Origin of the sequence: Pseudoalteromonas sp. NCIMB 1079, assembly GCF_040567695.1 — a bacterium.
Taxonomy (GTDB): domain Bacteria; phylum Pseudomonadota; class Gammaproteobacteria; order Enterobacterales; family Alteromonadaceae; genus Pseudoalteromonas; species Pseudoalteromonas distincta.
In genome coordinates, this window is the sequence record NZ_JBEWZA010000002.1 from 173,014 (window position 1) to 403,699 (window position 230,686).

The 230,686-nt window shown below is 38.7% G+C and carries 183 protein-coding genes and 4 pseudogenes (2 of these 187 running past the window's edge); 78 read left to right on the top strand and 109 right to left on the bottom strand.

Features of this window, described 5'->3' with window-relative positions:
* Nucleotides 1-1,099, top strand: the 3' portion of a protein-coding gene (locus tag ABX891_RS17560) for a sensor domain-containing diguanylate cyclase (RefSeq protein ID WP_354630241.1). 425 nt of this gene lie to the left of the window's left edge; the window shows 1,099 of its 1,524 coding nt (coding positions 426-1,524); its start codon lies off the left edge, out of view; the stop codon is at nucleotides 1,097-1,099.
* A 51-nt stretch (nucleotides 1,100-1,150) separates the two neighbouring features.
* On the opposite strand, the gene ABX891_RS17565 is transcribed toward ABX891_RS17560, so the two are convergent.
* Nucleotides 1,151-2,026, bottom strand: coding sequence for a LysR substrate-binding domain-containing protein (locus ABX891_RS17565; RefSeq protein WP_354630242.1), 876 nt, complete (start codon nucleotides 2,024-2,026; stop codon nucleotides 1,151-1,153).
* 108 nt (nucleotides 2,027-2,134) lie between these two features.
* Between ABX891_RS17565 and ABX891_RS17570 the strand changes: the two genes are divergently transcribed.
* Nucleotides 2,135-2,806, top strand: coding sequence for a hypothetical protein (locus ABX891_RS17570; protein ID WP_354630243.1), 672 nt, complete (start codon nucleotides 2,135-2,137; stop codon nucleotides 2,804-2,806).
* Nucleotides 2,807-2,984: 178 nt separating this feature from the next.
* Here ABX891_RS17570 and ABX891_RS17575 read toward each other — a convergent pair whose 3' ends face one another.
* Complete coding sequence (locus ABX891_RS17575; RefSeq protein ID WP_354630244.1) at nucleotides 2,985-5,066, bottom strand: TonB-dependent hemoglobin/transferrin/lactoferrin family receptor; 2,082 nt, start codon at nucleotides 5,064-5,066, stop codon at nucleotides 2,985-2,987.
* Nucleotides 5,067-5,205: 139 nt separating this feature from the next.
* Here ABX891_RS17575 and ABX891_RS17580 point away from each other — a divergent pair, with 139 nt between their 5' ends.
* Genes ABX891_RS17580 through azu form a run of 5 tightly spaced genes read left to right on the top strand, consistent with a single transcriptional unit; the run spans nucleotide 5,206 to nucleotide 9,026 of the window.
* Nucleotides 5,206-6,015, top strand: a complete 810-nt coding sequence (locus ABX891_RS17580) for a heme/hemin ABC transporter substrate-binding protein (RefSeq protein WP_309169092.1) — start codon at nucleotides 5,206-5,208, stop codon at nucleotides 6,013-6,015.
* Nucleotides 6,012-7,064: a FecCD family ABC transporter permease gene (locus ABX891_RS17585; protein ID WP_354630245.1), complete on the top strand. Its 1,053-nt coding sequence runs from the start codon at nucleotides 6,012-6,014 to the stop codon at nucleotides 7,062-7,064. The genes ABX891_RS17580 and ABX891_RS17585 overlap by 4 nt, the downstream gene beginning before the upstream one ends.
* Entirely contained in the window at nucleotides 7,061-7,849 is a 789-nt protein-coding gene (locus ABX891_RS17590; RefSeq protein WP_354630246.1) for a heme ABC transporter ATP-binding protein, read from the top strand. The genes ABX891_RS17585 and ABX891_RS17590 overlap by 4 nt, the downstream gene beginning before the upstream one ends.
* On the top strand, nucleotides 7,846-8,589 hold the full coding sequence (locus tag ABX891_RS17595; RefSeq protein ID WP_309169096.1) for a HugZ family pyridoxamine 5'-phosphate oxidase: 744 nt from the start codon (nucleotides 7,846-7,848) through the stop codon (nucleotides 8,587-8,589). The genes ABX891_RS17590 and ABX891_RS17595 overlap by 4 nt, the downstream gene beginning before the upstream one ends.
* Nucleotides 8,586-9,026 carry an azurin gene (gene azu, locus ABX891_RS17600; protein ID WP_165743970.1) on the top strand — a complete coding sequence of 147 codons (441 nt, stop codon included), beginning with the start codon at nucleotides 8,586-8,588 and terminating at the stop codon, nucleotides 9,024-9,026. Before ABX891_RS17595 ends, azu begins: the two co-directional genes overlap by 4 nt.
* Nucleotides 9,027-9,065: 39 nt before the next feature.
* Here the strand turns inward: azu and ABX891_RS17605 are convergent, their stop codons facing one another.
* Entirely contained in the window at nucleotides 9,066-9,998 is a 933-nt protein-coding gene (locus tag ABX891_RS17605) for a ChaN family lipoprotein (RefSeq protein ID WP_165743969.1), read from the bottom strand.
* A gap of 364 nt (nucleotides 9,999-10,362) precedes the next feature.
* Between ABX891_RS17605 and ABX891_RS17610 the strand changes: the two genes are divergently transcribed.
* Nucleotides 10,363-10,737 (top strand): molecular chaperone DnaJ, encoded by a 375-nt coding sequence (locus tag ABX891_RS17610; protein WP_354630247.1) that lies wholly within the window; start codon nucleotides 10,363-10,365, stop codon nucleotides 10,735-10,737.
* Between the two features lie 235 nt (nucleotides 10,738-10,972).
* On the opposite strand, the gene ABX891_RS17615 is transcribed toward ABX891_RS17610, so the two are convergent.
* On the bottom strand, nucleotides 10,973-11,749 hold the full coding sequence (locus ABX891_RS17615) for a DODA-type extradiol aromatic ring-opening family dioxygenase (RefSeq protein WP_354630248.1): 777 nt from the start codon (nucleotides 11,747-11,749) through the stop codon (nucleotides 10,973-10,975).
* Between the two features lie 106 nt (nucleotides 11,750-11,855).
* Here ABX891_RS17615 and ABX891_RS17620 point away from each other — a divergent pair, with 106 nt between their 5' ends.
* Entirely contained in the window at nucleotides 11,856-12,758 is a 903-nt protein-coding gene (locus ABX891_RS17620) for a LysR family transcriptional regulator (protein WP_354630249.1), read from the top strand.
* 36 nt (nucleotides 12,759-12,794) lie between these two features.
* Here the strand turns inward: ABX891_RS17620 and ABX891_RS17625 are convergent.
* Nucleotides 12,795-13,674 (bottom strand): annotated as a pseudogene (locus ABX891_RS17625) (LysR family transcriptional regulator).
* Between the two features lie 90 nt (nucleotides 13,675-13,764).
* On the opposite strand from ABX891_RS17625, the gene ABX891_RS17630 reads away from it, so the two are divergent.
* Nucleotides 13,765-14,193 (top strand): PACE efflux transporter, encoded by a 429-nt coding sequence (locus ABX891_RS17630; RefSeq protein WP_354630250.1) that lies wholly within the window; start codon nucleotides 13,765-13,767, stop codon nucleotides 14,191-14,193.
* Nucleotides 14,194-14,666: 473 nt separating this feature from the next.
* Here the strand turns inward: ABX891_RS17630 and ABX891_RS17635 are convergent, their stop codons facing one another.
* The 6 genes from ABX891_RS17635 to ABX891_RS17660 form a co-directional block, all read right to left on the bottom strand.
* On the bottom strand, nucleotides 14,667-15,833 hold the full coding sequence (locus ABX891_RS17635) for an aldo/keto reductase (RefSeq protein WP_354630251.1): 1,167 nt from the start codon (nucleotides 15,831-15,833) through the stop codon (nucleotides 14,667-14,669).
* 617 nt (nucleotides 15,834-16,450) lie between these two features.
* Entirely contained in the window at nucleotides 16,451-16,642 is a 192-nt protein-coding gene (locus tag ABX891_RS17640; protein ID WP_024596528.1) for a DUF3185 family protein, read from the bottom strand.
* A 50-nt stretch (nucleotides 16,643-16,692) separates the two neighbouring features.
* Nucleotides 16,693-18,159 (bottom strand): DNA recombination protein RmuC, encoded by a 1,467-nt coding sequence (locus tag ABX891_RS17645; RefSeq protein ID WP_024596527.1) that lies wholly within the window; start codon nucleotides 18,157-18,159, stop codon nucleotides 16,693-16,695.
* An 876-nt stretch (nucleotides 18,160-19,035) separates the two neighbouring features.
* Nucleotides 19,036-22,182: a DEAD/DEAH box helicase gene (locus ABX891_RS17650; RefSeq protein ID WP_354630252.1), complete on the bottom strand. Its 3,147-nt coding sequence runs from the start codon at nucleotides 22,180-22,182 to the stop codon at nucleotides 19,036-19,038.
* A gap of 406 nt (nucleotides 22,183-22,588) precedes the next feature.
* Nucleotides 22,589-23,551 (bottom strand): transcriptional regulator, encoded by a 963-nt coding sequence (locus ABX891_RS17655; RefSeq protein WP_165743962.1) that lies wholly within the window; start codon nucleotides 23,549-23,551, stop codon nucleotides 22,589-22,591.
* A gap of 15 nt (nucleotides 23,552-23,566) precedes the next feature.
* A complete protein-coding gene (locus ABX891_RS17660) occupies nucleotides 23,567-24,805 on the bottom strand; it encodes an AAA family ATPase (protein ID WP_354630253.1) in 1,239 nt (412 codons plus the stop codon).
* A 773-nt stretch (nucleotides 24,806-25,578) separates the two neighbouring features.
* On the opposite strand from ABX891_RS17660, the gene ABX891_RS17665 reads away from it, so the two are divergent.
* Nucleotides 25,579-26,793 (top strand): hypothetical protein, encoded by a 1,215-nt coding sequence (locus tag ABX891_RS17665; protein WP_024596523.1) that lies wholly within the window; start codon nucleotides 25,579-25,581, stop codon nucleotides 26,791-26,793.
* Nucleotides 26,794-26,862: 69 nt separating this feature from the next.
* On the opposite strand, the gene ABX891_RS17670 is transcribed toward ABX891_RS17665, so the two are convergent.
* A complete protein-coding gene (locus tag ABX891_RS17670) occupies nucleotides 26,863-27,738 on the bottom strand; it encodes a DNA replication terminus site-binding protein (RefSeq protein WP_165723776.1) in 876 nt (291 codons plus the stop codon).
* Between the two features lie 947 nt (nucleotides 27,739-28,685).
* On the opposite strand from ABX891_RS17670, the gene ABX891_RS17675 reads away from it, so the two are divergent.
* Entirely contained in the window at nucleotides 28,686-30,035 is a 1,350-nt protein-coding gene (locus ABX891_RS17675; RefSeq protein WP_024596521.1) for a class II 3-deoxy-7-phosphoheptulonate synthase, read from the top strand.
* Between the two features lie 63 nt (nucleotides 30,036-30,098).
* Here the strand turns inward: ABX891_RS17675 and ppsR are convergent, their stop codons facing one another.
* A complete protein-coding gene (ppsR, locus tag ABX891_RS17680) occupies nucleotides 30,099-30,908 on the bottom strand; it encodes a posphoenolpyruvate synthetase regulatory kinase/phosphorylase PpsR (RefSeq protein WP_007583184.1) in 810 nt (269 codons plus the stop codon).
* A 159-nt stretch (nucleotides 30,909-31,067) separates the two neighbouring features.
* Here ppsR and ppsA point away from each other — a divergent pair, with 159 nt between their 5' ends.
* A complete protein-coding gene (gene ppsA / locus ABX891_RS17685) occupies nucleotides 31,068-33,443 on the top strand; it encodes a phosphoenolpyruvate synthase (protein WP_354630254.1) in 2,376 nt (791 codons plus the stop codon).
* 692 nt (nucleotides 33,444-34,135) lie between these two features.
* Nucleotides 34,136-37,183: a D-2-hydroxyglutarate dehydrogenase YdiJ gene (gene ydiJ / locus ABX891_RS17690; RefSeq protein WP_354630255.1), complete on the top strand. Its 3,048-nt coding sequence runs from the start codon at nucleotides 34,136-34,138 to the stop codon at nucleotides 37,181-37,183.
* Nucleotides 37,184-37,322: 139 nt separating this feature from the next.
* Here the strand turns inward: ydiJ and ABX891_RS17695 are convergent, their stop codons facing one another.
* Nucleotides 37,323-38,522, bottom strand: a complete 1,200-nt coding sequence (locus tag ABX891_RS17695; RefSeq protein WP_354630256.1) for a cation:proton antiporter — start codon at nucleotides 38,520-38,522, stop codon at nucleotides 37,323-37,325.
* Nucleotides 38,522-39,733, bottom strand: coding sequence for a tyrosine-type recombinase/integrase (locus ABX891_RS17700; protein WP_354630257.1), 1,212 nt, complete (start codon nucleotides 39,731-39,733; stop codon nucleotides 38,522-38,524). The genes ABX891_RS17695 and ABX891_RS17700 overlap by 1 nt, the downstream gene beginning before the upstream one ends.
* A 149-nt stretch (nucleotides 39,734-39,882) precedes the next feature.
* Between ABX891_RS17700 and ABX891_RS17705 the strand changes: the two genes are divergently transcribed.
* On the top strand, nucleotides 39,883-40,446 hold the full coding sequence (locus ABX891_RS17705; protein WP_024605345.1) for a lipid-binding SYLF domain-containing protein: 564 nt from the start codon (nucleotides 39,883-39,885) through the stop codon (nucleotides 40,444-40,446).
* 157 nt (nucleotides 40,447-40,603) lie between these two features.
* Here the strand turns inward: ABX891_RS17705 and ABX891_RS17710 are convergent, their stop codons facing one another.
* The 4 genes and pseudogenes from ABX891_RS17710 to glpK form a co-directional block, all read right to left on the bottom strand.
* Nucleotides 40,604-41,302: a hypothetical protein gene (locus ABX891_RS17710; protein WP_197188212.1), complete on the bottom strand. Its 699-nt coding sequence runs from the start codon at nucleotides 41,300-41,302 to the stop codon at nucleotides 40,604-40,606.
* A gap of 210 nt (nucleotides 41,303-41,512) precedes the next feature.
* Nucleotides 41,513-41,857, bottom strand: a pseudogene (locus ABX891_RS17715) (patatin-like phospholipase family protein); the annotation flags it as partial.
* Between the two features lie 185 nt (nucleotides 41,858-42,042).
* Nucleotides 42,043-42,774 (bottom strand): MIP/aquaporin family protein, encoded by a 732-nt coding sequence (locus ABX891_RS17720; RefSeq protein ID WP_024591022.1) that lies wholly within the window; start codon nucleotides 42,772-42,774, stop codon nucleotides 42,043-42,045.
* A 229-nt stretch (nucleotides 42,775-43,003) separates the two neighbouring features.
* On the bottom strand, nucleotides 43,004-44,485 hold the full coding sequence (glpK, locus tag ABX891_RS17725; RefSeq protein ID WP_024591023.1) for a glycerol kinase GlpK: 1,482 nt from the start codon (nucleotides 44,483-44,485) through the stop codon (nucleotides 43,004-43,006).
* Nucleotides 44,486-44,653: 168 nt separating this feature from the next.
* Here glpK and ABX891_RS17730 point away from each other — a divergent pair, with 168 nt between their 5' ends.
* Complete coding sequence (locus ABX891_RS17730) at nucleotides 44,654-45,415, top strand: DeoR/GlpR family transcriptional regulator (protein WP_165743954.1); 762 nt, start codon at nucleotides 44,654-44,656, stop codon at nucleotides 45,413-45,415.
* Nucleotides 45,416-46,731: 1,316 nt separating this feature from the next.
* On the top strand, nucleotides 46,732-48,348 hold the full coding sequence (locus tag ABX891_RS17735) for a glycerol-3-phosphate dehydrogenase/oxidase (protein ID WP_024605636.1): 1,617 nt from the start codon (nucleotides 46,732-46,734) through the stop codon (nucleotides 48,346-48,348).
* 134 nt (nucleotides 48,349-48,482) lie between these two features.
* Here ABX891_RS17735 and ABX891_RS17740 read toward each other — a convergent pair whose 3' ends face one another.
* From ABX891_RS17740 to ocd, 4 genes are all read right to left on the bottom strand, one after another.
* Entirely contained in the window at nucleotides 48,483-49,505 is a 1,023-nt protein-coding gene (locus tag ABX891_RS17740; RefSeq protein ID WP_354630258.1) for a patatin-like phospholipase family protein, read from the bottom strand.
* Between the two features lie 138 nt (nucleotides 49,506-49,643).
* Nucleotides 49,644-51,050: an alanine/glycine:cation symporter family protein gene (locus ABX891_RS17745; RefSeq protein ID WP_354630259.1), complete on the bottom strand. Its 1,407-nt coding sequence runs from the start codon at nucleotides 51,048-51,050 to the stop codon at nucleotides 49,644-49,646.
* A gap of 121 nt (nucleotides 51,051-51,171) precedes the next feature.
* On the bottom strand, nucleotides 51,172-52,083 hold the full coding sequence (gene ctlX / locus ABX891_RS17750) for a citrulline utilization hydrolase CtlX (RefSeq protein WP_165742682.1): 912 nt from the start codon (nucleotides 52,081-52,083) through the stop codon (nucleotides 51,172-51,174).
* Nucleotides 52,080-53,150, bottom strand: coding sequence for an ornithine cyclodeaminase (gene ocd / locus ABX891_RS17755; RefSeq protein ID WP_165742681.1), 1,071 nt, complete (start codon nucleotides 53,148-53,150; stop codon nucleotides 52,080-52,082). Before ocd ends, ctlX begins: the two co-directional genes overlap by 4 nt.
* A gap of 171 nt (nucleotides 53,151-53,321) precedes the next feature.
* On the opposite strand from ocd, the gene ABX891_RS17760 reads away from it, so the two are divergent.
* From ABX891_RS17760 to ABX891_RS17770, 3 genes are all read left to right on the top strand, one after another.
* On the top strand, nucleotides 53,322-53,753 hold the full coding sequence (locus ABX891_RS17760) for an Lrp/AsnC family transcriptional regulator (protein ID WP_007377579.1): 432 nt from the start codon (nucleotides 53,322-53,324) through the stop codon (nucleotides 53,751-53,753).
* 123 nt (nucleotides 53,754-53,876) lie between these two features.
* Nucleotides 53,877-54,281 (top strand): helix-turn-helix domain-containing protein, encoded by a 405-nt coding sequence (locus ABX891_RS17765; RefSeq protein WP_354630260.1) that lies wholly within the window; start codon nucleotides 53,877-53,879, stop codon nucleotides 54,279-54,281.
* A complete protein-coding gene (locus tag ABX891_RS17770) occupies nucleotides 54,272-54,868 on the top strand; it encodes an IS30 family transposase (RefSeq protein ID WP_354630261.1) in 597 nt (198 codons plus the stop codon). The genes ABX891_RS17765 and ABX891_RS17770 overlap by 10 nt, the downstream gene beginning before the upstream one ends.
* 113 nt (nucleotides 54,869-54,981) lie before the next feature.
* On the opposite strand, the gene ABX891_RS17775 is transcribed toward ABX891_RS17770, so the two are convergent.
* The 3 genes from ABX891_RS17775 to ABX891_RS17785 form a co-directional block, all read right to left on the bottom strand.
* Nucleotides 54,982-55,995 (bottom strand): patatin-like phospholipase family protein, encoded by a 1,014-nt coding sequence (locus tag ABX891_RS17775; RefSeq protein WP_354630262.1) that lies wholly within the window; start codon nucleotides 55,993-55,995, stop codon nucleotides 54,982-54,984.
* 283 nt (nucleotides 55,996-56,278) lie between these two features.
* Nucleotides 56,279-57,274 carry an LLM class flavin-dependent oxidoreductase gene (locus ABX891_RS17780; RefSeq protein ID WP_165742678.1) on the bottom strand — a complete coding sequence of 332 codons (996 nt, stop codon included), beginning with the start codon at nucleotides 57,272-57,274 and terminating at the stop codon, nucleotides 56,279-56,281.
* Nucleotides 57,275-57,550: 276 nt separating this feature from the next.
* Nucleotides 57,551-58,309, bottom strand: a complete 759-nt coding sequence (locus ABX891_RS17785; RefSeq protein WP_354630263.1) for a rhamnogalacturonan acetylesterase — start codon at nucleotides 58,307-58,309, stop codon at nucleotides 57,551-57,553.
* Nucleotides 58,310-58,730: 421 nt separating this feature from the next.
* Between ABX891_RS17785 and ABX891_RS17790 the strand changes: the two genes are divergently transcribed.
* The 10 genes from ABX891_RS17790 (at nucleotide 58,731) to ABX891_RS17835 (ending at nucleotide 73,125) form a co-directional block, all read left to right on the top strand.
* On the top strand, nucleotides 58,731-61,445 hold the full coding sequence (locus tag ABX891_RS17790; RefSeq protein ID WP_309169148.1) for a TonB-dependent receptor: 2,715 nt from the start codon (nucleotides 58,731-58,733) through the stop codon (nucleotides 61,443-61,445).
* 435 nt (nucleotides 61,446-61,880) lie between these two features.
* Entirely contained in the window at nucleotides 61,881-62,534 is a 654-nt protein-coding gene (locus ABX891_RS17795) for a TonB-dependent receptor plug domain-containing protein (protein WP_231619925.1), read from the top strand.
* 8 nt (nucleotides 62,535-62,542) lie between these two features.
* Nucleotides 62,543-62,677, top strand: coding sequence for a hypothetical protein (locus ABX891_RS17800; RefSeq protein WP_269435818.1), 135 nt, complete (start codon nucleotides 62,543-62,545; stop codon nucleotides 62,675-62,677).
* A gap of 242 nt (nucleotides 62,678-62,919) precedes the next feature.
* Complete coding sequence (locus ABX891_RS17805; protein WP_165742675.1) at nucleotides 62,920-64,392, top strand: glycoside hydrolase family 28 protein; 1,473 nt, start codon at nucleotides 62,920-62,922, stop codon at nucleotides 64,390-64,392.
* A gap of 13 nt (nucleotides 64,393-64,405) precedes the next feature.
* The gene (gene eda, locus ABX891_RS17810) at nucleotides 64,406-65,029 is read left to right on the top strand and encodes a bifunctional 4-hydroxy-2-oxoglutarate aldolase/2-dehydro-3-deoxy-phosphogluconate aldolase (RefSeq protein ID WP_064664870.1); all 624 of its coding nucleotides are present in this window, start codon (nucleotides 64,406-64,408) and stop codon (nucleotides 65,027-65,029) included.
* A 91-nt stretch (nucleotides 65,030-65,120) separates the two neighbouring features.
* On the top strand, nucleotides 65,121-66,569 hold the full coding sequence (uxaC, locus tag ABX891_RS17815) for a glucuronate isomerase (protein WP_354630264.1): 1,449 nt from the start codon (nucleotides 65,121-65,123) through the stop codon (nucleotides 66,567-66,569).
* Between the two features lie 49 nt (nucleotides 66,570-66,618).
* Nucleotides 66,619-69,168: a DUF4861 family protein gene (locus tag ABX891_RS17820; RefSeq protein WP_354630265.1), complete on the top strand. Its 2,550-nt coding sequence runs from the start codon at nucleotides 66,619-66,621 to the stop codon at nucleotides 69,166-69,168.
* A gap of 192 nt (nucleotides 69,169-69,360) precedes the next feature.
* Nucleotides 69,361-70,491 (top strand): glycoside hydrolase family 88/105 protein, encoded by a 1,131-nt coding sequence (locus ABX891_RS17825; protein WP_354630266.1) that lies wholly within the window; start codon nucleotides 69,361-69,363, stop codon nucleotides 70,489-70,491.
* A 3-nt stretch (nucleotides 70,492-70,494) separates the two neighbouring features.
* Complete coding sequence (locus ABX891_RS17830) at nucleotides 70,495-72,162, top strand: glycoside hydrolase family 43 protein (protein WP_354630267.1); 1,668 nt, start codon at nucleotides 70,495-70,497, stop codon at nucleotides 72,160-72,162.
* Nucleotides 72,163-72,168: 6 nt separating this feature from the next.
* A complete protein-coding gene (locus ABX891_RS17835) occupies nucleotides 72,169-73,125 on the top strand; it encodes an alpha/beta fold hydrolase (protein ID WP_354630268.1) in 957 nt (318 codons plus the stop codon).
* Between the two features lie 85 nt (nucleotides 73,126-73,210).
* Here ABX891_RS17835 and ABX891_RS17840 read toward each other — a convergent pair whose 3' ends face one another.
* A complete protein-coding gene (locus ABX891_RS17840; RefSeq protein WP_309169160.1) occupies nucleotides 73,211-74,638 on the bottom strand; it encodes a pectate lyase family protein in 1,428 nt (475 codons plus the stop codon).
* 190 nt (nucleotides 74,639-74,828) lie between these two features.
* Here ABX891_RS17840 and ABX891_RS17845 point away from each other — a divergent pair, with 190 nt between their 5' ends.
* Together ABX891_RS17845 and ABX891_RS17850 are read left to right on the top strand one after the other, a co-directional pair.
* Complete coding sequence (locus tag ABX891_RS17845) at nucleotides 74,829-77,792, top strand: TonB-dependent receptor (RefSeq protein WP_354630269.1); 2,964 nt, start codon at nucleotides 74,829-74,831, stop codon at nucleotides 77,790-77,792.
* Nucleotides 77,793-77,870: 78 nt separating this feature from the next.
* Entirely contained in the window at nucleotides 77,871-84,041 is a 6,171-nt protein-coding gene (locus tag ABX891_RS17850) for a pectinesterase family protein (RefSeq protein WP_354630270.1), read from the top strand.
* Nucleotides 84,042-84,649: 608 nt separating this feature from the next.
* Here the strand turns inward: ABX891_RS17850 and ABX891_RS17855 are convergent.
* The 6 genes from ABX891_RS17855 to ABX891_RS17880 all read right to left on the bottom strand — a co-directional run bounded on the left by ABX891_RS17855 (nucleotide 84,650) and on the right by ABX891_RS17880 (nucleotide 90,308).
* On the bottom strand, nucleotides 84,650-85,669 hold the full coding sequence (locus ABX891_RS17855) for a LacI family DNA-binding transcriptional regulator (RefSeq protein WP_145239108.1): 1,020 nt from the start codon (nucleotides 85,667-85,669) through the stop codon (nucleotides 84,650-84,652).
* A 190-nt stretch (nucleotides 85,670-85,859) separates the two neighbouring features.
* On the bottom strand, nucleotides 85,860-87,161 hold the full coding sequence (locus ABX891_RS17860; RefSeq protein WP_165742666.1) for a TRAP transporter large permease: 1,302 nt from the start codon (nucleotides 87,159-87,161) through the stop codon (nucleotides 85,860-85,862).
* The gene (locus ABX891_RS17865) at nucleotides 87,161-87,649 is read right to left on the bottom strand and encodes a TRAP transporter small permease (RefSeq protein WP_354630271.1); all 489 of its coding nucleotides are present in this window, start codon (nucleotides 87,647-87,649) and stop codon (nucleotides 87,161-87,163) included. The genes ABX891_RS17860 and ABX891_RS17865 overlap by 1 nt, the downstream gene beginning before the upstream one ends.
* Nucleotides 87,650-87,658: 9 nt before the next feature.
* Complete coding sequence (locus ABX891_RS17870) at nucleotides 87,659-88,636, bottom strand: TRAP transporter substrate-binding protein (RefSeq protein WP_231619922.1); 978 nt, start codon at nucleotides 88,634-88,636, stop codon at nucleotides 87,659-87,661.
* Between the two features lie 41 nt (nucleotides 88,637-88,677).
* Nucleotides 88,678-89,520 (bottom strand): 5-dehydro-4-deoxy-D-glucuronate isomerase, encoded by an 843-nt coding sequence (kduI, locus tag ABX891_RS17875; RefSeq protein ID WP_165742664.1) that lies wholly within the window; start codon nucleotides 89,518-89,520, stop codon nucleotides 88,678-88,680.
* Nucleotides 89,521-89,543: 23 nt separating this feature from the next.
* Complete coding sequence (locus tag ABX891_RS17880) at nucleotides 89,544-90,308, bottom strand: SDR family oxidoreductase (RefSeq protein WP_354630272.1); 765 nt, start codon at nucleotides 90,306-90,308, stop codon at nucleotides 89,544-89,546.
* Between the two features lie 186 nt (nucleotides 90,309-90,494).
* Here ABX891_RS17880 and ABX891_RS17885 point away from each other — a divergent pair, with 186 nt between their 5' ends.
* The 3 genes from ABX891_RS17885 to ABX891_RS17895 are packed head-to-tail and all read left to right on the top strand — an operon-like array spanning nucleotide 90,495 to nucleotide 94,389.
* The gene (locus tag ABX891_RS17885; protein WP_165742662.1) at nucleotides 90,495-91,952 is read left to right on the top strand and encodes a tagaturonate reductase; all 1,458 of its coding nucleotides are present in this window, start codon (nucleotides 90,495-90,497) and stop codon (nucleotides 91,950-91,952) included.
* Nucleotide 91,953: 1 nt separating this feature from the next.
* A complete protein-coding gene (locus tag ABX891_RS17890; RefSeq protein ID WP_145239125.1) occupies nucleotides 91,954-93,441 on the top strand; it encodes a UxaA family hydrolase in 1,488 nt (495 codons plus the stop codon).
* On the top strand, nucleotides 93,442-94,389 hold the full coding sequence (locus ABX891_RS17895) for a sugar kinase (protein WP_354630273.1): 948 nt from the start codon (nucleotides 93,442-93,444) through the stop codon (nucleotides 94,387-94,389).
* Nucleotides 94,390-94,595: 206 nt separating this feature from the next.
* Here ABX891_RS17895 and ABX891_RS17900 read toward each other — a convergent pair whose 3' ends face one another.
* Nucleotides 94,596-95,348 (bottom strand): siderophore-interacting protein, encoded by a 753-nt coding sequence (locus ABX891_RS17900; RefSeq protein WP_004334813.1) that lies wholly within the window; start codon nucleotides 95,346-95,348, stop codon nucleotides 94,596-94,598.
* 109 nt (nucleotides 95,349-95,457) lie between these two features.
* Here ABX891_RS17900 and ABX891_RS17905 point away from each other — a divergent pair, with 109 nt between their 5' ends.
* From ABX891_RS17905 to ABX891_RS17915, 3 genes are all read left to right on the top strand, one after another.
* Nucleotides 95,458-95,877 carry a MarR family winged helix-turn-helix transcriptional regulator gene (locus ABX891_RS17905; RefSeq protein WP_004334811.1) on the top strand — a complete coding sequence of 140 codons (420 nt, stop codon included), beginning with the start codon at nucleotides 95,458-95,460 and terminating at the stop codon, nucleotides 95,875-95,877.
* An 81-nt stretch (nucleotides 95,878-95,958) separates the two neighbouring features.
* Nucleotides 95,959-96,372 (top strand): S24 family peptidase, encoded by a 414-nt coding sequence (locus ABX891_RS17910; RefSeq protein ID WP_004334808.1) that lies wholly within the window; start codon nucleotides 95,959-95,961, stop codon nucleotides 96,370-96,372.
* The gene (locus tag ABX891_RS17915; RefSeq protein WP_354630274.1) at nucleotides 96,360-97,619 is read left to right on the top strand and encodes a Y-family DNA polymerase; all 1,260 of its coding nucleotides are present in this window, start codon (nucleotides 96,360-96,362) and stop codon (nucleotides 97,617-97,619) included. The genes ABX891_RS17910 and ABX891_RS17915 overlap by 13 nt, the downstream gene beginning before the upstream one ends.
* A 27-nt stretch (nucleotides 97,620-97,646) precedes the next feature.
* On the opposite strand, the gene ABX891_RS17920 is transcribed toward ABX891_RS17915, so the two are convergent.
* From ABX891_RS17920 to ABX891_RS17940, 5 genes are all read right to left on the bottom strand, one after another.
* A complete protein-coding gene (locus tag ABX891_RS17920) occupies nucleotides 97,647-98,108 on the bottom strand; it encodes a hypothetical protein (RefSeq protein ID WP_004334802.1) in 462 nt (153 codons plus the stop codon).
* Between the two features lie 438 nt (nucleotides 98,109-98,546).
* On the bottom strand, nucleotides 98,547-99,065 hold the full coding sequence (locus tag ABX891_RS17925; protein WP_004334799.1) for a DUF4240 domain-containing protein: 519 nt from the start codon (nucleotides 99,063-99,065) through the stop codon (nucleotides 98,547-98,549).
* Complete coding sequence (locus ABX891_RS17930) at nucleotides 99,065-99,256, bottom strand: YwbE family protein (protein ID WP_004334795.1); 192 nt, start codon at nucleotides 99,254-99,256, stop codon at nucleotides 99,065-99,067. The genes ABX891_RS17925 and ABX891_RS17930 overlap by 1 nt, the downstream gene beginning before the upstream one ends.
* Before the next feature lie 68 nt (nucleotides 99,257-99,324).
* Nucleotides 99,325-99,606 (bottom strand): hypothetical protein, encoded by a 282-nt coding sequence (locus ABX891_RS17935; protein WP_004334792.1) that lies wholly within the window; start codon nucleotides 99,604-99,606, stop codon nucleotides 99,325-99,327.
* A 15-nt stretch (nucleotides 99,607-99,621) separates the two neighbouring features.
* Nucleotides 99,622-99,834 carry a hypothetical protein gene (locus ABX891_RS17940; RefSeq protein WP_004334789.1) on the bottom strand — a complete coding sequence of 71 codons (213 nt, stop codon included), beginning with the start codon at nucleotides 99,832-99,834 and terminating at the stop codon, nucleotides 99,622-99,624.
* 99 nt (nucleotides 99,835-99,933) lie between these two features.
* Here ABX891_RS17940 and ABX891_RS17945 point away from each other — a divergent pair, with 99 nt between their 5' ends.
* Nucleotides 99,934-100,743, top strand: coding sequence for an ion transporter (locus ABX891_RS17945; RefSeq protein ID WP_354630275.1), 810 nt, complete (start codon nucleotides 99,934-99,936; stop codon nucleotides 100,741-100,743).
* An 88-nt stretch (nucleotides 100,744-100,831) separates the two neighbouring features.
* Here ABX891_RS17945 and ABX891_RS17950 read toward each other — a convergent pair whose 3' ends face one another.
* From ABX891_RS17950 to ABX891_RS18040, 19 genes and pseudogenes are all read right to left on the bottom strand, one after another.
* On the bottom strand, nucleotides 100,832-101,956 hold the full coding sequence (locus ABX891_RS17950; RefSeq protein WP_165742659.1) for a DUF748 domain-containing protein: 1,125 nt from the start codon (nucleotides 101,954-101,956) through the stop codon (nucleotides 100,832-100,834).
* 229 nt (nucleotides 101,957-102,185) lie between these two features.
* A complete protein-coding gene (locus tag ABX891_RS17955; protein WP_354630276.1) occupies nucleotides 102,186-104,075 on the bottom strand; it encodes a putative bifunctional diguanylate cyclase/phosphodiesterase in 1,890 nt (629 codons plus the stop codon).
* Between the two features lie 335 nt (nucleotides 104,076-104,410).
* On the bottom strand, nucleotides 104,411-105,550 hold the full coding sequence (asd, locus tag ABX891_RS17960) for an aspartate-semialdehyde dehydrogenase (RefSeq protein WP_354630277.1): 1,140 nt from the start codon (nucleotides 105,548-105,550) through the stop codon (nucleotides 104,411-104,413).
* 203 nt (nucleotides 105,551-105,753) lie between these two features.
* The gene (locus ABX891_RS17965) at nucleotides 105,754-108,450 is read right to left on the bottom strand and encodes a TonB-dependent receptor domain-containing protein (RefSeq protein WP_354630278.1); all 2,697 of its coding nucleotides are present in this window, start codon (nucleotides 108,448-108,450) and stop codon (nucleotides 105,754-105,756) included.
* Between the two features lie 64 nt (nucleotides 108,451-108,514).
* On the bottom strand, nucleotides 108,515-112,603 hold the full coding sequence (locus ABX891_RS17970; protein WP_354630279.1) for a beta-helix domain-containing protein: 4,089 nt from the start codon (nucleotides 112,601-112,603) through the stop codon (nucleotides 108,515-108,517).
* 296 nt (nucleotides 112,604-112,899) lie between these two features.
* Nucleotides 112,900-114,228, bottom strand: a complete 1,329-nt coding sequence (locus tag ABX891_RS17975) for a tetratricopeptide repeat protein (protein ID WP_354630280.1) — start codon at nucleotides 114,226-114,228, stop codon at nucleotides 112,900-112,902.
* Between the two features lie 44 nt (nucleotides 114,229-114,272).
* Nucleotides 114,273-114,878: an energy transducer TonB gene (locus tag ABX891_RS17980; RefSeq protein WP_024597386.1), complete on the bottom strand. Its 606-nt coding sequence runs from the start codon at nucleotides 114,876-114,878 to the stop codon at nucleotides 114,273-114,275.
* A gap of 12 nt (nucleotides 114,879-114,890) precedes the next feature.
* The gene (locus tag ABX891_RS17985) at nucleotides 114,891-115,304 is read right to left on the bottom strand and encodes an ExbD/TolR family protein (protein ID WP_004334764.1); all 414 of its coding nucleotides are present in this window, start codon (nucleotides 115,302-115,304) and stop codon (nucleotides 114,891-114,893) included.
* A gap of 53 nt (nucleotides 115,305-115,357) precedes the next feature.
* A complete protein-coding gene (locus ABX891_RS17990; RefSeq protein WP_182672359.1) occupies nucleotides 115,358-115,885 on the bottom strand; it encodes a MotA/TolQ/ExbB proton channel family protein in 528 nt (175 codons plus the stop codon).
* Nucleotides 115,886-115,888: 3 nt separating this feature from the next.
* Complete coding sequence (locus tag ABX891_RS17995) at nucleotides 115,889-117,262, bottom strand: MotA/TolQ/ExbB proton channel family protein (protein ID WP_354630281.1); 1,374 nt, start codon at nucleotides 117,260-117,262, stop codon at nucleotides 115,889-115,891.
* Nucleotides 117,263-117,272: 10 nt separating this feature from the next.
* The gene (locus ABX891_RS18000; protein ID WP_182779780.1) at nucleotides 117,273-118,025 is read right to left on the bottom strand and encodes a DUF3450 domain-containing protein; all 753 of its coding nucleotides are present in this window, start codon (nucleotides 118,023-118,025) and stop codon (nucleotides 117,273-117,275) included.
* Nucleotides 118,026-118,267: 242 nt separating this feature from the next.
* Nucleotides 118,268-118,882, bottom strand: coding sequence for a DsbA family protein (locus ABX891_RS18005; protein WP_354630282.1), 615 nt, complete (start codon nucleotides 118,880-118,882; stop codon nucleotides 118,268-118,270).
* Between the two features lie 13 nt (nucleotides 118,883-118,895).
* Complete coding sequence (locus ABX891_RS18010) at nucleotides 118,896-119,906, bottom strand: GGDEF domain-containing protein (RefSeq protein ID WP_354630283.1); 1,011 nt, start codon at nucleotides 119,904-119,906, stop codon at nucleotides 118,896-118,898.
* A gap of 75 nt (nucleotides 119,907-119,981) precedes the next feature.
* Nucleotides 119,982-121,871, bottom strand: a complete 1,890-nt coding sequence (locus ABX891_RS18015; protein ID WP_354630284.1) for a methyl-accepting chemotaxis protein — start codon at nucleotides 121,869-121,871, stop codon at nucleotides 119,982-119,984.
* 256 nt (nucleotides 121,872-122,127) lie between these two features.
* Nucleotides 122,128-123,384, bottom strand: coding sequence for a sugar MFS transporter (locus ABX891_RS18020; RefSeq protein WP_354630285.1), 1,257 nt, complete (start codon nucleotides 123,382-123,384; stop codon nucleotides 122,128-122,130).
* Between the two features lie 88 nt (nucleotides 123,385-123,472).
* A pseudogene (locus ABX891_RS18025) lies at nucleotides 123,473-124,364 on the bottom strand (substrate-binding periplasmic protein).
* A gap of 78 nt (nucleotides 124,365-124,442) precedes the next feature.
* Complete coding sequence (locus ABX891_RS18030) at nucleotides 124,443-124,955, bottom strand: RNA methyltransferase (protein WP_024595017.1); 513 nt, start codon at nucleotides 124,953-124,955, stop codon at nucleotides 124,443-124,445.
* A complete protein-coding gene (locus ABX891_RS18035) occupies nucleotides 124,955-125,467 on the bottom strand; it encodes a YcgN family cysteine cluster protein (RefSeq protein ID WP_004334734.1) in 513 nt (170 codons plus the stop codon). Before ABX891_RS18035 ends, ABX891_RS18030 begins: the two co-directional genes overlap by 1 nt.
* A gap of 97 nt (nucleotides 125,468-125,564) precedes the next feature.
* On the bottom strand, nucleotides 125,565-127,406 hold the full coding sequence (locus ABX891_RS18040) for a DUF885 domain-containing protein (protein ID WP_354630286.1): 1,842 nt from the start codon (nucleotides 127,404-127,406) through the stop codon (nucleotides 125,565-125,567).
* 154 nt (nucleotides 127,407-127,560) lie between these two features.
* Here ABX891_RS18040 and ABX891_RS18045 point away from each other — a divergent pair, with 154 nt between their 5' ends.
* Together ABX891_RS18045 and ABX891_RS18050 are read left to right on the top strand one after the other, a co-directional pair.
* Nucleotides 127,561-128,838 carry a Xaa-Pro dipeptidase gene (locus ABX891_RS18045; protein ID WP_354630287.1) on the top strand — a complete coding sequence of 426 codons (1,278 nt, stop codon included), beginning with the start codon at nucleotides 127,561-127,563 and terminating at the stop codon, nucleotides 128,836-128,838.
* Nucleotides 128,839-129,056: 218 nt separating this feature from the next.
* Complete coding sequence (locus ABX891_RS18050; RefSeq protein ID WP_354630288.1) at nucleotides 129,057-131,477, top strand: TonB-dependent receptor; 2,421 nt, start codon at nucleotides 129,057-129,059, stop codon at nucleotides 131,475-131,477.
* A 138-nt stretch (nucleotides 131,478-131,615) separates the two neighbouring features.
* On the opposite strand, the gene adhP is transcribed toward ABX891_RS18050, so the two are convergent.
* Entirely contained in the window at nucleotides 131,616-132,626 is a 1,011-nt protein-coding gene (adhP, locus tag ABX891_RS18055; RefSeq protein ID WP_024604846.1) for an alcohol dehydrogenase AdhP, read from the bottom strand.
* Nucleotides 132,627-132,830: 204 nt separating this feature from the next.
* Between adhP and ABX891_RS18060 the strand changes: the two genes are divergently transcribed.
* Nucleotides 132,831-133,376: a GbsR/MarR family transcriptional regulator gene (locus ABX891_RS18060; protein ID WP_024604845.1), complete on the top strand. Its 546-nt coding sequence runs from the start codon at nucleotides 132,831-132,833 to the stop codon at nucleotides 133,374-133,376.
* A 40-nt stretch (nucleotides 133,377-133,416) separates the two neighbouring features.
* Here ABX891_RS18060 and ABX891_RS18065 read toward each other — a convergent pair whose 3' ends face one another.
* Together ABX891_RS18065 and ABX891_RS18070 are read right to left on the bottom strand one after the other, a co-directional pair.
* Nucleotides 133,417-134,433, bottom strand: coding sequence for a lytic murein transglycosylase (locus ABX891_RS18065; protein WP_004334714.1), 1,017 nt, complete (start codon nucleotides 134,431-134,433; stop codon nucleotides 133,417-133,419).
* Nucleotides 134,426-134,713: a YcgL domain-containing protein gene (locus tag ABX891_RS18070; protein ID WP_008134235.1), complete on the bottom strand. Its 288-nt coding sequence runs from the start codon at nucleotides 134,711-134,713 to the stop codon at nucleotides 134,426-134,428. Before ABX891_RS18070 ends, ABX891_RS18065 begins: the two co-directional genes overlap by 8 nt.
* A gap of 155 nt (nucleotides 134,714-134,868) precedes the next feature.
* On the opposite strand from ABX891_RS18070, the gene minC reads away from it, so the two are divergent.
* From minC to minE, 3 genes are read left to right on the top strand one after another with little or no spacing between them, the layout of a single operon-like run.
* Nucleotides 134,869-135,573 carry a septum site-determining protein MinC gene (minC, locus tag ABX891_RS18075; protein ID WP_354630289.1) on the top strand — a complete coding sequence of 235 codons (705 nt, stop codon included), beginning with the start codon at nucleotides 134,869-134,871 and terminating at the stop codon, nucleotides 135,571-135,573.
* Nucleotides 135,574-135,578: 5 nt separating this feature from the next.
* Complete coding sequence (minD, locus tag ABX891_RS18080) at nucleotides 135,579-136,388, top strand: septum site-determining protein MinD (protein ID WP_011330130.1); 810 nt, start codon at nucleotides 135,579-135,581, stop codon at nucleotides 136,386-136,388.
* 1 nt (nucleotide 136,389) lies between these two features.
* Nucleotides 136,390-136,656 carry a cell division topological specificity factor MinE gene (minE, locus tag ABX891_RS18085; RefSeq protein WP_024604840.1) on the top strand — a complete coding sequence of 89 codons (267 nt, stop codon included), beginning with the start codon at nucleotides 136,390-136,392 and terminating at the stop codon, nucleotides 136,654-136,656.
* Between the two features lie 213 nt (nucleotides 136,657-136,869).
* Here minE and kch read toward each other — a convergent pair whose 3' ends face one another.
* The 4 genes from kch to ABX891_RS18105 all read right to left on the bottom strand — a co-directional run bounded on the left by kch (nucleotide 136,870) and on the right by ABX891_RS18105 (nucleotide 142,035).
* The gene (gene kch, locus ABX891_RS18090; protein ID WP_011330128.1) at nucleotides 136,870-138,045 is read right to left on the bottom strand and encodes a voltage-gated potassium channel protein; all 1,176 of its coding nucleotides are present in this window, start codon (nucleotides 138,043-138,045) and stop codon (nucleotides 136,870-136,872) included.
* 188 nt (nucleotides 138,046-138,233) lie between these two features.
* Nucleotides 138,234-139,364 (bottom strand): ribonuclease D, encoded by a 1,131-nt coding sequence (gene rnd / locus ABX891_RS18095; protein ID WP_011330127.1) that lies wholly within the window; start codon nucleotides 139,362-139,364, stop codon nucleotides 138,234-138,236.
* A gap of 51 nt (nucleotides 139,365-139,415) precedes the next feature.
* Nucleotides 139,416-141,068 carry a long-chain-fatty-acid--CoA ligase FadD gene (gene fadD, locus ABX891_RS18100; protein ID WP_354630290.1) on the bottom strand — a complete coding sequence of 551 codons (1,653 nt, stop codon included), beginning with the start codon at nucleotides 141,066-141,068 and terminating at the stop codon, nucleotides 139,416-139,418.
* 115 nt (nucleotides 141,069-141,183) lie between these two features.
* Complete coding sequence (locus ABX891_RS18105; protein ID WP_354630291.1) at nucleotides 141,184-142,035, bottom strand: alpha/beta hydrolase; 852 nt, start codon at nucleotides 142,033-142,035, stop codon at nucleotides 141,184-141,186.
* Nucleotides 142,036-142,446: 411 nt separating this feature from the next.
* On the opposite strand from ABX891_RS18105, the gene ABX891_RS18110 reads away from it, so the two are divergent.
* A complete protein-coding gene (locus tag ABX891_RS18110) occupies nucleotides 142,447-143,736 on the top strand; it encodes an alkaline phosphatase (protein WP_354630292.1) in 1,290 nt (429 codons plus the stop codon).
* A 95-nt stretch (nucleotides 143,737-143,831) separates the two neighbouring features.
* On the opposite strand, the gene ABX891_RS18115 is transcribed toward ABX891_RS18110, so the two are convergent.
* From ABX891_RS18115 to yoaA, 3 genes are all read right to left on the bottom strand, one after another.
* Nucleotides 143,832-144,161 carry a hypothetical protein gene (locus ABX891_RS18115; protein WP_193226942.1) on the bottom strand — a complete coding sequence of 110 codons (330 nt, stop codon included), beginning with the start codon at nucleotides 144,159-144,161 and terminating at the stop codon, nucleotides 143,832-143,834.
* A gap of 68 nt (nucleotides 144,162-144,229) precedes the next feature.
* Nucleotides 144,230-144,931, bottom strand: coding sequence for a tRNA (adenosine(37)-N6)-threonylcarbamoyltransferase complex dimerization subunit type 1 TsaB (gene tsaB / locus ABX891_RS18120; protein ID WP_182672377.1), 702 nt, complete (start codon nucleotides 144,929-144,931; stop codon nucleotides 144,230-144,232).
* Between the two features lie 9 nt (nucleotides 144,932-144,940).
* The gene (yoaA, locus tag ABX891_RS18125; RefSeq protein ID WP_002960248.1) at nucleotides 144,941-146,857 is read right to left on the bottom strand and encodes a DNA repair helicase YoaA; all 1,917 of its coding nucleotides are present in this window, start codon (nucleotides 146,855-146,857) and stop codon (nucleotides 144,941-144,943) included.
* Nucleotides 146,858-147,188: 331 nt separating this feature from the next.
* On the opposite strand from yoaA, the gene ABX891_RS18130 reads away from it, so the two are divergent.
* Nucleotides 147,189-148,472, top strand: a complete 1,284-nt coding sequence (locus ABX891_RS18130; protein ID WP_354630293.1) for a cation:proton antiporter — start codon at nucleotides 147,189-147,191, stop codon at nucleotides 148,470-148,472.
* 283 nt (nucleotides 148,473-148,755) lie between these two features.
* Nucleotides 148,756-150,609 carry a cytochrome c/FTR1 family iron permease gene (locus ABX891_RS18135; protein ID WP_354630506.1) on the top strand — a complete coding sequence of 618 codons (1,854 nt, stop codon included), beginning with the start codon at nucleotides 148,756-148,758 and terminating at the stop codon, nucleotides 150,607-150,609.
* A gap of 114 nt (nucleotides 150,610-150,723) precedes the next feature.
* On the opposite strand, the gene ABX891_RS18140 is transcribed toward ABX891_RS18135, so the two are convergent.
* Entirely contained in the window at nucleotides 150,724-150,960 is a 237-nt protein-coding gene (locus ABX891_RS18140; RefSeq protein WP_096794606.1) for a hypothetical protein, read from the bottom strand.
* A 421-nt stretch (nucleotides 150,961-151,381) separates the two neighbouring features.
* Between ABX891_RS18140 and hisG the strand changes: the two genes are divergently transcribed.
* The 10 genes from hisG to ABX891_RS18190 all read left to right on the top strand — a co-directional run bounded on the left by hisG (nucleotide 151,382) and on the right by ABX891_RS18190 (nucleotide 159,304).
* Nucleotides 151,382-152,281 (top strand): ATP phosphoribosyltransferase, encoded by a 900-nt coding sequence (hisG, locus tag ABX891_RS18145; RefSeq protein WP_002960257.1) that lies wholly within the window; start codon nucleotides 151,382-151,384, stop codon nucleotides 152,279-152,281.
* A 5-nt stretch (nucleotides 152,282-152,286) separates the two neighbouring features.
* A complete protein-coding gene (gene hisD / locus ABX891_RS18150; RefSeq protein ID WP_354630294.1) occupies nucleotides 152,287-153,588 on the top strand; it encodes a histidinol dehydrogenase in 1,302 nt (433 codons plus the stop codon).
* A complete protein-coding gene (gene hisC, locus ABX891_RS18155) occupies nucleotides 153,578-154,687 on the top strand; it encodes a histidinol-phosphate transaminase (protein ID WP_354630295.1) in 1,110 nt (369 codons plus the stop codon). Before hisD ends, hisC begins: the two co-directional genes overlap by 11 nt.
* On the top strand, nucleotides 154,684-155,745 hold the full coding sequence (gene hisB / locus ABX891_RS18160; protein ID WP_182724733.1) for a bifunctional histidinol-phosphatase/imidazoleglycerol-phosphate dehydratase HisB: 1,062 nt from the start codon (nucleotides 154,684-154,686) through the stop codon (nucleotides 155,743-155,745). Before hisC ends, hisB begins: the two co-directional genes overlap by 4 nt.
* Nucleotides 155,742-156,332, top strand: coding sequence for an imidazole glycerol phosphate synthase subunit HisH (hisH, locus tag ABX891_RS18165; RefSeq protein WP_002960265.1), 591 nt, complete (start codon nucleotides 155,742-155,744; stop codon nucleotides 156,330-156,332). Before hisB ends, hisH begins: the two co-directional genes overlap by 4 nt.
* A 33-nt stretch (nucleotides 156,333-156,365) precedes the next feature.
* Entirely contained in the window at nucleotides 156,366-157,100 is a 735-nt protein-coding gene (locus ABX891_RS18170) for a 1-(5-phosphoribosyl)-5-[(5-phosphoribosylamino)methylideneamino] imidazole-4-carboxamide isomerase (RefSeq protein WP_010552951.1), read from the top strand.
* Entirely contained in the window at nucleotides 157,082-157,861 is a 780-nt protein-coding gene (gene hisF / locus ABX891_RS18175) for an imidazole glycerol phosphate synthase subunit HisF (protein WP_309169188.1), read from the top strand. Before ABX891_RS18170 ends, hisF begins: the two co-directional genes overlap by 19 nt.
* Nucleotides 157,852-158,466 (top strand): bifunctional phosphoribosyl-AMP cyclohydrolase/phosphoribosyl-ATP diphosphatase HisIE, encoded by a 615-nt coding sequence (gene hisIE, locus ABX891_RS18180; RefSeq protein WP_007376299.1) that lies wholly within the window; start codon nucleotides 157,852-157,854, stop codon nucleotides 158,464-158,466. Before hisF ends, hisIE begins: the two co-directional genes overlap by 10 nt.
* A gap of 108 nt (nucleotides 158,467-158,574) precedes the next feature.
* On the top strand, nucleotides 158,575-159,114 hold the full coding sequence (locus tag ABX891_RS18185) for a hypothetical protein (protein ID WP_354630296.1): 540 nt from the start codon (nucleotides 158,575-158,577) through the stop codon (nucleotides 159,112-159,114).
* A 1-nt stretch (nucleotide 159,115) separates the two neighbouring features.
* Entirely contained in the window at nucleotides 159,116-159,304 is a 189-nt protein-coding gene (locus ABX891_RS18190) for a DUF1289 domain-containing protein (RefSeq protein WP_165723885.1), read from the top strand.
* A gap of 72 nt (nucleotides 159,305-159,376) precedes the next feature.
* On the opposite strand, the gene ABX891_RS18195 is transcribed toward ABX891_RS18190, so the two are convergent.
* On the bottom strand, nucleotides 159,377-159,892 hold the full coding sequence (locus ABX891_RS18195; protein WP_354630297.1) for a gluconokinase: 516 nt from the start codon (nucleotides 159,890-159,892) through the stop codon (nucleotides 159,377-159,379).
* A 150-nt stretch (nucleotides 159,893-160,042) separates the two neighbouring features.
* Here ABX891_RS18195 and gntU point away from each other — a divergent pair, with 150 nt between their 5' ends.
* Nucleotides 160,043-161,386 carry a gluconate transporter gene (gene gntU / locus ABX891_RS18200; RefSeq protein ID WP_354630298.1) on the top strand — a complete coding sequence of 448 codons (1,344 nt, stop codon included), beginning with the start codon at nucleotides 160,043-160,045 and terminating at the stop codon, nucleotides 161,384-161,386.
* 123 nt (nucleotides 161,387-161,509) lie between these two features.
* On the opposite strand, the gene gntR is transcribed toward gntU, so the two are convergent.
* A complete protein-coding gene (gene gntR, locus ABX891_RS18205; protein ID WP_354630299.1) occupies nucleotides 161,510-162,520 on the bottom strand; it encodes a gluconate operon transcriptional repressor GntR in 1,011 nt (336 codons plus the stop codon).
* A gap of 225 nt (nucleotides 162,521-162,745) precedes the next feature.
* On the bottom strand, nucleotides 162,746-164,017 hold the full coding sequence (locus ABX891_RS18210; RefSeq protein WP_309169193.1) for an O-acetylhomoserine aminocarboxypropyltransferase/cysteine synthase family protein: 1,272 nt from the start codon (nucleotides 164,015-164,017) through the stop codon (nucleotides 162,746-162,748).
* A 296-nt stretch (nucleotides 164,018-164,313) separates the two neighbouring features.
* Between ABX891_RS18210 and ABX891_RS18215 the strand changes: the two genes are divergently transcribed.
* Nucleotides 164,314-165,270, top strand: a complete 957-nt coding sequence (locus ABX891_RS18215; protein WP_354630300.1) for a hypothetical protein — start codon at nucleotides 164,314-164,316, stop codon at nucleotides 165,268-165,270.
* A gap of 135 nt (nucleotides 165,271-165,405) precedes the next feature.
* On the opposite strand, the gene ABX891_RS18220 is transcribed toward ABX891_RS18215, so the two are convergent.
* The 3 genes from ABX891_RS18220 to ABX891_RS18230 form a co-directional block, all read right to left on the bottom strand.
* Complete coding sequence (locus tag ABX891_RS18220; protein WP_354630301.1) at nucleotides 165,406-167,577, bottom strand: S46 family peptidase; 2,172 nt, start codon at nucleotides 167,575-167,577, stop codon at nucleotides 165,406-165,408.
* Nucleotides 167,578-167,675: 98 nt separating this feature from the next.
* Nucleotides 167,676-169,721: an EAL domain-containing protein gene (locus ABX891_RS18225; RefSeq protein WP_354630507.1), complete on the bottom strand. Its 2,046-nt coding sequence runs from the start codon at nucleotides 169,719-169,721 to the stop codon at nucleotides 167,676-167,678.
* A gap of 217 nt (nucleotides 169,722-169,938) precedes the next feature.
* On the bottom strand, nucleotides 169,939-171,726 hold the full coding sequence (locus tag ABX891_RS18230; protein WP_354630302.1) for a M61 family metallopeptidase: 1,788 nt from the start codon (nucleotides 171,724-171,726) through the stop codon (nucleotides 169,939-169,941).
* A 204-nt stretch (nucleotides 171,727-171,930) separates the two neighbouring features.
* Between ABX891_RS18230 and ABX891_RS18235 the strand changes: the two genes are divergently transcribed.
* The 6 genes from ABX891_RS18235 (at nucleotide 171,931) to ABX891_RS18260 (ending at nucleotide 179,023) form a co-directional block, all read left to right on the top strand.
* Entirely contained in the window at nucleotides 171,931-173,466 is a 1,536-nt protein-coding gene (locus ABX891_RS18235; RefSeq protein ID WP_354630303.1) for a GGDEF domain-containing protein, read from the top strand.
* Between the two features lie 62 nt (nucleotides 173,467-173,528).
* On the top strand, nucleotides 173,529-174,872 hold the full coding sequence (gene ppnN, locus ABX891_RS18240) for a nucleotide 5'-monophosphate nucleosidase PpnN (RefSeq protein WP_309169201.1): 1,344 nt from the start codon (nucleotides 173,529-173,531) through the stop codon (nucleotides 174,870-174,872).
* A 10-nt stretch (nucleotides 174,873-174,882) separates the two neighbouring features.
* Complete coding sequence (gene xni / locus ABX891_RS18245; RefSeq protein WP_354630304.1) at nucleotides 174,883-175,656, top strand: flap endonuclease Xni; 774 nt, start codon at nucleotides 174,883-174,885, stop codon at nucleotides 175,654-175,656.
* Between the two features lie 69 nt (nucleotides 175,657-175,725).
* Nucleotides 175,726-176,109, top strand: a complete 384-nt coding sequence (locus ABX891_RS18250) for a DUF3192 domain-containing protein (protein ID WP_024596929.1) — start codon at nucleotides 175,726-175,728, stop codon at nucleotides 176,107-176,109.
* Nucleotides 176,110-176,120: 11 nt separating this feature from the next.
* Entirely contained in the window at nucleotides 176,121-177,809 is a 1,689-nt protein-coding gene (locus ABX891_RS18255) for a hypothetical protein (RefSeq protein WP_354630305.1), read from the top strand.
* Nucleotides 177,810-178,015: 206 nt separating this feature from the next.
* Nucleotides 178,016-179,023, top strand: coding sequence for an isocitrate dehydrogenase (locus tag ABX891_RS18260; protein WP_039487666.1), 1,008 nt, complete (start codon nucleotides 178,016-178,018; stop codon nucleotides 179,021-179,023).
* Nucleotides 179,024-179,093: 70 nt separating this feature from the next.
* Here ABX891_RS18260 and ABX891_RS18265 read toward each other — a convergent pair whose 3' ends face one another.
* Complete coding sequence (locus ABX891_RS18265; RefSeq protein WP_354630306.1) at nucleotides 179,094-182,108, bottom strand: immune inhibitor A domain-containing protein; 3,015 nt, start codon at nucleotides 182,106-182,108, stop codon at nucleotides 179,094-179,096.
* A gap of 489 nt (nucleotides 182,109-182,597) precedes the next feature.
* Here ABX891_RS18265 and ABX891_RS18270 point away from each other — a divergent pair, with 489 nt between their 5' ends.
* Complete coding sequence (locus tag ABX891_RS18270; RefSeq protein WP_024596926.1) at nucleotides 182,598-184,322, top strand: acetolactate synthase 3 large subunit; 1,725 nt, start codon at nucleotides 182,598-182,600, stop codon at nucleotides 184,320-184,322.
* A complete protein-coding gene (ilvN, locus tag ABX891_RS18275) occupies nucleotides 184,322-184,819 on the top strand; it encodes an acetolactate synthase small subunit (protein ID WP_002960314.1) in 498 nt (165 codons plus the stop codon). Before ABX891_RS18270 ends, ilvN begins: the two co-directional genes overlap by 1 nt.
* Before the next feature lie 91 nt (nucleotides 184,820-184,910).
* On the opposite strand, the gene ABX891_RS18280 is transcribed toward ilvN, so the two are convergent.
* The 15 genes from ABX891_RS18280 to ABX891_RS18350 form a co-directional block, all read right to left on the bottom strand.
* A complete protein-coding gene (locus ABX891_RS18280) occupies nucleotides 184,911-185,186 on the bottom strand; it encodes an HU family DNA-binding protein (RefSeq protein ID WP_002962474.1) in 276 nt (91 codons plus the stop codon).
* A 210-nt stretch (nucleotides 185,187-185,396) separates the two neighbouring features.
* Nucleotides 185,397-185,936: a DUF3833 domain-containing protein gene (locus ABX891_RS18285; protein WP_354630307.1), complete on the bottom strand. Its 540-nt coding sequence runs from the start codon at nucleotides 185,934-185,936 to the stop codon at nucleotides 185,397-185,399.
* A gap of 1 nt (nucleotide 185,937) precedes the next feature.
* Nucleotides 185,938-186,426, bottom strand: a complete 489-nt coding sequence (locus tag ABX891_RS18290) for a chalcone isomerase family protein (protein WP_354630308.1) — start codon at nucleotides 186,424-186,426, stop codon at nucleotides 185,938-185,940.
* Between the two features lie 53 nt (nucleotides 186,427-186,479).
* Nucleotides 186,480-186,980 (bottom strand): DUF2878 domain-containing protein, encoded by a 501-nt coding sequence (locus tag ABX891_RS18295; protein WP_354630309.1) that lies wholly within the window; start codon nucleotides 186,978-186,980, stop codon nucleotides 186,480-186,482.
* Nucleotides 186,958-188,220, bottom strand: coding sequence for a class I SAM-dependent methyltransferase (locus ABX891_RS18300; protein WP_354630310.1), 1,263 nt, complete (start codon nucleotides 188,218-188,220; stop codon nucleotides 186,958-186,960). The genes ABX891_RS18295 and ABX891_RS18300 overlap by 23 nt, the downstream gene beginning before the upstream one ends.
* Nucleotides 188,221-188,257: 37 nt before the next feature.
* Nucleotides 188,258-188,995, bottom strand: coding sequence for a DUF1365 domain-containing protein (locus tag ABX891_RS18305; protein WP_188161348.1), 738 nt, complete (start codon nucleotides 188,993-188,995; stop codon nucleotides 188,258-188,260).
* Nucleotides 188,988-190,244, bottom strand: coding sequence for an NAD(P)/FAD-dependent oxidoreductase (locus ABX891_RS18310; RefSeq protein WP_354630311.1), 1,257 nt, complete (start codon nucleotides 190,242-190,244; stop codon nucleotides 188,988-188,990). Before ABX891_RS18310 ends, ABX891_RS18305 begins: the two co-directional genes overlap by 8 nt.
* Complete coding sequence (locus tag ABX891_RS18315; protein ID WP_354630312.1) at nucleotides 190,241-190,951, bottom strand: SDR family NAD(P)-dependent oxidoreductase; 711 nt, start codon at nucleotides 190,949-190,951, stop codon at nucleotides 190,241-190,243. Before ABX891_RS18315 ends, ABX891_RS18310 begins: the two co-directional genes overlap by 4 nt.
* A 2-nt stretch (nucleotides 190,952-190,953) precedes the next feature.
* Entirely contained in the window at nucleotides 190,954-191,382 is a 429-nt protein-coding gene (locus ABX891_RS18320; protein ID WP_002962464.1) for a nuclear transport factor 2 family protein, read from the bottom strand.
* A gap of 1 nt (nucleotide 191,383) precedes the next feature.
* Entirely contained in the window at nucleotides 191,384-192,778 is a 1,395-nt protein-coding gene (gene phrB / locus ABX891_RS18325; protein ID WP_354630313.1) for a deoxyribodipyrimidine photo-lyase, read from the bottom strand.
* Entirely contained in the window at nucleotides 192,778-193,731 is a 954-nt protein-coding gene (locus tag ABX891_RS18330; RefSeq protein ID WP_354630314.1) for a YbgA family protein, read from the bottom strand. Before ABX891_RS18330 ends, phrB begins: the two co-directional genes overlap by 1 nt.
* An 8-nt stretch (nucleotides 193,732-193,739) precedes the next feature.
* Nucleotides 193,740-194,420: a ChrR family anti-sigma-E factor gene (locus tag ABX891_RS18335; RefSeq protein ID WP_002962459.1), complete on the bottom strand. Its 681-nt coding sequence runs from the start codon at nucleotides 194,418-194,420 to the stop codon at nucleotides 193,740-193,742.
* The gene (locus tag ABX891_RS18340) at nucleotides 194,413-195,036 is read right to left on the bottom strand and encodes a sigma-70 family RNA polymerase sigma factor (RefSeq protein WP_002962457.1); all 624 of its coding nucleotides are present in this window, start codon (nucleotides 195,034-195,036) and stop codon (nucleotides 194,413-194,415) included. Before ABX891_RS18340 ends, ABX891_RS18335 begins: the two co-directional genes overlap by 8 nt.
* 68 nt (nucleotides 195,037-195,104) lie before the next feature.
* Entirely contained in the window at nucleotides 195,105-195,683 is a 579-nt protein-coding gene (locus ABX891_RS18345; protein ID WP_290193137.1) for an LON peptidase substrate-binding domain-containing protein, read from the bottom strand.
* Nucleotides 195,684-195,917: 234 nt separating this feature from the next.
* On the bottom strand, nucleotides 195,918-196,190 hold the full coding sequence (locus tag ABX891_RS18350) for a hypothetical protein (protein WP_354630315.1): 273 nt from the start codon (nucleotides 196,188-196,190) through the stop codon (nucleotides 195,918-195,920).
* A gap of 298 nt (nucleotides 196,191-196,488) precedes the next feature.
* Between ABX891_RS18350 and ABX891_RS18355 the strand changes: the two genes are divergently transcribed.
* A complete protein-coding gene (locus tag ABX891_RS18355; protein WP_354630316.1) occupies nucleotides 196,489-198,180 on the top strand; it encodes an alkaline phosphatase D family protein in 1,692 nt (563 codons plus the stop codon).
* Nucleotides 198,181-198,240: 60 nt separating this feature from the next.
* Here ABX891_RS18355 and ABX891_RS18360 read toward each other — a convergent pair.
* Together ABX891_RS18360 and ABX891_RS18365 are read right to left on the bottom strand one after the other, a co-directional pair.
* Nucleotides 198,241-199,718, bottom strand: a pseudogene (locus tag ABX891_RS18360) (cellulase family glycosylhydrolase).
* Nucleotides 199,719-200,118: 400 nt separating this feature from the next.
* Nucleotides 200,119-200,469, bottom strand: coding sequence for a hypothetical protein (locus ABX891_RS18365; RefSeq protein ID WP_354630317.1), 351 nt, complete (start codon nucleotides 200,467-200,469; stop codon nucleotides 200,119-200,121).
* A gap of 185 nt (nucleotides 200,470-200,654) precedes the next feature.
* Here ABX891_RS18365 and trhA point away from each other — a divergent pair, with 185 nt between their 5' ends.
* From trhA to ABX891_RS18380, 3 genes are all read left to right on the top strand, one after another.
* Complete coding sequence (trhA, locus tag ABX891_RS18370; RefSeq protein ID WP_354630318.1) at nucleotides 200,655-201,284, top strand: PAQR family membrane homeostasis protein TrhA; 630 nt, start codon at nucleotides 200,655-200,657, stop codon at nucleotides 201,282-201,284.
* A gap of 504 nt (nucleotides 201,285-201,788) precedes the next feature.
* Nucleotides 201,789-202,586 (top strand): hypothetical protein, encoded by a 798-nt coding sequence (locus ABX891_RS18375; protein ID WP_354630319.1) that lies wholly within the window; start codon nucleotides 201,789-201,791, stop codon nucleotides 202,584-202,586.
* Between the two features lie 143 nt (nucleotides 202,587-202,729).
* Nucleotides 202,730-203,692 (top strand): hypothetical protein, encoded by a 963-nt coding sequence (locus ABX891_RS18380; RefSeq protein ID WP_354630320.1) that lies wholly within the window; start codon nucleotides 202,730-202,732, stop codon nucleotides 203,690-203,692.
* A 416-nt stretch (nucleotides 203,693-204,108) separates the two neighbouring features.
* Here the strand turns inward: ABX891_RS18380 and ABX891_RS18385 are convergent, their stop codons facing one another.
* On the bottom strand, nucleotides 204,109-204,420 hold the full coding sequence (locus ABX891_RS18385) for an MGMT family protein (RefSeq protein ID WP_354630321.1): 312 nt from the start codon (nucleotides 204,418-204,420) through the stop codon (nucleotides 204,109-204,111).
* Nucleotides 204,410-205,306: a LysR family transcriptional regulator gene (locus ABX891_RS18390; protein WP_197099172.1), complete on the bottom strand. Its 897-nt coding sequence runs from the start codon at nucleotides 205,304-205,306 to the stop codon at nucleotides 204,410-204,412. Before ABX891_RS18390 ends, ABX891_RS18385 begins: the two co-directional genes overlap by 11 nt.
* 122 nt (nucleotides 205,307-205,428) lie before the next feature.
* Between ABX891_RS18390 and ABX891_RS18395 the strand changes: the two genes are divergently transcribed.
* Both ABX891_RS18395 and ABX891_RS18400 read left to right on the top strand, forming a co-directional pair.
* Nucleotides 205,429-206,511 carry an efflux RND transporter periplasmic adaptor subunit gene (locus tag ABX891_RS18395; RefSeq protein WP_165724062.1) on the top strand — a complete coding sequence of 361 codons (1,083 nt, stop codon included), beginning with the start codon at nucleotides 205,429-205,431 and terminating at the stop codon, nucleotides 206,509-206,511.
* Nucleotides 206,512-206,513: 2 nt separating this feature from the next.
* Nucleotides 206,514-209,582 carry an efflux RND transporter permease subunit gene (locus ABX891_RS18400; protein WP_354630322.1) on the top strand — a complete coding sequence of 1,023 codons (3,069 nt, stop codon included), beginning with the start codon at nucleotides 206,514-206,516 and terminating at the stop codon, nucleotides 209,580-209,582.
* A 109-nt stretch (nucleotides 209,583-209,691) separates the two neighbouring features.
* Here the strand turns inward: ABX891_RS18400 and ABX891_RS18405 are convergent, their stop codons facing one another.
* Nucleotides 209,692-210,024, bottom strand: coding sequence for a PBPRA1643 family SWIM/SEC-C metal-binding motif protein (locus ABX891_RS18405; RefSeq protein WP_354630323.1), 333 nt, complete (start codon nucleotides 210,022-210,024; stop codon nucleotides 209,692-209,694).
* A 241-nt stretch (nucleotides 210,025-210,265) separates the two neighbouring features.
* Between ABX891_RS18405 and ABX891_RS18410 the strand changes: the two genes are divergently transcribed.
* A complete protein-coding gene (locus ABX891_RS18410; RefSeq protein ID WP_354630324.1) occupies nucleotides 210,266-210,520 on the top strand; it encodes a MetJ regulator of methionine regulon in 255 nt (84 codons plus the stop codon).
* A 62-nt stretch (nucleotides 210,521-210,582) separates the two neighbouring features.
* Complete coding sequence (locus ABX891_RS18415; RefSeq protein WP_354630325.1) at nucleotides 210,583-211,167, top strand: hypothetical protein; 585 nt, start codon at nucleotides 210,583-210,585, stop codon at nucleotides 211,165-211,167.
* 22 nt (nucleotides 211,168-211,189) lie between these two features.
* Here ABX891_RS18415 and rluF read toward each other — a convergent pair whose 3' ends face one another.
* From rluF to ABX891_RS18465, 10 genes are all read right to left on the bottom strand, one after another.
* Nucleotides 211,190-212,215, bottom strand: a complete 1,026-nt coding sequence (gene rluF, locus ABX891_RS18420) for a 23S rRNA pseudouridine(2604) synthase RluF (RefSeq protein WP_165724052.1) — start codon at nucleotides 212,213-212,215, stop codon at nucleotides 211,190-211,192.
* A gap of 86 nt (nucleotides 212,216-212,301) precedes the next feature.
* The gene (locus tag ABX891_RS18425; RefSeq protein WP_502936057.1) at nucleotides 212,302-213,387 is read right to left on the bottom strand and encodes a DUF418 domain-containing protein; all 1,086 of its coding nucleotides are present in this window, start codon (nucleotides 213,385-213,387) and stop codon (nucleotides 212,302-212,304) included.
* Nucleotides 213,388-213,402: 15 nt separating this feature from the next.
* Nucleotides 213,403-214,617 carry an EAL and HDOD domain-containing protein gene (locus ABX891_RS18430; RefSeq protein WP_354630326.1) on the bottom strand — a complete coding sequence of 405 codons (1,215 nt, stop codon included), beginning with the start codon at nucleotides 214,615-214,617 and terminating at the stop codon, nucleotides 213,403-213,405.
* An 89-nt stretch (nucleotides 214,618-214,706) separates the two neighbouring features.
* The gene (locus ABX891_RS18435) at nucleotides 214,707-216,242 is read right to left on the bottom strand and encodes a glycogen synthase (RefSeq protein ID WP_354630327.1); all 1,536 of its coding nucleotides are present in this window, start codon (nucleotides 216,240-216,242) and stop codon (nucleotides 214,707-214,709) included.
* Nucleotides 216,243-216,322: 80 nt separating this feature from the next.
* A complete protein-coding gene (gene glgC, locus ABX891_RS18440; protein ID WP_002958601.1) occupies nucleotides 216,323-217,624 on the bottom strand; it encodes a glucose-1-phosphate adenylyltransferase in 1,302 nt (433 codons plus the stop codon).
* A gap of 14 nt (nucleotides 217,625-217,638) precedes the next feature.
* Nucleotides 217,639-220,176 carry a glycogen/starch/alpha-glucan phosphorylase gene (locus tag ABX891_RS18445; RefSeq protein ID WP_354630328.1) on the bottom strand — a complete coding sequence of 846 codons (2,538 nt, stop codon included), beginning with the start codon at nucleotides 220,174-220,176 and terminating at the stop codon, nucleotides 217,639-217,641.
* Nucleotides 220,169-222,232, bottom strand: coding sequence for a glycogen debranching protein GlgX (gene glgX / locus ABX891_RS18450; RefSeq protein ID WP_354630329.1), 2,064 nt, complete (start codon nucleotides 222,230-222,232; stop codon nucleotides 220,169-220,171). The genes ABX891_RS18445 and glgX overlap by 8 nt, the downstream gene beginning before the upstream one ends.
* Nucleotides 222,225-224,432, bottom strand: coding sequence for a 1,4-alpha-glucan branching protein GlgB (gene glgB / locus ABX891_RS18455; RefSeq protein WP_354630330.1), 2,208 nt, complete (start codon nucleotides 224,430-224,432; stop codon nucleotides 222,225-222,227). Before glgB ends, glgX begins: the two co-directional genes overlap by 8 nt.
* Entirely contained in the window at nucleotides 224,433-226,436 is a 2,004-nt protein-coding gene (gene malQ, locus ABX891_RS18460; protein ID WP_354630332.1) for a 4-alpha-glucanotransferase, read from the bottom strand.
* Nucleotides 226,437-226,445: 9 nt separating this feature from the next.
* Nucleotides 226,446-226,748, bottom strand: coding sequence for an isoamylase early set domain-containing protein (locus ABX891_RS18465; RefSeq protein ID WP_354630333.1), 303 nt, complete (start codon nucleotides 226,746-226,748; stop codon nucleotides 226,446-226,448).
* 383 nt (nucleotides 226,749-227,131) lie between these two features.
* Between ABX891_RS18465 and ABX891_RS18470 the strand changes: the two genes are divergently transcribed.
* Nucleotides 227,132-228,064: a hypothetical protein gene (locus tag ABX891_RS18470; protein WP_354630334.1), complete on the top strand. Its 933-nt coding sequence runs from the start codon at nucleotides 227,132-227,134 to the stop codon at nucleotides 228,062-228,064.
* A 59-nt stretch (nucleotides 228,065-228,123) separates the two neighbouring features.
* Here ABX891_RS18470 and ABX891_RS18475 read toward each other — a convergent pair whose 3' ends face one another.
* The 3 genes from ABX891_RS18475 to ABX891_RS18485 all read right to left on the bottom strand — a co-directional run bounded on the left by ABX891_RS18475 (nucleotide 228,124) and on the right by ABX891_RS18485 (nucleotide 230,179).
* Entirely contained in the window at nucleotides 228,124-228,975 is an 852-nt protein-coding gene (locus ABX891_RS18475) for a cellulose-binding family II protein (RefSeq protein ID WP_354630335.1), read from the bottom strand.
* Nucleotides 228,976-229,028: 53 nt separating this feature from the next.
* Nucleotides 229,029-229,292 (bottom strand): hypothetical protein, encoded by a 264-nt coding sequence (locus ABX891_RS18480; RefSeq protein ID WP_354630336.1) that lies wholly within the window; start codon nucleotides 229,290-229,292, stop codon nucleotides 229,029-229,031.
* A 458-nt stretch (nucleotides 229,293-229,750) separates the two neighbouring features.
* Entirely contained in the window at nucleotides 229,751-230,179 is a 429-nt protein-coding gene (locus ABX891_RS18485) for an Lrp/AsnC family transcriptional regulator (protein ID WP_002958609.1), read from the bottom strand.
* Between the two features lie 194 nt (nucleotides 230,180-230,373).
* Here ABX891_RS18485 and ABX891_RS18490 point away from each other — a divergent pair, with 194 nt between their 5' ends.
* Nucleotides 230,374-230,686, top strand: partial view of an aspartate aminotransferase family protein gene (locus ABX891_RS18490; protein WP_354630337.1) — the 5' portion only. The gene runs 893 nt beyond the window's last position; only the first 313 of its 1,206 coding nucleotides appear in the window; the start codon lies at nucleotides 230,374-230,376; its stop codon lies beyond the right edge, outside the window.

Below are 230,686 nucleotides of genomic sequence, written 5' to 3' on the forward strand. Positions count from 1 at the left end.
TGTTTTTATATCGCACCCGCTATTTGATTCTGAAGATAAGTATTTAGGTTATATTGGGGGCTCTCTTTATTTAAAAGAGAAAAATATTTTAAATGAGCTTTTAGAACAACATTACTACAAAGGTGGTTCGTACCTTTATGTTGTTAGCTCAAATAAGCGCATTTTATATCACCCAGAACCTGCCAGAATCGGCAACGTTATTGCTAACAATGCTGTGATTGACGCTGTTATAGATGGCGAAATAGGCACTTCAACGGTTATTAATAGCTTAAATAAGCCGATGCTCGCAGGCTACGCACCCATTATTTTATCTAAATGGGGAATAGTGGCGCAAAGACCATTAGAATCAACGCTCTCTTCGCTAGATACATTAACTATTGAAGTGATTGAACAAACAATACCTATGGCATTAGTCACATTCATTTTTATTGGTTTATTTGCACATTTTATAGCAAGGCCTCTAAAGCGATTAGCCGATAACGCAAATACACTCGACGATCCTTCAAGCTTAGAAAAGCTTAAAAATGTGAAGTCGTGGTATTTCGAAAGTCAAAAACTAAAATTAGCAATGTTAAGAGAAGTAACTTTATTACAAGCTAAAATTGGTGTGTTACGCCATGATTCACAAACAGATCCCTTAACAGATACGCATAACAGAAGAAGCTTAAACGGCTTACTTAACCAGCTTATGCTAAAGCAAACCCCGTTCGCTATATTAGAAATTGATATCGACTTTTTTAAGCGAGTTAACGATACCTTTGGCCATGATAAAGGAGATGAAGCACTTGTTTATTTAACAAACATCATTAAAAAATTATCAAGGAAAGACGACATTGTTGCACGTATTGGCGGCGAAGAATTTGTGCTTGTACTGCCTAACGAAGACAGCCAAAGCGCTTTTAAAATTGCAGAGCGCTTACGTAAAACAGTAGAGTCAACAAAGATAGACACTATTGGCAACATCACTATTTCTATAGGTATTGCGACCTGGCCTGTGCATAGTACTGATATTGACCAAGTATACAAATGTGCCGATAAAGCGCTATACCATGCTAAAGAGCATGGCCGTAACCGATGCGTAGTGGCCGAAATTAGCTAACCAAAAATTAGCTAAGTAATACTTTGAATTTAGCTTAAATTGATAAATACTTTACAGAGAATACATGAGTTTATTAAGCCAGCCATCTGCTTTTGATGGCTTATAAATCATTACAATATCCTCATTGTAGTGACTGTTAACCCCCTTTACAGTTAATTTTTTAAGCCCTAAATCGTCAATCACGAAATTTGGTAAATATGCCAACGCCAAGCCACTTTGTACCACCTCTATTAATGCACTGTAATCGCTACATCTAAATACAATATTGCGCGGGGCTATTTCATCTTGCCAACCGTCGGAGCCAATACCTTGTTCAAGGCCGCACAGTGGTGAAAACAACGGGCATGCAAAAGACAACTGTAGTAATTGGTTTTTATTGAGTATTAAAAAGCCTTTTTGTACTAGCTGATGTGAAGGAGACGCAGCTACACTAAACTCAGTATTAAATACGTCAACCGCCACTAAATTAGTATGTGAGCTGTTGTTTAATGCCTCGCGAGTAACTAGCGCAATATGCGCCGAACCTGATGCAACTTGGCTTATGGCTTCACCTTCAAATACATTATTAATACGCACCGAGCAAGGCAGGTTACTAAGGGGTGTAAGCAGCTTTTTAACGCCACTTTTGAGTAAAATGGCAGGGCCTGCAATAACCGCATTAAATTTATGATTATCGCTTTTAAAACGGCTAGTAAGCTGCTGGTAATTATGAACTAAATCGCTACTGTGCTTAACAAACTCTTTGCCTTTATCATTGAGTACTAAGGTTTTACCTACACGGTTAAACAGCTCCGTGGCTAAGTTTGCCTCAACCTTTTTTAGCGTTTTAGACAGCGCACCTGGGGTAATATTAAAGTGCTTAGCGGTTGTATGCAGATTTTGCGAACCCGCCATATGAATTACTTTTTCAATGTCATCTAAATGCATAGCGCCAAACCGTATTAACCAAAAGGAAACAACTAATCACTTATTATCGATTATTTGTATATAAAAATTAGCTTATAGTGGCGCTATATATATTTTTTGAGCACTAACATGAAACACATACTGCTATTTTTTATTTTATTATCGAGTGCAGCGCACGCAAATACACCTCAACACAATTCACACAAAACCCACAGCTATAATGGCTTCCATGGTATGGCGCTTATTTTAGCCGGCGATAAAGTACTTGCCAGCCACATGCCTTTATACGCCCCTCCACACAACTACCAAATAGTGTATGAAGTAACTACAAATAACACCAACCTAAAAAAAATCAAAAGTGTTTTAAAAAAAGCAGCAAACGAGCAAAGGTTGATCACCATTTTACCAGCCAAGTTTGACCTAAACTTATTAATAAATAAAAAAACACCCACCTTAAACATAACCGTATTTAACGGCCATTTTGAACGCGGTGGCAGAGTGCTTTTTAATGTCACACTAACCTTTAAAAACCCGTTATATGTTGAGAAAATCACGACAGATAAAGCACAAAAAAATGCATTTTCGTTAATAAAGCTAACAGAGCAACAAGGCTTGATAATTCATAAAATAAAAAGCAAGCCAAGCTATGACTCGTTAAGCTTAGTGCCACTGACTAAAGGTGAATATAATGGGGAGTTAAAGTGTAATGCTGCAATTAATACAGCGCTTAAAAATAAGCTAGAGGCATGTTTTAAAAGCCTACCAAGCTATCTAGAAACAAAAGATTTATCGGTTAATTAATTTATAAATAGCCAGCGCTTTTTAGCTTTAAAAGCACTGGTTTTATAAAGTGTTACTTCGAATTAAGTGTGTACAAATTTGCTTAAACATACTCACTATTAAGTAATTTAAATTGAGTAAATACGCGGTAGGCAAACGCTGCATAGCCATGCAACGTTTGGTATTTATTAAACGCTAATTAAAACTCATAGCTTATTTTGGCTGAAAAGTTACGCCCAGGTTGGGTGTATTGGCTAAAATCAGCACTTTGCGATTGACCTGCAATTAGCTCAAAAGGCACATATTCTTTATCGAGCAAGTTAAGTACACCTACATTTAGCTGCCACGCTTGCCATTCGTAGTTTGCGTATAAATCAACAACGCCGTAGCCATGCCCTTGCGTAGTTTTATCATCGTTTGTATCAAGTACTACATCCGATTGTGATTTAGCCAAACGCAACGCGGCGGTCCAGTTAATATTACCCTGTTCTGTACTTAACAATACTGAGCCATTTAACGGACTAATGCTGGTAAGTGGCTGATCGGTTTCTTTATTTTCACCATCAACGTAAGCCACGTTTGCCTCTAGTAGTATATTTTCAGCTACATACATGGCAATTCCTGCTTCAACACCGCTTATTTGTGTTTCGCTAATATTTTGGTACTGATACAGCGTTTTGTTTACGCCAGGAATGTACGTTGGCTCAACACCCACTACGGCGGTTTCTATAAAGTCATCGTATGCTGCATAAAAAGCACTTAAATTTACGCTAATATCGCTGCTGGCGTATCTTAGCCCAAGCTCAAACGAATCACTGCTTTCAGGGTCTAAATCGGCGTTTGGTAATATTTGATAAAATGGCTCAACGCCGTGGCTTTGGTAGGCTTGGTCGTGTGGTGGTATTTTAAAGCCTCGTACGTATTGCCCGTACAACGACAAGTTATCATCCACTTGGTATATAGCACCTAGCTTAGGCGAAAAAGCAGATTCGGTAATATCACCAAGCTGCGCATCGGCGTATAGCTCATCATTTTTAGCCTCTAGGGTGTAGTAATCATATCGCACACCCGCAATAACCGACCACGCGCTATTATTAAACGAAATACTGTCTTGTACATAAGCGCCAATTAAAGAGGTATCAGCCCCCGGGAATGCTTTTTGTTTTTGATCTGTAAAATCAACAGTGCCATCGGCTAAAATACGGGTTTTAAAACGTGGACGGGTGGTGTCGTATAAGTCTATATCAATCCCGTATACCACTTCATGATCGGCACTCTCTGCGTTAAACCCTTTATTAAATACCGCTTTTAAACCTAAAATATTTTGCTCAAAACGATAGTCGTTATAATCGGTGTAGGTGCTTGCGCCACTAATTTGATCGCTTTGTTGCTCGTAACTACTATAAGACACTTGCCCGTACCATTTATCAAACGCAGCGGTTGCTACTTCTGAATGGTAATCGAGCGCCAGTGACCAACTCGTGTCATCTTCTTCGGTTTCTTGAACAGCGGGGGTTATTACTTGCTCAGTTGTTTGATTAAAGTAATCAAGGGTGTATTTAAGTGTACGTTTTTCATCAAGCTGTTGCTCAAATTTAACTAATAAAGCATCCGACTTAGCATCATAACCGGGTAAGTTTTCGTCATAGTTTTGTACTTCTTCGCTGTCGCGGTGGCTATAAACCGCGCTTACTGCAAAATCGCCTAAGTCTTTTGCCGCAGTAATATCGGCGGCAACTTGGTTGCTTTGACCTTGATACCCCAGTGCCATTTTTACAAAGCTGCTGTTATCTTTTAAATAATCGCTTGGATCTTTAGTGGTTATGACCACAATACCACCGAGTGCGTCAGAGCCATATAAAGACGATGCAGCGCCTTTGGCGACTTCTACTTGTTTTACACCTGCTACATCAAAATAATTGCGGCCAACTAAATAACCCCCTCCGCCTGCGTAGCCATCGTTAGTGCGTCGGCCATCTTTTATAAATACAACACGGTTACCGCCAACACCACGTACAGTAAGTGTTTGCGCGCCTGCGCCACTGCCAGTAGTTGCAATGCTTGAATCGTATTTAAACATGGTTTGTAAATCTACAGCGAGCTGGCGCTCTATGTCTTGCTCTGTAATAACAGTAACTGAGCCTGTTACATCTTTAAGCTTTTGCTCAAAGCGCGAGCCGCTCACAACAATATGATCGTCAATTATGTTTTCGGCAAATGCAGTGCCTGAGCTAAGTAATAAGGTTGCTATAGCAGTAAATTTAAATGCAGGGGGATTCATTTTAACTCCAAATGATAATAGTTATTATTTATGACGGGGATGTTACAACTAAGTCAAATTAAGATCAATTAATTATGATAATCATTTTCATTTAGATTTAATCAGTTATAATAGCCGAAAAATAAAACCGGAGTATGGAATGAAATACTTATTTATATTGTTTGCTTTAATGGCCCAATCTGCACTTGCACAAGAGCGCGTTATTAGCGCTGGCGGCACCCTTACTGAAATAATTTATGCGCTAGGCAAACAAAATACCCTTGTAGCGGTTGATCAATCGAGCATGTACCCGCACCAAGCCACGCAATTACCGCAAGTGGGCTATTATCGCGATTTAGCGGCAGAAGGCGTACTTTCAATGCGTCCAACCACCTTGTTAGCGCTTGAAGGCGCAGGGCGAAGCCAAGCACTTAAGCAAATTGAGGCAACAGGGGTTAAGCTAATTCATTATAAAAAGCCGACCTCAGTTAACGAGCTACTTGAGCTAATAAAACGCTTAGGTGACGATTTAAACGCTAAGCAAAAAGCACAAACACTTATTACGCACATTACAAAATCATTACCTGAAAAAGCAAAAGCGCAAACACACAGCGCGCTATTTTTACTCTCAGCTAATGAGCGCGGGCTTGTTGCCGCAGGACAAGAAACCGTCCCTAATTTATTATTTAGCTATGCAGGCATTACTAATATAGGCGCTACGCATTCAGGCTTTAAAGCAATTAACACCGAAGTACTTGCTATAAATCAGCCCGACTTTTTAGTAGCCCCAGCCCATGTTGTACACAGCCTTGGCGGTAAGCAGGCTTTTTGTGAGCAACCTACACTACGCTTATTAAAAGCGGCGCAAACCTGTAACTTACTTGTAATGGATAGCCTACTTTCGCTTGGCATGTCGCCACGTATTGCCACAGCAATTAATGAGCTTAACGAGTATAAAGCCCACTTATGAACACCCTAACATTGAGCCGTTTTAAGCCTGTAACACTTAGCCAAACCCATAAATGGATGCTATTAGCCTCTGTGTGTATTTTTGCTTTGGCGCTACTTAGCATAGGGTATGGGCCAGCAGGGTGGGATTGGCGTTTAGCCATTGCTTGGCTTGCGCCCGAGCGCTTTAATCAGTTTGATGCGCTGCAAATAAATGTCGTAATGCAAATACGTTTGCCACGCTTTATGCTTGCAGTGCTTGTAGGGTTGGTACTTGCCCAAACAGGCGCGTCAACGCAAGCGCTGTGCCGCAACCCACTGGCCGACCCATCTATTATAGGCATTAGTGCGGGTGCGGCTATGGTTGCTGTAGCGTTTATAGCACTTAGCGCGCAGTTTAATTTTAACGCGCAGTTGTATTTACCTTATGCGTCGTTTTTAGGGGCGCTTGGTGTTACCTCGCTGGTATATTTTATTGCCAAGCAGCAAGGGCAAATTAATATCACCACACTTATATTGGTGGGGGTTGCTATTAACGCATTAGCCTTTGCGGTTATTGGGCTACTGAGCTTTTTTGCCGATGACAGTGCATTAAGATTAATAAATTACTGGACCATGGGCTCATTAGGCGGAGCAAGCTGGAGCACGATTATTCAAGCTGCGCCGTTACTGTTTATCAGCCTAATTGGCCTGTGGCGGTTAAAAGAGCCCATGAACTTACTCCTTATTGGCGAGTCACAAGCTCAGTACCTAGGGGTAGACACCAACAAGCTCAAACTATATGTAATTATATTTGTTGCACTAGGAGTAGGGGCGGTTGTGGCACTTACCGGCTTAATAGGGTTTGTTGGTTTAGTAGTCCCGCATATTGCCCGCTTAATGGTGGGGCCGCATTTACGTAATATGCTGCCGCTTTGTATGCTAATTGGCGTAGTGGTATTGCTACTTTCTGACTGGTTAGCACGTATTGTTATAACCCCTGCTGAGCTACCTATTGGCATTATTACTGCGCTTTTAGGTGCGCCATTGTTTATTTATTTAATCGTTAAAAATAAACGAGGTTGGTCATGATCGCATTTAACAACCTAAGTGTTGGCTTTGGTAACCATAACGTTTTAAACACCATTAATGGCAGTGCTAAACAAGGCCAACTTGTTGCACTACTTGGTGAAAATGGCGCGGGTAAGTCTACTTTACTGCATACCTTAGCAGGTATGCAGTCCTTTACAGGCAGTGTACTTTTTAATGCTAAGCCGCTGGCCTATCACGCTAAAAAACGCCTAGCAACACAGCGCGCAGTGATGATGCAAGCAAACCACGTAGGGTTTGATTTTACTGTATTTGAGCTTATTGCAATGGGCCGCTACCCGTATGTAGAGTCATTAAAAATGCAAAGCGAAAAAGTAAATAAATACGCCGCTATTATGGATTTAAGCCATTATTTAACTCGCCGCGTAAGTGCGCTTTCGGGCGGAGAGCAACAACGTGTGCATATGGCGCGCACTTTGGCGCAACTAAACGCTTTTACACAATCGGCCGAGCCAAAACTAATACTGCTCGACGAGCCTACATCAGCACTTGATATGCGCCATCAACATGCTTTGCTCAGCTGCGTTAAAGCGTTTGTAGAGCAGGGTAACAGCGCCATTATTGCAATACACGATCTAAATTTGGCCAGCCTTTATGCAACCGATGCTATTTTACTGCACAACAAAAAAGTGCTGCAAAGTGGGCCTATAAACACCGTATTAACTGAACAAAATTTACAACAAATGTACGCCATGAAACTGCACGTAAACCCTCATCCTTATAACGATGCACCCATGGTTTTTTCTCAACGTCAGGAGTTTTTATGAGAGAGCAAGCATTAAACGATGCACGCACCTTGGTTTACAAAACCAATGCCGGTGTTATGTCGACCATTTCTAATAATTTACGCGGCTACCCGTTTGGCTCAGTAACCCCCTATATGTGCGACGAACAAGGCCGTGTTTACTTTTTTATTAGCGATATAGCCCAGCACACTAAAAACTTAAAGCACGACTCTCGTATGAGCCTTACCGTATTTGACGCCACCGACAGTGGCGATCAAAACGAGCACGGCCGCGTAACGCTCGTAGGCGATGGCTCTATTGTGTCAAGTGAGCAAGCACACACTTTACTTGATAATTATATTGCCCTATACCCCGAAGCCGCTAGCTATCGCAACGCGCACGACTTTCAGTTATGGCAATTAGACGTAGTGCGTGTGCGTTACATTGGCGGCTTTGGCAAAATATTTTGGCTTGAACAAAACGAATGGCAAGGCGAGGCTAAAAACTGGGACGAAGGCCAGCAGCAAAGCATGATTAACCACATGAATGAAGATCATCAAGATGCTATGTCGCTCATATTAATGCAGCACTACAGCGTAGCTGATAACACCCCAATAATGAGCGGCCTATTACCCACAGGCTTTTATATACAAAGCCAAAAGCGTAATTACTTTATTAACTTTAAAACCCTGTGCAACAGCCCGTTAGAGGTACGTAAAGCGCTGGTTGAGCTAACCAATCAAGCACGCAACAACCTAGCTAACACAGAGGAAACCGTATGAAAAAGTTAATAAGCCTTGCACTACTATTTAGTGCCAATGCTGCATATGCAGACGAATGCACACTAAATATAGATGCAAACGATATGATGCAGTTTTCAACTAAAACACTAAGCGCTCCTAAAAGCTGTAAAAAAGTAACCGTAAAGCTTAATCATGTAGGTAAATTACCTGCCAATGTAATGGGTCATAACTGGGTGCTATCTACTGAGCAAAACATGCAAGGTATTATCACCGATGGCAACGCAGCAGGGCTTAGCAACCAGTACTTAAAGCCTGACGATAGCCGCGTACTTGCCGCTACCGACATTATTGGCGGTGGTAAATCAGCGCAAGTGACTTTTGATACCAGCGGCTTAACCGCCAAAACAGATTACACTTATTTTTGCTCTTTCCCTGGCCACTACGCCATGATGAAAGGCACATTTACACTTAAATAAATAGCAAAGGGTGTATTAATCAAACACAGTGCCAACCTATTATTGGCACTGTGTTTTTTTGCCTCGTTTAGCTAACGCTTTAAAAGCCGCTTGTTGATGCGCTTTTTGAACATAACGAGGTGGCAAAGGGTTAGCCTGCAATTGGTACCCATCTTGATTTGCTTGCACACTTGTTACCGGCGATATCCAAACAACATTTAACTCTGGCGCTAAACGCTTAATAACACGCGCTATACCTTCGCCATTTTTTACATGAAAATCGCCCGCTATATGCATTACCTGCGCATCTTTATGTGCATTTAAATAGTTAACAATAGACTCCCCCATGGTTTCATCCCACGTAACTTGCGCTGCATAATAGTTTTCGTTTTGACTTGGCGTACCATGGTGCATTGATGCCATAAAGCGTTGTTTATAATCACTTGGGGACGTATCAATAGTGGCTGCAATGTAGCGGCGCTGTTTATCATCAAGTTTATTTAAATAACTTATGCCTTGCCTGCCAATACAGGTAACAATATTTTTAGGCGCATTGGCAGCTATTACATCGCTATTGTTCGTTTTTGCCAGCTCTACCAACGCACGGTAATCACTTTTGTAGTTAGGCCACGCTTGGGTGTTATCAATTAAGTATTGCTCACCAATTTCACCTTTAACATACTGGTTTAAAGTAAGCTGATCGGCGCGGCTAAATTGTTCAAGCGAAAGGGCAGTGCGTTTATTACTTTTGCTTAATTGCTCAAATAACTCAGCCTGAAATAAATGCACACCCGGGTGCGTATGCCATTCACCTACTAAAACCACATCGGCATTTAATAGCGTGGGCTCTAATAATACAGAGCTAACAGGCTTTGCTTGTGCATTATAAAGCGCAGTGTAATAAAGCGTTGAGCTTTTATCAGGCGGCACAGTTGTTGTGCTGCAACCACTCAAACCCGTAACTAACGCCAGAGTTAACATAGACTTTTTCATACTCATCTTTCAAAACCCGTTAATACAAATAATTATCAATATCATATATTTATAATGCGCTTTAAGCCAGCCAAAAACAGTACAAAATAAATAAGCAATGAAGATTAAATAGCGGGTTGTAGAGTGCAATTGATAGGCAGTTATGAGCGTTCTATCGTCATTCAGGGGGCGTTAGCTTAGTTAGAATAAGAGGATACTTTCCTCATTTTTACAAGTTTATATGAGTTACAGAAAGCATAATATTTATAACTGGCAATCACTTACACTATTTGCTATTAATGTAAGCTCACAAAATAAGGACGTTTTCACGCTAAAATAGGGAAAGTGTCCTCTGATAAAGCTGTTATGTAACACGGAGAGTTTAGTGAAAATTATACCTATAGCATTCATGGGCGCACTATTAGCCTTCCCATCATCTGCAAATGAAAATAGTTCTATTGGATATAAAGCAGTCGACTTAGCTCTTCAAGCATTGAAAAATAAAGATGGTACAAATTTAAGCCTCCAAGGAGGCTGGACTATTATCGAAGATAAAGAAGAGTCTAACTTGGTTTTATGGTCGTTTACTCCCGAGACTCACACAGCTCACCCAGCAGCGATAAAACGTAAAGTCCTTGAGAAAAACCAAGCAATTTACATTCAAATGTCAGCACTCTGCCAAGCTAAAAAGGCAGATTGTGACAAGTTAATGAAAGAGTTTGAGCAGCTAAATAAGAACATCATGAAAGGTTCTGGATAAGTGTTACATAACAAGTTGCTCAAGTTCGTTCGTAAACTCACTGGGACAATTAACAGTTGGCTTGGCGCTTCGCGCAAGTTTAGCCAACTGCTAATTGCCCCTTAGCAAAGCGTTAAATTGCAAAAGGAGTTCGGGTGATATTCTCCCCAAAAGGATTAGCCCAACACCTCTTCGTAAACCCCCATTACACTTTGATTAAATAAACCACTAAGTACTTGCATCGTACTGATGAAAATTAATAAAACTTGTATGCATCAAGCGCTAAAATATCCATTTCTATATCCTCATGTATTTTTTCGGCTTTACCGTCACTACTTCCAAGCGCTGCAAAAAGAGGTAAAAAGTGCTCCTGGGTAGGGTGATTAAATAAAGCATAGGGTGCTTCATTTAAATAGTTAAGTAACGCTTGGGTGTTTTGCGCTATTAATTTTTGCTCAACCCAGTGAGTAAACTCATTAACCATTTGAACACGATTAGGTGTAGCAGGGCTTTTAAATATTTCACGTAGATTGTGACTAATACCGCCGGAGCCAATAATTAATACGTTATCGCTGCGCAGTGGTGCAAGTAACTGTCCGTATTTATACATCGCCTGAGCGCCTAAACGCGTGTTAATAGACACCTGAACAATGGGAATATTAGCTGTTGGGTACATTGAGCGCAGCGGGATCCACACACCATGATCCCACCCTTGATCTGCACTTTTCACCGTTTTAATACCCGCTTTGTAAAAGTACTCACTAATAGTATTAGCAAGCTTAGGGTCTCCTGGTGCTGGGTATTGAATTTCATACAGGGGCTTGGGGAAGTTATAAAAGTCGTGAATAGTATGCGGCGCATCTCCGGATGTAATAACTATATCGTGCGCTTCATCAAAGTGGGCAGAAAACACCACAATAGCACGAGGCTTACTAAGCGTTTGACCTAATGATGCAAGAAAATCTGACGTAGCCGATTGCTGAACAGCCATCATTGGCGAGCCGTGAGATATAAATAAAGCAGGCTGAGTCATACTAAAACCTTAAACAAGTAGATGCGTTATAAACACTATATAAGTTTCTATTTTGACGATAAATATGATACTTATTTATACATTATCAACAAAGCATTGTTAAAAAATGGATAAGCTCACCACCATGAAGACCTTTTTAGCCGTTGTGCAAGAAGGATCGTTTTCAAAAGCGGCCGATAAACTCGATATTTCGCCGCAGTTAGTCAGCAAATATATTTCTGCATTGGAAGATAATCTACGCACGCGTTTATTACATCGTACAACGCGAAAAGTAAGTGTTACAGAGGCTGGAAATCAATATTATCAGCGTTGTCAGCAAGTGATTATTGATATTGAAGACATGGAAAACTCACTAAACAACTTAAGCGAAAGTGTATCGGGTGTGCTTAGTATTAGTGCGCCTATGTCGTTTGGTACTAAGCATTTAGCAGGTTTGTTGGTTGATTTTCAAAAGCAGTATCCAAATTTAAAGTTAGATTTACGGCTCACAGACCAATATGTAGATATAGTAGAGCAGGGTATTGATATTGCTCTGCGCATTGGCGTATTAAAAAACTCAACGCTCATAGCTAAAAAAATTGCCCCTATACGTTTAGCTGTATTTGCGTCACCCGACTATTTAAAACGCCATGGCACGCCACAAACACTGCTAGATTTACAATCACATAATTATTTACGCTATTCCCACAGTGAGCCCACAAAGCGATTATTTGGGGTTAATGAGTTAAAAAGCGAGCTAAAGCTTGAAAGTAACTTTGTGGCTAACAATGGTGACTTACTACTAAATACAGCCATTGCTGGAGGTGGTATTGCTATGCAGCCCACATTTATTGCTGGCGAAGCGCTGGCTCAAGGTAAAGTAGTGCGCATTTTAAATGACTACGAACCCGACCCAATGGGACTGTATATGGTGTACGCTAACAGACAGTTTTTACCCAGTAAAGTACGTGCATTTGTTGATTTTACTAGTGGCTATTATGGCGATACACCTTACTGGGATTTAGCGTAATAAAAAGTAAACCGCCTAACAGGCATTATATAAAAGCTAAATTTTTAAAAAATTCCGTAGTAAATTTCTTAGTACTTTAAACACCTCTTGATTACTGTGTTGCTGATGCTGTAATACATCAACATTAGCCAACCAACTCATTTCTTCAAACTCAAGAGGAAGTTTAACCAGCTCACCACTTTGTACTGCATCTACAGCTACATGGTTTGGTAATAAGCACCACCCGTTACCTTGTATTGCTAGCTCGAGTAATACAAAGTAATTATCGGCATACCAAATCTCTGGGCTAATTTTTAGCTGAAAGCTACTTGTTTGCGTATTGCGAGAACGAAGAAGAAGTTGTCGATGTAGCCGAAGGCCATCCATATTTTCACATCTGATCCCCGCTAAAGGGTGCGATTTAGCAACATATAAATCAAATTTTACCGATCCAATACATTCATAGTCTAAGTAGCTCGGTATATTTAATTCACTAAAAATAATACCCGTTATAGGCTTTTCGCTGTTTAGCATGTCAATTACGTCATGGCTGGATGCACTTAAAAACTCAAGCGATACGTAAGGATACTCACTTTGCAGCTTGCTAATAATACTCGCAATAGTTTTAAACGGGATCCCTTCGTCAAGTGCGATAGTGATTTCGGTTGGTGTTTTTTCATTTAGTGCTAATGCAGAGTTTGTTAATCGCTGGTGTTGATTAAGCACGGCTTTAGCCTGGGGGAGTAACTGTTTACCGGCTTCGGTTAATTGTGGATAGCGCCCAGTGCGCTCAAATAATGTCGCATTACAGTCTATTTCTAAATTAATAATATGCTGGCTTATTACCGACTGCGCTTTACTTAAACCGCGCAGCAGCTGAAAACGATCCAGCTTCAACGGTAGCCACAAATGCTTGAAGCTGTTCAATACTAAGCATATCGCTTTTCCCGATACTAAGTAACTAACACATATCTTTATAATGAATGAAAATACAGCCATCGTCATCAACTTAAGAAGTTATTTATATATGAACACAGCAGAACGTATTTTTCAGGCCCTAATATTTGAGATGATAACATTATCTTTTGTTGTACCTGCATCAGTTTATTTTAGTGGGTTTGCAACAGGAAAAATGGCAATAGTAGGTATTGGTTTATCAATCTTCGCCATGCTTTGGAATTGCATTTACAACATAGTGTTTGATAAAATAGTTGGGCATAACCGAATCGAGCGAGGTTTAGTAACCCGCATTACGCATGCATGTGGCTTTGAGCTAGGTATGTTATTAATAACGCTGCCAATACTTGCTTGGTATTTAAATATTACATGGCTAGCCGCTACAGCATTAGAAGCTGGATTTTTAGTGTTTATACTTATATACACGTATATTTTTAATGTATTGTACGATAAGTACCAGCCTTACAAAAGATGGGTTAATAAATCGCAATGTGCTTGATATTTTTAAGTTTATAAAAGCAAAATTGTGGGGCATTGAGATCGTTTTGGCAAAAGCGCAATGGCAATAAATAACGGTAAATGTGGTTTTTAATTAAACCAATTAGCACTGCTCAATTGACTAAGTAGTGCTAATTTACTATTTGTACAATTTACCGGCTAACTGTAATGGGGGTTTACAGTAACTTTTTGCTTTATATATTTAGCTCCTTCAATATGTTCCACACGCTCTCACCACTAGGATGAAGTGCAGCATGATACCGATACGCGTAATATGTAATAGGCCCGTAATAATGCTTTTGGCTACCTAATAACTAATTTTAAAAACTAATTTTAAAAACTACGTTTTTAAACGCCAGCAAGCTGCGCTTATATAAATGCCCAACAATCAATATACTTACTACTAAACGTTGCTTAAAAATCAACCACACTGACTATAACTAGGTGTGCCAAGCAAATGGCACACCTATTTTGTTATGCAGGTATGGGGGCGTTTTCTGCAATAAGCTGTTTAGATTTCAACTCACTCCAAAATTCGCTTGGTATGGTAACTTTCATTGAGGCTACATTAGCTTTAATTTGATCTGCCGTGCGTGCGCCAGGAATAATTGAGGATACCGTTGAAGGCGCCTCTGCGAATTGCAGTGCAGCTGTTTTAATATCAATCCCATGTTTAGATGCAATGTCGCTTATTGCATTAAACTTTTGCTGCATAGGCCCAGGAATTTTAGGTGAATAATTAAAGCGGTTACGACCGGCTAAAAAACCACCATTAAGCGGAGCACCAATGACTGCTGAAGCTCCTCGTTTATCAAGCATAGGAAAGGTTTTATCAAGTGCCTGCTTATGATCTAAAATTGAATATTGCAGCGCTAGTAAGCAAATATCAGGGTCTGACATATCGAGCGCTTTATAAATAGCATGAGGTGTATTTACTCCAAAACCCCAGCCTTTAATTATTCCTTCATCACGCATTTTAGTTAACTCAGGAATAGCCCCTTTTGCTGCCTGATCAAAATACTTAAGCCAGTCATCCCCCATATCACTGTTTTGCGGTGATAAATCGTGAATATAAACAATATCAAGTGAGGCGACACCAATACGATGCAAAGTATCTTCAATAGACCGGCGCGTACCTGATGCAGAGTAATCATATTTATAATGAAAAGGCGAGTGATCAGCCCAATGCCAACTATTTTCTAGAGGCTCTGCTGAAGGGGTAAGAAGGCGACCTACTTTTGAGGATAAAACATAATCTTCACGCTTTTTGTTTCGAAGTAAATCACCGAAGCGCCTTTCGCTTAAACTCAAGCCGTAAAAAGGTGACGTATCAAAATGACGAATACCAGAATCCCATGCTGCATTTAGCATTGTTAAAATTTCTGCATCGCTTGATATAGTATTAAAGCCATTCCCAGCGGCAAGGCCGCCTAAGCCCATTCTTGCTTCTGGTCGGTAATGCTTAGCATTAGTAACATCGTTTGTGGGCAGAGCAGCGCTTTTATCTATCGATCCTTTAGTTTGCATAACGCTGCCGTTAGACATTTTTACTTTTAATTGTTCAGCCAAAGCTGAAGCACTAAAAATAGAGCCTAAACTTAAAGCAGCGCCTGCTTTAATAAAATTTCTGCGAGATACCATGTAACTATTCTCCTTGAGTAAGGTTAAATATCTACGCTATAAACTAGTATAAATACCAACCAAACTCAAGCGGGAGAAAAACAATAAATATCAATAATTTCAATAAGATGGTTAAATTGACAAACGCTGAACGCGCACTTTAATTAACATTTTAGAATGATTATTTTCTTTACTCGTACAGTACTTTAATATGCACAAAATAGTGCACTTTAATAGCTTGATAAAAAAGCAAACTTCCAAATTGGTGCACGCCTTAATACTCATTTACACAACATAAAAATGGTTACATTTATTGGATGTGTACAAATTAGTAGACAAAACCGCAATAAATTAAAGATGCACAAATAATTTCACTAGCAAAGCGATTGCGGCAATAATTGGCTAATTTAACCGAGCGTAGTTGAAATAATTGGGGTAAATATTACAAAAACGTATATTATTAAAGGTTTGCCTTGCAATACACGACGTATTTGTCTCTTTCACAATGCCATTGCTGGCAGGCCTGTAAGAGTTTTATCTTGCTAAGTAACACTGTGCAGTGCAGCCTATTACAACTAAATTCAACGTAGTTAGCGCTGAAAATAGCTGCTTAAATAGATCAATTATTCAAGTTCAGGTTACTTGAGCTTTTTAATACCAATTAACACACAGATAGCACCGCCAATAATACCCGCCCATGCTTCTATTGGTGTGTCGCCACTAAATGCACGGCTAAGCTGCGAAGCCGCCGCATCATACACGTCGTATCCCCACATAATTAAAGCGATACCTATAACGATTAAAACAATTCCTACAATCTTGTTATTCATAAATATCCTTAAGGTTTAACTTACATAAACTAAATAAAAATAAATCAGGGTTAATCTAATTCTAATTGAGCACGTTCTACGCTCTCACTAGGTAGCTCTTTTTGTACCGACACACCTAGCTCTTTAAACTCTGATGCTTGTTTAATTAAATTACCTTTACCACGGTATAGCTGCGAAAATGCTTTATCATAACTTTCTTTCGCTTTATCAAGCTGCTTACCTACGCCTTCCATACTCAATAAAAAACCATTGAGCTTGTTATAAAAACGCTCCGCTCGACTTGCCAGCTCTTTTGAATATTTGGTTTGCTCTTCAAAACGCCAAAGCTGTTTAACAATATTTAAACTAGTAAGCAGGGTAGTGGGTGTAGCTACCAGTATATTTTTTTCGATTGCTTGTTGGTAAATATCGCTTTGATATTTGAGTGCTTCTACAAAAGCTGATTCTATTGGTACAAACATAACCACTACTTCTGGCGAGTTAATACCTGGTAAGCGGTCGTACGATTTACTCGCAAGTTCATTAATACGCGCTGTAACGGCGTTTACATGCTCTTTAATTGCTTGATTAGCATCTAGATCATTTTCAGCGTTCACGTAGCGTGTATAGGCATTTAATGAAGTTTTAGCATCAATAACTAAGTGGCGACCCTGTGGTAAGTACACAACTACATCAGGGCGCAAGCGGCCATCTTCAGTGTTAAACGACACTTCGCGCTTATAATCAACGCCTGCACGTAAGCCAGCACTATCTAATACGTTTTCGAGCATAAGCTCGCCCCAATTACCTTGGGTTTTCTTTTGCCCTTGTAGGGCGTTACTGAGCTTGTCGGCTTGATCTGTTATAGCTTGGCTTTTAGCTTGCAAATGCAGTAGCTCGGTTTTAAGCGCAGTCCGTTGTTTTATGTCTTCAACGTGCATTGATTCCATTTTTTCTCTAAAGCCTTTTAGCTCGCCTTGAACTGGTTTTAATAATTGCTCAATGCTTTCTTGATTTAAGGTTTTAAAGCTTTGTGATTTTTCTTCTAGAATTTTATTGGCTAGGTTTTCAAACTCTTTTTTGAGCGTATTTTTACTTTGCTCAATTTGCGCGAGTTGCTCGCTAAAGTTTTGCTGTTTTTGCTCAAGGGTAGTGCGCATATTATTATATTCAACATCGCGCTGATTATATTGTTCACGAAGCGCTGCCAGCTCGCCTTCGGCTTTACGCCAAAAATGATTGTATTGGATGCTTTGTTTTTCTTGTTCGCTAAAACGCGTTTTAAAATGCTGGGCTTCATCGCGCTGCTCTTGGTGAGTATGTTCTAGCAGTTCATGATCTTCTAGTAAGGCGCTGTATTGCAGCTCTTTATTATCAAATTGGTTTTGTAACAGGGAAAGCTGTTGCTGCTGTTCGCTTATTTGTAGATGTAGCTTTTTGCGAAGCCGTGTTGATACAGCGCCGTAAAATAGGGCGCCTAAAGCAACACCAGCACCAGCGCTTAGCCAATCAATATTAGTGAGTACTTGAGTGAGCATAAAATAAACTTATAAAATTTAGAGACATGCCATCATAACCAATAACCAACAACAGAAGTAGGGGAGTTAAGAAATTACAGACATAAAAAACCAGCTTAAAATAAGCTGGTCAAATATTACTAAGTTAAGTAATCAAAGGGATAATCAACATGTGCCCGAGCAAGCTGCAACTTAAATACATAATCACCAAAATAACTAATATTATTAGGTGAGGCTATATAACAACAGGCATTAGAGTAGACCGGATAACAAAATAATTAATTCAAATTAATTTGCGGAAGATCATTTATTTTTATTTGGGTTGATTTAAACAAATCAAATTATGGGCATAAAAAAAGCCAGTTCAAAATGAGCTGGCTCAATCATTACTAAAATGAGTAACTAAATAGGGGGAATCAACATGAAAACTTGTATTAACTGCAATTAATCAACAAGCATAATAGTAGACGCGTCTTTTTTAATTAAGTTCAAAAAAAATAAAAACTTTTAAAATAAGTGCTGAACGCTAAATTTTAGACATAAAAAAAGCCAACTCAAAATGGGCTGGCTCAATCATTACTAAAATTAGTAACTAAATAGGGAATCAACATGAAAACTTGTATTAACTGCAATTAATCAACAAGCATAATAGTAGACGCGTCTTTTTGAATTAAGTTCATAAAAAAATAAAAAACTTTTAAAATAAGTGCTGCGCGCTAAATTTTAGACATAAAAAAAGCCAACTCAAAATGGGCAGGCTCAATCATTACTAAAATTAGTAACTAAATGGGAAATCAACATGATGCTTGTGTTAACTGCAATTAATCAACAAGCATAATGATAGACGTCCGCTTTTTAATTAAGTTCATAAAAAGATCAAAACTTTTTAGATCTTTTTTAGTTTTTAATTAAAGACAACATTTGCTGCTCATCAAACTTTGTAAAGCTCATTGATTTATCAGTAAATAATGCATCAACAAGAGCTTGCTTGTCTTGCTGCATTTTAAATACTTTTTGCTCTATTGAGTTACTCATTATGAGCTTATAAACAAATACAGGATTAGTTTGACCAATACGGTAAGCTCTATCAGTCGCTTGCTTTTCTACTGCGGGATTCCACCATGGATCAAAATGAATAACAGTATCTGCTTGTGTTAAGTTAAGGCCTGTTCCACCGGCTTTTAAGCTAATTAAAAACACGGATGTTTTACCACAGGTAAACTCGTCGATTACTTTATCTCGTTGACGCGTTTGCCCTGTAAGCATACTAAAGTTAATGTTTATTTCTTCAAGGCGTTGAGCTATTAAATCGAGTGCCGATGTAAACTGACTAAATATAATAATCTTACGACCCAGGCTTAGCATAAGCGGTAAGTGTGTTGTTAACCATTCAAGCTTAGCAGAGCCTGCTTGAGTATGTGGATCTATTAATTTAGGGTGACAACAAATTTGCCTTAACTTTAAAAGCGCCTCTAAAAATGCAAGCTTACTTTTTTGTGCGCCTTGTTCGGCAAATAAGTCTATTAGCTTCTCTTCTAATGAACGTGTAATGCCTTGGTACATTTCTTTTTGCTTAGGCTCAAACTCAAACTCTTTTGTTAGCTCTGTTTTTTCAGGCAGCTCTTGCGCTACTTGTGCTTTAGTGCGGCGCATTATAAAGGGCATAATTAACGCTTTTAACTGCTCAGCCCTCTGCATATCAGCTTCACGCTCAATAGGTGTTTGAAAGTGCTGCTTAAAGTGGGCTTGAGACCCAAGTAACGATGGCATAGCAAAATCGAGTAACGATTTAAGCTCAAGTAAATTATTCTCGATTGGAGTACCACTTAAACAAAGTTTAAAGTCGGCATTTAAGCGTTTAACTAATCGTGAGACCTGTGCGGTATCGTTTTTAATGTATTGTGCTTCATCGAGGATTATATTTTCAAAATATAATGGTGAATAATATGCAATATCACGCTTTAAAAGCGGGTATGTAGTAAGAATGCATTGCGCTTGTGCTAAGTGTTGTAAAGGATCGTTACGGTTTGATCCAAAAATAGTGGTTACTTTTAAACTTTTAGCAAACTTAGTGATTTCGTTTTTCCAATTACTCACCAAGCTAGTTGGGCACACTATAAGTGTAGGGCCTGCTTGAGGGCGGTTAAATGTACTCGCTAAAAATGCAATAACTTGGAGTGTTTTACCCAACCCCATGTCGTCAGCTAAAATACCACCTAATTGATGACGTTTTAAAAAGCTAAGCCAATCAACGCCTTGCTGTTGGTACTCACGAAGTGTTACAGAGTCATTTAAGCCATGTAATGAAACCTTAGGCATTGCCTTATCGGTATTATTTAACTCTTGTAAATATAGCTCAAGTGAATCGTCGTGAAGCTCTACGTTAATAGCTGTGTGCTTTACTAGTTCAGGTAAATACGAAAGCGGAATATTAAATTCGTCACGTGTTTTTACAAATTCAAAGCGTTCTTTAAATTCGTTTAATAAGTTAATGGCAGACTTATTAATAACCCCAAATTGACGACCAAGCGGGTAGTAATAAAACAGTTCACTTTGGCGATTCAATGACTGATAAAGCGAATCAGCATTAGTAAACAACAGCGCTGCTTTTGCGTCACACAACAATACTTTGCAGTGCATTTGATGCCCTGCTGCTCGGTGTACATGTAAACTCACTTCACATTGTGGATTAGGGCTTGTTACTTTACTTACACTGACTTGCCAACCACGCTGCTTAAAGCCAGGAAATACTTCGTATATTAGCCAATGCAAATGGATAGGAGATTGCTTTGTAAATACAAGCTCACTTTGTAAACCCCCTTTACAAAATTCAAACCCTAGATTGATTAGCTCGTTAGTTACGGTGTTTTCAAATGCGCTATTTATAGTACTTGCTGGGGCAGAACCAGCTAAATAGTTTTTATTTTTATACTTAAATAACAGCGAAAGTGATAAACCTTGCTCGCCCATTGTTACTTTTAAAACAACATTACTAGATAGCTTAGGTAACGTTGGCTGCAAGTTAGTAGGGTGCGGTATAACACCTGCACCAAAGTTATCTGCAAGTTGTTTGTATATTCTGTCAAAATTAGCGTCATGCAAAGCAGGCATAGTTTGTAAATGCGCTATTTCGTCTGCACTCAATGGTGTACGAAGACGACCCGCTTTTAAATGATCTAAATCGAGGTAAGTAGGCGGTGTTGTTTTTAATAAAGCCCAGTTTTGGGTTTGCTCGAGCTTAATAACTAATTGTGATAGATCTTTATCTTGCTCCCAACTAAAACTCAATGCTTGGCCAGATTGCGCTTTAATTGGCACGCGAGAGCGCTGAAAAAACAAGCGCTCAGTAGCTATCAATTGTTGTAGGGCACTAAAGCCCCATTGGCCTTTTAGCTCAATACTTCCTACTGCATTTTGTGAACGTATCCAACTAAATAATCTAAAATCACTTTCGAGTAAATCATTTGGCGTTACGAAACTATTTAACTGCTGCTCAGTGAGGTTTCGGCCTAACGTGTAATTCTTTTTAGTCTCAAAATTAGCTATTTTAGGTGTTAAAAATACTTTGTTATTTTCAATATCTAATACAAATAATAATACTTGCGAGGGTGTATGTTGATCACCACTTTTAAGAGCGCTTAATTCACTAAACCAATCATTAATGAAGTAATCTTCACCGTATTCACCAGAGTGCTCTATTTTGAGCTTAAACAAAATAGCAGCTAAATGTCGGCATTTGGTTTTTGCATTACACGTACAGTGTGTATCAACAGAATAACCAGTTGGTACTTTACTGATCTCAATACGTTGGTTAAATGATGATCCGTTATCTACTTGCACGGTAGAGTCTACAACAGAAAAATTAGGGGTATGCTCTAGCCAGGTGATTTGACCTTTCTTGTAGTACTCTTTGCCTTTATCTAAGACATTTTCGCGAAAAAGTTTTTTAATAAAGCGTTCAGAAAGAGGAAACTGGGTAGCCTGCTCATTTTTAATTTCTTCAAAAATAGCCATTAAATCATTTTTTGATAAGTTAGCAGACATGTCACTCTAAGCATTAAATTTTAAAAATAATTCTGCCAGTATATGCCTTATGTGCTCTGAGCTAAAGCACTATTAACAAGATATAAACTGGTTGGAGCTGATAGCTTAGTAAAAAATCGGTTTATAGGTAAAAATGAGTATAAAATTTCACAAAATATTAGGCATTACATACAAATATAAAAATTAAACGGCACGTTATAGATCACAATTTTACTAACAATGATAATAAACCAAGAGCAAATAGCTAAAAGGGGGCGATTAGTTAGTAAAAAAGTGATCTTGAAGAGGAAATATGATTATTTAAGGTAGGATTAGGCTAGTAAAGATCAGATTTTTACTAACAAAACAATCTGTCAGATCACTATTTAACTAAGTAGACATGTCTGACAGATCATTATTTAACTAACTAATTAAAGGCACTTAATAGCTTAGTTAATTGTTCTAAGCGTTTGTCTGTCATCACTTTATTGTCAATTTTGATAGACACATCACCACTTTTTAAATTGCGTTGTACCGATACAAACTTATTTTCAAGTACAGCTTCACGCTTAACAGCAACTTGAGGCTCAGCAGTTAGGCATTTGGTGATTGCCATTGCACGCTTGTCGTCACTTGTAATGGCGTTTAGCTCTTCATCGCTAGCTAAGTCACTAACAAGCTGATTAAACGCCTCTTGGTCTCTCTCCTTTGCGCTCATGAGCTTTTTAGCCACTTCGCGACCCACGTGATTCGCAGTAGGGTAGAGTGCAATAACTTCAGCAGGTATTTGTTCATACGCTTTAACAGCATCTGCAATGGCGGTGTGTGATACACCTTCAATTGCAGCAATCTCTCTGTAAGATCCTTTTTTGCCTTGTTCAATAAGCTCATTTTTAGTTTGCTGGTAAGCTTGTCCTAGCTCCCATAAACTTGGAGCGATATATTGATCTGAAGATACTGCTAAAATTTTAGCGTCTTGCTCAGTAAAGTCACTTGAACTAAGTACTAAATAATCAGCGTTACCTAAAATACAGGCCATACGACGGCGAGAACCCGCTAAGACTAAGCTTTTATCACCCTGATCCCAAAGTAACGCAGGGTGCTGATTACGGCCATCCTCTGCAATGGCAGGTAAAATATCCGATACTGACTTTTCGTTAAGAAGTGCTTGTACACGGCGATTTTTACCGTATACACCAGTTGTAGATTCAATGTCAGCGTGTGCGATCACTTTGCAAATAAGTGTAATTTGGCGCTCAGGATCGCTCGGTGCTGGCATGCGAATTACATCACCAGCATTTGCTTGTTCAAGTAATGCGTCAAGGCTACTACTTCCTACAGCTGTTGCAAATGGATCTAAGCGGGTGTCATTTTTACGTTTTTTAGCCATTTTTATTTAACATCCTTACTTAGGGGTATTGAGTGTTGATTGAGTTGACTGCCAATTTGAACGAATAAGCATTTCTAGCTCATCGACCACATCTTTAATATTTTCTTGAGCGCGCATTAGTGATTCACGGCTTGCTAAGCTGTCTGACGCTTTTTGATCAAAAATAGTATTGAAAGACGAAGAGCTAGCAGTAATCGCCGAGCTGTGGTTGATTGGGTAACTCATAACTTGGCGACCGAATGCACTACGAACATCTTTAACAATATCGCGCTGTGAGTGATTACCTTTTACATAGTTGGTAACTAAAAACTGCATAAAGTCCCATCCCTCATGGCCAAGTGCCGCAACGGTATGGTAAATCTCACCTAGTCGTTTTAAATATTTATTATTAGCATCAAAGTCTACAGCTTCAGGATGAACAGGAATAAGCATCGCAGTAGAAGCCATTAATGCATTATAAAACATAAAGTTAAGAGTTGGAGCTGTATCTATTAATATAATATCAAACTCGTCTTTAACAGGGTTAATTACTTTTTCAAGTAACTTATGGTAATGACGAGTTTGCTCATAATTTGAGGTGTCTTTGAGTAATGTTGCAGTTTCGTGCTCAAAATAAAAATCGTCCATACCTGATGGTAGTACACGAATATTTGGGATATGCGTTGGTAAAAATGAGTTTGAAACAAATTCAGGCCATGTTTCGCCCTCATCTAAATCTATACAATCACGCATTAAATCACCAACAGTAATTGGGTCATGCTCGCTTGAAGGAAAAAAGCTTGAAGAAGAGCCTTGAGGATCTAAATCAATTATTCCAATGCGATAGCGCTTAATATTTGTAGTTGCCAGCGCTGCTGCAATATTAACCATGCTGGTTGTTTTGCCACAGCCACCTTTGAGAGAATTAATGACAATAACTTGCAGTTTGTCATCACCAGTACGAAGATCTGGTTTAATATCCATAATATCAGCCATAGCAAAAATGTTTACTAATGTGTAAGCATAATGACCATTGGCGCCGCGTTTTATGTTTAAATCATCAAAGTCGCCATTATCATGACGTCTTTTTAAAGTACGATTATTACAACCTAATAAATCAGCAGCTGCTTTTTGCGTATAAGTTCTTAATTCTTTTTCTTCTGATTTAAGATGAGCACGATAGTGCTGAATACGACCTTCTAATGATTTTTCAGCTACTTCGGCAGTTGCTTTTAAAAGCCGGTAGGTACTTAACGCGTTATTATTGATAGACATACTTTCTTCCTCAAAGTTAGGCAGTTAGTATAATGTCCATTCAAATTGCTGTAAACAACTATTTAAGACGACATGCGTTTTAAAAAGAAGACATTTAAAAATACTTTTACACTTTTAATATTGCTTAGTATAAATAAAGAAGTTTAAAGGTGGTTAAATATATAAGGTAGTAAAGGTTAAGGGCCTAAAATTAACACATAACATTATGATTAATATAAACAATATAAAAAAAAGCAGATCAGCGTTATACTTGGTTAAGATCAGATCTTTATCTACCTGCAGATCACCTTTTTACTAAGCCTTATTTTTTAAATCAAGTTATACACAGGTTGCGCATAAGGTTATGAACAAAAAGAGCCCTTGAGATCAACTTTTTACTAAGTAAATTATAAAGTTATGCACTAACCTTAGCGTCAATAGGTTCGTTTAATTAGTATAGATCTGATCTGTACTTGGTACAGATCAGATCTATGCTAACTCGATAAGCCTTTATCCACAGGGATATTAATTTTATTGTGAATTTGTCGTGCTAAATTTTAAAATAAAGCCATTGTGATGGACAAAATAACAGCTGAGTTAGTAAAAAACAGATTTGTGATGACCCAGTTAGTAAAAATATGATCTGAAATCGCAAGTTATGTACATTACTTAGTATAATAGTGATCTAAACGTTTTATTTAAAGTCAGATCACTTTTATACTAACTTAAACATTTAACTTTTGTTGTTTAATGTGTTGTTATTAGATGTCGCAATAAAAATGGAAATAAGAACAATGAGCCGAAAGGTCAACATCTCGGTAGATAATTTGCCCGATACACTCAGGGGCCAAATCCACGGGGTGGAAAGTGCAATTGATAACGAAAGTTTAGCACTATTTACAGACAACAAAGACGTGCGAATTTCTATTGAAAATGCAGCTCATGGTTTACGTGCATATTCAAACACGTTTAATCATTATGATTTGTGGGGCCGTTTTGTTCGCTCTGGCTATAAAAAATTGCCACTTGAAGAAGCGCCTAAAAAAACAATCATTACGCGTAAAATATCAGAAAAAGTAGATGGTATTTTATACGATGGTGAGATAAAAATTACCCCTGCTGTTGTCAGTACTCGTAAAGATGGCGAAGATATTGAGTATCTTGTTTGGCCATCGGACAGAGAAGAAAAAGTAGAACGAGCACTTATTCGTTTAGCTTCTAAAGGCAAAATAGTAAAAATTAATTTTAAGTCCGGTATTCAATACGCGGTTGTTTTTTCTATGAACGAATTAGCGCAAGAGCTCAAAGCGGTAGGGCAGTCAATGCCATATCCTGCTATTAAAGAGTCACTTGAAGCATTGCAAGGTTCTAAACTTTCATTTAAATATTCAGCAACCGATACTAAAAACTCCGATATAGATGATTCGTTTTACGAGTCAAATATGAACTTTTTATCGTCACTTCACTTTAGTGGCAAAAAAGGTCAAGGTGGCAATGTAAAGTGTGTGGCCTGCTTAAATGCGTTTGTTCATAACATGATTGATAACCTTGAATACAAAGGGTATTACTTTAATAGTGCACAAGAATTAAAACGGGGATTGTCGCGTTGGATGATGCTGCGTTTGTATCACCTTTGGCGTTATGCAGCTCCAGGTAAAACTTATCATTTTAGATTACTTTCTATTATGGAAAAATACGGATCTATTTATTCAACTGATGATATTACGGAAAATAAATTAAAAGCGCTTCGTCGTGATATGACCACCACAATGAAAGATTTGATTGAAAAAGGTGCTATATCAGAATACAGCATTACAAACGTCAAAGATGACAAAACTGGTAACATTATTGATTACACATACGAAATGCACCCGTCTGATCAGTTTTGCGATGAAATACTTACATTGAACAAACACAACAAACGCATTGAGATTCAAGGCGGTAAACGTATTGTTGAAAATGCAGTGTTAATTGATGAAGATAAAATAGAAGAGATAGTAGAAAAATAATAAACGTTATTTAAATACTGTACATATTTACTAAAAAGGCCACATATTGTGGCCTTTTTAACATAATAGCTATCGGTCAACTTGTTCTAAATATAGCCTATCAACTAAAAAATCATACTCACGTTTTCGAGGATGAGCTTCGGGTTTTTTATAATCAGGTAAGATACCTAGTTTAACGTCTGGTTCTGGATTAATCAGAATAAATGGTAATGCGGCGCTCACATGATAGCGGTTTTGTGCTGTGTATCTCACATTAACTTGAGGGCTTACGCGAGTAGGGCGACGAATTCTTAATTTTTCCTTTTCACCTAAACTAGCAACCCGTAATTGTTCTTGAGCTACAAGTGATTGCCATTTTTGCTGATCTATCATTCTTGGATTTCGATAACTGGCCGATTTGTCGAGCATTTCAAGGGCCATTTTTTTAGTCAACGTTTTAGTTGCGTGCTTGTGCATCCAAGTAAACCTAACAGAAAATGGTGATTCACTCTCACTGTGAATCTTACGATAAGCAGCAAGTGTTATTAAATTTGGTATTGCATTATGAACAGCCTCAAATCGGGCATCGTTATTATCAATTGCCAATATACACTCTTTGAAACTAGCTTTAGCTTTGTTAACCTGTGCTATACGATTATTTAAAGCTTGTTTATCTGCATTTTTAATAACAAGTAAACCAGGGTGTCTTTTTAACACGCGACTGCTTAAGCCCGATTTTTTATAAATGTCAGAAAAGGAGTTTAAAATTGCCTTTTGAGCCGGCGCTCCAGTTATTTTAGAGACAAGTATGGACTCTGGAACCTTATTTTCATCTAAATTACTTACATCAGGTAACTGATAGTACTCTGCTCTGGAAAACTCACATTCGTTTAATTCTTCAATTAACCTTAAAGTTAATTCGTTCATTAAATCAAACTGACTCCTAATTTGCACTTTAGTAACCACGGCACACCTCAAAGAACACATCTTACCAATTCCATATTATTGCATGCACTTTGCTTTGTGTAAATTTTTAACAAAATAATACTCGATGTTCAGATAATACTAAAAAAAATAAGTATGATGTGTTCTTTCCGAGGGTGGATAGTTCTATTTATTCCTGTAATACTGTTTTATTGATTAAAGAGTTAGTCCGCTTAGAGCTTAATTGCCCATGTAGTGTAATAAATGAGGAATGTAAAATGAACTTGGTGCGGTTGTATTCTAAATAATAGTGTGGGTTTTGGTTGTTTCTCTAATTAGTGATTAATATTATAACGTGTTTAACTATGGGTCTATCATCCAAAACCTTACAATGTCATACATGCTTTTTACATGAGAGCCATTTAAGGCATCACTGGCAGTTAAGTTTTTAGTTATCACAACTTGCTAAATAACGCTGACGGCAGGGTGGGAAGATGAGGGGTGAATCAGCAGATTAACCTTGTGTCAGTTGTAAGTATATTCTGGCATGAGAATAATCAACAGCGTTATTCTACTAGGCTTAAAGTACATATAAATGAGCAACACAAAATGACATATCATATATTTAGGCCTGCACATAGTCCCTGTTAGTTAATAATTAATTTAGCGCGTAAAGCTAAGATTACATTTGATGCAATTTAAGTATGATGTGTTCTTAAGTAAAATACATATAATATACCCTTGTGCTTTATTTATTCTCAATGTGTTAAAATTGAAACTAATTAACTCTAATTGTATGTTTTTAATCACTTTAGTTTATTTAAAATAAAACTAAAGTGATTGTTATATAACCGCCTAAGTTAAGTAAAATTACTTTTATACTTAACTCATAACTAAATAATTGGAAAATAGTGAATTTAGTCCTTGAACATAGGGGTCTGCATACGTTAATTTCTTCTTATCAGGTAATGTAGGAATGAGGAAAAATTATGTCATCGTGGAACCCAAATAGCTGGAGAGAGCTGCCAATACTGCAGCAGCCACAGTACCCAGATCAAGAAATACTTAAATCAGTAGAAGGCCAATTAAAAACGGCTCCGCCTCTAGTTTTTGCAGAAGAAACAAGAAGCCTATTCAAACAACTTGAAGACGTGTGCGAAGGTCGTGCATTTTTACTTCAAGGTGGTGACTGTGCCGAGTCGTTTAGCGATTTTAATGCCGCTAATATTCGCGATACATTCAAAACAATTTTACAAATGGCTGTTGTATTAACTTATGGCGGTAAATGCCCAGTAGTTAAAATAGCGCGTATGGCTGGTCAATACGCTAAACCTCGTTCAGCAGACTTAGAAACAATTAATGGCGTGTCTTTACCATCTTACCGTGGCGACATTATTAATAATATTGAGTTTACAGAAGAAGCGCGCATTCCAGACCCTCAACGTTTAATGACTGCATACCATCATAGTGCTGCTACGTTAAACTTATTACGTGCATTTGCACAAGGTGGCCTAGCCGATCTTCACCAGGTTAACCGCTGGAACATGGGCTTTGTTGCTGCAAATCCACTTAAAGAAAAATACCAACAACTTGCAGATAAAATTCAAGACGCACTAGAGTTTATGGAAGTGTGCGGAATTAACTCTACAATTGCACCAAGCTTAAAAGAAACCGATTTATACACTTCTCACGAAGCTTTACTACTTGGTTACGAAGAGGCACTAACACGTCGCGACCATTTATCAGGTGACTGGTACGATTGTTCTGCTCACTTTGTTTGGATTGGTGAACGTACACGCCAACTAGACCATGCACATATTGAATTCTTTAAAGGCATTAAAAACCCAATTGGTGTTAAAGTTGGCCCAGGTATGGACCCTGACGACCTAATTCGTTTAATTGACGCATTAAACCCAGATAATATTCCTGGTCGTTTAACGCTAATTACGCGTATGGGTGCAGACGTACTACCAGAAAAACTCCCAGCACTAGTAAGAAGAGTTCAACAAGAAGGCCGTAAAGTAATTTGGAGCTCAGATCCAATGCACGGTAATACTGAAAAAGCGACTTCAGGTTACAAAACGCGTAACTTCGATAATATCATGCGCGAGATCAGTCAGTTCTTCGCTGTACACAAAGCTGAAGGTTCATACGCAGGTGGTGTTCACCTAGAAATGACAGGTCAGCACGTAACAGAATGTACAGGCGGTGCTTACGGTTTATCTGACGATGACTTAGCACAGCGTTACAAAACGCAGTGTGATCCACGCCTTAACGCCGACCAAGTATTAGAGTTAGGCTTTTTAGTCGCTGATTTACTAAAAGACGCACGTAAATAATATTTATTGATACAAAAAAACCGCTTAGTTGCGGTTTTTTTTATTTCAAATTTGATGACTAAGTTAGTACTTACGTCGCTCCAAGTCTGTCTCTATCAGTATTTTTGCAGAAATTTCTTCAACAGAATGATGCGTAGAATTAAAGTAAGCTATTTTGTGACGCTTATACAACATTTCTACTTCGCGCACCTCAATACGACACTGTTTAATTGAAGCATACTTAGAGTTAGCCATACGTCGATGCCTTATAGCAGCAAGCCTCTCAGGGTCAATCGTGAGCCCAAATAACTTATGTTTATAAGGGACTAAACATTTAGGCAAACCTTCATTATCTAAATCTTCTTCTGTAATAGGGTAGTTAGCCGCTTTAATGCCGTACTGCAGTGCTAAGTATAAGCTTGTCGGGGTTTTACCACTTCTGCTAACGCCAATTAAAATGATGTCTGCCTCGGAAAAGTTTTTAATATTTCCGCCATCATCATTCATAAGCGCATAGTTAACCGCATCAATTCTAAAATCATAACTTTTTTCGTGGATAGAATGCGTACGATGCATTTTTGGAACAGGGGCTACATTGAGTTCTTTTTCTATTTTTTCGCTATACGTAGTTAAAAAATCATACGTAACTGCATCAGCCGATTTTATAATTTCACTTAAATTGTGATTCACAAAAGTAAAAAACACGAAAGGCTTTTCACCTGTTTTTGCAGCGGTTGCATTAATTAAAGCTTTAATTTCGTGCGCTTTTTCTTCAGTTTCTACAAATGGAATTGTTTTATGATTAAAATCGATAGGAAACAACGACAAAGTCGCATGCCCAAATACCTCTGAAGTAATTGCTGTTCCATCTGATATATAAAAAGCAGTTCTCATAATTAACCTTTTTATTGCGTTTAAATCCCTAAAATGGGTTTCCCACGGTTTACGTGAGGACTGTTGCCAGTGTAGAATGATGACGACCTTTATAAAAGGTTTTCTTTCTTAACTCTCACAGTTAGACCTACAATTTGTTTTTTTTTTGGAGAAAGATCCGTGCAAGAATACGTTCTCTGGTATCAAGAGCTTGGTATGCAAGATGTTCCTCGAGTTGGCGGTAAAAACGCGTCACTTGGCGAAATGATTTCAAACCTCGCAAACGCAGGTGTACAAGTACCGGGTGGTTTTGCAACTACCGCAGATGCTTTTAATGAGTTTCTAGATCAATCAGGACTCACCGCCAAAATTCATGACATCCTAGATACACTTGATGTTGATGATGTAAATACACTCGCTAAAGTCGGTGCCGATATCCGCCAATGGATAATCGACACACCATTCCAACCAAACCTAGATCAAGCCATTCGCGACGCATATAGCCAAATCCATGGCGATACTGCAGCAGATGTTTCATTTGCAGTACGTTCATCAGCTACCGCTGAAGATATGCCAGATGCATCATTCGCAGGCCAACAAGAAACTTTCCTTAACGTTGTCGGTATCGATTCAGTCATGGTCGCTATTAAACACGTATTTGCTTCATTATTTAATGACCGCGCAATCTCATATCGTGTTCACCAAGGTTACGATCACCGTGGTGTAGCGTTATCAGCAGGTATACAGCGCATGGTACGTTCAGATAAATCAGCATCTGGCGTAATGTTTAGTATTGATACAGAGTCTGGTTTTGAAGACGTTGTATTTATTACATCAAGCTACGGCTTAGGTGAAATGGTTGTACAGGGCGCGGTTAACCCTGATGAATTTTATGTTCATAAACCAACACTCCTTAAAAACAAACCTTCAGTAGTACGTCGTAATATTGGTTCTAAAGCCATACAAATGATTTACTCAGAAGACAAAGCACATGGTAAGCAAGTAGACATCGTTGATGTTGACCCTGAGCTTTCTAATAAATTTTCGATTACAGATGAAGAAGTGCAAGATCTTGCCAAACAAGCTGTAATCATTGAAAAACATTACGGTCGTCCTATGGACATCGAATGGGCAAAAGACGGAAACGACGGCAAACTATATATAGTTCAAGCACGTCCAGAAACTGTCCGCTCAAACGAAGACTCAAACGTAATGGAACGTTTTCAATTAAATGGCACAAGTAATGTACTTGTTGAAGGCCGTGCAATTGGTCACAAAATTGGTAGCGGTGTTGTACGTGTTCTTGATTCAATTAAAGAAATGGACCAGGTACAAGTAGGCGACATTTTAGTAACCGATATGACCGACCCTGACTGGGAACCAATCATGAAACGTGCAGCAGCGATTGTTACAAATCGTGGTGGCCGTACCTGTCACGCGGCAATCATTGCACGCGAACTTGGTATTCCGGCTGTTGTTGGTTGTGGTAATGCAACTGATTTAATTAAAGCGGGACAAGAAGTAACAGTATCGTGCGCCGAAGGCGATACCGGCTTTATTTACGAAGGTATTTTAGATTTTGAAATACTAACGTCACGCGTTGATAAAATGCCAGAACTACCAATGAAAGTAATGATGAACGTGGGTAACCCCGATCGCGCCTTTGACTTTGCACGCTTACCGCATGCAGGTGTTGGCCTTGCGCGAGTTGAATTTATCATCAACCGTATGATTGGTGTTCATCCTAAAGCGTTATTAAATTTTGATGCTCAAACAGATGCATTAAAAGCAGAAATTACTGACATGATTGCCGGTTACGAATCACCAGTAGAATTTTACATAACAAAACTGGTTGAAGGTATTTCAACGCTTGGTTGTGCTTTTGCACCAGAGCGTGTAATTGTGCGTATGTCTGATTTTAAATCAAACGAATACGCAAACCTAGTTGGCGGTCAGCAATACGAGCCAGAAGAAGAAAACCCAATGATTGGTTTTCGTGGCGCCGCCCGTTATATATCTGAAGACTTCCGCGATTGTTTTGCACTAGAATGTGAAGCTATAAAACGCGTAAGAAACGATATGGATATGGCAAACATTGAAATCATGATCCCATTCGTACGTACCCTTGAAGAAGGTAAACGCGTAATTGAACTACTTGAAGAGCATGGCCTTAAACGTGGTGAAAATGGTCTTAAAGTAATCATGATGTGTGAGCTGCCTTCAAATGCATTACTTGCTGATGAATTTTTAGAAATGTTTGATGGTTTTTCTATCGGCTCTAACGATTTAACACAGTTAACGCTTGGTCTTGACCGTGATTCTGGTTTAATCGCACATTTATTTGATGAGCGTAACCCAGCAATTAAAAAACTACTTTCTATGGCAATTAAAACAGCTAAAGAAAAAGGCAAGTACGTAGGTATTTGTGGTCAAGGTCCTTCAGATCACGAAGACTTTGCAGCATGGTTAGTAGAGCAGGGCATTGACTCTGTTTCACTCAATCCAGACACAGTAATAGAAACATGGTTATACCTAGCTAAAAAATTAGCAAAGTAATAAATAGGTAAGCTATAAAAAATGCCAGCAATGTATTGCTGGCATTTTTTTATAACCAATTAAAAGTTAAATTAACGGGCTATTTTTTTATCTAAATAAGCACATGATTTAGTTAACGCCTTTTGACAAAGTGATAAGTAATGTCGCGCTTTAGGGTAGTAAAACGAAAAACACAATAAACCCGCCATAAAAAATATAAGTGAAGGCTAAGGGCGTGTTGATCTTTGTGGATTGAAATTTGTTCAATCTAGGGGCGATTAAATCGCGGCGCGAGGTTTGTAACCTAGTGGGCTAAGTAAGAATCGAGCAACAAAGAGTTAATCGTCCCTGGAAAGAACCCATTGGGCAGCGCATGTTTGGTATTTATGCTGCGTTATCGCCTATTTATGGGGAGTAACCACACTACATAGGCTCTGCCTTGCCTAAAAACCAAACATACTGCTGCAAATTCAACAACCAAAGGTCAACACGCCCTAGGAACGATCGCAAAAAATAATCCTAGCAAAATAAATAGCACGCCACTGATCTGTAATAGTAATTTTTTCATATAACACACCTCATTACTCGTTAACTTGAGTATAATTTAAGCTGCATTAAAATCGACTAAAAGAGTGTTACAAACTGTAAAATCTTCAATTTCTATTCGCCATCACCATGATATAATTAGTCAAATGCCCTAAAATATCGCCGTCATGATAACAACAATTACACAGCAAGATGCCGCGACAGAACTTGTCGCAAATTACCTAAGTACCATTGCAAGCCAAGGTTTTAGTGGAGATACCGATGCCAGTTATGCAACGCGTATTACTGCTTCAACCGATAACAGTGTATATCAGGAAATACCCCAAGGTGTTATTTTTCCAAAAAATGAAAAAGATATTCAACTCGCACTACAAACTGCATCTCGCGACCCATTTTTATCATTAACTTTTGGCCCTCGTGGTGGCGGAACAGGTACAAACGGTCAATCGTTAACACCAGGTATTGTTGTAGATTTGTCTCGCTATATGCGCGAAATCCTCGAAATAAATGTAGAAGAAGGCTGGGTACGCGTTCAAACTGGCGTAATAAAAGATCAACTTAATGACTTTTTAAAACCTTATGGTTTTTTCTTCTCACCCGATTTATCTACTAGTAACAGGGCAACTATTGGTGGCATGATAAGTACTGACGCCTCTGGGCAAGGTTCGTTAGTTTACGGAAAAACAAGCGATCATGTTTTAGGGCTTACAACTTATTTAGTCGATGGTACACCTATGTGTACCTCACCAATAGACATCGACAAAGCAAAAATTATAGCCGAGCAAGACTCTTTAATTGGTAGTTTATATAAAACAGTTTTAGATATTTCAGTTAATGAACGCGCAGCTATTTTAGCTAAGTTTCCACGGTTAAATAGGTTTTTAACCGGCTACGACCTAGAGCATGTGCTAAGTGATGACTTACTTACTTTTGACATGAGCCGACTAATAACAGGTTCAGAAGGCTCATTAGGTATAGTAACTGAAGCTAAATTAAACCTAACGCCTATTGCCGAATTCAAAACGCTTATTAATATCAAGTACGATAGCTTTGACTCAGCACTTCGTCATTCACCGTTTTTAGTTGATGCACGCGCAACATCGGTAGAAACCGTAGATAGCAAAGTTTTAAACTTAGCGCGTGAAGACATCATTTGGAATTTAGTATCGGACTTAATAACCGACGTACCAAATAAAGATATGCAAGGCCTTAACATGGTCGAGTTTAATGCAGTATCAAACGATGATATAAAAGACAAAGTAGACACACTTTGTAAGCTTCTAGATGAATGCGTAGCAAATCAAACTAATGGCGTTATTGGATATCAGTTAATCAGTGATAAAAGCGATATACTAAAAATTTACGCAATGCGTAAAAAATCAGTGGGTTTATTAGGTAATGTAAAAGGCAGTCAAAAACCACTCGCCTTTGCAGAAGACACTGCTGTACCCCCTGAAAATTTAGCAGATTATATTGTCGAATTTAGAGCATTACTCGACAGCCATAATTTACAATATGGTATGTTTGGCCATGTTGATGCTGGGGTTTTACACGTACGCCCAGCACTTGATATGTGCGACCCAGAACAAGAAAAACTACTGCGAACTATTTCAGATCAGGTAGTAAAACTAACCGCTAAGTACGGTGGTTTAATGTGGGGCGAACACGGTAAAGGTTACCGAAGTGAATATAGTCCTGAATTTTTTGGTGAGCATTTATATACGCAACTTCGTAAAATAAAAACAGCTTTCGATCCTAACAACCGCATCAACCCCGGTAAAATATGTACTCCTATCGATAGTGAAGACTCACTAGTTAGTGTTGATGGACAAAAGAGATCGCACTTCGATAAGCAAATATCAATAGAAGTTAAAACCAGTTTTAACAATGCAATGACCTGTAATGGTAATGGCATATGCTTTAATTACGATGAAAATTCACCTATGTGTCCATCGTATAAAGTAACTGGCGATCGTCGTAATTCACCAAAAGGACGCGCAAGTTTAATGCGCGAATGGCTTCGTTTACAAGAGTCAAAAAATGTAGATTTACTCGAAGTAGAAAAGCAGCTTAACAAGGGTGAAGTAATCACCTGGTGGGAACGTTTTGTTCACAGCCGCGAAAAACGAAAAGGTATTTACGACTTTTCTCACGAAGTAAAAGCGTCAATGGATGAATGTTTAGCGTGTAAAGCATGTACAACTGCCTGCCCAATTAAAGTAGATGTTCCTACTTTTCGTTCGCGCTTTCTAAATTATTATCATAGTTATTATGCACGCCCGCTAAAAGATTACCTTGTTGGTAACATAGAAAACAGCGCGCCATTAATGGCAAAGTTTGCAAAAGTTATAAACCCAATTGTTAAAACATCATTAGTAAGCAATGTTATTAAAAAAACAGTTGGCTATGTTGATACACCACAGTTAAGTATTCCTGTACTTTCAAAGCGTATTACTAAAACACAAAAATTTGATTTTGATTTATTAAATAAATTAAATGCAGAGCAACAAAGTGAATATGTATTAATAGTACAAGACCCATTTACGAGCTTTTACGAAGCCGAACTAGTAGAAAGTTTTATTACTTTAATAACCCAACTTGGCAAAAAACCAATGCTATTACCTTTTAAACCAAATGGTAAACCGCAACACGTAAAAGGTTTTTTGCATGAATTTAAAGTTACAGCTAAAAATGCAGCTGAGTTTTTAAATAAATTAAATGATATTAATGCACCGTTAGTCGGTTTAGATGCTTCACTCGTTATGTGTTACCGCGATGAATATAATACAATTTTAGAAAATAACCGTGGTGAATTTAATGTGCAACTTGCCCATGAATGGTTAGAAACACAATCGTTTAAATCACTAAACGCAAAGCAAAATACTGATACCGAATTTACATTACTGAGTCACTGTACTGAAACAACTGCACTGCCAAAAGCGGCAAATGTTTGGCAAACAATTTTCAGTGATATTGGTTTAACATTAAAAACAACAAATACAGGTTGCTGTGGAATGGCGGGGACTTATGGCCACGAAGCACAAAATCAAGATAACTCACGTGCACTTTACGAAATGAGTTGGAAACCAATTGTAGATAAAAATAAACCAGAGCAACTTTTATCTACGGGCTTTTCTTGTCGTAGCCAAGTTAAACGTTTTGAGAAATTTAAACCCAAACACCCAATTGAATTACTCGCACAGGTACTTAGATAATAAAAGTTAAAAAAAGGCGTAACTTAAAAATAAGTTACGCCTTTTTTATTAATACCCATTCGCTTAATTAAATGATCGTTTTTGAGACTGGAAAAACGCCTTGATACCTCGTCAAAAAATTCACTAATTTTTATAAAAGCTATTTAGATTTTTTAGCGAAACTGTCTGCAATTGGCTTTGTACTTATACCGTGAATAAATACACTAAACAAAATAGTCGTCATTGCTATTGTCGCTATTTGATATTTGTTTTCTATTTGCGTATCAATCACCATCAATGTAAAAACAATTGATGCTAATCCTCTTGGTCCAAACCACGCAAATGTAAAACGCTCTTTAATATTCAATGCCGTAAACTGCAGTGACAACATAACAGGAATTATTCTAATTAATGTTGTACTTAATAAAGCGTAAATTATAATTTCAGTATTTAATTTCGGGATAACTAAGTAAGCACAAACAAACCCAAACAAACACCAAATCATTAGCGATGTAAAATCTGCGATGTGCTCTGAGTCTTCAATTAATTCTGTTCTAACTTCTTCAGTCGAAAATTTATCAAATAGTAAACCTGCAATAAACACCGCAATAAATCCACTGCCATGAAAATACTGAGTAACAGAAAACACAGCCATAGCATAACCAAGTAATAAAAATGGACTGGTATTTTGTGCAAAGTAATGACGTTTCATTGCAAAGTTTAAACTCGGTATAAAAACAGCGATACTTGTAATAGCTATTAATAGAGCCAGGCCAAGCTCTCGGCCAAACACACTTAATGTTTGTGTTGCAGTAATAGCTGAGTCAGGATTTTTAGCGAGTAATATAAATATTAAAAATATGGGCACACATAATCCATCGTTCAAACCACTTTCAGTATTTATTCCTTCGCGTATTTTTTCAGGCACTTGTGTACTTGCTAGTAACCCTTTACTTAATGCCGCATCAGTAGGTGTTAAAATAATAGCGAGCAACGCCGCTTGAATAAGTGAAAGCTCAGCAAAGAAAAATAAAGCAACAGCAATACCGAGTAATAAAGTTAAGGGTAGGGCAACAAACAACAGTAAACTAGGATACTGAAAACTATGCCTTAATACACTTAACTTTGATTTAGCTGCATCAGAAAATAAAAATATACTTAGCGTAAGCTCTATAAATGGTAATAAAAGATCAACGCCTTCTTTTATTTTATCCCCTTCGTTGGGTAGCATTAAAGCTAAACATATTCCCCCAACAACAAAAAACATTGGGCCTGTTACCTCTGTTTTTTCTAACTGGCGAAGTGTTAAAGAATAAATTAAAAATAGTCCGCCTATAAATGATATTACTAAATACTCCATTAAATTTTCCTTTTAAGTCCTGATTTTGCTCGCTCTTTAATATTTGTTTGAATATAAATTTGATCGGTAGTCGCAATTTTAGAATGGCCTAAATCTTCTGATAAATGTTTGAGCGGTCTGGTTTGCGCATCATGTGTAGCACCTGTATGACGAAGCCAATGTGCCGTTGCAGCGCCAAGTTGTTCAGCGTCATCTTTAAAACCATCATCAAGTAATGATTGCTGTGCATAATCAAAACTTTGTTGAACTAATCGCCTAATTTGCCTTACGGTCATACCACCTTGACCGCGAATTTTATGAACTAACGGCTCAGATTCATCAACTCGAGGAAGGGCAGGTAGCCCTCGATATAACCTGTATCGTTTTAAATATTCAACAAAATCATCACTTAAGGTTACATCTCGTAATTTATTACCTTTACCCATTATACGTAAAAACCAAAATCCATCATTATCTTGCCAAAAATGAGACATTACCGGCGACCATTGTGGGCGCTCAGATAATTCTGATATTCGTAAATAAAGACCTTTTAGGCAGGCAAGCGTAAATAAATTTCGCTCTAAATCAGGGTTATGTTCGCATAAATCACGCGTTACACCAAAAACGTATTCCCATTGAATATCACTTAATGTATCAGGAATTTGAATTTGTGATTGAACAACTAAATACGGGCTATTTTTTTTAACAACAGGGACAAAGTTCGCAAATGTTTTTTCTTCGAGTAGGGCAAACTTATAAAATACATTTAAGGCAGTAAACATAGCCGATAAAGTTTGTTGGCTGGCGGTGGATACTTTTAGCATAAAAGGGCGCCAATTTTGATTTAACCTACGAATTCCTTGCTCATCTTTATAACGCCATTGCACTGAAGTTGCAGCCCAGGTTTTATCGGGTTCGACCATAAAATCAACGTAAGCTTCAATATCTTCGCGTTTTAAATCGAATACTGATTTTTCTGCTATTAACCACGACCATAAATAAAAGCGTTCAAGCTCATTTCGAAAACGGCTATAAGTGGCTTCTGATTTTCGGCCATAAACATATAAAAACTGATATAAGAATGTCAGATCGGCTTTTGATTCAGTTACAGTCAAGCCAACTTCCTGTATAAAGGATGCAAGTTCTGGGTATTCTGAATTAAGAGTACCGTCGTCTAGATGGGCAATTTGATATCTTAATTGTTTTAACGTATCAACCAAAGCAACAAGCATAATGTATAAATATTCAATTAAATAATAGGTTTACAGAATAACGTTAAAGTCCGATACTGTCTAGTATTGGACATAGCAAAGCTCTAATTATTTTAATACTGTGATTATTCTATGGTTGTTGGTTGCTATATCTTATTAAGGAAAAAATTATGAAAAAACTAATTATACTAAGCGTACTGGCTTTAACTGTTGCGTTAACTGGGTGTGCTACTACAGGTAGTGCATCACCAAGCGAAAAACGTTCACTTGTACAAAGTATGAAAACAAACACATTAGATAAATTATACGCTGAAAAACCTGACGTTAAAAAACAAATTGCTAATTCGGCTGGTTACGCTGTTTTTGATAACGCGAACGTAAATGTTGTTTTAGCCAGTTTTGGTGGCGGTTACGGCGTGGTTAAAAATAACCTTACTGGTAAATCGACTTACATGAATATGGGGGAAGCAGGTTTAGGGCTTGGTTTAGGTGTAAAAGATTTTAACGTTGTAATGGTTTTTCATAACCAAGCTGCACTAAATAGATTTATTGAACATGGTTGGGCATTTGGCGGAAACGCTGATGCAGCAGCAAAATATGAAGATAAAGGCGGTGCACTGGTTGCCGAAGCAATTGCAGATCAAGTTACTGTATATTCTGTAACCGAAAATGGCCTTGCACTACAAGCTGTATTAAAAGGTACCAAGTTTTGGGTTGATTCAGAGCTTAATTAACCTCCAAATTACTCTCCTAAAAGCGAGCTGGTTTGTATAATCACGCTCGCTTTATTAAAACCCATGTAATTTAACATAACGTAATTTATGGGTTGTTTCTATTTATTCTAAAATTTTTCACTACGGTATATAAGCTACCAAAATTAAAATTTTAATTTCATCGAGTTATTTTACTTATTTTTATTTCGTTATTAATCTCTTTAGCTTCCATTTTGAAAGCTATATCTCTGATATTACCTATGTCTAGATTCATTGCATCATCAGAAATATTATTAGGATAGAATGCAAACCTGTATTCCTTTTGATGTGAAAACTCTATTCTTTTCTTAAATATCGCATCATCATCTTTGAATTTTCCTGAAAATATTTCAGGGTCATAATATTCGATTAAACCAGCTTTAAAATTTAATTGCTGTTGTTCAGCTTTATTAAATACTCTATTAATAAATTCTTCTACATTTGTCACAATCACAGCTTTTCTACCCAGCCCCAAACAGCTTTCAGATATTTTTAATTCTTCAATTAGTTTTGGCAGATTTTCTTGAGTCAATTCAAAATTTTCCGTTTGGTAAGATGCATATAAACAGAAGATGTTAACATTATCATGGTAGTTCATATTCATTGATACATTACCAACAACATCTTTTAAAGTAACACCATTTATTTCAATTATTAATTCTTCTGCTTTATACCAACTAATAACTCCTTCATGCTTATCACCTCGATTTCCTAAAGCTTCATCATAAAGTTTTCTAAAATAAGAAAGTTTTTTTGAGTGAAGAAATCCATCTAAAAACATTTCAGCATGTTTATCTTCATCAAAAATTTTTATTAAAAAATATATATACTTATCCATAACAATCCTTATTAATTTATATTTATAGTTCCTAACAGATTTAATCTATTATCGTTATATAACCATCTTATATTCTATAAGTACATAATTTAAAATATTTAAATTGCCATAAGATATCATCCATACTGTCAAACTAGACCTTTGATTATTTACTTCTAGGATATTAAACATACCGTAATTTATGTGTTGTCAGTAATTAAATTATTAATATTACTTCAAATCAAAATTATCATTATTTAATTTTTTATCAAACGCTTCAGCCAATTTTTCAGTTTCACTAAAAACGGTATTCCAATATTTAATACGTGTGTCTGCATCTAGATCGGTAAAATCGTTTCTGTCTGGAATTTTCCCGTAAGGTAAGCCGGCAACAAATTCTTTTGATGGGGTAATCATCACCACGTTGTCGTAATTAAGTGGTGATACTTTACGTTTTAAATTTTTATCGAACCACCCTGCTTTTGGCTCACTATTAAAATGCGGATATAAAATAAGTCCTGGGTTATTAATTTTTAAGTCAAAGTGGTAATCGATAATTCCGCCGTCGCTATATATAAATTTTTTATACTTTTTTATTTATATTTTGTATTGGTAATAGCCTTAGCTTTAAATAAAAAAGGGCTACACGCCCTTTTTTATTTAACTATATTGCTTATATAAATTATATTTTTCTTTTGTGTGTTCAGAAAAGTAGTCTGTGTATAATCATTTTTTAGTAAAATTAAATAACTATATTTCAATTATTTAACTAATATATATAATAAAGCTGCTAAAACACTCCCTATTATTGGACCAACTACCGGGATCCATGAGTAACCCCAGTTACTATCAATTTTACCTTTTATTGGTAATAAAGAATGTACAATTCGCGGGCCTAAATCTCGAGCTGGATTTATTGCATATCCAGTAGTCCCACCCAGAGAAAGTCCAATACCCCAAACAACAAAAGCAACAGGTATAGCGCCTATTGAACCTAAGCCTATTTTTACGCCAGAGCCATCGTCAATTTCAGCTGAAGAGAAGTAAAAAACACAAATTAATAAAACGAAGGTCCCTATTATTTCACTAAGTATATTTCTAAACGTATTTGGTATAGCTGGAGATGTACAGAAAACAGCTCGTTTTAAGGTGGGATCGTCAGTGGCATCGAAATGATCTTTATAAACTGCATAAACTAACGAAGCGCCAACCATCGCGCCAATAAATTCCGCTAAAATATAACTTGGAACTTCGGACCATGGAAATGATCCAGCTACGGCTAAGCCTATTGTTACTGCAGGGTTAAGGTGTGCTCCACTATAGGGACCGGCAACAACCACGCCGATAAAAACACCAAGTCCCCAAGCAGTGGTAATCGTCATCCAACCGCCGCCATGGCCTAGTGTTTTCTTTAGTATGTCATTGGCTACAACCCCGCCCCCAATTAAAATAAGCAGTGCAGTTCCTAGTATTTCAGCTAAGAAAGGTGACATTTTAATATTCCTTATTAATTATAAACATAAAACCACCCTCAATAATGATATCTATTGCATAAGTATAAACCATGAATATTTTGAAACTTTTTTACAGCTGAAAATTACCATAAGATAAGTATCAACTTATTTATTTTTACGCTTGGAGTATTTAGTGGTATCATAAAAATAGTCTCCACTAATAAACCTTAATAGATATGTTGCTATGGTTTTATAGTTAAGCGGCTTATTATTCGCTTTGTACTTTTTTTACCGCATTACACCATCCGGCATATAATTCATCACGTTTTGATTTAGTCATGTTAGGAACAAATCGTTTATCGCAATTCCAGTTAGTCGCTAATGATTCAAGTGATGGGAATACACCCGCTTTTAAACCTGCTAAGTAAGCTACACCCAAAGCAGTAGTTTCACTTATGGTCGAACGGTCAACTTCGGCTCCTAAAACATCTGACAAAAATTGCATAAGCCAGCCATTTATTACCATACCGCCATCAACTCTTAGTACCTGTGGTCTTACGCCATCAGCTTCCATTGACTTTTGAAGGTCTTTAGTTTGAAAACAAACTGATTGTAATCCAGCTGTTACGATCTCTTTTATACCCGTATCTCGGGTTAAGCCAAAAATTGCACCTCGCGCATTAGAATCCCAATAAGGAGCACCTAATCCTGTAAAAGCGGGTACCATATATATACCGTGATCTAGTGAGGTATTGCATGCAAGTGACTCTGTTTCTTCAGCTTTTTGGATTAATTGTAGACCGTCTCTAAGCCATTGAATTGCAGCACCTGCAATAAAAATACTCCCCTCTAGCGCATAAGTTGGTTTCCCATTTAATCTATAAGCTACTGTACTGAGAAGTCTATTTTCAGATTCAAGTACTTTATCGCCAGTGTTAACCATCATAAAGCATCCTGTACCATAGGTACTTTTAGCCATTCCTGGTTGAAAACAAGTTTGCCCAAATAACGCTGCCTGTTGGTCTCCTGCCATTGCAAGAATAGGTACTTCGTAACCTAAATAGCGTTCATCTGTTACACCAAAATCATCTGATGAATCCATTACTTCTGGTAACATCTCTATTGGCACATTCAGAAGTTCAAGTAATTCCACGTCCCATTCTTGGGTATGAATATTAAAGAGCATAGTTCGCGAAGCATTCGTTGCGTCTGTGCGGTGCTCTTTTCCGCCTGTCAATTTCCACAATAAATAAGTGTCGACAGTACCGAAGATTAAATCGCCTTTTTCTGCTTTTTCTCTAGCATCGGGACAATTTTCTAAAATCCAATTTATTTTAGTTGCAGAAAAATATGGGTCTATTAAAAGGCCGGTTTTTTTTCTAATTAACTCTTCTTTTTCTGCGGCCCTTAAATCATTACATAACTCTGACGTACGTCTATCTTGCCATACAATCGCGTTATAAACGGGCTCACCAGTAATTTTATCCCATACTATTGTTGTTTCACGTTGGTTGGTAATACCTATGGCAATAACCTTATCGTGTTGAGGGTCTAGGTGTTTCATTACAGCTGTCATTGTTTGCTGTACAGAAGCCCAAATATCTTCTGGTTTATGTTCTACATAACCATCTTTTGGAAAGTGCTGGTCAAATTCTTGTTGTTCTAGGTATGCAATATTACCATTTAAATCAAATAGCACACTTCTAGAACTAGTCGTACCTTGATCAATTGAAAGGATATAGTTATTCATTATTTTTTCACTTTTACTTTCGGTTATTTTCGTTTTTGTACTATTACATGGATTAATTGCTACATACAACAAAAATACAACTTTAATATATAATTATTTATATGTGATTTTCATTTGTTAGCTCTTAACCTATAATTTACTATTAACTAAATTTAAAATGCGAAAAAAATGACTCAAGACCAAAGACACGAATCCATACTAAAATTATTAAAAGAAAGAGATTCAATTTCTATTGAAGTACTAGTAAGTCATTATGAAGTTACACCACAAACAATAAGACGAGATCTGGCTTATCTTGCTAATTTAAATAAATTGAGACGTCATCATGGCGGTGCTAGTGCCATTTCAAGCATTCAGAATACAGCATATCAAACTAGAAAAATCATGGACTTAGAAGCTAAACAAAAAATAGCACAGCATGTAGTTCGTATGATACCTAATGGCTCTTCCTTATTTATAAACATAGGCACTACAACAGAAACAATCGCGAAAGCACTTCTTGGTCATGAAAATTTGAAAGTTGTAACTAATAATCTTAATGTTGCGGCTATATTAGGTGTTAAGAAAGATTTTTCTGTACTTATCGCAGGTGGAGAAGTTAGGCACAGAGATGGCGGGATTATTGGTGAGACCACAGAGGATTTTATTAAACAATTTCGTATGGATTTTGGCATTATAGGTATTAGTGGCATAGAAGAAAATGGTGCGTTACTTGATTTTGACTATCGTGAAGTGCGCGTAGCCCAGGCAATCATTGAAAATTCACGTAAAGTTTTACTTGCTGCAGATCACTCTAAATTCGGTCGGTATGCGATGGTAAAATTAGGTAATATCTCACAGGCAGATAACTTTATTACCGATGCTCAGCCACCCGAAAGTATACTTACTTTACTCAATGAGCACGATGTCGAACTGCATATCGCTCGGTAAAAGCTTAACATAACAGTTAAATAGATTTTCCCTCATCATGGGGAAATCATGAGCTTTCCATTTTAGCTACAGCATGATCGAATAGGTTTCTTATAAATAGAAGTCCCATACAATTAATTTTTGATGAACATTTTTCAATAATATCCGACGAATAACTGCAATCTAAAGTCGAATATAAGCTTCATGCTATCTTATTCATTCTCGTTGTAGGTGTGATCTGCACCGAAGATGGATGAAAAACATTGAATACGTTGCTAATAATGAGATTGATTTGCTTGAAAAATATGTCTCATTTGAAAGTAGTCTTCCAGTTCACAACACTATAGATGGTACTATTCACCTATATCATCTGAAAAGTCATACCTATTGTATTAAATTAGTGATCTATTATAGCGCTGAGGAAATAGCGCGATAACAAAGAAAAATTATGACATAGAGTTGTTATCTCCAATTGCTCTCTGCATTTTCCTGTATTGCTCCCCCTCCTGCCCCTATTCTGTCAGCTATTAATAATTTTTAACGTAGAGAGTTATTTAAGAAGATAAAATGATCATGCTTTTAATAGGATAGATATTACAACAAAATTTTATACGTTGGACACAGGCTGCACATATAGCAACAAACGTTGGCGTTATAGCCATAGATGGTAAAACTATTTGTGGCTTTAATGATAAGAAACCAAAGAGACATACAATCGATATAACAAGCGCTTTTCAGCCGGCAATAGCTGTTGTATCAAGAAAAATAAAGATAGCTAACAATATACCTCCAACTGGCCCAGCCTTGCTTGATTTATCGGATATCAAAACGCCGTAGTAACTATTGATTTAATGGGGTGTCAAAAAACTATAGCGGAAAAAATTAAACTCCTAAGTTTTTTATTGCTTTACGGTGGGTTTGATATAGCTAGACTAACTTTCATTTATGTACTTTAATGTTTGCAAATGTTCGTTATTAAATGTTATTTTTAATATAAAGAAAACCGAAGTAAATAATAACTTCGTACTGTTATAGCTATTCAGAGTCTTAAAATACAATAGTTATCTGCAGTAGCTTGGTCATCCTTGTTAATCAGATCAATTAATTTTTGATTTCGTTTGAAGGCTTACTTGTATCAAGTACTTAAATGTTGGGTAACAAATCTTGAGTTAAATAATAAAAATATCGAAAGTATTTTTATTATTACTCGTATACTTACTTACCTGCATGCCTAGTATAAGTTTTGATAGCACGATAAATACCGTTTAGGACATTAATACTTTAAATTTAATTGAGCTGGTCTAAATAGCTTGATATTAAAATAGGTAATTCAACAAATGAGTCAACTTAGAGACAACAATATTAAAAAACTTCCCCAAGATATTTATGATGTTTTGATTATTGGAGGGGGTATTAACGGTGCTGTATCTGCTGCCGCTTTAGCCGCTAAGGGCGCTAGAGTTGCCTTGATAGACAAAGGTGATTTTGCCGGTTTCACTAGTTCAAACTCATCAAATTTAGCTTGGGGTGGCATAAAATATTTAGAAAGTCATGAATATAATTTGGTTAATAAACTTTGTAAAAGTAGAAACCATTTAATGCGTAGCTATCCTTCTACTGTTAAAGAAATTCGCTTTTTTACAAGTATCCAAAAAGGCTTTAGATTTCCGGCATTCTTTGTTTATTTAGGTACTATTCTCTATTGGTTTATGGGACGTTTTTTTACTAAATCTCCTAGATACCTCAATGCAAAAAAAATAAAATCATCAGAGCCAGTCATTAACACAAAAAATGTAGAGGCTGGATTTGAATATTCAGACAGCTTTTTATTGGATAACGATGCTCGTTTTGTTTTCAATTTTATTCGCTCTAGTATGAGCCATGGGTGTATTGCCGCTAACTACGTAAGTTCGCAGGGCTCTACTCGCTCTAATGATATTTGGACTACAAATGCAGTAGACGAGATGTCTAAAGAGAAGTTTACTATCCGCTCTAAAGTTATTATTAACGCAGCAGGCCCATTTGTTGATCCTATTAACAATACAAATAGTCAAACCACAGCACATCACCATGTATTTTCAAAAGGTATTCACCTTATTGTTGATAAGGTAACTAACAGTAACAAAGTACTGACGTTTTTTGCAGATGATGGTCGGTTGTTTTTTGTGATCCCCATGGGCCCAAAAACGTGTATTGGTACAACCGATACACAAGTTCATAGTCCGCACTCACAAGTGACTGATGAGGATCGAAACTTTGTGCTTGATAATGCTAACAAATTATTAGAGTTAGAAAAGCCAATTACAAAAAGTGATATTATAGCCGAGCGCTGTGGAGTTAGACCATTAGCAATTAAAAAAGACGGTAATGGTAAGGCTGACTGGGTGCAATTATCACGCAAGCACGCTATAGATACAAATAGTGATCAAAAATATCTTTCTATCTTTGGCGGAAAACTAACAGATTGTATTAATGTAGGCGATGAAGTGGCTGATTTAGTCACTGGATTAGGTATTAAGTTACCTTATGAAGATTACAAATGGTACGGTGAACCTGACGACACTGTTAAAAATGAGTTCATGCATCGTGCAAAATTAATGAATTTGGATGGTTTAACACCTAAAACATCTACAGAGGTACTTAGTAAGCGGTTTTGGAGACGTTACGGCAGAAATGCGATTAACATGCTAGAAAAAATTCGTGAAGCACCTGAAAAAGGCGAACTCCTTATTAAGAATTCGGAGTACTTACGTGTGGAAATTGAACACGCTGCTGAGCGGGAAATGATAACTAAACTCAGTGATTTTTTACGTCGACGTTCTAAAATTTCACTGGTTGTAAGAAAAGAAGATATTCTTTCAGATCCTGGTTTACATGAAGTCTGCCAAATTCTATTTGGTAAGGATAATGCTGAAAATAAACTTCAGGAGTACATTGAAGAGATATCTAAATAACCATTTACATCTATTCTTACGACTTTAAAAGCTTGGGTTAAATGTTATAGAAGAAGTCTGTTAACACGATTAAAATTAATTATGTTAACTGACTTCTTATAGCAACTAATAAAACTATATTTTATTTTTAAAAATTAATAACATTTTAACTTTTTATCAAACGCTTCAGCTAGCCTTTCTGTTTCACTAAAAACTATATTCCAATATTTAATACGCGTGTCTGCATCAAGATCGGTAAAATCGTTTCTATCTGGAATTTTTCCGTAGGGTAAGCTTGCTACAAATTCTTTTGATGGGGTGATCATCACTACATTGTCGTAATTAAGTGGTGACACTTTACGTTTTAAATTTTTATCGAACCACCCTGCTTTTGGATCGCTATTAAAATGCGGATATAAAATTAAGCCTGGGTTATTAATTTTTAAATCAAAGTGGTAATCGATAATTCCGCCGTCGCGATATATTCCTTGCGGCGAGCCTGCAATATTTTTTATGCCTTGCATAACAAGTGGTATTGAACCCGATGCAAGTAATGCATCTTTTAAATTATTTTGAGTAAGCGCTATGTTTTGCGTTTTAAAATTGTAGCTGTCGGTAATTGATAAGTCACTTGTTGCTGGGCCAAATATAAAACGCTCATACTGTGAGCCTAATAATTTTCGGTTAACGCGGTTTAGCATATAACTTTTTGATAAACCCAGTAGTTGTATTATTTTATTTTCGCTGGCAATAAAGCCATTCGATTTTGCTACTATAAAGTGCGCTTTAAATATTGGGTTATTTATAATTTCGGTTACGCCGTTATCGCCAAAAACATCTTCAAGTAATGCGCGCGCTTTTATTGTTATTTCACTTGGTGTTGGTTTATTACTTGAGTATCGGGTTTGCGAATACGATTTTGCTAAGCGCTCAATGGCAGCAACGGGATCGTTTTGTGCAAAACACGCAGAGCAAAAAGCGCCGGCAGATGAGCCAATTAAATTAAGTGGCCGGGTTCGGTTTTTAAAAAATTCACCAAAAATATACTTATCCAACCCAAATAAGGTAAACCACTTTGGCCCACCACTTGCACCTAAAAAAGAGGTGAAAAGTTCAGGTTTAAAGCCCTGTTCGTTAATAATTTTAGCCGCTGTTTTCCCTGCGTTAATCTCGATCATCTAAAAAATTGTGCCTTTTATTTTGGTTGCTTCTGTTATTTCTACAACACTGAAAGTGAATACTTATGCAAAATAAAAAGCGATTTCATGTTGCCATAAAACCGCTTTTTATAGTTAAGTGTGCTTAAAGTACGTGAATTAATCCCAAATGCCGTCTTCACATTTGCCCTGTACTTTTACATCTTTTACTTTAAATTCGGGCTCTAAACCTTTGTCTCTTTGTGCGTGGTAATCGCTCGTAACAGACAAAATAGTCGGCGTTAACAGTATAATAGCGATAACGTTAACCACTGTCATTAATCCTAAGGCAATATCGGCTAAATCCCAGACTTCTTTTAATGTGGCCGACGCGCCCCACAACATCATTGATAAATAAAGCAAAGTGTAAATGCCGCGCCCTACTTTGTTGTCGAGCTTAAATAAGTGCAAGTTGCTCTCTGCATAGGCGTAGTTTGCCACCACCGATGTAAAAGCAAATAAGGTTATAGCGGCTGCTACAAAGTAAACACCACCTTGTGCTAAGTGAGCAGTCATCGCGCTTTGTGTTAAACGAATGCCTCCCATTTCACCGCTTATGTCTATATCGGCCAATAAAATGATCACAGCGGTACAGCTACACAGTACGATTGTATCGAAAAATACGCCTAGCATTTGTATGTAACCTTGCGTTACAGGGTGATTAGGAATTGGGCTGGCACTTGCTGAAGCATGCGGCACACTACCTGCACCGGCCTCATTAGAATATAAACCACGTTGAATACCGTTTTTAATCGCAGCGCCCATTGCACCGGCGCCTGCTTCTTGTAAACCAAACGCTGATAAAAATATATCTTTAAGCATGGCGGGTACTTGCGTGAAATTTATAATCGTAATAATTACCGCCGCAAGTACAAACACAATGCCCATTATTGGCACAACACGCTCTGCAAATCGGGCAATTGCTTTAAAGCCACCGAGTATAATTGAGCCCGCTAATACGGTAATAACTAGGCCTGAATAAAATGTAGGAACTTCAAACGCGTAGTTAAGTGCGTCAGTAATTGTGTTAGTTTGCATTGCGCTAAACGTAAATCCGTAACCTAAAAACAAACACGCGGCAAACACAATTGCGAATGCTCGGCTACCCAAACCTTGTTGAATATAATACGCAGGCCCGCCTCTAAACTCGCCGCCACTATCGCGCACTTTATATACTTGCCCAAGTACGCTTTCGGCAAAGCCTGTAGCCATACCCAATATGGCTATAACCCACATCCAAAATATAGCGCCGCTGCCGCCAAGTGAAATTGCCACTGCCACACCGGCTAAATTACCGGTACCTACCCGTGCACAAAGCCCTGTACACAATGCTTGGAATGATGAAATGTCGTTTTTTTTACATTTACTACTGCCTTTTAAAAGGCTAAACATATGTTTAAATTTAAGTATTTGAATTGCTTTTAGTCGTACTGAAAACCATACCCCCGTAAACAAGAGTATATAAATAAGTACCTGCCCTTCTCCCCATAAAAGGTTGTTTACGCTTTTGACGACGGTATCGAACATTGCTAATTCCTTCTTATATTTTTTATATTAATACCCTTTTTTGGGTATAACGGCATTTGCTTGCGACATCGACTAAAAATTTAATGCAAATAAGGCAGCTAAGCTGCCTTAAAACTATACATTATTTATTTTGCAAATGAACTCCTGCAATCATGCACCTAACTGAGCCACCAGCCGACTCAATAGTAGGTATAGGTAATGGCACAAGCTTAGCCGTTTTTTGTATAACTGTTATTTGTGCCGGTGTAAGTGCATTAAACGCAGTTTGCGATAAGGCTAAAATACGACCATTTTTACCCTGTAGCTCAATAGCATTGCCACAAAAGTTATTAATTTGCTCAAGCGTTAAATCGATAACTTGATGATGGCTTTTCAAAAAATGTTTAGCTAACTGTGCACGTTGTTCAATTGGCACCATATTTAAACTGATCATTACAAATTTTGTAGCAATACACATTAAAACATTAGTGTGATAAACCGCAGTTCCTTGCTCGTCATATGCGTTAAACACTATAGGTGATAGTTTTAATTGCTCACATATTGTATTAACCACCGACTTGGTAGTTCTTTTTGATTCTACCGCGTAAGCGAGTTTATTTTGATGATCGACAACCAGTGAACCAGTGCCTTCAAGAAATGAATTTTCTTTCGATAAAAATGAATAATCAGTCACTGAAGATACTTTATAGTGATCCGTTAAAAAATCAATAATATCTTTTCGATATTCTAACCTTCTGTTTTCTACAAACATTGGATAGATTATTAATTGGCCACTTTGATGAGTTGAAAACCAATTGTTAGGAAAAACTGAATCGGGAGTGTGTGTTTGCTCATCTTCAAAAAGGTGAACTGTTACCCCTTCATTTTTTAATATTTGTACGGCATTAGTCACTTCTTTAAATGCTTGTTCACTTTGATTTTGTGCTAAGCATTCACTTTGAAATGCGTTATCGAGCATTGTGTGTGGGTTAGATGTAAAGTGATGTGGCCTTACCATCACTACAGCTCTGGGGGCTTGGTTTACTTCGCTCATGCCACGTGCTCTTTTACTAATGGTTGATCACTAAGCACTGAAAATAAATTACGAGGGTCCGCTTGTTGTGTAATTAAATCAAGCAAAGCAAACTCGCCCGTTTTAATTAGCTCATCGCGTATAAATACCAGTGCTGTAAAGTCTTCGCTCGCAAAGCCAACGCCGTCAAAAATGGTTAATTCATCTTGGCTAGTACGCCCAAGCGACTGCTTATTAATAACTTTATGAAACTCAGTTACTGTAAAGCTTGGACTCATTTGTTGAATTTCGCCCTCTATTCGAGTTTGTGGCTCGTACTCAACAAATACATTAGCACGCTCAAGCAATCTAGCATCTAACTCTGTTTTACCTGGGCAATCACCACCTATGGCATTAATGTGCACACCTTGTGGGATCATGTCATTTGTTAAAATAGTGGCGTTAGTTTTATCAGCAGTACAGGTAGTGATAATATCTGCCCCTTTTACTGCCTCTTGTACACTATTACAAATAGCCACGTTTAACCCGCATGCACTTAAATTAGCAAATGCTTTTTTAGAGGCGCTTTTATCTATATCGTATAAACGAATATGCGTAATACCTAGTACCGCTTTAAAAGCGAGTGCCTGAAACTCTGATTGAGCGCCATTGCCTATTAAAGTAAGGGTTGTTGAGTTTTTAGGTGCTAAATATTTAGCTACCATTGCAGAAGTTGCAGCTGTACGTAGTGCTGTTAGTAAACACATTTCGCTTATCATAACCGGATAGCCACTATCTACATCTGCTAAAATACCAAATGCAGCGACTGTTTGAAGTTCTCTAAAGGTGTTTTTTGGGTGACCATTTACATATTTACAGCTGAACATTTGGCCATCACTTACAGGCATTAGCTCTATTACACCCTCTGGTGAGTGTGCTGCATAGCGAGGTGACTTATCAAACTCAGTCCAACGGGCAAAGTCGGTTTCTAATTTATGTGTTAGATCTAGCAAAACGTTTTCGACCCCTAAGCTATTTATAAGCTTAGCCATTGCCTGAACGCTAATAAATGGAACGCCTTGTTTTGGCTGTGCTATAAAATGACTCATGCTGAAACCTCTTGAATAATGTATTAGTTAATTTAAAACAAGTTTAGCGAGGCTACGTGCTATTTAATATGGCAATTAATTACACAAATAGTACTAATTTTTATCATTTTGCTATGCAGTTATGTACAATTTATGTATTTTGGTCAGTAACTTCTTTTAAAGGTTTGATTTATGACTCCTTATATTTATGACTCTCTTGATAATGCTTTAATAGCTGAATTACGAAAAGACGGCCGCGCTTCTATTTCAGCTTTAGCCGGTTCTTTAAATGTATCACGCGGGACAGTGCAAAATAGGTTAGACAGATTAGTTAGCTCAGGCGCAATATTAGGGTTTACTGTACGCGTTCACGAACACATAGAAACAGAAGCCGTGCGCGCAATTATGATGATAGAAGTCGTTGGTAAATCTACCTCACAAGTAATTAAAACAATGCGCGGAATACCCGAGCTTATAAAATTACACACCACCAATGGTGCATGGGATTTAGTTGCAGAGCTTCAAGCTGCAAATTTAAGTGAGTTTGATGGAGTGCTAAGGCAAGTACGCGAAATTGATGGTATTTTAAATAGTGAAACAAGCATATTGCTTTCATCAACTTAAGTTATTTTTAATATTTAAAAGAATACTTAAATGACACCCATTTATAATGTTTTAAGTATTCACAGCCAGATTCAAGGTCGAAGTGCACCACCTTTACTAAACTATAAGTTCAGGAGGTGTGCCATGGGTACCCAATATTCACATTTATCTAACTTTGAACGTTGTCGTTTATTTGAGTGGTATCATTACCAAAAAAAATCAATACGTGAGGTGAGCCGATTACTAAATCGCTCACATAGCACTATTAGCCGAGAGTTAAAGCGTAATAAATATGATTATTACGTACCAACTTATTACCCTCATCCAGCTCAAATGTATTACGAAGTAAGGGTAAGGGAGAGAGCTAAGCGAGTTAAGCTTAAGTCTGTTGAAGCTCAACGATATGTGACTGATAAGCTCAAGCTTGGGTGGAGTCCAGAGATCATAGCTGGGCGAATAAAATTTGATAAAACCTTACCCAACGTATCTCACGAGGCCATTTATCAATATATATATACAAGAATGAACCATCACTTATTGTGTATTTAGCTAGGCAACATAAAAAACGTAAGAAAAAATATCCAACCCGTAAAACGAAAACAGTTTGGGGTCAAAGATGTAGTATTTTAGACAGGCCAGATGACATTAATCTCAGAAAAAACTTTGGGCATTGGGAAAGTGACTCTGTTGAATCTAGCGACAGAAAATGTGCGCTGAATGTGTTACTTGAACGAGTTTCTAGAGTGTGTCATATCACCAAATTACCATCTAAAAAAGCTCTAGCGACATCGAATGCAATATGTAAAAAACTATCTATTTACCCACCGAGTGCTTGTTTATCGATAACTTATGACAATGGCTCTGAAAATACAGAGTTTAAAAAAGTAGAAGCCATTTTGAAAAATAAATCTTATTTTTGTGAGCCTTACCACAGCTGGGAAAAAGGTGCTGTAGAACAAATAAATGGTTTAATTAGAAGGTATTACCCGAAGAAAACAAACTTTAGCAAAGTAAGCCATCAGCAATTAAAAAAAGTAGAGGAACAACTAAATAATCGCCCTAGAAAATGTTTAGGATTTAAAACACCAAATGAAGTCTATAATGAATTAGGTGGTGCACTTCCAATTAGAATCTAGGGGTTGATAAATGTACAAATTAGGGTGGGAGTCATTTAAATAAAAGGCATTTAAATGAATAATACTGCAACTTTTAGTCGCAGTATTATTCATGATTTGGGAATCCGATTGGCTTAATTGTAACTATACTCGCTTTGTGAGTAATTATGCGTATTGCTGATCTCAGATTGGCTTTGCTGCGCTAAATAAGATCGACCTGCAGCTAAGCCTAATTTATGATCAAAACGTAAATCGTTATTTGAACTACCTAATAATTTGCTATGCAGTTTTTCGTCTGCAAAAATTTGTATTATTTCCACATCACTTGGTGGATTTGCAATAAACTCAAGCTCATCTAAATACGCTTTTTCGTGCTGTATCAAGTAGTCCAATGTTTTTGGACAATAGCCTGATGCTATAGCAAATGTTCTTAGCTTTTGTACCCATGCAGATTGCGCTTGAAAATTAGCGTCAACCGTTCTTATTACAACAATTTTACGAGCACCTCGGTTGTAAGCCTCACGCACGGGGAGTGGAGCGGCTAAACCGCCGTCTAGATAAAAATCGCTCTGTGCTTGTTCTTCAACAAGATGTGTTTCATTCGCTGCTTTTACGTTTAACCAAGGTGTTAACTTTACACCTTGTTTGTATAAAAACGGAAGTGCGCTAGAAGCCTTTAACAAATCACGCCATTGACTGCTATCACCTGTAGGCGATAAGTAATAAGCTTTTCTGTCTCGTGCATTTGTGGCTGTTATAAGTAGTTCACGCTCACCTAAACTAGTTTTCGCTGTTTTGAAATCTATAGCTCTGTTTACTTCAGTGGTTTTGTCAAAGTACCAATCTAGATCAACTATATGCTTACCCACTAATCCGCGACCAAGCTGAAAAAAACGCTTATTACGCGAAAGTCCTCTAATCAGGCGTTTAGCGTAGCCTTTTTGACGCGCTAAGTAGCTAGTTAAGTTTTGTGAACCCGCTGAAGTACCAATGAATAAATCAAAAGGGTCATAGCTTTGCTCTAACCACGCATCAAGTACGCCAGCTGTGAATATCCCTCGCTGCCCGCCACCTTCAGCAATCAGAGCAACTTTTGGTTGCGCTGTTTTGTTAACTGAATTAGCTGTTGCGGTGTTTAGAGAGTTCACGGTGTACCTGCCTTTAATTTTATGATGTCTGGTTTAATAGCTACATTATAAAAAACAAAAGTGATATCTTAAAATTGATTGTTTAAATCAGTTCAATTGAAAAAACAGAACGGTATATAAAGCAAAATATGTACTAAAAATAGCAATCAAATTTACTTTTAATATTTAAATAACAAATACAGACATCACTTAAAGTTAATAAAATGAGTTAAAAAAGTTTAACTTTTGATGATGTCTGTATATTAACAAGCCCAGAGTGTACGCTTGCTTAACTAACTATATTTTAGTGTTTTATTTCCATTAAAATTTCGAGTGCACGGTGGCGTTTTTCACTATCAAACACATCATTCGTAAATATAAACTCATCAACTTCTAGCTGTTTAGCTATCATCTCTAACTTGTGTTTAATACTTACATGCCCGCCTACTACGCTTAGGCTTAAAAAGTTCTCTACATGAGCGCGCTCTTGTTCGCTCCATAACCCGTCCATGCTTTCAACAGGTGGTTTTAGCCACAGCTCATTACCGCGTATAAGTTCGAGTACACGTTGCTTAGAAGTAGTCGACAAGTATTGCGCTTCATCGTCGGTGTCTGCTGCCACTAAAGGCAGTGCAAGCATTACGTATGGCTTATCAAGTACGCTTGATGCTTTAAATTCGCGCTTATACAGCGCTATTGCGTCGTGCACAAAGCGCGGTGCAAAATGCCCTGCAAATACGTACGGTAACCCTTTTTGCGCTGCTAGTTGCGCGCTAAATAAACTCGAGCCTAATAACCAAATCGGAACTTTTGTGTCCTCACCCGGTATAGCGCGAACAGGGTGACTACCATCGTAAGGGCCTAATAAAGTTTGCAGTTCAGTGACTTCATCGGCAAAGTTTTCAGCGCGTCGTTCATCTCGGCGCAGAGCACGACTGGTTATATGATCGCTACCTGGTGCGCGGCCTAAACCTAAATCAATACGCCCAGGGTATAAACTCTCTAATGTGCCGTATTGCTCTGCAACAATCAGTGGCGGGTGATTTGGTAACATAACGCCACCAGCACCTACTCGTATAGTTTTAGTTTGCCCTGCTATGTGGCCAATTAATACAGAGGTTGCCGCGCAGACAATTCCCGGCATATTATGATGTTCAGCCATCCAAAATCGGTTAAAACCGAGTTCATCAGCTTTTTGTGCATAAGCGACACTATTTGCAAGAGTACTTGAGACGGTGGCATCTTCTTTCATTGGGCTAAGCTCAAGTAAAGAAAACGGTATTGCAGATAACCCAGACATGTTTACTCCTCATTGCCTTTAATTAAGTGATGAAGATAGTCAAAATAATTTAACCATCATTCCATTAATGGGTCTGCTGGGTGGTTAATTCAATCATTGATTTTAACTAATCAATTGATCCTGTCTATTAAGCTAAGTGCAGAGTGATTATTGCATTAGATGCACTTACACTCATTCAATGCAATTACACTCATTCAATGCAATTACAATACATAAATAAACTACACACGTTATTAGCTGTATCAAACATAACAATATGATTTATAAAAATTATTTTTATTTTAAATGTTTTGGATCAGGTATGCGTAATTGCTTAACGAGTGGGTGATTTATTTTTTTCATTTCTATTAATACTAATTGAGCAACTTCTCGAGCACCGAGTTCATTGAAATGGGTATTGTCTTCTACGCCTATAGGGTAATTTGGATGCAAGTTAGGTGCTATATGCATAAAACGTAAGCGTGAGTTGATCCCACCAAGCTTTTGAAAATACTGTTGGGTCACCCGTTCCATGTCAATAAAATCGACCCCTGTCTGTTTAGCTACATCTCTTACTATATCAGCGTAAATAGGATGGGTGTCCTTGATCTGACCTTTTTCATCAAAATAACGTCGCGTTACCGGGGTCATCAGTAATGGCTGTGCCTGCTTTGCTCTTACTTCAGCAATAAAATTAACTAGGTTTTTCTTATATTGCTCTGGTGTAGTGTAGCGGTCTACTTTCTGTTTTGACTGATCGTTATGACCAAATTGAATGATCACAAAATCATCTTTATTAAGTTCATTTATAATGCCCGCCCACAAGCCTTCACTGATAAAGGTACGTGTACTACGACCATTTTTAGCACGATTTTTAACGTCGATGCTATCATTAAAAAAGATACTAAAGGGCATTCCCCAACCTGTTTCAGGGTAATCCTTCACTTCTTTAATTGACATGGTTGAATCCCCTGCCATAAAAAGCTGAACTTTAGTAGTTGCTGACATACTTGAAAAACTCACCATGATAAATATTGCTGCTATTAATTTTCCCATTCTACTCGCTCTTTATTGTTTTTAAAAAATCAGTTTAGCTCTTTATAAAATTATCTTTTGTAATTGAGTGAAAAAATAATTTTACTTAATTGTGGTTGTCGTTATAAACATACCACCAACTGCCACCGGTGGCAAATAACAAGTTAAATCATGGTGCTGAATAAAATTAAACCAGTCCTTAATGTACTTTTACTGAAAAAAATGTAAATGAAGTATGAAAAATGTAATTTACTAGGTTTGACAATACGCTTTTTTAGATATAACTTGATTTTTATGCCACCGGTAGCAATTTTATTTCCCTGATATCGCTACTGATTAAGATAATAGTTTTATGACTTTTAATCATAGACTTACATTTTACTGGCTAGATAAAGTGATAAAAATAAAAGCTCAAATCAACAGCATAAAAAAGGAACACACAATGAAGACTGCAAATAAGTTCGTTATCAAACCACTTAACTGCATTGTTAGTGCCTTACTACTGGGCACAACATCGTATGCAATCGCAGCCGATGAACAGCCACAAACAGATACTAAAGCCCAAAATGACATAGAGTTAATTCAAGTAACTGGATTTAGATCATCATTAAATAAATCCTTAGCAACTAAACGTTTTGAAGTAAATACCACTGAATCCATCGCGGCTGAAGATATTGGTAAATTCCCTGATCTGAATATCGCAGAATCATTACAACGTATTCCTGGGGTAGCTATTTCTCGTGAAGGTGGTGAAGGACGTCAAATTACGTTGCGTGGCTTAGGTCCGGCTTTTACCCGCACAACACTTAATGGTATGGAAGTACCTGCTAGTACCGATGGCACCGACTCTGGTGGCGGCGTAAACGGTGGCCGTGCATTTGACTTTAATATATTTGCATCCGAACTATTTAATCGTGTTGATATCCAAAAAACGCCCACGGCCGCAACTGAAGAAGGTGGTATAGCGGGCACTATTGATATGTATTCTGCACGTCCTTTTGACACAACAGGCTTTCATGTTGCAGCGTCCGCGCAAGCCGGTTATAACGACCTCACTGAAGAAGTCGACCCACGGATGGTATTTATGATCAGCAACACATTTGCTGATGATACAATCGGGGCTTTATTCTCTGTCGCAAAATCTGAACGCACCGTACGCCAAGAAGGCTTTGGTACAGTTCGCTGGACCACCCCCGTACTCGATGGTGGCGGTATCTATGCTGACACCTCTAATACTGAAGTTATTGGCACACCCAATACAGGGGACTGTGAGTTCGAAGGTCAAACAGTCGATGCTGTGAACTGCTTATATACGCCTCGCCTGCCTCGCCCTGATTTTTTTGGTAATGAACAAGAACGTTTAGGCTTTACCGGTTCATTACAATATGCTCCTTACGATGATCTGGTCCTTACACTAGATACATTACATTCAACTCTTGATAATGACCGCACTATGTACAACTTTTTCGAGATGTTTAGAAACACATTCAGCGAAATTACTCCTGAATCGATTACGATTTCTGACAATGGAAAACAGGTCCAAGCAGCGACATTTAACGGCGTTAAATCTCGAGTAGAAAGCCGTCAGCAGATTTCAAAAACAAAATTTCAACAATACGTATTCTCAGCTAAATATCATTTATCTGATTACCTTCGATTAGACGCTATGGTGGGCACTGCTGAATCGGATGCTCGCTCTGAACAGTATCGTTATAACATGACTAATAACACACCTCATAGAGTATCGATGGATTTTGGCACCAGCAATAATACCGCTGTAATGAATTACGATTACGATACTCTAGATGCCAACTCTTTTGATTTAGCCGATGGGCGCTTACGTGCAACAGATGTACTGCGCGAAAATGACACCGCTAAAATTGATTTATCATACGAGATGGATATGATGAATATCAAAGGCGGTATAGCCTATAACGACAGAACGGTTAGTTACGATGAATCACAAATAAACGGTTTTCCTGATCAAGATTCTGCAGCTGGATTTTCTCAGCTAATACCCTACGATGATTTTGGCACCGGTTATGACGGCACGTTATCACCCTTTCTAGTGGCTGATTTTGATGCAATAAATTCACAGCTTTTACTTAAAGAGTGGGTGCCACGCAGTGCGCAGAGCTGGAAAGTTGAAGAAGAAACAATGGCTGCCTACATCGAAACAAATTTTGAGTATGAAATTTCAAGTATGCTGCTCAGAACTAATGCAGGTGTTCGTTATGTAAAAACTGAAACCACATCAACAGGTTTTATTCAAACTGATGCGGTATCAATCGACAATAGCTATGACAATATTTTACCAGTGCTAAATTTAGCCCTTGATGCAACCGATGATGTGATTGTAAGGCTGGGTTTATCTAAAACCATGACCCGCCCGAGTTTGAGTTCACTCAATCCTGGTAATCCATCGTTTTCTTATTTAAACGGCACTGTTAGTGCGGGTAACCCATTCTTAGACCCATTCACCTCTACCAATACAGACGTTGGTGTTGAATGGTACTTTGCAGAAGAGTCGCTATTAGCAGCAACAGCGTTTTACAAAGATATTGGCTCTTTTATAAAAAGTGATAGTGAAGAAAAACTCGTCGATCCTGCTTATTTACCCTTTATTGATAATGATCCGCAATATGATCCATCAAGTGCACTCGATCCTAGAACTACCCCTTACACACATTTCGTCCCTGTAAATGGTCAAGGAACTGTGATTAAAGGGCTAGAACTTATTTATCAGCAACCTTTTTCATTCCTACCTGGGTTGTTAAAAAATATGGGGTTAGTGTCTAACTATACGTATGTCTCTGCAGGTGAAATTACGGGTCTTTCTAAAAATTCTTATAACTTTACCCTGTATTATGAAGAAGAAAACTATGGCGCTCGTGCTTCAGTGAATAAACGCGACAATTACATCACTGATTACACAGGTAACAATGGTAATGCTGAAGAAGCGACATCTGGTCCAACACATTTTGACCTATCAGCCTTTTATAATATTAATGAAAATGTAACCGTAACATTTGAAGCAATTAACCTTACCGATGAGTATGAACGCCTGTATACCACGGGTGATGGTAGTTTAGATTTACCACGTGAATATAATCATACCGGTCGACAGTACTTTTTAGGAATACGCTACAACTTATAAAGCAATGCTTAAACTTTAAATTCCCCTAAAGTAAACAGCTTAATTAACATTTTAATTAAGCTGTTTTTCTATGACTAAGGTAGTGCACCAGTTATTTATAATTAAAACGTAGTGCAGCCGATGGCTAATAATCAGTTAAATCACAGTGCTTATAAATAATGTTGCACTTGAATGGTATTCGCACGCCATTGAAAATGTAAATTAAAGATGAATTATGTTATTTTTTTCGTTTGACATCACATCAATAACATTATACTTCTCACTTATACCACCGGTAACAAAAATAATTAATCAATACTTCGCTACATACTTTCTCGTTTTTTTCCCATTATGAATTATTAGGTTAGGTGTAATAAGAATCAGAACAAGTACATGACAAACACACTAATTCAAGTCATGTTAACTTAATAACAATAAGTAGAACGTGGAACCACTATGACAACCAGCACACATAATTTTAAACTTAGTAAGTTGATGACCAATTTAATACTCAGTGGCGCATTAACCAGTGGCTTAGCATATGCAGCGCCTCAAGATGAAGCTGTTGCTGATGATCAACTTAAAGTGATCGAAGTAAAAGGTTTTCGCGGTAGTATCAATGCCGCTTTAATGACTAAGCGTGAAGCCGTTGGTACACGTGAGACTATCATTGCTGAAGATATTGGTAAATTTCCTTACTTAAATGTTGCTGACTCACTTTCGCGTGTACCTGGTATCTCCATTGAAGAGGATGCAGGTGAAGGTCGTCAAATTACCATTCGCGGTTTAGGTTCTCGTTACGTCAAAACCACAATTAATGGTATGGAGTCGGCATCTGCTGGTGCTGCAACAGACGCTGCGGGTGGTTCAAATACATCTCGTGCATTTGATTTTAATGTATTTTCCTCTGAACTGTTTACCCAAATAGATATTAATAAAACCGTTTCTGCTGAACTTGAAGACGGTGGCATCTCAGGCAATGTTAACTTACAAACGGCGCTTCCATTTCAATATGATGGCTTTAAAGGGGCTTACAATGTCAATACTCGTTATAGTGATGTTGATGAGGATGTATCGCCTCGTGCTTTTTTTATGCTCGCTACAAGTTAACAGAAAAAATGAGTGTTTCATTTGAAGCCGTTAATTTAACAGATGAAAAACAAGATATGTGGAATGATATTTATACCCCTCGCCCTTATGAAAATCTGTCATCAGGTCGCCAGTTTTTACTGGGTGTAAGGGGCACTTTCTAAACTTAATTAACACATAGCCTCGTTAATTGAGGCTATGTCTGCAATATAATACTCCCCCCCGTGCATAATCGATGGTTTTTACTGTCGATTATTTTATTAGTTACTAATTTTAAATAACTTTTTCAAAAACAATAAATCTTTGATAATTTAAACTAAGTAGTAAAATGATATTGCCACCGGTGGCAATAACTGCTAATGTTAGCTTATTATAATAATTCCAATTTACAGCAGCAGGATACAAGATGAATAATCAACGACGCTATTTTCTCAAAGCATTAGCTTCTAGCACTTTGGTAACAGCAACTTTAATGGGCTGTCAGTCAGCACCTTTACTCAATGTTTTTGAAGCGCCTATTAGCGCAGACGATTGGCAAATGGCTGAACAAATAAAAGCCAACATTGTCGTCCCGACCTTCCCTGCTAAGCAATTTAATATTAAAGACTTTGGCGCTAAAGAAAATGGACAATATGATTGTACGCAAGCAATTAAAGGCGCCATTGAAGCCTGCCACGCACAAGGAGGTGGTCAGGTCTACATTCCAAATGGTACCTACTTGACCGGTGCCATTCATTTACTTTCTAACGTAAATTTACACTTGGCTGATAAGGCAATATTAAGTTTCAGCACTGATCCTAATCATTACTTACCCGAGGTATTTACTCGCTGGGAAGGCTTAGAAATGATGGGGTACTCACCACTGATCTATGCTTATGAGCAAGAAAATATTGCCATCACAGGTAAAGGAACACTCCAAGGAAATGGCGATAACCAAACGTGGTGGCCTTGGAAGGGACCACACAAGGAAGGCCATTGGGATTTAATTAAAGATAGTCAAGGTAAAGTATTGCACCAGCGTGAAGCACGGGATCAGTTGATGGTTGATGCCGAAGCTGGTGTGCCAGTAAGCGAACGTATATACAGTACTGGCGCCTATTTACGCCCTCCCTTTATTCAACCGTATAAATGTAAAAATATTTTAATCCAAGGTGTGACAATTAAAAACTCGCCATTTTGGTTAGTGAATCCGGTTTTATGCCAAAGTGTTACGGTTGATAAGGTTAATTTTTCAAGCCACGGGCCAAACTCTGATGGTTGTGACCCAGAGAGCTGCGATCATGTACATATTAAAAACTGTGTATTTGATACCGGTGATGACTGTATCGCGATTAAATCAGGGCGAAATGCAGACGGAAGACGTGTCGGTGTCCCCTCACAAAACATTGTTATTGAAAACTGCCATATGAAAGAAGGCCACGGTGGAGTGGTTATTGGTAGCGAAATATCAGGTGGTGTAAACAATGTCTTTGTGCAAAATTGTACTATGGACAGCCCGCATCTAGAACGCGCTATTCGTATCAAAACTAACTCAGTACGTGGCGGTTTGATCGAGCATATACGCATTCGTAATGTTGACGTTGGCACCGTTAAAAACGCTGTGGTGATCAACTTCTATTATGAAGAAGGCGATGCAGGACAATTCGATCCAACAGTTCGCGATATTCAAATTGAAAACTTACATTGTAAAAATGTGCTCAGTAAAGCGTTTTATCTTAATGGCTTTGAACGCGCACCAATTAACGATATTCATTTTAAAAACTGCCATTTTGACCAAGTAGGCAGTCAGTCAATCGTAGCTCATGTAAATAATATGAGTTTAGATAATGTCACTTTAAACAAACAGCCACTGACAATGGCGCAATTACAGCAATCATGATAGGAACCGATGTATGAACGCGTTTTCAACATTATTAGGCACCCAACCAATACTGCCTATAATACAAGCAAATAGTAGTGAAGAAGGTGTCGCTATTGCGACCGCGATGCATAAGGCGGGTATCCAATTAGTGGAAGTTGTGCTGCGCACGCCAGCGTCACTTGACGCATTAATCGCGATTAAAAAAGCACTGCCCGATTTATGTGTAGGTGCAGGCACCATTACCGATCAAGCGTTACTTGCAAAAAGCCTTGCCGCAGGCAGTGATTTTATTGTTACGCCTGCTATATCGCCACGGTTACTCGATGCCCTTAGCCAATCGTCGGTCCCTGTTGTGCCGGGTGTTTCAAACACCGCAGATATTTTACTTGCTAAAGAATATGGCTTTACTGAGCAAAAATTGTTTCCTGCTTCTTTGTGTGGTGGCGAACAGTTTTTAAAAGCAGTCAGCAGCGTATTTGCTGATATTCGCTTTTGCCCTACAGGCGGCATTAATGAGCAAAACTTTAAAGACTATTTAGCACTTAGCAATGTGATGGCCGTAGGAGGTACATGGATTGCACAACCACAATGGGTGCAAAGTAAAGACTATGAAAAAATCACTCAAGCCTGCCTTCAGGTACTAAACAACAACTAATTAACATATTGACTGCCATACGTTGACAGTGTAATTTACCCTTACATGCCACCGGTGGCAAAATACAAGCAGAACAGTTAAGGAATCTTCAATGCCGAGCAATATCGAACCTTTAGAGTTGCACCCAGATCGTTTATTTTCAAGCGATCCTAGCGTCGTTGCTATCGCTAGAAAGTTATATGAATCAATTAAAGACTTACCGATTGTTAGCCCACACGGTCACACTGATCCACGTTGGTTTAATGAAAATGAAAACTTCGGCAATGCAACCGAGCTGTTTATAAAACCCGATCACTATGTGTTTAGAATGCTCTACAGTCAAGGTATCCCAATGACTGATTTAGGTGTGCCAGAACATGGCCTTCAAGGCGATATGGCTCGCTCTAAAGCAGCTGAACCTGAAAAAGTATGGCAAATTTTTGCTGATAACTATCATCTATACGCAGGCACACCTAGCGGCTATTGGCTTGATGCCGTATTCAGCGATGTATTTGGTTTTACTGAAAAACTTTGCTCGGAAAATGGTCAGCACTATTATCAAAAAATTACAGCTGCGTTAGCAACACCTGAGTTCAAGCCTCATGCACTGATGGACCGCTTTAACATTGAACTGATTGCCACAACCGAAGGTGCTCTTGATCAACTCCCGCACCACCGTGCAATTGCAGGCTCTGCAATGGCAAAACGTGTGATCACCACCTTTAGACCGGATGATGTGGTTGATGCAAGCCGCGAAGATTTTATCGACAACGTAATTAAACTTGGTGAGATAACCGACCAAGATACATCAACTTGGCAAGGTTATTTAGCAGCAATTCAAATACGTCGTGATTACTTCCGTATTGAAGGCCGTGCAACAGCAACCGATCATGGCCACCCTACTGCATTAACTGCTGACTTATCTACAGCTGAGTGTGAAGCATTATTTGAAAAATGCCGAACAGGCAATTCATCTGAGCAAGAGCAAGAGTTATTCCGAGGTCAAATGCTTACTGAACTTGCAGGTATGAGCATTAAAGACGGCTTAGTGATGCAAATTCACCCTGGTGCCCATCGTAATCATAACCAAGCGGTATTTGATCAATTTGGCCGTGATAAAGGCTGTGATATTCCAAGCCAAACTGAATACGTAAATGCGTTAAAACCACTATTGAGTAAATACGGGAATCACCCGGATCTTAAAATCATCTTATTTACGTTAGATGAAACTACCTATAGTCGTGAACTTGCGCCACTAGCAGGTCACTACCCTAGCCTAAAATTAGGCCCAGCATGGTGGTTCCATGACAGCCCAGCAGGTATGCTACGTTTTAGACAGCAAACAACTGAAACAGCAGGTTTTTACAATACAGTTGGCTTTAATGACGACACCCGTGCATTTTTATCTATCCCCGCTCGCCATGATGTTGCACGCCGCGTTGACTGCCGATACTTGGCTGAATTAGTAGCTAATCATCAAATTAGTGAAAGCACTGCGCAGACACTCGCTTATCAACTAACCTATGGGCTAGTGAAAAAAGCATATAATCTCGATAAATAACAATAATAGAGCCACTTAATTTAAGTGGCTCAACCATTGAGGACACACCATGACTTTAAAAACATCACTGTTATCAAAGCGCATTATGATGGTAACAGCTCTAGGCTCTGGCCTTTTACTGGCTGCCTGCCAAGAACAAGCTGACCTTAAAAAACCATTGCAAGCAAGTGAGACTAACTCTCTCAGTAGCGCACTAGTTGCTAAAGTAGACATTGTTAATCCATCTTCGTTTAAGCGCCCTGATGAGCCAATCTATCTTAGCTATTACGATTTAGGCCTTAGCCAAACTGCGGCTGTAACTGTAAAAACAGCGCAGCAAGTGTTACCTAGCCAAGCAGTAGATATAAACTCGGACGGTGAGCTTGATGGTGTGTATTTTATTGTCGATTTAAATGATAAACCCATTGAAGTCACCATTACACAGCAAAGTAAACCAGTAATCACAGCACAAACAAAACGAGTTCAAGCTGATCTTGCCCATAAACAAGGTGGTCAATGGCAGCCTCATTCTCGTCCACCAAAACACCAAGTTGGTACAGGTAAAAAAGAGTATGTAGGCGGTGAATTTAAAAATGTTGATGAGTTAACACCACCTGATTATTACACCGATCATTCAAATTGGATCCGTTACGAAGGCCCTGGTATTGAGTCAGATAAAGTGGGCTATCGTTTTTACCTTGATTGGCGCAATGGCTTTGACATTTTTGGTAAATTAACCGCAGCCCCCGTGTTACATACTGTTGGCCTTGATGATTATGACTCTTATCATGACAAACAAGATTGGGGAATGGACATTCTCAAAGTGGGTAAGTCTTTAGGAGCTGGCGGATTTGGTTTGCTGGGTAGTAATGATGAGCTGGAACATGTCGCTGATGTGAACCAACGCACAGCGCGGATTATTGAAAATGGTGATTTACGCGCCAGTATCCAAATTGAGTATCAAGGCTGGCAAAACAGTTATCAACAGCAAGATTTAACCGCTAATATTAGTATGCATGGCGGCTCACGTTTAGCACATGTAGAACTGAGCACTGATAAAGACTTGTCTAATTTAGTGGCCGGTGTGGTCAAACACCCTGAGACTGAGTTTATTCAAGGTGATCTCGATGCAATGAGTAATTATGGCTACAGTTATATTGCCAGTTGGGGCAATCAAAGTTTAGATAAATCAGCGTTAGGTATGGCGGTTTTTTTTAAAAAAGGCGATATTATTGACGTACACCAAGATAAAAATAACTACCTTGCAGTACTAAAACCAAAAGGACAAAGTACACAGCATGTAGATTACTATTTTGCCTCAGTGTGGCAACCTGAAAGTGGTATCAACGATAAAGAAAGCTTTATTAAGTACCTTGATCAACAAGCTGAAAGATTGACGATTAAACCACGTATTACTTTGCATACCACAGTTACAGCAAAAAAAACGACTCAACCGCTTAATGATAAATTAGCCCTTGAATGGGCTCGCGCCCTTGCCGATTCAGAGCTGAAAAGAAAAACACTAGGCTACCATGCCAATGGCTGGGATGTTAACCGTAAGCGCAGCCCAAAGTTTGAATACGACATTATCGGTTTACAACCTTATGCTTATTATCAATTAGGGCTGGCAACTGATGAACAAGCTTATAAGGATGTGATTGCGCATGTTACTGGCAGCTTTATTGATCAGCAAGGGAAAATCAGCGCCTATAAACAAAGCAATTTCAATATTGATAATATTCCACCCGGTCGCAACCTTATTCAGCTATACCAAGATACCCAGCAGCAACAATACTTATCCGCTGCAAAAGCTTTGCGAGCACAATTACAGTTACAGCCACGTACATCACAAGGCGCATTTTGGCACAAAAACAAATATCAACATCAAGTGTGGCTAGATGGCGTTTACATGGGTATGCCTTTTTTAGCCCAGTACGGTAGCTTATTTGAAACGGGCCACCAGCAACAAGAAACCTTTTCAGAGGTTGTAAACGAATTTAAGCTCACTCGCGAAGCACTACGCGATCCAAAGACAGGGTTGTACTATCACGGTTGGGATGAATCTAAACAGAAAGCATGGGCGAATAAACAAACCGGTGTTTCCGCAGAGTTTTGGGGCCGTGGTATGGGTTGGCTCGCTATGGCAGTGGTTGATGTACTCGATTACATCCCAGCAAAAAACACAGAGCAACGCGATACCTTACTCGCCATGGTAAAAGAGTTGGCCACTGATATAGCCAAAGTTCAAGATACTGATACCGGCACATGGTGGCAAGTTTTAGACAAACCAACGGCTTTAGGTAACTACCAAGAGTCAACTGCAACTGCAATGTTCGCTTACTTTTATGCAAAAGCACTTAATAATGGCTATATCGATGCTGATTATCAAGGCACCGCGCTTGCAGCCTATCAAGGTTTACTTAACCAATTTACATTAGCCCATAGTGATGGCACGGTGAGTATGACCAACCAATGCTATGTTGCAGGTCTTGGCTTTGGCCGTGATGGTAGTTATCACTATTATATGAGCGAGCCGGTCAGCAATAATGATCCTAAAGGAAATGGTCCCTTCATTCTAGCAGGCCTTGAAGTAGCTAAGCTTCTAGCTGGTAACAACTAACCAGTCATAGATTAGTCAGCCGGTAAGCAAAGTTCATCGCATTTTTGCTTACCGGCTAACTCTCACTTCCCTTCAACAACATCAGCACACTAAGCTCATAAGGATTTATGATGCGTATAATTAAAACCAATAAAGACAGCGCAAATAAAAATATTATTTCATTTTTTTATCTGCTGCTTATTCTGCTCAATAATGAATGTGTCTGCGCAAAATAATAACAACTCACTGAGCTATGCCCTGCAAATGGCTAACTCTGAGATGACTCGTAATCCACAGGCGTACACCATTGATTGGCGCACTGAACCGCGCTGGGACTACACCCATGGCTTAGTGTTACTGTCATTTGCCAAGCTCTACCAGCATCAATCAGAGCAACGCTATTTCAATTACATTAAAGAATATGTAGACGCGTTAGTAATGGAAGATGGCAGTATTAAAACCTACGTAATGAGTAAATATAATCTCGACATGCTCAATGCCGGCAAGTTACTGTTTTTTATGTTTGATGAAACAAAAGACCGTAAATATCGCCTTGCCCTCGATACGCTATATGCACAGTTCAAATTACAACCTCGCACAATTGATGGTGACTTTTGGCATAAAAAACGCTATACCTCGCAAATGTGGCTTGATGGTTTATATATGGCAGCGCCCTTTTATGCCGAATATATCCGCCGCTTTGGGACAGCAGATCGGTATGATGATGTTATAAAGCAGTTTCAATTAATTGAAAAACATACTTATCGCAGTGACACCGCTTTACCTGTACATGGCTGGGATGAGTCTAAACAACAGCGTTGGGCAGATAAAAAAACCGGACAATCACCTAATCATTGGTCGCGCTCTATCGGTTGGTACGCCATGGCAATGGTTGATGTATTAGATCAACTACCGAATGATTACCCTAAAAAAGTGTGGCTATCACAGCGCTTTAATACATTGATTGATAACATGCTAAAACTACGTTCTGACTCCGGTGTATGGTATCAAATTACAGATAAAGGTGAATTACACGGCAATTATTTAGAGTCATCAGGCAGTGCTATGCTCAGCTATGCGATTGCAAGAGGTGTTAATCAAGGTTACTTGTCTGATAGCTACCAAGCGATTGCAAAAAACACCTTTAATGCTGTAGTTAGCAACTTTATTAAACCACAAGCAGATAACACCTTATCAATCCAACAAGTATGTGAAGTAGCAGGACTTGGCGGAAAACCCTATCGAGATGGCAGCTTTGCTTATTACATTAGTGAAAATGTACGTGCGAACGATCCTAAAGCAGTCGGGCCTTTTATTCTTGCTAGTTTAGAAATGGAGAAATAACCGATGCTAAGCAACAAATACTATTTCTATTTAGCACTGTTGGTTGTTTGCTTAAGTGGCAGCCAATGTTATGCAAAAGAGTCGCAATTATTATCGCCAACACACACTCAAAGTCCGTGGCAAGCAGATCTAGGTAATGGCGAATATAAAAACCCAATCTTGCATGCCGATTATTCCGACCCAGATGTGGTTGCTGTTAATGGCGATTATTACATGACAGCATCTAGCTTCAACTCTGCACCTGGCTTACCTATTTTACACTCTACCGATTTAGTCAACTGGCAGTTAATTAATTATGCACTGCCAATACAGCTGCCACAAGAGCACTTTGCAAAAGTACAACATGGCAACGGCGTATGGGCGCCCACAATCCGTTTTCATGATAATAAATTTTGGATTTTTTACCCTGATCCTGATTTTGGTATTTATGTAACCACAACAGATGATCCTGCTGGAACTTGGTCAACCCCACAGCTTATTTTAGCGGGTAAAGGATTGATCGACCCGGCACCTCTATGGGACGACAATTGTAAAACCTACTTAATACATGCATGGGCAAAAAGTCGTGCTGGCTTTAATAATGTACTCACACTACGTGAAATGAAAGATGACGCGAGTTGGGTCAGTGATAAATTTACACACATTGTCGATGGTAAAAATCACCCTGGATATCGCACCATTGAAGGTCCTAAATTTTATAAACGTAACGGCTACTACTATATTTTTGCGCCTGCTGGTGGCGTAGATTTAGGCTGGCAATCGGTATTTAGATCAAAAGATATTACCGGTCCCTATGAAGCCAAAGTTGTCATGGCACAAGGTAATTCAGTGATCAACGGTCCTCATCAAGGTGCGTGGGTTCATACCCAATTTGATGAGGACTGGTTTATTCACTTTCAAAGCAAACAAGCGTATGGCCGTATCACCCATTTACAACCGATGCACTGGAAAAATGATTGGCCAATCATAGGCATAGATAAAAATGGTAATGGAACTGGCCAACCGGTTTTACAGCACACTGAGCCTCGAAGCAAAATTAGCCCACAGCCCACTAGCATAGTGAACAATGATGAATTCAACAGCCCTGAGCTAAGCTTATTATGGCAATGGAATGCAAATCCTAGTAACAGCTGGTATTCATTGACAGACAACCCCGGCTTTTTACGCTTATACTCGCAGCCAATTACGGCCCAAAATAATACTAATTTATGGTCGACGCCTTCTTTGTTACTGCAAAAGATCCCTGCAGAACAGTTTGCTTTTACAACCACATTGCAGGTTAACAAAACAGGCTCTGCTAGTTCCTCAGGACTAATATTATTTGGTGAAGACTATGCATGGCTGGGTATCAAAACATCTTCTACTGGCGAACAACAGCTAGTTTATGTGCACTGTTTTAATGCGAGAAAAGGCTGTAAAGAAAGTATCGTAGAGCAACAACCATTAACACAACCCTATCTTGAACTAAAAGTCGTTCTACAACCAGGCGCCACAGCCATTTTTAGTTATAGAACCGCTGCAAGTGCTGAGTTTCAAATTATTGGTGAACACTTCCAAGCTAAAAAAGGCCGCTGGGTAGGTGCTAAGTTAGGCTTATTTAGCCTGTCGCACACGCCTGGCGCTAGCAGCTATGCCGATTTTGACTATGCCCGTTACGACACTTTGGATTAAATGAATATGTTTAAACATCAAAAGTTGAACTTTATTGCCGTATTATTGCTATGTGTTCAGCCATGCATAGCAGCTGATTACACCGTTGAAAATACTTATAAAAAACTAATCAAACACTATCCACACATGCAGGTGCCCGCAACGACAGTTCCTGACTCTGTCATAGCTCATAAAGCACTGGTTTACAAACAAACTAAAACCAGTGCTCAGACTTTAGATATTTATCAGCAAAAGCAGCAAACGCAAACAGCGCCTTTGATCATATTGATCCACGGGGGTGGCTGGCAATCAGGCACACCCGCATTAATGACAGCACTTGCAATTGCGCTGGTAGAACGTGGTTATATTGTTGCTGCGCCCAGTTACCGCCTCAGCGAGGAAGCGCCTTATCCTGCAGCAGTTGAGGATTTAGTTGATGCGTTTTATTGGCTTCAAAATAATGCTGCTCAGTATAATATAGACAGCACTAAGATTGCTTTATCGGGTGGCTCTGCAGGTGGTCAATTAGCCGCGCTGTTAGCCTACAGCGGCGGAGTTGTTGATAGCAGCGACACTAACTCCAAGCGATTTAATGTTCAAGCGCTGATCAATATAGATGGCTTAAGTGACTTCACGTCCCCTGAAGCACTACCTTTTGAAAACAACCCAGCCAAGGCCGTCACATCAGCCAGTAAGTGGTTGGGAGGTAGGTTTGAAACTATCCCACAGCGTTGGCGAGACGCATCGCCTATTTTCTATATTGATAAAAACGCGCCTGCGACACTTTTCATTAATAGCTCAGTGCCACGCTTTCGTGCAGGTCGAGACAGCGCAATACAAAAGTTACAAGAGTTGCATATACCCAGTGAAGTTTACCAGTTCGATGATGCGCCGCATTCATTTTGGTTATTCCAGCCGTGGTTAACGCCTACGACCAGTGTTATTGATGACTTTTTAACAGCACAATTTGCTAAAACTCGTTGATCATTATACTCGTTGATCATTATTGTTGTTAAAATTAAAGCCTTGATGAGTTAATGGTTATTTTAAGTCATCAAGGCTTTCTTTGTTAGTCGCTAAGCGAATTTAAGTACTGCTGCAAAACCTGCGCTGCAGTTGCATTTTTTAATTGCGGCTGATGCTGTTTGAACCAATCATCCGCAACACCATCTTCATTAGCATCAACGATTGCGGGAGCACCTGTAAATTCCTGTTTATATGCATCCCAATTACCAATTAGCTCAAACTCATGATCAATCAAACCATTTTTATTTATCGCGACACTATCAGTGAGCTGTTGATAAACAAGCGTATCAATACTGTCATGGAAATAGCCATGTGCATTACGACTTGCACCTATATGTTGCCCTTTAATGGCATCAGTAAATGCCTGCTCAGCACTAACATAAACCATCGTTGTTTGCATAGGTGACGTAATGATTGCTTTATCACTTAACCACTGACTATTCTCATTACTGATGGTGCGTTTTGCTTTAACCGCTTTGCGATAATTTACACCTAAATAATTATGCTCAGTAAGTTGTGGATTGTTCTCAAGTACATTCCCCATAATATATGCTTGATTTTCTTTGATCTCTGGTGAGTACCAAATATCAGCAAACTGCATGATCTTACTTGCTTTACCTGGCTTATAGTAATTATTGATCAGGTTAAAACGACCATTTTCAGATCCATACACATTATTATGCCCCCAGTTAAAAATAATATTATTGATAAGCTCAACAAACTCTTCATTTTGTGGGTACGGTGATTTAAGCCGATGACCATTGATCCTTGGTGTTCTACTGGCATGATTGGCAATTATGTTATTAATAAAGCTCGCATTTGCGCCGCCCCAAATACCACCATAACCATGATCGCCTTTAGGGTGAATTGAATGGCTTAAACTATGTGAAATAATTGAATCTTGTAACGTAAAGTTACGGTTATTATAAAAGCTCGCGGTTTCATCCACTGACCAACTCAATGAGCAATGATCAATAATGACATTCTCACTGTTACGCACCGTTAATGAATCATCAGCATAACCAAATGTACCTAAGCGAAAGCGTAAGTAGCGGATAATCACATTATCTGCGGATGAAACCGTCACAGGTGCACCAACAATGGCAATCCCACCTGGCGAAGTTTGCCCTGCGATGGTTATATTACCATGTGATATTTTAAGTTCCCCTGCCAATTTGATCACACCTGATACCGCAAATACGACAGTGCGAGGATGCTTTTGCACAATTGCATAGCGAAGGCTGCCTGGTTGCGGCTTATCTAAATTATCTTCTAATGTAGTCACTCTATAAAGCGTGCCATTAATGCCCCCAGTTGCGTACTTACCAAATCCTTTTGCCGTTGGAAAAGCCAATGGTGTGTTAACTTGTGCAGCGTATAAATTAGTCGAAACAAAAACCGTCAACACAATGATGATGCTTAGTAATACGATATTGAGATAGTTTAAATTATTATTCTTCAGAACTTGCATAATGTTCCTTGGCTATTTCGTTTTTAATGCTGGTTAAAATAAAAAATTGTCAATATGTAAATTGACAGTTTCATTAATACAGTGTTAACTTCATGTTATTCCATTTTGCCACCGGTGGCAAGTTGGGATTTGAATCAACGGGAATCGCATATCTTGCACACACAATTATAAGCCTGAAAAAGGAACAAAGATGAAGAGCATGAGATTAAGCACGATCGCAGCAGCATTAATGGTAGCTATGCCACTTTATGCGCAAACAACTGATCCTGCACAGCCAAAGGTAGAAAGTGACAAACCAACAACAAGCGCCGAGAAAAAAGCAGCTAAAAAAACCGTAGAAGCTGAAGATGATATTGAAATCATTGCTGTAACAGGCGTTTATCAAGCAGATTTAAAAGCACGTGCCATGGAGCGCGATGCTAAAGCGTTTAGCTCAGTGATTGCCACGGATGACATGGGAAACTTTGTTGATCAAAATGTCGCAGAGTCATTACGCCGTATTCCTGGTGTCACTTTAGAGCGCAGTGAAGGTGAAGGAAAATACATTGCAGTACGGGGGTTAGGTCCTAAATTCGTATCGGTGAGCATGAATGGTGCAGAACTATCTGGTGCGGGTGATGAACGTAAAATTGGCCTTGATGGTATCACTAGTGATTCATTAGGAGCCATTGAAGTATTTAAAACCCTTACCCCTGATATGAATCTAAATTCGATAGGTGGCGCAGTAAACGTCAAAGCTATCTCAGCATATGACCGTGGCAAAAACACCCTAAAAATGAAGCTGCAAGATTCATACAGTGAACTCAGAGAAGAACACTCGCCAAAGTTTAGCCTTGATGGCACACAGCTATTCTTAGACGAAAAAATAGGCGTTGGTTTTGCACTTTCTTATGAAGATAGGAAAACTCAAGTAGATGAGGTACGCCATCATAGCACTCGAGAATTAAACTTTTTACAAGGTGGCATTGGCCTCAGTGAAGAGCAATTAGGTGTTGCACCAGAAATATTGATCCCCGCGCAACTCGAAAACCGCCGTGAAATTGCTGATCGAACACGTACCACCGCAACTTTAAATGTTGAGTTTAAGCCAACCGCAGACAGTTTTTATTACATACGAGGTAACTACTCTAATTACACTGATGATGACGTTGCACAAAGAGAGTTTTATAACTTTTATAATGGCGACCAAGCCGATGAAATTATTTATGTAAATGCTGATACAAAAGAGTTTGTCCTGTCTGATATCGATATTTATAACCAATTTTTCATTCAGGAAGGTGAAACGACTACAACCAATTACAGTATCGGTGGTGAAAACTATATTACCGACACTTTACGCGTAGATTATGAATATGCGTATTCAAAAACAGATGATAAATCAGTGGGGGATCGCCGAGTTCAGTTTCGTGAGCGTGAGAATATCGTTTACGGTCAAGCAACTAAAAACAATATTGTTGCACAGGTGCTAACTCCTGAAGAAGCTGCTGCCTTAGGTGGTTTTGCGTTAGCTCCAGATAATGATGTTTTTGCCGGTGAAGCCGATGGTGATATCAGCGATTTATCAAATATGGAATACGACAACTTATTTATGGAAGACAGTGTCCGCACTGATGAAGTCACCAGTATCAAGTTAAACTTACAAAAAGACTTTGATTTTGAGTACCTTAATTTCATTAAAATTGGTGGCACTTATAACGAACGCGAACACTTCCGTGATAAAGATCGCTGGAGCTATGCAATAAACCCTCTCGATTGTGGAACGGATGAAACCTGCATTACAGTCGCCAACTCAAATGTTACTGATTATAACTTTGCGGTTCCTGAGGGTGGCTTATTTACCTATCCTTTTGTTAGCAACGAAGACCTTGAGTACATAGTTGACTCAACTAAAATTACGCGCGACAGTGCCACCGGTGGCGAGGTGTCAATTGACAGCACCAAAGAAGACTATACCTTATACGAAGATACCTACGCAGCTTATATTATGACTGAGCTGCAGCTATCAGAGCAGGTCAGTGTTATTACCGGTGTACGCTATGCACATACCGAATTTTCATCAACCGGTTATATGTCATTATCAAATGATGATTGGAATTTTGGCGGTGATCACACCTTAGATATTTCGGTACCTTTACCTGAGGCATCCATTACCTACAGTGAATTTTTCCCAAGTATTCATATACGCTACGAACCAAATCCTGAAATGTTGGTTCGTACATCACTGTGGACTAGTTATACCCGCCCTTCGTTTAAGCAAGCGCGTGGTTATGCGCGTTTTGATAGTGATATTAGTTTATGTGATCCAACGACTAATGAATGCTACAACTCACCAGATGGACAAAGCGCAATTGATTTACAAGGCTATATTTTAGGGCCAGACAATGCGTTACAAGTAGGTAACCCAAATTTGGTGGCAATGACTTCGGATAACTTTGACGCTTCGTTTGGCTGGTATCCATCAAAAGAGTTATTTATGGAAGCTGCAGTATTTTACAAAAATATTGATAACTTCATCGTCGATGTCACCGGTATTCAAATGAGCATAGATGAGCTCCCGCTTACTTTACCTGTAAACCAAGTATCTGATTTTGCAATTCCTCAAGATCTTGCTCTAAATCAGGTTGATATCACCCTCAATGGTGATAAAGCCACAGTCTACGGGATTGAGCTTAGTTACAATCAGTTCTTCGAAAATGGCTTATTTTGGCAAAGTAATATGACCTTTGTAAAAAGTGAAGCCGAACTCGACGCCACTATTCGTCAAGACAAAATGCAGCTACCAGGCCAAGCAGATATCACCGGTAACATTGCTGTTGGTTGGGAAGATGAGACTTTCTCGTTACGCCTAATTAGTAATTACCGCTCAGATATCCTTGAAGAGGTTGGCTCTTGTCCAGTATCAGCTTCTGTATCAGACCCACATACCTGTAAGTCATGGGCTGATATATACCAAGACGATATCTTAACCTTTGATATGAAAGTGAAATATGATTTTACGAAAAGCCTCAGCGTGTATTTTGACGCGATTAACTTAACCGATGAAGCAGATTTACGTTATTTCAAAGGTAATGATTTATCCGGTGGTGAAATCCTCTATCAACGTGAAGATTATGGTCGTACGTTCCAGTTAGGTATGAATTATAAATTTTATTAACAGCTACTAATAATGAAAAACGTTAATTTCACACACAATTAACGCGTTAATGACGCGCTTTCATCCTTGGAGGGATGCATGAATAATACAATAAAAATACCATCGTGTTTGCTGATCACCGCGATCTTAGCAGGCTGCGGTGAAGATAGTTCTATCAATGTCAAAGAAGCCCCGTTACCACCAGTGCAAGGGGTATTTGTTGACAGCCCTGTTGCTGGTTTAACCTACAACAGCCCATCAATAAGCAATGGTGTAACAAACGCAAATGGACAATTCGATTACTTTAGAGGTGAAGCTATCGATTTCTCAATTGGTGCACTTACCTTCCCTACGGTCTCTGCCGCCAATGTATTAACTCCACTTGCTTTATTTTCGACAGATACCGTGTTTCATCCTGCTGTTATTAATAGTTTGCGTTTATTACAGTCACTAGATGTTGATGGTGATCCTAGCAATGGCATCACCATCAGCGAGCAAGCAGCACAAGCAGCCGTTATGACTTTAGCCGAAGGACAAACGATTACGGACTATTTTAGTAGCGATGAGTTTGAGGCAAACGTTAATGCGTGGCTCGCTGATGCAGGCTCAGCTAATAATACCTTAATTCCAGCTGATCAAGCGATTGTGCACTTTGTTGATTTTATTTTTAAGCAATACAACAGCACCCAACCTTTAGCATTTAATACTGCCGATTTTAGCGGAACATTGTATAACCCATTAGTACAAGGCAGTGAGGCAAGTATTGCACAGTTGATATTAACACCCGTTGATGAAGCAAACCTTAGTGGCACATTCAGCCAAGTAGTGGATGGTAGCGAAACAGTAACAGGCAATTATTCGTTTTTATTTGGTAATCGCGTACTTGCACTGACCTCAGGTGAAGGCGAATCAGCTACCACAGAGTATATAATTTCTCGTTCCCATAATACGGTTAATAATACCTATAGTGTTTGTGCCACCAGCGATCCAAGTGCATTGGCAACACTGGTGCTTACTTGTGATAGTAATGATGATGCTAAAAACAATATTTTAGTGTTCTCCGAACAACAAGCTCAAGAAGAGTTAATCAAACTCAACGATTTAGCTCAGCAAGCTGGTTTAGCCTTAATTGAAGAGTTTGATACTGACACTGAAACATTTTTCTCATCGAGCTATAAAAGCTTATCGGATGAGCAAGGCAGCGGCCCGTTATATTTTAAAAGTGGCGGTAGTGCAAAAATTGACGATGTAGCAGGCCAACTAATTCTTGAAGGCGACCGTATTACCATCGGTAATACCCTGCCCGGCAAAGAATCAACAGCGACTGATAGCTCAGGTGTGGGGATTTATAATTTAAGCGAAGGGTTTACCATTAGCTTTGATGTTGTTTCTCATAATAGTGCTGGTGGATTATCGCTTTATGTTGATAATAATACTGCCAGTCAAAGTAATTCAGTGCATGGTGGCGCTTCAAAGTTTTATGGTAAAGACATAAATGAAACCAACACCCCTGCAGGTCAACGGTTTTCATATACCTACATTCCAGGCGAAGATGTAAATACTGGGGCTGATCTTACTCATGTTGATGCCCGTGGTATTTTAAATCCTGAGATTAAAAATTCATATTTTCAAATACGCACTGATTCAGCTGCCATGATGGTCATTGACAATTTAACTATTGAAACGGTGGCGACAGATGTGCCAGATGTTGAACCGCCCGTTGTGCCACCCATTGATCCGCCTATAGAAGGTGAGATCCCAACGGTAGAATTACCAATCACCACTGACTTTACCACGCTCACTGCAGATATTTTCTCTGTTGATCATCAAAAAATTATTGATGCTAACGGCGATGAAATCCCCATGTTTAGTAAAACTGGCGGCTCAGTAACCGTTATTGACACCGGTTTAGAGCTCGATGGTGGCCGTTTCACATTAGGTAATACGACGCCAGGGATTGAAACAGCAGCAACTGATACCACCACCAGTGGAGCGCTGGATCTGTCTCGCCCTTATCAAGTGGTGATGGATATCGTAAGTGTGAGCGACCCTGAAGGGGATAATAAATTCCAAATTTATGTGGATAACAACTCATCAAGCAGTTCTAAATCAATCCATGGTAATGACTCTCGCTTTTATAATGAATTAATCAACTCGCTTACTGCTGGCCAAACTTTAACAGTCCCAGGTCAACTTGCGACTAAAAACTCATTTTTACAGTTACGTACCGAAACTGGCGGCACTGTGGTGTTCAATAACCTCAGAATTGAGTATGTTAAAGATCCATCGGTATTTAGCTGCGCAGATGCAGCTGAGCTGTATTTTTGTGATGACTTTGCCAATGGTGATTTAACTAATTGGCAAATTTTAGCCAAACCCGATAACACCGAAGCCCCAATGGGTGAGTTTGATGTACTTGATATTATGGGCAATAACGTGATGCGTTACACAGCCGGTGGTGCTGGTGGTGAGCTCATTTTAGCCACTGAAGAAGCAATGGCTAACGTGCCTGCGACGGGTAACTATTTTGTAGAGGCAAAAATTCGTCCTCGTCAAAATAGCACTACGGCCAATAAGCAAATTTTCTTAATGGCGCGCTATATAAACGCCGGTAATTGGTACGCTGGTGGCCTAAATGTGCAAAACTCATCAAGCAGCACCCAAGTAGAAGTTGCCGTGAGTAGTGAAGGCTCAATTTCGCGTCCAGTGCAAACAAAATCACCAATTTTACTCGGTGAAAAAGGGGCTACAGAAGATGGCGTTTGGTACACCACTCGCTTTGAGATGATTGATGATCAACTTACTGTATACTTAGATGGTGAGAAAATGGGCACGGCTAGTGATACCAGCTATACCGCGCGTGGTTTGATTGGGGTATTTACGAACAATCGTTCGTTTGAAATTGATGATGTAAAAGTGGGCGACCCAAGCATCAAACCAATTCAGCTAACCCTTGATTATAAAGAGCCAGCTTGGGATACCAGTACCACTATGGACCCACTTGTGATCAATGTCACAGCAATCAAAAACGACGGTATCACAGCTGATACCTACACTGTCACGTCAAGTAATGATGCAGTACTAAGTGTAAGCATCGATGCAAATACGATCACCCTTACACCGATTGCTGCAGGCGATGCAACGATCACATTTGTATCGGATTCAGACCCAAGTATTATCCGTACTATTAAAGTCTCTGTTGCAGAAGGCTTTGTTATGCCAACTGCTGACTATGGTGATTTAACAGCTAAAGTAATGCCAGCGATTGCTAGCGATAACCAATTTGTTGATACCCAATTATCGCTTACTTTTGATAACGCCCCTACCTTTGGTAGTTTAGGTGAAGTTCGTATTTATAAGCAAAACGACAACACGCTTGTTGATACCCTCAAAGTGGGTAAAAATGTCGATGTGATAGGCTACACCGGCCAGGATAAAGTCCGCTCTGTGTACTACTACCCGCTCACAATTGAAGGCAATACCTTAACCATTAAACCGCATAATAATGTGCTTGAATATGGCCATACTTATCGTGTTGTCATTGGTGATGATGTGGTATTAGGCGCACAACTCAACGGTACTGATTTTATTGGCCTCGGTGATAATAGCCAATGGACGTTCACCACTAAAGTGACAACGCCGGCAAGCAATCAACTATTGGTTGATGATGACGGTGTAGCTGACTTTAGAACCGTGCAAGGTGCACTTAACTTTGCAATGGCAAATCTTGCTAAAGATGAGCAAACCACCATTTCAGTCAAAGATGGTGTATATAATGAACTGCTATTCTTACGTAATAAAAATAACGTAACTATACAAGGGCAAAGCCAAGACAATACTATTATTCAGTACGAAAACTTCGAAACACTCAATGGTGGCTCAGGTGGCAGTGCGCCTGTAGGTTCTGGCACACCGGGTGGCGGTCGTGGTGTATTCTTAGTTGAAGGTGCGGATATGTTAGTGATCAACAACCTAACATTGAAAAACACGCATTTGCGTAACAAGGTTGATTCAAACCAAGCTGAAACAATTTACTTTAATAGTAATGGTCGTTTAGTGGCTAATAATGCCAGCTTTATTAGCGAACAAGATACCCTATTACTGAAAGGTTATAGCTGGTTCTACAACAGCTTAGTTGCTGGTAATGTTGACTTTATTTGGGGCTACCCAGTTACCGCATTATTTGAAAGCAGTGAAATACGCACTATAGGTGACTCTAAAGACAATGACCCAACGAAAGACACCTCTGGAGGCTATGTATTACAAGCACGCGTACCTGTGCAAACAGATCCTGGCTTTATCTTTTTAAACAGTAGTTTTACTCATGGCCCAGGACCAATTGGCAATGATGTGTTAGATAATTCAACCTATATTGCACGCAGTGGTGGTAGTGACACATATTTCGATAACATAACGCTTATCAATAATAAGTTTGATACCCACATTGCAACCTCAGGTTGGGCTGTGCAAGGTGTTAACAGTCAACCTGCACCAAATCCAGAAATTGCAACGGCTACCAGTGGCTGGCGCGAGTATGGCAGCATGGATTTAGCAGGTAATGCCCTTGATTTAAGTGCCCGTGTTGGCGGTTACATTATGCAAGACAGCGACGTGGTTAACTTACTTGAGCGTAATGCTATTTTTGCAAGCTTTAATGATGGCCAAGGTTGGACACCTGAACCACTAGCAATCCCAATCTTGCCAGATGAGCCAATTGCAATTACACCGGTGAATAATAGTCTGGGTTTTGCTGGTTATAATTTTAACCTAACCGGTGGCGAAGGTGGAACAGTCGTGACCGTTGATAATGGCACAGCGCTTAAATCGGCTTTAGCACAAGCAAAATCATCAGGTGTTCCAGTGACTATTTATGTCGACGGTGTCATTACTGATGCAAACAGTGGCGGCGATAATTCTTCTATCGAAATTAAAGATATGGATAATATCTCAATCATTGGTGTGGCAGATCGTGGTGAGCTAAGTGGTATCGGCATTGCTATTCGTCGTGCTAATAACATCATTATCCAAAACTTAAAAATCCATGAAGTACTTACCGGCGGTAAAGATGGTATTTCGATTGAAGGTGATGAAAATAAACCTACCGCGAATATCTGGATTGATCATAACGAACTCTATTCATCGTTAAATGTTGATCAAGATTATTATGATGGTTTAATCGATTCTAAATCGGGTGCTGAAAACATTACCATTTCATATAACTATATTCACGATAGCTGGAAAACGTCACTCCATGGTCACAGTGATGATGACTCGAGCAGCAACAAGAATCGTCATATTACCTTTCACCATAACCGCTTTGAAAACATCATATCGCGTGTTCCGTTGTTTAGATTTGGTCTAGGCCATATATTCAACAACTATTATAACAATATCACCTCTAGCGCGATTAACTCACGAATGGGCGCAGAGCTACATATTGAGAATAACTACTTTGAGCATACTAAAAATCCTGTGGTCTCTTTTTACTCAAAAGTAATTGGTTATTGGAATACCTCTGGTAACTACCTAGGTGAAGGCGTTACTTGGGGTGATGTGGCTGACGGCGATGTGGCAGCAGAGGTTACTGCTACAGGTATGACACCCACCAGCTCATACCAAGCACCTTACGAGTATAAGTTAACTCCAGTAATGGACGTTAAAGCGCATGTTATTGCCCATGCCGGTATTGGTAAAATAGATCAAAGCGATTTAGACATCCCAGACATTGCAGCGCCAAGTGAGCCACCTGTGCAACAGCCGCTTGGTTTACCATTTACTGAAAATTTTGCCGCAGCAAATGCTGACGAATTTTTTAGTAATAGCTACCGCGACCTATCAGGTTTAGCGGGTACGGGGACCCCGCTGTTTCATCGTGTAACAGGCACAATCGATGTATCCGCTGGGCAACTAACCATGACAGGTGCACGTATTAGCATTGCCAATACCACCCCTGCGGTGAATACCACCTCAGCGGATGCAAGCACAACGGGTCTACTTGATTTAAGTAACAACTATCAAGTGAGCTTTAAAGTCGCGGCTGTAGCAGGTAACACCGCAAAAAGCTTCCAAATATATGTAGATAACAATACCTCAGGTAGCGCTAATTCGATCCATGGCGGCTCTTCAAAGTTTTATTCAGTAAAACTTGAAGAGCTCGTGCCTGGTCAAACGTACACCGTCGATGGGTTGGTAGCCACAGCAACCTCATTCATCACTCTCAGAACGGAAAGTGAAGCAACTATCACATTGGATGAGATAACCATTCAGTAGTTGTAATGAGAGCAGCCAAGCGCTGCTTTAAGACAATTTGATAGTTACCAATACCCTTGCCCCGCACAGCAAGGGTATTTTTTTATCCATATCATTCCTTTCTCTTTGCGCAACAAAATCTTCAAGTTAATAATTCACAAAGAGATTAACAGGCGCTGCGGTTAAAGAGCGAGGGCATGAAGTTAACGTTATTAAATTGAGTTAGTAATTTTTCAAGTACGACTGCATAGATGCAGGATGTAGAGCAATGCAGGAGTAATTGCCAAGAACACCCTATCAAAATTTCTGCCTTGTTATCACTGTATTTATCTGTCGCTATAAATGGTCAGTAACTTAATACAATTGATATCAGCCGGGGCTTACAGCACTTAAAATGTTCTAGGTATTAAAAACGAGCGCTATGCATTTTACGCTTTAAGCAGCATATCGGCCGTTTGGTTTAACAGCGATATTTCATGCTATTTTATCAAAGGTGCTCCTCAAATTTAATTAACTCATTAATTAAATCAAAAAAGTATATTGGATTACGGATAGAAGTAAGCGCCCTACTGTCAGTTAGGCGCTTTATATGTCTGTAACAAAAAGGTTATTATGGGGGGCAATCGGTACTATTTAGCGCATCTGTTGGTAGATTCACGCTTCACTAAGTAAGGAGTGACTACGTCATCTAATTTAATTTTTTCACTTTGTGTCGATTGGCTTTTATTGATGAGTTTTTGTACCGCTAAACATGCCATATTTTGTACCGGTCTTCGAATAGTCGTTAGCGATGGAATGATCCGTGAAGCCAAAATATTATCATCAAAACCTGCTACTGATAGCTGTTCTGGTACTTTGATATTTAAATTACTGGCAACCCGTAATACCCCAGCCGCCATTTCGTCGTTGTTAGCAACAATGGCCGTTGGTCTTGGTTCAGTGCTTAACAATGTCATAGCGCACTCAATACCACTTTCGTAACTATTTTTGCCTTCAATAATACGATTTCCTGGCAGTTGCACATTACATTGTTGCAGTTCAGCTAAAAATCCAGCTAAGCGTTCGATTGAAGAACGATAAACTTGCGGTCCAGAAATAAAACCAATGTCTTTATGACCAAGTTCAACCAAGTAGCTGGCCATTTCTTTCATTGCTGCGCGTTCGTCTGAGACCACAATATTATCAGCATCATCTAAATCTACCGATGCTAAGCGCACATAAGGACAACCTGCTTCACGAATTGCTGCAGCCAACTCTTTGTTTTCAGATACTGGCGGTAAAATAATCACGCCATCAAGCTTAGAGCGAGAGATAAATGACAGGCAATCGTCGATAAATTCAGCACTTTTAGAGTAACTAGGATGAACAACCAATTCATAGCCAAGTTCAGAGCAGACGCTTAATGCACCTCGTTGCACCTGATCAATATACAATGCATCGGGGTTATCATAAATTAAACCTAATAAATAAGAACGACTTGATGCCAGCCCCCGTGCTTGTTTGTCAGGAGAAAAACCAACTTCGCTGATAATTTTAAGCACTCGCTCCCGCGTCGCTTCACCCACAGCGGGAGAACGGTTGATCACACGTGAAACTGTGCGCTTTGAAACACCGCACAGCTTAGCTACATCATTAATCGTTACTGACATAAAAGTTCCTATTTAGGATGATTGCAAAGTTTAACACTAACCGTAGATCCATAGAAGTAGTTAGTCAGCTCTTGTTATACATTGACTACTTTGATTTAAAAGAAAAATGGAGCTGTAGAGCTCCATCACAGATTTGTTTGATTAAGTTAACCTAAACGCTGACAAATAAATTATCCTAAGTTCAGGTTAGTTACTCGATTAAACCAAATAAACGCGGTAACGTTTCACTGATTGCCGGTACATATGTGACCAACATCAAGACTAAAAACATCACAGCATACAGCGGCATCATTGGCTTAATTATTTTATGTAACGATGTTTTCGCCACCGCACAACTGACAAACAGCACACTCCCAACTGGCGGAGACACCAAGCCAATTGATAAGTTTAATACAATCATAATACCAAATTGAATCGGCGACATACCAAATTGCTCAGCTACCGGTAAAAAGATCGGTGTAAAAATCAATACCGCAGGTGTCATATCAATAAACGCGCCAACCAAAATTAAAATCAGATTGATCAACAACAAGATTAAAATCGGATTATCACTGAGTGTTAAAAAGAACTCACTGACCAGCTGTGGAATATGTGTGTATGACAATAACCACGACATGCCCGATGACGCGGCAATGATCAGCATTACAATAGCCGTTGTTTCACAAGCTTTTAGTAATATAGCGGGCATTTCAGCTATATTGATTTCTTTGTAGATAAATACCGACAGTACTAAAGCATAAATAACGGCAATAGCGCCTGCTTCAGTTGCGGTAAATACACCGCCAATAATGCCGCCAATAACAATAAAAATAAGCAATAAGCTTGGCAAAGCTGCGAGTATTTTTTTCATCACAATGTTAAATGGCAGTCTTGCTGTTACAGGGTAATTGTTGCGAATAGAGTAAATAGCGCAAACAATCATCAACGCCAGCCCCACTAAAATTCCCGGTAAGTAGCCGGCAATAAATAATGCCGCAATCGACACCCCACCACTGGCGATGGCATAGATAATTAAAATATTACTCGGTGGTATTAACATGCCCGTAGTCGCTGCACTTGCGGTAACCGCTGCAGCAAAACTGGCACTGTAACCATGTTTTTTCATTTCTGGCACCATAAAACTACCAATCGCCGATGTGGCTGCAACGGCAGATCCTGATATTGCACCAAATAACATGCACGACATTACATTTACTAGTGCCAAGCCGCCGGGTAAAAAGCCTATCATCGCCATAGCACATTCAATCAGCCGTTTAGCAATGCCGCCTTGACCCATTATCAATCCAGACAAGATAAAAAATGGGATTGCCAATAATGCGAAACTATCAATGCCACCGGCCATTTGCTGGGCTATGGTCGTGGTGGCAGGCGTAAAATCAATGTGCATTAATAGCGCTGCTAATGTTGATAGCGCAATACACAAAGAAATAGGTACATTAATAAACAATAAAGCAAAAAAGCAAATAATTAAAACGATGGCTGTTAAGTCCATTACGCTTCCTCCGTGAATGTTTGCTGTGCATAATTGATCAGGTTTTCAATGCAATTAATCACAATCAACACCCCGCTTAGCGGTAAAACGACATACACATAACCCATGTTGATCTCAAGCGCCGCTGAGGTTTGCTTTAATTCAAAGCTCAACATCATCAATTGGCTGCCACCATAAACTAAAATACTTAATGCTGTGATCAGCACGCAGATTTCGATTAAAAATGAACACTTATACCTAAGTGACGGGATCATTTTTTGATAAAACAGATCAAGTCCTAAATGTGCTTTAGTGCGATACGCGTAAGATGCGCCCAATACCCCAATCCAAATCAGGATAAAACGCGCTAACTCTTCGGTGTATGAGCTCGGTGCACGTAAAATAAATCGTGAAAATACTTGCCAACAAACAACGGTTACAATTGCTACCATGGCCAAAATCAGTAATCGCTCGATGATGCGATTTAAGTGTGTGTTGAGTTGTCGCATTGTTTGCTCCTACATGCTTTTTATTTTTTTTATGTGAGCTGCAACCGCTGTATCAGCGAACGAAGCATGAAAATCAGCCACTTTATCTTGAAACGCTTGTTTGTTAGGATAAGTCACTTGTACGCCTTCTGCGATCACGGCTTTAAGCGCCTCATCAGATGCGTTTTGCCACAATGAACGTTGGTACTCAACTGAGTCGGCCATTGCTTGGGTTAACCACTGTTGTTGTTCATTGTTAAGTGAGTTCCAAACTTTTAAGCTTGCTAAAATCACATCAGGAACAAACGTATGTTCGTCCAGCGAATAATATTTAGCGATTTCGTAATGACGAGATAAGTAATAGCTTGGCGGATTATTCTCTGCGCCATCAACTACACCTTGTTGCAGTGCGGCATACAATTCGCCCCATGCAATCGGTGCTGCAGCGCCGCCTAACGCTTGTACCGTCGCCACAGCTGTAGGGCTATTTAACACGCGAATTTTTTTTCCTATTAAATCATCCGGGGTATTAATCGCGCCATTGGTGGTATAAAAGCTGCGGCTGCCTGCATCGTAATATCCCAAACCTTTAAGCCTTGCAGTGCTTACTTTATTAAGTAGCTCGGTGCCTAAGTCACTTTTAAGTACACGCCAAAAATGTTCACTATCGCGAAACAAATACGGAATGCCAAACACTTTCATCTCAGGTACAAAGCCTTCCAGCGGGCTTGCCGATACTTTAGTGATTGATAAGCTACCTATTTGCAATAGTTCAATGAGTTCACGTTCAGACCCCAACTGACCACCTGGATAGATAACAATTTCCATTGTGCCATTTGAATAAAATGCCAAACGTTCAGCCATATATTCCATTGCTTGATGCACCACATGGCGCGTGTCTAATGTATGTGCCAAAGTTAATCGCACTGTTTTTTTGTCATCAGTGCAACTAGTTAGTAAAAATAACGACAAAACTAGCATTATCTTTATGAGAAGATTTCTATTCATTATTATTTCTTCTTATCGCTATATGATCATGAAAGAGCTGATTATCTCAGCTCGCCCGGTTGATATTTATCCATATCATCATAATCGAGGTTTTCGCCTGCCATGCCCCAAATAAAACTGTAGTTTTGTGTGCCAGCACCTGAGTGAATTGACCATGGTGGCGATACCACTGCTTGCTCGTTATGTACCCAAATATGGCGAGTTTCAGTCGGCTCGCCCATAAAGTGACACACCGCTTGCTGCTCTGGCACTTCAAAATAAAAATACACTTCGTTGCGACGATCATGCTGATGAGCTGGCATGGTATTCCAGACGCTGCCTGGTTTTAATTCCGTTAGCCCCATTTGTAGTTGGCATGTTTGTACTACGGTATTGATCAGCATCTGATTAATATCGCGCTCATTGGAGGTTTCAAGCGCACCTAAATGCAATACATTGGCATCATTACGTGTCACTAACTTATTTGGATATTTGTGGTGAGCTGGTGCAGAATTAAGATAAAATTTTGCAGGATTGCCACTGTCATGACTAGTAAACAGCACCTCATTGGTATCTTTACCTAAATACAAGGCATCTTTATAGCCAAGCTGAAAATCTTCTCCATCAGCAGTCACCGTGCCGCTGCCGCCAACATTGATCACACCAAGCTCTCTACCCGTTAAAAAGTTTGCTGCTTTTAAGTTGTCTACCGTTTCTAACCTAAGCGGTGCGCTGGTTGGCACCGCACTGCCCACCATAAAACGCTCGTAGTGGGTGTATAACCAATAAATGGTGTTCTCTTGCATGAGTTTGTCGACCAAAAACTCATCTCTTAACTGTTGGGTGTCATAGCCTTTAACTTCATTTGGACCAACGGCATAACGTGACTCTATTTGTGTGTTCATAATATGCTACCTAAAATTAAAAATTATCGTGCTAACCAGCCACCATCAACCGCGAGAATATGGCCATTGACATAGTCACTGGCTGTTGATGATAAAAATATGGCTGAACCAATTAAGTCTTCTGTTTCACCCCAACGCCCCGCAGGGATACGCTTTTCAATTTCACTATTACGGGCGGCATCATCTTGTAATACTTGGGTGTTGTCGGTTCTAAAATAACCTGGCGCAATAGCATTAACCTGAATATTGTGTTGCGCCCATTCGTTTGCCAGCGCTTTAGTAAGACCCGCTACCGCATGTTTGCTCGCGGTATATGCTGGTACTGTCATACCGCCGCTGTATGACAGCATTGAGGCAATATTAATTATTTTTCCAAACCCTTGTTTGATCATGTTTGGCGCAACCGCTTGGGCCAATAAAAAACTGGCATCAAGGTTTACTTTCATCACGTTCTGCCACTGCTCATACGGGTAGTCAACCGCTGGGCTGCGAAATATAGTGCCGCCAACATTGACCAAAATATCTATTTCGCCATGTTCCGTTAACGCTTTGTTTGCTAATGCATTAACTGAGTCTGCATTACTCAAATCAGCAGCATAATCAAAAGCCACACCGCCACGTTCTTCGATCATCTGACACGTTGCTTGGCAGCCACGCTCTTTGCTACTACTGCAAATAACCTTTGCGCCAGCAGCGGCTAAACCCATTGCAATTTGTTGACCCAGGCCGCGGCTTGCACCGGTGACGAGTGCTGTTTTTAAAGTTAGATCAAACAAGGTAGCTGTCATTTTAAACTCCTGTATTAAAGTATTTATTACGTAATTACTAATTCAATGTAAATTGAATTAACTAAACTTGTTAACACTCATTCTTCGCTACCGGTGGCAATTTGTCAAATACTATTTGCCACCGGTGGCAAATATGACTAAGATATAAATATCAATCAGCCCATATAACATTTATAGGTTCTTATTATGCAAGCACTGAATAGAAAAAACTTTAATAAAGACAAATACCCAACAAAAATAATGCAATACGGTGAGGGGAATTTCTTGCGTGCATTTATCGATTGGCAAATTGATAAACTCAATGAAACAAGTGTTCTCAACGCCGGCGTTGCAGTTATTCGTCCTATTGATTATGACGCAATTCCTTTACTTAATGTTCAAGACGGTTTGTATACCACTATTATTCGTGGCTTAAACGAGCAAGGTGAAACCGTCGCCGATCATCGTATTATTAGTTCAATCAATGAAGAAATTCCTGTCTATAAAGATTTTCCGCGTTATATGGCATTAGCTGAGAATCCGGATCTGAAAATTATTTTTTCAAATACCACTGAAGCTGGTATTGAATATATTGATACTGATAAACTCGACGACGCTCCCGCTAAGGCATTCCCAGCTAAATTAACGCAGTGGTTGTTCCATCGCTTTAATCACTTTAACGGCTCAGCTGACAGCGGTATGGTGATCATCCCTTGTGAGTTAATTGACTACAATGGCGAGAAACTCAAAGAAATCGTGTTTCAATACTGCCAACTTTGGCAACTACCTGAGGCGTTTTCAAGCTGGTTGAATGAAGCTAACCACTTTTGCTCAAGCTTAGTTGACCGTATTGTCACCGGCTTCCCCCGTGATGAGCATCAACAACTACAAGAATCGTTAGGTTATTTAGATAACTTTATGGTGACCGCTGAGTACTTTCACTTGTTTGTTATTCAAGGACCGCAGCATCTAGCACAATTATTATGCTTGCAAGACAGTGATCTAAATATAAAAATTGTTGATGATATTTCACCTTACAAACAACAAAAAGTCGGTATTTTAAATGGTGCTCATACGGCTTTAGTGCCACTAGCTTACATGGCGAACATTGATTCTGTGGGCGATGCGCTGGCCGATCCTTTGTTTGAAAAATACCTAACGCAATTAATCTTTGCTGAAATTATTCCCACTCTTGATTTACCTGAAGATGAATTAAAGCGCTTTGCCAATGATGTACTGAACCGCTTTAGAAATCCGTATATTTGCCATTTATTACTGTCTATTTCACTCAACAGTATGACTAAATTTAAGACCCGTATTTTGCCGCAGTTGCACACCTATGTGAAAACAAATAACGCCGTACCGAATATGATGGCATTGGCTATTGCAGGGCAAATTTTGATGTATAAAGGCCTACGTAATGAGCAGCAAATTGAATTGAGCGATGCACCACAATGGCTAGAACTATTTAATACCCTGTGGCATGACTTTGATAACAACACCCTATCCTTAAACACGCTTGTTGAACAAGTACTAGGGGCACAATGGCATTGGGAAAGTGATTTAAATGAACTTCCTGAATTAACTGCCACCGTTACAGCTCACCTACGTAATATGCTCACTGAAGGTGTAGCTACTACGCTTACTAACCAGTTAGGCCAATAATATGAAACCATTAATTAAACTACACCCAACTGATGATGTTGCCATTGCAATGCGTAATATCACCGCTGGTGAAATATTGCCCGTTGATGGCGAAGAGATCTTAGTCAATGAGAACATTGATAAAGGCCATAAAGTGGCGCTGCGTGATATTAATAAACAAGAGAATGTTATTAAATACGGTGCCCCCATTGGCTTTGCCCTAGAGAATATTCAAAAAGGCGGTTGGGTGCATACCCATTGCGTTAAAACCACCCTCAATGATGAACTGGATTATCAGTATATTCCTGAGTTTATTGAGCAAAGTGAAGCGACCCCTTCGCCTGAAGTAAATATTTATCGTAGACAAAACGGTGAAATTGGCATTCGTAATGAAATCTGGCTGATCCCTACGGTAGGCTGTGTTAATGGCATGATCAACCAAATGATCAAAGAGTTTAAACTGCGTCATCCACAATTAGAAATTGATGGCATTTATGCGTTTCCTCACCAGTTTGGCTGCTCTCAACTGGGCGATGATTTAGACACAACACGGATACTGCTACAAAACATGGCACTGCATCCAAATGCTGGTGGCGCTTTAGTCGTTGGCTTAGGCTGTGAAAATAATCAATTACCGGCATTTCGTGATGGCTTAGGGGATTACGATGAAGGCCGAATTAAGTTTTTGATCACCCAACAAGCGGATGACGAAATTGAAGAAGGCGTTGCGCTACTTGAACAAATTTATGCCCAAGTAAAACAAGATAAACGTCAACCAGGTACTTTATCTGAAGTAAAGTTTGGCCTTGAATGTGGTGGCAGCGATGGTTTGTCTGGTATCACGGCGAATCCGATGCTGGGTTATTTTTCAGATTATTTAATTGCTCAAGGTGGCACAACGGTATTAACCGAAGTACCTGAAATGTTTGGCGCTGAAACTTTATTAATGTCGCGCTGTAAAGACGAGGAAACTTTTAACAAGCTCGTTAACATGGTTAATAACTTTAAAGGTTATTACAAAGCTCATAATCAACCTATTTATGAAAATCCGTCGCCAGGTAATAAAAAAGGCGGGATCACTACCTTAGAAGATAAATCATTAGGGTGTACGCAAAAAGCCGGCACCAGTAAAGTACAAGCGGTTTTACACTATGGTGAACGCCTGCAAATACCTGGATTAAATCTATTAGATGCACCAGGTAACGACCCTATTGCCACCAGCGCACTTGGTGCTGCAGGTTGTCATATGGTGTTATTTACCACTGGCCGCGGTACGCCTTATGGTGGATTTGTGCCAACGTTAAAAATTGCTACTAATTCAGAACTTGCCAATAAGAAAAAACGCTGGATAGATTTTGACGCTGGCGTTTTAATTAACGATGTCTCAATGGAGCAAGTCCACGGGGAGTTTGTTGAACTGCTAGTCAACATCGTAAACGGCCAACCAACTTGCAATGAAATAAACGACATTCGTGAAGTCGCTATTTGGAAAAAAGGAGTGACGTTATAAATGACACCTAAGTCCATCGCAATTATTGGCGAATGTATGGTTGAGCTTAGCGGCCAACCATTTACTGCTATGCAACAAAATTATGGCGGCGACAGCATGAATACCGCCATTTACTTAAAAAAACTCGCAGGCAATGAAGTAAACGTCAATTACGTCAGTGCCATGGGCACTGATCCACGAAGTCGTGCACTGATTGAAAAATGGCAAGCTCACCATATTAATACTGACAATGTGCTGCTCAGTCATAACAAACAACCAGGTTTGTATATGATTCAAAACGATGTGTCAGGGGAGCGTACTTTTCAGTATTGGCGTAGCGACTCAGCCGCTAAATATTTATTGCAACATACTGATTTTAAAAAAGTACTAACCAACCTTGCCGAAGTTGATGCTATTTATTTATCGGGGATCTCGCTGGCAATCTTAGCAGAGCAAGATTGCCATACTTTACTCAGCCATTTAGCGTTACTAAAACAGCAAGGCATAAAAATTATTTATGATAGCAACTATCGCCCTGCATTATGGTCAAGCAAAATGCACTGCCACCTTGCCAATAATAAAGCATACGCACTAGCCGATTTAGCATTAGTGACCTTTGACGATGAAGCACAATTATGGGGAGATAGTAATGTTGCGCAATGTACCGAGCGTTTGCACCAACAAGGCGCTCATGAGGTCGTTGTAAAACTCGGCGCGGATGGCTGCCAATACAGTAAAAAACACCTTGATAATTCAATTTCAGTCGAGCTGTTTAATACTGTCGCTGTAGAAAAAGTGATCGACACTACCGCCGCAGGTGACTCATTTAACGCCGGCTTTTTAGCCCAGTGGTTAACAGAGCAACCTATAAAACAATGTGCACAAGCGGGTAATTTACTGGCCGCCCAAGTGATCCAAAAGCGTGGAGCAATTGTCGAGATTAACATTGCGACAATCAAAAACTACTAATGCAGTTAGCGCTTTATTTAGCCCGCTAGAAGTTAAATGCTTAAATCGATTAGTTAAGACTCTTTAACGTCTCGACACCGAACCTGAGTGCATACCTAAGTTTACTTATTCTAAAGTAAGTGCTGTGAGACGCTTATTTTGTTTAAGTAAACTTCCTCTCATGGGTATGCACTCTAATTTATCATTACTACAACATTCACTTATGGCTAAGGGGCTGGTTTGCCATCGGCATCGATGCCACGCTTCCAATACGCTGAACACACTATTTTTGCACTGGGGACCGCAAACTGCTCTTTCGCAAGGTTTTGAATTGTGCGCACAAGTGAGCCTTCAAGCCCCATAAAAATTAATGGTGTGCCCGTGTACTTATTTAAACAGTGCGCGACCTGCTCTACTAACTCTATTTGTGGCTCAGTCGTAACTAACCACTTAATACGATGTTTAGTATGCACCTCTATTGTATCTAATTTGATGATATCTTGGGAGTCTGTAACGTGTATGACCACATCAACATCAGCTGTTGCAGGTAGTTGTTGTAAATAGCCGTTAATAGCATTAACTGAGGTTAAATCAGCAATCATCAAATACTGCGACTGACTAAAATCACCCAACTTTTTAGGGCCAGGGCCTGCAATTGCGAGTTTATCACCAGGTTTTGCTTGTTTAGCCCAATCAGTTGCGATACCACGATGCTGATTGACGACAAAATCAAGCGTAATTGTATGGTTAATAGTATCAATCGCTCTGATTGTATATGAGCGCTTAGGTGCAGGTTCAGCTGCTTTGAGGTCAATTTCAACCTCATCTTGTCCAGCATGTGGTAATAGTACTTTTACGTACGCACCTTGTTGATCCGCAGGAAAATCATGAAACTCATCTGAACCAACAACCAAACGCTTTAAATGCGGAGCTATCGCTGTTGTGCTTATTACGGTTGCACGACGTACTTTTCTACTCATTTTGATCTCCTCAGAAGGTTTATTACATGTTTAATTGCACAACGCCCCATTGGTTGATAAAATCAACTATAACAAATTAATTGACTTTGTCAACTACATTGAGGGTTTTATGAATACACCTTTATCAAATACGCTGTTTGAATTGATGCAAAATTACCGCGTCACAATTCGTGAAGCAATTAACGCAGGCGAACTTGGTATAAATGCTATGCACGTACGCTGCATACATATTATTGCGAACGTAAATAACTGTACGGCTAACGATATTGTTACTAAAACGCAGCGCGACAAAGCGCAAATAGCACGTTTAATTAAAGATCTTATTGGCTTAAATTTAATAAATAAGCAGGCAAGTGAGCACGATAAGCGCTGCTTTATTTTGTCGCTCACAGAGCAAGGTAAAGTTCTTTTTGATAAGTTATTAGCCTCAGAGCAGAAAATAAATAATCAAATGTGTAAAAACTTAAACCCTCAGCAAATCAAAGACTTTTTAGATATCGCACAGCAAATGATCAAAAATATGGATTGATCGGTTATACATTTCTTGGCATAACTTACACAAAACGCATATACTGTACGCTTATACAGTATATGCGTTTTAGGTTGTGTTATGTTTGTAATTCCCATTTATATAGAAGCAGGCGTGTGTGGTTTTGAATCGCCCGCAGCGCAGTACACCGAGCTAGGTGTAACCCTTGATGAGCTTTTAATAAAGCACCCAAATGCTACCTTTATTGGCCTAGCATCGGGTAACTCTATGCAAGAAGTCGGAATTTTTGAAGGGGACTTATTAGTTATCGACCGTGCAGAGCCTGCAGAAAATGGTGACGTTATTGTTGCTAACTTAAATGGTCTTTTTGTATGCAAGCTGCTTGATAAAACCAATGCGCGGCTGCTTTCAGCGTCTTCTTTACATAAGCCTGTACAACTCACCTCTGCAGACGAATTTCAGCTCGAAGGCGTAGTAACGCTATCAATAAGAATGCACAGGCAAAGCCCAGAGTTACTAAAATGTATGCCTTAGTTGATGCTGTGTCGTTTTATGCCAGTGCCGAAAAAGTATTCGACCCTGCTATTCGATCCAAACCCGTGGTTGTACTTACCAATAACGATGGCTGTGTATGCGCTATTTGCCCTATTGCTCGGCGCTTAAATATTCCTAAATTTGGCCCGTACTTTAAAGTTAAGCATTTACTTGAGCAAAACAACGTTGTTATTCGCTCTAGCAATTACGAGCTTTATGCTGATTTAAGCGACAAAATGATGAACATCATCGCTCGCTTTTGCGATACACAGCACATATACAGTATTGATGAATCGTTTTTGCACTTTGATGGCTACACATCATTAATTAAAGACTGGCATGAATACGGTCATACAATAAGGCGCACAGTATGGCGCGAAACAAAGCTTCCTGTAGGTGTTGGTTTTGGCCCGACCCCTACTTTAGCAAAAGCCGCTAACCATGCCGCTAAAAAGCTCAGTGGTTTTAATGGTGTTGCAGTAATAAATAGCGAACAAACTCGCCAAGCTATTTTACAAAGAATGAGCTGCGAAGATGTGTGGGGAGTAGGCCGGCGGCTAGCTAAAAAACTTAAAATAATGAATATACACACCGCCTGGGATCTTGCTCAGCAAAACCCTGGAGCAATGCGCCGTGCATTTAGTGTGGTTGTTGAACGCACAGTAAGCGAGCTTAACGGAATAACATGTTTAAACTGGGATGATGTACGACAAAATAAGCGGGAGATTTATTCGACCCGTAGTTTTGGAGAGCGCATATGTGAGCCAACAGCACTTAAAACAGCGCTAATTAACCATGTAACCACAGTGGCTAATAAATTAAGAGCGCAACACTCGCTCACTCACCAGCTTTATATTTTTGCAGCCAGTGGCGCGCACGAAAATAGATATTATAAAAAGTCTTTTGTGTATAAGTTCCCCTCACCCACTAACGACACCTGCGTGATGGCTAATGCTGTATCTGAGGTATTTAATAAGATTTACCAACCCGGTATACGGTTTTATAAGTGTGGTGTGGGTGCGGTAGAGCTAATATCAGAACAGTTTCAGCAAAATGACTTATTTAATAAAAGCCCTGATAATCCAAAACTTATGCAATGCTTAGACACAATTAACAATCGATACGGAAAAGGAATGCTAAGCCTTGCAAGTAGTAAATTAAATGACCGGTGGCACATGAACCGTGATTTTTTGTCGCCGCAGTACACTACGCGTTGGCGCGATATCCCTAAAATATACTGCGAATGATTTGCTACTTACTACTTACTAGATGCTTTATTTACTCTCATCTGCTTTTTTAAATGTGCACTCTACATTGGGTTCGCTCAATGTATATTTGAGTGTGTTATCAGCTAAAAATTTGATACTTTGACTGATTGTTTTTTCGTTTGCAGGGCTTTCACAACGGCTCATTCTTAAGCCGTTTTCAAGGCCATCACTTTTATATTTAAGCGTGCTGGTTATAAAGCAAAAGTTTGGTTTTTTAATGGTTCGGGTACCATTGTGGAGCGATCCAAATACAATTTGCTCACCAAGTTTAAAACCCGCACTTAAATCACTTTCATCTGTCAAACTCAAATTGCTGTTAACGCATAACCCTGAGTTGCTCGACACAACTTCGTAGGCCCCCAATTTTGACTTTAAAAGCGGTATAAATCGTGTTTTATTACTCGGCTCAGAAAAAGCATTTGCACTTGTAAAAGCGACAGTTAATAAAGCGAGTGTTAAATATTTCATTTCGTGGGTGTATCCTCGTGAGTCAGCGTGTTAAATAATAGCAAAATGCCTAATCACTTAGCTTTTATAACTTTTAACAACTATAACAGAGATTTACTATAAAAGGAGAGAAGTCGTATTCAGGAACCAAGACACGAGCAGCTAAGGGAGCTTTGCTCGACTATACTGATTCTTACATGTGTATAAGCCAGTAAGATAACGCAAGAGCAATTACCGAGCCCATTAGGTTACAAACCTCGTGCCGCAAATAAATCCCTTAGATTGAACACATTTAAATCCACAAAGATTCATCCTAGATACTGCATTACAAACCATTTTGCTGTTAAGTACTTTAGTTAATACGTGCTTAAACAGCAAAACGATTTATATCAATGCGCTTACTTGAAGGGAAATTGAACTCATAAAATTGTTTGAATAGCGCTCAAATTACTGTTTGTTTTATTGCCAGTACTTTGCAAATAATAAAGGGTAGCTTTGCTTTAAGAACTTAGGTTTGTCTTTAAAACGTTTACCTTTAGGTTCATCACTGCCTGATGGAATAAACGGTAATTCGTCTTCGCTGCGTTCTTCAAATAATAAACCGGCTATTAAATCATACTCATCAATATACGGGTAAGGCTGCTCGTTTAAGTAATAAACAGGTGTACACTGCGCTAACGAATCAGCATTTTCTAAAGCGTTTTCGAATACTGTTTTACCGCGCGAAATTAACCAACATCTAAACTCGCTAAAACCGTAATCGTCGTTACATCCAGCCATCACAAAAGCGGCACCAAACAAATCCCAGGTAAAACATTTACGCATATGTATGCCAAAGTGTTTATCAAAATCAATAAGGTGCTGATCGCTTAAATCATTAAGTTTAGTTTTTAGGTTATCGCTCACACTTTGCGGATCGAGCCCTAAATCAGGCGTTGTTACTAAATCCCAAAAAGCCTGCTCTGTTAACGTTGCCATTATAAAATCTCTTTTACTCGGCCAACTTGACCATCTTCTAAACGTACTTTAATACCGTGTGGGTGATTTGGTGATTTTGTTAAAAGGCGCTCAACAACACCTTCTGTTAATGTGCCGCTGCGTTGATCTTCTTTTAATACAATATTTACTGTGGTACCTGGTGAAATTTGCGAACGCGAAGGAACAGCCATAATTTAAACCCTAAAAATAATTTATCTAATTATAACGTCCATGTGATGTCATACCAACTAAACCGCTGTTAATTGGCTAAAAATGAGATGTGTGCTGGTTTTGCGTTCAACTTAATAGCTGCTAGCTGGCTAAGTATAATCTGCGTTAACTCATCAAGTTGCGGTTTTGCATCTTCACGGGCTACCTCATCAATAAAGTAACATTGTACTTTTAACGTGTTTACTTCGTTATTTAAATCAACTGTATGCGTTAGATAATCAAAACCAATTACCATTTCTTTAATTGCTTCGCATGCATTAGTAAGCGCTAAGCGAATTTGCTTATCGCGCTGTTTTTGAGTTTTAGTCATAAATATAAAGGTTACTTATTTAGTCTGGGCTTGTTGCTGTTTTTTAAACTCTTCGTAGTTAGAGTCTTGTTTATCTAGGCATTCGTAATATTCTTTGTCAGCTTTATAGTTACACTCATCAAGGCGCGCCGATTGTAATTCATGAAAACGTGCATCAGAGCTGCAGCCAGCCAAAACACATGATCCAATAATAAGTAATGCGCTGCTTTTTAGTTTATTGATAAACATTAAATTTCCTTACACTTCTATATCGAAAAAGCGTTAAATTATTACGATACTATTGTATATTAGCGCCATAAAATCTTAATATCCAAAGGATCTATTACTATGATGTCGCAGTTACAAAAGTTGTTTCAGCGTATAGACAAAAGCAAGATATTTCAATCATTTGTTATAGCTGTAATTATTGTTTCTGCCCTTACAGTAGGTGCACACACTTACTCACTACATCCTACCGTAGAGCTTGCTCTAAATTGGATGGACGTTGGCATTACTGCATTCTTTTTAATTGAACTAATAATCCGCTTTGTTGCAAGTAAAGGCATTAAAGACTTCTTTTCTAAGGGATGGAATATATTTGACACTATCATAGTATTGGGCAGTTTATACCCTGCTGCTGGCTCTACAATGTTAATTGCTAGGCTGTTGCGCATATTTAGAGTGTTACGATTGGTTTCGATGATCCCAGAGCTGCGCTTATTGGTTAACTCATTGCTCAAAGCCATTCCGCAAATGGGTTATATAGCCCTGTTAATGTTTGTTATTTTTTATATATACGCTGCAATGGGTAGCATGATGTTTGCTGAAATCAACCCCGTACTTTGGCAAGACGTCTCAATATCAATGCTTACCTTGTTTAGAATAGCAACGTTTGAAGATTGGACCGACATAATGTACGAAACAATGGCGGTGTACGAATTAAGCTGGATTTATTACCTTACGTTTATATTCTTAACTGCATTTGTATTTTTAAACATGATGGTAGGTGCAATACTTGAGGTAATGAGTGAGGAGCACCGAAATGCCCGAGAAGAGCTTGCGGATAACGATTCTCTACCTGCAACACAAGGTCAGGTAAATGAGCTACAAGTTCAAATTGCAGAGCTTAAAGCGCTATTGAGTAACCGAAAAAACTAATCTGATAAGAGTACTAAAGCACCCACTTAAAGTTTAAAAAGTGGGTGCAGTTTAGGCATTCAACGCAAACATACATTACCAAAGTGCTTTAATTTTCCTCGTTATCAGGTTTGTCACCCGTATCTTCAAACGAAATGATGTTATCTACTTTCATCTTAAACGCATCAAAAAATGCGTTTTTTAGTACAGAAATAACGGCTTGAAAAGTCGACACATCCGTATTATCTAATTGCCCCTCTATAGGAATGCGTGCAGCAACGAGTTTAGACTCATCGTTTTCGAGTATAGAGCCCAGTAGATCTACACTGCCTTCAAATATGGCAGTAAAGATACCGTCATCATCTTTTTCTATATCTTCTCGCCAAGAAAATACACTCAGGTTTTGAACACCCGCTTTTACATAACCATTTAAGTTATTATCTTTAGCCACAAGCTCCATTGCGCCATCAATGCCCCCCGCTTCAATATCAAACGGAGTATACACTTTAAACACAGTGTCGAGATTTTTAACTGAGAAGCGCTGTACCTCTGCGTTAAAATCAAAATTAGCGCGTTTGCTAAAAGGGTCTAGTTTGCCATCAAGTTTTAATGCGGCCTCTCCCATTAACGCCCCCTCTACGTTTAAAGTAGTCACAAGTGTTTTTGATAGGTTTTGCGCATTCGTTATATTTTCAATTCTGGCATTAATATTTGATATAAAAGTGGGTTTTTCACCGTTATTGGTTGAGTTAACTAAGGTTAACTTGCCTTGCTCAATTATTAAGGTATCAATAGAAAACAGTACTAAATCATTCGCCAGTCCCACCCAAGTGGTTTCATCTTTTACTTGTTGATTTTGCTCAGAAGCATTGGGGTCTTTATCGTAAATAACTATCTCAGGACGCGTAAAAGCCATGTTTGTGACTAAATTCCCTTTTAAAAGGGCTGACCACGCAAGTGAAAAATCGAGAGTTTGAATACTCAGTAAAGGCTTAGGAGCTGAAGTTGCATCAACAGCGTAAATTTCAACGTCGTCAATCGCGTAGGCACCGCGATATAAAAACAAATCTACATCACCAACATGCCCCGTAACACCTTCCGTATGTTTTAGCTGATAATTTACGTACTGCTGAAGCGCATAAGGTGCAGCTATTCTGGCAATAATAAGGACTAATAAAATAACCGCAAATGAGTTAAACCATTTGCTATGAAATACATTAGAAACCGAGCTCATTGTAATTTCCTTTACCTAATACTTTAGAATGAGCATTTTAAACATGTAAGAATTACGCAAAATTGTAACAACACTACGTAAATCGTATTTAAAATACATCGTTAATAGCCTAAGTGAAGTTAAAGTGGCTAATTTAAGTATTAACAGCAAAGGTTATACCAATTTAAAATTGCTACAAAAAATTGGGTTTATGCAGCAATACTTAACTAAATAAAAACAGCGAGTACCTTTAATATATCAAGGATAGTGCTTGATCAAATCTAACTGGTTTACTGAATATAAAACCTTGGTATTTATCAATTTCTAAGCTTTGTAATAACGTTAACTGAGCGGAGTTTTCTACGCCCTCCGCTATTACTTGGCAACCAATCATATGCGACATGTTAGTTACCGCAGATACAATACTTTTGTCTTTTGAGCACTCACAAATATTATCAATATAAGATTTATCTATTTTAATGTAATCAACTGATAGCTCTTTTAAAACCGATATAGAAGAAAACCCAGTACCAAAGTCATCAATAGAAATACGCACACCGGTATTTTTTATGGCCGTAATCACTTTTGACAAATACGGTAAATTTTTAATCATGACTGTTTCTGTTATTTCTAAATGCACATTGTATGGTTTAACTGCGTATCTATTTAAAAGCGCAACTAAAAAATCTAAAAAGTTATGATTTTCTAGTTGCAGCACCGACACATTAATCGACAATCCAATATTACTATTTACGGTATTTAGCTTACTTAAGCTCGCAATAGCTTGCTCTAGTACAAATTCGCCGAGTATATTAATTTTTCCATATCGCTCTGCAATATCTATAAATTCTGAAGGGGGAATAAATTCATCATTAAACTGCCAACGAAGTAGTACTTCAAACGTAGTTATTTCATTTGTGCTTATATCAACAATAGGTTGATAGCACAGATGAAAGTCACCTTTTTCTACGCACTCTTTAATTGAGCTGCGAAGTACTTCTTCTCTTTTAAGCGATTCATGCATTCGCTCGTCAAATACTGATATTTCATTACGGCTTTTCTTACCTTCATACATAGCTACATCAGCGTATTTAATCGCCTCTGCAAGATTAAAATTTTCGCGCGTAAAATACAGCCCAACCTTAAAAGAGGGGTTTACTTGATAGCTATCCATGCTTACTGTTTTCGTTAAGGTTTTAACTAATCTAAAAACACAGTCAAAAAGTTCATCTTCGGTATTGGTTCGAGAATAAAAAATAAACTCATCACCTCCCCATCGACAAGCAATAAAGTCGCCTTGGGTTTGTGCTTCAACTAATCGTTTACCTGTTTGGGCCAGCACAAAATCACCAAAATCGTGACCGTATTTATCGTTGATGATTTTAAAGTCATCCATATCTAAAAATAAAACAGCTTTAATATCATCATTTTGATTGGCTAAATCAAGTTCAACATTAGAAACAAAGCTCCCCCTGTTAAACAATTTAGTTAGGTTGTCTTTTTGCTCTAAAGAAATTATTTGTTCGGTACGAAGTTGTACTTCGTTTTCTAAGTTTTCAATAAATTGATCTAACTTAAGTTCATTATTAATTGATGACTTTACATCTTTTGCACTACGTGAAGCCGTTATAAAACACAAAATAAACCATAAAACGAGCCATAAAACACCTAGTACATTCTCATCTTCAATAGGCTGTAAAAGTAATAAAATACTAAAAGGAACCAATAAGCAGGTTATATACGACAAGGAGAAACGAATATCAGAAGCTAAAACGTTTACACCGCCACCAGCAAGGGAGCTAAAAACAACCAGTGATACAAATTTTTCCTGCATTTGCATGTTTTCATAAAACAAAATAGGAAAAGCAGCCCATGTTAAAGCCGCTAATAATAAACCTATAAAATACAGATGATATTTAAAAGCATGGGTGTTGTTAACAAATACATGGCTTGCTATTCGAAGTAATGAAATAAATGATAACGTAAAAAGCCAGTAAAGCTTTTCTTGCGAGGCACTGTGGTTAATACTGCTAAAAATAAGAAAACAAGAAACAACCGTGTTTATAGCAATTGCAGAACTAAAATAGGAGCTAACAAATGCTAATCGCTTATTGGCAAAGTTATTTGTGTGAGAGGTCATTAATATTACTTGAATAGGCTGTTGCACAATGTAAACAGTTTACTTAAGTTCAATAATAAACAAAAGTGAACATTCATAAAAAAGTATTGTTTTAGCCTCTTAAGCGGTTTTATAAGCCATTAAACTAAAAAGGGCTGGCAAATTGCCAACCCCTTTTGTTAAAACTGATTATATATTATACCAATTCGCTTAATTAAGTGATCTATTTTGAGGGAAGAAAATCGTGTCGATAACATGGAAAAAATTTCTTTATTTAGTTGTTCTATATCAGAAATATTTAACGTAGTTAACGTCAGATTTAACCCCTCAAATTGATTAAGTATTGCGAATTAGTATTACTCACCATCAACAATTATGCGTAGCATACGACGAAGTGGCTCTGCCGCGCCCCATAAAAGCTGATCGCCTACTGTAAATGCGCTAATGTATTTTGGTCCCATCGCTAATTTACGAATACGCCCAACAGGAATGCTTAAAGTGCCCGTTACTTTAACCGGTGTTAAATCTGTGGCACTAATTTCACGCTCGTTTGGAATTACCTTAACCCACTCATTATGAGACGCTAAAATTTCTTCAATTTTTTCTACGCTAATATCTTCACGTAATTTAATGGTCATCGCTTGCGAATGACAACGCATAGCGCCAATACGAACACATAAACCATCAATTGGCACTGGTTGCTTAGAAGAGCCTAAAATTTTGTTGGCTTCTACTTGCGCTTTCCACTCTTCTTTAGACTGACCGCTTGGCATAGGTACGTCAATCCACGGGATTAAACTGCCCGCTAATGGCACACCAAATTGGTCTTGTGGTAAGTCATTTGACGCCATTGTTTCACTGACTATTTTATCAATTTCTAAAATAGCAGAGCTTGGGTTATCTAATTGCTCGGCAACACTTGCATGAATAGCGCCCATTTGTGCAATAAGCTCTTTCATATTTCGTGCACCAGCACCAGAGGCTGCTTGGTAAGTCATTGGGCTTACCCATTCAATTAGGTCTTGCTCAAATAAACCGCCTAATGCAAGTAGCATTAGCGATACTGTACAGTTACCGCCAACAAACGTTTTAACGCCTTGCGCTAAGCCTTGTTCAATAACATCTTTGTTTACGGGATCTAGCACTATTATGCTGTCCTCACTCATACGCAGTGCTGAAGCTGCATCAATCCAGTAACCATCCCAACCCGACTCGCGTAATTTTGGATATACCGCATTGGTGTAGTCACCGCCTTGGCAAGTAACAATAATATCCATTTTAGCAAGTTCGCTAATGTCACTTGCATCTAGCAATGGTTTTGCGTCGCCTGCTATATCAGGGCCTAGTTGACCCGCTTGTGAGGTGGTGAAAAAGGTGGTGTCGATATGGGCAAAATCACTTTGCTGCTGCATACGTTCTAATAACACAGAGCCAACCATGCCACGCCAACCGACTAATCCTACTTTTTTCATTGTTTGTTCCACTGTTTGATTCATAAAAGATGCCTTAATACATTAAAAATTAAATTCATTGCGTGAGATTTAATTTTCATTAACGTCAAAATAACACCACCAGCGCGCTAAAACTAGTGAATAAAGTAGAACTTAAATATTTTTCATAGTCATAAAAAAGCCCTGTATTAAATACAGGGCTAATAGGTAATTAGGTTTTATTATATCCCCCTTCCTTGGGTAGAAAATTAAAACTCGTAGCTAAAGCTTAAACTAAACTCAGTGCCTTCTTCTTGACGCCAAAGTGTTAAGTTTTCTTGTTCAATTTCTTTTTCTTGGCCAAGTATATTTTTAACTTTAAAATTAACTTTAGTATTAAAGTTAGGGAAGTAAGAATAAACTAAATCAAGAGAATGAAATGACTTTTCTTCTGCGTCTTCGTTACCACGCGTACCTGGTACGATTATGCGCGGCCCAAACACGTTATAAACAACTGAGGTAGAATGAAAACCATCAGCAGAGTCATAACCCATTTGTAAGTTTGCTACCCATTCAGAATGACCAACTAAACGACGTTTATTATTAGTAACAATGTTAGAAACAGAGTCAGCTTCCAACGCCTCTTTTAGTTGTTGTTCAAATAATGAATCAACCCCATCAGCATCGTTTATGCCAAGCTCAACACTTGAATCCGATAGAGTAACGTTACCTGATAAAAATATGGCAGATAAATCATTATGAATAAAACTAAAGTCAGTTAAAAAGTCTACCTCAATACCTGTTAGTTCACCCGACTGCGCATTTGCTGTTAGTAATTGCGGAGCAGCTCCACCAACACCCGCTAACTCGACCATTTCAATTGGGTTTTCAATATCTTTATAAAACAAAGCAACTGATAGATTGTTTCCTGAAGGCATGTACCACTCAAACCTAAAGTCAGCATTTTTTAGCTTAGAGCTTTGAAGTGTAGGCGAGCCTCGCACTAAAAACTCTGTTAATGGGTCAACATAATAAGTTGAGCTTACATCACGCATATCTGGGCGAATCGTCGTTTCACTTAAGTTTAAGCGAAACTGCATTTCTTCATCCATAATATAAGTAATTGCTAAAGAAGGAAAAAAGTTATCTTCTTTTATTGCAACTTCGCTCACTTCTTCAATTGTTCCATCAAAGAAATTAGTATGAGCCTGAAAAGGCACTGATATTTGAGAAAAGTCTTCCCAACGAATACCACCGGTTATACGCCATGTGTTTTCGTAGAAAAAGTCGGCCATAAAATAATAAGCGTCTAACTTATGTGCAGCGCTGTACTTATCACCATCTGCGGTACCATCATCAAAAATACCAGAGCCTGTAATACTTGTATAAAACTCACTATTAGCTAAATTTTCGTCAGAAAAAAATTGGTCTATGTTTGAGCCAAATGTATATTCATCTGTTATACCACGGTGCGTAATACCAAATTGAATATTACTTGCATCACGTTTTTTTTCAGAAAAATCGCCACCCACCTTAAGCTCTAACTCATAGCCATCACCATAAAATGGGATACCCATATTCCAACCATATGTATCTACGTCATCATGCAAAGTTTGATAATCACGCGTTACGTTAGTAGCAGCAACATCTTGTAACTGTTCTGATTCAAATACACCATCATTTAAGTTAGTTTGAAAAACAACATCTAATGCACCTGGAGCATCTCTGTTGGCACGGCTTGTACCTGCATACCAATCAAAAAATAAATTTTCTAATTCAGGAAAATTATGCGTCCCTTTGAGCTGCGTAGAGAACATTTCACGCTCTTCATACATAACGTCAACACGGCGTAACTCAGTAACACCTTCTTCTGACTCGTTAGCATCGAAAAAGTCACGATTACGTACTCTGTCACTCATATCATGAAGCGCTATATTCGTTAGTTCAAATTTATGGTTATTATTAAATTCATAACCTAAATTTAATGTGCCACTCCAACGAACGGTTTGTTCAGTAGATATGCCATCATAAGTTTGTGCAAAACATTTATCTTCGCAGCCCAAACTCCCTAAATTTGTACCGCTTTGCTCTTTAACTACTTCCCATTCATTGTCATAGGAAACAGCTGCAAGAACGCCAAAAGTACCTACTTCAGACTCAAACCTATCACCTAGTGCTACTGAAAAATTCATGCCTGGATCAACATCTTTCTCAGTAGGTCCAACTTGCCAATCTAGAGATTGTAGGAGCGCTTGACGCTGCTCAAGCGTAGTACTGCTGTCACCTTCAAGTCCTGCATCACTTTTAAGCGCTGTAGAAATTAATGAAGGTAAAGCACGTGTACCATCATCGCGCCCCATCCAATCATCATCACCACCACTGTAAAAATAACCGGTGTCACTGTTAGAGGTGTTATATGAAGTACCTAACTGTATTTTAAACAAAAAATCAGAAGGAATAGATTTGGTGCGTATATTTACATTACCACCACCAAAGTGCGCTGGCATATCAGGAGAAAACGATTTCTGCACACTTAAACTTTCAATAATATCCGATGGAAATAAATCCAGTGGAACAACTGATCGAGTGGGATCTGGGCTTGGAACATACATGCTATTAAGTTGGGTACTTGAATAACGCTCACCCAAACCACGAACATAAATATATTTACCATCGACTAAGGTTAAACCAGTCACACGACGAAGCGCTGAAGCTGCATCGCCATCACCTGTGCGTGATATTTGATCAGCACCCATAATATCAGCAACAAATGCCTGATTTTGACGCTCTTGTAGTACTGCGCCTGCACTACCTTTTAGTCGCTGGCCAACAGCAACTACTTCTTCTATTTCTTGCTCTTCGGCTTCGGCTGCTATAGCTGTGTTTACTGATAGCCCCATAATTGCAGCCATAACTGCGCAATTTAGTTTACATAGAACAAGAGAAGAGGGTTTAAAAGATTTCATTTTTATACTCCGAAACAAAACAAGACATTAGCCGAGCTTTCGCTCGGCTATAATGTGGTTTGGATTAAAGACCTACCTTAACCCAACCTGCTGTCCAGTCTGTTTGTGCATCCATTGCACCAATGTAATCTACTGAATCAAAGTAACTATCTAGGCTTGAAGAATCAAAACCATTACCTAACAGTAATGACTCAGCCGAAGGCATATATCCGTTATCTGCTAAACCAAGGTCTGTGGCTGCTTGCACAGAGTTACCTGTTTGGCCTAAGAACCAAGACTCAACATTACCAGTACCAATTGCTTGCGTACCAAAGTTATTTGCCGTTTCACATGCAACAACTGAGTGAGTAACAGTTAATGTACCATCCTCTGCGCGAGGAGCTGAATCTGAACCTACACGTAAACAATTTGAATAATCTGCCCCACCTGTCACAACCACGTTTTTAAGCATACCCGCAGTGCCTGCACGTAGACGTATACCGTTAACCCCAACATTACCAATAATAGTAACATTAGAAATTGTAGGCATTGTGAGTGGAGTTGCACTTGAATCAAACTCAGAGTTATCCGCCTCAATTGCATTATCACCTGTTGAGTCAGCTTGCTTGATAAGTACGTATTGCGCTTTACCCGTCCAACCAAATGACCAATCTAGTGAGTCATCACCAATATTAGTTAAAACCAGGTGACTGATGTTTGCAGTACCACCGAAAAATTCAACACCATCGTCCAGATTTTCATGAACGTGAATGTAATCAAGCTCTGTTTGACTACCAACACCCGCAAGCGTAATGCCGTTTAACTCATCTCCGTTACCTAGCGTTTTACCTGCTTGTTTAACTGCCACGTATTTTAAAGTACCTGAGTTATCTTCTGGGTCATTACCACCAAATTGGCCAGCATCACCTTCAGCAGACACACCACAGTTCGCAAGCTCATCAGCGGTAGCTTCGCCTTCTTGATCGCCACACGAGTTAGCCGGTGCATTACCTAAAAGCACTAAACCGCCCCATTGACCAATAGTCGTTTCGCCACCAGTAACATCTTCAATAGACGTCATAGTAATTGGCTGAGTTGCACTGCCCACAGCCTCTATTTTAGAACCACGGCGAACAACTAAAAAGTCATCACCCGACTCGCCAATAAGCGTAGTACCAAATTGAACATATAAAGTCGTTTCATCAGCGCGGTCATTACCTACGGCTGTACGGCCTTTTAGAATCCAATGGGCATCGTTAGTTAATGTTACGTCTGAAGTGAATACAACATCAGAAGTTAACTGATAAACTGGCTTGTCTGTGATTTCAGGAAAGCTCGCTGATACATCAGTAGCAAAACCCTGCTCTAAGGCGTTTTGAATATCATCAGGAAAACTTGGCGTTATAGCGACTGTCCAACCATCCATCCAGTTATTATCGCCATCAAACGCACCAATATAATCTGTTTTAGTAAAGAACGAATCAAGGTCTGACGAATCAACACCCGAACCTAATAATGGTGAGCTAGATTTAGGTGTAAAGCCATCGGTTGCTAAACTAAGGGCAGCAGCTGTCAGCGTTTGGTTACCTGTTTGGCCTTCGAACCAAGATTGAACGTTACCACCACCAATTGCTTCACTACCAAAGTTATTATCTTCACTACATGCCACTACTGAGTTTTCAATAGAAAGCTCTCCAGATTCTGCATTTGCTACAGAGTCAGAACCCACACGTAAACAGTTTGAGTAACCTTCAGGTCCTGTAATTACTACATTACGTAGAACGCCCGCTGTACCTGCACGTAAACGAACACCGTTAGTACCATCAGCACCTACAATTGTTACGTTAGAAATTAGTGGCTTTGTTAAAGGTGTAGCATTTGAATCAAATTCTGAGTTATCCGCTTCAATAGCGTTATCACCACCAACAGCACTTTGTTGAATATAAATATTTTGCGCTCGACCTGTCCAACCAAACGACCAATCAAATGCATCATCACCAATGTCAGTAAGTACTATGTTACGAACATTTACAGTACCACCAAAAAACTCAACGCCATCATCAAGATTTTGATGAACTTGGATATATTCTACTTTTGTTGCAGAGCCTACACCCGCAAACGAAATACCATTAAGCTCATCGCCGTTACCAAGAGTTTTACCTGCGTGCTTAACGACAATATAACGAAGAACACCTGAGTTATCATCGCTAATATCGCCACCAAATTGTCCTGCATCACCTTCTGCAGATACACCACAGTTAGCAAGTTCTTCAGCAGTCGTTTCACCAGTTTGATCGCCACACGAGTTAGCAGGAGCATTACCTAAAAGTACTAAACCGCCCCATTGACCAATTGTTGTTTCAGCGCCTGTTACATCTTCAATAGATGTCATTGTAATAGGTGCAGTTGCATTACCATTTGCGTTAATTTGCGAACCACGACGAACAACTAAAAAGTCATCACCTGATTCACCAATTAGCGTTGTACCCGCTTGAACATATAATATAGTTGCATCTGCACGGTCATTACCAACGGCTGTACGGCCATTTAAAATCCAATGTGCGTCATTTGTAAGTGTTACATCCGCTGTAAACGTTGTATCTTCAGCTAAGCGATATACTGGCTTATCTGTAATTTTTGGAAATTCGCTAGATACGTCTGAGGCTAAACCTTGTGATAGCGCATTATCAATATCAGTAGGGAAGCCACCATTAATACCAACAGTCCAACCTTCCATCCAATTAGTTGAGCCATCAAATGCACCAACTTGCGTATTTGCAATAAGCGGCGAGCCAGCAAGAGGTGTATAACCGTTGTCATCTAGCATTAAATCAGCTGGTGTAAGTGTTTGGTTAGCGTCTTGGCCTTCAAACCAAGATTGTACATCGCCACCGTTAATAACTTCGCTGCCAAAGTTATTCGCTGCAGTTTGACAAGCAACAATAGAGTTTGTAATCGTAAGTGTGCCATCCTCAGCACGAGGTACTGAATCTGAGCCTACACGTAAGCAGTTTTCATAAGTAGCTGGGCCCGTTACAAATACATTTTTAAGAACCCCAGCAGTACCCGCACGTAAACGAATGCCGTTATTGCCCTCAGCACCCACAATTGTAACGTTTGAAATAGTAGGTAAAGTTAATGGTGTTGCACTTGAATCAAACTCAGAGTTATCAGCTTCGATAGCGTTATCGCCTACGTTAGCCGCTTGTTGAATGTAAACATTAGTAGCCGAACCCGTCCAACCAAAAGACCAATCTAGCGAATCGTCACCAATATTTGTAAGTACAACATTGCTTACATTAACTGTGCCACCAAAGAACTCAATACCATCATCAAGATTTTCATGTACTTGAATATAATCAACCGTAGTTGCAGAGCCAACACCGGCAAACGTAATACCATTTAACTCATCACCATTACCTAACGTTTTACCGGCTTGCTTAACAAGTACATACTTTAAAGTACCTGAATTATCATCACTGATATCGCCACCAAACTGACCTGCATCACCTTCAGCCGACACACCACAATTAGCAAGTTCATCAGCTGTTGCTTCACCTTCTTGGTCGCCGCAAGAATTTGCTGGCGCGTTACCTAATAATACTAAACCGCCCCACTGACCAATCGTTGTTTCTTGAGCTGTAACATCTTGAATTGAGGTCATTGTAATGGGCTGACTTACAGTCCCTACCGATTCAATTTGTGAACCGCGACGAACAACTAGGAAGTCATCTCCTGTTTCGCCAATAATCGTTGTACCTTGCTGAATATAAAGCTTGGCATTATCTGCGCGATCATTACCAACCGCAGTACGGCCATTTAAGATCCAGTGTGCGTCGTTTGTTAACGAAACATCAGTAGTGAACACAGTATCTGCAGCTAAGCGATAAACGGGCTTATCTGTAATAGATGTAAACTCACTAGAAACATCAGTTGCTAAACCTTGAGTTAGTGCATTATCAATATCAGTAGGAAAGCCAGTGGTAGCATTTTGTGAATCATCACGTGATGACGTTTCACCACTTGTATCGTCACCGCCTTCAATAACGTTAGTTACTGTATCACCTTCATTAATAGTTGTGTCGCCTTCAGATACTACTAAGTCTCCACCACAACCAGCTAAAGATACTGCAGTTGCAATCAAACTTACTTTGAATAAGTCAGATAATTTCATTGTTCACTCCGTTAAAGTATTTAATTATTTTTTAGGTGCTCAAATAAACTCAAGTCACCATAAAACACTTAAATAATGCTTTAAGGTCACTTGAGTTTAGCTGCGGTTACAATACGGGAGACTTATGACAAAGTAGTTACAGTTTAATAACCATAAGATGACAAAAGTAACTTATTTAAAATCAAACAATTGGATGCATTTAGAGACGATAAAAACCGCCCTAAGGCGGTTTTAGTATTGCGATTATGAACTGGTTTTACACGCGTTACTTGTTAATTAGTAAAGCGCTTTAAAATTTACAGTAAAGCTGTTCTAAGTGTTTCTGCATACACTTTTTCGCGCTTTACATATTTGATCCACTGCTGTGCTAAACGCTGAGATTTTTTATGTTTTTCTGCCTGCTCAAACGCTAAAATTGATGCATCAAAATTTTGCATGTTGTACTGCGCCATACCCAGTGCAACAAATGCATTTGATTCAAAATCAAGACCACCTTTATCAAGTGCTTTACGCGCTGCATCGGCGGCTTCTTCATATTGCTCTGTATTTACAAATACTTCGGCTAAACGTTGATCGTATTTACCGTGCTCAGATAAATCAGCAGCTTTTGCAAAGTAGGTAATAGATTTTTCATCTTCTTTAGCTTGGATCATCGCCTCGGCAACAAAAGCGTAGTTTTTTGCTGTTTTTTCAGCAATATCTTTATCAATGGCATCGCTCATCACTTTTGCAGCTTTAAACGCTAAACCATTGTATAAATACACTTGCGCTAATTGGCGTAAATCAGATTTAGAGGTTAAAAATCCTTGCTGGTAAGCGGCTTCAATTACCGCCAACTGTTGTTTTTCCCTACCTGTTTCACCATACATACCCGATAATTGCACCCAATACTCAGGCTTATTATAAAGCTTTACCATGCGCTCAAGCACTTCAACAACTTTGTCAGTTTGATTAAGCGAGTAATACATTGCACGCTGCAGTACTAACCAGTTTTCCTTAGGGATTTTGCCTTCGCTGTCGCTTAAAGCAATCACTTGAGATATGTACTCAAGCCCTTTTTTATAATCTTTTAACTGATAGTATGTTTGAGCCCTTAACAAGTAATAGCCTTCTGTTTTAGGCTGAGTGTTAATACTGTCCCAGTCATCTAAAAAAGAGATAACTTTAGTGTAATCACTATTAGCCATAGCTAGTTGCGCCAAGCTAAATGTAGTGCTTAAACGAAGTGACTCAGGAATGGCTTCCTCTGCTACCACTTTTTCAAACGAGGCAATCGCTTTTGGTAAGTCGTTTTCGTTGTAATAAATAAACCCGTAAAAGTTATGCATCATTGCCACTTCGTACGAGTTCATGCTTGCAGCTCGCTCTTGAATGCTATCAAGCGCTTCAAGTCCACCTTTAACATCACCATCGTCCGCAAGTTTTTGGGCACGAGCAAGCTGGCTATAAACCTTTTCACGCAGTGCTGGTACACGTTTCGTTTTTTGTTCTTGCTCTGCATGTGCCGTAGCTACATTTAGCCCTGGAATTAGGCTTAGAGCACTTGGTGCAACAATACTTGTACTTACTGCAGCGGTACAAAATAGTGTTAACTTTAAAAGTTTAGCTGTAGGTAGTAATTTCATAATCGCCTCGCATTTCTTTCCGTTTACTCGTGGTTAATTACTAATTAACCGCTAATTTGGAAAGATATTTTGTTCTGAACACCCGCAACTTCAACGGCTTCACCGTTTACTACGCGCGGTTTATATTTAAATTTAAGGGCTGCATCCATCGCGGCTCTATCAAAGAGTGACTCAGGCTCTGCTTTTACTACTTGTGGGTCGCGTACAGTGCCTTGTTTTGTTACAGTGAATTCAACAATAACGTAACCCTCAATACCACGTGATAACGCACGGCGCGGATAAACAGGGGCCACCTTAACAATCGGTAAGTATTCACCATCACTTGTTTCAAGTGCTAACCCGCCGGCTAAATTTACATCCGCATCTACATTGGCACCAAAGTCAAAGTTGTTAGCATTTGCTGTAGCATCACTATTTTGCATTTGCGGTGATTCCATTGGTGGTGGCGGCTCTTTTGGTGTTGGTGGCTTTTGTGGCTTACGCTCTTTTTTTTGTACAGTTTCTTCTTTTTTCAAGCGAACAAAATCAAGTACGTTACCCTTAACCGGATCCGTCATAGCGCCTTCACCGCCAGTGATCAGTGCCTGCATGCCTAAAAACAACATAAAGGTCACTACACCGGCTATCACTAATGCAACTAAATATCGCAACATAACTAGCCCTTAAGACGCATCTTGTGCGGCAATTGATACATCAAATGCGCCCGCCGCGCGCGAGGCATCCATCACCTTAATTAACATTTCGGTAGTGGCTTTTTTATCCGCTTGAATCACAACGCTACCTTGTGGATTTTCTGCTTTTAAACGCTCGATATTGGCTTGTACTGCGCGTACATCAATTTGACGTTTATTAATCCATATCTCGCCTGTATCAGAAATAGCCACTAAAATATTAGCACGCTCTTTTTTAACAGCTGTTGCGGCTTCTGGGCGGTTTACATCAATACCGGCTTCTTTAACAAAAGAAGCAGTTACAATAAAGAAAATAAGCATGATAAATACAACGTCTAGCATTGGGGTCATGTTTATTTCTTCAGCTTCGTCTTCTTGAAATAGGTTTCCTAACGGGGCTCTCATTTTTATTCTCCTAGGATGAGCGGCTTTATAAGAGCCGCTTATCAAAATTTTGCTTAATGGTCTAAAACCATGCTGTCTTGTAGTAGTTCTACTTCGCGCTTAGCTTTTCGTTGTAAGTACGTTGAGGCAAATACCCCAGATAACGCACCTACCATGCCTGCCATTGTCGGGATAGTTGCTTTTGATACCCCCGATGCCATTGAACGCGCACTACCTGTGCCAGTAATTGCCATTACATCAAACACTTCTATCATGCCTGTTACAGTGCCTAACAAACCAAGTAGCGGGCACAAAGCAACCATCACGTTAATCAAAGAAAGATTGGTGTTTAAGCGCATACCAGCTCGCGATATCATCGCTTCGCGTATTTGCTCTGCATTCCAGCTATCTCGTTCTGCACGGTTAATCCAAGTGGCTTTAAGAGCGTGTTTATAGCTTCTAAAACCATTAAAAAAGTAAATAAATCGCTCGAGTATCAATAACCACATCGCGAAGATTAACACCCCGATGACCAAGAGAACTTGGCCACCGGTGTCGAGAAAATCACGGATAGCATTGATTGAGTCAATCAATAGCACCATGGTTTATGCTCCTTTCTCGCTTCGCTCTGCAATAATACCGGCGCTCTGCTCTTGGATAGTTAACAAGATATTTTTAGCGCGCGTATTAAGTAAGGTGTATAAAAATACCGTTGGTATGGCGACCACTAAGCCCAATACCGTTGTTACTAGTGCTTGAGAAATACCACCCGCCATAAGCTTAGGATCCCCAGTACCAAATAAGGTGATTGCTTGGAATGTATTGATCATGCCGGTTACCGTACCTAATAAACCTAACAGCGGCGCAACAACAGAGATGATTTTGATAAGTGTTAAATTACGCGTCACTTTTGGCATTTCACGTAAAATAGCTTCACTTAGTTTAAGCTCCAGTGTGTCGTGTGAAACACTTGGGAATTGATCTTTTACTTTCATTACGCGTCCAAGCGGATTGTCATCACGAGCAACTGTATCTTTAAGCTGACGACGAATTTTACCGCCCATAATTAATAACGAGAAAAAACGCTCAAGTGATATAAGAAGTGCAATAACACCTACGCCTAAAATCACATAGCCCACTGTGCCACCTTGGTGAACACGCTCTTGGGTATCCGGTGCTTGTACTAATAAACCAAGTATAGAGCCACCTGTTGGGTCAAGTGCAAATTGCACCACGCCACTTTTAGTGCTTTGTAGCTCTTCTGCTGTTGCAGTAAAGCGCGATACAGGTTGGCGAGTTAATTCACTCAAAGAATTAGTCGAAGGATTAAACTCTAAATACTTGCCGTTTGATACGAGGTTAAATGCGCCCACTCGCACAACTTCTTGCTGTGCTTTAGTACCGCCTTCAACAATAACACTTGCGTTAAAGCGGCTAACTTTACCTTGCTCGGTCATTTCACGTTGTAGTTCAAACCATACTTTTTCAATATCTTCTATTGAGGCAAGTTTTGACGTTGAACCCATTTTTTGAGCAAGTTCATCCATAAACGTACTGCGCCCGTCTATTTGAGCCGACACAATTGATGTCGCAAACTTATTGCTCGAATCACCTGCAACTTGTTGAAGAACGCCAAACAACTCTTTAAGCGAACCCATGCGTTTAGAAAGCGTGTCTGTTAGGTTAGCTAGTTTTACTTCGTTTTCTTCAAACTGTGTTTCTAAACGCTCAGATTCCACCAGCATTTGATTGCGCTTTGCTTGGGTATTTTTAAGTGTTTGTACTTGTTCGTTTTGACGAGCAGCAAACTCTTGTTCACGTTGCTTGTTTTGCTCGCTTTGTGCTGATTTACCATTTTCGAGCGTTTTAAGTAATGAATCTAGATTCATTGGCTCTGGCTCTGCCGCTACACTCGCGCCAGTAATGCTTAGGCTTGCAGCAAAAAGAGCTATTTTTGTCATTTGAGTAAACAATTTCATTTTCAACCTCTTATTCTGCTGCATGTACTGGCAGAGTTAACATATCTGGGGCTAGTTGCTTACGTGCAATACGTAAGCCTTTATTTATTTGGCTTATTGTAGAATCTGGTAATACTTCAAACGATTTTGTATCTGCATTCCAACTACCGGCTTTTTTGCCATCGCGTGTTAAGTAAATAAGCTCTAAACGGCCAATGCGCAAAAAATCAACTTCACGCTCTTTGTCATCCACATTTAAAAGTGCGGTATAAGCTTCAATAGTGCGCCCGTAGTCTACTTCTACTTGATACGCTTCAAGTACACGGCGAAATTTTTCACTTGAGTTAATATCAGCACGATTCATCATTTCTTTTAAAGACGTAACGCGCTTAGTGCGCTCATCAGCTAAAAATGGAATATCTAAAGATACAAACTGCTCAAGACCTTCAATCATTCTAAGCATTAGCGGCGTAATTTGACGTTCAATAATAGAAACCTGATCCATTGACAGGTTTAAAGATTCCATCTCTTCTATTTGATTATTTAATTGTTTAGTTAGCTGGGCGTTGTATACAGCTAAACCATCAATCTCTTTATTGAGGGTTTTAAATTGCTGTAAACGTCCTTGCATTGAATCTGCAATCTTGTCTATTTTTGTTTGTGATTGCGCAGCTGATTTATTAATTTCACTGCTTTTATCAATAACCTTATCTAAATCGTTTGCGTGTACTGCTGCACTTGCGGCCACAATACCAGCTAAGATTAATGGTTTAACGCCTTTCATCGCATACACCTTTACTCGTTAGTTAGCGGATTTGCTAGTTTGTTTTTTTAGGTCATAAACTTCGTTATATAAATAATTTATGACTTAATAATTTCAATGAGCAGGAGTTTATAGATGAAACATGACAAGGATGTTGCGCAAAAAAGTCGCTTTTATGACAGTGGTAATAATTAAGACTTACGAGAGGGTTTTTTAAGATGATAAGAGCATTTGTTAACCAAATGCCCTATAAGCAGGCTGGGTTATTTTAAAATTGAATTAATTTGATTAAGAGAATAGTGCCAATCGGTATAATTAATTTCTATAGGGTAAGCTTTATTATCTTTAATAAGCACTAGTGAGGGAAAACCTTGAATTGGTAAAGTGCGAACAAAGGATAACTCAGCTTTAAATTCATCATTAAGCTCACTTGACGCTAGCTGCTCCGAAAACTCATCTTTATTTAAGCCAATTTTTTCAGCCAAACTAATTAATGTACTTTCATCAGACGGGTTTTGTGCGTTTAGGTAATAAGCGTGTTGAATAGCAGCCACCATTTGAGCTTCTTTACCCGCTTTACGTGCTATAAGTGCAGCTCTGCATGCGGGATACGTTGAACGTCTTGGCTGGCAATTGCGCCAAAAATCATAATTAAATTGCGTACCTAACTGCGCTGAAATTTTATGCCAAGTGCCCTCAAGCATCTCTTTCATATTTTGTGGCATTGGGTCTTGGCTATCGGGTGCTAGGCCACCCACTTTATATTCAATTGTTACTTTACCAGCAAGCTCTGATTTTAGCTTAAGCCAGGTTGGTGAGTAACCCCAACACCAACTACACATTGGGTCATGAACATATATTAACTTACTTTGAGACATATTAATCCTTCAACTAGTTCGAGACGACTCTATTGCGACCTGAAGCCTTTGCACTATAAAGAGCTTCATCAGCTTGTTTTAATGAATCATCATAATCAGTTACTTTATTTACTTGTGCAATACCTATGCTACAAGTGATTGAAATGCGTTGTTTATCATCAGTCAACATAACATGCCCTGCGACAGCCTCTCGAAATTTGTTTGCTATTACAGTGGCTGTAGAGGAAGTGAGCTGCGGTAAAATAACAACAAACTCCTCACCGCCATAACGAGCCTTTAACGCAGTTGCCAAAAACTGAGATTCCAAAAGCTTGGTAAATTCAATTAATACCGTATCACCAAAATCGTGGCCATGCGTATCGTTTAAAGATTTAAAATTATCTAAATCAATTAACAAAATTGAAAAAGGTAAGTACTGCTCTGGGCGTGTTTGAGCAAGCTTTAAAAAATGAGAGGTAATAAAACGCCTATTTGCTATGCCAGTAAGGGGGTCAGTATAAGCATCTTGTTTTTGCTCTAGCGTAATATCGGCAATAGCCATGTGGCTTTTATGCCTAAAATACTCACCAATAAATGAGAATAAAAACACCATAGAAAAGGACGCTATAAAACGTGTTTTTTCTACGTTGCCATAGCTAACTTGACCAAAGTCAGGGCCGTATAAAATAACAATACAAGAAAACAGTAAGGTACAGCCTAACCAAGCACCTAGTCTAACCCCTAAAGATGCAAACGTTACGACAGGATAAAACATTAGCCAATATAGCGCGGTATTATCTTTACCGCCGGTATAAACAAGTGCAACAAACATCATGCACACAATGCTCATACTTATTAATGCCACAACTTGCAGGTTACCCGTTTTTATAAAATAGATAGAACAGCTTATATTTGTAATGTTAACGATAATTAATGAAGCGGTCAGTAGTGGCGAATAAAGCTTATAATTAAAAAACACTAATACTGCGATCAACACAATTGAAATCCCAATCATGGTAAATAAAGAAAACGCTTTGCGTTGCATGTCTGAGCTATAAACACTGTCGATATTTATCAGACTGAGCCAATTTGGTTTATTCACATTTTTTTAGTATTAATTTTATACTTTAAACTTTTGAACCATATTTTCTAAAGCACTAAACTGTTGTTTTAGTTTGGTACATTCGTCAAGCGTGTCATTTAAGTTGGCCTTGCCTTGTATACAAAGCGAATTAATTGTTTGAATATCTGTATCTAATAACTTAACAACTTGGTTTTGCTCATCTGTTGCACTGGCCACAGAGTAATTTGCATCGTTAATTTGTTGAATCGCTTGTATAACATGGCTCATTAAATTGCCAACAGCATCGGCTTGTTGCACGCTTTTTTCACTGCCTTCAAGGCTCGTTTTCATAAGCTCTACAGCAAGGTTTGAGCCTTTTTGCAACTGACTAACCGTGTCTTCAATCTCTTGCGTTGACTGTTGAGTGCGGTGCGCTAATTGCCGAACTTCATCTGCTACAACGGCAAAACCGCGTCCCGCCTCTCCTGCTCTAGCGGCCTCAATTGCGGCATTAAGTGCCAATAAATTAGTCTGCTCGCTTACACCTTTAATAACTTCAAGCACTTGGCCAATACTGGCTGTATGCGAATTTAAACTGTTTATAGTTTGCTGAGCTTTTTCCATATTACCCGAGAGCTGGTGGATAGTTGCAACACTGTGGCTTAATGCTTCTTGGTTTTGTGTTGAATGTTCATCTGCATTTTTAGCAAGCTGCGATGCACTCTCTGCATTACTTGAAATATCCATTGATGTAGCTGAAAACTGGTTGATAGCCGCTGCAACACTATCGGTTCGTTTACTTTGATCATCATACATAGACAGCGAAGAATGTGTTTGTGATACCAAGCTCTCAATAGCTGTATCTAATTGCTTTGTAGACTCTTTTACTTGCTCTATTGAATGCTGAATTTTTTCGATGAAAATATTAAATGAATAGCTTAAATCGCCAAATTCATCGTCGTTTTCAACAGTTAAACGCCTTGTTAAATCGCCCTCACCTTGTGCTATATCTTTAATAGCATCGTTTAAACGATTCATTGGCTGCATTAAATAGCGTAATAAAAGCTGCATCATAATTATAATAGTGATAATTCCTATCACCATAAAAACAGCTGCGGTTTGGCCAAAATTAGAGACACTGGCATACGCTTTATCTTTGTCTATAACAACACCTAGGTACCAATCTACGTTTTCAATACCACTAATTTTTGTAAACGAAATAAGCTTAGACTCTCCGTTTATCTCGTATTGGGTAAACTCACTTTGTAAAGGCGTATTGGTGCCAAAGATGTCTGATGTATTTTTTAAGTTTAACTGAGCATTTGGATGGCTTAACACTTGGCCTTTGTTATCGAGTAAAAAACCATAACCGAGTCCTAAAAAGTCAATATCGTTGATAATTTTTGTCACGGTTTGCATATCAATATCGGCACCTGCAACACCACTAAATTGGCCATTTTGTAGCATGGGTACTACCGCTGAAATTGTAAGCTCGTTAGTGGTTACATCAATATAAGGAGTTGTAAAAGCGGTATTTGATTTGTTTTCGACTAATTTATACCAAGGGCGAGAAGTCGCATCAAAATCTGGAGGTAAAACGACTGATTGATCGTTTAATATAAACGTGCCGCTGGATTTACCTATATACGTATTTTTAAAGCTTCCAGCAAGCTCTGCTGTATTTAATTGTGAAAGGGTGAGTGCTTTAGAATCATTAGCTTTATGGGTTTTAGCAATTGATATTACAATCGCCAACTTTGCATTTAACCAACTCGCTATATTTTGTGAAACAGATTCGGAATTTTGTTGCAATACCAGGCTTAACTGCTGCTCGGTTTGCTTGCGCATCGCAATGTAGTTATTAAAAGTAAATAACCCTAGCACCAAAACCAAAATTAAAGAGGCTGCAATAGTCACTTTGGAAGTAAATTTCAACGAGTTAAGCATATACATCCTTTTTATTATTTTTCTTTGTTATCCATACAGTTTTAGCAAAAATTTAGCTAAATGTCCCAATAAATAAGCCTTGCGACTAGGTTATTAGATAAAAATAAGGATAAAGGGTTAAAAAATAAGAGGCTGTAAGGGGTAACTGACTAATATTAAAATAAATTGTGACTAGGTACACTGCTTTTGGAACGTTCCCATTAAATGTAGCTTTATAAGTGACTGAATACGTATTCAGTCACTCTTGTATAGTCTGTTATTTCCACTTATTTGCTAAGCGAACAACATTTAAACCGTACCATGCAATAAATACATAACATAACATTGGAACAAAAAAGCTTTGCTGTATATTTACCGTATCAGCTATAAACCCTTGTAGTAATGGTACAAGTGCACCACCAACAATTGCTAAACATAACCAACCAGAACCTTTGCTCGTCAATGATCCTAGTCGCTCGATTGCAACTGAAAATATAGTCGGGAACATAATTGAGTTAAATAAACCAATTGCCAATACTGAGTATAAAGCGACGTCACCTTGAGTAAAAATAGTGATCAATAATAGCGCAATAATACTAAATGCATTAAACGCTATAGCTTTAGAAGGTGCAATCTTTTGTAATAATACAGAGCCAATAAAACGCCCTACCATTGCCCCGCCCCAGTAATAACTAATAAGTGCTGCTGCAGTGTGCTCTTCAAGCCCTGCTATGTGCGCCTCACCAAAGTAGTTAACTAAAAAGCTGCCAATGGCAACTTCCCCGCCTACGTAGCAAAATATAGCAAGTACACCCATAGTTAAGTGCGGTGCTTGCATTAACGAACAAGATTCAATTGCTGTATTATTTTCCTCTTTGTGGGCTTCAATTTCTGGAAGCTTTATAAAGGCAAATACAATAGCGATAAGTAATAAAGCGCCAGCAAGCATTAAATAAGGCACTTTTACAGATTCAGCAGTTGCTGCCGATGCGGCTAAACTACCTGCAGTACCGAAAAATAATAAACCACCAACATAAGGCCCAACGGTAGTACCAAGCGCATTAAGTGCTTGTGCTAAATTTAGACGAGAAGAAGCTGTTTTTTCGCTGCCAAGAGCAGCAACATAAGGATTGGCAGAAACCTGAAGTACTGTTACGCCTGCAGCAAGTACAAATAAAGCGCCTAAAAATAGCCAATATTCATGTACTACAACAGCAGGGTAAAACAACATACACCCCATTGAAGCCACAATTAAACCAGTTAAAATCCCTTTTTTGTAACCAAATTGCTTAACTAAAAGCCCCGCAGGAATAGAAACAATAAAGTAAGCCCCAAAAAAGCAAAACTGTACTAGCATCGCTTCAAAAAAGCTCAAATCAAATACGCCTTTTAAGCGTGGTATTAGTACATCGTTTAAAACAGTAATAAAGCCCCATAAAAAAAATAGGGTCGTCATTGCAGTCAGTGGAAACAGATAATTTTTATTTGGCTGTTCGTTGACCGCGAATGATTGGTTTGTATTTATTTCACTCACGTCGTTTTCACTCCATTAACAAGTTGAAAACGATTTTACATGTTTAAATATAAATTAGTCAGCGCACTTATGGAACGTTCCAGTAACGTTATTCACATTGCGTTTTGGTCGCACTAATAATTCGGTCTATTTCGCCACTGTTATTAAACTTATAAAGCCCTTCGTTTATATCCTCTAATACTAAAAGCCAATTATGCGCACGCTTACTAATGGCAAAATATAACGAGTTATATTGCAAAGGAATGCTTTCTTGCTCAATGGAAGAAAGCAAAGACTGTTTTTCAGGTTTAGTTAAAGAGGAGTAAGCCACAGATGATTTCAAAGCTTGAGGATCGCCTATAACCAAATCAACACGCTTAGCAGTCAGTAGCTTAACAAGCTGTAAATCATCAACAGAGGTGATAACTTCAAACTCGCCATTGTCCATCATGGCATCAAACTCTGGCGTATTTTGATACCCTCGAACAACACCAATCTTAAGCCCTTTGAGCGAGTTCAAGTTTCCTGTGAAATGGTCTGTATTGCCTTTCCTTTTTAAAAAAGCAATTTCGCCACCTTTAAACGAATTAGATAAGCCGAGTAACTCTCGACGTGTTTTACCATCAACATAATCGGAGGGGGCTGTATCTTCTATAAAGTATTCAGGCATTAGTATGTCAGCCCTGCCTAGTTCTACATTTCGTACCGCTCTTGCCCAAGACAAAAATTCAATATATACGCTGTAGCCCTTACTATTTAACAAGGCAATTGAAAATTGATAACCCCAGCCTTTATTACATACATTATTACCAATATAGGGAGGCCAATCGAGTGTGGCTAGATGAAGTATTTGTTTGGAGTTTTTAGCTTCATAGAGCACCCCCTGATTTATGGGAGTGCCCATTTAAAGTGTGTTGAGTACCGTTTTGAAAATACTCAACCGATGTTTCAGCAAAACTATTACTAGTTGTTAGCAATAATATAAAATAAAACCAGCGCATTTTAGTATCTATTTGTGATTAATAGTGTTTTTAAGTTTAGCTACTACTAACACTTTTGCACAAATAAACCTTAACTAATCAGCTTTTTTGCCACCTCATTTTATTGTTTGTATCACGAGAGCTAATAATAGTATCGTCACTACTCTCAACGCCGCCTAATTTAGCCAAGCGGTCATACAAAACTACATTACAGGTTGCCGCTAAATTCATACAGCCAATAGTTGGAATATATACCACTTCATCGCACCACTTTAAGACGTCTTTTGATACAGAACCATCTTCGGGGCCAAATACATAAAATGCATTTTCAGGATGTTTAAACTCAGGTAAAGGTGTTGCACCTTCAATAAGCTCAATAACCACAACCGTTGCGCCTTGTGGCTTTATTGCTTCTAAATTATCTGTTTCGGTTAAAGGAATACGCTCCACTACATTTTTTGTATCTGTATGGAATTTTTTGGCATTTAAGTAGCGATTGCCTGTAAAAAAAACTTGTTTAGCGTCATAACAGCCAGCTGCTCGCAATACACCACCAACATTAGTCGGGCTTTTAGGATTGATTAAACCAATTACGGCTTGTTGTTTACTCATTAATCTACGTCCTTTGTTGGCCATTCTGCAATGTACAAATCAAAGTCGTCGAGCTTTACATCGCAATCTTTTACTGTTTTGTCTTTTACAGAAATACCTAGCTCATGCATCTTTGTTTTATCACCATTATTTAATAACGGATGCCAAGAAGCCAAACCACGACCTTCATGTAAACGACGGTAACTGCAGCTTTGTGGCATAAAAAAGATGTCTTTAAGGTTTTCTTTTGTGAGTTTTACACAAGAAGGAACAAGCGTTTGGCGGTTTTCATATTCGCTACAACCACAGGTGTTGTTATCAAGATACTGACATACAATATTAGTAAATATTAATTGCTCACCTTCGCGTAACTGATCGGTGGCTGTAAATTCGTCTTCATCTTCGCTATCAATAAAGGTATTTAAACAACATTTTCCGCATCCATCACAAATGGCTTCCCATTCGTTTTGACTCATGTCGCTTAAGCTTTTTTTAAGCCAAAATTGTGTATTTGCTAATTGTTGATCAAACATAGTTTACTCGTGCCCCCTAAAGAGCGCGCATTCTATCGTATTGCTGTAAATGGCGCAAAGCCAATACCCTTTCAAAGTACTGGCTTGGCGCTACAAATTAGCTTTGAGATTTAACCCAACGCTTAATTTTTTCCTCTAGAATTGGCATTGGTAATGCGCCATCAATTAATATTTGCGTGTGAAACGCTTTAATATCAAATTTATCACCGAGTTCTCTTTTAGAAAAATCACGTAATTCTTGAATTTTAAATTGCCCTAACTTGTAAGAAAGCGCTTGTCCTGGCCATGCAAGATATCGCTCTACTTCAGCAATTACATCACTTTTAGCCATAGATGAATTTGCAAGCATGTAATCTATACCTTGTTGACGCGTCCACCCTTTTGCATGAAAACCAGTATCAAGCACTAAACGCATTGCGCGTAATTGCTCATCCGATAAACGTCCATACCACATATAAGGGTCGGTAAATAAGCCTAGCTCTTTACCTAAGCTTTCTGCGTAAAGCGCCCAACCTTCTGCAAACACGGTATAGCCACCAAATTTACGAAAATCAGGTAAGCCCTCTATTTCTTGCTGAAGTGCTATTTGAAAGTGATGACCTGGGGCTGCTTCGTGAATTGATAAAGTTTCGAGTAAAAATTTAGGCTGCGCTTTTAAGTTATAAGCATTGATATAAAAAATACCTGGGCGAGAGCCATCCGGTGCCGGTGATGCATAAGATGCACCGGCTGCCGACTGCGCTCTGTATGCTTCAACCGCTTTTACAACGTAAGGTGCTTTGGGTGCTATGTTAAAAAGTAGAGGTAAACGCGCATCTATTTTTTTCTTAACGTTTTCATATGCCGCAATTAACTCCTCGGGCGTGTCGTAGTAAAATTCATCTGAATCACGTAAATGATCAAAAAATTCAGATAGCTCACCTTTAAAGCCTACGGTTTCTTTTACTTTTTTCATTTCGCTTAAAATGCGCGACACTTCACTTAAACCAATGTCATGAATTTCGTCTGCAGATAAGCTAAGCGTCGTGTTTTTCTCAATTTGGTATTCGTACCATGCTTTACCGTTTGGTAAGTCACTGTAACCTACGCTTTCTCGACTATTAGGAATATATTGATTAGCTAAAAAGTCACTCATACTTTTATAAGCCGGTACTAAGTGCTGCATAATCAATTGACGATACTGCGCTGTAATTTTTTGCTTTTGTTGTTCGCTAAACGATTCTGGTAATTTTTTAATTGGTCCCCAAAATAGTGAATCCTCTGGATTTTTAACTACATGAGCTGCAAATTGTGGCTGTAATTTTTCAGCAAGTGGTTTTGGTAACGTAATACCTAGTTTGATGCCTTGCGCCATTGAACGCTCTACACTTGCAAGCCACTTTACAAAACCTTCGCTACGCGAGATAAAAGCCGTGTAATCTTCAACGGTATTAAACGGCTGAGCACTTTGACCTGAACCAAAACCTGCAAAGGTGTTATGCGCACCCGCCATTTGATTTATTGGTAGTAAATAATCAGGAAACTGCATGCCTTCTAATTTAAGTGCAAGGTCGCGCTCTAATATTTCAAAACTTAAAAGCGACTGCCCTGTTAACTGTGCTTTATCTATAAAGTTTAAACGCTGTTGATATTTTTTATAAAAAGCCGCTTTTTTAGCTCTATTTTCTTTTGAAATCTCAGGCGTAAATTGATCGTTAAACTCGTTACGACCATTGTACGTTGCGCTGATAGGGCTATATGTGAGCGATTCATCGTAATACTGTGCAACAAGTACATCGAGCTGTTGCTCTGCCGAAAGCTCTGAAACAATACCTGCCGATGCGTTAACCGTGTTTAACTGCGTACTGGTATTAGTGTGTGTACTAAGCTCAGTATTCATACAGCCACTTAAAGCAAACATAACGCCACTGGCAACTAATGCTAATTTAATTGATTTCATGATAATCCTTTTTAATATCGTTTCTTAATTATGCGCATTAAAGCGTGCTTAATAAAGAAATTACGATAGATTGCATTCATCGTATTAAATTTGCACTTTTATCTGAACTTGTTACATTTCTATTAATTAAAATATGATTTAAAAGAAAAATAAAATGAAAAAACAACTACTCAGCACCTCTATTGCCTTACTTTGCTTAACCGCTTTTAATACCCATGCAGTTACATACCTATCAGCTAAAGCCATGGTTGATGTTAAAGATGGCAAACTCATTAAATCCCCTTTAATTACTATTGATGATGGCGTAATTACAAACATTGAACAAAATAAAAAACCAACGCTGTCTAAAGATGATAAACATATTCAACTCCCTGATTTAACCCTTATGCCAGGTTTAATGGATATGCATGTGCATTTAACAAGCGACCCTACGGTTCCGCGCAGTGAACGCTTGGGTCAATCAGTTCCTAGAATGACGATTAAAGCGGCTCATTTTGCTAAAAAAACCTTAGAAGCCGGATTTACAACAGTACGTAATGTTGGCGCAGAAGGTTACAGCGTCATAGCCGTGCGTGACGGCATAAATGCGGGTGACATAGTTGGCCCTCGTATTTGGGCTGCAGGCCCATCACTCGGCATTACTGGCGGGCACTGTGATAACAACCGATTACCTCCTGAGCTTAAATATACTTCAAGTGGCGTCGCAGACGGTCCATGGGCTGCGCGTATAAAAGTACGCGAAAATATTAAATACGGGGCAAATGCTATTAAGTTTTGCGCCACAGGTGGAGTATTTTCAAAAGGGACTAAAGTAGGTGCACAGCAGTATTCTTTTGAAGAAATGAAAGCCATCGTTGATGAAGCCCATATGCGAGATTTACCTGTTGCAGCTCATGCACACGGTACAAGCGGGATTAAAACAGCCATTAAAGCAGGTGTTGATAGCGTTGAACACGCCAGCTTTTTAGATGACGAGGCCATAGCGCTTGCCAAAGAGCATGGAACTTGGCTTTCTATGGATATTTATAACACCGAATATACGCTAACTTATGGCGAGCAAAACGGCGTAGACGAAGAAAACCTAAATAAAGAGCGCCAAGTTTCTAAAAGGCAGCGTGATAGCTTTAGCCGTGCTGTAAAAGCGGGTGTTAAAATGGTGTTCGGTACCGATGCAGCAATTTACCCGCACGGAGATAATGCAAAACAGTTTAGCCGCATGGTTGAATTTGGCATGACAGAACTACAAGCCATTCAAGCATCAACTATTAATAGCGCTAAGTTATTAAAAATGGATACTCAGTTAGGACAAATTAAAACCGGATTTGCAGCTGATATAATTGCGGTAAAAGCAAATCCTCTTAAAAGTATTAAAACCTTAGAGGCAGTACCTTTTGTAATGAAAGCAGGTGTTGTTTATAAAAACCAGTTGTAAATACACGCTATTAAGGCTGAGTTTACTCAGCCTTAATAAAACTCTCACCTATCTTGAATATGCCATAAAAGGGTCACCGTCCCCCTATTAGACTCGCTTTTGTCTATTAATTATCCGAACAGTTTTATTTAATCAAATAAAATGAACTTTCTATTCACTTTAAAAACAATAACCATTATCATTCGCGCAAATTCAATAACGCGAATAGTTATCACTCTATGAAAACGTTTAAGTACTCTCTTATTACTCTTGCTTGTTTAAATGCAAATGTGGCATTTGCCCAAAATACACAAGTTGATGCTGATATTGAACGCATCAGCGTATACGAAAAGCAAAACCGTGTGGTGATGAGCTCTGGTCTTGCTACTAAATCAGACATGTCTTTAATGGAAACACCTGCACCGGTAGTAATTATTGACCGAGAACTGATTGAATCTCAAGGTGTGGATAGCTTACAAGATTTAGTTAGAAACGTAAGTGGCTTAACACAAGCAGGTAATAATTACGGTATTGGTGATAACTTAGTAATTCGTGGTTTAGATGCAAACTACACCTACGATGGTATGTACGGTGGTGCAGGCCTGGGTAATACATTTAACCCAACTCGTTCACTTACAAATGTTGAATCTGTTGAGGTTTTAAAAGGCCCAGCAACAGGTTTATATGGCATTGGTAGTGCAGGTGGCGTAATTAACCTAATTGAAAAAAAACCCGAGTTCGAAGAAAAACACAAAGTTGCGGCTGAGCTTGGCCAGTGGGATAGCTATTCATTATCGTTTGATAGCACTAACGCTATAACAGATGATTTAGCTTATCGTGTAATGGCTAAAACAGCGTCAAGTGACGGCTTTCGCGATTTAAAAGAAGATCGCGACGAAATTTATACCTCGCTTAAATACGTGCTAAACGACAGACAAAACATCATGCTTTCTGCAGCCTATATAAAAGATGAAATAGCGGTTGATTCTATTGGTCACCCTATTCGTATTTACAATGCAGAAACTGCAAATGGCTTAAGCGCGGGTGAAGTAACTGGTGCCGATTTAGTAAACGATCCGACAGGAAGCGGTGTACAGTTAAGTGATGCACAACGCGACCAACTTGCTAATTCATTATCAGCATCTGATGGCTTAACACCTTATAGCTTTGGCACAAATGGTATTATTTCACCAATGGCTGATGCTAACGAAGGTGAAGAACTGCGTTTTAAATTAACGCATAACTATTACATTACTGACGATTTGTTTTTAAACCAGCAGCTACAGTACCGTAACTACACATCAAGTTTTGCGCGCCAAACAGGTGCATATAACTACGTCTATTCAACACGCGATGGAATAATTAATAACGACCCTCGTGCTCCATTAGTTGAAGACGGTGTACTTTACCCGTATGCAGCACGCCGCCAAGAATACCGCCAAGTAGAAGCAGATGAAAAATCATGGCAGTACTTCTTAGATTTACGTTATGACTTTATGTTAGGCGACGTAGATAACGAATTACTAGTTAACGCCAACTACGAAGATAGAGATATTCGTTTTAAACAATTCTCAATATGGGATCAGGATTACGTACTCACAAACAATGATGGTGATGTAACGTACCAAGGTTCTTTGCCGTATATTTACGATATAAGAGAACCAAATTGGCCAACCGGTAACTTTGAAGATTACGATCCGCTTAAAACAAGTGACTACAATAAAAAAGTACAAGCATGGGGCTTAGGCATTCAACATGTTGGTTACATAACTGAAGAACTTACAACGCGTATTGGTGTGGCGTATAACCGAATTGAGCAAACTTATGAGCACTTTGGTGTTGATGAGCGCTACAGTTCTAGCCGTGCAGAGCCAACACCTGAAGCGAGTACATCAGATTCTGGCTTAACGTATAACCTTGGTGCAACGTATCAGCCATCTGAAGATTTATCTGTTTTTGTAAATCATTCAAAAGGCCGTACAGCGTATAGTGTATTAGGCTCAGTGGCAGGTAATGAAGCTGACCGAGAAGATTCAGAGTCTATAAGTAACGACCTAGGCTTTAGATTTAAAGCGTTTGATGACCAACTACTCGCATCTGTTGTTATATTTGAAAGCTCTCGTACTAATTTAGAATACGCAAACCCGCTTTATGACGCTTTAACATCAGGCTCAGATGTACCTGAAAGCTATTATGATGGTAAAGAGCAAACAAAAGGTGTTGAGCTTGATTTAAATGCTTACTTGAACGATAAATGGAAAGTAAACGTAAACGGTATTTATCAAGATGCACGTGACAAAAGTAATCCTAACAGCAGCAGTTACGACACACGCCAAAAAGGTGTGCCTTACGTAACAGCAAGTACGTGGGTAACCTACTACGCAGATATGTTTAATTTACCTGAAGCTGTAAATATAAGTGGTGGTATTACATTTGTAGATAACAGAAGTACTAATTCAAGTTCGTTTTCGATTCCTGATGGTTATGTACCAAGTTACACAACTTACGATACAGCTCTATCGTACACAACTGATAAATGGCATATGCAGTTAAACTTAAATAACTTGTTCAACAAAAAGTATTACTCAAAAGCGATGTTTTTAGGTGGTATGCCAGGGGAAGAGCGTAATGCAAAACTAAGTTTTAGTTACACACTTTAACTAGCTAACCTGAACTCTGGATAATAAATCTATCTCAAGCAGCTATTTTCAGCGCTCAGGTTAGTTAAATACTTAAAAAGCACGGTTTTCTAATTTAGAAGCCGTGCTTTTTTGTGTTTTATAAACGCTTAATCTAAATTAAATAGTAACCACTATGCGACCGTTAATTTCACCTTTGAGCATATCATCAAAAATTTCGTTAATGTCCTCTAAGCGTTTTTCTTCAATAATCGCTTTTACTTTACCTTGCGCTGCAAATTCCAAGCATTCTTGCAAATCTTTACGTGTACCAACAATAGAGCCAACTACTGAAACGCCATTAAGCACAGTATCAAAAATAGGAAGTGGCATATCCTCTGGAGGTAATCCCACTAATACGCATTTACCGCCACGGCGTACACTTTTATAGGCTTGTTCAAACCCAGCTTTAGACACTGCAGTACACACAACACCATGCGCGCCACCGACTTGTTCAAAAATAGCTTCGCTTGGAACCACCTCTTTAAAATCGAGGGTGATATCTGCGCCTAGCTCTTTAGCAAGCGCGAGTTTTTCTTTGCCTGTATCAACAGCTATTACATTAAAACCCATTGCTTTAGCATATTGCACGGCCAAGTGCCCAAGCCCGCCTACACCAACAATAGCAACCCACTGCCCTGGTTTAGCACCAGATACTTTTAATGCTTTATAGGTTGTAACACCTGCACAAAATAATGGAGCAGCCTCAGAAAAGCCTAATCCCTGAGGTATTTTTACCACGTAGTCGCCATGTGCTAAACAATATTCTGCATAACTACCATCAATAGAATAGCCCGTATTGTGCTGCGATAAACACAGTGTTTCTTTGCCATCTAGGCAAAACTCACAGTGCCCACATGCACTATAGAGCCAAGGAATACCCACTCTATCGCCAACTTCTAAGTGCTTAATGTTGCTTCCGACTTTTTCGATAACACCGACACCTTCGTGCCCTGGTACTAATGGCATTTTTGGTTTTACTGGCCAATCCCCATGACAGGCATGTAAATCGGTATGGCAAACGCCACAGGCCGCTATTTTTACTAAAACATCATTTATTCCCACCTCAGGAATTGGTAAGTCTGTTATTTGTAATTTACCTTTGTATTCATTATTAATTGCAGCTTTCATAGTCATTCCATCGTATGTGAAAAAATTAAAAATAAGGATTTATTTACGTATTGTTGTGTACAACATATCCCAATATAGATGTATAAATATTAATCTAAATTATACTTTAGTCGTTAAAATCAATTTATAAAATGGCTAAGAACTTGCTATCCAAAATGAGCGTGCTAGCATTTACTTTCTGAAATTACTGAAAGTTACTAAGCTATGAGTTTATCCGAAAAGAATTTTGCCTTTGTAATGCATTGTGGTGAGATGGGCAGCCGATGGGGATTCAATCGTACAATTGGGCAAATGTGTGGTTTGCTGATTATTACTAAAAATCCAATGACAGCTAATGAGATTGCAGATGCGCTTAGTATTTCTCGCGGTAATGTAAGTATGGGTATTAAAGAACTGCAATCGTGGCAGTTAATTAAAATACAGCATATTCCTGGCGATCGTAAAGAGTACTACGCCCCTGCTGGCGATATTTGGGATATGGCAAATCGCGTATTTGAAGAACGTAAAAAACGTGAAATTGAGCCCACCTTAACACTACTACGCGATAACTTATTAGACGAAGCCAGTAACGATGATGAGCTTTATGCACAAAAACAAATGGGTGAGATTCACAACCTACTTGAAACCGTCACTAAATGGTCATCAGAACTACAGCGTTTAACGCCAGAGCAACTTAATAAGCTAATGAAGCTAGGTTCTGGAATTGGTAAAGTTATTGACCTAAAAGAAAAGATATTCAAAAAAGAATAAAGCCGCAATTGCGGCTTTATTTATAGGTATATTTTAAGAATTAGATTTTTGGATAACCAATTCTATCCGACAAGTAACCTACACTAGTAGCAAAGTAATACGAGCGATTCCAATGCATAAACACTTTGTAGTTATCGTACGCTAAGTACATACGGCCATTTATATCATCAGGCATAACCAGCGCAGCACGTACGTCTACATTAGGTAAATCAGAACCATCAGCTTTACGAACACCCAGTGCTTGCCAATCAGCTAATGAGCGCTCTGAGTCATTCCAATATTCTAACCACTGCTTGCGAGTTTTGGTACCACGCACTAAAACGTATTTACTATCAAAGTTTTCAGGTAACTGAACTTGGCGACCCCACGTAAGAGAGTCATTCCAGCCTTCTTGTTTTAGATAATTAGCAATTGAGGCAAAAGCATCTTCTTTTGTAGTCCAAATATCTTTACGACCATCGTTATTGTAATCAACCGCGTAAGCATTAAAAGAGGTAGGCATAAATTGCGTTTGCCCCATTGCGCCTGCCCAAGAGCCTTTAAATTTATCAAGCGTTATGTGGCCCGACTTTAAAATATCCAGTGCAGCCCAAAGTTGGCGCTTATAAAGTGCTTCTCGGCGTCCATCAAAAGCAAGTGTCACTAATGATGAAATAACGTTATGTCCGCCTTGAATTGTACCAAAGTTACTTTCAAGTCCCCAAAGCGCCACTATAAAGCGTGCTTGTACGCCAAACTCTTTCGCTACTTTTTCAAGTACCTCTTTGTTTTCTGCGTAAAGCTTACGTGCGCGGTCAATTTTCCATTGTGGTACACGTTTTGGTAAATACGTTTCAAGGGTTTCTTTTACTTCTGGCTGGTTTTTGTCAGCCGAAACCACTTTTTCTTTATACGTTGCTGTTGCAAACGCATCGTCAATAAGTTTGGCTTCGTAACCTTTTGCGATAGCTTCTTGCTTTAAATTCGCTAAATAATCTTGAAATTCAGCCTGAGTTTTTGCCATAACAGGTGAGCTTAAACATACACCACATAATATAACGATAAGTTTTTTAATCACTATCAACTCCATTGTCTTTTCGTAATTGGCTTAGCAAATTTTGCTCAGGTGGTGGAATTTGTAAGTAGTAGCCTTTATCAGGATTTGATAACGCTGCTTTTACAGTTTCTAAATCTGCCCCACCTAAATGCTCACGTTTTGCTAAATTGATGATCATCACATAAACAGGTTGACCAAACATGGTCATCAAAGGTTCCGGAACTTTACTAAAATCATCTCTTTTTTCAACAAATAAGAACGTATCCGCTTTTTTCTTACTTTTATATACTGCAGTGAGCATTATGGCCCTATAAATTCTTGCTTAACAATGCCGCACACTATAACATGAGAGTAATAATAAGTTAGAAAAATTAGATTAGAAATTTCAATAAAGGCCCTATTCAGCCTACGTTTATCTAAAATTAATTTCTAATCAGACAAATCAATTGAGCGTGTATGTCAGAACAAATTTTTGAGTTAAAAGGGAATCTTTTTACGTTATCAGTTTTGCATCTTTATAGTACTGATATAAACCTTTTAGCAGAACAACTGTATGTAAAAATAGCCCAGGCCCCTAAGTTTTTTGAGGGTGCGCCTATTGTCGTTAATTTAATAGAAATTAAAAACAGTTCACTTGATTTTGTTCACTTAAAATCATTAATCGAGCGAATGAGTTTTAATGCGGTTGGTGTGTGTAATGGCTCAGACGAGCAACATACGCAAGCCAAAGCAGCTGGCCTATCGGTATTAAATTATTCACAAGACGTTAAGAGTGAATCTGTTAAAAAAGAACCCAATACCTCTATTGTTGAAAAAACAGTGCACTTGCCTGCACAAATAATTAATGGCACGGTACGCTCTGGTCAGCAAGTTTATGCAAAAGATCGCGATTTAGTGGTACTAGGTGCTGTAAGCCATGGCGCAGAAGTTATTGCAGATGGCAACGTACATATATACGGAACCCTACGTGGTAGAGCAATCGCTGGCGCAAAAGGGTTTAAAAACGCACATATATTTTGTAATCGCTTAGAAGCAGAACTTGTTTCTATTAATGGCAATTACTGGATCAGTGATTCACTGCAAGGTGAACACTGGGGTAGCGCTGTGCAGATACAACAAAAAAATGAATCATTAGAAATTTCAGCTTTGGTTAAAGGATAAATCTCATGGCAAAAGTTATTGTCGTTACCTCGGGTAAAGGTGGTGTTGGTAAAACAACTTCAAGTGCCGCAATTGGTACAGGCTTAGCATTAAAAGGCTACAAAACAGTTATTATCGATTTCGATATTGGCTTACGTAATTTAGATTTAATTATGGGTTGTGAACGTCGTGTAGTGTACGACTTTGTAAACGTAATTAATGGTGAAGCAAATTTAAATCAAGCTCTTATTAAAGATAAGCGCGTTGATAAACTATTTTTACTCCCTGCATCACAAACTCGTGATAAAGACGCCCTAACACGCGAAGGTGTTGAGCGCGTGCTTAACGAATTAAAAGAAGACTTTGATTACATTGTTTGTGATTCACCAGCGGGTATTGAAGCTGGCGCTATGATGGCTATGTACTTTGCCGATGAAGCAATTGTTACAACAAACCCAGAAGTGTCGTCAGTGCGAGATTCAGACCGTATTTTAGGTATTTTACACAGTAAGTCTAAGCGCGCTGAAGAAGGCTTAGAAAACATAAAAGAACATCTATTAATTACTCGCTACAATCCAGATCGTGTTTCTAAAGGTGAAATGTTATCGGTTGAAGATATTCAGGATATTTTAGCGATTGATTTATTAGGCGTTATTCCTGAGTCTCAAGCAGTATTAAGTGCATCTAACTCTGGCCAACCTGTTATTTTAGACAGCGAATCTGATGCAGGACAAGCTTATGCAGATGCGATTAGCCGCTTACTAGGTGAGACTGTCGACTTTCGCTTCTTAGATGTAGAGAAAAAAGGTTTATTCAAACGGATATTTGGAGGTTAACGTGTCTTTACTTGACTACTTCCGCTCAGAAAAGAAAAACAGTGCGTCATTAGCAAAAGAGCGATTGCAGATCATAGTCGCGCACGAACGTTCTCAACGAGGAACGCCGGATTACTTACCACAATTAAAACAAGATATTTTAGATGTGATCCGTAAATACGTTAACGTGAGCAGTGACGCAGTCCAAGTTCAATTTGATCAGAACGAAGATGACTTAGCCGTGCTTGAGCTAAACGTAACCTTGCCTGACGAAGAGCCAAAAGTATAAGGCAGTAATTAAGCATTAAATTACTGCTCGCAAAAAAGCCGTTCATTAAAGTGAACGGCTTTTTTATGTTTAACAATTTTACTTTTTAGCTTCACCCTAAAATTAAAATAAGAGAGTTATTTAAGCTCTTATATTTTAACTTGAAGTTAACTAGTTTAGTTAACACTTAAGGTTATTATATAAGTAGTTAAGCATTGCCGTAATTAGCCGAGCTTATTCTGCATCACCAAAGAACAATTTAGTGATCAATTTATTATCAATAGTCTCACCCTTTAGCGTTCTCACTAACAGCTCACTACCGAGTAGTTGCAATGAAAATACCACGTCAGGTTTTACGCGCTTAATTTGCGGAATATGTTTACTTGAATTAACCAAAGCAATTGTTTTGGTGTCCTCGCCAGCAACTTCTTTAGCCGCTAAAATACTAAACGCATTTTCAGCATCATCATTACGTAACGCTAAAATATAATTTGCCTTTTTAGCGCCCGCTTCGATTAAGATATCGGCTGAGCTTGAGTCGCCATAAACAATGTCTGCATCTACCGGATATTCGTGTTCAGACCCTGTTGGGCACACTAAAGTAACTGCATCGCCACGCTCTACCAAACCGGCATAAACACTGTGTGCGGTGGGTGAAATACCTAAAATAATAAAATGATTTTTTCTCATTACGTTCGAAATCCTACCTTTAACAATTTTTTTAAGATTACCACCAATCACAGGGCCTATAATAGCACTGATCGAAGTAGCAAAAACGGTAATACCCATAACAATAATTGATGCGGTAAATAATCGCGCTGTAGACGTTACAGGGTAAAGATCGCCATAGCCTACCGTCGACATGCTCACAATAGAAAAGTAAAATGCAGTGGGTAAATCGGTGATAGGGGTACTAAACTCGCTGCCTAAATACAAAGTGCCAAACACAGCATAAAGCATTAATGCGCCTGTACTGGTTAGAGCAAACAAACTACCTGCGGTAATACTAGAGCCATCAAAGCTTTTCCAGTATACGAGTAGTAACATGCTCACAACCATAGTGTAAGACAATAATATTAGCCCAGAGCTTGACGATGAAATACTAATAACCGCGACCACTATTAATAGTATCAGTGAAAAAGCCCACGCTAAACGTGCTTTTAAAGCTAAGCCAACCGACATTATTATTAAGCCTGCACCTAAAATAAAGCGCGGTAGTTCTGTTATTCCTATTTTATCAATTAAATTTAACCAATCGAGCGACCAGTTTAATACACCCGGTAGCATTTCGAGCATACGTGCAACAACAGGTTTAATTAGCCAGTAACCATTAAAAGCAACCAAAATAGCTAATATCCAAGCTGGTTTACATAGTTCTAATAGTTTACGTTTTATTGTTTCAACTTTCATAAAAAGCACTTTAATAACAGTGGTATATAAAAAACACCACTAAATGAATAGCAAATAAATTAATAAAGCTATTATAACTGCCTCCCAATAATAGGTGCACTTATAATAGCTTAGTATTTATACCTGTTAGCTCAATACACTATTAAGTAAGTTATCTATGTAAGCTAACCTTAGAGACTTAAATACGATCAAACATCCCATTCTTTTAGCGTATCTTTTACAAAAGAATAGCGCCAAGAACTAAGCAAATCTGGTTTAATATGCTGCTCTTTTTGTGCTGCAGATAATTTCCAATTCCAACTAATTAGTTGATTAACCTGCTTTTTAGAAGCCATTACATCCTCTGGAATATTATGTTCTTTGGCAACTTTATTAATTTTTTGTTTTATCTCTTTCGCTACTTTTTTGTAACTAGGAAAGTCTATTAAACGCTTTAAAATTGCTGGGTGTTGCTCCTCAGGTAATGCTTTTGCTTGTTCAATACACTTTAGTATTTCGACTCCCGAGCGGTTCACTTCTATCGCCTCAACGCCCGGAATTTGCCTTAATGCATTTAAACTTGCAGGGCCTCGTTTAGCAATTTCTGTCATATTATGTTCTTTTAATACAAAGTTAAGTGCTAAATTTTTACGAATTGCTTTATTTCGACGCCAAACAGCCAGCTCTCTTAATATTGCAAGTTCATGTGGCCTTAGTTGCCACGCATTTTTAATGTCTTTATAGAGCAGCTCATCTGGGGTTTGAAATTCACGCTTATTAGCCACTAACTCACTTTCGCTAATAACAATATTAAATAAATCGGCGGCTTTTACACTGTCAATAATAAGATTAAAACAGGGTAATAAATGATAGGCATCGGCAGCAGCGTACTCTAATTGTTTATTTGTTAATGGCCGTTGCAACCAATTTGTACGTGATTCACTTTTATCTATTTCAATATCCAATAAAGTTTTTACCATTAGAGCAAAGCCCATACAGTTTCCTTCGCCTAAAATTTGCAGTGCAAATTGAGTATCGAATAACGGCGTAGGAACAAACCCAGCGTACTTTTGAAAAACTTCTATGTCTTCTGAAGGAGAGTGAAATACTTTTAAAACAGCAGGATCTTTTAAGATTTGCCAAAAATCGAATAATGACAGTTCTGCCAGTGGATCTATAAGTGCTAAATGCTCGCCATCATAAACTTGAATAAGTGCAACTTCTGGGTACAAAGTACGACGACGCATAAACTCTGTGTCTATGGCTAAAACGGGCTTGTTTTTAATTTGCTCAACAAAAGTATTAAGCTGATTTTGGGTTTCAATTAATTGGTAGTGCACTTAGTCTCCTACAATAAAAAAGCCGACATTTGTCGGCTTTTTTAATGGTTGCTAATCTTTCAAGGCTCTTCTGAGTATTTTACCTACGTTAGTTTTAGGTAACTCATCCCTAAACTCAACAAGCTTAGGCACCTTATAATTAGTTAAATTATCACGACAGTGTTTTATTATATCTTTTTCAGTTAAAGAAGGGTCTTTTTTTACAACAAAAACTTTAACTTGTTCACCACTCGTATCGTGAGGGATACCAATAGCTGCTACTTCAAGCACTCCATCGTGCATGGCAACAACTTCTTCAATTTCGTTAGGGAATACATTAAAGCCCGAGACAATAATCATATCTTTTTTACGATCGACTATATAAAAGAAACCTTCGTCGTCATAAGTTGCTATGTCACCGGTAGCAAACCAGCCATCTTGTAAGCTCTCAGCGGTTGCATCTGGGCGTTTGTAGTAACCAAGCATAACTTGCGGGCCTTTAACCCAAAGCTCTCCTGGTTCACCTTTTGCTGCTTCTTGGCCATTATCAAGAATTAATTTGATTTCGGTACTTGGAGCCGGTAAACCAATTGAGCCATTATATGCCGTTAAGTCATAAGGACTAACGGTAACTAAAGGAGAACACTCGGTTAAACCATACCCTTCCATTAATTTAGATTTTGTAACTGTTTGCCATTTTTCAGCAACTGGGCGTTGTACAGCCATACCGCCGCCTAATGACATTTTTAAGTGACTAAAATCAAGTTCGGCAAATCCTGGCGTGTTTAACAAACCATTAAATAAAGTATTTACACCCGTAATAGCAGTAAATTTAGCTTTACTTAATTCTTTAATAAAACCAGGCATGTCACGTGGGTTAGTTATAAGTACATTTAATCCGCCGTACTTCATAAATGTTAAGCAGTTAGCCGTTAATGCAAAAATATGGTAAAGCGGTAACGCAGTTATTACCACTTCTTTACCGCGCTCAAGCACTGGGTCTAAACATCCTGAAACTTGCTCAAGATTACCTACCATATTACCGTGGCTTAACATTGCGCCTTTAGATACACCCGTTGTTCCGCCGGTATATTGTAAAAAAGCTAAATCACTTAAGTTAACCTCTGGGCGTACATAGGCATTTTCGTCGGCTTTAAGTAAGTCGCAAAAATCTATGGTATTTGGCAAAATGTAGCTTGGCACCATCTTTTTAATGTACTTAACAACAAAGTTTACAACATGCTTTTTAATGCCACCCATCATGTCACCTACTTGGGTAACAACAATATGTTTAACATCGGTATGCGGTAGCGCTTTTTCGAGTGTATCGGCAAAGTTAGCCAATATAAAAATTGCTGAAGTATCAGAATCTTTAAGTTGGTGCTCAAGTTCACGCACTGTGTAGAGTGGGTTTACATTAACAACAACACAGCCTGCACGTAAAATACCTAAAATAGCAATGGGCGTTTGTAACAAATTAGGCATCATAACTGCCACTTTGTCACATTTTTTAAGGCCTAAATCATTTTGAATATAAGACGCAACTTTTTTAGTTGCAGTATCAATTTCATCATAAGACAAGGTTTTACCCATATTTGTAAATGCGGGTAAATCTTTGTAGTCGGTAAAACTTTTTTCAAACACTTCGAGTAATGAGGCATAGTGCTCAGGATCGATAGTTTCAGGCATACCTTCTGGGTAGCGCTTAAGCCAAATTTTTTCCACTCTTAGCCCCTGTTTATAATTATATTTTTATTAACCTTAATCTAAGTAAGGCGCTTTAACAATTGAGCAAATACTCTAATGGAGGAATAATCCCACATTTTACGTAAACTTACAATTAACATGCACCATTTTGCAGCATAAAGTCTTGAATATGCTTAAAACAGTGTTCACTACTTTGCATATGACAGTGGTGCCCACCATCTACATTAATTACCTTTAAGCTATTGTAATAACTAATATACTTTGCCAGATTTTGTTTTACAAACGAATAACCTTCGCTACCTAAAATTAATTGACACGGTGCAATTAAATCTTTTATTGCACCAATACATTGCGCCTCATCAAACCTAAAACCTGAGTGATTTTTAAGCTTTGGATCAGTTGTTAATGTATAACCATTTAAAACCGATTTTATATTTCGCTGCATTAAAAGAGCAATAAGCTCACTATTCAAATCAGTTGTTTGAGCACGTGCTTCATAAATAAGCTCTTTCGATTTATAAACTCTCTGCTTCTTATTTTTTAAACGCGCTCTATTTAATACTGCACTTTTTAGCAGTTCACATACACCTTCGCTAGGAGTCGTAACACACCCAATCCCCTCAATAAAGGTAACAGATTTTACATAATCACCAAAGCAACTAGCAAAAAGCCCTGCAACCATGGCTCCCATCGAATGTCCAACTAAATGAACTTTTTTAACACCAAGCGCATTAATAAGTTGGTACACATCATCAATATAATCAACAAAATAATAATGTGCATCATCACTTCGCCTAGATGATAAACCATGCCCCACAAAATCAATACAGTACCAAGTGTGCTTTGGCTTAGCTTTACTTAACATTGGTATAAAACTGTGGCAGTTATCTAACCAACCATGCAACGCTATTACTATTTCATCCCCAGAACCTACTTTTAAGCCATGAATATTCAAGTTATTGGTTTTAATATTAAATGGCTGCACGGCAAGTCCTTTATTAATTTAGAGCATCATTATTTATAGCATACAAGTTGTCAGACCACTAACCGAGAAAATGGTGCAAAATTCGCTATTTAATTATCTTGATGATCTAAAGAAAGCAAAAAATATAAAATAAAATTTAAACAATATCATAAGTTTAATTACAAAAAAAATAAGCTGATCTTTTTAAATATGTTTGCTTTGTATACCTTTTAAACAATTAAAAGGTGATAGCATTATATGTAGTTAAGCTATAACCAGTATAATTTAAATAAATAGAACTAACAGCGTTAACTACAATTCTATTCATATAACCCCAAATTATAAATATCTTAGATATTCATTTATTTATCATACTATCTGTATACAATATCAGCGGCTATTAAATAAGGTACACTCATAAGGTACACAACCATGAAAAAACAGATCAGCTTATTAGCGCTTTTATGCACCGCTTCTGGTGCTTACGCAGAATCAGCACCTAAAAATGTAATTTATATGATTGGTGACGGCATGGGTCCGGCTTACACCACGGCTTATCGCTATTTTAAAGATGACCCTGCAACAAAAGAAGTAGAAGGCACGGTTTTTGACACTATTTTAAAGGGTATGGCTCGTACCTACCCTGATGACCATACTTATGTGACAGACAGCGCAGCAGGTGCTACAGCACTCAGTAGCGGTCATAAAAGTTACAATGGCGCAATTGCAGTAGATACAGACAAAAAGTCAGTTAAAACCATGCTTGAAATAGCAAATGAGCGCGGTATGACAACAGCGCTTGTAGCAACTTCACAAATTAACCACGCAACTCCAGCAAGTTTTGCGGCGCATAATGAATCACGTAATAATTATAATGACATTGCCAATGACTACATCGACAATAAAATTGCGGGTAAATTACCGGTTGATTTAATGCTTGGTGGCGGTACTAAATACTTTATTCGTGATGACCGTAATTTAGTTGATGAATTTAAAGCCGCTGGTTATCAATATGGCGACGACATTAAAAACCTAGGGCAAATTACACAAATACCTGCAATTGGTTTATACGCATCTAAAGGCTTACCTTTTGCATTAGATGAAAACCCAACTCGTCTTACTCAGTTAACGTCTAAAGCACTTGGTTTATTAGATAATCAAAACAAAGAAGGCTTTTTTGTGATGATTGAAGGCAGCCAAATTGATTGGTGTGGTCACTCTAACGATATTGCCTGTGCAATGGCTGAGATGGATGATTTTGCTAAATCAATCGAAAAAGCAAAAGCCTATGTAGATAAAAACGAAGATACTATTTTAGTTATTACTGCAGATCACTCTACAGGAGGGTTAACCCTTGGCGCACATGGTCAGTACAAATGGGAAACTGATGTAGTAAAAGGTGTTAAAGCAACTGCTGGTAAACTAACTCAACTTTTACTGGATTCTGATGATTTAAAACCAGTATGGACTGCTAACACCAATATTGAATTTACAACTGAAAACCAAATAAAACTTGAGCAAGCTAAAAAAATGGGTGAAAAAGCGCTTAATTTAGCTGTTAAAAGTATTATTAGCGATGCAAGCTTTACTGGCTGGACAACAGGCGGTCATACCGCTGTAGACGTGCAGGTATTTGCCTATGGTAAAGGCAGTGAGCAATTTATTGGTTCACAAAATAATACTGATATAGCAGATAAGCTGATTGGCTTTATTAAGCAGTAAGCTTTACGTGGATTTGAACACAAAAAGCCCGAACATTTGTTCGGGCTTTTTATTAAATTTTATAGCTGTATTTATCTAAAGCGCTTACATAAGCGTTAAGCGTATATATCAACGCCTATTAAATTTTGTACTTCTGCTCTGCGTTCTAAATTAGCAAATTCAGTATAAGTAGAAATCGCTTTGCTTACTTGAGCTGTCGGTTGGTCGTAAATTGTTTGGCTGTATTCATTGCTTTTAGCACTGCTTTTAAACAGCTGATTAGCCAGTTCAACACCCTCAACACTGTTTTTTACGTAATCGGTATTTGTTTTTTTAGCAGCCGGTTGGTCTAATAAACTCTGTGGTTTATTAGTAACAACTTTAGTAGAGCTAACCCTACCCGGAATATCTCCGGTAAAAAAACCTGAACCAATAGGCAGCGTCATTACGCGTCTCCAACCTTAATAATGCATAAAATTATGATTTAAAAACAACCAATTTGCAAATAATATGATTACTCACGTCCTGGTAGCTTTTTCCACGTTACCGTATCGCGCACATATTTAGGTTGAGCGTCACTCGCTTTTACAACGTCACCCGCTAAAAACGCGGCTTCAACATGCGCTAACATATAACGTGCATCAGGCAATGTAATATCAGTATTAATTGTCACGTTTTCAAAGTCATTAAGCGCATCAGGATAGGTTTTAAAACCTGTGCCCACTGCTACAGATGGCTCAGTGGTTGCTATATACTCATTGTTTAGTAAATCAGGTTTTATAACGCATTCTTGGTTAACTAAAAGCATTAGATTATTTTGCGCTTGGTAATGTGCAAAGTATATCTCACCCATACGCGCATCTATACTTGGATAAACACTTAGGCTGCCATTTTGTTCAAACGTTTGTTGAGCCATAGTAGCCAGTGTAGACACACCAACAAGCGGCAAATTAGTTGAATACGCTAAGCCTTGCGCTATAGCAACACTAATACGTACACCGGTGAAACTACCTGGCCCTTGGCCAAAACCGATTACGTCTAAATCTTTTAATTTACAGTTTGCTTTAGTTAACAGTTCATCCACAAGTGGAAGTATTTTTTGGCTGTGCTGCTGCGGACACTCTTCAAAATGATGAAACGTTTGGCCCTGGTAATGTAAGACAATTGAAAGTGCTTCAGTTGAAGCATCAAGGGCGAGGATATTACTTTTGATCATTTTAGTACTCTAATTAATTTGTTTTAAAAATGTATTGGCATCTTCTAAGCTTCGCGTGCGGCGCATCGGTGGTAAGCTTTTCAAAAATACTTGGCCATATTGGCGCGTAACTAAGCGATTATCGCATATTACAAGTACGCCTTTGTCTTTACTATCTCGAATTAAACGCCCTACACCTTGCTTTAGCGCAATAACAGCCTGCGGTAATTGTATGTGTGAAAAAGGGTCTTTTCCCTGCATTTGGCAATCTTGCATTTTAGCTTGTAGCAATGGATCGTCAGGGGCTGCAAATGGCAATTTGTCTATAATAACACAGCTTAATGTACTGCCGCGTACATCAACACCTTCCCAAAAAGAAGCCGTGCCGAGTAATACCGCATTACCATGGCGAGTAAATTTCTCTAAAATTATACGCTTAGACATTTGCCCTTGCATATAAACTGGGTAGTCTATTTGTGTAGTTAGCCCTTCGGCCACTAAGTGCATCATTCGATAGCTAGTAAATAGCACAAAACAACGCCCTTGTGCTGATTTTATAAGCTCAAGCGTTAGTTTTACAATTGCATGTGGCATATTATCAGCATGCGATTCGGGTAAGTAGCGAGGTAAACACAGCAGCGCCTGATTAGGGTAATCAAATGGGCTATCTACCATCATACTTTGTTTTGGTTTCAAACCTAGGCTTGCATTAAAATGCTCTAGTTTGTTATCAACCGAAAGTGTTGCTGAAGTGAATACAAACCCTGCGCCCGTGTCTTGCATCATTTGAGCAAACTTAGCTGATACATTCAATGGCGTTATATTAATTGTTAAATAACGGCGCGTTGTTTCATACCAATAACTAAAGCCGGTTTGGGCTGTATCAAAAACCCGCTCTAACTGCCCTTTAAACGCAAGTGCACGTTCAAATGGATGCTCAATTTTGTCGCTTCTATCTAGGCAAAGTTTAAGTACTTGGTAAACAAAATCTAAATCACTGATCACACGATGGAGCGCCGCGCAAATTTGTTTATCGCTTAGTTTTTCTCGCCAATCGCCACGACTGCCATCAACACCAAATTGTAATCGTAAATCAGCAACGCTTGTCTCAAGCTTGTTTAAGCTTTTACCAAGTTGCAGCATATCGGGAATTTCAGCTCTATAAATAGCACGTAAATCATTAATTAAATCTACCAACTTTTTAGTGCTTACACTTTCACCAAAGTAATCACTAGCAATTTCGCTTAACTGATGGGCTTCATCAAATATATATGCGTCGGCTTTTGGCATAAGTTCAGCAAAGCCACTTTCTTTTACAGCCATATCAGCAAAAAACAAATGGTGATTAATTACAACCACATCGGCATCGGCCGCAGTTAAACGTGCTTTGCGTATATAACAGCTTTGAAAATCTGGACACTCTTTACCTAAACAATTATCGGCTGTTGAATTTACATAAGGCAGTACTTTGGCATCATCTTCTATACCTATGCAATCGGCTAAATCGCCCGATTGTGTTTCGCTTGCAAACTTAGCTACCATAGCTAGTTGATGCATTACGTCAGAGTCGTCAGTAGGTACATGTGCAACATGTTGATTAAGTCGGTAGGTGCATAGGTAATTGGCGCGCCCTTTTAATAAGGCGGTTTTTTTTGAAGCACTTAAAGCTTTAACTAGTTGCGGTAAATCTCGGTGATAAAGCTGCTCTTGTAGAGCTTTAGAACCTGTTGATATTATCGTGCGCCCTTTTGACTTAAGTGCAGGGGCTAAATATGCAAATGTTTTACCCGTACCCGTGCCTGCTTCAACAACTAATTGCGAACTGTTTTTTAATGCATCCGCAACAGCTACTGCCATATCAATTTGTGGTTGGCGAGGCGTATACCCATCTAAAGATAACGCTAAAGGCCCGGTTGCACTAAACAGCTGTTTGATAATACCAATCACTTTAAAATAAATAATAGCGGGATTTTACGTAAGCAAAGCATTAAGGGCAAGTAATTACAAAACCCACTTTTACTTTACGAATTAATACGCACTTTAATAGTGAGATTAATCATTCGATTTTCCAATACACTGTGTATTTATAACGTACATTTAATTTAATAATGACAATATTTACAAAGCCTAATTTTCTATTAACTTTTACTAAAAACAATCCGTATTAAAAGCTATATTTAGGCATAAAAACTGTGACTCTGAAATATTACAGGAGTACCATACGCGGGTTTATAATCCTCTTTTTCGTGTGTCGTTAAAAAAATAGTAAGGTTAGCCAATGAATGCTTGGTATCTCATTTGTTTTCTCTCTGCCATTGCAATTTTTATTGCTTTTGCAAACCAATATATCCTCAAAATGCAAACTACAATTGCCATTACTACAGGCTCAGTTGTTATTTCTTTATTATTGATTATTGCCGTTAAATTATTAGGCGATCAAAATGCGTTAGCCATGACCCAAATTGTTTCCAGTATTAACTTTAACGAGTTATTACTCAAAGGTATGCTCGGATTTTTACTTTATGCTGGCGCATTGGAAATTAACCTTATGGCGCTTCGTAAACAGCGCTGGGAAATAACCACACTAGTGCTATTTTCTACTATTGCTTCCACTTTTATAGTCGGTTATTTAAGTTTTTATCTGTTTGCCTTATTTGGCTTTGATGTACCGTTTATATACTGTTTATTATTTGGCGCGCTTATTAGCCCAACCGACCCTATTGCCGTACTTGCTATTATTAAACAAATGCGAGCGCCAGAAGGAATCTCAGTTCAAGTAGAAGGTGAGTCGCTATTTAACGACGGTATTGGTTTAGTAATATTTACGACCATTTTTTCGGTTGCTTTTTATGGCACCGATGCACAATTTGGCGATATAGCAGAACTCTTTTTTGTAGACGCCCTAGGCGGCATTGCGTTTGGTTTGGTTATCGCTTTGGTTGGCCACTTTTTAATTATTAACAGCCGCGATGTAAACATTCGCTTATTGATAACCTTAACTATTCCTACCGCAGGTTTTGCTGCTGCAAATATTTGGGAAATATCAGGCGCACTTGCCATGGTAACGAGCGGCATATTAATGGGTAACATTACTCGTACTAAAGCAACTGAGCGCACGGGGCCTGAAGACACTCGTTACGTAAAAGATTTTTGGCATGCAACCGATAGCTTTTTAAATGCCCTACTGTTTTTAATAATAGGTATGCTAATAGTGACTATGCCAATCACGCTTGGTGAAATTGGCTTAGGCTTACTAATGGTACCTGCAGTATTACTAGCACGCTTTATTAGTGTAGGCGCACCCTTTGTTATCTTTAAACGCTTTAGAAGTTACGATAAACACAGTGTTAAAATTTTAACCTGGGGTGGGCTACGTGGAGGTCTAGCACTGGCAATGGCGGCAGCAATCCCACGCGAGCAAGTTTTTGTAGGCGGCTCTGACCTACATAACCTAATCGTTATTGTTACCTACGTTGTGGTTATATTTTCTATTATTGTACAAGGCTTAACTATTTCGCCGCTTATTCAAAGCAGCATTAAGTCAGCTGAGCAAGCAAAGTAATAAATGCTTTGTGAGCAATCAACTCAGTAACCAAGTTATTATATAAATCACTTGGTTACTGTTACTCACATGTTACAAAAACACTTTAAAGTTCTATAAATTGTTATCCTTTTTATTTATCTTCTTTGTTTAAATTAATCCGCTTGAAATGCAAATGAAAACAATTATAATTTTGGCTTTTCCTCTGTAGGGCTTTTCAATGTCCAAAAATAATTCTCACGTGTTTTTAAATTTGGTATCTCTGGGCAAACGACAATTTCATTGTTTTTTTGTGCTTTTTATAATGGCTATGGCAAGCTTTAATGTGTCGGCCTCACCTAATGAGCAAACAAAAATAAAACAAATTGCACAGCTTGCAGAGTATATAGGTGTAGATTACGTGGCAGCTGTTGGAAATGATGAAATACTAGACCCCGACGAATATCAAGAAATGACTGAATTTTCGCACGTTATTATTGAGCAAGCTGGACAGCTATCAAGCCAAACCAATGAGTTTGATACAGTAAAGGCACAAGCTAAAGCACTGCATACAGCGATTGCTAATAAAGCGAGTGTTGCCGATGTACGTGCAGCAAGCTCAGCGCTTCGTGAGTCGCTGCTTACCTTTATGCCACAACTATCGTTACCTACATCGCTGCTTCCGGTTGAGCAGACTAAAGCGCTTTTTGCTACTAACTGCTCAATGTGTCACGGCCAAAGTGGTCAAGGCGACGGCCCGCTTGCAAAAGATTTATCGCCAGAACCTACCAACTTTACCGACGAAGAACGTGCAACTAACCGCTCATTAATGGGGTTGTTTGACGCTGTAAGTAACGGCATTGACGACACACCTATGGTTGCTTTTACCCAATTTAATGAACAACAACGATGGTCTTTAGCTTTCTATGTAGGTAGCTTGGCATTTAAAGATGTTCAAAAACCACAAAATGTAGAACAAAACATTACCGCTTCGCAGATTGTAAACCTAAACCCTGCACAATTATCGGCAGGTCAAAGTGAAGCACAAGCACATTACGTTAAATGGCTTCGTGGTAATCCAGAGCAATTATTTAGCGCTAACAAAAATCCGATAACAGTTACTCGCACGCAATTACTTGCAGCGCAAGCCGAGCATGCTAAAGGCAATTACTCACAAGCAAGTGATTTAGCAATTAGCGCATACTTAGATGGCTTTGAGCTTGTTGAAAACAACTTAAATGCCTACGACGAAACACTGCGTAAAAACATCGAAGTACAACTGATGAACCTGCGCCAAACATTCAAAAACGAAAAAGATACAGTCGTCGTTGCCGAAAAAGTAAGTGCCGCACTAACACAACTCGATAAAGCTGATAGCATGCTAAACGAAACCAAGCTAACTGATGGCGCTCTACTTTCAGCTAGTTTAATAATATTACTGCGAGAAGGCTTAGAGGCACTCTTAGTTATTATTGCCCTTATGACTGTGCTTATTAAAACGAAACGTCAAGATGCACTTAAATACGTACATATTGGCTGGGTAACAGCACTTATTGCCGGTGGCTTAACATGGGCTGCTGCGCAAACATTAATAGAAATAAGTGGTGCAAGTCGCGAAGTTATGGAAGGTACTGGTGCATTGTTTGCCGCTGTAATTTTACTGTATGTTGGCGTATGGATGCACAGTAAAACAAGTGCGCAACAATGGCAAAAATATATAAAAGACAATATAGATAAGCGTCTTGAGTCGGGTACATTATGGGGATTAGCGGGGCTTTCTTTTATTGCCGTATACCGAGAAGTATTCGAAACCGTGCTGTTTTATCAGTCATTATTAACGCAAAGCTCGCCTGCTCAATATTCATCTATTGCATCGGGTTTTGCGATAGCTATAGCAATACTGGCTATTATTACGTGGGTATTAATTAAATACTCAATTAAATTACCGGTGGCTAAGTTTTTTGCCATTACCACTTACCTACTATTTGTACTCTCGTTTGTGCTTATGGGCAAAGCCGTTATTGCATTACAAGAGGCCGATATAATAGGTATTGCGTCGCTGCCGATGAGCTTTGATATTGCATGGCTTGGTATAAAATCGACATGGCAAGGTATTGTGGCTCAAGTATGTGTGTTTGCAATATTTAGCTTTTATATATTTAAAAGCAAAAACCAATAGTAATGCCTATCTGCTTAAGAGTTTAAGCTAATTGGCATAAGCAAAATACATAGTAAAAAGGCCCGCAAGGGCCTTTTTAATTAATTGCTTATGTATTTAGTAAAGCTGGTATTTTCAAGCCCATGTATCTAAATGGGGGTTTTCGTCATCGTCTACGTTAGACTTTTTTTTACTACTTTGATCATCAAGCATATTGAGCTTTTTCTTTTTCTGTAACTCACGCCTTTTTTTATTCTCTAGTTCAACTTTTTCAGTAGCCGATCCACTTTGCACACCCGCAATATGGAAAGCGCCTTTTGACTCAACTTCTAGCCTGGTGATTCTTCCTAAATAAGGGATCATGATATCCATACGTACTTCCTTATTTAACTGTTTGATTATCAAAATGCTAAATTTGAATGATAAACAAACAATTATTCGCTAAAATTGCGCTTATTATCTTAATATTATCGACAGTTATAACATATGCTTTAATTAAGCTAAAAAAAACTTGCCATAATATCGCTGTTTATGTTTTTATGAATGCGAAATTTATTTAAACAGATAACAACTGCACGTTAACAAAGCAACGGGCAGTTATATAGGATAAAAAATGCGCTTAAACCTGACAACAGTACATCATCACCACCATTCACCGGAATAACCTGTCAGGTCTTTCGCTGAGAGGTTATTCCTAAAAGGAACCTCTGGCGATTCAAAAAACATTGATTCATTTTCGCCCTGAGGTTCCCCTCGGGGTTTTTTTAGTTTTTAAATTAAAGGAAAATGAATAATGAGTAACACAAATCGTCTACGTATCGCCATCCAAAAAGGCGGCCGCCTATCTAAAGATTGTCAAGATCTGTTAAAACAGTTAGGTGTTAAGCTTAACCTTCGTGAACAACGCTTAATTGCACACTCAACTAATATGCCAATTGACGTACTACGTGTGCGCGATGACGATATTCCTGGTTTAGTAATGGACGGTGTATGTGACTTAGGAATAGTTGGCGAAAATGTACTAGTAGAAGTTCAAGCAGAACGTGAACGCCAAGGTGTTCCAAGCGAAGTAAACAAACTTTCAAAACTAGATTTTGGTTACTGTCGTCTTGCACTTGCATGGCCACAAGAGCTAGGCGCTCGCGATAAGAGCTGGTTTGAAGGCAAACGTATTGCAACTACCTACCCAGAAATTTTAACTCAGTGGTTAAAGCGCGAAGGCATTAACGCAAGTACAGTAATGCTTACTGGCTCTGTTGAAGTAGCACCACGTGCAGGTTTATCTGATGCAATTTGTGATTTGGTATCTACTGGCGCAACACTTGAAGCTAACGGCTTAATTCAAGGTGATACAATTTTAGAATCAAACGCATGTTTAATTCAAAATAAAGATCTGCAAGATGCTGACAAACTAGCACTAATCAATAAGCTTATGCCGCGCCTACGTGGTGTTAGACAAGCTAAAGAAAGCAAATACATCATGCTACACGCACCAAAAAATAAACTTGATGAAATTTGTGAAATTTTACCTGGTTCTGGTCAACCGACTCTACTTGCCCTTGCGGGTAATGAAGAATACGTAGCACTTCACATGGTAAGCAGCGAAACATTATTTTGGGAAACAATGGAGCAGTTAAAGGCCCTAGGCGCTAACTCTATTTTAGTTATGCCAATTGAAAAAATGATGGAGTAAGTACCATGCTTCGTTGGAATGAGGAATCTTCACAAGTACAAGCCGCGGCGCTAATGCGCCCTGCAGTTTCTGTAAGCGCAAAGGTTGAAGCAATATGCAAAACTATTTTAGCTAATGTAAAAGAGCAAGGCGATGAGGCCTTACTTAGCATGGCCAAAGAGTTTGATAATAGAGCTAACCCACGTTTGCGTGTACCGCTAGATGAAATTAACGCATCAGAGCAAGCACTAAGTGCAGAGCTTAAATACGCAATTGATACCGCTTATGCAAACGTTAAACGTTTTCACGAAGCGCAGTTGCCAAAAGATATTAAATTATCGACCCAACCAGGCGTTGTATGTGAACTGAAATATCAAGCCATCGAAGCAGTCGGTATTTATGTACCCGGTGGCAGTGCTCCACTGCCATCGTCGGTTATTATGCAAGGTGTATTAGCACAGTTAAGCGGCGCTAAAACCGTTGTACTAGCTACGCCGGTACAAGGTGATAAAGCAATTAACCCTGCTATTTTATATGCAGCTAAGTTATGTGGCATTACTACTTTGATAGAAAGTGGTGGCGCAGGCGCAATTGCAGCAATGGCTTATGGCACCGAATCAGTTCCTAAAGTAAACAAAATTTTTGGCCCAGGTAATAGCTTCGTAACAATGGCTAAACAGCTCGTTGCGCAAACTATCCCAGGTATGGCAATTGATATGCCAGCAGGTCCTTCTGAAGTATTAGTTATTGCAGATGAACGTGCAAACCCAGAATTTATAGCCGCCGACTTACTCTCACAAGCAGAGCACGGCGCAGACTCGCAAGTTATTTTACTATGTAACAGCGAAAGTATTATAGAACAAACTCAGCAGGCACTTACACGCCAGTTAGCTAATTTGAGCCGCAAAGAAACAGCCGAGCAAGCGCTCGCTAATTCTTCACTTATTTTGGTTGATTCAATTGAGCAAGCATTTGACGTATCGGCGCAATACGGCCCAGAGCACTTAATTTTACAACTAGGCGATGCAACACCTTACCTAGACAAAGTTAAAAATGCAGGCTCAGTATTTGTAGGTGACTACACACCAGAATCTGCAGGCGATTACGCATCGGGTACTAACCACGTGTTACCAACATATGGTTATAGTGCAACTTACTCGAGTTTAAACTTGCTTGATTTTTTCCGTACATACACAGTGCAAACAATTACTAAAAGTGGTTTAACGCAGCTTTCAAAAGCAATTTTACCACTTGCAGATGCAGAAGGCCTTGATGCCCACGCTAATGCGGTTTCAATTCGTTTAGAGGCAATTAAAAATGAGCAATGAGAGCGCACAAGCGTCTAGCTTATTACCTAAAAATATTGCAGCCCTTGCTGCATACAGCTCTGCAAAAAGTGAAAAGCTAACCGGTACTACGTGGCTAAATGCTAACGAAAGCCCGTATGCTAAAAATCTTGAACTGAGTATTGAGGATTTAAATCGCTATCCCGACCCACAACCGCAACTGGTTATTGACAGGTATGCAGCTTATACAGAGCTTGAAAGCGAAAATGTATTAATGACGCGCGGCGCAGATGAAGGCATTGAGCTTTTAGTGCGCACATACTGTGAGCCAGCTAAAGATAGTATTGCGCTATTTTTACCAACCTACGGTATGTACAAAGTAACGGCTGATACACACAACGTTGGTATTAACGCGCTTACCCAAGAGTTATTACTAAATGGCAGTGCTGACGAAATAGTCGCAGCTGTTGGCAGCTCAAAACTGGTGTTTATTTGTAACCCAAATAACCCAACGGGTAGCTTAACACCACTTGATAAAGTAAAAGCGATTGCAACAGCACTTGCAGGTAAAGCACTGGTTATTGTTGATGAAGCCTATATAGAGTTTTGCCCAGAGCAAAGCGCCACAAAACTTATTAATGAGTTTAGGAATGTAGTGGTTCTGCGCACGCTTTCTAAAGCCTTTGCGCTAGCAGGGCTCAGAACGGGCTTTACGCTTGCACAAGCAGCAACACTAGCGCCAATTCGTAAAGTCATTGCGCCGTATCCGGTATCAGGTGTTGTAGCAAATATTGCAGCGCAAGCAATTGCACCCGATGCAATTACATCAATGCGCCGCCAAGTTACTATTTTAAATAGCTTAAAAGCTAAGTTGGTAGATTGGCTAAACGCCTCCCCTGCTGCATTAAAAATTCTCACTGGTGAAGGTAACTTTGTTACTTTAAAATTAGCCGACAAAAACTACTTTAAAATTGCACTTGAGCAAGGTTTGGTTATGCGCGCTTTTACACTATACGGTGAAGACGACTGGCTACGAATTTCAATTGGCAGTGAACAAGAACTTGAACAAGTAAAAATTTGGTTAGATGGCTTACAAACGCCGGCTACCGCAGCATCTTTAGCAGGAAACGAAGTATCATGAGTAACCCCTATTTATTTATAGACCGCGACGGCACTATTATTGAAGAGCCAATTACCGACAAACAGGTAGATAGCCTTGAAAAGCTAGCATTTTTACCTGGTGTTATTCCTGCGTTATTACAATTACAAGCCGCAGGTTACCGTTTAGTAATGGTGTCTAACCAAGATGGTTTAGGCACAGATAGTTTTCCTACTGCTGATTTTGACATAGCACAAGACAAAATGATGGACATAATGCAAAGCCAAGGCATTAGCTTTGACGAAGTATTAATTTGCCCTCACTTTAACGAGCAAAACTGCGATTGCCGTAAACCTAAAACGGGCTTACTTACCGAGCTTATGCGCTCAGGCAAAGTAGACTTAGCGCGCTCTTTTGTTATTGGCGATCGCCAGACCGATATTGGCCTTGCTCAAAACTTATGTTGTGAAGGTATTTTATACGACGGCGATTGGAGTGCGATAGTAACTAAATTGACCACTGCAAACCGCGAAGGTCGTGTTACACGCAACACTAAAGAAACCCAAATTGATGTAGCCATAAACTTAGATCAAACTAAAAATGGCAGCATAGACACCGGACTTGGCTTTTTTGATCACATGCTTGATCAAATCCGCACCCACGCAAACATTGGTTTAAACATTAAAGCCAAAGGCGATTTACACATAGACGAGCACCACCTTGTTGAAGACATTGGTATTGCTCTTGGTGTTGCACTTAAACAAGCGCTTGGCACTAAATCGCAAATTGCACGCTATGGTTTTGCTCTTCCTATGGATGAATGTAAAGCTGAAGCACAAATTGATTTATCGGGCCGTGCATCATTTGTATTAAACGCTAACTTTAGCCGCGAAAAAGCAGGCGACTTAGACGTGCAAATGGTTGAGCACTTTTTCAAGAGCTTAAGTGATAACGCCGCTATTAGCCTTATTTTATCGGTAAGCGACGGTAACTGTCATCACCAAGTAGAAGGCTTATTTAAAGCGTTTTCACGTGCACTTCGTATGGCAGTAGCACAAGACACGACCCAACAAACAGCCAGCTCTAAGGGATGTTTATGATTGCCATAATTAATACCGGTTGTGCCAATATAAATTCAGTACGTTTTGCGTTTGAACGCTTAGGGCAAACGCCAACAGTAATTACTTCACCAGAGCAATTAGCGGGTTTTGAGCGCGCTATATTACCAGGTGTAGGTCACGCATCGGTTGCTATGAAGCGCCTAGTCGATAACGGCTGGCAACAAGCTATAAATGAATACCAGCGCCCGCTTATGGGTATTTGTTTAGGTATGCAGTTACTGTGCGAAAGCACCGAAGAAGGTAACGTACAGTGCCTAGGTAAAATACCAGGGCAAGTAAAAGCGCTTGATGTAGGCAATTTAACGTCGCCGCATATGGGTTGGAATAACTTAAGCGTTAATAAAGAGCATGCATTAACTAAAGGGCTGACGCTCGATGAGCAAGTGTATTTTGTTCACAGCTTTGCGCACACCGTAAACGACGCCACACTCGTGAGCGGCGAATATGGTCAAACCTTTTCAGCCATTGTTGCTAAAGACAATTACGCAGGCATGCAATTTCACCCAGAGCGCAGCGCAAAAGTTGGCGCACGTTTATTACAAAATTTTGTTGATTGGCAGTTATAAGCTGCCCATTAACTAACAAAAAAGAGATTATTTGTGATTATTCCAGCATTAGACGTATTACAAAATCAAATTGTGCGCTTGTACCAAGGTAAATACGACACAGCACAGTTTTACCCTTTCGAACTTGGCGCGCGTTTAAAAGAATACGCCGACAGCGGCGCAGGTAAACTACACCTTGTTGATTTAGAAGGTGCACGCGATCCAAGTAAAAAGCAGTGGAAACATATTCAAGCTGCAACCAAAGCACTTAACGTACCATATCAAGTGGGCGGCGGTATTCGCTCAGAGCAAGATGTAAGTGATTGGCTTAAAGCCGGTGCAAACCAAGTAGTTATTGGTTCAATGGCAGTAGAAAAACGCGAACAAGTAAAAGCCTGGATTGAGCAATTTGGCGCAGAACACTTTGTAATTGCCCTTGATGTAAATAAAACAGCCACTGGCTGGGCACCTGCTACGCACGGTTGGTTAAGTGAATCTGAATTTGGTTTACTTGAGCTGGTAGATTTTTATGTGGGCTTAGGTGTTATTGACTTTTTATGCACGGACATCAGTAAGGATGGCACCATGACTGGACCATCGTTTGAGCTTTACGAAGACCTAACTCGCCACAACAGCACAATTAAAGTGCAAGCCTCAGGTGGCGTAAGCTCACTAGATGACATTAAAAAGCTTAAAGAGCTTGGTGTGGGCGGCGTTATTTTAGGTAAATCATTGCTTGATGGCGCATTTAGCGTTGAGGAGGCATTGGCATGTTATCAAAACGCATAATCCCGTGTTTAGACGTTAAAGACGGCCAAGTAGTTAAAGGCGTTAAGTTTAAAGGCCATGAAATAGTTGGCGATATTTTAACAATGGCTAAAGCCTATAGCGAAGCTGGCGCCGATGAACTGGTTTTTTACGAAATCAGCGCAAGCGTTGAAAAACGCCTACTTGATGTAAACTGGGTAGAGAGCATTGCACGTAATATCGATATTCCATTTTGTGTAGCGGGCGGTATTAAATCAGTGGCTGATGCAGCGCGGGTACTTGAGCGCGGCGCAGACAAAATCAGCATTAACAGCCCTGCTATTGCGCGTCCTGAACTTATTAAAGAATTACACGATGAGTTTGGTAAGCAATGTGTTGTTGTAGGTATTGATAGCTTTTTTGATGAAATTACCGGCGAGTATTTAGTGTACCAATTAACCGGCGATCCTAATGCATCAAGCCGTACGCGCTATAAAACACAAGAATGGGTTAAACGCGTACAAGACCTAGGCGCAGGCGAAATTGTATTAAACTGTATGAACCAAGATGGCGTTCGTAACGGTTACGACAACGAGCAACTAAGTAAAATTCGCGAGCTGTGTGACATTCCTTTAATCGCCTCTGGCGGTGCGGGTAGTATGCAAGATTTTGTTGATGTATTTAAACAAAGCAAAGTAGATGGTGCATTAGCCGCCAGCGTTTTTCATAAAAATGTGATTAACATTAGCGAACTAAAACAATTTTTAATAGATAACCAAGTGGCAGCAAGATTATGCAAGTAACACAACAAAACCAAGCTCAGGTCGATTTCGCTAAAAGTGACATGATCCCTGCTATTATTCAAGATGCCCGCTCTGGTGTTATTTTAATGCAAGGCTTTATGAACAGCGAAGCACTCGCTGTTACGCTTGATACCAATAAGGTAACGTTTTACTCGCGTTCAAAATCGCGTTTATGGACTAAAGGCGAGTCATCAGAAAACTACTTAAACGTAGTATCTGTGCATACAGATTGTGACTACGATTCAATTTTAGTACTTGCCAACCCAGAAGGCCCAACATGCCACTTAGGCACACAAAGCTGTTTTGGTGATGAAGCAAAACCAAGTTTAAGCTTTTTGGCACAGTTAGAAGATGTGATTGTTGCGCGTAAAAACGACGACCCTGAAAAAAGCTACACAGCGTCATTATTTGCAAAAGACTTAAGCCGTAGTTGTCAAAAAGTAGGTGAAGAAGGCGTAGAAGTTGCTCTTGCCGCTATGAAACACGATAACGATGAGCTAACAAACGAGTCTGCTGATTTAATTTATCACCTGACAGTATTACTACAACGCCAAGGCTTAGCCCTTGAAGATGTAGTTAAATGCTTGCAAGGTCGCCATAAATAGCATTAGTTGCAACTAATAAAGAGGCTCATATTTATATGGGCCTTTTTATTTTTACAGTAAATCACGTGTGATATAGTGCGTGGCTAAATTAATCGGTTACTGTGAACTATGAAAAACTATATTATTCCTTCTATTGTCGCGTTTATTTTAGCGGGCTGTACCAGCAAAACTAATCAGACTACAACTACAACAACCACTACTACTACAACGAATCAGTCTGTAAAAACCACAGTAACACCCGACGAATGCAGCACCATAAATAACCTTATAAGCAGTTATGAGTCTGGTTTTAATTCAATCAAAACAGATAAAGTAAATAACCAGTTTACTAATCAATGGCGTACTAGTGCTCATATGATTGGAGCAAACTGTACGGTTACTTTAAATAAGTCAGAGCAAGCAAGCTACCAATGCCAAACACCTGTTAAAACACAAACGCAAACAATAAAGTCTCATCAAAAACTGGCTAAGCAATTACGCCAATGCTTAATCAAAACAGGTTGGTTGGAAAGCCAAAAAGAAACAGCAAGTTCAATTTACAGCACCTTTGTACTTGATACTAAAACCCCAGTCATTACACTTGCTACTAATCAAGAAGGTAACGGGTTTTCTTCTCGCTTTGAAATTGCACCACCACTAGGACTTTAATATGCGCCAATTAAATCAAAACAAAAAACAATCTAAATTTAAAACTGATTGCCTAGGAATATGCGAAAGGCGCAGCGGTTACTGCACCGGTTGTGGGCGTACTAACGAAGAAATTTTTGATTGGATAATATTATCTGAAGATGAAAAAAAAGCGATTTTAGAAACACCACGAGCAGACGCTAACTCATAACAAATAAAGCCTTTAAATGTTAAAAGTAACAGTTAATTGATTAACTAAAAACTTTTTACTTGTTGTGGCTATTCATTTAGTTGCGCTAATACAGCTTTCGACTACTTGCTCAAATGAGCTATTAATATCTATATTTATAACATTGGGCTCATCTTCTTTTGGAACTTCTAGCGCTTCAAATTGGCTTTTGAGTAAATCAACAGGCATAAAATGTCCTTTTCTGTCCTGCATACGGCTTTTAACCAGCTCAAAATCACCAAAAAGATGTAAAAAGGTAATGCCTGTATTTCCATCACATATTTGTTCTCGGTATTTCTTTTTTAATGCAGAGCAGACTATTACCGCAATTTCATTTTTCTTTTCAATGCTAAATGCAGCATCACGTATTCTTTCTAGCCAAGGCACACGATCAGCATCGTTTAAAGGCTGCCCAGATGACATTTTTAATATATTAGCCTTGGGATGTAAGTCGTCTCCGTCTATAAATTTAGCGCCAATGCGCTTTGCTAATGCATCACCCACACTTGACTTTCCTGTGCTTGAAACCCCCATTACAATATAAACACGACCTACATTTGTGTTACTCATGTATTTACCCTCGCCTTAATTTAATAATTAATTATTTTCAATGTATATATTATATTGAGTTACGGGTAACATGTTACCCGTAACAAATACGAAAGTGAAGTTAAACACACACTAAACATCATAATTCACACTGAATATAAGTAGGGAAAAATGTCAGATTTATCATTAATACTAACAGCGGCAGGCTCCATATTTTTATTGCTTTTCTTAGTAATGAAAGTACGACTACATGCTGTCGTCTCTTTGATCCTTGTTTCTATGATTGCAGGATTATTCTCAGGAATGAGCCCTGAAATAATTGCCGCTACAATTCAAAAAGGAATGGCTGGAACACTAGGCTTTGTAGCGGTTGTGGTCGCTTTAGGTGCCATGTTTGGCAAAGTAATGGAAGAAACCGGCGCGCTGGATCGTATTGCCCACACACTTTTACACCGTTTTGGAGAAAAAAACGCTAATTGGGCGCTTACCTTTACGGGCTTTATTTGTGCCCTCCCCCTCTTTTTTGATGTGGCCGTTGTACTTTTAATCGGTATTGTTTTTGCTGTGGTAAGAAAAGGCGGTGGCAGCGTTGTTAAAATTGGTATTGGGCTACTTGCTGGGATAGCGTCTTGTCAGGCGTTTCTTATTCCTGCGCCAGGGCCGATTTTGGTTGCCTCTCAATTAGGCGCTGACTATGGTTATATGATTTTATTTGGCCTTATTGCTGCCATACCGGCAATGATTATAGGAGGTCCAATTTGGGGCTCTATTATTTCTAAATCTATTCATGTAGAACTCCCACAGCACGAACAAATCGATGATAACCAAAGAGTTGGTAAAGGGACGCCTAGTTTTGGATTAGCATTAGGTTTAATTGCTTTGCCGTTAATTATGATTAGTTTAAATACTATTGGTAGTCGCTTTGTTGAAAAAGACTCTGATTTATATAATTGGTTAGCCTTTATAGGTCATCCATTTACAGCAATTTTAGTTGCTTGCCTAATGGCATTTTATTTGCTCGGCGCAAGGCGCGGTGTCCCGAATGCTAGAATCATGGAAATTTGTGGTAGTGCCTTACAACCTGCAGGAATTATTATTCTTGTCACTGGTGCCGGTGGGGTATTTAAACAAGTATTAGTTGATTCAGGAGTAGGTACTGCACTAGGTAATTACTTAGCTGGCTCAGGCTTACCGATTGTAATACTCGCTTTTGTATTATCAGCCGCTGTGCGTGTCATTCAAGGCTCTGCGACAGTAGCTATGCTTACAGCGTGTGGCTTAATTATTCCAATGCTTCAGCCTTTAGGCCTTGATGGAGCGCAGCTTGCCGCTGTCACTATCGCTATTGGTGGGGGCTCTATTGTGCTCTCCCATGTAAACGACTCAGGATTTTGGTTAGCGAGTCGCTATCTCGGTTTGAGCGAAATGCAAACTCTTAAAACGTGGACAGTAATGGAAACCATTATTGGTACTGTTGGCGCACTTATCGCTATGCTTATTTCTCTGTTTTTGTAAAATTACAGTATGTAGATTTATCATCACACATATAGAAATTACCTGAGCCTTTTGTTATTTAGGCTCAGGTAATTAGGCACAGGTAATTAGGCTCATATAATTAGGCTCATATAATTAGAGTATTTAAACACTTTCACCTAGATGAACTATATAACCAGAATCAATTACTTGCTTATAATTAATGCTAGTATCTAAATCGGAATTAATCCGGCTCAACAACTCTCTTCCCGCAACATTACCTATCTGATAACGAGGGGTGATCACACTTGCTAATTGAGGCACCATTGCCTGGCCAATATCATGACCATGAAAACCCACAATCCCTATTTGGCTAGGCACTAAAATGTTGTTTCGCTGGCATTCAAAAATAGCCCCAATTGCTAAATCATCATTAGTACAAAACAAACAGTCAGTATTTGGGTAGTCAGTACGCGCTTTTTGTAAAAGTTCAGCGCCTAAACTATAAGATGAAGCTTGATCAGTCATCACACTTTTAGGCGTAAAGCCTTTAGCTAACATAGCATCTGAATAACCTTGAAATTTTAGGCGTGTTCGTACATCGAGCCTTGCACCTATATAAACAATATTGCGATAGCCTTTATTTAAAAGTGCCGTCGTCATATCAAAAGCGGCTTTAACGTTATCAAAACCAATCGCTTGCTGCATAGGAGAGTGATGAGTATCCATTATTTCAATCACAGGTACGCCTGACGTTTCAATCATTTTTAGCGTTCTGTCTGTGTGTGTGGTTTCTGATAAAATTAAACCATCAACGTGATACGACAATAGATACTCAACCCGTTTTTCTTCAATTTCAGGGTTATAACCATAATGGGCTAACATTGTTTGATACCCTGCAGGCCCTGTTACATCTTCAATGCCTTTTATAACTTGAGCAAACACGTGATTCGTTAACGATGGGACTAGTACACCAATAGAGTAACTTTTAGCATTAGAGAGTAAATCAGGGGCTTTATTTGCAATGTAACCTAGCGTATCAATAGCTGCACTAATTTTAGTGCGAGTAGACTCTGATACTTTTTCGGGATTACGTAAATAACGACTCACCGTCATTTTGGTTACACCAACCGCATCGGCAATATCTTGAAGAGAAGAACGTTTGTTTTTTTTCATCACACACAATTAAATAAAATGTTACTTGTAACATACCAACTATTGTGAAAAATCACTACTTTTAGCCCATTTTATTTAGGTTAAAGTAATAAATATTTAGCCTACCGCCTGTATTTAAACTGTAGCTAAATGAATGGCTAAAAAGGTTTAGAAAACCTAAACCTTTTTAACAAACAATACTGTATTTACAGTAAAGCTGAACAAGCATTTCTAATTAATGTAATTTTAAGCTTTATCGAGCGCTTGGCTTACATCGGCAATTATATCTACAATGTTTTCAATACCGACCGACAAACGAATTAAATCGCGACTTACGCCCGCATTAGCAAGCTCTTCATCATTTAATTGGCGGTGTGTGGTTGACGCTGGATGACATGCAAGCGACTTGGCATCGCCAATATTAACTAAGCGTAAAATCATGTTTAGCGCATCAATAAAACGAGTACCCGCTTCTAGGCCACCAGCAATACCAAAACTTAAAATACCCGATGCTTTACCACTGGTAATTTTTTGACTCATTTCGTTATACGGGCTTGATTTAAGCCCAGCGTAATTAACCCAAAGCACTTTTGGATGATTTTCTAAATACTCAGCTAACTGCTGTGCATTTTCGCAGTGGCGATCCATTCTTAAACCTAAGGTTTCAAGGCCGATTAAAATGTCAGATGCGTTTTTAGGCGCAAGCGCTGCGCCAGTATTTCTAAGTGGCACTACTCTACAACGTCCAATAAATGCAGCTTCAGCAAAGGCTTCGGTATACACCACGTTGTGATACGACGGATCAGGCTCGTTCATCATTGCAAAGCGCGTAGCATTCGCTTTCCAATCAAATTTTCCTGAGTCGACAATCATGCCGCCAATGGCAGTACCGTGCCCGTTTATATACTTTGTAAGTGAGTGAACCACTATATCGGCGCCCAGCTCAAATGGGCGGCATAAATACGGCGTAGCCACGGTATTATCAACAATAAGCGGCACACCTTTGCTGTGTGCAATACGTGCTAAACGTTCAATATCAACAATATTACCTGCCGGATTACCAATAGATTCACAAAAAACAGCGCGAGTGTTGTCGTCAATTGCATTCTCGAACGCGGTAAAGTCATCGGCTTTAATCATGCGTGCTTCAATACCTTGCCTAGGTAAGGTATGTGCAAATAAGTTATACGTACCACCATATACTTGGCTGGTGCTTACAATATTAGTACCGACTTCACACAAGCATTGAATAGCATACGTAATAGCGGCCATCCCAGAGGCAACAGCTAGCCCACCAATACCCCCTTCCATTGCAGCAATACGTTGCTCAAGTACGGCATTAGTTGGGTTCATTATGCGAGTGTAAATATTACCAGGCACTTTTAAATCGAATAAATCAGCGCCATGCTGCGTGTTGTCAAATGTATAAGAAGAAGTGTGATAAATAGGCACGGCTGCCGATTTGGTCGTAGCCTCAGATTCGTAACCGTGGTGCAGTGCTAATGACTCTAATTTCATAATTATTTCCTTCAATTAATTTACCACTAACCTAGCACTTCTTGGTTATAAAATGCACATGAAATATATTAAAGGGTGTTGAAGTGATTTGATTTAAGTTGAAGGTGATTAAGGACGAGAATCTGATGGTCAAAATCATGACGTGTGAGGTTAACATTTGACCACTTTGGTTTTAATTGGCAATAACTTATACTATTTGCTATTAATGAAAACTCAAGATACAAGGACACTTCACGTGGAAAGAAAGAAAATGTTCTCTGATAATTTGTTAGCTAAATATAGAAGGTATAGCGTTAATGAAAAAGTACAAATTTATATCAACACTTCGTTATCTTTCTATTTCTGAGCAAATAGAAGAATGGGTAACTTTGGTGCCAGGTATTGATATTACAAATAATAAGAAACTAATTTCTAGTGTTATTGATAGTGAATTTAAGGAATTTGCAGGGATTATCGAGTATGATCATTTCATAAATGCAAACAATATTATTTATTGTGAAATTGATGAGACAATTTTTAATAAAGGTGAGGATAGTCACCAAGCCTTGTATATCTGGCTAGTTTGGCTCAAGGCGCTTTTGGACGACCTGTGGCTTTTAAAAGATAATGCTGTAATTTGCGAGGCAGCTTTTTGCAAGCTAACGGATTCAAATCAGAGTTCATGGACTAGAAATAACTTAACTACTCCTGCCTATTTGAGTTCAGGTATTTCATTTCAGAATATTGAAATGACAGTTGAAGAATTAAAAATGTGGGATGAGAAAAGTAATCAAATTCAGTCTTATTTAAGCAACTCTGAGTCTACATCCATGAATTCATTTACAAATACGCATTTTTCACGTATCGGCCGAAGTATGAGGTTCATTGGAGCTGCAATTCGAGAAAGGCATCCCGCAGTTAAATTAGCCCATTACTGCAGTGCTTACGAAAGCCTGTTTTCAACTGATAACTCTGAGTTAACTCATAAATTATCTGAGAGTGTAGCTTTATTCCTTAAGGACTTTAACTTTAATCCCATTGAAGTATTTGACGATATAAAGTCATTCTATGCTATTCGTTCAAAGGTCACTCATGGAGGTAGTTTAAAGTCTCAAAAGGAGAAATTTTTATCTGATTTGAGCCAAAAATGCGATAATTACTTACGGATAATCCTAAATATTATAATTAGTGACAATGAGCTTATGGCATTATTTGATGGCAAAAAAGAACTTATTGAGCAGTACATCAAAAAGAAATTGTTTATGGTGAGCTAGTAATGACATGTCCGCTGATGGGGAGTTAAGATGACACCCATTTTAATTACTACGGTAGAAAAAATTAATCGGTTAACTCCCAACAAAAAAGGCGCTTCCATTACGGTAAGCGCCCTTCTCTATCTCACTAATTACTTATTTTACGATTGTCATTTCGTCTAACAAGTTTTGTGCATTATCTACTTTATCCATTACCCACAGCATGTAGCGTGAATCAACGTGGATTGAGCGATTAAGCTCAGGGTTGTAATCCCAGTCACCAATAATACTTTCGTAAACACCGTCAAACAGTAAACCAACAAGCTCTGCTTTGCCGTTAAGTGTTGGCGAACCTGAGTTACCACCGGTAGTGTCTACATTTGATAAAAAGTTAACGGGTACTGTATTCATGCCGCCCGTGTAATCACCGTAAAGCTTGACTTTAATTTGCTCTTGTAACTTTTTAGGTGCATTAAATGGGTCAACATCGGTGTTTTTAGCGAGTAACCCTTCAAGCGAGGTAAAGGGTGTTGCTACCAAGCCGTCTTGAGGTGAGTAGCCGCCTACGGTGCCATAGGTTACTCGTAGTGTGCTGTTGGCATCGGCGTATACAGGTTTGTTTTTAGCTTTGTTAAACGCAATGATTGCGCTCATTAGCTCTGGGCGAGCTGCTTGTAATTTACCTGCCAGTGCTTTTGATTTATCTTCCTCTGCTTTCATTACTTTAAATATTGCTTTAGCGTACTGCACAAATGGGTCTTGGCTTTGATTTAGCTGGCTAAACGATTGCTCAAACAATGAACTACGAACAGTGGCATTATCAAGTCTTGACTGTTCATACATGCTATCTAGTAACGCGCTTTGGGTTGCTTTATCAAACCCATTTTGTACTTTAAATACGTTATCAACCTCGCTAAAACGCTCTTCTTTTGGAAGTGCTGCATACAGCTCTAAAAAGTGCAGTAAAATAGCTTTATCTACTTTGCTATCATAACGGCGCGTCATACGCTCAAGCCCTGCTTTAATGCGAGGTAAATCACGTTCTTGATAACCAGATTCACGTTCGCTATTTGGCTTTTGTTTTTCGTAAGCTAGGCGGTATAAACGTCGTGCTGTGCTGATCATTTGTGAGCGATGTACATAACCTAACATTCGGTCGCGTTCACTGTGCTCTTGTGATTGCGCAATTAGATCAGATAGCTCACCTAATACGCTTCCGTATTGTTCTTTACGCTCACTATCGCTATTGATCCATTGTGTTAGGTCTTGCTCAAACTGTTTTTTGCGCTCAAGCATAGTGCCTTTTTTGAAGCTTTCGATCATCGAACCATAGTTTTTAATGTAGTTATTATAACCTGCAATGGTGCTTTCGTAAGCAATACGCGCTTTACTGCCGTCTTCTGAGTTTTCTTCAATAAGCGACACGTATTTTGAGTTATGAACGCGTGCTTTAGGGTAGCTGTCGTTAAATACGTTATCTACCTCTGTTGCAATGCGGTATCGGTTAGTACGCCCTGGGTAGCCTGTAACCATTACAAAGTCGCCTTCTTGCACGCCTTTGGCACTTACTTTTAGGTAGGAGTCAGGTACGTAGGGTACGTTGTCTTCGCTGTACTCTGCAGGTTTTCCATCTTTGCCTACATAAGCGCGGTAAAAACCAAAGTCGCCTGTGTGGCGCGGCCACATCCAGTTATCTATATCGCCGCCGTATTTACCTACGCCCATTGCCGGTGCATAAGATAAGCGTACGTCTTTAATTTCAAGTGACTTAATTAGGTAAAACTCTAAACCACCATGAAACGAATACACATTACAACGATAGCTTTCGTCGGCTTCACACTGGGCTACTAGCGCTTTTTCATTTTTTTCGAGTGCGTCGTAGCGTGCTTTTGCTGTTAACTCGTTAGTACCTTTAATTACTTCATCTGTTACGTTGGTAACCGTTTTTGTTACATAGACGCGTGAGCCCGGCGCTGCAGGTAAATCTTCTGTAGGACTTTTAGCTAAAAAGCCATTTTCTAAAATATTGTTTTCAGGTGTTGAGTTGTATTGTACCGAGCCATAAACACAGTGATGGTTTGACACAACTAAACCCTTAGGCGATACAAACGATGCTGTACAGCCACCTAGGCTAATTACCGCATTCATTGGGAATTCGGTTAATTTAGAAATAGATTCAACATCAATTTCAAGCCCTTTGGCTTTTAAAATTGATTCTAACTCTGGAAGTTGGTGTGGTTGCCACATGCCTTCGTCGGCTATGGCACTACTTGCAAATGATAAAGAAAATGTGGCTACTAATGTAGCTACAAGAGGTTTTAAACGCATTATAGAATCCTTTTTATTTGTTTCTATAACAGGTTACTCGCGATGGGACAATAAGGTCAATAGCCGTGCAATGAATTGTTACAATCGAGTGTTTAATCTTACTTTTTATCAAAATTCATCGAAAAATCAAGAAACTGTTTTGCTGGTATTGGTTTACTAAAATAGAAGCCTTGCATAAAATCACAACCCAATTCGTTCAATAATGTATGCTGCTCTTTTGTTTCTACACCTTCGGCTACCACTGTCAGTCCTAAGCTGTGCGACATGGCAATAATTGCCTTTACGAGATTACGGTCTTCATTGTTTAGTACAATACCATCAATAAAACTTCTATCTATTTTAAGTACATTAAAAGGGTATTCTCTCAAATAACTTAATGATGAATAACCTGTACCAAAGTCATCCATTGATAAGTTAATGCCTAATGCAGTAATTTCAGTCAGTATATCAACAACATTAGTGTGACAACTCATCAGCACTCCCTCAGTTATTTCAAGCTCTAAATTTTCGGGATTTACGTTTGCTTCACTCAATGAGTTTTGAATAAAGCTGAGTAATCCCACGTCTCTAAATTGGCGAGGCGATAAGTTAACAGCCATGGTGTATTGCTGTGTGCGTTTACAAGTACTTTGCCATGTGTTTAAAAAGTGTAATGCTTGGCTAATTACAAACTTGCCAATCGGTACAATTAATCCTGTATTTTCGGCAATAGGTATAAACTCATCGAGTGTTACATTACCTAGCACAGGGTTATGCCAACGTAATAACGCTTCTGCACCAATTATGTGTTTATTTTTGGCGTCAAATTGGGGCTGGTAGTATAACTCAAATTCGTCACGCTCAAGGGCGCCACGCATCTGCTCTTCTATTACGAGTCGGCGCTGAATAATTACGTTCATCTTTTTAGTAAAAAATGAATAAGTATTACGACCATATGATTTTGCTTGATACATTGCAGTGTCAGCATTTCGTAATAAATCAGCAACGGTTGTACCATTTTCTGGGTATATGGCTACACCAATACTCGCTGTTAGTATGTGTTCCCGGCCCTCAATTTTAAAAGGGGCTCTAAAGTTATTGACCAGTTTTTCAGTAATTTTTAGCGCTGCATGGTGATCAGTTATACCTCGTAGTAATACGATAAACTCATCTCCACCTAGGCGCCCTACCGTGTCGTCTTTTCGCAGTGCCTCTTGTAGCCTTTGCGCTGATTCAATTAAAAGTTTGTCTCCTGTTTCATGGCCTAAAGAGTCATTTATTTTTTTAAAATCATCTAAATCCAAAAACAGTACTGCCGCTTTCTCGTTATTTCTTTGTGCTTCAATAAGTAATTGCGACAAACGAGCAAGTGCTAAAAAACGATTTGGGAGTAAAGTTAGACTATCGTAATACGCTTGATGTCTAATTAGTTCATCTGATTTATGCTGTTCTGTAATATCTCGAATAATAACCATTAACTGATTATGTTCTGTTATTTTATTTATTCTTGCTTCAAAAAAAACGAGCCCATGGGGCAAAGCGAGCTCGTATTTAAAGCTCATCATCTGCTCTTTTTCTAATACAAGGCTGATATAGGTTTCAAATTTTTTGGCTACGTCCTCAGGTAATACATCACCCATTTTTTTACCAATAAATTGCTTTGGCTTGGTATAGAGATCGGTCTCATTACTGGCATGGTACTCAATAATAGTTCCATCATTTTCCATCAAGAAAAATAAGTCAGGAATTGCTCCAAAAATAGTTTTTAGCATATGCTCATTAAATGACGCATCTGCTTTTGCCTTTTTAACCTCGGATAAGTCCATATCAATGCAATACATTTGTTTTGTATTATATTGATTTGTAAACATAACATGGCTAGAAAAAACAGATACACTTTCGCCATTTTTACCTTTTAGGGTAATTTCGGATGCTGGAATTTCTATGTCTTTTTCTACCCAATCACTGTGTGCGTCAATTACAAATTCACACATTGATTCTGGAATTATAAGGTCTTCTATTTTTTGCCCTATGGCCTCTTCTTTGGTGTATCCGTAAAGTCGCACACTGCCTTCATTCCAATAAATAACACGACGCTCATTGTCATAACCTTGAACAGAAATTACATTTACCGCATCAAATAACTGGTGCAAATAGTCGTTAATTACAAATTAGTTGGTTAAGTCTGAAGCAACGTCGTCTAATTTCATTTTGAGGCTATATCCATAAGTAATTTTATTTAGTAATAAAAAACACCAAATAATAATTAAATTTAATATTAAATTTCCATGTACATTTTATACGCCATTATACAAAACAAAAAAAGAGCCGAAGCTCTTTTTTAATAATTGTTAACTTTATTTAAACTCTATAAAACTGAATTTATTTTTTTGTCACATCATTCGGATGTTCCACGCCAATCCATGCTTTGAATAGTGCTTTTTGCTGTAGCGTTGCCTCTTTATCAGCAACTACTTTTTTAGGTTTATCAAAATCTTCTGATAATACTAGTGTTAAGCTTTCAAGAGCATCGCGACGAAGATAGTCAACGGTTACTTTGTCGCCTGCCTTAAACGTTTCTAGGCTGGTTTTTAAATCTTTACCTACGTGATGTTTGTTTATAGCGACAATTTTATCATCGGTAGTTAAACCCGCTTTCCACGCACTGCCACCACGGCGTACATAACTTAACGTCAGTAATTCACCTGTATTTTTGGCGGTAGCATCAATACTTGCAAGTGCTTTTGCTTTTTCAGGACGCTCAAACTTTAAACCTACTTTAGTAAGTAAATCGTCAAAGTTAATACTTGCAGGCGACTCTACATTTTCTTGCCACCAGCTTGAATAATCACGTCCTGTTAAATCTTTTAAGATATTAAGTACATCTGTATCTGTAAAACCAGCGGGCATTTTATGATTGTTATAAAGTGCTTTGTGCACGTCGCGATAGCTTATTTTACCTTGGCTTTTTTCAAGTAGGTCGATATCTAAAGCTAAAGAGAGTAACGAGCCCTCAGAATAAATATTGGTGCTGTAGTTACGTGCATGATCACCACCTTGATTAATCCATTTATCAAAGCTTGTTTCGCTTGCGCTTTGCACTTCACGGCCCGGTGTTTGCAAATGACGATTAATTGTTTTACTCATCACTTTAAAAAATTCATCCGTTGTTTGAATGCCTGAGCGCACTAATAAATGATCTTCAAAGTAACTTGTTGAACCTTCTGCAATCCACAGCAGTTTTGAATAGTTCATATTAGTGTAATCGTATGGCACTAAACCTTGAGGGCGATATGCTTTAACATTCCATGTATGAACAAACTCATGCGCAGCGGTGCTAATAAAACCTAAGTAATCTTCGCGGCTACCAAATCGGTCACGTGGTCGTTGAATAATTGTTGAGTTTAAATGCTCTGTTGCACCACCAGCACCTGATGTTGCATGCACCATAAATACATAACGCTCATACGGATAGCCATCCCAAATTACATTACCCGTGGCAACTAATTTTTTAAGATCGGCAAGCATTAGCTCTACATCGTAGTTACCATCGCCCCATATAACTAAATCATATTCACGCCCTTCTACTTCAAATGTGTGTAGTTGGTTAATACCTGTTTCGATTGGTGAATCAACAAGTACATCGTAATCGGCTGCTTTAAATGAGTTTTTGCCTTTTAAATTATCCATACCCGATACAGAACGCCACTTTTTAGGCACGTCTAAATTAACGGTTACAGGCTCTTGGCGAAATGATTCACTAAACATAAAAAAACCTGACGCATCTATAAATGCATGGCTGTCGTCAATGTGACGAGCACGTTTACCAAGCTCATTTGCGTACACTTGGTAGTCAACATTTACTTCTGTAGGTTCATTAAGATGTACACGCCATGTACTGTGATCTATTTTTTCCCATTTTAGTTCTTTGCCATCTTCATCTTTGGCTTTGAAGTAGCGAATGCCATTTGCAAGGTTTAACATTTCGTAGCGACCCGTGCGCCACGCAGGAAGTTTTATATCAAGGTGTGCTTGCGCTGTTTTTGGAAATTCAACACTTACATCACCTAAATGATGCTGTGGCTGCGAAATTTCTAAAGAATAATTTACATCGGCAAATACAGGTGCAGAACATGCAGCTAAAATTGAAAGGGCTAATAACTTTTTCATAGAGACTCTTAGTGGAAACTTAATTGCTTACAAGACTAACAAGCCCCTATTTAAAAGTGAATTAAATACGATAAATGACCCTATATACGAGTTTATAAGTAGTAGCTTATTAAAATTTCTAAGTTTTTTACTAGATAACTACACATAATAAAAATTTGTTGTAAACTGAAGATAATGAAATTAATTTGATGGCGGTATGCTTAGGTGTCACAAAGATCTAACGCAACAGATAAAAAGCTAAAACAAGCAATTGATGCGCGTATGGCTGTTGAGAGTGCTCGTAAACATCAAGTAGATGTTCTATGTGACTTTACAGCTAAACTATCGTTGAGCTGTAAAGGACTAGATACCGAGTTAGATAATCGCCTCGCCAAATTTAGAAGTGCGCTTAATAAAGGCATAAGTTTTGAAAACCTTGCTCCCCTTATTAGTGAAACTTTAGCCCTACTTAAAAACCAAGAATCGATTCAACAAACTCAGCAACGTAATTTATTCGACAGTGTGCAAAGTGCCGGTAAACAATTACAAAAAACCAAAGGTTTACCTGACGACACTCGCAGGACTCTGAGAAATTTACTCGATCACGAAATTAATAATGTTCATTCAACTCATGGATACATTCCGCTACTTGATCAACTTATTAGCTTTTATCATGAAGCATTACTTACCAAGCAAGACCCTCAAGTTGATCAGCAGCGTCCAGTAAAACAGTCGCGTGCAAAAAAGCTGCTTGAGCTAGCTAATGAACTTATACTTGAAGAAGAAGCTACGCTGCAGATTAATAATATAAAAAATCATATTACTGAAAGTGACTCAATCGATGCATTACTTGATGCAGCAATTAGTATTATTGATGTAGTGGTTAAAAATATAAGTAAAGAGCGTAAATCAGCGCAAAGCTTTTTAGTTTCATTAAATCAAACCCTCGAAGATCTTCATAACTCTATCATCTCAACTAGCAAGCACTCTGAGTCTATGGAAGTTGAGTTTGACTCACTTAATAAAAGCATTGAACTAAAAATAAAAAATCTTAATGAGCAAACGCAAAAAGCAACATCAATCTCATCTTTAAAAGAACTTGTAGATAACGAATTAAAATCAATAAGTGAAGATTTTATAGCAAAAGAAAAGTTAGAACGAAAAGACAGAGAAATGCTTAGCGCTAGCTTTAATGAAATAAATACTCGAATTGTTACTTTAGAAGATAAGTTAACAACGTATAAAAAACGCTTAAATGAACAGCGCTTTAAAAGCTTACTAGATGGGCTTACAAAACTGCCTAACCGTGCTGCATTTGACGAACGTTACAATCACGAAATGCATTTGTTTAATGTGCAGCCATCAGATGTTACGCTTGCAGTTATTGATGTTGACCACTTTAAATCTATTAATGATAGATTTGGCCACACCGCAGGTGATATTACCTTACAAGTTATATCAAAAGCGTTGCAAAAATCGGTAAGAAAGTCGGATTTTATAGCGCGTTACGGCGGTGAAGAATTTGTACTATTAATGCCAGGTGTGTCGCTAGAAAACGCAACCCTACCCTTGGATAAAGTAAGAAAGGTAATTAAAAATATACCTTTTAAATTTAGAGAAAAACAAATTGAGATCACTATTTCGGTAGGTGCAACTCAATTTAAGAAAGGCGATACCCTATTAAAGGCATTTGATAGAGCTGATGATGCCCTTTACGAAGCCAAAAATTCAGGGCGAGATAGACTTTGTACCAGTAAATAATGTCATAGCTATTATAACTTTTATGACAAGTAGTTTTACGATTTAGCAGTAGGAGCACGTCTATGTTAATACAGTTAAACCCAACTGGGGTTTTAGATTTACTGTCGCAATTAGAAGTTGATTTATTAGAGCAATCGTCTGCTAGTGAGCGTTATAAGTTATTTAGAAACTGCGTACTTGCAGTGCTCAATGTAGGCAGCCATACCGACGACAGTAACGATATATACGACAAATACAAAGATTTTGATATTCGTTTAGTAAGCCGCGAACGAGGCATTAAAATTGAGCTTGAAAACCCACCCGCAACCGCATTTGTTGATGGCGAAATAATTACCGGTATTCACGAACATATATTTTCTGTTATTCGTGATATTTTGTTTATTTGTCAAAAATACGAAAAAGATTTAAAAGAGCAAAAAGCCATAACCCATATGGTGTTCGATATGCTCAGAAATGCAGGTGCACTGCGTGTTAAAAGCGAGCCTAACATGGTTGTTTGCTGGGGCGGACATTCAATAAACGAGGTTGAATATAAGTACACAAAACAAGTAGGTTACGAACTTGGTTTACGTGGATTAAATATTTGTACCGGTTGTGGTCCTGGTGCCATGAAAGGCCCAATGAAAGGCGCAACTATTGGCCACGCAAAGCAACGTAACACCGATAATCGCTACTTAGGTTTAACAGAGCCAAGCATTATTGCTGCCGAGCCACCCAATCCTATTGTAAACGAACTCGTTATTTTACCTGATATTGAAAAACGCCTTGAAGCTTTTATTAGAACAGCTCACGCAATTATCATTTTTCCTGGTGGCGCAGGTACTGCTGAAGAGTTGTTATATTTATTAGGCATATTGTTGCACCCAGATAATACTAAGCAATGTTTACCTGTTATTTTAACAGGCCCCAAACAAAGCGAGGCGTACTTTAAAGAGCTATGCGAGTTCGTTGAAATGACACTTGGTAAGGAAGCGTTGGATAAGTTTGAAGTAATTATTGATAATCCTGAATTAGTCGGTCAAAAACTAAAGTCATCGATGGCTAATGTTCGTGATTACCGTAAAAGTGAAGGTGATGCTTATTACTTTAACTGGACATTAAAAATAGATAACGACTTTCAACAACCTTTTGCACCAACACATGAAAATATGGCAAGTTTAGATTTACACCTTGATCAGCCTAAACAGCTACTCGCGGCTAATTTGCGTAGAGCTTTCTCTGGTATTGTTGCTGGTAATGTAAAAGACGAAGGCGTTAGAGCCATTAAACAAAACGGTCCATACATTTTAAGTGGTGAACCTGCCCTTATGACAAATATGGATAAATTATTACAGGCATTTGTTCTTCAAGGTCGCATGAAGCTCCCTGGTAGTAAATATGTTCCATGTTACAAAATAAAAGCATGAGTTTTATAGTTTGAAACCCCATTTACTTCTTATAGATGCGCTTAATTTAATTAGGCGCATTTACGCCGTTGACGCGAATCAAAAACATCATAGCGACGAGCAAATGATACAAACGTGCTGTGCACGTGTAGCCCACGCCTGTAAAAAGCTTTTAGATACGAGTAATGCAACCCATGCCATTGCTGTGTTCGATGGTGACAAAAGCTGGCGTTATCATTTTTATAAAGACTACAAACATTCACGCGCGCCAATGCCCCAAGTATTAAAAGATGCTCTATTGCATTTTAAAGCCGCAATTGAAGAAACAGGTATTGTAGTATTTGAGCCTATTAACGATGAAGCTGATGATATTATTGCAACGCTTGCCTTTAAGGCATCAAATAATCAAATAACGAGCATTGTTGTTTCTACTGATAAAGGCTTTTTACCTTATATTGGCCCTTACATTACAGTTTACGATTACTTTAAAAAGCTCTATCTAGATGAGACAAGTATAAAAGAGCGTTTTGGTGTTGAGCAAAATAAACTCGTTGATTTTTGGGCATTAGCGGGCGATAAAACAAATGATATTCCGGGAGTTAAAGGAATAGGTACTAAATCTGCGCAGCAAATAGTTAATAACTATAACTCAATTGAACAAGCAGCCGAAGATGAGTCTCTAAGCCCGAGTATTAAAGCAAAGTTAGCCGCTAATATGGATATGTACGTAATTTCAAAGCACTTGGTTAGTTTACGCACCGATATAAATTTAGGTTTTAGTTTAAAGCAGTTAAGACTTAATTAGTCGCAAGTTAATAGCCTCTAAACATTACAAAACGTATACTGATATTAGTTACCGGAGTCAGAGTAAGCCATATTGAAAAAATTTATCCGATATTTAATTTTAGGTTTAGGGCTATATGCACTGATAGCTGCATTGGTGATTACCTTTTATAAAGACGATCCTCAAGCTATGATTTGGCAAGACCGAGAGGCTTTCAATAAACGTTACATCGAAAAACTATCACTTGAGCAGCCAACAACACTAAATAGTGTTCTTGATTACTTAGGCAGCCCCGATCTTACTTATGCCAAACGAGATGGTGAACAAGTATTTCAGATAGTTTTTTATCGTACACAACATAAAACATCTGACGGTATTACCACTATGGATGAATGTACTGGCCTATTATTTAAAAATGGGCAGCTGTTTTTATGGGGCCCGAGTGCATACAATAAATACCAAGAACAAAATTAGGTGAAGGTTTAATGGATGAAGCTGTTTCAACTACCTTAGAGCAGCTGCTTAATAATACGCAGCTGTTTTTAAGTTATTATAACAATAAACAAAAATGGACAGCTCTATATCCAATGGCAAGTAAGCTGGCTGAGCAATATAGAGTGCTCTACAGCAAACAGCCATTCGCATTACAATCCCGATTAACGCTTTATAATCCAAGTTATTCTTATGCAACAAATTTAGTTGTTAGTCAGAGCGTCATAACTGCTGCCCTGTGTAAATCTCAAAATTATAATAGTGCCTTAAGTGAGCTATACATAGCCGCTACACTCATTGAACATTTATGTGTTGGAGCGCAATTAAACAAGCTTTGCGAGCAAACACCTTTTCAAGATTCTGATAAAAAAATTTGGAAAATGCGTCATCAGTTAGCAGCAAAAGTAATGTCAGCTAGTGGCGATTCAGCAAAACCTGTTACGCAGTTACTAGCTAAATTAAATAAGTATAAACAAGCATTGGTAAGTGCTCCTAAAATAATGCTTTACGATGGGGGCATAACGCTGATTGCTCTAGCAAATATTATTAGCATGAACATTACGAGCAACACGGCTAATAAACATATTAGCTTATATAAAGCACTTACCGATTTGTACATTCGCACACCTAACTTGTTCGCACTGCAATTGATTAAATCACTAATAGCGCATTTAGGGCCATTATTACCGGGAAGCCGCGTTTTATACGCTGAGCAAACCATGATTTATTTAGCAACTGATGCACAACAACGGCATGTTTTAATTAGTACAGCAAATCCAAATAAATTAACCTGGTACAGAGTAAAAGCAACGCTTAACGATAATCCAAAACAATGGCATTGCACTGATAAAACAATTAGCTTCAAAGTATTTAACAGTGAACATGTAAAACCACAAAGTGAGCTTGAGGTTGATAAGGCACAATCTTTACTTGAGCTAATAAGTAATATTAAGTTACAGCACGAATACAGCTATAAAGGATTAAGCCTGCTGATGGCGCCTCACCCTCTCGTAATTGCTAATTTATGCGAGGCAGTAAAACCATATAATAAAGAACATCAGCCCGCAAAAGACTTAAAACATAGTTTATCTATGGTCGGTTATTATAATGCACCTGCAATAATTCAACGGGTTGTTTTTGAACAATTAGTTAATGTTACCCCACATCCATTGCAAGCCTACGTGACTAACAGATTAAATGGATTAGTAAAAATAATGGCTTTATTGGTTAGTAAAAATGATCATGACCAGTTTGAGCACATTACTTTACCTTTATACGCTTACGCCCATTTTTTATTAACGCAATGCAGTACACAGCTTTCTCGTAAAACGCTGATTGACGACACACCAAATAAAACATTGAGTGCCCCTATTTGCTCATTTTTTGGGGTAAGTTCAATTAACACCGAACAACTAACACAACAGCTTACTCATTTATTGAGTGACAACCCATGGACTGCAGCACTCTTAGAAGCAGAGCAAACACCTAAAAAGCACTTAACTGAGGCCCATAAACTTTGGATCTCACTTAAGATTGTTGCTCAAAATGTGTTTAAACCTGAACTTTCGCTAACTCCGTGGCAGCAGCAAACGTTAAATGAACAGCTAAAAATACTCAAGTGGCATAACCAAGCTGATTTTTATCAACAATTAGAATCTCTTGAGTTGTTTAATAGTATTTAGTTTATTAGAAGCTATTTTATGTCTTTATACCCATTATAACTTTCGTGTATACCCAGTATTTTTTGTATAAACTAGCAAAATGGGTGATAAATTGGTATAAATGCGCCCTTAAATTTTCAAGCACGTTCACATAAATGTTCTAACAAGCGGTTACTCTCTCAGAGTAATAATTTATGTGCAAATCAAACTCTTTAAAGGAAAAGTCAATGGCCAAACAAACCATCACAGTGATCAAAGGCGACGGCATCGGTCCGAGCATTATCGACTCAGCACTTGAAATATTAAAAGCCGCAGGTTGCGACTTTGATTATGAATTTGTTGATGCTGGCCTAGCTGCACTTGAAAAAACAGGTGAGTTATTACCGCAAGAAACAGTTGATACAATTGCTAAAAACAAAATCACTCTTAAAGGCCCATTAACTACGCCTGTAGGTGAAGGTTTTACATCTATTAACGTAACACTTCGTAAGCAATTTGGTTTATACGCTAACGTACGTCCAGTTAAATCATTTGTTGGTACTAAAGCACGTTACGACGATATTGATATCATTACTATTCGTGAAAACACGCAAGGTATGTACTCAGGTGCTGGCCAAGTAGTAAGTGAAGACGGTAATGAAGCAGAAGCAAAATCGATAATTACGCGTGAAGGCGCAGAAAAAATCGTAACTTTTGCATACGAGCTAGCGGTACGCGAAGGTCGTAAAAAAGTAACTGCAGTTCATAAAGCTAACATTTTAAAATCAACATCTGGTTTGTTTTTAAAAGTAGCACGTGAAGTAGCTGAGCGTTACCCACAAATTGAATCAAATGAAATGATTGTTGATGCAACATGTATGAAGCTGGTAATGACACCTGAAGAGTTTGACGTAATTGTTACGACTAACTTATTTGGTGATATTTTATCTGACCTTTGTGCTGGTTTAGTTGGCGGTTTAGGTATGGCACCTGGTGCTAACATTGGTGAAGATGCAGCAATTTTTGAAGCTGTACATGGTAGTGCACCAGATATTGCTGGCAAAAACCTAGCTAACCCAACATCTGTAATTTTAGCATCTATTCAAATGCTTGAGCATTTAAATATGGGCGACACGGCAGAGCGTATTCGTAGTGCTGTTGCCGATGTAATAAAATCAGGCGACCGTACAACTCGCGATTTAGGTGGCAGCCACGGCACAACTGATTTCACTCAATCAGTAATTGACCGTCTGTAATTAATATTTGTTATTAATTTAAATAGCCCGCTAATTTAGCGGGCTATTTTGTGTTTGCTAACTGCGTTTACTACCTAATGTATTTATGTAGGTTAGTATTAAACCTAAATAAACTTAACAGTAGTAATCCTAATAAACCCGCCAGTGATCCGCCACTTGAACCCGAACTACTTTGTTGTTTTTGTACAGTAGCAGATAACTCTTGAGTAAAAGTATCATTGGTTTGAGTATCAGTAACATTCAACGTTACGTTATAAGTCCCGTCAGCTTGATAAGTATGCCTTGGGTTTTGTAAATTTGATAACGCACTGCCATCACCAAAATCCCAACTATAAGTGTAACTATTAAAGCCGCCGGTTACTTGGGCATTAAATTGTGCGCTTAAATCACTAACTGTAGCGTTTGCGTTTATGTTAAGCGGAACATTAGCAGTTACATCAATCGCTTTTGATTGCTCAGTGCCTTCGTTATCTGTCACTGTAAGCGTTACTTGGTAATCACCAGAGTACAAATAATTATAAGTAAGCGATTGAGTCGCTAAAGTACTTCCATCCCCTAGCTGCCAATTATAAGTATACGGAGCTACTCCACCTGTAAGCGATGCCTCAGCTGTTAAAGTTCCTTGGTTTATCTCATATTCAATTTCATTTACAGTTAATGGTTCAACTAATGTAACTTGTGCTACAACTACTTGCTGTGAAGTGCCATTATCTGCCATAAACTCAACGTTATAAGTGCCATAGTCTTGGTATTCATGAGTAGGCGTTAACTCTGTGCTGGAGCTCCCGTCGTCAAAACTCCACGTAAATTTGTCCGCTGGAGTAAGTGCAAAACCTTCTACATTAAAATTAACGGTTAAACCGTTTTTAGTAAAATTAATTCCCTTAGTAACATCGTAATTAAGCTCTACTTCTATATCTTCACTGTCTGCTGACTGGCTTATAATACTAAACCCAAAACCAACCTGTGGAAGCACAACACCCGATGGTTTTTGCGCTGCAAAGCTATAATCGGTTTTATCAGTAAACCCGGTGATAGCTGATAAATCATCATCACCTAACCCTGCCCTTTGTTGATATAGGCTAAAAGCAGCATCACGTATTTGAATTGCTGAAGCAGCCGGAGTTTGCGTACTGCCTTTATTTATTGATCGCTGATCGGCATCTACCACTAATGCAAAACCACTGCCTGGATGCTCGGTAGTATTATTATCTGCTTGAGATTCATTGCTGTACCACAATAATAACCCCGGTGAGTACTGCTCTGCTTGCAAACTACTGTCAACGCCTGTGTATGAACGCAGTTGTAGATAGTAATGTGATGGCGATGCATATGTGTAACTACCAACTTTTTCAAAGCCATTAAACTCAGTGTTAACTTGATCTTGTGCATTATTTTGCCAAATTAAAGTATCACTTTGCTCAATGCGCATATCATCAACAACAAAACCATAATAATGTGTGTTCGCATCTGTTATGTATTCAATTTTTAAATCAATTGTTTGCCCAGCATAAGCTGATAAATCAAACTTATGGGTCAAATAGCCGTTAGGTTGCTTAGCATCACTATTAAGAAATGAATCACCTGAGATATACGGACCAATATCACCGTAGTATGGATTAAGCGCTTGCGTATAATTACTCGCGATTGGCTCGCCATTTACTTTTACTTGAACTAAATCGTAATCGCGCTCAATACTGTAATAAGCAATAAAGCTTAAAGTAAGTGTCTCAGTTGTGCTTGGTAGCGCTATTGTATTAGCTAAGCTGTTGCTAATATTGTCGCCCGTATTTGAATAGTATTGAAAATCACCTTCTACTGGAGCCCTAAATTTTTCGAGCCTTGGTGGTAGTGTTATTTTTATTTGATTTTGCTGTTGTGAAGTACTCGCAGTATTAATTAATGTTTGCTGTGAGTTAACCTCTATCTCATCCATATCAAGCGTAAGCTGGTTAACCCAGTTACCCTGGTACCGCTTTTGTAAATATTCAAGCGCATAAGGGCTAAACATAACTGGCTCTGAGCCTCTTGGCGAACCAGCCCAACTTCCTGTCGACATAACTGACCAAGACGCGACAGGCTCACCTACCGTGTTAGATTGTAAGTCGTATTCATCTAATAATCCTAAATCATGCCCAAACTCATGCACAACCACACCAATCCCAGCATCAATAGGGTTAATGGTATAACCAAAGAGCTTAATGTTGCTGCCTGCAATCTCGCTCGGCCCGCTATTTTCATCAAATACATAGTAGCGGTGTGACCAAATAGCATCGGTGCTTAGGTAACCGCCACCCGCTTCTTCGCCAATACTTGAATGAAATACCATTACATGGTCAATAATGCCATTAGGTTCATTAAGGATACCGTCGCCATCAATATCATCTAAATCAGTTAAGTCATAATCCGCTAAATTAATATTAAACTTTGCAACTGCTTTCTCCACAGCCTCTTTAATTAAAGCGGGCGCATTTATATCCCGTGTACTGCCTTGGCGCTCACCATATATTTTTGCATTGCTATTAGCGGTTACCCAGCCATATACCTGCCCGCTAAAGTTTAAGCTGTTTCCCGAAGCCGCTTTATAATAATCAGCAGCCGTTTTTAAGCTTTGTCCATCAGGGCCTGTATAACCTTGAGTATTAAAAAGCATTTGCTGATAGTGCTCAGTTGAATAATCAGCGTAAAACATATCGGTGTCTTGCTCTACAAGTTGATTGTCGTCATGTTTAAGATCAGGAAAATCAATTAAAATAGCTAACACTTTCACATCATTAACGCTTTGGTCTGGCACTAGCGACGTTGAAAAAGCGACCTGTTGTTTATTTGTGTTTGAAAAAACGATGGAGGAGGATTTAAATTGCCTAAAGCCATTTTTAATTGAGTGATTGGCAACGTCTTTGTTACTCATATATGACTTAAATGAACTATCTAACTCACTTGAAGATATTTGGTCTCTTTTTTTAAGCCAATATAAAATACGCTCTTCGTTAGTTATACCAATATCATGCGGACTTAAGTTATTAGCCGCCACTATAGGGCTTAATAGCGTAGTTAAAAGCGCAATTAACGTCACTTTTTTCACTGTGTTTTCCTCAAACATAATTATGTAGCAATCATACCTAATAATAGAAATTTAAACATGCGATAAAAACATATAGTTAACATATGCAATTAAGGCTAATGGTCTCTAACACACTTTTATATCTAAAATCGAACTTACAACCTAAAATGCATAATTTCTGCCAGTAAACTCAATTAAACACAGATTTCCTGCAGCTTTAAATTAAAAAAAGCCACAAAACGAATTTAAAATGCAAAAAACAGCTTTCAAGGTTGACATGAAGGCTTAAAACCCTTAAAAATAAACCTATACAAAATCTTTAATTTAAAAGCAGTGTTTTGCTAAGTAGAGTAAAAACTATGAACACACACATTAATCTTTTAGTCGTACTCGTACTGGTCTTAGTTATAAGCCCAGCGGGGATGTATTAAAAGGTGATACTGCTTTTTAAAAACCCTCGCACTACGCGGGGGTTTTTTTATGCATAAAAAAGCGCACAGAGGAATGAGGATGAGCAAACAAGAATATAATGGTTCTGAACTAGTAGTTCAGGCATTAAAAGAGTTAAAGGTAAAATACATATTTGGCTATCCCGGTGGTTCGGTTTTAGACTTATATGATGCACTTTTTCAGCAAGATGATATTGAACATATATTAGTACGTCACGAACAAGCTGCAACACATATGGCTGACGGCTATGCCCGCGCCACTGGAGACGTTGGTGTTGTACTTGCAACCTCAGGCCCTGGCGCTACAAACTGCATTACAGGTATTGCAACGGCCTACATGGATTCAATTCCTATGGTTGTGTTATCAGGCCAAGTGCCTACAAATTTGATTGGCGACGACGCATTCCAAGAAACCGATATTGTGGGTTGTTCTCGCCCTGTAGTTAAACACAGTTTTAACTGTAGAAGTGCTAAAGACATCCCTACAATCTTAGCTAAAGCTTTTTATATTGCTAGCACTGGTCGCCCAGGTCCTGTCGTTGTTGAGCTTCCAAAAGATATGCTTAACCCAGCTATTAAGTTTGAATACGAATTTCCTAAAACCACCGAGCTGAGAACGTACAGCCCTAATACTAAAGGGCACTCAAAACAAATTCGCAAAGCCGTAACAGCTATTTTAGAGGCCAAAAAACTGGTTATCTACTCTGGTGGTGGTATTGTCATTTCAAATACATCAGAGCAATTAACGCATTTAGTTGAATCATTAAATGCCCCCATTACAAATACACTAATGGGATTGGGTGGTATTTCAGGTGTGCATCCAAACTTTGTAGGTATGTTAGGCATGCACGGCACGCTTGAGGCAAACAAAGCAATGGCTAACGCCGATGTGATTTTAGCGCTTGGTGCCCGATTTGATGACAGGGTAACTAATAATGTTCAAAAGTTTTGCCCTAATGCCACAATTGTTCATGTTGATGTTGACCCAACTTCAATTTCTAAAACGATTAAAGCACACATACCAGTTGTAGGTTGTTTAGCAACCGTACTTGAACAACTACAAGCGGGTATTGATAAAAGCCCAATTAAAATAGACCGCAGCGCGCAAGAAGATTGGTGGCGACAAATTATCAGCTGGCGCGAACAAAAGTGCTTAAGCTACAACACTGATGGCGACAAAATTAAACCACAAGCTGTAATTGAAGCGGTTTATAAAGCTACTAATGGCGATGCTTACGTAAGTTCTGACGTTGGTCAGCATCAAATGTTTGCAGCGCAATATTATCCATTTAAGCATCCTCGTCAATGGATCAACTCAGGCGGCCTAGGCACCATGGGCTTTGGTTTACCTGCTGCAATGGGCGTAAAACTAGCCTTTCCTGATAAAGAGTCTGTGTGTATTACGGGTGATGGCTCTATTCAAATGAATATTCAAGAACTATCAACCTGTTTACAGTACAACCTAGCGGTAAAGGTTGTATCACTTAATAACCGCTCTTTAGGTATGGTACGCCAATGGCAAGACATGGTTTACGGTGGACGTCATTCATCATCTTACATGGATTCACTGCCTGATTTTGTTAAGTTAGTTGAAAGCTACGGGCATGTAGGCATACAAGTAAACACACTCGATGAGTTACAACCTGCTATCGATAAAGCAATGTCAATTAATGACCGATTAGTCTTTTTAGATATAAACGTTGATGAAAAAGAACATGTATACCCAATGCAAATTAAGTTAGGCGGCATTGATGAGATGTGGTTACGTAAAGGAGTAAAAGCATAATGCGTCGTATTTTATCTATTTTATTAGAAAACGAACCAGGTGCCCTATCACGTATTGTTGGGCTTTTTTCACAACGTGCATATAACATCGACAGCCTAACTGTGGGCACAACTGACGATCAATCATTGTCGCGTATTACCATTACCACTATGGGTGATGACAGAGTTGTAGAGCAAATTACAAAGCAGGTTAACAAACTAGTCGACGTGCTTAAAATTATCGATTTAACAGAAATGAGTCACATTGAACGTGAGCTATTGCTTGTTAAGGTCTTTGCTCAAGACGAGACGACTCGTGCAGCGGTTACGCGAGTAGTTGATGTGTTCCAAGGTGCTATTTTAGATATGGGCCGACAAAGCTATAGTCTACAATTAGTGAGCAGTACAGACAAAATAGAATCGTTTTTAGACACTCTTCGTCATGAAACCGATATTATTGAAGTTGTACGTTCTGGCGCTGTTGGCATTGGTCGAGGCGATAAAGCCTTAAAAGCGTAAATTTATGATATAAAGGCATCAATTGATGTCTTTATTAAACATAAAAAAAAGAGCTAATTAGCTCTTTTTTTAATTTAATTCGTTAAACCTATTAAGGGTTTACTTGGTCTTTAAGACCTTTACCTGCTTTAAAGCTTGGAATAGTTGCCGCTGCGATTTGGATCTCAGCACCCGTTTGTGGGTTACGGCCAGTGCGAGCTGCACGTTCTTTTACTGAGAAAGTACCAAAACCAACTAATGCTACTGAATCACCTTCTTTTAAAGAAGAAGTTACAGCACCTGTAAACGCGTCAAGAGCACGAGTAGCAGCGGCTTTAGAGATTTCTGCATCAGTAGCAATTTTTTCAACTAATTGAGCTTTATTCATTGTTAGATTCCTATTCGTTATTATTTTGCCTTCGCAAAACCTATCTTTATGCATTTTTAAAGAGTTAGCAACAGCAAATTGCATTTTTTGCTTAAATTCTTAAAAAATGAGTAAAATTTAAATAATTCTCTGTAAAATACAGCGTGTTGGGTTAACAAAGACTTAATTTGAGTACAATTTTGGCGCAAGTTAAGCAACTGGGTAAATAAGCTATATTTTTTCGATCACTAAGGTCACTTCCCCGACCTCGACTCCAAACTTAACAATAGATGTGCGGTTTATCAAGCGCGATTGTGTAACCAAGTACATCCAATCATCAAAATTCACTTTTAAAGTACTGCCGTCGTATGGAAGCTCTACATCGTAATTCCAATGAAATACGCTGCCATCACTTCTACCTTTTGCTGTACCTATAACATCATCTGCCAACCCCGTTAAACTATTGTCTTCATTTAACGTTATTTTCCAAATACGCTTTTGAGTTTCGCCATCGTCATAAACAAAGTCTTCTTCAATAACGCCCTGGTTACCATCCCAGCTCGCATTCATATCTACGACAAGCTTGCGGGTCAATTCACCCTTATAGTCTTGTACAACACCGTAGGCTTTCAAATTTCCACTAAAAAATGTTTTAAAGTCAAAGTTTGGCGATGTATTTTTATAATGCTCCACATTTGGTGCCGAACAGCTTATCAGCAACAAAGCAGATAAGCATACAAGAGCTGTTTTAAACGCGTTAAATACATTCATATTAATTCCCTAATAGTTGCTTTCGTAGTTTCGGCTCAGAGGTTTTTTCATCCAGCCAAATGGCTAAAAAATCATCCGAAAATTGAGGTTCATTTATTTCGCCAATTTTTTCATCATTATGATAAAAAGTACTCATACCCTGCTCATTTGTGACTAACGTTAGCGAATCACCTTGTCTAATATCAGGCCAAATAGACAATAATTTACTGTCGTATTTTTCTGCTAGTTCTTTTTTTCCAATATGCTCCCACTGCTCATTTGTTGCTTTTACGATTTCTTTAGCTTCAAAGTCACGTAAATAGGTAAGTTTAAATTTAATAGGATGCGTTCCTGCGCTGTAATTACCTGAAGAGGTAAATAAAACCGCGTCATATACATCCCAAAATAAATACTCCATTCGTGCTTCGCCTACTTTGTTAAACTGTGTGTTAGCTAAAACAATTGAAGTTGTAAGCAAATAAAAAGTAACTGCCTTTAGTAAAAATTTCAAAATAAGCTCCCTTGAGTCAATGAGTAATGTTACGAAATGTGAATTGTGGGCGATCAGCGATTGATGAATAACTTGATTTTTTGGTTTATAAAAAGAATAACAGTAAACACTGTAGACCAAAGCGCACCGTAAACGAGCCAAAACTGCCATAAAGGTAAACCTAAACTTATTACTTCAAAGCGTGCTCCAGCCCAATAACTTGCTGGCGCAAAAGCCATGCATACTAAAAAGGCCTGCCAAAGCTTTAATTTACTCAAAAAAACCATAGAAGTATTTAAAGAAAGTAATAACGCAGCCCATAAAAAGACGAGCCATAGAGGGAAGGGATAAACTTTAAATTCTAACAAGCCTAACTTTACTGCTATAAATTCTAATAATAGTGCTAAAGGTAGGGCTTTAATAAGAATTAAGGTGTCTTGTTTTTTTTGTTTTGACAACCAAAACATTAAAACAATAATCAATCCGCTAAAAAGTAGCGAATCAGCTTCAAGCAGCAATGATAAAAACCACACTGCTTGAAATAAAACAAAATTAGTAACCGAGCGCAATATCATCGTTATCGCTAATAAAACGTGGTTTACGCGCCATTAAATGCACCGTACTTGTTGCTCTGGCTCTAAACGCGCCTTCGCAATAAGCAAAATAAAATAACCATAAACGATAAAAACGTTCATCAAATTTTGAGCGGTCCAAATCAGGCCAGCTTTTTATAAAACGGCTTCGCCAATCAGCTAATGTTCGCGCATAATGTGCACCAATATCATTTACGGTATGAATTACCATATCGGTGTTATTTTTAATTTGCTCACTCATTTCGTTAAGTGATGGCAAACACCCGCCTGGAAAAATATACTGCTGAATAAAATCAGAGTTTTTTAAGTAATGCTTATAACGCTGATCGCCAATAGTTATAGCTTGTATTAGCATGGCACCATCGTCTTTTAACAATTCACCACATTGGGTAAAAAAGCTAGGTAAGTACTCATGGCCCACCGCTTCTATCATTTCGATAGAAACAAGCTTGTCGTATTTTCCTTTCAATTGCCTGTAATCAAGCTTAAGTAATGTAATTTTACTTTCAAGACCAAGCTCTGAAATTTTATTAGCGACATAATCATGTTGCTCATCAGATATGGTTGTTGTTGTTACATGGCAATCATAATGTGTGGCTGCATATATGGCAAAAGCCCCCCACCCTGTACCAATTTCAATTACTGAATCATTTTTTTGAAGCTCAACTTGCTCACAAATGCGTTTAAGCTTGTATTGTTGAGCCTCTTCAAGTGTCGCTTCTTTTGTAGGATATACAGCACTTGAATAAAGCATTTCTTTACTCAAAAATGATTCGTACAAATCATTGCCTAAGTCGTAATGAGCAACGATGTTTTTCTTAGAGCCCGATTCAGAGTTTTTATTTTTTATGTGATTAAACCGGTGTGCAATATTACTAAAAAATGCGAATTTCTTCTCAAACTCATCAAGTTGCTTCTCATTTATAGCAAATATCTCAATAAAAGAGGTTAAGTTGTCACAAGACCAATGCCCCAAAATATAGGCTTCACCAGCGCCAACGCTCCCAGATAATGCAAATGCCTTATACATAGCTTTATCGTTTACTATAATCGTTGCCTTTAGCACTGAAGATGGGTCACCAAAAACTGTACGCTCGTTTGCATCCACTAAAACAACTTGGCCTGTTTCAATTGACGAAAAGGCTTTAGTCACTAATTTTTTATATATGTTAGTTAACCAGTTTGTGCTTTGTTCGCAATTTAAGCTCGACACTTTATCCATTTAAATACCTATTAATTGTCCTGACTATCTATGTGCTTTATGGCTTGCCTGAGTGACCTAAAAAAGGAACTCGTTTTATAAACAACTTTAACGCTTGATAATAAATACCTTTGAAAATAGACCATGTCATGGCCGGAAAACGTTTAAATAACTTATTAACTTCTTCTTTAGTAAGCTCTTTACGTTTTAAGCGAAGTGTAGCATCAAATAATAGCTCTTCATTTCGCTTATTTTCAATGTGTATCAATGTTTTATCAAGCGATTGCTTAACATGCCAATGATAGTTCATATCTAGATTCATAAAAGGTGATACGGAAAAAACCTTTTTAAAGTTCACTTTTTTTTCTAAAGGTACTAAATAATAATGACGTTCGTTCCATGGTGTATTACTTACTTCAGCAATCATGTATTTAAAACGGGTGTCGTTATGACCAAAAAAGTAAAAATTAACAGGACTAAAATACACACCAAAACAACGAAGTTGCCCAAGCATGTAAATATGAGAAAAGGTTTCAGTAATACCTAAATTGGCAAGTTGTTCGTGTGCACGCTCAATAAGGGGACGTTTAGCAAGCTGTGAGGTGCCTGTAAGATAATCATCTTCATTAAACTTTAACGCCTTTAAGCCTGACGTACCTATGTGTTTATGCACACCATTTAGTTGTTGAGGATTATTTAAATCTACCCACATCATATATAAAGGGTAACTAAAGCGATGTTCTTTAACAGCAAAACGGCGATGTTTAACATCGCCTAAATACACTGCACTAGTCAAATTCGACCCCAAGTTGCTTGGCTACTTCTACACCACTGTGTACGCCATCTTCATGAAAACCATTGTACCAATAAGCACCACAAAAATAACTATTGTTGTGTCCATCAATACTGTGTTTAAGTTTTTGAGCTGCAATAGACTCTTGGTTAAAAACAGGGTGGTGATAAGTAAACTCGCGCAAAATTTTACTTTGGCTTATTCCTTCAAGGTGATTAAGCGTTACACAAAACTGTGTATCCGATTGTATACCTTGCAAAATATTCATTTGGTAAGTAACAACAGCTGCTTTATCAGTGTTGTTATTAAGTAGGTAGTTCCAGCTTGCCCATGCCGCTTTTCTATCTGGTAAAAGGTTTGTATCGGTGTGCAACACCACTGAGTTCTCAGTGTAAGCTATTGCACCCAATACTGATTTTTCTTGCTCAGTCGCATCACCAAGTAGTGCAAGCGCCTGATCTGAATGACAAGCAAATATTACTTTATCAAACTTACTTTGCTCACCATTGGCAAACTCTATTGTTACTTCATCATTTTGACGCGTAACAGATTTAATATCTGTATTAAGTTTAATTTTATCAGCAAAACCTCTGATCAGTGGCTTAATATACTGACGAGAGCCACCTGGTACTACATACCACTGTGGTCTATTGGTTACATCTAAAAGCCCATGATTAAAGAAGAACTTAACAAAAAATTCAACGCCTACGTTTTCCATTTCTTTAATACTGGTAGACCAAATAGCCGCGCCCATAGGAAGAATATAATGGTATTTAAAAAAGTCATTAAACTGGTTATCGTTAAGCAATTGCCCTAATGATTGATCAGACTGGTAATCACCTTTTTCATGCATTGCTTTGCACAGTTTGTTAAACCTAACAATGTCGTACAATAATCGCCAAAATTTAGGTCTAAAAATATTACGACGCTGTGCAAATAAGCTTGTAAAAGTATGTCCATTGTATTCAAAACCAGTGGCTTCGTTATGCACACTAAAGCTCATCTGGGTTGTTTGTTTATCAATACCAATGCGCGAAAGTAGCTTTTCAAAATATGGGTAAGTTCGGTCATTAAATACAATAAAGCCAGTGTCTATTGCGTATTTGATGCCACACACATCAACATCAACCGTTGCTGTGTGGCCACCTATGTAATCATTTTTTTCAAATACGGTGACATCGTAATGCTTGTGAAGCAAATGCCCACATGTTAAACCAGATATACCAGTTCCTATTATTGCTATTTTTTTCAACGGGCTAATCCTTTTGCGATTTTAAGCCAAATCGGCAGTGGTAAAATGCGTAAAGCTTTTAATATAAGTGTAAAACGATAAGGGAAATGAACGTCTTTGCGGCGTTTTTGAATACCCTTAATCATGTAGTCAGCTGCTTTTTCAGCGGTAACGGCCATAGGCATCGGGAAATCATTTTTATTAGTAAGTGGCGTTTTTACAAACCCAGGATGAACTAAAGTCACATCAACATCATTTAAATCAACCGCTAAGCTTTTTGCTAAGTAACTTACACCCACTTTTGATGCGCCATAAGCTTCTGAACGAGGTAGCGCAAGATAAGTAACACTTGAGCTGACCAAAACAAGTTGGCCGCCTGGATTTATTTTAGGAAGTAACGCCTCAAGGCAATACCCCATAGAAAGTAAATTTACGTTTATTACACGCTCAAACAGCGCGCTATCAAAGTTGCGCGCATCATCTATATATTCACAATTACCAGCGTTTAAAATAACACGGTCAAAATGAGGAAAGCCAATAGTAGACTCTTTTATATTTTGCAGGTTAGTTGCATCAAATTTACATGCTTGGATATTGTCGTATTTAGCAAGCTCGGCGAGCTTATCACTATTACGGCCGCAAGCTATAACAGTGTCTCCTAGCTGTGCATATTTAATTGCTAGCTGCTCGCCAATACCTGATGTAGCACCCGTTATAAGTGTGATCATAATTAACCTGCTCTTTTATCAATTAGCTTTATAACGCTACCAAGTAAAGGAATGTGTTTGTATAACAACTCGCCCACATTAAAGTAGTCTCTGTGCTTAATAATTTTGCCATCTTTAAAAATAAGCTTGCTATGACCGTCTACCGAGATAGTTTTACCTGATGAGAGCTTTGGATGTGCATAATGCATAGTCCAATAAATAAAAGCATTGTTACCGCTATTAAACGAATCACTAATATCAAACTGGCAATGCTTAACATTGCTGTATAAGTTAGCAAAGTATCTGCGCAATTCTACAATGCCGTTAATTTCATGCATCGGGTCTATAAACTGTATGTTGTCACAGTAAATATCACTCAATAAATCAAGATTAGTGCTATCAAGCTGTTGGTATATTTCAACAAATTTATCTACTGGTAACTGGTTATCCATATCACACCTTAAATGCAGCAAGTGCACGTTCTCGTGCCGCTTTATGATCAACTATTGCTGGCCAGTAACATTCCTTATCTTTGCCTGTTGCGGCTAAATAAGTGTGTGGAAAATGAATGTGTTTATCTGGCACGTTTTCAAGCTCTGGCAAATACTTACGGATAAACTTGCCCGTTGGATCAAAGCGCTCGCTTTGTCTGATAGGATTAAAAACTCTAAAATAAGGCTGAGCATCACAGCCCGTACTTGCAGCCCACTGCCAACCACCATTATTTGAGGCTAAATCGCCATCAATTAAGTGCTGCATAAAAAAGCGTTCACCTTCACGCCAGTCTATTAATAAATGTTTAGTTAGAAAGCTTGCAACAACCATTCGTAAACGATTATGCATCCAACCGGTTTGCTTAAGTTGTAGCATTGCTGCATCCACTAATGGGTAACCTGTACGCCCTTCGCACCATGCTTTAAAATCGCTTTCACTTTTACGCCACACTACAGCATTATACTTTTCGTTAAAGTTATCGCCGCGCGAAAGCTTCGGAAATTCAGCAATTAAATGTCTGTAAAATTCGCGCCAAACAAGCTCGTTAATCCACGTAAACGTTTTACTTTTTGATGTAGTTAAAATATCAGGATAACGCTGCTGAATATTAATAAGCAGTTGCTTTGTGCTTACAATACCTAGTGCTAAATACGGGCTTAAACCCGATGTGCCTTTTACACTGGGAATATCACGCTGGTCGTCGTAACTTGTAAGTTTGTCGCATATAAAGTTATCAACTACGGTAGAGAGTGTTTCGTCGTCAACCGGCCACTTATCTGAGCACCCATCACTTTTTAGTAAATCACTCTCGTCAAACTCAATAGGGTCAGAAGTTAAAGGCCATTGTGGCAAACTAAAGTGTGTATCTTGATACTGCTTTAACCATGCACGTTTAAAAGGAGTAAACACTTTATACATTTCATTACTTTGATTTTTGACAGAGCCTGCAGGCGCAATTAAATCACCTTCGTACAAAGTAAAAGTAATAGAAAGCTCATCGCATTCATGCAAAATTGCTTTATCGCGGTTTACTTCATTAAGCTCATATTCTGTATTAGCAATTACGTGTTTTACATCGTTTGCTTTACAAAAGTTAATAAGCTCGCGCGTACAATCACTAAAGCTAGGCGCTTCAATAATATGTAAAGTAATACCGTAATCAGCAAGTTGTGATTGAAGATAAGCAACTCGGCGCTTGAGTAAGTCAATCTGAATAGGCGCAGCTTGGTGTTGTTGCCACTGCTTTTCAGACACAAAAAAAATGGCGTGTTTAGCGCCATTATTTAGCGCTTGAATTAACGCTTCATTAGAAAAAAGGCGCAAATCGCGCCTAAACCAAAATAATGTATCCATTAAATACCAAATCGTAGTTTTAAATCGTGAGGGTAAGGGTTAAAAAACACTTGTTTTTCAAGGTACTCATTTGGGTGAACCTTCAAATGATGTTTTAACAAGGTAAGTGGTACATACAATGGCACCAAACCTTCGCGGTATTCATCTATCGCATCACGAAGTTCTTGTTTTTCAACCTTCGATAAATCAGTTTTAAAGTAACCTTGTAAATGCATTAGCGTGTTGCAGTTATTTCTGCGAGAAGCTGGCTTTTTAAGACCCGTCATCAACCCTAAAATATATTCATCAGCAACTGCATTTATATCATCACCTACATAAGTCCCCAGCAGGTTACCCAAATCACGATAAGCTTGATAGTTATGAGCCATTAACAAGTACTTATACTGAGAGTGAAATTGAGTAAGCTTGTGAACCGTAAGCGGCTCTTGTGCTAATTTTTGCCAGTTTTTAAATACGTAAATTCTCATTACAAAGTTTTCACGTAAATGCATGTCGTTTAAACGTCCGTTTTCTTCACATGGCAATAATGGGTTGTGCTTCATTATTTGCTCAGCAAAAAAACCAACGCCTTCAGAGGTATTACCTGTTCCTGCTTCATTGTATATTTTAATGCGCTCCATACCGCAGCTTGGGCTTTTTGCACAAAATACAAACCCGCTCAACTCTTTAGCTTGTTCTGTTGCAACTTTTTTACCATACTCGGTAAGTTGATGACCTACATCTCCAGTGCCATCTGGGCGACATACTTTAATAGTATCTCCCACTTTAACCTGGCGAATAGTTGGTCGAGGTATTGGTAAACCTACCGCTACTTCAGGACAAAACCGTGTATATTCAACATGTTTACCTAACTCATCCATACAGAAATTTGACTTTTTATGACCGGTGTCAAATCTAACTTTTTCGCCTGCTAAGCAGGCGCTTATACCTATTTTTATTATATCTGTGTGCATAAATTCTCTTAGTAAATCAAATTACCTATTGGATTTAGTAACTTGCTGAAGCCCTTATTAAAATGTAGCGCACTACTGACAACTGTAAAGCACAAACAACCATCTTTTGTTAAAGGAGTATGTTGGTGGCTACCATCTTGCCATATAAAGTCACCTGGTACATATTTTCCTTCTTCATCACTAAACTCGCCATCTAGGAGTAAAGTAACTTCAAAGCCAGTGTGCGTGTGTTCTGGTATTTCACCACCAGCATCAATATGTAACAAGCTAGAGCGTAATGGGCCATCATCAAGTGCAATACGCGATCTCGCAAGCTTACCCACTTGGGTAAATTTACTGTGAGAAATACGCGTTAGCGCACGTGGAAGCTGATAGTTATGCTCATTAACTTTAATAGAAACAGGTTCTACTTCATAAACTTCGTCGATAGAATCATCAGACGTGATCATATCAAGCACATTCAATTCAAATTCTTCAAGTAACTCAGGTTGCTCAGCTTGAGGTTTCTCATATTGCGCTGGCTCTTCGCTAAATAATGCGTTTGCGTTGCTTGCCTCAATTTTAGCTACTTTAGCCTGACACACAGGGCACATATCTACATGTATAGAAACGGCTAAACTCAATGATGTAGCAAGTGATGCATCGCAATACTGTGTCAGTAAAGTTTCACTCGGGTGATGTTTAATCATGCTGATCTCCCATTTCATTACGTAATTTTTGCAAGGCCAAACGTAATCGTGATTTTACCGTGCCTACTGGAATATTAAGTTGATGTGCAAGTTGCTCTTGCGACATGTCTTGAAAATAAACGCCTCTTACCACTTCGCGTTGAGCAATAGGTAATTTGTCTAAATAACGTTTAATTTGTTTATCTTCTAAATGATCACTGTATTCGTGATGTGTATCTTGTGATTCGTTTAATAACGGCCAAATATCTTCGCTTATATTTTCTTCTTTATTACTTTTCATTTTACGAAGCATATCGAATGAAGCATTACGCATAACGGTATAAACCCACGTAGTAGCCGCACCTTTATCACTGTGATACAAATGTGCTTTACGCCAAACAGATGTTAACGTCTCTTGCACAAGCTCCATTGCTTGAGCTTCAACACCAAATTGCTTAATTCCAAAGCGTTTAATTTTTGGCGCAAAGTATTCAAATAAATAGGAAAATGCTTTTTTATCGCGTGACTGTGCAACATCTATAAGCGCTTGCATGAGTTCTTTACTCGGCGTTTCTGGCATGGCAGTGTACTTACCTGTATTAGGTTCACAACGTGGTGACTGTTGTTGACTTACCATAATAATTTATCCCGTTATTGCTTTCGTATTAATTTATACGGGCAATAATTAATTTAGGATCATAAAATTTAGGCAAATTCGTTATTAATCACAGTATGGAGGAAATTCAGTAAGTTATCAAAGTTCGTTTCAAACGCAAGTTGCTGTTTTTTCTCAATAGAAATAGGTAGGAGCTCAAGCCAACGAGCTGCAATCCAAGGCAGTTTGTCAAAGTGAGTTTTTTTGTACAGTAAATTAAGTTCCGGATTACTTTTAAACACGTTTAAAAGCGCATCATGCAATAAGTCATGTTCGCCAACTGAGTTGTTAGAATCCTTATACCAATATGGCGTATTACAAGAAGACACCAAACCATGTCGCAGTTCGTCCTCATCTTGATAAACATCATTTATTTGAACGCTTTTAGATGCAAACACATCGATTAATAATACATCGTTGTCGTCTTGGTCAAAATCAATAATATCAACAAGGCAACCTTGCGCGCTTATATTAAATGGCGTGTCGTGCTCAAATGTACAAAGCACAAACCCTGTATTGTTTTTTAATGCGGTTTTAACCATATTTAAATAGCGAGGCTCAAATATGCGTAATCGCGTATAGCCTTCAGGTAACATAAAAATGGGTAATGGAAAAATCGCACGTTTCATAAAGTCTACTTCTTTCAAACATCTGCCTTTATTTACGTGCGCTTTTGCTAAATCGATCAGCTTTGTGTGAATCGAATTAATTACCAGCTATATAATTGGCTAAAGATTAAACCAACCTCCCATAGCTTTAAACACTTGAACCGAGTAGTAAGCGCTAATCATGCTGACTACGGGTGCTAACATTAATGCAAATAATCCAAGTTCACTGCTCATCGTTTTAATCCTTTAAATAATTTATTTTGCGTTTTTAATACTAGTGTCAGTATTTTTAAGCGTTGTGCTATCTGTTAAAACGGGCTCATCTAATAAACCCTCTAAAACAGTTTTAGCATCAAAATAAAGCGTTTCCTTTAGTGATTTTTCAAGCTCGATTGTGGTTTGCTTTACGTAGTTTGCTACACTTTGAGTTAATATATCAGTTACATCTAGGTCCACTTCTGTTGCATGTACTTGCGCAGAACCTAATACTAATAAACTTGCCATAGCGATTTTAATTGAATGTTTCATAATGGTATTCCTTGTTTGTGTATTGTTTAGACGTAGTTACATACTCAAGGGTTGTGCCAACACAAAAATAAATAGTAAGTAACTGTAATTAAACAGTTTTACATTCATCTCTTTAATTTAAAAAATTCATACCTTGTTAATTTAACCATTTAATTTAATTTTTTGACTATTTTTTAGTTAATAAATAAAAGGGTTTAAATGTATTAATACCGTCACACTAAATACATTTAGCGTTTATAAAAACGTCATATCTACCCGCTAAAGTGCACACCACTATAAATAATTCAAAAAGTGCAGTATGACCCTTTCATCACGTCGAAATTTTTTAAAAACCTCAGCAGCAAGTATATTTACCGTAGCAGTATCGAGTGCCATTACAGGTTGTGCTCAAACACTAGTAAACAAACCTCTATCGGCTATTGAATTTAAACACGGTGTAGCTAGTGGCGATCCGCTCAGTAATGCTTTAATAATTTGGACACGTGCAACCACTGCTCAATCAAATTTTGAAGTTACTGTTGCCTGGGAGCTGGCAAGTGATTCTCAATTTAAAAACATCATCCGCAGCGGGCGCGAACAAACAGATAAAAGCCGAGACTTTACAATAAAAATAGATGTGCAAGAACTTGCTCCAAACACAGAGTACTTTTATCGTTTTATGGGTTTAAATACACAAAGCCCAATTGGCCGTGCTAAAACACTACCAATAAACAATGTTGAGCAAATAAAAATGGCTGTTGTGTCGTGCTCAAACTACCCTGCTGGGTACTTTAATGCCTACACCGATGCCGCTAAGCAAAAAGATTTAGATGTAGTACTGCATTTGGGAGATTACATTTACGAATACCCAATGGGCGGATACGCTACCGAAAATGCTGAAAAAATTGGCCGCCAATTAGCAGCCGATAACAGCGGTGAAATTATTACCCTTAGCGACTATCGTAAGCGCTATGCCATTTACAGAACAGACCAAGGCCTTCAAGCACTTCACGCTGCAGCGCCTTTTATTGCAATATGGGATGATCACGAAGTTACCAACGATACCTATAAAAGTGGTGCTGAAAATCATACCCCTGATGAAGGTGACTTTTTTAAGCGCCGTGCAGCAGCTATTCAAGCCTATTACGAATGGCTGCCAATTAGACCGCCTATGGGCGAACAAAGCCCGCAAATATACCGCACCTTCGATTTTGGTAATTTAATAAGCTTGCACATGCTAGATACGCGCGTAATAGCACGCGATAAACAACTTGCTTACAGCGACTATAAAAACCTAGAGACCAAACAAATGGATGTTGCGCGCTTTGCCAGTGATTTAAATAATCCAAGTAGGCAGTTACTAGGTAACACACAACTAAACTGGCTCACCAGTGCAATAACTAAATCAAATGCAAAGTGGCAAATGTTAGGCCAGCAAGTATTAATGACTAAAATGTGGCTACCTACTGAAATATTCTCGCAATCCGATCGCACTAAAATACCTCAAGTATTAAAAGAGCTTGTTGCCATTAAAAAAGCCGTATTAGCAAATAAAGCGGTAACGCCCGCGCAACTAGCACGCGTAAATACTTTAATGCCTTATAATTTAGATGCGTGGGATGGTTACCCAAGCGAGCGCGAAGCATTATACAAAAGCGTTACCGCATTAAATAAAAAGTTAGTCGTGGTTGCAGGTGATACGCACAATGCGTGGCATGGCACATTAAAAAATGCAAAAGGCGAAAGCGTAGGAGTAGAGTTTGCAACGCCTGGCGTTACATCCCCGGGTATGGAGCATTATTTAGCGCTTAATACAGCACAAGCAAAGCAAATGGCTGACTCGCTTACATTGCTAATAAACGACTTAAATTATTGTGACTTATCACACCGTGGTTATATGTTACTAACTATTACTAAAGAACAAATCACAACCGATTGGCGCTATATAGATAACATAAATTCCCCAAGCTACAATATTGCTGAACAGCACCAAAGTGTTTATAAAGGCTAATACTTTTAAAAAGAAGGTAAAAACATTATTGACCTTCTTCGTTTATTTTATTAAACGCGCTTAATTACAGCTATAAAGAAGCGTCCACGAAGCATCACTTCCGGGAATACTGTTTGTATACCAATTTGCGCTATACGCATTGCCTTGATATTGCATTTTATCGTCGGTGTTATTGTGAGTGAACGGAGCGGCCGAATAATCTTTTTTCACCCAATTAGGATATGTATTAATACCATTACAATCTGTTGAACTTACAACACTGCATCCGTTTGTATCAACACTTGTACCAGCGGGTGTATCTGGGCACTGATCAATATCATCATTCACTCCATCGTTATCCGCATCGCTTTGTGGTTCAACTACTTCAACAACGCAACCTACATTATTAACAGTTTCACCTGCAGGTGTATTAGGGCATTGATCAACACTATCGCTAATACCATCGCCATCGCTGTCAGTTACCTCACAACCAATACTATCAACCGTTGTACCTGCGGGAGTATTATCGCACTGCTCAAGGCTGTCACTTATACCATCGCCATCAGAGTCTAAAGCGACCGTACTACCACCCAACCTTGAATGATCTCTTTAACTTTAGTGCCTGACGATGTTAGTGAATTCCAACTACCGCCTGGAGTAAATAACGATGCACCTTCGTTTTTATCGTTTAAAGCCCAGTTAGCGTGGCTAATATTGTTTGTTTTAAAAAATGCCATCCATGCATCAGTTTCATTAGCATTAACACCACCATTGCCATCAGCATTAACTGTTCCCCACTCTGTAGCAAATAGTGCAATGCCGTTATCGAGTGCTGTTTGTGCTTTATTTCGATACGATTGACCATGCGTGCCAGCATAAAAATGCAGAGTGTAAGCAATATTGGCGCGATCAATTGGGTTTTGTGATGCTACATCAACATCTTGCGACCACGTAGGCGTTCCAACCACAATTAAGTTGTCAGGGTCGATTGCTCTAATTTTATCAATAACTGTTTCTGCGTAAGGCTTAATATCGTTAACCCACGAGATTTGTAACGGCTCGTTATAAATTTCATAAATAACATTGTCGTACTGCCCATATTTAGTAGCTACGTCTTCAAAAAAGCGAACTGCAGTTGCTTGATCGGTATGTGCTTCATGGCTATGAAAATCAATAATAACGTACATATCCTCGCTAATAGCTGCGTTTACAACAGTATCAAGACGGCTCATATTGCCCTCCCAATCAAAGTTCAAACTACCACCAGTGCTCGTACCATGGCCAATAGCTGCACGGATTAATGTTGCATTAAATTCAGTTTTTGCCTTTGCTACTGTTTCTGCTGTATAAAATTTTTCAGCACCCCACCCCGTATTACTCCAAAAGAGGCTAGGTCCTGCAAAGCTTGTATTTTCTCCACCCGCAAGAATTTGATTCCCACTCACCGTTAACTTCTCAACAGCGGCATTAGCCATTGTTGAGCATCCTAATAATAAAGCTAACGATAAGCTCGCCACTTTAAAATCCTTTCTTTCGTGATTATTTGAACTGTTATTCATCGTATTTCCTTAAATTGAAATTATCAGTCGTCATTGCTTGGCGTAATAAATTGACACCAAACCAATACTTAATAGTTAAATAAAATTAATTTGGCGAGCGGAAAGTATCATTTATTTATTAACATTAAATGAATAAAAAGGTACAAGAAGAAGGATTTTAATTAACTAAACTTCAACAAGTGAACGATTTAACGAGGTTTGAGGATTTTACTGGGTATATACAAGCATTTACACGATGCTTACATGGTGTAGGCAAAAAATCTCGGTTACAAAAAATATATATAAAAATGAAAAAGCGGTAATAATAATTATTACCGCCATCAATAATAGCTAAATATCAGGGATAAATATGCGGGAAGAAAATTAATAAACCAACCAAACCGAGTTCTGATTAAGTGGCTTATTTTTTAGTAGGCAACGCTTTTCTGCCCAAACGGTATGCATCCATCATGCTCAGCACCCAAATTATAATCATTAAAGGTACATACTTATATTCAGCGAGTTGAGCGCAGGCGTCAGAAGGTTGTTGCGCGGCTTTTAATATGGCGGTAATCGACATGGGAATTTTTCCGTTTACAATTTCATTTGCAGTACACTGTGCAATCGCAAATATATCTTGAAAGGTTATAATTAAAAGAACAGAGAATACACCCGCAAAAATAGCGCCTATAAGGTGTTTTTTTAAAGAAAAATGCCCCGCACCAGGATAAACAATGGCGGTAAGTAAAGCAGCTTTTAGATCTTGTTTCATGGTTATTTCAGCTCGTAATATGTATTACACTAGACACCAACATAGTGAATTAATTCTCTTTAAAATCAAGTAAAAGCTAAAGTAGCGTATCAAATAAAGTTATTTAGAATTACTCACAGCTAAGATTGAAACTTTCAGCGTACAGTTGTACACTGAAATTAATTCCAATAGTGGTAGGAACAGTTATGCCGTTAGAAGCGCCTTATTCCCGTAAAGAAGAGAAATTAAACGTAATCAGCCATGCACTCGGTATTATATTTGCCGCATTTGTTATGTGGGATTTATTTAGCCAAGCCACCAGCACTAACGCGTATGTTAGTACTGCAATTTATAGCAGCAGTCTATTTGTACTGTTTTTGTCGTCCACTTTGTACCATGCCAGTATTCAACAGCGCTTAAGAGCCTTTTATAAAAAGTGCGATCACTGCGCCATATACTTATTAATTGCCGGCACCTACACTCCCTTTTTATTAATCTCATTAACTGGTGCTTGGTCATGGGCCACACTTACATTTATTTGGGCTGTGGCACTGGCGGGCGTTGCGTACAAAGTATTTGTAAAAAACGGCAATAAAAAAATATCACTCGCCACCTACTTGCTCATGGGTTGGTTTGCACTGGCTATTGTTTATCCACTTTATTCTAGTGTTGATGTAAAAGCACTTTACTGGCTACTTGCCGGCGGTATTTTTTATAGTTTAGGCACTTTTTTTTACAGTGCTAAAAGCACCCAATTTAGCCACGCAATTTGGCACTTATTCGTTATTGCAGGGTGTGTTTGCCATTATATTTCAATTAGTAATTATGTTTATTAGGCAGGTAAAGCCAATTAGAATGGTCTGGTTTGAGCGATAACCGGTCATTGAGATTGGCCAAATATCGTAGTTAATTGATTTGTTAAACTACTTTTTGCGCATATATTCATGAAAATGAGTGCTGCGCGCATATTGGTTAATTTAACTTTACCTAAAAACTTTATAAAACTTAGTGATAGTAATACCTTTGGTAATTTGTTAAAACTATATAAAGTAGATAAATGAGCGTTAAGCTGGCAGAAATATGCGCGATGAGCGCACTATTAAAATGTTAAGAATCAAGGATAGATATGTATGTAATTCAAGTCCCTAACCGACTTACTTTTGAAACAGCATCTAAATTTGGGTGTTTATTAAATGAAGTTTCTTTAGATTTTGATAAATACGTTTTAGATTTTCAGCGAGTTTGTAGAGCCGTTTGCACTGTTATATCTAGGAAGCGAAATTCAAAGGTTTAATACTAAGCTAGGAAATGGGCGTCTAAGTGTCAGAAGCCACGAACATATGAGTTACGCAAATCATATGGGATTCTTTAGATCGTTCCATGTTGAGGGTGCGAATAAACAGAAAGCTTCTGGTAGTAGTCGATATATACCTATTAAGATTAAGAATGTAAAAAAATTAACAGATCAAGCTTTCGATGAAGGTAAAGAAGTTGGTGATGTAATTGAAGATTCATGTGAAGAATTAGCTTACATGCTATCAAGAAGTAACTCTGGTGTTTTATTTGATACCTTAGTGTACTCGTTTCGTGAGATTATGAGAAATGTTGTAGAGCACAGCAATGCCAAACAATTTGCTTTCTGCTCTCAATATTGGCCGAGTTACAATAAAGTGGAAGTTGCACTGTTAGATAGAGGGGATGGGATTAGAGAATCTTTAAAAAGAAACCCAAATTTAAATATTGCTGATGATCATGATGCTCTAAACTTTGCCCTAATGCCGGGAATATCTGGCCGCGCATTTAAAGGAGCACCCAAACAGAGAGGTAATTGGGCTAACTCTGGTTATGGCTTATACATGACAAGTAGGCTAGCTAGGCAAGGTGGTAGTTACTTTATTGCTAGTGGTGAGACTGGTATGTATTTATCAGAAGAGAAAAGAAGGCATTTAGAAACACCATTCAAAGGAGTTGCCTTAAATCTAAGTTTTGATGTAAATAGATTATCAGAATTAAAAGGATCACTAGGAAGATTTAAAGATGAAGCAGCCGGGATAGCAGGTAAGTTTAAGTATGGAAAAAACCTCGAAGCATCAGTAGCTTCAGTTATGTTACGCAGGGATTTTCGTAATGATTCTTAACAAGTGTATTAAGAACGGACACATAACATCTTACTGTGTTTCGCTTCGCTCCGCTATTTTAGCAAGCTATTATTTAGCCGTTTATGCGGGTGTTATTTTTAGGCGACCCCTTATTGAAGTGATTGTAATCGAGAGACAGATTTATGAGTAAAGAGATAATCCCAATCAGTGTCTCACAAGAGATATCACTCTCAGATAGTGAGAAGAAAGAATTTTCCCGCAGAAGGAAGTCATTGGTATCGGAACTTCGCTGCATAACCGGCTTACCAGAAGTTGTTTCTGCGCTTAATCAAGATACGGTCTACAAACTTGTTCTGGCTCCTGAAGGAGCCAAACTGTATAAGGATGCTCAGGGAAATCTGAAAGGAGTGTTTTACAAAGATGGGAAAATTGCTGAACATGCGAAATTTCAGAAGGTTGGACCTTCGATGTTAAAGGCTGCAAAGGCGGTTGGCGCACAAGTTCTTTTAGTGAGCATAGCTATGCAGCTAAACCGCATTGAAGAGCAAGTAAGCAAGATATTTAAAGAGTTTCATGGTGACCGTCTTGCAGAAATTGAAACAGGAAAGTCACTGTTTCGCCAAGCTTGTGGAATGCATAATTCTGAAAAAAGAGAGCAATTGGCATTACATGCAATAACAGAGTTGACGCGTGGATTTGAAAAAACAGTAAGCGCCTTGTCGAGACAGATCTGCGAACTTCCAGATCAAAAGCTATCATTCTTTGATAACTGGACTGGAGACAAGTCTAAAGAAGCTGAAGAAAGCCATAAAATGGCAGTTGAGTCATTTTCCGCCTGCTTAAGCGCTCTACAAACTTTGGCCAGATGTCATTTGTTTCTCGAAGAGCGAGAGGTGGCTTTGAGTTCAGTTGACGAAGGGCTAAGCAAAATAGAAAAAGCGGGCGTTGATATAGCATATGTTCGGTCTAGATTAGCGCCTAAAATAAACGGCTACTTCCCGGAAGATGGTTGGAAACAGTTTATTGAGTATAGAAAAACATTTGATTCCAGTTCGTTTTCTAGCCTTATTCATCCTGAAGAAGATGTTGTCGAGATAGAAATAAAACCCTCAGAGTTTATGGAGAAAAAATATGCAGAAATGTAAAAGCTGCGAAAGAGAACTGCAGAAAGACGAGATCGATTTCTGTCCTTCCTGTGCTTCTAGCAAATCCCACAAAATCAAGAAAATTATTGAGGTTGCAACTCCTATAGTGATTGCAATAGGCGGAATTGCTTTTAAGCTGCTGAAGAAAAAATGACTTTTAGTACGAAGATAAAATATAACGCCGCCAGTCACTGCGACGGCGTTACTAATGTCTTCATGGCACTCTCCAGCCACTCGACAACATAAAATATTGATAATAATTGGCAAGTTATTTTACTGTGTCGGATGTCGTGGCTTCGCCACTTATCCGACCTACGTCAAAAGGTAGGTTGGTTAAGCCGAAGGCGCCACCCAACAGAGTATCGATTCACGCCTTGAAGGCCAGCTATGGCACTTACCTGCCCATAATAGTCATATCACTCCCACCGGCACTCGCGCATATTTACTTTGTCGCTTTTAAACAGCACACCTTCTGATAGTAGCTTTTCGCGTTGTTCTTGGTATTTATCGCTACCTGCAGGGAATGATATTTTACCTTGGCTATTCACTACCCTGTGCCAAGGTATAACCGAGTCGTTTGGCATCATTTTTAATAAGCGCCCCACCAACCGTGAGTTTTGCGGGTAGCCCGCAAGAGCTGCAACTTGCCCGTAGCTTGCTACTTTACCTATTGGTATGCCTGCAATAACAGTATAAATAAGTGTTTCTTTATCAATATCAGTGTTCATTTAAATACGCCTCACTAAGTACTTTAAACTGCTCCCAAATAGTACGCGCTACAGGGCCGTGGTGCACTGCATGTTGTCTAAAGGCTCTAATTTGTGCGCTAAATTTATGCTCTCGATCAGTTATGTGTATTTCTTGAAGTAAGCCTGCTTTTATTTCAGGAGCGCAGTGTTCTAGGCTCATCATTGCCCAACCTGCACCTGAAAGTAAAAACGATTTTAAGGTCGATACATCATCAATTTTCATCATGGCGGAGCCTTTTGAGTACGATAGTCTGTCACTGTCGATACTCAAGTCACTTTCAAACATGGCTAAACACGGATACGTTTGTAGTTCGCTATAGGTTAGCTTTTTAGGGAGTACGCCTTTAGCGCTGACAATACCAATATCGAGCCTACCTATAGGTACGCTTTCTAAATCGCCTGTCGCATGAAATAAATCAAACCACGGGCCAATGCCTAATTCAGCTTGCCCACTATTTACTTGCTCTAACGAAATAAAGCGCTTCCCGCTTGTTAAGCTAAATTCGGTGCTGGTAAACAATCTAAAAGTATTACTTATGATCTCGTTGTAACTCTGTGTATGGCAAAGTTGTTCGTAACAAATTCTAAATTGGGGTTCATTACCGAGTGCCAATTCTTTAGCAAGCTGCGCTAGCTCGTCGTTGGCATGCAGAAGTTGCTGCGCCTCGCGGTGAAAAATACGCCCTTTTTCAGTAAGCTGTAATCGGTACTTACTTCTGTCAAGTAACTCAAACCCTATTTTTTCTTCTAGATTTTTAATAGCAAGTGTAAGCGCTGGCTGCGTTTTATGTAGCTTTAGTGCTGCCCCGCTTAAGCTTGCGCTTTGCACTATGGCATCTAAAATTATTAATTGATTCAGCTTCATATAGCACTCTGCAACATTATAAGTAAAACTTATTGAGTTTCTAAGGTTTAATGATTTTTATTTTATATGTTTGCAGCGTATGCTGCACTTAATTATTTTGCCATCATTGCAACGGAGAAGACATGAAACTCTTTCGTCTATGTTTTTTAACTACGACTTTATTAAGCTTAATAGCCTGTTCTGAGCCAGAACAACAAGTTAAAGAAGAGCCCATTCGCCCTGTTAAATTATTCAACATAGGTCATGATTCTCAAACTAACATTCGCAGCTTTCCTGCTGAGGTTGTTGCAAACCAAGGCTCTTACCTTGCTTTTAGGGTAAACGGCGAACTTATTAAGTTTCCTGTTCTTGCTGGTGAACACGTTGAAAAAGGTGATTTATTAGCAAAACTGGACCCTGAAGATTTTCAGTTACAGTTTGATGAACGTAAAGCGCGCTTTGAATTGGCAAAATCACAACTTGGCCGTATTGAGCAATTGTTTGAAAAAAAAATCACCAGCCAATCAGAATTAGATCAAGCCACTGCTAATATGCAAATTGCTGAATCTGCATTTAAAATTGCACAAACAAACCTTGAGTACAGCGAGCTACGCGCGCCATTTTCAGGCACAGTTGCAAAAGTATTTGTTAAAAACTTTGAAAACATTCAAGCCAAACAAAATATATTGCGTTTAGAAACACGCGATTTAATGGATGTAGAAATTCAGGTTCCTGAAAAAATTGTCGCTCGTTTTCAAAAAGGCACTGATTACCACCCTACTGTAAAATTCGATGGCTTTGACGATAAAGAATACACACTTGATATTAAAGAGTGGGATACCCAAGCAGACCCTGCAACGCTTACCTATAAAGTTGTGTTTTCGCTACCAGTACCTGAGGACTTTAATTTACTAGCGGGTATGACGGGCAGTGTATTTATTGATTTAAGTAAAGTAACTCGCTCGCAAGTGTCTTACACAATACTGCCAATTGAATCAGTGTTTTCTGAACCTCAAGAGTCTATTAAAGATAATGCCTACGTGTGGCTTTTTGATTCAGAAACTAGCCAAGTACATAAACAAGCAGTAAAAATTGGCCAGCTACACCGCGATGGTATTGAGGTGTTAAGTGGTATTAAAGAAGGCCAAATTGTTGTTTCTGCCGGTGTGCATTCACTAAAAGAAGGCATGAAAGTAAGAGCATGGAATAAAGAGCGAGGCCTATAATTATGAGCTTTGCACAACTCTCCATTGAGAAAAAAGTAATCAGTTGGATGTTTACGCTGCTGCTATTAATTGGCGGTACCGTGTCGTATTTTGACTTAGGGCAATTAGAAGACCCTGAGTTTACGCTTAAAAAAGCCATGGTTATTACCATGTACCCTGGCGCGTCGCCGCAACAAGTTGAAGAAGAAGTTACTTTTCCTCTGGAAAACGCAATTCAGCAACTCCCTTATGTTGATTACGTTACTTCTATTTCATCTAACGGTAAGTCGCAAATTTCGGTAGAGATGAAAAGCACTTATCGAAAAGAGCAACTTCGCCAAATTTGGGATGAAATGCGTCGTAAAATTAACGACCTCTCCCCTTCGCTTCCCAGCGGCGTTTACCCAAGTACTGTTTTAGATGACTTTGCCGATGTTTACGGTGTTATGTATTCGGTAACCGGTGATGGCTACTCATATGACGAGCTTAAAAACTACGTAGACTTTTTAAAACGCGAGCTAGTCTTGGTTAAAGGCGTAAGTAAAGTAACGGTTGCAGGTGAGCAACAACCGCAAGTAATGGTGGAAGTCTCAACGCGTAAATTAGCTCAATTAGGCATTGCACCCAGTCATATATTTCAGTTACTGCAATCGCAAAATACGGTTTCTAATGCGGGTAAAATTCGCGTGGGCGATGAGTCAATTCGCTTGCACCCTACTGGCGAATTTAAAGATGTAAAAGAGCTCGAAACGCTATTAATTTCAAAACCTGGTGCAAGTGAGCTTATTTATTTAGGCGACGTAGCAAAGGTTTACAGAGAGTACGCAGAAGTACCTAACAATGTTATTCGTTATAATTCTCAGCAAGCTTTGCTTATTGGCGTGTCGTTTATGTCGGGAGTTAACGTAGTTGATGTGGGTAAACACATTGACGATCACTTAGCTTCACTTGAGTATCAACGCCCTCATGGTATTGACATAAATTCGGTATACAACCAACCACAAGAGGTTCAAAAATCGGTTGATGGTTTTATTATCAGCTTACTTGAAGCTATTGCGATTGTTATTGTAGTACTGCTGTTATTTATGGGTTTAAAAAGCGGTATTTTAATTGGTGGTATTTTACTGCTTACTGTACTGGGTACGTTTATATTTATGAAGTTGTTTGCCATCGACTTGCAACGCATATCGCTTGGAGCACTTATTATTGCCCTAGGGATGCTGGTTGATAACGCAATAGTTGTAACCGAAGGGATACTAATAAACCTTAAACGTGGGCAAACAAAGCTCAAAGCGGCGGTTAATATTGTTGAGCAAACAAAATGGCCCTTACTAGGTGCAACAGTCATTGCAGTCACTGCCTTTGCGCCAATTGGTTTAAGCTCTGATGCCAGTGGTGAATTTGCCGGCAGTTTGTTTTGGGTGTTGTTTATTTCGCTTTTATTAAGTTGGATAACAGCCATTACGCTAACGCCATTTTTTGCCAATTTAATGTTCAAAGAAAACGAGTTTAAAAACGAAGAAGACCAAGAAGATGAAGACCCATATAAAGGTTTTATTTTTAACGGTTACAAAGCGATTTTAGATTTAGCGCTGCACTTTAGAAAAACCACGCTTATATTAATGGTTGTTTTACTGTGTACTGCGGTTGTTGGTTTTGGCTCTGTTAAACAGTCGTTTTTTCCTGCCTCTAATACACCTATGTTTTATGTAGATTACTGGCAAGAGCAAGGCTCTGATATTCGCTCAACCCTTGAGGGCGTTAAAAAACTTGAAGAGTTTTTGCAAAAAGAAGACCTTGTTGAAGAAGTAACAAGTACAACAGGCCAAGGCGCTCCACGCTTTATGCTTACCTACGCGCCAGAAAAGTCATATCCCGCGTACGGGCAATTAATTATTCGTGTAGCCAACAGAGAAGCCGTAGCGACTGTAATGCAAACTGTACGTGATTACTCAAATAATCATGCACTCTCTGCACAGCTTAAAATTAAGCCAATGGAAATTGGCCCTTCTACTGATGCAAAAATAGAAGCGCGTTTTTCAGGCCCTGATCCTGTTATTTTAAGACAACTCGCTGCTAAAGCTGAAGAACTTATTGGTAACGACGATGGCGCGTACAATATTCGTGATGACTGGCGTGCACGTACTAAAATGATTCGCCCGCAGTTTAACGAGCAAAAAGCACGCCGCTTAGGTATTAGTAAATCTGACTTAGACAATGTATTACTAACAAGCTTATCGGGTAAACAAGTGGGCGTATATCGCGATGGCACGCAGTTGCTGCCTATTATTGCACGATCTCCTGCTAACGAGCGCTTAAACGTAGAAAGCGTACACGACCTTCAAATATACAGCCCAGTACTTGGTGTATTTGTACCAGTAACCCAAGTGGTAGACGAGTTTATTGTACAGTGGGAAGACAGCCTAATAATACGCCGCGATCGCAAGCGTACAATTACTATTATGGCCGATCACGATGTATTAGGGGATGAAACCCCTGCTAAACTATTTGCACGTATTCGCGGACCAATAGAAAACATGGAATTACCGCGCGGTTACGAACTGGAATGGGGCGGCGAGTTTGAGTCATCAAGCAAGGCCCAAAAAGCAATATTTGGCTCATTACCACTGGGCTACTTAGCGATGTTTGCAGTAACCGTATTACTTTTTAACTCGCTTAAGCAACCACTTGTGATTTGGGCAACGGTTCCGTTAGCTATTATCGGTGTAAGCGCGGGCTTGTTAGCTATGAATGCTCCGTTTAGTTTTATGGGACTACTTGGTTTATTAAGCTTAAGCGGTATGCTTATTAAAAACGGTATTGTATTAGTTGATCAAATAAATCTCGAATTAAGGGAAGGTAAATCTCCCTATGAGGCCGTATTTGACTCTGGTGTGAGCCGTGTACGCCCAGTTGCTATGGCGGCTATAACTACTATTTTAGGTATGATCCCGCTGTTATTTGACGTGTTCTTCCAGTCAATGGCGGTAACAATTATGTTTGGTTTAGGCTTTGCTACAATTTTGACTCTAATTGTAGTGCCCGTACTTTACACGGTTATATTTAGAATTGATTACGAACCGCGTAAGTAGTTAAGCATATAATCGGTTAACATTAAAAAATGCCACTGGCTCAAGGTCAGTGGCATTTTTATTTAATACCGATGAAAAAAGAAAGGCTACATATTTAGTTGTTAATAAACTAACCGCAACACTTCTTATATTTTTTGCCGCTACTACATACACAAGGTGCGTTACGCTCTGGTACTTTATCAAATACTTGTGGTTTTGACTTGCTAAGCGCAAAGTCTAGTTCGCGAATATCTTCTGGTACTTCAGCTTTAACTTCAATTGAAGCAAACAGCGGATGCTCTTCTAGTATTGCTTCTATTTCTGATTGTCGTGCAACTGAGTTTACAATTAACGTGAGCGGGTGTGACTCTGTGCCTGGCTTTGCAGTACGTTTTGGTGCAAATCCATTACTGTTATTTTTACCCATTATATCGGGCTTACCCATAAAGAAAAATTTTGACATGTTACTTCTATAACCTTTCTGCATTATTAAGACGGCGCATCTTAACAGCTTACCCTTCATATAACTAAGTGTACTTGATAATGCACAATATAAATCAGGCTTTAGCGTATATACGCCTAATATAGCGACATAATGAGGCCATTTAATGGATTTAGGCAAAATTTAAATTCGAAATATAGTAAAATTATCATGACTCAACTTAGTGCCATTTTAGTATCTAACTCAATATTATGGAAAAGCCTTGGAAAATTTTAAAACCGCGATACTAATAGCGGGCAGCGTTTTTATACTTTTTGGTTATTTACGCTTTATAACTGACGATAATGGTAACGTGAACTTAAACAACTACCGATTTACAGGTGGTTTAGTACTGGTGATTTCAGGCATGGTTGATGGCACACGCGACCTTGTTAATCGCCTGCGCTCTAAAAACTCGTTATCGGCGATTGCAGTTTATTTAGGTATACTCTTATTTTATATTGGCTTTAGCATTTAATAGCGAAACATTAAGCGCTAATTTGGGCTTTATACAAGCAACATTTTATAAGTGAATACCCTTTGACCTTTAAGCAACTCTTCAACAGCGCCTTATTACTCTTAGTAACAGCACCTCCGCTGGTTTTACTTGCATGGGATGAACAAGCCGACCCCGCTTTTATCCCCAACAGTATGTATAACACCTTAACATTTACGTTATTTCCAATAACGGCGATAGTGTTGTCGGTTGTTTTATTAAGGCACCTATATAAAAAATACAATAATAACTTTGAATTTAAACATACAGTTAAAAATTATATTGCTGAGCATGGGAAGTTCCGCAGCGCATTTATACCACTGTTTTTGCCCATTTTAATTTACTTATGGTTATGGACGTCAGTTTGTATTTCTGTGAAATTATGGGCCAATAAACACAGCAATAATATATGGCAGCAAGAGCATCAATTACTCGAGGTAGGTAGTTGCCCAACTGATTATGAGTACAGTTGTGCAACGCTAACTGTGCTTAGTTTACAGAACTACAGAAAATACACTTTTAGATGGTATTTAGATAAGAATAAATTGGTGACTTTGCAAAATAACAATATAAATTTAGTGGGCGTTACAAGCCCACTTGGCAATATAGTACAAGAAATACAGTGGTAGTAGAATACCACTTAGGTGCAGATTATTTTTTTAAGCTAAGGGTACGCCCCGAGCTAGGTTTTGACTGTGACGACTTGTTCTCTTTAATACTTTTTGGCTTACCAACATACGTGGTAGAACGCTTTTGATAAGGTGCTTTACTGCGCTCATTTTTGCGCTCGCCATTAGCATTACTGCGATCAGAGTTGCGACTTGAATTTCGCTCAGTACTACGCTCGCCACTTTGTTCGCCTTTATTAAAACGGCGAGGATTTTCACCCTGAAAATCACGCTTTTTAGGAATCGACGGCGTATTATTTTCTGATTGTTTATTAGCATCAAGCGAATGTTCTTGAGTTTTACCTGAGTCAGAAATCGAGTCGTTTATTTGCGCCATTTCAGTATCAGATAAATGACGCCACTGCCCTACCTTTAAACCTTTTAGTGTTACGTTCATTATACGAGTGCGCTTTAACGTCACCACTTCGTAACCTAAATATTCACACATACGGCGTATTTGGCGGTTTAAACCTTGTGTAAGTACTATTTTAAATTCTTTAGGGGCCGTTTGTGTCACTTTACACTTTTTAGTCACGGTATCTAAAATAGGCACGCCATTGGCCATTTTTGTAACAAACTGACGATTAAGCGGTTTATCAACCGTAACAACATATTCTTTTTCGTGGTTATTACCCGCACGCAAAATTTTATTAACGATGTCGCCTTCGTTAGTTAAAAATATAAGCCCTTCAGAAGGTCTATCTAGACGCCCTATTGGAAATATACGCGTAGGATAATTTACCGCGCGAATAATATTACTTTGAATTTTACTTTCGGTAGTACACGTAATACCAACTGGTTTATTGTAAGCGATATAAACGCGCTTTGGTGTGGCTTTAAGTGGCTTGCCATCAACCAATACAACATCGGTAGCAGCAACTTTTACGCCCATTTCAGGCGAGTAGCCATTAACGCTGACACGACCTTGCTCAATATATTTATCGGCTTCGCGGCGTGAACAAAATCCTGTTTCACTAATAAATTTATTTAAACGTTTTAATTCGGTCATGGCACTTATAGCGTAGTAATTTTTAAGGCGAGTAGTGTAAACCACCCACACTATTTTTTCGCCCCTAATTTAAAATTTATAGGTGTTTAAGCATTAATTTTTGCTTTCGTTAATTTACGCCATACAAATTCAAGCGGGCCTTGGTTAAAATAACGGCTGTATATAAAGGTAAATATGAGCTGCAGTGCAACTAATGCCGTTGCAACTAACCAGTAGTCAATACGATCAAAATTGAGCACCCAGTGCGTAAATAGCACTTTATATAACAATAATTGTATGAGTGTTTGGCTAATATATAAAGTAAATGCTAAGCGCCCCGCTTGTTGAATAAGCGTGCCAACGTGTGCGCTGTTATTGCAAAATTTTACAATTAATTGAATATACAGCGTAGCCATACCTAGCGCCGCAAAAATATTTATAAATTCTTGCACCCCATATCCTAAGCTGCCATTAAGCTGTGATGCATAAAGCCTGATTCCACAAAAAACAAGGGTCATTGCACCGCAAACTATTAATTGCTGAGTCGTTAAGCCTTTACTAAAAACGTTTTGTTTATATAAATAAATGCCAATGAGCATAAGGCCCACGCACATCCACATTGTCATTATTGGCACCATAACAAGCATTAACGTGTTCATAGCAAGGTTACTAATAAAGTAATCAATATAGTGTGGGTTATATAATTCAATAAACTGTGCTGTATCGCGGTAAATTATTTCATCGGGTACGCTAGATATAACAAGTAAGGTAACCACACCCGACAACAAAGTAAATGAAAGCCCTCTTTTTAAAAGTACGTTGCTATCACTTTCTAAATATTTAATAACAAACCAGCCAGATACACCGTAAACAAATAAAATATCACCGGCCCAAAGTAAAAAACCATGCGCTAAACCAAAGAGGATTAACCAATAGAGCCTGCTTTTTATTTGCACTTCAGACTTGTAACGTTGCCACTGAATGTAAAGCCCAGCACCAAAAAGCAAACTAAACAGCGTTCTAAAACGCCCGTCTACAAACACGCTGCTAAGGGTGTGAATAATTGAGTCGCTAACAGGAGGATTAGTTAAGGAGGAATACCCATATTCAAAAATGCCGAAGGCGTAAGCATTCATGTAAACAAGGCCAAGCACGGCAACGCCGCGAATAAAGTCCATATTATAATTGCGCATTAAAGCTATTATCCGTTAAATATTATTCTTATAACTGTCAGCCCAATCGACTGACTGCTGGTAAAGTGGAGGTAGTATAGCACTGTCTATATTCAACAAAAGTACAGCTTGTTCAAGTGCCCACCAGCTTCCTGATTCATATGCTTTAACAACGTTCAAAATATAATAAAGTGTGTTTTTGTTCCCTAATAATGCCGTTTTTATTTCATCAGGGAATGGTAGCTTTTCAACAAGCAAGCTCATTGGTTGATCAAGGATTGCATCTAGCAGTGAAAATAATCCTGTTAAAAATGCTTCGCCTGACTGACTTTTATTAACCTTTTTTGCCACAAGCTCACAAAAGCGAGCACGTACAACACATACTTGCATTAGCTCCGCTGGCTTTTTACCCGCTGTATGAGCAGTAACAATAAGGCTCACAAACTTTTTCAGGCGTTCGTGTCCTAAATACACAAGCGCTTGCTTTAATGACGATATTTGGCTTTGTATAGGAAACACACCGCTGTTTATTAATCTTAGTAACTTATATGCGAGTGCAGCATCTAGCTCAAACAGGCTTGCGATGGTTTTAATGTCAGGGCTTTGCTTCATTATTTCGGCGTAAATAGCGACGACTAAACCATAATTATAATCAATGTCGTTTTGCTTGATCATGGTAGGCTTTGCAAAAAAATAGCCTTGAAAATAATCAAACCCCATATCAAAGGCAAGCTCATAGTCTTCTTGTGTTTCTATTTTTTCGGCTAGTATTTTTATTTGTTTATGCGCTTGTAACTTAGTAACTATGGGCTGTATTTCGCTAAGAGGTGTAATTGCAATATCAAATTTAATGAGCTTCACAAGCTTTAGAAAACGATCCCATTGTGGTTTATATACAAAATCATCGAGCGCGAGTTTGTAGTTACTATGAAATAAACCTCGGCATAGCTCATAGTTGTCGTCGGTAGGCTCTATGGTTTCGAGCAACTCAATCACAACGTCTTGGCATGGTAAGAAAGCACATAAATCGAGTTTTAGTGATTCTGGTCCTATATTAATAAGCGCTTTTTTGCCTGATGTAATATGGCGTGTACCTAAATTTAATTGATTTTCCATAATAAGCCTTGCTGTTGCTTGGCCTTCTGCAATATCTGGAAAATAATTTTTTGGACTATCACGAAAAAGTAGCTCATAGGCTACTACTTTTTTACTTCGATTGAATATTGCTTGCCTTGCAACAAATACAGACACATTACCTACTTCTTAGCTTTTATATAATACTAAGTAATTAAACCCTAAGCAGGTAGATTTGTCACTAAACTTTAAAGTACAGAAACGTTTTACCGGTATAAGGTTGTTATATAATCAGTTGCCACTTGTGGCCACGAAAAACGCATTTGCTCTGCGCTGTGCTTAATTTTATGCCATCTTTTAGGATTTTGCTTTTTAATTAAGAGAGTTTCGTCTAAACAGCTAATTAAATTACGCGTTTGCGTTGCCAACGTGTCTCCATTAAAGCTAAAACCATTTTCGTGGTGTTTAACAGTATCTTTTAATCCGCCAACACTGTGTACTAAACACGGTTGCCCCGCTCGCATTGCTAGCATTTGGCTAATACCACACGGTTCAAACGAGCTTGGCATTAAAAATAAGTCACCTAATTGATACATTAAATCGCCAACACCTTGCCCATACCCCTTCAAAAATAAAAGATTGGAATTACGCGCCATTGCTTTGGTAAATATGCTTTCGAGCTTTTTGTCACCCGAACCGAGAATAATAAGTCTGCCATTATGTTCATTAATTAATTGGCACACTTTATCAATAGCTAAAACCCCATTAACCTGCTGGCACAATAACAACACTTTTTGTTCGGTAAGTCGGCCAACGCTTGTGACTAATGGACCATTATTAACCGTTGCTTTAAATTGCTGTAATCGTTGGTGGGCAATATAGTAGCCACTTTGTAACTGCTCGTAATTGGCCATCCAACCAAACAAAGTACTCTCTGCTTGGCTATAAAAATCAGCGAGAGTTGCTCCTTCAAGTGCATTGCTTGGATATTCGCAGCCATTTAAAATACCAACAAGCTTGCCTTGGCTTGCTGCATTTTGCAGATCTTGCTCAAGCCCTTCGCCACCAAAAAAACCATGTTCGTAATTACTAGGTTCAAGAACCTCTTGGCTGTAAGTTGGCGATACAACATGTATTTTATCGCATAGATTTATTGCACTGCGCATAGGATTAAAACAATGAGGGTAACGCGGGTCGCATAATTGCTGGCCATTATAACTAAGTGATGGAAACCACGCCTCTAAGCTTGAATCATCATGTTTGAAAGGCCTTATCCCTTGCAGTGCAATATTATGCACTGTGAAGGCAATGGGTAAGGTATTAAGTGAGCTATAACGTGGCTCAAACTTAAGTAAAACTGTAACGCAGGCACTGTGCCAATCATGTAAATGCAGCGCTGTAGGGCGCTTTAATACACCTTGTAATAACGCTTCGCAGACGGCTGCGTTAAATAGAGCAAATTTAGTCGCATCAGTTGCAAAAGGCCTCCCCGGTGCATCATTACAATATACACTGCCTGATTCACTAAATAACGGGTGGCTAATAACAATTTGGCTTACATTATTTTCGGCTTGTTGTACTTTAAAAATGGTTAATACATGGGGTTGAGCATTAAATGCAACAGTTACTTCACCTACATAAATACGCTCAAGCGGCTCAAACCCGTAATCAGGAATAACAACATCAACCGTTATACCTTGCTTAGCGAGTGCCCTAGGTGCATCGCGTACTACATCTGCCACACCGCCTACTTTTGCGCCTGGTAACGCGTCATTTTCTGCTGCAACCATTAATACATGCATTAATTTATTATTTCCTTTAAACCTGTGTGAGCTTGCTCACAAATGAGCAAGCTATGTTGTCGTGCTTATCTAACTTGTTGTTACGCTAGCTTTTTATTTTCTCGCGCTTGGCGTTCTAACTTTTTTGCAAGCTCAGTGAGCATATCACGTGTAACAAGAACGATACCTTTTTTAGATACCCTAAAGCCGTTTTCTTCATCTGTTTTTTTGTCAAAACCGATTTCAAGACCCGCAGGTATTTCACAGCTTCTATCTATTATTGCGCGTTTAATTTTACAACCTCGGTTTATAACCGCACCGGGTAAAATAACCGACTGCTCAATGGTACAAAATGAGCGAACGTGAACGTTAGAAAACAACAGGGATTTTCTAACCGCAGAGCCCGAAATAATACACCCACCCGAGACTGTTGAGTCTAAAGCCATACCACGTCTATCTTCATCATCAAAAATAAACTTAGCAGGTGGTAGTTGCTCTTGATAAGTCCATATTGGCCACGTTGGATCGTATAAATCAAGTTGTGGCTCTGGCATTACCAGTTCCATATTAGCTTCCCAGAACGAGTCAAGCGTACCTACATCGCGCCAATAAGGTTGCCCTTCTTGGTTTGGATCTCTAAATGGGAAAGCAAATACATTATGCTCTTCTATAATCGCTGGAATAATATCGTGACCAAAATCGCGTCCAGAGCCTTCATTTTCAGAATCTTTTTTAAGTTGCTCAAATAAAAATTCTGTATTGAAAATGTAGTTCCCCATTGATGCTAAACATGTACCTGGCTTGCCGGGTACGGAGCTCGGCATTGCTGGTTTTTCATCAAAACGACACACTCTATTTTCTTCATCAACGGTCATTACACCAAACGTGTCTGCGGCTTCCTCTACTGGAACTTCAATACAACACACAGTCATATCTGCGCCTTTTTGCACATGTTCAGCCAATAAAGCACCATAATCCATACGGTACACATGATCTCCAGACAAAATCATCACATATTTAGGAAGCTCATGACGAATAATATCTATGTTTTGAAAAACAGCATCTGCGGTTCCACAATACCAATCATCACCTTGGCGCTGAGATGCAGGTAGTATTTCAACCGACTCTCCTAGCTCTTTTTTAAAGTGCCCCCATGCGCGGTTTACATGGCGTATTAATGAATGTGATTTATATTGTGTAGCAATACCAACACGTCTCACACCCGAGTTAATGCAGTTTGATAGTGGAAAATCGATAATTCGATGCTTACCACCAAAGTAAACTGCTGGCTTTGCTCGCCAATCGGTTAACTCATGCAGGCGAGAACCGCGACCGCCTGCCAGTATTAACGCGTAAGTTTCTCTGGTTAGGCTACTTATGTAGCGATTTGCATAATTAGGCATAATACTCTCTCCATTTAGTCTAGGCTGTTAGTGGCATGGCTTTTAGTTGTCGTTAAGTCTGTTTCACTAATATTGAGGGGTTCTAAATGCCAAATATCTTCACTGTATTGGCTTATGGTTCTGTCACTTGAAAACAGTCCACTGGCTGCTGTATTTAAAATACTCATTTGTGTCCAGTAGGTCTGATCTGCGTAAGCTTTATCAACTTCTTTTTGAGTTGCTACATAACTTTCAAAATCGTGAGCAACAAGCCATGGATCGTGCGGGCTCTTAATTGCATTTGTTATGTCGTCAAATAAGCATGGCTCAAATAAATTAAAATGCCCGCTCTCGAGTAATTGCATCACATTCTTTAAATCGCTATTTTGCGATATTAAATGCTCTGGATTATAACGTGATTTAATATCGTCAATTTCGTGCGCTTGTGCGCCAAACAAAAAGAAGTTATCAGCACCAACAGCATCTCTAATTTCAATGTTTGCGCCATCCAGCGTGCCTATTGTCAATGCACCATTCATCATAAATTTCATGTTGCCAGTACCAGACGCTTCTTTGCCTGCGGTAGATACTTGCTCTGAGAGGTCGGTTGCAGGACAAATAACTTCCATTGCGGTTACGTTGTAATTAGGTAAAAATGCGACGCGTAAATATGGTGCAGCTTGAGGGTCTTTATTTATAACCTCTGCCACGTTATTAATAAGCTTAATAATTTTTTTAGCCATGTAATAACCTGGCGCTGCTTTACCACCTAATAGAACACAACGAGGAACAAGTCCTTGGGTATCCCCACGGCGAATACGGTCATATAAATGAATCACATGAAGTATGTTTAATAGCTGACGTTTGTATTCGTGGATACGTTTTACTTGTACGTCAAACATCATTGAAACATCAAAATCGATATCGCAGCGCGCCTTAACTAAATCAACTAAACGTTGTTTGTTTTCACGTTTAGCATTTTGCCACTGCTCATGAAATGCCTTGTTGTCATAAAAACGACGTAGGTCACTAATTTTTGAGAAGTTTTTAACCCAGTCATGACCAATTTTTCCACCAATTAATTCACTTAATACTGGATTACAATGCGCAAGCCATCGACGAGGCGTTACACCATTTGTTTTGTTATTAAACTTATCTGGCCACAATGCATAAAATTCTTTAAATAATCCCGCTTTTAACAGTTCAGTATGAAGTGCTGCTACGCCATTTACAGAGTAACTACCTACAATAGCTAAATAAGCCATACGAATTTGCGGCTCATCACCCTCTTCAATCAGTGACAATGCACGTTGCTTTTCAACATCTCCCGGCCATTGCTGTGCAACTTGTGCTAAAAAGCGTGCATTTATCTCGTAAACTATTTCTAAAATGCGTGGTAATAATTTTGAAAACAACGAAACAGACCATTTTTCAAGCGCTTCAGGAAGTAGCGTATGATTTGTATAGGCCATGGTTTTAGTTGTGATTTGCCACGCATCGTTCCAATTTAATTCGTAATCATCAATTAAAATACGCATTAGCTCTGCAACAGCAATACTTGGATGCGTGTCGTTTAACTGAAAAACATGAAAATCAGCAAAGTCACTAAAGCTCTCGCCATGTTGAGAAACCCATTGGTCTACTACGTCTTGAATACTCGCCGATGATAAAAAGTATTGTTGGCGTAACCTAAGCTCCTTACCATTTTCGCTGCTGTCATTTGGATACAGCACCATGGTGATCTGTTCGGCTAGATTTTTTTGTGCGACGGCTTCTGAATAACTGCCCGCATTAAATTCGGTTAAATTAAATTCATCTGTTGCCTCTGATTTCCACAGACGTAGTGTATTTACGATATTGTTTTTATACCCAGGGACAGGTACATCGTACGGTACAGCTAATACATCTTGTGAGCCCATCCATTGACGGTGCTCTCTGCCAAATTTATCTGTGTAACTTTGCACATAGCCACCAAACTTCACACGTTTTGCATGCTCTGGTGCGCTTAGCTCCCATGGATGTCCTTCACGTAGCCAGTTATCTGGTTGCTCAATTTGGTTACCATCTTTAATCGATTGATTAAACATGCCGTATTCGTATCGTAGGCCATAGCCAATAACAGGCAACGCTAAACTAGCACAGCTATCTAAAAAGCAGGCTGCAAGGCGCCCTAGCCCGCCATTTCCTAGGCCAGCGTCGTGCTCGGCGTCTTCAATTGTTTCTATTGTTGTGCAGTACTCTTGTAGTGCTGAGCTTACTTGTTCATCTAAATCTAGATTTAAAACAGCATTACCTAGCGCACGCCCCATCAAAAACTCAAGAGAAAGGTAAGCCGTTTTGCGGCGTTTCTCTTGCTTAATTTGTTGATTCGTTTCTCTGCAGCGGGCTACAAGTCTGTCGCGAATAGTAAGCGCTAATGCGTGATACAAATAATGCTGCGATTCACCAACCTTATCTCGGCCGAGGGTATAATAAAAATGCCGTGTTAAGTCATCTTTAAGCGTACTTTCATCAATAACGGGCCCTTCTTGCCAGCCCTTTACTACACACACTTGATCACTTTGTTTAACCATGACTAACATCCTCTAAATTGGCACTAAAAACCCAACTACTTTGTGCTGAAATTTCAACCATCGCATCTTCATTACTGCTCACAGATGCATTATGTACACTTGATAGAATCATTTGCCACGGCGCATTAATTGGCGATGGGGGCATTTGACAAAAAATTGTTTTTTCACTGGCATTAAATACAATCAGCAATGCATGATTGTTTTGCTTATCAAGTAAGCTATACATTAAAAACTGTCTGGTATCTTCATGCCAGTGAGCATCAGTCATGGTTTTACCTTGTTCGGTAAACCACTTAACGGTAAAACGCTCGTCTATATCATCTAAAAATACACTGTGTTTAAACGCACTGTGCGCACGTCTAATTTTTAATGCATCATCAATAAATCGTGTTAACGAATGATTAAGTTGAGAATCTTTCCAGGCAAGCCAACTAGTGCGATTATTTTGGCAATAAGCATTGTTATTCCCCCCTTGCGAGTGCGCCATTTCGCTACCAGCAGCAATCATGGGAACACCTTTTGAGAGAATTAAAGTAAGTAAAAAGTTCTTTTGTTGCTGTAAGCGCAGTGCGTTTATTTTAGAGTCGCTGGTAAAACCTTCTACCCCACAGTTAAACGAATGATTTGCACTGTGCCCATCTCGATTTTGCTCGCCATTAGCTTCGTTATGTTTATGCTCATAACTCACTAAATCAGCAAGGGTAAAACCATCATGACTCGTTATAAAATTAATACTATTGAGCGGCCCACGTTGGCTGTGCTCAAAAATATCAAACGATCCATGCAAACGTTTTGCAACATTGGCAATAATACCCGTTTCACTTTGCCAAAAACGTCTAATTACATCGCGGTATTGATCGTTCCATTCTCGCCATGGCGGCGGAAATGCACCAAGCTGATAACCACCTGGGCCTATATCCCAAGGCTCACTTATTAACTTAACTTTGTTAAGCACAGGGTCTTGGGCAACTACTTGTAAAAAAGTATGTGCGGAGCTAAAGCCTGCTTTTGAGCGGCCTAAAATGGTCGCTAAATCAAACCTAAAACCATCAACTCCCATTACTTCAACCCAATAACGAAGGCTATCAAGTACAAGTTGCAGTGTTTTAGGGTGGTCAATATTTATGGTATTACCACAGCCGGTATCGTTTATATATACGTCAGGCTGCCCCTCTACTGTGCGGTAATAGGCTAAGTTATCAAAGCCTCTAAGCGATAGTATAGGGCCATCCGCCCCTGCTTCAGCTGTGTGGTTGTAAACAACATCTAATATGACTTCTATGTCTGCAGCATGGAGCTCTTGCACCATTTGCTTAAACTCGTTTATATCGTCGTTTACCAAATAGTCTTTATGGGGCGTAAAAAAGTTAAGCGTGTTGTAACCCCAGTAGTTTTGCAAACCTTTCCCTGTTAAAAATTGCTCACTAATAAAAGAATGAACAGGCAAAAGCTCAACGGCTGTAACACCAAAGCTTTGTAAGTGTTCAATAAAGCTTGGATGGCTTAACCCTAAAAACTTTCCTTGTAGAGATTTGGGAATTTTAGGATGACGACACGTTGTACCTTTCACATGACACTCATAAATAACCGTGTTTGACCAACGGTGGTTAGGCTTTTTATGCGCGTACAACGTAGGAGCCGCTACTTTTGATTTAGGTATATCAATCGCATTATTTACAGTGCTTTTAGTACCGATGGGCATTTGCCCGTAATGGCGCTCACTCCAAGTAAACTCACCAAACAAGTCTTTTGCATATGGGTCTATCAGCAGCTTATTTTCGTTAAACAGTTGACCATTTTTAGGGTTATACTCACCCTCAACTCTAAAACCATAAAGCGCACCGGCGTTTAATGGCGAAATATGAATACTCCAAATACCCCCTTCGTTGATATTCATCGCCATTTTTAGTATTTCTGAATGGCCACTTTTATCAAACAGGCATACATAAGCTTGGCTCGCCCCAGGCGCATAAAGCGCGAAGTTGACCCCATTATCAATAACACTAGAGCCAAGTGGTTCTACATTACCGGGTGCTACATCAAATCGGTTACTCATCATCAACCTTTTGTAAATAAATAGTAGTTAAGCCACCAATGGCAATTGAAATACTGTGTTTAAAACCATGATTTGATTCGTTTATTGCCTGAACTATCAGCGAAGAATCTTTAGTTACCTCAACGCCAGAGCCAAAAAACTGAGTATCGTCTGTATTTACAATGACCTTGTAACGCCCTTTACTCGGTACGCCAATAACGTAGTTTTCATAGGACGCGGGGGTAAAATTAGCAATAACAACCACAAAGTTTTTTGCGTTTTTAGCATAGCGAACAAAGCTCAGAATGCTCTGCTGATTATTATTGTTATCTATCCAGGTAAAACCAGCCGCGCTCGAATCAAGCTCATACAACGCGGGTTGGGTTTTATAAACGGTATTGAGCGCTTTTACGGTGTGCTTTATACCGCTGTGGCTTTGGTGCTCAAGTAAATGCCAATCGATAGAATGATCGTGCCCCCACTCTTTTCGCTGTGCAATTTCACCGCCCATAAATAAGAGTTTTTTACCCGGGTGTGCCCACATAAATGCGTAATAAGCGCGTAAATTTGCAAATTTTTGCCAATCATCGCCTGGCATTTTTTCAATTAACGAGCCTTTACCATGTACTACCTCATCGTGGCTTAATGGCAATATATAGTTTTCGCTAAACGCGTATACCATCGAAAAAGTCATTTCATGATGATGATGCTGACGATATAAAGGGTCGTGCTGCATGTAATGCAAACTATCGTTCATCCAACCCATGTTCCACTTATAACCAAAGCCTAAACCGTTGTGCTCAACACTTTGGGTGACACCCGGCCATGCTGTCGACTCCTCAGCCACCATCATAATGCCTGGGTTGTTTTTATAGCTGCGCATATTGACTTGCTTTAGGCACTCAATTGCACCTAAGTTTTCACGCCCGCCGTAACAATTAGCAACCCACTCGCCTTCTTTTCGGCTGTAATCTAAATACAACATAGAAGCTACGGCATCTACACGCAGGCCATCTAAACCAAATTGATGTAGCCAATACATAGCATTTGATATTAAAAAGCTTTTAACTTCAGGACGGTCGTAGTTATAAATGTAGGTATTCCAATCAGGATGAAACCCTTGGCGCTTATCAGCATGCTCATATAAATGGGTGCCATCAAATCGATGTAAGCCATGCGGATCGCTTGGAAAATGCCCTGGTACCCAATCAAGCAAAATACCTAAATTAGCATTGTGGCACTGCTCTACAAAGTATTTAAAGCTGTTGTAGTCGCCAAAGCGGCTGGTAGGTGCAAATAATCCAACAGGCTGATACCCCCACGAACCATCAAACGGGTATTCACTTATTGGCATAAGTTGCAGGTGAGTAAAATTCATTTCAAGGGCATAGCTAACGAGTTTGTCGGCAAGCTCTGTGTAACTTAAATAGCGGTTGTTTTCAGCGCGTTGCCATGAGCCTAAATGCACTTCGTAAATACTAATTGGTGCATCAATATGGTTACGCTTTTGTCTGTATTGAAGTGCCTGCTCGCCAAGCTTTATAGGTTCTGGTTTATACTGCAGTACACTTGCAGTGCCAGGTGCTTGTTGCATTTTAAATGCATAAGGGTCGGCTTTTTCGAGCACCTCTCCACTTTGCGCGGTAATTGCAAATTTGTAGCACATGTCAGCTTTAAGGCCTGGTACAAATAACTCCCATACACCACTTGCAGGATGAAAGCGCATAAAGTGGCGATTCGCTTGCCAAAAGTTAAACTCACCAATAATAGAGACACTTGCCGCATTAGGCGCCCATACACAAAAACGTACACCGTCTACGTTTTGTTGAGTACTAAAATGTGCACCAAAATGCGAGTAAGCATGTTCAAGACTGCCTTCGTTAAATAAATACATTGCCTCTGCATCAAGTGTGCTTTGGAAACTGTATTCATCATAAAAGGTAACGCTGCTATCTGTGTACTGAGTAATGCATTCATATGGCGCAGTGGGCAAAGCATCAACTTTGGCTATAAATAAGTCACTTTGCTGGTAGCGTTTCGCCTTAATACTTTTATTATTTAATGTAACACTTACGCTTATTGCACAAGGTAGATAAAAACGAATTTCAACCTCAGCATCCGTTTTATGTGCCCCTAAGAAGCTAAATGGGTCTTTAAATCGCCCTATATTTAATGCGTGTACTTGTGCATCATAACTATTTTCATTAGTTGTACTGCTCATTTAACCTTTCCTTATTGAATCGATAGCAGCTAAAAGTGAGGCATTTTTGGTAAAAATTTCTTCACTGGTATGCGTTAATACACGTCGCCAATTAGGATATTCTTTATCTGTCCCGGGGATATTAACCGGATACTTTTGCTCATCTAAGTCATCTATTTGTATTGCAAATAAACGCGATTGAGAGCCTGCTAAACACAATGCAAGTGCGCTATAAACAGTCACAGCTTCACTATGTAATAAAAGCTCAGTTGTATTGCCATGGTGATTAATAAAACGTAGTAACCTTTGTTGCTCTTCTATTCGCTGTTGCTTTAGTTGCTCGTATTCATTGCAAGTTATAAGCTTATATTGTTGCTTAATATCTAAATCATCATGTTGCCACCAGCCTGTAAATGGAGGAACATCGTGATTGGCTATCATTAACAAACAATGTGTTGCTAGCTCATCTACCGATAAAAACTCTCCACTGTGTTGTTTCTCAAAATAAAATAAGCTGTTGGAAAAAATACAGCTAGATGCCAAAGCTTCCCTAACCTCTGGCGGTACGATGCCTAAATCTTCACCAATAACAATACTCTGATTAATATGCGATTCAATTTTTAAAATGGCAAGTAAATGCTCAAACGGATAGTAAACATAACAGCCGTCTTGTTCGCCATTGCTTTCAAAGCACCACCATAGGCGCCTAATAGCCATTACGTGGTCAATTCGAAGCCCACCTACGTTTTGCATGTTTGCGCGAATGAGCGAGCGGTAAAATTGGTAGTGATTATTACTAAGGCTTTGGGGATTGAGGGCTGGGAGGCCCCAATTTTGACCTGCTTCAGCCCATGGATCGGGTGGAGCGCCTACACTTGCACCTTGGCTAAACAACGATTGCTGATTTTTAAATTCAGCCCCATCGCCAGCACAACCAACAGCTAAGTCGTTTATTAAGCCAATAGCCATGCCTCTCTCTGCGCAACTTTTTTGACACAGTGCAAGTTGCATATGCGCTTGCCATTGCAGGTAATAAGCAAATGTTAGGTTATCTGATTCGAGGGTATTTAACGTAGTAGAGTGAGCATTACAAAAATCAGTAAACGCTTGGCGACGCTCATCACTTGCCGTTAATTCAAACTGATTATAAAGCGCTTCAAATAACGTATACTTTATACGGCTTACATTTTCATAATCTATAAACTGATCATTACTTTTAATAAGTGCAGCGACATCATCTTGCTGCATAATGGCGTCAAGGTTTTCGTTATTTATTGCGTCTTCGCTTAGTACGATAGAAATATAAAGAGGATTTAATAAAGCGCGACTATTAGGGCTATAAGGACTGGCTCGCTCTGGCATATCAGCAAATAACAAATGCAGTGGATTAAGTAATATATAATCCATGTTTTGGGAGCTGCATAGTTTTGTAAGCGCTAATAAATCGTCAAAGTCGCCAATACTAAAATTCGCTCTATTTTTTAATGTGTAAAGCTGAATAGATAATCCAGTGCGCTTTGTGTCTCCCACTTGATAGACTTGCTCAGGCACGCACCAAATTTGTGTAATAGCGTGTTGCTCACCTACCTGAACATTAGCGTCATGATAGCCAATTGGCATATTACCAATGGGTAGTGCCAGCTCAATATAGCGAACGCCATGCAAGTAATATTCACCAGTGACAGCCAAGTTATAAAGGTTATAAAGGTTATCAAATGCTAAATGCATTCCAAGTGAAGGGACATCAATATTAGCGGCTAAATATTGCTGACGTTCATCTATACGAAGCTTTAACAAACATGCAGTTTGCTCAACTAAACTCACACTAGGTACTAAATCAAGCCAAAGCGATGCATCTAAATCATAAGTTAGTTGAGCTATTCCTGCTTCATTATTTGTATCAACACCACAACATTGCAAAGCACGTTTACGCGTTTCTTCGCTAAAAAATACCTGTTCACCTGTATACTTAGTGAATTCAAAGCCAATACCATGCAGGTAAAACAACTGCGAAAGAGCATCCATTGAATCGCCTTAATTAGTGCGTTGAGTATTTACTATGCTGTTTTCTGTGCCAAATGTATTGCCGATATAACCGTCAGCTTGATGGTCGTTATCCCAAATATCTCCATTAATTAGATAACGAAAGTGAAATTGTTGATCGATAGGTAAGCGTTGCTTAAATTTAAACACACCTTGTTTTTTGTAAAGCTTCATTGGCACTGGTTGCCAATCATTAAATTCACCTAATAAGCAAACTTCTTCTGCCTCTGGATGAGAAAATTCAAAAGTAACTTCAGCTTCATTTTTTGTTTTAAAAAAACGTTTATTCAACATAGCAGGCTCCAACTAAACCGAAAAGGGTACTTAATCTTTGCCACAGGCCATACAACTAAATAAAAAGGCGATGTGGATTCCATTCAAAATCATTAAACACGTTTTAAGTTAACCAAAACTTTATTTACGCATTATTACAGTGCAACAATTCATTTTTTCTGCACCTAAAAAGTGCGGTTAGTGTATAAACAATCTATTTTAAAAAGCTAACTAGTACAGAGCAATTTTTGAACCAACTAGGCTTACACTGCATTTTATTTATTTAACCGAATTTAAAGTTAAATAATCCATAAGTATTACCTAAATTTATAAAATTCTTTTGTTATGTACTTTCATCAGCGATAATACACATCATCTTAATACTCTGAAATATCATAATTTTCATGTTGAAAAAAAGCATTTTTATAACTATAGCCACCATATTTTTAATAATAGCCACACTTGTTGGTTCTTCAATCTATACCCTTTATAGTAAAAAAGAAATCTCAGTTGATCCTAAATTAAAAGAAATATCAGGTATTGAATTTGATAAGCACAAACGTTTATGGGCTATTAACGATGGAGGCAATGAACCTAAGCTTTACCGACTCAATAAAGACGGTTCTATTGCTAAAGAAATTTTAGTTGAAAACGCTAAAAACATTGATTGGGAAGACATGACTCAAAACAAATTTGGGCATTTCTTTTTAGGCGATTTTGGTAATAACAAAAACGATCGTAGATGGCTCACTATTTATAAAATAGAAAACCCGATAGATATAAAAACAGATACGACTCAAGCAGAAATAATTAAGTTTACCTACCCCGAAATGGATGGCAGTCCAATAAAACCCAATAATCGTAATTTTGATTTAGAGGCATTTGTAGCACTCGGCCGCCATTTATATTTATTTACTAAAAATCGCACAGAGCCCTTCGATGGCATTACTAAGGTTTATAAAGTGGGGGATCATGCAGCAAATTTTGATGCTGAGTTAGTTGACTCTTTTAAAACGTGTACCACGCTTGAAAAACTCTGCTGGATAACATCGGCCGCTTTAAGCCCTGATCGTAAAAAACTAATATTACTTGATTCAACCAGTATTTGGCTATTCGAAAATTTTGAGGGTGATAAGTTTTTTTCTAGCGATGTATCAAAAATAGATTTAGGGATTGTTACTCAAAAAGAAGCTATCACTTTTTTTGATGACAATACTATTGTATTTACAGATGAAGAGTTTAAAGGTATTGGCGGTAATGCTTATTTTATAAAGCTTGATGAAGCTAAAAAAGAAATTATAAGAAAAAAGCCGACCTCAGAAAAAATACATCCATAATATAATGTTAGCTAAGCAAAAGTTCTAAAGCTTAGCTAACTTATGTAACAGGTATCGAGTTAGTTACTCTTTTCGTTTGACGAATGGAGTGCTTTTTCTACATCAACACCTAAAATCAACACTCCAATATGACTATTATTATCATCTAAAACAGGAAAACTTAGCTGTACTTGAAAATGATGTGTTGATGCATCATATGTAACGCTATCAAAGTTATAGTCCTTTGACTGTTTAAATATTTTAGAAAACTTATTTTCATCTCCTTGCCAGTAATCACTGGTTAACTTACTTATTGCTATATTTTTTCCTTGGCTATCAGTCAATATAAGCTCAGTAACAACACCTTTAAACTGCGATTGCCATTTTTTAAATACCTTAGATAACGGTAAATCAAGCATAGTTAACCCATCAGCATGCCCTACGTGTTTACTTTCTTTTATCCATAGCTGGTCTCGTTTCTTAATTTCAGGCTCACTCAAAGGAGACTCATTACTTATTTGAACTTCTTCGACTAAATTAGGTAAGTTTAATAAGGTTTTAGCGCTACTGTAGAGCCTATCAAGTATTTGCTTTTCTTCACTTTTTGATAGTGAAAATGGAGCTTGCGCACAAGTATTTATATTTTCATCGAACTGCTGCATAAATTCAGGAAGGCGTTTGATAAGTGAATGCGAAGCAAATAATCCCAAAGGTACATATCTAAAAAATTCTTTTTGGTACTCGTCTTTATTAATCCCTAGCTTAGAGGCTGCTAATTCAAAATCGTCTAAATCAAGTAGGATTCTATCAATCCGTTTATGGTGCATTACATTTACTATTTCTTCTAATGAATTTACTTCTACCTCAGCAATAATATTCTGAGTTTTAAACCAATTTGCTTGATAACTTCCTCTTACTGCACCATAACGCATTTTATTTTTTGGTTTATTAATGCTCTCTGGGTGAGTAAACCAGTACCAGCTTTCTAAAAAATGGGGGATGATATACGTCCATAAGCTTTCATTTCAGGCATTAAATGGGTTGTGAAATATCCATCTAAGCGCTCTAACTTTACTTCTCGACGTGCACGTAACCATGGCAAGGTTTGTAGCTGAAAAGGGGCTCCCATTTCAAATAAAATACACTCGACTTGGTTGACTGCATTATTAGGTGCTGTGGTGGGTAAGTTTGTCCCAAACTGGAGAGGCTCAGTTAAACCTAACAAAAGAGTAAAAAGATATGCGGGCATAATCCATTGCTAAATAATGTACAAATTAAAATAAGTATAGTTATGCATATTAAAAAAGCATAAATTTTCTTTACAAAATTTTGTACCTTATCAATGGCTTCAATATTTAAATTAATGCATTTATATCTAGGGTCTGTTTATCTTTGTGGATAAAAATTTGTTCACACTAGGCGCTATTTAATTACGGCGCAAGATTTATAACCTAGTGTGCTCGATAACTGCTCCTGCGTTATTCTAATTGCTTACATCCATGTAAGAATAAGTAAAAACCGAGCAAAGCTTCCGCGCCCTGCTCACGCCCCTACCCTACATCTATGTAGGCAACCAATAGAAAATAGCGCCTAGAAAGAACCTTTTGGCGGCTGTTAATTTAACCTTGAAGGTTCAACAGACCCTAGCCTTTTTATTATTAACCTAAGGTATACCGAGTCGACTAAAAACAAAGGAACTACCCAACTCTAGCGCTTAAATTTAGTTTCTAAAATAACAGAAGATGTTGTGCGCTCCACCCCATCAAGATTTCCTATATCGTCCAACAAATGACTAAGCTGTTCTAAATTTTGAGCCTGTACCACAGCAATTAAATCAAACTCACCACTTATGGCATATAGCTGTGAAATAGCATCAATTTGCTTAAGCTCAATGTTTGTTTTAGTCGTTAATTTTTGTCTTACTTTTATAGACACATGAGCTGATACCATTTTACTAAGGTAGTCGTCACCGTAATCAACGCTGTAACCTTTAATCACACCGGTTTCTTCTAATTTGAGCATTCGGCTTTGTACTGTTGAACGAGACAAGTCAAGCATTCGCGCAAGATCAGAAATACTCGCTCTTGCATTTGTTTTTAGTACAGAAAGTAGCTTTTCATCTTGTGGAGTTATCATAATGGTTATTTTCTTCGTTATTTTGACTTTTATTTTAATCATTTTTCACAAAATAGCACTGCAATTTTAACAGCTAACCTTCGATAATGAGCTCTATAAGAAATAATAACGTGTTTGCTGAAGAATAAAGGCTATATTCTTCTTTGAGTTAGCAACTAATCTTTTATCTAAGCCCATTAAATTTAGGTGTAAAAATGCAAGTAACAAGAGACTTATTTAACGACGTAATGGTACCAAACTATAACCCATCAGCAATTATCCCAGTTCGTGGTGAAGGTTCACGCGTTTGGGATCAAAATAACAATGAGTTCATTGATTTTGCCGGTGGTATTGCCGTTAACTGTTTGGGTCACTGTCATCCTGCATTAGTTAAAGCATTAAAAGAGCAAGGCGAAAAAGTTTGGCATTTATCAAATGTTATGACCAATGAGCCAGCACTTCGTTTAGCTCAAAAAATGGTTGAAGCAACATTTGCTGATAAAGTTTACTTTGCAAACTCAGGCGCAG

Excerpts from the sequence above, each read along its gene's own strand:
- ABX891_RS17705 (WP_024605345.1), top strand. The coding sequence starts at position 39,883 with ATGAAAAAACTAATTATACTAAGCGTACTGGCTTTAACTGTTGCGTTA.
- ABX891_RS17890 (WP_145239125.1), top strand. The coding sequence starts at position 91,954 with ATGAAACCATTAATTAAACTACACCCAACTGATGATGTTGCCATTGCA.
- ABX891_RS18465 (WP_354630333.1), bottom strand. The coding sequence starts at position 226,748 with ATGTTGAATAAACGTTTTTTTAAAACAAAAAATGAAGCTGAAGTTACT.
- ABX891_RS17765 (WP_354630260.1), top strand. The coding sequence starts at position 53,877 with ATGGGTACCCAATATTCACATTTATCTAACTTTGAACGTTGTCGTTTA.
- rluF (WP_165724052.1), bottom strand. The coding sequence starts at position 212,215 with ATGACCGAATTAAAACGTTTAAATAAATTTATTAGTGAAACAGGATTT.
- ABX891_RS18260 (WP_039487666.1), top strand. The coding sequence starts at position 178,016 with ATGGCCAAACAAACCATCACAGTGATCAAAGGCGACGGCATCGGTCCG.
- ABX891_RS17930 (WP_004334795.1), bottom strand. The coding sequence starts at position 99,256 with ATGGCTGTTCCTTCGCGTTCGCAAATTTCACCAGGTACCACAGTAAAT.
- ABX891_RS17590 (WP_354630246.1), top strand. The coding sequence starts at position 7,061 with ATGATCGCATTTAACAACCTAAGTGTTGGCTTTGGTAACCATAACGTT.
- glgC (WP_002958601.1), bottom strand. The coding sequence starts at position 217,624 with ATGCCTAATTATGCAAATCGCTACATAAGTAGCCTAACCAGAGAAACT.
- ABX891_RS18115 (WP_193226942.1), bottom strand. The coding sequence starts at position 144,161 with ATGACGCTGCCTATTGGTTCAGGTTTTTTTACCGGAGATATTCCGGGT.
- ABX891_RS17935 (WP_004334792.1), bottom strand. The coding sequence starts at position 99,606 with ATGACTAAAACTCAAAAACAGCGCGATAAGCAAATTCGCTTAGCGCTT.
- hisH (WP_002960265.1), top strand. The coding sequence starts at position 155,742 with ATGATTGCCATAATTAATACCGGTTGTGCCAATATAAATTCAGTACGT.
- kduI (WP_165742664.1), bottom strand. The coding sequence starts at position 89,520 with ATGAACACACAAATAGAGTCACGTTATGCCGTTGGTCCAAATGAAGTT.
- azu (WP_165743970.1), top strand. The coding sequence starts at position 8,586 with ATGAAAAAGTTAATAAGCCTTGCACTACTATTTAGTGCCAATGCTGCA.
- ABX891_RS18470 (WP_354630334.1), top strand. The coding sequence starts at position 227,132 with ATGTTGAAAAAAAGCATTTTTATAACTATAGCCACCATATTTTTAATA.
- ABX891_RS18335 (WP_002962459.1), bottom strand. The coding sequence starts at position 194,420 with ATGATTAAACATCACCCGAGTGAAACTTTACTGACACAGTATTGCGAT.
- ABX891_RS18185 (WP_354630296.1), top strand. The coding sequence starts at position 158,575 with ATGAAAAACTATATTATTCCTTCTATTGTCGCGTTTATTTTAGCGGGC.
- minD (WP_011330130.1), top strand. The coding sequence starts at position 135,579 with ATGGCAAAAGTTATTGTCGTTACCTCGGGTAAAGGTGGTGTTGGTAAA.
- ABX891_RS18330 (WP_354630314.1), bottom strand. The coding sequence starts at position 193,731 with ATGCACACAGATATAATAAAAATAGGTATAAGCGCCTGCTTAGCAGGC.
- ABX891_RS17695 (WP_354630256.1), bottom strand. The coding sequence starts at position 38,522 with ATGGAGTATTTAGTAATATCATTTATAGGCGGACTATTTTTAATTTAT.
- malQ (WP_354630332.1), bottom strand. The coding sequence starts at position 226,436 with ATGGATGCTCTTTCGCAGTTGTTTTACCTGCATGGTATTGGCTTTGAA.
- ABX891_RS17720 (WP_024591022.1), bottom strand. The coding sequence starts at position 42,774 with ATGTCACCTTTCTTAGCTGAAATACTAGGAACTGCACTGCTTATTTTA.
- ABX891_RS18355 (WP_354630316.1), top strand. The coding sequence starts at position 196,489 with ATGACCCTTTCATCACGTCGAAATTTTTTAAAAACCTCAGCAGCAAGT.
- ABX891_RS17915 (WP_354630274.1), top strand. The coding sequence starts at position 96,360 with ATGTATGCCTTAGTTGATGCTGTGTCGTTTTATGCCAGTGCCGAAAAA.
- ABX891_RS17595 (WP_309169096.1), top strand. The coding sequence starts at position 7,846 with ATGAGAGAGCAAGCATTAAACGATGCACGCACCTTGGTTTACAAAACC.
- ABX891_RS18400 (WP_354630322.1), top strand. The coding sequence starts at position 206,514 with ATGAGCTTTGCACAACTCTCCATTGAGAAAAAAGTAATCAGTTGGATG.
- ABX891_RS18060 (WP_024604845.1), top strand. The coding sequence starts at position 132,831 with ATGAGTTTATCCGAAAAGAATTTTGCCTTTGTAATGCATTGTGGTGAG.
- ABX891_RS18270 (WP_024596926.1), top strand. The coding sequence starts at position 182,598 with ATGAGCAAACAAGAATATAATGGTTCTGAACTAGTAGTTCAGGCATTA.
- ABX891_RS17970 (WP_354630279.1), bottom strand. The coding sequence starts at position 112,603 with ATGAAATTATCTGACTTATTCAAAGTAAGTTTGATTGCAACTGCAGTA.
- ABX891_RS17900 (WP_004334813.1), bottom strand. The coding sequence starts at position 95,348 with ATGAGTAGAAAAGTACGTCGTGCAACCGTAATAAGCACAACAGCGATA.
- ABX891_RS18345 (WP_290193137.1), bottom strand. The coding sequence starts at position 195,683 with ATGAAACGTGCGATTTTTCCATTACCCATTTTTATGTTACCTGAAGGC.
- hisB (WP_182724733.1), top strand. The coding sequence starts at position 154,684 with ATGAGTAACCCCTATTTATTTATAGACCGCGACGGCACTATTATTGAA.
- ABX891_RS17955 (WP_354630276.1), bottom strand. The coding sequence starts at position 104,075 with ATGACCTCTCACACAAATAACTTTGCCAATAAGCGATTAGCATTTGTT.
- ABX891_RS18015 (WP_354630284.1), bottom strand. The coding sequence starts at position 121,871 with ATGCTTAACTCGTTGAAATTTACTTCCAAAGTGACTATTGCAGCCTCT.
- gntR (WP_354630299.1), bottom strand. The coding sequence starts at position 162,520 with ATGAAAAAAAACAAACGTTCTTCTCTTCAAGATATTGCCGATGCGGTT.
- ppnN (WP_309169201.1), top strand. The coding sequence starts at position 173,529 with ATGTTAATACAGTTAAACCCAACTGGGGTTTTAGATTTACTGTCGCAA.
- ABX891_RS17825 (WP_354630266.1), top strand. The coding sequence starts at position 69,361 with ATGAATGTGTCTGCGCAAAATAATAACAACTCACTGAGCTATGCCCTG.
- ABX891_RS17795 (WP_231619925.1), top strand. The coding sequence starts at position 61,881 with ATGACAACCAGCACACATAATTTTAAACTTAGTAAGTTGATGACCAAT.
- ABX891_RS17945 (WP_354630275.1), top strand. The coding sequence starts at position 99,934 with ATGATGTCGCAGTTACAAAAGTTGTTTCAGCGTATAGACAAAAGCAAG.
- ABX891_RS17925 (WP_004334799.1), bottom strand. The coding sequence starts at position 99,065 with ATGGCAACGTTAACAGAGCAGGCTTTTTGGGATTTAGTAACAACGCCT.
- glgB (WP_354630330.1), bottom strand. The coding sequence starts at position 224,432 with ATGAGCAGTACAACTAATGAAAATAGTTATGATGCACAAGTACACGCA.
- ocd (WP_165742681.1), bottom strand. The coding sequence starts at position 53,150 with ATGAGTCATTTTATAGCACAGCCAAAACAAGGCGTTCCATTTATTAGC.
- ABX891_RS17895 (WP_354630273.1), top strand. The coding sequence starts at position 93,442 with ATGACACCTAAGTCCATCGCAATTATTGGCGAATGTATGGTTGAGCTT.
- glgX (WP_354630329.1), bottom strand. The coding sequence starts at position 222,232 with ATGAGTAACCGATTTGATGTAGCACCCGGTAATGTAGAACCACTTGGC.
- minC (WP_354630289.1), top strand. The coding sequence starts at position 134,869 with ATGTCAGAACAAATTTTTGAGTTAAAAGGGAATCTTTTTACGTTATCA.
- phrB (WP_354630313.1), bottom strand. The coding sequence starts at position 192,778 with ATGGATACATTATTTTGGTTTAGGCGCGATTTGCGCCTTTTTTCTAAT.
- ABX891_RS18405 (WP_354630323.1), bottom strand. The coding sequence starts at position 210,024 with ATGTCAAAATTTTTCTTTATGGGTAAGCCCGATATAATGGGTAAAAAT.
- ABX891_RS18320 (WP_002962464.1), bottom strand. The coding sequence starts at position 191,382 with ATGGATAACCAGTTACCAGTAGATAAATTTGTTGAAATATACCAACAG.
- ABX891_RS17700 (WP_354630257.1), bottom strand. The coding sequence starts at position 39,733 with ATGCTTGTTGCTTTGGTTGATACGTTAAAACAATTAAGATATCAAATT.
- ABX891_RS18215 (WP_354630300.1), top strand. The coding sequence starts at position 164,314 with ATGAAAAAGTACAAATTTATATCAACACTTCGTTATCTTTCTATTTCT.
- ABX891_RS18480 (WP_354630336.1), bottom strand. The coding sequence starts at position 229,292 with ATGCCCGCATATCTTTTTACTCTTTTGTTAGGTTTAACTGAGCCTCTC.
- ABX891_RS18210 (WP_309169193.1), bottom strand. The coding sequence starts at position 164,017 with ATGAAATTAGAGTCATTAGCACTGCACCACGGTTACGAATCTGAGGCT.
- ABX891_RS17940 (WP_004334789.1), bottom strand. The coding sequence starts at position 99,834 with ATGTTTATCAATAAACTAAAAAGCAGCGCATTACTTATTATTGGATCA.
- ABX891_RS18280 (WP_002962474.1), bottom strand. The coding sequence starts at position 185,186 with ATGAATAAAGCTCAATTAGTTGAAAAAATTGCTACTGATGCAGAAATC.
- ABX891_RS17905 (WP_004334811.1), top strand. The coding sequence starts at position 95,458 with ATGAATACACCTTTATCAAATACGCTGTTTGAATTGATGCAAAATTAC.
- hisC (WP_354630295.1), top strand. The coding sequence starts at position 153,578 with ATGAGCAATGAGAGCGCACAAGCGTCTAGCTTATTACCTAAAAATATT.
- ABX891_RS17660 (WP_354630253.1), bottom strand. The coding sequence starts at position 24,805 with ATGTCTATCAATAATAACGCGTTAAGTACCTACCGGCTTTTAAAAGCA.
- ABX891_RS17820 (WP_354630265.1), top strand. The coding sequence starts at position 66,619 with ATGACTTTAAAAACATCACTGTTATCAAAGCGCATTATGATGGTAACA.
- ABX891_RS17675 (WP_024596521.1), top strand. The coding sequence starts at position 28,686 with ATGTCATCGTGGAACCCAAATAGCTGGAGAGAGCTGCCAATACTGCAG.
- ABX891_RS17950 (WP_165742659.1), bottom strand. The coding sequence starts at position 101,956 with ATGAGCTCGGTTTCTAATGTATTTCATAGCAAATGGTTTAACTCATTT.
- ABX891_RS18030 (WP_024595017.1), bottom strand. The coding sequence starts at position 124,955 with ATGAGTAAACAACAAGCCGTAATTGGTTTAATCAATCCTAAAAGCCCG.
- ABX891_RS18350 (WP_354630315.1), bottom strand. The coding sequence starts at position 196,190 with ATGAAACATTCAATTAAAATCGCTATGGCAAGTTTATTAGTATTAGGT.
- ctlX (WP_165742682.1), bottom strand. The coding sequence starts at position 52,083 with ATGAGCGAAGTAAACCAAGCCCCCAGAGCTGTAGTGATGGTAAGGCCA.
- ABX891_RS17630 (WP_354630250.1), top strand. The coding sequence starts at position 13,765 with ATGAACACAGCAGAACGTATTTTTCAGGCCCTAATATTTGAGATGATA.
- ABX891_RS18040 (WP_354630286.1), bottom strand. The coding sequence starts at position 127,406 with ATGAAATCAATTAAATTAGCATTAGTTGCCAGTGGCGTTATGTTTGCT.
- ABX891_RS17830 (WP_354630267.1), top strand. The coding sequence starts at position 70,495 with ATGCTAAGCAACAAATACTATTTCTATTTAGCACTGTTGGTTGTTTGC.
- ABX891_RS18365 (WP_354630317.1), bottom strand. The coding sequence starts at position 200,469 with ATGAAACAAGATCTAAAAGCTGCTTTACTTACCGCCATTGTTTATCCT.
- ABX891_RS17585 (WP_354630245.1), top strand. The coding sequence starts at position 6,012 with ATGAACACCCTAACATTGAGCCGTTTTAAGCCTGTAACACTTAGCCAA.
- ABX891_RS18130 (WP_354630293.1), top strand. The coding sequence starts at position 147,189 with ATGAATGCTTGGTATCTCATTTGTTTTCTCTCTGCCATTGCAATTTTT.
- tsaB (WP_182672377.1), bottom strand. The coding sequence starts at position 144,931 with ATGATCAAAAGTAATATCCTCGCCCTTGATGCTTCAACTGAAGCACTT.
- ABX891_RS17635 (WP_354630251.1), bottom strand. The coding sequence starts at position 15,833 with ATGGTATCTCGCAGAAATTTTATTAAAGCAGGCGCTGCTTTAAGTTTA.
- ABX891_RS17780 (WP_165742678.1), bottom strand. The coding sequence starts at position 57,274 with ATGTCTGGGTTATCTGCAATACCGTTTTCTTTACTTGAGCTTAGCCCA.
- ABX891_RS18070 (WP_008134235.1), bottom strand. The coding sequence starts at position 134,713 with ATGCTCACTGCAGTATATAAAAGTAAGAAAAAAGCGGATACGTTCTTA.
- ABX891_RS18315 (WP_354630312.1), bottom strand. The coding sequence starts at position 190,951 with ATGATCACACTTATAACGGGTGCTACATCAGGTATTGGCGAGCAGCTA.
- ABX891_RS18050 (WP_354630288.1), top strand. The coding sequence starts at position 129,057 with ATGAAAACGTTTAAGTACTCTCTTATTACTCTTGCTTGTTTAAATGCA.
- ydiJ (WP_354630255.1), top strand. The coding sequence starts at position 34,136 with ATGATAACAACAATTACACAGCAAGATGCCGCGACAGAACTTGTCGCA.
- ABX891_RS18485 (WP_002958609.1), bottom strand. The coding sequence starts at position 230,179 with ATGATAACTCCACAAGATGAAAAGCTACTTTCTGTACTAAAAACAAAT.
- ABX891_RS17920 (WP_004334802.1), bottom strand. The coding sequence starts at position 98,108 with ATGAAATATTTAACACTCGCTTTATTAACTGTCGCTTTTACAAGTGCA.
- ABX891_RS17745 (WP_354630259.1), bottom strand. The coding sequence starts at position 51,050 with ATGTTCGATACCGTCGTCAAAAGCGTAAACAACCTTTTATGGGGAGAA.
- ABX891_RS17615 (WP_354630248.1), bottom strand. The coding sequence starts at position 11,749 with ATGACTCAGCCTGCTTTATTTATATCTCACGGCTCGCCAATGATGGCT.
- ABX891_RS18435 (WP_354630327.1), bottom strand. The coding sequence starts at position 216,242 with ATGCATGTATTAATGGTTGCAGCAGAAAATGACGCGTTACCAGGCGCA.
- ABX891_RS17840 (WP_309169160.1), bottom strand. The coding sequence starts at position 74,638 with ATGCAAGTTCTGAAGAATAATAATTTAAACTATCTCAATATCGTATTA.
- glpK (WP_024591023.1), bottom strand. The coding sequence starts at position 44,485 with ATGAATAACTATATCCTTTCAATTGATCAAGGTACGACTAGTTCTAGA.
- ABX891_RS18300 (WP_354630310.1), bottom strand. The coding sequence starts at position 188,220 with ATGGATAAAGTGTCGAGCTTAAATTGCGAACAAAGCACAAACTGGTTA.
- ABX891_RS17880 (WP_354630272.1), bottom strand. The coding sequence starts at position 90,308 with ATGACAGCTACCTTGTTTGATCTAACTTTAAAAACAGCACTCGTCACC.
- ABX891_RS18135 (WP_354630506.1), top strand. The coding sequence starts at position 148,756 with ATGGCTATGGCAAGCTTTAATGTGTCGGCCTCACCTAATGAGCAAACA.
- ABX891_RS17740 (WP_354630258.1), bottom strand. The coding sequence starts at position 49,505 with ATGATCGAGATTAACGCAGGGAAAACAGCGGCTAAAATTATTAACGAA.
- ABX891_RS17995 (WP_354630281.1), bottom strand. The coding sequence starts at position 117,262 with ATGAAATTGTTTACTCAAATGACAAAAATAGCTCTTTTTGCTGCAAGC.
- ABX891_RS18285 (WP_354630307.1), bottom strand. The coding sequence starts at position 185,936 with ATGAATGTATTTAACGCGTTTAAAACAGCTCTTGTATGCTTATCTGCT.
- hisD (WP_354630294.1), top strand. The coding sequence starts at position 152,287 with ATGCTTCGTTGGAATGAGGAATCTTCACAAGTACAAGCCGCGGCGCTA.
- ABX891_RS17620 (WP_354630249.1), top strand. The coding sequence starts at position 11,856 with ATGGATAAGCTCACCACCATGAAGACCTTTTTAGCCGTTGTGCAAGAA.
- ABX891_RS17580 (WP_309169092.1), top strand. The coding sequence starts at position 5,206 with ATGAAATACTTATTTATATTGTTTGCTTTAATGGCCCAATCTGCACTT.
- ilvN (WP_002960314.1), top strand. The coding sequence starts at position 184,322 with ATGCGTCGTATTTTATCTATTTTATTAGAAAACGAACCAGGTGCCCTA.
- ABX891_RS18385 (WP_354630321.1), bottom strand. The coding sequence starts at position 204,420 with ATGAACACTGATATTGATAAAGAAACACTTATTTATACTGTTATTGCA.
- ABX891_RS17835 (WP_354630268.1), top strand. The coding sequence starts at position 72,169 with ATGTTTAAACATCAAAAGTTGAACTTTATTGCCGTATTATTGCTATGT.
- ABX891_RS17885 (WP_165742662.1), top strand. The coding sequence starts at position 90,495 with ATGCAAGCACTGAATAGAAAAAACTTTAATAAAGACAAATACCCAACA.
- adhP (WP_024604846.1), bottom strand. The coding sequence starts at position 132,626 with ATGAAAGCTGCAATTAATAATGAATACAAAGGTAAATTACAAATAACA.
- ABX891_RS17965 (WP_354630278.1), bottom strand. The coding sequence starts at position 108,450 with ATGAAATCTTTTAAACCCTCTTCTCTTGTTCTATGTAAACTAAATTGC.
- ABX891_RS18195 (WP_354630297.1), bottom strand. The coding sequence starts at position 159,892 with ATGAGTAACACAAATGTAGGTCGTGTTTATATTGTAATGGGGGTTTCA.
- ABX891_RS17730 (WP_165743954.1), top strand. The coding sequence starts at position 44,654 with ATGACTCAAGACCAAAGACACGAATCCATACTAAAATTATTAAAAGAA.
- ABX891_RS18425 (WP_502936057.1), bottom strand. The coding sequence starts at position 213,387 with ATGCGCAATTATAATATGGACTTTATTCGCGGCGTTGCCGTGCTTGGC.
- ABX891_RS17860 (WP_165742666.1), bottom strand. The coding sequence starts at position 87,161 with ATGGACTTAACAGCCATCGTTTTAATTATTTGCTTTTTTGCTTTATTG.
- ABX891_RS18005 (WP_354630282.1), bottom strand. The coding sequence starts at position 118,882 with ATGTCTCAAAGTAAGTTAATATATGTTCATGACCCAATGTGTAGTTGG.
- ABX891_RS18340 (WP_002962457.1), bottom strand. The coding sequence starts at position 195,036 with ATGGTAAGTCAACAACAGTCACCACGTTGTGAACCTAATACAGGTAAG.
- ABX891_RS17790 (WP_309169148.1), top strand. The coding sequence starts at position 58,731 with ATGAAGACTGCAAATAAGTTCGTTATCAAACCACTTAACTGCATTGTT.
- ABX891_RS18035 (WP_004334734.1), bottom strand. The coding sequence starts at position 125,467 with ATGTTTGATCAACAATTAGCAAATACACAATTTTGGCTTAAAAAAAGC.
- ABX891_RS18395 (WP_165724062.1), top strand. The coding sequence starts at position 205,429 with ATGAAACTCTTTCGTCTATGTTTTTTAACTACGACTTTATTAAGCTTA.
- ABX891_RS17990 (WP_182672359.1), bottom strand. The coding sequence starts at position 115,885 with ATGGTGCTATTGATTGACTCAATCAATGCTATCCGTGATTTTCTCGAC.
- ABX891_RS18000 (WP_182779780.1), bottom strand. The coding sequence starts at position 118,025 with ATGAAAGGCGTTAAACCATTAATCTTAGCTGGTATTGTGGCCGCAAGT.
- ABX891_RS17640 (WP_024596528.1), bottom strand. The coding sequence starts at position 16,642 with ATGAATAACAAGATTGTAGGAATTGTTTTAATCGTTATAGGTATCGCT.
- ABX891_RS18295 (WP_354630309.1), bottom strand. The coding sequence starts at position 186,980 with ATGATATTGCGCTCGGTTACTAATTTTGTTTTATTTCAAGCAGTGTGG.
- ABX891_RS18010 (WP_354630283.1), bottom strand. The coding sequence starts at position 119,906 with ATGCAACGCAAAGCGTTTTCTTTATTTACCATGATTGGGATTTCAATT.
- ABX891_RS17710 (WP_197188212.1), bottom strand. The coding sequence starts at position 41,302 with ATGGATAAGTATATATATTTTTTAATAAAAATTTTTGATGAAGATAAA.
- ABX891_RS18110 (WP_354630292.1), top strand. The coding sequence starts at position 142,447 with ATGAAAAAACAGATCAGCTTATTAGCGCTTTTATGCACCGCTTCTGGT.
- hisIE (WP_007376299.1), top strand. The coding sequence starts at position 157,852 with ATGCAAGTAACACAACAAAACCAAGCTCAGGTCGATTTCGCTAAAAGT.
- ABX891_RS18255 (WP_354630305.1), top strand. The coding sequence starts at position 176,121 with ATGGATGAAGCTGTTTCAACTACCTTAGAGCAGCTGCTTAATAATACG.
- ABX891_RS17975 (WP_354630280.1), bottom strand. The coding sequence starts at position 114,228 with ATGAAATTACTACCTACAGCTAAACTTTTAAAGTTAACACTATTTTGT.
- trhA (WP_354630318.1), top strand. The coding sequence starts at position 200,655 with ATGCCGTTAGAAGCGCCTTATTCCCGTAAAGAAGAGAAATTAAACGTA.
- ABX891_RS17665 (WP_024596523.1), top strand. The coding sequence starts at position 25,579 with ATGAGCCGAAAGGTCAACATCTCGGTAGATAATTTGCCCGATACACTC.
- uxaC (WP_354630264.1), top strand. The coding sequence starts at position 65,121 with ATGCCGAGCAATATCGAACCTTTAGAGTTGCACCCAGATCGTTTATTT.
- ABX891_RS17650 (WP_354630252.1), bottom strand. The coding sequence starts at position 22,182 with ATGTCTGCTAACTTATCAAAAAATGATTTAATGGCTATTTTTGAAGAA.
- ABX891_RS17570 (WP_354630243.1), top strand. The coding sequence starts at position 2,135 with ATGAAACACATACTGCTATTTTTTATTTTATTATCGAGTGCAGCGCAC.
- ABX891_RS17805 (WP_165742675.1), top strand. The coding sequence starts at position 62,920 with ATGAATAATCAACGACGCTATTTTCTCAAAGCATTAGCTTCTAGCACT.
- ABX891_RS18380 (WP_354630320.1), top strand. The coding sequence starts at position 202,730 with ATGAGTAAAGAGATAATCCCAATCAGTGTCTCACAAGAGATATCACTC.
- ABX891_RS18390 (WP_197099172.1), bottom strand. The coding sequence starts at position 205,306 with ATGAAGCTGAATCAATTAATAATTTTAGATGCCATAGTGCAAAGCGCA.
- ABX891_RS17845 (WP_354630269.1), top strand. The coding sequence starts at position 74,829 with ATGAAGAGCATGAGATTAAGCACGATCGCAGCAGCATTAATGGTAGCT.
- ABX891_RS18230 (WP_354630302.1), bottom strand. The coding sequence starts at position 171,726 with ATGAAAAAGTTATTAGCCCTTTCAATTTTAGCTGCATGTTCTGCACCT.
- ABX891_RS18045 (WP_354630287.1), top strand. The coding sequence starts at position 127,561 with ATGAAAAAACAACTACTCAGCACCTCTATTGCCTTACTTTGCTTAACC.
- ABX891_RS17645 (WP_024596527.1), bottom strand. The coding sequence starts at position 18,159 with ATGCTCACTCAAGTACTCACTAATATTGATTGGCTAAGCGCTGGTGCT.
- ABX891_RS17985 (WP_004334764.1), bottom strand. The coding sequence starts at position 115,304 with ATGAGAGCCCCGTTAGGAAACCTATTTCAAGAAGACGAAGCTGAAGAA.
- ABX891_RS17655 (WP_165743962.1), bottom strand. The coding sequence starts at position 23,551 with ATGGCTAAAAAACGTAAAAATGACACCCGCTTAGATCCATTTGCAACA.
- ABX891_RS18375 (WP_354630319.1), top strand. The coding sequence starts at position 201,789 with ATGAGTTACGCAAATCATATGGGATTCTTTAGATCGTTCCATGTTGAG.
- ABX891_RS18475 (WP_354630335.1), bottom strand. The coding sequence starts at position 228,975 with ATGCGTTATGGTGCAGTAAGAGGAAGTTATCAAGCAAATTGGTTTAAA.
- ABX891_RS17760 (WP_007377579.1), top strand. The coding sequence starts at position 53,322 with ATGACTCCTTATATTTATGACTCTCTTGATAATGCTTTAATAGCTGAA.
- ppsR (WP_007583184.1), bottom strand. The coding sequence starts at position 30,908 with ATGAGAACTGCTTTTTATATATCAGATGGAACAGCAATTACTTCAGAG.
- ABX891_RS17800 (WP_269435818.1), top strand. The coding sequence starts at position 62,543 with ATGAGTGTTTCATTTGAAGCCGTTAATTTAACAGATGAAAAACAAGAT.
- gntU (WP_354630298.1), top strand. The coding sequence starts at position 160,043 with ATGTCAGATTTATCATTAATACTAACAGCGGCAGGCTCCATATTTTTA.
- hisF (WP_309169188.1), top strand. The coding sequence starts at position 157,082 with ATGTTATCAAAACGCATAATCCCGTGTTTAGACGTTAAAGACGGCCAA.
- ABX891_RS17575 (WP_354630244.1), bottom strand. The coding sequence starts at position 5,066 with ATGAATCCCCCTGCATTTAAATTTACTGCTATAGCAACCTTATTACTT.
- ABX891_RS17565 (WP_354630242.1), bottom strand. The coding sequence starts at position 2,026 with ATGCATTTAGATGACATTGAAAAAGTAATTCATATGGCGGGTTCGCAA.
- ABX891_RS17850 (WP_354630270.1), top strand. The coding sequence starts at position 77,871 with ATGAATAATACAATAAAAATACCATCGTGTTTGCTGATCACCGCGATC.
- ABX891_RS17785 (WP_354630263.1), bottom strand. The coding sequence starts at position 58,309 with ATGGGAAAATTAATAGCAGCAATATTTATCATGGTGAGTTTTTCAAGT.
- eda (WP_064664870.1), top strand. The coding sequence starts at position 64,406 with ATGAACGCGTTTTCAACATTATTAGGCACCCAACCAATACTGCCTATA.
- ABX891_RS17735 (WP_024605636.1), top strand. The coding sequence starts at position 46,732 with ATGAGTCAACTTAGAGACAACAATATTAAAAAACTTCCCCAAGATATT.
- asd (WP_354630277.1), bottom strand. The coding sequence starts at position 105,550 with ATGAATCAAACAGTGGAACAAACAATGAAAAAAGTAGGATTAGTCGGT.
- ABX891_RS17870 (WP_231619922.1), bottom strand. The coding sequence starts at position 88,636 with ATGAATAGAAATCTTCTCATAAAGATAATGCTAGTTTTGTCGTTATTT.
- ABX891_RS17865 (WP_354630271.1), bottom strand. The coding sequence starts at position 87,649 with ATGCGACAACTCAACACACACTTAAATCGCATCATCGAGCGATTACTG.
- ABX891_RS18445 (WP_354630328.1), bottom strand. The coding sequence starts at position 220,176 with ATGGTTAAACAAAGTGATCAAGTGTGTGTAGTAAAGGGCTGGCAAGAA.
- ABX891_RS18140 (WP_096794606.1), bottom strand. The coding sequence starts at position 150,960 with ATGGATATCATGATCCCTTATTTAGGAAGAATCACCAGGCTAGAAGTT.
- hisG (WP_002960257.1), top strand. The coding sequence starts at position 151,382 with ATGAGTAACACAAATCGTCTACGTATCGCCATCCAAAAAGGCGGCCGC.
- ABX891_RS18190 (WP_165723885.1), top strand. The coding sequence starts at position 159,116 with ATGCGCCAATTAAATCAAAACAAAAAACAATCTAAATTTAAAACTGAT.
- kch (WP_011330128.1), bottom strand. The coding sequence starts at position 138,045 with ATGAAAGTTGAAACAATAAAACGTAAACTATTAGAACTATGTAAACCA.
- ABX891_RS17910 (WP_004334808.1), top strand. The coding sequence starts at position 95,959 with ATGTTTGTAATTCCCATTTATATAGAAGCAGGCGTGTGTGGTTTTGAA.
- ABX891_RS17855 (WP_145239108.1), bottom strand. The coding sequence starts at position 85,669 with ATGTCAGTAACGATTAATGATGTAGCTAAGCTGTGCGGTGTTTCAAAG.
- ABX891_RS18220 (WP_354630301.1), bottom strand. The coding sequence starts at position 167,577 with ATGCGTTTAAAACCTCTTGTAGCTACATTAGTAGCCACATTTTCTTTA.
- ABX891_RS17605 (WP_165743969.1), bottom strand. The coding sequence starts at position 9,998 with ATGAAAAAGTCTATGTTAACTCTGGCGTTAGTTACGGGTTTGAGTGGT.